This window comes from Streptomyces sp. GESEQ-35 (genome assembly GCF_017948485.1).
Classification (GTDB): domain Bacteria; phylum Actinomycetota; class Actinomycetes; order Streptomycetales; family Streptomycetaceae; genus Streptomyces.
On record NZ_JAFFSX010000006.1, the window covers coordinates 1 to 228,820 of the forward strand.

At 70.9% G+C, this 228,820-nt stretch carries 196 protein-coding genes, 1 tRNA gene, 1 rRNA gene and 4 pseudogenes (1 of these 202 cut by a window edge); 121 read left to right on the forward strand and 81 right to left on the reverse strand.

Annotated features, from left to right (window positions below; genetic code table 11):
- Window positions 1–62 precede the first annotated feature (62 nt).
- From rrf to KCH87_RS13715, 3 genes and pseudogenes are all read left to right on the forward strand, one after another.
- Window positions 63–179 (forward strand): 5S ribosomal RNA (gene rrf, locus KCH87_RS13705).
- Between the two features lie 142 nt (window positions 180–321).
- Window positions 322–1,122, forward strand: a pseudogene (locus KCH87_RS49025) (tetratricopeptide repeat protein); the annotation flags it as partial.
- Window positions 1,123–1,488: 366 nt separating this feature from the next.
- Window positions 1,489–2,223, forward strand: coding sequence for a tetratricopeptide repeat protein (locus KCH87_RS13715; protein WP_210586652.1), 735 nt, complete (start codon window positions 1,489–1,491; stop codon window positions 2,221–2,223).
- Window positions 2,224–2,294: 71 nt separating this feature from the next.
- Here the strand turns inward: KCH87_RS13715 and KCH87_RS13720 are convergent, their stop codons facing one another.
- Window positions 2,295–3,587, reverse strand: coding sequence for a DUF1015 family protein (locus KCH87_RS13720; protein WP_210586329.1), 1,293 nt, complete (start codon window positions 3,585–3,587; stop codon window positions 2,295–2,297).
- A 72-nt stretch (window positions 3,588–3,659) separates the two neighbouring features.
- Between KCH87_RS13720 and KCH87_RS13725 the strand changes: the two genes are divergently transcribed.
- The 4 genes from KCH87_RS13725 to KCH87_RS13740 all read left to right on the forward strand — a co-directional run bounded on the left by KCH87_RS13725 (window position 3,660) and on the right by KCH87_RS13740 (window position 7,780).
- Window positions 3,660–4,685: an HAD hydrolase-like protein gene (locus tag KCH87_RS13725; protein ID WP_210586330.1), complete on the forward strand. Its 1,026-nt coding sequence runs from the start codon at window positions 3,660–3,662 to the stop codon at window positions 4,683–4,685.
- Between the two features lie 88 nt (window positions 4,686–4,773).
- On the forward strand, window positions 4,774–5,817 hold the full coding sequence (locus tag KCH87_RS13730) for an iron ABC transporter permease (protein WP_210586331.1): 1,044 nt from the start codon (window positions 4,774–4,776) through the stop codon (window positions 5,815–5,817).
- 14 nt (window positions 5,818–5,831) lie between these two features.
- Window positions 5,832–6,866, forward strand: coding sequence for an iron chelate uptake ABC transporter family permease subunit (locus KCH87_RS13735; protein WP_210586332.1), 1,035 nt, complete (start codon window positions 5,832–5,834; stop codon window positions 6,864–6,866).
- A 38-nt stretch (window positions 6,867–6,904) separates the two neighbouring features.
- Window positions 6,905–7,780, forward strand: a complete 876-nt coding sequence (locus KCH87_RS13740; protein ID WP_210586333.1) for an ABC transporter ATP-binding protein — start codon at window positions 6,905–6,907, stop codon at window positions 7,778–7,780.
- Here KCH87_RS13740 and KCH87_RS13745 read toward each other — a convergent pair.
- Window positions 7,764–8,111 (reverse strand): SCP2 sterol-binding domain-containing protein, encoded by a 348-nt coding sequence (locus tag KCH87_RS13745; RefSeq protein WP_210586334.1) that lies wholly within the window; start codon window positions 8,109–8,111, stop codon window positions 7,764–7,766. The genes KCH87_RS13740 and KCH87_RS13745 overlap by 17 nt on opposite strands.
- 42 nt (window positions 8,112–8,153) lie before the next feature.
- Here KCH87_RS13745 and KCH87_RS13750 point away from each other — a divergent pair, with 42 nt between their 5' ends.
- The 6 genes from KCH87_RS13750 (at window position 8,154) to KCH87_RS13775 (ending at window position 14,254) form a co-directional block, all read left to right on the forward strand.
- Window positions 8,154–8,441 (forward strand): hypothetical protein, encoded by a 288-nt coding sequence (locus KCH87_RS13750; RefSeq protein WP_210586335.1) that lies wholly within the window; start codon window positions 8,154–8,156, stop codon window positions 8,439–8,441.
- 7 nt (window positions 8,442–8,448) lie between these two features.
- On the forward strand, window positions 8,449–9,264 hold the full coding sequence (locus tag KCH87_RS13755) for a TlyA family RNA methyltransferase (protein ID WP_210586336.1): 816 nt from the start codon (window positions 8,449–8,451) through the stop codon (window positions 9,262–9,264).
- Window positions 9,261–10,166: an NAD kinase gene (locus KCH87_RS13760; protein ID WP_210586337.1), complete on the forward strand. Its 906-nt coding sequence runs from the start codon at window positions 9,261–9,263 to the stop codon at window positions 10,164–10,166. The genes KCH87_RS13755 and KCH87_RS13760 overlap by 4 nt, the downstream gene beginning before the upstream one ends.
- A gap of 161 nt (window positions 10,167–10,327) precedes the next feature.
- Window positions 10,328–12,046 (forward strand): DNA repair protein RecN, encoded by a 1,719-nt coding sequence (gene recN / locus KCH87_RS13765; RefSeq protein ID WP_210586653.1) that lies wholly within the window; start codon window positions 10,328–10,330, stop codon window positions 12,044–12,046.
- Between the two features lie 149 nt (window positions 12,047–12,195).
- Complete coding sequence (locus KCH87_RS13770; protein ID WP_210586338.1) at window positions 12,196–12,936, forward strand: hypothetical protein; 741 nt, start codon at window positions 12,196–12,198, stop codon at window positions 12,934–12,936.
- 181 nt (window positions 12,937–13,117) lie between these two features.
- Window positions 13,118–14,254, forward strand: a complete 1,137-nt coding sequence (locus KCH87_RS13775) for a glycosyltransferase family 4 protein (protein ID WP_210586339.1) — start codon at window positions 13,118–13,120, stop codon at window positions 14,252–14,254.
- On the opposite strand, the gene KCH87_RS13780 is transcribed toward KCH87_RS13775, so the two are convergent.
- On the reverse strand, window positions 14,251–15,894 hold the full coding sequence (locus KCH87_RS13780) for a PucR family transcriptional regulator (RefSeq protein WP_210586340.1): 1,644 nt from the start codon (window positions 15,892–15,894) through the stop codon (window positions 14,251–14,253). The two genes, KCH87_RS13775 and KCH87_RS13780, sit on opposite strands and share 4 nt — an antisense overlap.
- Before the next feature lie 96 nt (window positions 15,895–15,990).
- Between KCH87_RS13780 and KCH87_RS13785 the strand changes: the two genes are divergently transcribed.
- A complete protein-coding gene (locus KCH87_RS13785) occupies window positions 15,991–16,941 on the forward strand; it encodes an LLM class F420-dependent oxidoreductase (protein ID WP_210586341.1) in 951 nt (316 codons plus the stop codon).
- Here KCH87_RS13785 and KCH87_RS13790 read toward each other — a convergent pair.
- Both KCH87_RS13790 and KCH87_RS13795 read right to left on the reverse strand, forming a co-directional pair.
- Window positions 16,928–18,310: an FAD-binding oxidoreductase gene (locus KCH87_RS13790; RefSeq protein ID WP_210586342.1), complete on the reverse strand. Its 1,383-nt coding sequence runs from the start codon at window positions 18,308–18,310 to the stop codon at window positions 16,928–16,930. The genes KCH87_RS13785 and KCH87_RS13790 overlap by 14 nt on opposite strands.
- A gap of 237 nt (window positions 18,311–18,547) precedes the next feature.
- On the reverse strand, window positions 18,548–20,350 hold the full coding sequence (locus KCH87_RS13795) for a glycoside hydrolase family 15 protein (RefSeq protein ID WP_210586654.1): 1,803 nt from the start codon (window positions 20,348–20,350) through the stop codon (window positions 18,548–18,550).
- A gap of 459 nt (window positions 20,351–20,809) precedes the next feature.
- Here KCH87_RS13795 and KCH87_RS13800 point away from each other — a divergent pair, with 459 nt between their 5' ends.
- The 14 genes from KCH87_RS13800 (at window position 20,810) to KCH87_RS13865 (ending at window position 36,562) form a co-directional block, all read left to right on the forward strand.
- Entirely contained in the window at window positions 20,810–22,459 is a 1,650-nt protein-coding gene (locus KCH87_RS13800) for a CTP synthase (protein ID WP_210586343.1), read from the forward strand.
- 85 nt (window positions 22,460–22,544) lie between these two features.
- Window positions 22,545–23,171, forward strand: coding sequence for an NUDIX hydrolase (locus KCH87_RS13805; protein WP_210586344.1), 627 nt, complete (start codon window positions 22,545–22,547; stop codon window positions 23,169–23,171).
- Between the two features lie 184 nt (window positions 23,172–23,355).
- Entirely contained in the window at window positions 23,356–25,413 is a 2,058-nt protein-coding gene (locus tag KCH87_RS13810) for a tetratricopeptide repeat protein (RefSeq protein WP_210586345.1), read from the forward strand.
- A gap of 128 nt (window positions 25,414–25,541) precedes the next feature.
- Window positions 25,542–26,666, forward strand: coding sequence for an alanine dehydrogenase (gene ald / locus KCH87_RS13815; protein WP_210586346.1), 1,125 nt, complete (start codon window positions 25,542–25,544; stop codon window positions 26,664–26,666).
- Window positions 26,667–27,069: 403 nt separating this feature from the next.
- Window positions 27,070–28,206: a ParA family protein gene (locus tag KCH87_RS13820; protein WP_210586347.1), complete on the forward strand. Its 1,137-nt coding sequence runs from the start codon at window positions 27,070–27,072 to the stop codon at window positions 28,204–28,206.
- Window positions 28,191–28,769, forward strand: coding sequence for a hypothetical protein (locus KCH87_RS13825; RefSeq protein WP_210586348.1), 579 nt, complete (start codon window positions 28,191–28,193; stop codon window positions 28,767–28,769). The genes KCH87_RS13820 and KCH87_RS13825 overlap by 16 nt, the downstream gene beginning before the upstream one ends.
- Before the next feature lie 18 nt (window positions 28,770–28,787).
- Window positions 28,788–29,903: a ScpA family protein gene (locus KCH87_RS13830; RefSeq protein ID WP_210586349.1), complete on the forward strand. Its 1,116-nt coding sequence runs from the start codon at window positions 28,788–28,790 to the stop codon at window positions 29,901–29,903.
- Window positions 29,900–30,550 (forward strand): SMC-Scp complex subunit ScpB, encoded by a 651-nt coding sequence (gene scpB, locus KCH87_RS13835; RefSeq protein ID WP_210586350.1) that lies wholly within the window; start codon window positions 29,900–29,902, stop codon window positions 30,548–30,550. Before KCH87_RS13830 ends, scpB begins: the two co-directional genes overlap by 4 nt.
- Before the next feature lie 11 nt (window positions 30,551–30,561).
- Window positions 30,562–31,659, forward strand: a complete 1,098-nt coding sequence (locus KCH87_RS13840; protein ID WP_210586351.1) for a pseudouridine synthase — start codon at window positions 30,562–30,564, stop codon at window positions 31,657–31,659.
- A gap of 96 nt (window positions 31,660–31,755) precedes the next feature.
- Complete coding sequence (locus tag KCH87_RS13845) at window positions 31,756–32,718, forward strand: sigma-70 family RNA polymerase sigma factor (protein ID WP_210586352.1); 963 nt, start codon at window positions 31,756–31,758, stop codon at window positions 32,716–32,718.
- Window positions 32,715–33,272 carry a TIGR03086 family metal-binding protein gene (locus KCH87_RS13850; RefSeq protein ID WP_210586353.1) on the forward strand — a complete coding sequence of 186 codons (558 nt, stop codon included), beginning with the start codon at window positions 32,715–32,717 and terminating at the stop codon, window positions 33,270–33,272. The genes KCH87_RS13845 and KCH87_RS13850 overlap by 4 nt, the downstream gene beginning before the upstream one ends.
- Window positions 33,273–33,323: 51 nt before the next feature.
- On the forward strand, window positions 33,324–34,739 hold the full coding sequence (locus tag KCH87_RS13855) for an MFS transporter (protein WP_210586354.1): 1,416 nt from the start codon (window positions 33,324–33,326) through the stop codon (window positions 34,737–34,739).
- Between the two features lie 78 nt (window positions 34,740–34,817).
- Window positions 34,818–35,546 (forward strand): NUDIX domain-containing protein, encoded by a 729-nt coding sequence (locus KCH87_RS13860; protein WP_210586355.1) that lies wholly within the window; start codon window positions 34,818–34,820, stop codon window positions 35,544–35,546.
- A complete protein-coding gene (locus KCH87_RS13865; RefSeq protein ID WP_210586356.1) occupies window positions 35,543–36,562 on the forward strand; it encodes an ADP-ribosylglycohydrolase family protein in 1,020 nt (339 codons plus the stop codon). Before KCH87_RS13860 ends, KCH87_RS13865 begins: the two co-directional genes overlap by 4 nt.
- Before the next feature lie 143 nt (window positions 36,563–36,705).
- On the opposite strand, the gene KCH87_RS13870 is transcribed toward KCH87_RS13865, so the two are convergent.
- The 3 genes from KCH87_RS13870 to KCH87_RS13880 are packed head-to-tail and all read right to left on the reverse strand — an operon-like array spanning window position 36,706 to window position 38,383.
- Complete coding sequence (locus KCH87_RS13870; RefSeq protein ID WP_210586357.1) at window positions 36,706–37,113, reverse strand: Rieske (2Fe-2S) protein; 408 nt, start codon at window positions 37,111–37,113, stop codon at window positions 36,706–36,708.
- Window positions 37,110–37,694 carry a DUF6529 family protein gene (locus KCH87_RS13875; protein ID WP_210586358.1) on the reverse strand — a complete coding sequence of 195 codons (585 nt, stop codon included), beginning with the start codon at window positions 37,692–37,694 and terminating at the stop codon, window positions 37,110–37,112. The genes KCH87_RS13870 and KCH87_RS13875 overlap by 4 nt, the downstream gene beginning before the upstream one ends.
- Before the next feature lie 23 nt (window positions 37,695–37,717).
- A complete protein-coding gene (locus KCH87_RS13880; protein WP_210586359.1) occupies window positions 37,718–38,383 on the reverse strand; it encodes a hypothetical protein in 666 nt (221 codons plus the stop codon).
- Between the two features lie 381 nt (window positions 38,384–38,764).
- Here KCH87_RS13880 and aroH point away from each other — a divergent pair, with 381 nt between their 5' ends.
- From aroH to der, 5 genes are all read left to right on the forward strand, one after another.
- Window positions 38,765–39,133, forward strand: coding sequence for a chorismate mutase (aroH, locus tag KCH87_RS13885; RefSeq protein WP_210586360.1), 369 nt, complete (start codon window positions 38,765–38,767; stop codon window positions 39,131–39,133).
- Window positions 39,130–40,215, forward strand: coding sequence for a prephenate dehydrogenase (locus KCH87_RS13890; protein WP_210586361.1), 1,086 nt, complete (start codon window positions 39,130–39,132; stop codon window positions 40,213–40,215). Before aroH ends, KCH87_RS13890 begins: the two co-directional genes overlap by 4 nt.
- 238 nt (window positions 40,216–40,453) lie before the next feature.
- Window positions 40,454–41,149, forward strand: coding sequence for a (d)CMP kinase (cmk, locus tag KCH87_RS13895; protein WP_210586362.1), 696 nt, complete (start codon window positions 40,454–40,456; stop codon window positions 41,147–41,149).
- Between the two features lie 53 nt (window positions 41,150–41,202).
- A complete protein-coding gene (locus KCH87_RS13900; RefSeq protein WP_210586655.1) occupies window positions 41,203–41,790 on the forward strand; it encodes a 1-acyl-sn-glycerol-3-phosphate acyltransferase in 588 nt (195 codons plus the stop codon).
- A gap of 74 nt (window positions 41,791–41,864) precedes the next feature.
- Window positions 41,865–43,343, forward strand: a complete 1,479-nt coding sequence (gene der / locus KCH87_RS13905; RefSeq protein ID WP_210586363.1) for a ribosome biogenesis GTPase Der — start codon at window positions 41,865–41,867, stop codon at window positions 43,341–43,343.
- A gap of 47 nt (window positions 43,344–43,390) precedes the next feature.
- On the opposite strand, the gene KCH87_RS13910 is transcribed toward der, so the two are convergent.
- Both KCH87_RS13910 and KCH87_RS13915 read right to left on the reverse strand, forming a co-directional pair.
- Window positions 43,391–43,771, reverse strand: a complete 381-nt coding sequence (locus KCH87_RS13910) for a hypothetical protein (protein WP_210586364.1) — start codon at window positions 43,769–43,771, stop codon at window positions 43,391–43,393.
- A 177-nt stretch (window positions 43,772–43,948) separates the two neighbouring features.
- Window positions 43,949–44,731 carry a hypothetical protein gene (locus tag KCH87_RS13915; protein WP_210586365.1) on the reverse strand — a complete coding sequence of 261 codons (783 nt, stop codon included), beginning with the start codon at window positions 44,729–44,731 and terminating at the stop codon, window positions 43,949–43,951.
- Between the two features lie 535 nt (window positions 44,732–45,266).
- Here KCH87_RS13915 and KCH87_RS13920 point away from each other — a divergent pair.
- Together KCH87_RS13920 and KCH87_RS13925 are read left to right on the forward strand one after the other, a co-directional pair.
- A complete protein-coding gene (locus KCH87_RS13920) occupies window positions 45,267–45,908 on the forward strand; it encodes a transglycosylase family protein (RefSeq protein ID WP_210586366.1) in 642 nt (213 codons plus the stop codon).
- A 116-nt stretch (window positions 45,909–46,024) separates the two neighbouring features.
- Window positions 46,025–46,648, forward strand: coding sequence for a transglycosylase family protein (locus KCH87_RS13925; RefSeq protein WP_210586367.1), 624 nt, complete (start codon window positions 46,025–46,027; stop codon window positions 46,646–46,648).
- Here KCH87_RS13925 and KCH87_RS13930 read toward each other — a convergent pair.
- Genes KCH87_RS13930 through KCH87_RS13940 form a run of 3 tightly spaced genes read right to left on the reverse strand, consistent with a single transcriptional unit; the run spans window position 46,554 to window position 50,448 of the window.
- Window positions 46,554–47,261 carry an ATP-binding cassette domain-containing protein gene (locus tag KCH87_RS13930; RefSeq protein ID WP_210586368.1) on the reverse strand — a complete coding sequence of 236 codons (708 nt, stop codon included), beginning with the start codon at window positions 47,259–47,261 and terminating at the stop codon, window positions 46,554–46,556. The two genes, KCH87_RS13925 and KCH87_RS13930, sit on opposite strands and share 95 nt — an antisense overlap.
- Window positions 47,258–49,978, reverse strand: coding sequence for a branched-chain amino acid ABC transporter permease/ATP-binding protein (locus KCH87_RS13935; RefSeq protein ID WP_210586369.1), 2,721 nt, complete (start codon window positions 49,976–49,978; stop codon window positions 47,258–47,260). The genes KCH87_RS13930 and KCH87_RS13935 overlap by 4 nt, the downstream gene beginning before the upstream one ends.
- Complete coding sequence (locus KCH87_RS13940; RefSeq protein WP_210586370.1) at window positions 49,978–50,448, reverse strand: hypothetical protein; 471 nt, start codon at window positions 50,446–50,448, stop codon at window positions 49,978–49,980. Before KCH87_RS13940 ends, KCH87_RS13935 begins: the two co-directional genes overlap by 1 nt.
- A gap of 123 nt (window positions 50,449–50,571) precedes the next feature.
- Between KCH87_RS13940 and KCH87_RS13945 the strand changes: the two genes are divergently transcribed.
- The 3 genes from KCH87_RS13945 to KCH87_RS13955 are packed head-to-tail and all read left to right on the forward strand — an operon-like array spanning window position 50,572 to window position 53,478.
- Complete coding sequence (locus tag KCH87_RS13945) at window positions 50,572–51,129, forward strand: hypothetical protein (RefSeq protein ID WP_210586371.1); 558 nt, start codon at window positions 50,572–50,574, stop codon at window positions 51,127–51,129.
- Window positions 51,104–52,390, forward strand: a complete 1,287-nt coding sequence (locus tag KCH87_RS13950) for an ABC transporter substrate-binding protein (protein ID WP_210586372.1) — start codon at window positions 51,104–51,106, stop codon at window positions 52,388–52,390. Before KCH87_RS13945 ends, KCH87_RS13950 begins: the two co-directional genes overlap by 26 nt.
- Window positions 52,391–52,449: 59 nt before the next feature.
- Window positions 52,450–53,478 (forward strand): YafY family protein, encoded by a 1,029-nt coding sequence (locus KCH87_RS13955; RefSeq protein ID WP_210586373.1) that lies wholly within the window; start codon window positions 52,450–52,452, stop codon window positions 53,476–53,478.
- Here the strand turns inward: KCH87_RS13955 and ctaD are convergent.
- Window positions 53,369–55,048 (reverse strand): cytochrome c oxidase subunit I, encoded by a 1,680-nt coding sequence (gene ctaD / locus KCH87_RS13960; protein ID WP_210586374.1) that lies wholly within the window; start codon window positions 55,046–55,048, stop codon window positions 53,369–53,371. The genes KCH87_RS13955 and ctaD overlap by 110 nt on opposite strands.
- A 455-nt stretch (window positions 55,049–55,503) precedes the next feature.
- Here ctaD and KCH87_RS13965 point away from each other — a divergent pair, with 455 nt between their 5' ends.
- A complete protein-coding gene (locus tag KCH87_RS13965; protein ID WP_210586375.1) occupies window positions 55,504–55,719 on the forward strand; it encodes an I78 family peptidase inhibitor in 216 nt (71 codons plus the stop codon).
- 67 nt (window positions 55,720–55,786) lie between these two features.
- Here KCH87_RS13965 and KCH87_RS13970 read toward each other — a convergent pair whose 3' ends face one another.
- On the reverse strand, window positions 55,787–56,845 hold the full coding sequence (locus tag KCH87_RS13970; protein ID WP_210586376.1) for a phosphatase PAP2 family protein: 1,059 nt from the start codon (window positions 56,843–56,845) through the stop codon (window positions 55,787–55,789).
- A gap of 240 nt (window positions 56,846–57,085) precedes the next feature.
- Window positions 57,086–58,297, reverse strand: a complete 1,212-nt coding sequence (locus KCH87_RS13975) for a hypothetical protein (RefSeq protein ID WP_210586377.1) — start codon at window positions 58,295–58,297, stop codon at window positions 57,086–57,088.
- A gap of 263 nt (window positions 58,298–58,560) precedes the next feature.
- Between KCH87_RS13975 and KCH87_RS13980 the strand changes: the two genes are divergently transcribed.
- Entirely contained in the window at window positions 58,561–60,162 is a 1,602-nt protein-coding gene (locus KCH87_RS13980) for an MFS transporter (RefSeq protein ID WP_210586378.1), read from the forward strand.
- 57 nt (window positions 60,163–60,219) lie between these two features.
- On the forward strand, window positions 60,220–61,398 hold the full coding sequence (locus KCH87_RS13985; RefSeq protein ID WP_210586379.1) for an acyl-CoA dehydrogenase family protein: 1,179 nt from the start codon (window positions 60,220–60,222) through the stop codon (window positions 61,396–61,398).
- 40 nt (window positions 61,399–61,438) lie between these two features.
- On the opposite strand, the gene KCH87_RS13990 is transcribed toward KCH87_RS13985, so the two are convergent.
- Complete coding sequence (locus KCH87_RS13990; RefSeq protein ID WP_210586380.1) at window positions 61,439–61,876, reverse strand: cell division protein SepF; 438 nt, start codon at window positions 61,874–61,876, stop codon at window positions 61,439–61,441.
- A gap of 313 nt (window positions 61,877–62,189) precedes the next feature.
- On the opposite strand from KCH87_RS13990, the gene KCH87_RS13995 reads away from it, so the two are divergent.
- From KCH87_RS13995 to KCH87_RS14015, 5 genes and pseudogenes are all read left to right on the forward strand, one after another.
- Window positions 62,190–63,314: a DUF5685 family protein gene (locus tag KCH87_RS13995; protein WP_210586381.1), complete on the forward strand. Its 1,125-nt coding sequence runs from the start codon at window positions 62,190–62,192 to the stop codon at window positions 63,312–63,314.
- 350 nt (window positions 63,315–63,664) lie between these two features.
- Window positions 63,665–65,446, forward strand: coding sequence for an FAD/NAD(P)-binding domain-containing protein (locus KCH87_RS14000; protein ID WP_210586382.1), 1,782 nt, complete (start codon window positions 63,665–63,667; stop codon window positions 65,444–65,446).
- 60 nt (window positions 65,447–65,506) lie between these two features.
- Window positions 65,507–66,139: pseudogene (locus KCH87_RS14005) on the forward strand (LLM class flavin-dependent oxidoreductase); the annotation flags it as partial.
- A 4-nt stretch (window positions 66,140–66,143) separates the two neighbouring features.
- Window positions 66,144–66,961: pseudogene (locus KCH87_RS14010) on the forward strand (DUF1684 domain-containing protein).
- A gap of 207 nt (window positions 66,962–67,168) precedes the next feature.
- On the forward strand, window positions 67,169–68,071 hold the full coding sequence (locus KCH87_RS14015; protein WP_210586383.1) for a S1 family peptidase: 903 nt from the start codon (window positions 67,169–67,171) through the stop codon (window positions 68,069–68,071).
- A gap of 298 nt (window positions 68,072–68,369) precedes the next feature.
- Here the strand turns inward: KCH87_RS14015 and KCH87_RS14020 are convergent, their stop codons facing one another.
- A complete protein-coding gene (locus KCH87_RS14020) occupies window positions 68,370–69,254 on the reverse strand; it encodes an alpha/beta hydrolase (protein WP_308298829.1) in 885 nt (294 codons plus the stop codon).
- A gap of 88 nt (window positions 69,255–69,342) precedes the next feature.
- Between KCH87_RS14020 and KCH87_RS14025 the strand changes: the two genes are divergently transcribed.
- Together KCH87_RS14025 and KCH87_RS14030 are read left to right on the forward strand one after the other, a co-directional pair.
- On the forward strand, window positions 69,343–70,212 hold the full coding sequence (locus KCH87_RS14025) for a slipin family protein (protein WP_210586657.1): 870 nt from the start codon (window positions 69,343–69,345) through the stop codon (window positions 70,210–70,212).
- Window positions 70,213–70,492: 280 nt separating this feature from the next.
- Window positions 70,493–71,575 carry a S1 family peptidase gene (locus KCH87_RS14030; protein WP_210586384.1) on the forward strand — a complete coding sequence of 361 codons (1,083 nt, stop codon included), beginning with the start codon at window positions 70,493–70,495 and terminating at the stop codon, window positions 71,573–71,575.
- 123 nt (window positions 71,576–71,698) lie between these two features.
- Here KCH87_RS14030 and KCH87_RS14035 read toward each other — a convergent pair whose 3' ends face one another.
- Both KCH87_RS14035 and KCH87_RS14040 read right to left on the reverse strand, forming a co-directional pair.
- Window positions 71,699–72,886, reverse strand: coding sequence for an AAA family ATPase (locus tag KCH87_RS14035; protein WP_210586385.1), 1,188 nt, complete (start codon window positions 72,884–72,886; stop codon window positions 71,699–71,701).
- 40 nt (window positions 72,887–72,926) lie between these two features.
- On the reverse strand, window positions 72,927–73,964 hold the full coding sequence (locus KCH87_RS14040; RefSeq protein ID WP_210586386.1) for a DUF3533 domain-containing protein: 1,038 nt from the start codon (window positions 73,962–73,964) through the stop codon (window positions 72,927–72,929).
- Window positions 73,965–74,140: 176 nt separating this feature from the next.
- On the opposite strand from KCH87_RS14040, the gene KCH87_RS14045 reads away from it, so the two are divergent.
- Window positions 74,141–77,563, forward strand: a complete 3,423-nt coding sequence (locus KCH87_RS14045; protein ID WP_210586387.1) for a DNA polymerase III subunit alpha — start codon at window positions 74,141–74,143, stop codon at window positions 77,561–77,563.
- Complete coding sequence (locus tag KCH87_RS14050) at window positions 77,560–78,522, forward strand: hypothetical protein (protein WP_210586388.1); 963 nt, start codon at window positions 77,560–77,562, stop codon at window positions 78,520–78,522. The genes KCH87_RS14045 and KCH87_RS14050 overlap by 4 nt, the downstream gene beginning before the upstream one ends.
- Before the next feature lie 17 nt (window positions 78,523–78,539).
- Here KCH87_RS14050 and KCH87_RS14055 read toward each other — a convergent pair whose 3' ends face one another.
- Window positions 78,540–78,914 (reverse strand): cupin domain-containing protein, encoded by a 375-nt coding sequence (locus KCH87_RS14055; RefSeq protein WP_210586389.1) that lies wholly within the window; start codon window positions 78,912–78,914, stop codon window positions 78,540–78,542.
- Window positions 78,915–79,012: 98 nt separating this feature from the next.
- Here KCH87_RS14055 and KCH87_RS14060 point away from each other — a divergent pair, with 98 nt between their 5' ends.
- Both KCH87_RS14060 and KCH87_RS14065 read left to right on the forward strand, forming a co-directional pair.
- The gene (locus KCH87_RS14060; protein ID WP_210586390.1) at window positions 79,013–79,456 is read left to right on the forward strand and encodes a MarR family winged helix-turn-helix transcriptional regulator; all 444 of its coding nucleotides are present in this window, start codon (window positions 79,013–79,015) and stop codon (window positions 79,454–79,456) included.
- Window positions 79,457–79,630: 174 nt separating this feature from the next.
- The gene (locus KCH87_RS14065; protein WP_210586391.1) at window positions 79,631–80,503 is read left to right on the forward strand and encodes a triacylglycerol lipase; all 873 of its coding nucleotides are present in this window, start codon (window positions 79,631–79,633) and stop codon (window positions 80,501–80,503) included.
- A 54-nt stretch (window positions 80,504–80,557) separates the two neighbouring features.
- On the opposite strand, the gene KCH87_RS14070 is transcribed toward KCH87_RS14065, so the two are convergent.
- Window positions 80,558–81,538, reverse strand: coding sequence for a lytic polysaccharide monooxygenase (locus KCH87_RS14070; RefSeq protein ID WP_210586392.1), 981 nt, complete (start codon window positions 81,536–81,538; stop codon window positions 80,558–80,560).
- A 172-nt stretch (window positions 81,539–81,710) separates the two neighbouring features.
- On the opposite strand from KCH87_RS14070, the gene KCH87_RS14075 reads away from it, so the two are divergent.
- Window positions 81,711–82,172 carry a GNAT family N-acetyltransferase gene (locus KCH87_RS14075; RefSeq protein ID WP_210586393.1) on the forward strand — a complete coding sequence of 154 codons (462 nt, stop codon included), beginning with the start codon at window positions 81,711–81,713 and terminating at the stop codon, window positions 82,170–82,172.
- 27 nt (window positions 82,173–82,199) lie between these two features.
- Here KCH87_RS14075 and KCH87_RS50070 read toward each other — a convergent pair whose 3' ends face one another.
- Window positions 82,200–82,334, reverse strand: a complete 135-nt coding sequence (locus KCH87_RS50070; protein ID WP_155055489.1) for a hypothetical protein — start codon at window positions 82,332–82,334, stop codon at window positions 82,200–82,202.
- A gap of 173 nt (window positions 82,335–82,507) precedes the next feature.
- Between KCH87_RS50070 and KCH87_RS14080 the strand changes: the two genes are divergently transcribed.
- Window positions 82,508–83,122, forward strand: coding sequence for a class I SAM-dependent methyltransferase (locus tag KCH87_RS14080; protein WP_210586394.1), 615 nt, complete (start codon window positions 82,508–82,510; stop codon window positions 83,120–83,122).
- A 3-nt stretch (window positions 83,123–83,125) separates the two neighbouring features.
- On the opposite strand, the gene KCH87_RS14085 is transcribed toward KCH87_RS14080, so the two are convergent.
- Entirely contained in the window at window positions 83,126–83,653 is a 528-nt protein-coding gene (locus tag KCH87_RS14085) for a DUF402 domain-containing protein (protein WP_210586395.1), read from the reverse strand.
- Window positions 83,634–84,563, reverse strand: coding sequence for a GNAT family N-acetyltransferase (locus tag KCH87_RS14090; protein WP_210586396.1), 930 nt, complete (start codon window positions 84,561–84,563; stop codon window positions 83,634–83,636). Before KCH87_RS14090 ends, KCH87_RS14085 begins: the two co-directional genes overlap by 20 nt.
- A 98-nt stretch (window positions 84,564–84,661) precedes the next feature.
- On the opposite strand from KCH87_RS14090, the gene KCH87_RS14095 reads away from it, so the two are divergent.
- Window positions 84,662–85,030: a GntR family transcriptional regulator gene (locus tag KCH87_RS14095; RefSeq protein WP_210586397.1), complete on the forward strand. Its 369-nt coding sequence runs from the start codon at window positions 84,662–84,664 to the stop codon at window positions 85,028–85,030.
- A gap of 28 nt (window positions 85,031–85,058) precedes the next feature.
- On the opposite strand, the gene KCH87_RS14100 is transcribed toward KCH87_RS14095, so the two are convergent.
- A complete protein-coding gene (locus tag KCH87_RS14100; RefSeq protein ID WP_210586398.1) occupies window positions 85,059–85,829 on the reverse strand; it encodes a DUF72 domain-containing protein in 771 nt (256 codons plus the stop codon).
- 32 nt (window positions 85,830–85,861) lie between these two features.
- Window positions 85,862–86,956, reverse strand: a complete 1,095-nt coding sequence (locus KCH87_RS14105) for a DUF5925 domain-containing protein (RefSeq protein WP_210586399.1) — start codon at window positions 86,954–86,956, stop codon at window positions 85,862–85,864.
- Between the two features lie 156 nt (window positions 86,957–87,112).
- On the opposite strand from KCH87_RS14105, the gene KCH87_RS14110 reads away from it, so the two are divergent.
- Window positions 87,113–88,534, forward strand: coding sequence for a xylan 1,4-beta-xylosidase (locus tag KCH87_RS14110; RefSeq protein WP_210586400.1), 1,422 nt, complete (start codon window positions 87,113–87,115; stop codon window positions 88,532–88,534).
- A 21-nt stretch (window positions 88,535–88,555) separates the two neighbouring features.
- Here the strand turns inward: KCH87_RS14110 and KCH87_RS14115 are convergent, their stop codons facing one another.
- The 7 genes from KCH87_RS14115 to KCH87_RS14145 all read right to left on the reverse strand — a co-directional run bounded on the left by KCH87_RS14115 (window position 88,556) and on the right by KCH87_RS14145 (window position 98,263).
- Window positions 88,556–92,374, reverse strand: a complete 3,819-nt coding sequence (locus tag KCH87_RS14115) for a lipopolysaccharide biosynthesis protein (RefSeq protein ID WP_210586401.1) — start codon at window positions 92,372–92,374, stop codon at window positions 88,556–88,558.
- Complete coding sequence (locus tag KCH87_RS14120) at window positions 92,367–93,167, reverse strand: polysaccharide deacetylase family protein (RefSeq protein ID WP_210586402.1); 801 nt, start codon at window positions 93,165–93,167, stop codon at window positions 92,367–92,369. Before KCH87_RS14120 ends, KCH87_RS14115 begins: the two co-directional genes overlap by 8 nt.
- Window positions 93,160–94,149, reverse strand: coding sequence for a glycosyltransferase family 2 protein (locus tag KCH87_RS14125; protein WP_210586403.1), 990 nt, complete (start codon window positions 94,147–94,149; stop codon window positions 93,160–93,162). The genes KCH87_RS14120 and KCH87_RS14125 overlap by 8 nt, the downstream gene beginning before the upstream one ends.
- Complete coding sequence (locus KCH87_RS14130) at window positions 94,146–94,967, reverse strand: glycosyltransferase family 2 protein (protein WP_210586404.1); 822 nt, start codon at window positions 94,965–94,967, stop codon at window positions 94,146–94,148. The genes KCH87_RS14125 and KCH87_RS14130 overlap by 4 nt, the downstream gene beginning before the upstream one ends.
- Window positions 94,968–95,358: 391 nt before the next feature.
- Window positions 95,359–96,453 (reverse strand): GNAT family N-acetyltransferase, encoded by a 1,095-nt coding sequence (locus KCH87_RS14135; RefSeq protein WP_210586405.1) that lies wholly within the window; start codon window positions 96,451–96,453, stop codon window positions 95,359–95,361.
- Window position 96,454: 1 nt separating this feature from the next.
- On the reverse strand, window positions 96,455–96,880 hold the full coding sequence (locus KCH87_RS14140; protein ID WP_247196204.1) for a hypothetical protein: 426 nt from the start codon (window positions 96,878–96,880) through the stop codon (window positions 96,455–96,457).
- Between the two features lie 174 nt (window positions 96,881–97,054).
- Window positions 97,055–98,263, reverse strand: a complete 1,209-nt coding sequence (locus tag KCH87_RS14145) for a S8 family peptidase (protein ID WP_210586406.1) — start codon at window positions 98,261–98,263, stop codon at window positions 97,055–97,057.
- 314 nt (window positions 98,264–98,577) lie between these two features.
- Between KCH87_RS14145 and KCH87_RS14150 the strand changes: the two genes are divergently transcribed.
- Window positions 98,578–99,384, forward strand: coding sequence for an SGNH/GDSL hydrolase family protein (locus KCH87_RS14150; RefSeq protein ID WP_210586407.1), 807 nt, complete (start codon window positions 98,578–98,580; stop codon window positions 99,382–99,384).
- A gap of 79 nt (window positions 99,385–99,463) precedes the next feature.
- Here KCH87_RS14150 and KCH87_RS14155 read toward each other — a convergent pair whose 3' ends face one another.
- The 4 genes from KCH87_RS14155 to KCH87_RS14170 all read right to left on the reverse strand — a co-directional run bounded on the left by KCH87_RS14155 (window position 99,464) and on the right by KCH87_RS14170 (window position 105,932).
- Window positions 99,464–101,056, reverse strand: a complete 1,593-nt coding sequence (locus tag KCH87_RS14155; protein WP_210586408.1) for a serine/threonine-protein kinase — start codon at window positions 101,054–101,056, stop codon at window positions 99,464–99,466.
- A 54-nt stretch (window positions 101,057–101,110) separates the two neighbouring features.
- Window positions 101,111–102,736, reverse strand: coding sequence for a nickel/cobalt transporter (locus tag KCH87_RS14160; protein ID WP_210586409.1), 1,626 nt, complete (start codon window positions 102,734–102,736; stop codon window positions 101,111–101,113).
- Complete coding sequence (locus tag KCH87_RS14165; protein ID WP_210586410.1) at window positions 102,733–104,214, reverse strand: lipopolysaccharide assembly protein LapB; 1,482 nt, start codon at window positions 104,212–104,214, stop codon at window positions 102,733–102,735. Before KCH87_RS14165 ends, KCH87_RS14160 begins: the two co-directional genes overlap by 4 nt.
- Before the next feature lie 182 nt (window positions 104,215–104,396).
- Window positions 104,397–105,932 (reverse strand): DUF4331 domain-containing protein, encoded by a 1,536-nt coding sequence (locus tag KCH87_RS14170; RefSeq protein ID WP_210586411.1) that lies wholly within the window; start codon window positions 105,930–105,932, stop codon window positions 104,397–104,399.
- A 205-nt stretch (window positions 105,933–106,137) separates the two neighbouring features.
- Here KCH87_RS14170 and KCH87_RS14175 point away from each other — a divergent pair, with 205 nt between their 5' ends.
- From KCH87_RS14175 to KCH87_RS14185, 3 genes are all read left to right on the forward strand, one after another.
- Window positions 106,138–106,680: a sigma-70 family RNA polymerase sigma factor gene (locus tag KCH87_RS14175; protein ID WP_210586412.1), complete on the forward strand. Its 543-nt coding sequence runs from the start codon at window positions 106,138–106,140 to the stop codon at window positions 106,678–106,680.
- Window positions 106,677–107,507 (forward strand): anti-sigma factor domain-containing protein, encoded by an 831-nt coding sequence (locus tag KCH87_RS14180; RefSeq protein ID WP_210586413.1) that lies wholly within the window; start codon window positions 106,677–106,679, stop codon window positions 107,505–107,507. Before KCH87_RS14175 ends, KCH87_RS14180 begins: the two co-directional genes overlap by 4 nt.
- 126 nt (window positions 107,508–107,633) lie before the next feature.
- Window positions 107,634–107,900 carry a hypothetical protein gene (locus tag KCH87_RS14185; RefSeq protein ID WP_210586414.1) on the forward strand — a complete coding sequence of 89 codons (267 nt, stop codon included), beginning with the start codon at window positions 107,634–107,636 and terminating at the stop codon, window positions 107,898–107,900.
- A gap of 41 nt (window positions 107,901–107,941) precedes the next feature.
- Here KCH87_RS14185 and KCH87_RS14190 read toward each other — a convergent pair whose 3' ends face one another.
- Window positions 107,942–109,144: a CaiB/BaiF CoA-transferase family protein gene (locus KCH87_RS14190; protein WP_210586415.1), complete on the reverse strand. Its 1,203-nt coding sequence runs from the start codon at window positions 109,142–109,144 to the stop codon at window positions 107,942–107,944.
- 146 nt (window positions 109,145–109,290) lie between these two features.
- On the opposite strand from KCH87_RS14190, the gene KCH87_RS14195 reads away from it, so the two are divergent.
- Window positions 109,291–111,018, forward strand: coding sequence for an amidohydrolase (locus tag KCH87_RS14195; RefSeq protein ID WP_308298830.1), 1,728 nt, complete (start codon window positions 109,291–109,293; stop codon window positions 111,016–111,018).
- A 4-nt stretch (window positions 111,019–111,022) separates the two neighbouring features.
- Here KCH87_RS14195 and KCH87_RS14200 read toward each other — a convergent pair whose 3' ends face one another.
- Both KCH87_RS14200 and KCH87_RS14205 read right to left on the reverse strand, forming a co-directional pair.
- The gene (locus KCH87_RS14200) at window positions 111,023–111,805 is read right to left on the reverse strand and encodes an ABC transporter permease (RefSeq protein ID WP_210586417.1); all 783 of its coding nucleotides are present in this window, start codon (window positions 111,803–111,805) and stop codon (window positions 111,023–111,025) included.
- A complete protein-coding gene (locus KCH87_RS14205; protein WP_210586418.1) occupies window positions 111,802–112,746 on the reverse strand; it encodes an ATP-binding cassette domain-containing protein in 945 nt (314 codons plus the stop codon). The genes KCH87_RS14200 and KCH87_RS14205 overlap by 4 nt, the downstream gene beginning before the upstream one ends.
- A 63-nt stretch (window positions 112,747–112,809) precedes the next feature.
- Here KCH87_RS14205 and KCH87_RS14210 point away from each other — a divergent pair, with 63 nt between their 5' ends.
- On the forward strand, window positions 112,810–113,526 hold the full coding sequence (locus tag KCH87_RS14210; RefSeq protein ID WP_210586419.1) for a TetR/AcrR family transcriptional regulator: 717 nt from the start codon (window positions 112,810–112,812) through the stop codon (window positions 113,524–113,526).
- A gap of 101 nt (window positions 113,527–113,627) precedes the next feature.
- Here the strand turns inward: KCH87_RS14210 and KCH87_RS14215 are convergent, their stop codons facing one another.
- From KCH87_RS14215 to hmgA, 3 genes are all read right to left on the reverse strand, one after another.
- Complete coding sequence (locus KCH87_RS14215) at window positions 113,628–114,782, reverse strand: type ISP restriction/modification enzyme (protein WP_210586420.1); 1,155 nt, start codon at window positions 114,780–114,782, stop codon at window positions 113,628–113,630.
- A 102-nt stretch (window positions 114,783–114,884) separates the two neighbouring features.
- Window positions 114,885–115,631, reverse strand: a complete 747-nt coding sequence (locus tag KCH87_RS14220) for a GntR family transcriptional regulator (RefSeq protein WP_210586421.1) — start codon at window positions 115,629–115,631, stop codon at window positions 114,885–114,887.
- Window positions 115,632–115,658: 27 nt separating this feature from the next.
- Window positions 115,659–116,975: a homogentisate 1,2-dioxygenase gene (hmgA, locus tag KCH87_RS14225; RefSeq protein ID WP_210586422.1), complete on the reverse strand. Its 1,317-nt coding sequence runs from the start codon at window positions 116,973–116,975 to the stop codon at window positions 115,659–115,661.
- Between the two features lie 154 nt (window positions 116,976–117,129).
- On the opposite strand from hmgA, the gene KCH87_RS14230 reads away from it, so the two are divergent.
- The 12 genes from KCH87_RS14230 to KCH87_RS14285 all read left to right on the forward strand — a co-directional run bounded on the left by KCH87_RS14230 (window position 117,130) and on the right by KCH87_RS14285 (window position 131,023).
- Complete coding sequence (locus tag KCH87_RS14230) at window positions 117,130–117,675, forward strand: hypothetical protein (protein ID WP_210586423.1); 546 nt, start codon at window positions 117,130–117,132, stop codon at window positions 117,673–117,675.
- A gap of 52 nt (window positions 117,676–117,727) precedes the next feature.
- A complete protein-coding gene (locus KCH87_RS14235) occupies window positions 117,728–118,345 on the forward strand; it encodes a TetR/AcrR family transcriptional regulator (RefSeq protein ID WP_210586424.1) in 618 nt (205 codons plus the stop codon).
- 130 nt (window positions 118,346–118,475) lie between these two features.
- Window positions 118,476–120,740 carry a molybdopterin oxidoreductase family protein gene (locus tag KCH87_RS14240; protein WP_210586425.1) on the forward strand — a complete coding sequence of 755 codons (2,265 nt, stop codon included), beginning with the start codon at window positions 118,476–118,478 and terminating at the stop codon, window positions 120,738–120,740.
- 133 nt (window positions 120,741–120,873) lie between these two features.
- A complete protein-coding gene (locus tag KCH87_RS14245) occupies window positions 120,874–122,277 on the forward strand; it encodes a CitMHS family transporter (protein ID WP_210586426.1) in 1,404 nt (467 codons plus the stop codon).
- Between the two features lie 41 nt (window positions 122,278–122,318).
- Window positions 122,319–123,554, forward strand: coding sequence for an MFS transporter (locus KCH87_RS14250; RefSeq protein WP_210586659.1), 1,236 nt, complete (start codon window positions 122,319–122,321; stop codon window positions 123,552–123,554).
- 100 nt (window positions 123,555–123,654) lie between these two features.
- Entirely contained in the window at window positions 123,655–124,287 is a 633-nt protein-coding gene (locus KCH87_RS14255; protein ID WP_210586427.1) for a hypothetical protein, read from the forward strand.
- The gene (locus tag KCH87_RS14260) at window positions 124,274–124,978 is read left to right on the forward strand and encodes a class F sortase (protein WP_210586428.1); all 705 of its coding nucleotides are present in this window, start codon (window positions 124,274–124,276) and stop codon (window positions 124,976–124,978) included. Before KCH87_RS14255 ends, KCH87_RS14260 begins: the two co-directional genes overlap by 14 nt.
- Window positions 124,979–125,102: 124 nt before the next feature.
- On the forward strand, window positions 125,103–126,440 hold the full coding sequence (locus KCH87_RS14265) for an ABC transporter ATP-binding protein (protein ID WP_210586429.1): 1,338 nt from the start codon (window positions 125,103–125,105) through the stop codon (window positions 126,438–126,440).
- 19 nt (window positions 126,441–126,459) lie between these two features.
- The gene (locus KCH87_RS14270; RefSeq protein WP_210586430.1) at window positions 126,460–126,915 is read left to right on the forward strand and encodes a DUF3574 domain-containing protein; all 456 of its coding nucleotides are present in this window, start codon (window positions 126,460–126,462) and stop codon (window positions 126,913–126,915) included.
- Window positions 126,916–127,010: 95 nt separating this feature from the next.
- Window positions 127,011–128,399, forward strand: coding sequence for an aldehyde dehydrogenase family protein (locus KCH87_RS14275; RefSeq protein WP_210586431.1), 1,389 nt, complete (start codon window positions 127,011–127,013; stop codon window positions 128,397–128,399).
- 11 nt (window positions 128,400–128,410) lie between these two features.
- On the forward strand, window positions 128,411–129,493 hold the full coding sequence (locus KCH87_RS14280) for a Zn-dependent alcohol dehydrogenase (protein WP_210586432.1): 1,083 nt from the start codon (window positions 128,411–128,413) through the stop codon (window positions 129,491–129,493).
- Between the two features lie 207 nt (window positions 129,494–129,700).
- On the forward strand, window positions 129,701–131,023 hold the full coding sequence (locus KCH87_RS14285; RefSeq protein WP_210586433.1) for an MFS transporter: 1,323 nt from the start codon (window positions 129,701–129,703) through the stop codon (window positions 131,021–131,023).
- On the opposite strand, the gene KCH87_RS14290 is transcribed toward KCH87_RS14285, so the two are convergent.
- The 3 genes from KCH87_RS14290 to KCH87_RS14300 form a co-directional block, all read right to left on the reverse strand.
- The gene (locus KCH87_RS14290) at window positions 131,015–131,962 is read right to left on the reverse strand and encodes a DMT family transporter (RefSeq protein WP_210586434.1); all 948 of its coding nucleotides are present in this window, start codon (window positions 131,960–131,962) and stop codon (window positions 131,015–131,017) included. The two genes, KCH87_RS14285 and KCH87_RS14290, sit on opposite strands and share 9 nt — an antisense overlap.
- A gap of 183 nt (window positions 131,963–132,145) precedes the next feature.
- Window positions 132,146–132,856, reverse strand: a complete 711-nt coding sequence (locus tag KCH87_RS14295; RefSeq protein ID WP_210586435.1) for a helix-turn-helix transcriptional regulator — start codon at window positions 132,854–132,856, stop codon at window positions 132,146–132,148.
- 147 nt (window positions 132,857–133,003) lie between these two features.
- Complete coding sequence (locus tag KCH87_RS14300; RefSeq protein WP_210586436.1) at window positions 133,004–133,645, reverse strand: TetR/AcrR family transcriptional regulator; 642 nt, start codon at window positions 133,643–133,645, stop codon at window positions 133,004–133,006.
- A 94-nt stretch (window positions 133,646–133,739) separates the two neighbouring features.
- Between KCH87_RS14300 and KCH87_RS14305 the strand changes: the two genes are divergently transcribed.
- From KCH87_RS14305 to KCH87_RS14315, 3 genes are all read left to right on the forward strand, one after another.
- Window positions 133,740–134,891: an acyl-CoA dehydrogenase family protein gene (locus KCH87_RS14305; protein WP_210586437.1), complete on the forward strand. Its 1,152-nt coding sequence runs from the start codon at window positions 133,740–133,742 to the stop codon at window positions 134,889–134,891.
- Window positions 134,892–134,960: 69 nt separating this feature from the next.
- Window positions 134,961–135,206 (forward strand): YiaA/YiaB family inner membrane protein, encoded by a 246-nt coding sequence (locus KCH87_RS14310; protein WP_210586438.1) that lies wholly within the window; start codon window positions 134,961–134,963, stop codon window positions 135,204–135,206.
- A gap of 73 nt (window positions 135,207–135,279) precedes the next feature.
- Window positions 135,280–135,903, forward strand: a complete 624-nt coding sequence (locus tag KCH87_RS14315; protein ID WP_210586439.1) for a TetR/AcrR family transcriptional regulator — start codon at window positions 135,280–135,282, stop codon at window positions 135,901–135,903.
- Window positions 135,904–135,924: 21 nt separating this feature from the next.
- On the opposite strand, the gene KCH87_RS14320 is transcribed toward KCH87_RS14315, so the two are convergent.
- Complete coding sequence (locus KCH87_RS14320) at window positions 135,925–136,386, reverse strand: MaoC family dehydratase (protein ID WP_210586440.1); 462 nt, start codon at window positions 136,384–136,386, stop codon at window positions 135,925–135,927.
- Window positions 136,387–136,513: 127 nt separating this feature from the next.
- Here KCH87_RS14320 and soxR point away from each other — a divergent pair, with 127 nt between their 5' ends.
- Window positions 136,514–136,987 (forward strand): redox-sensitive transcriptional activator SoxR, encoded by a 474-nt coding sequence (gene soxR / locus KCH87_RS14325; RefSeq protein ID WP_210586441.1) that lies wholly within the window; start codon window positions 136,514–136,516, stop codon window positions 136,985–136,987.
- 169 nt (window positions 136,988–137,156) lie between these two features.
- Window positions 137,157–138,002 carry an LLM class flavin-dependent oxidoreductase gene (locus tag KCH87_RS14330; RefSeq protein ID WP_210586442.1) on the forward strand — a complete coding sequence of 282 codons (846 nt, stop codon included), beginning with the start codon at window positions 137,157–137,159 and terminating at the stop codon, window positions 138,000–138,002.
- Window positions 138,003–138,192: 190 nt separating this feature from the next.
- On the opposite strand, the gene KCH87_RS14335 is transcribed toward KCH87_RS14330, so the two are convergent.
- Both KCH87_RS14335 and KCH87_RS14340 read right to left on the reverse strand, forming a co-directional pair.
- Window positions 138,193–138,936: a 3-keto-5-aminohexanoate cleavage protein gene (locus KCH87_RS14335; protein ID WP_210586443.1), complete on the reverse strand. Its 744-nt coding sequence runs from the start codon at window positions 138,934–138,936 to the stop codon at window positions 138,193–138,195.
- Between the two features lie 95 nt (window positions 138,937–139,031).
- Window positions 139,032–139,637, reverse strand: coding sequence for a hypothetical protein (locus tag KCH87_RS14340; protein ID WP_210586444.1), 606 nt, complete (start codon window positions 139,635–139,637; stop codon window positions 139,032–139,034).
- A gap of 200 nt (window positions 139,638–139,837) precedes the next feature.
- On the opposite strand from KCH87_RS14340, the gene KCH87_RS14345 reads away from it, so the two are divergent.
- Window positions 139,838–142,633: a penicillin acylase family protein gene (locus KCH87_RS14345; protein WP_210586445.1), complete on the forward strand. Its 2,796-nt coding sequence runs from the start codon at window positions 139,838–139,840 to the stop codon at window positions 142,631–142,633.
- An 18-nt stretch (window positions 142,634–142,651) separates the two neighbouring features.
- Here KCH87_RS14345 and KCH87_RS14350 read toward each other — a convergent pair whose 3' ends face one another.
- Window positions 142,652–143,971 (reverse strand): serine-threonine protein kinase, encoded by a 1,320-nt coding sequence (locus KCH87_RS14350; RefSeq protein ID WP_210586446.1) that lies wholly within the window; start codon window positions 143,969–143,971, stop codon window positions 142,652–142,654.
- Window positions 143,972–144,054: 83 nt separating this feature from the next.
- Complete coding sequence (locus KCH87_RS14355) at window positions 144,055–145,287, reverse strand: exo-beta-N-acetylmuramidase NamZ domain-containing protein (protein ID WP_210586447.1); 1,233 nt, start codon at window positions 145,285–145,287, stop codon at window positions 144,055–144,057.
- A 163-nt stretch (window positions 145,288–145,450) separates the two neighbouring features.
- On the opposite strand from KCH87_RS14355, the gene KCH87_RS14360 reads away from it, so the two are divergent.
- Genes KCH87_RS14360 through KCH87_RS14370 form a run of 3 tightly spaced genes read left to right on the forward strand, consistent with a single transcriptional unit; the run spans window position 145,451 to window position 148,517 of the window.
- Window positions 145,451–146,215, forward strand: coding sequence for an SDR family oxidoreductase (locus tag KCH87_RS14360; protein ID WP_210586448.1), 765 nt, complete (start codon window positions 145,451–145,453; stop codon window positions 146,213–146,215).
- The gene (locus KCH87_RS14365) at window positions 146,212–147,879 is read left to right on the forward strand and encodes a class I adenylate-forming enzyme family protein (RefSeq protein ID WP_210586449.1); all 1,668 of its coding nucleotides are present in this window, start codon (window positions 146,212–146,214) and stop codon (window positions 147,877–147,879) included. Before KCH87_RS14360 ends, KCH87_RS14365 begins: the two co-directional genes overlap by 4 nt.
- Window positions 147,880–147,923: 44 nt before the next feature.
- Window positions 147,924–148,517 carry a TetR/AcrR family transcriptional regulator gene (locus tag KCH87_RS14370; RefSeq protein WP_210586450.1) on the forward strand — a complete coding sequence of 198 codons (594 nt, stop codon included), beginning with the start codon at window positions 147,924–147,926 and terminating at the stop codon, window positions 148,515–148,517.
- Between the two features lies 1 nt (window position 148,518).
- Here the strand turns inward: KCH87_RS14370 and KCH87_RS14375 are convergent, their stop codons facing one another.
- The 3 genes from KCH87_RS14375 to KCH87_RS14385 form a co-directional block, all read right to left on the reverse strand.
- Window positions 148,519–149,733, reverse strand: a complete 1,215-nt coding sequence (locus tag KCH87_RS14375; RefSeq protein ID WP_210586451.1) for an acyl-CoA dehydrogenase family protein — start codon at window positions 149,731–149,733, stop codon at window positions 148,519–148,521.
- Between the two features lie 5 nt (window positions 149,734–149,738).
- Complete coding sequence (locus KCH87_RS14380) at window positions 149,739–150,770, reverse strand: phosphotransferase family protein (protein WP_210586452.1); 1,032 nt, start codon at window positions 150,768–150,770, stop codon at window positions 149,739–149,741.
- Window positions 150,771–150,993: 223 nt separating this feature from the next.
- Window positions 150,994–151,290 (reverse strand): hypothetical protein, encoded by a 297-nt coding sequence (locus tag KCH87_RS14385; protein WP_210586453.1) that lies wholly within the window; start codon window positions 151,288–151,290, stop codon window positions 150,994–150,996.
- Window positions 151,291–151,411: 121 nt separating this feature from the next.
- On the opposite strand from KCH87_RS14385, the gene KCH87_RS14390 reads away from it, so the two are divergent.
- Window positions 151,412–152,359, forward strand: a complete 948-nt coding sequence (locus tag KCH87_RS14390; protein ID WP_210586454.1) for an NADP-dependent oxidoreductase — start codon at window positions 151,412–151,414, stop codon at window positions 152,357–152,359.
- A 101-nt stretch (window positions 152,360–152,460) separates the two neighbouring features.
- Here KCH87_RS14390 and KCH87_RS14395 read toward each other — a convergent pair whose 3' ends face one another.
- The 4 genes from KCH87_RS14395 to KCH87_RS14410 all read right to left on the reverse strand — a co-directional run bounded on the left by KCH87_RS14395 (window position 152,461) and on the right by KCH87_RS14410 (window position 154,768).
- Window positions 152,461–152,778 (reverse strand): DUF202 domain-containing protein, encoded by a 318-nt coding sequence (locus KCH87_RS14395; protein WP_210586455.1) that lies wholly within the window; start codon window positions 152,776–152,778, stop codon window positions 152,461–152,463.
- On the reverse strand, window positions 152,775–153,167 hold the full coding sequence (locus KCH87_RS14400) for a DUF202 domain-containing protein (RefSeq protein ID WP_210586456.1): 393 nt from the start codon (window positions 153,165–153,167) through the stop codon (window positions 152,775–152,777). Before KCH87_RS14400 ends, KCH87_RS14395 begins: the two co-directional genes overlap by 4 nt.
- Window positions 153,168–153,320: 153 nt before the next feature.
- Entirely contained in the window at window positions 153,321–153,836 is a 516-nt protein-coding gene (locus KCH87_RS14405; protein WP_210586457.1) for an NUDIX hydrolase, read from the reverse strand.
- A gap of 35 nt (window positions 153,837–153,871) precedes the next feature.
- Window positions 153,872–154,768: a DMT family transporter gene (locus KCH87_RS14410; protein ID WP_210586458.1), complete on the reverse strand. Its 897-nt coding sequence runs from the start codon at window positions 154,766–154,768 to the stop codon at window positions 153,872–153,874.
- 469 nt (window positions 154,769–155,237) lie between these two features.
- Here KCH87_RS14410 and KCH87_RS14415 point away from each other — a divergent pair, with 469 nt between their 5' ends.
- From KCH87_RS14415 to KCH87_RS14430, 4 genes are all read left to right on the forward strand, one after another.
- The gene (locus tag KCH87_RS14415; protein ID WP_210586459.1) at window positions 155,238–156,188 is read left to right on the forward strand and encodes a hypothetical protein; all 951 of its coding nucleotides are present in this window, start codon (window positions 155,238–155,240) and stop codon (window positions 156,186–156,188) included.
- A gap of 53 nt (window positions 156,189–156,241) precedes the next feature.
- Window positions 156,242–157,783 (forward strand): APC family permease, encoded by a 1,542-nt coding sequence (locus tag KCH87_RS14420; protein ID WP_210586460.1) that lies wholly within the window; start codon window positions 156,242–156,244, stop codon window positions 157,781–157,783.
- 91 nt (window positions 157,784–157,874) lie between these two features.
- A complete protein-coding gene (locus tag KCH87_RS14425) occupies window positions 157,875–158,609 on the forward strand; it encodes a molybdopterin-dependent oxidoreductase (protein ID WP_210586461.1) in 735 nt (244 codons plus the stop codon).
- The gene (locus KCH87_RS14430; RefSeq protein WP_210586462.1) at window positions 158,593–159,213 is read left to right on the forward strand and encodes a cytochrome b/b6 domain-containing protein; all 621 of its coding nucleotides are present in this window, start codon (window positions 158,593–158,595) and stop codon (window positions 159,211–159,213) included. Before KCH87_RS14425 ends, KCH87_RS14430 begins: the two co-directional genes overlap by 17 nt.
- A 10-nt stretch (window positions 159,214–159,223) precedes the next feature.
- Here the strand turns inward: KCH87_RS14430 and KCH87_RS14435 are convergent, their stop codons facing one another.
- From KCH87_RS14435 to KCH87_RS14445, 4 genes and pseudogenes are all read right to left on the reverse strand, one after another.
- Window positions 159,224–160,345: a hypothetical protein gene (locus tag KCH87_RS14435; protein WP_210586463.1), complete on the reverse strand. Its 1,122-nt coding sequence runs from the start codon at window positions 160,343–160,345 to the stop codon at window positions 159,224–159,226.
- 133 nt (window positions 160,346–160,478) lie between these two features.
- Window positions 160,479–160,604: pseudogene (locus KCH87_RS49030) on the reverse strand (L-idonate 5-dehydrogenase); the annotation flags it as partial.
- A gap of 474 nt (window positions 160,605–161,078) precedes the next feature.
- Window positions 161,079–162,476 carry a GntP family permease gene (locus tag KCH87_RS14440; RefSeq protein WP_210586464.1) on the reverse strand — a complete coding sequence of 466 codons (1,398 nt, stop codon included), beginning with the start codon at window positions 162,474–162,476 and terminating at the stop codon, window positions 161,079–161,081.
- A gap of 50 nt (window positions 162,477–162,526) precedes the next feature.
- Window positions 162,527–163,045, reverse strand: a complete 519-nt coding sequence (locus tag KCH87_RS14445; RefSeq protein ID WP_210586465.1) for a gluconokinase — start codon at window positions 163,043–163,045, stop codon at window positions 162,527–162,529.
- 149 nt (window positions 163,046–163,194) lie between these two features.
- On the opposite strand from KCH87_RS14445, the gene KCH87_RS14450 reads away from it, so the two are divergent.
- On the forward strand, window positions 163,195–163,896 hold the full coding sequence (locus KCH87_RS14450) for a FadR/GntR family transcriptional regulator (RefSeq protein WP_210586466.1): 702 nt from the start codon (window positions 163,195–163,197) through the stop codon (window positions 163,894–163,896).
- 20 nt (window positions 163,897–163,916) lie between these two features.
- Here KCH87_RS14450 and KCH87_RS14455 read toward each other — a convergent pair whose 3' ends face one another.
- Window positions 163,917–164,339: a YchJ family protein gene (locus tag KCH87_RS14455; RefSeq protein ID WP_210586467.1), complete on the reverse strand. Its 423-nt coding sequence runs from the start codon at window positions 164,337–164,339 to the stop codon at window positions 163,917–163,919.
- 371 nt (window positions 164,340–164,710) lie between these two features.
- On the opposite strand from KCH87_RS14455, the gene KCH87_RS14460 reads away from it, so the two are divergent.
- The 20 genes from KCH87_RS14460 (at window position 164,711) to KCH87_RS14555 (ending at window position 194,051) form a co-directional block, all read left to right on the forward strand.
- Entirely contained in the window at window positions 164,711–166,576 is a 1,866-nt protein-coding gene (locus tag KCH87_RS14460; protein ID WP_210586468.1) for a phage tail sheath C-terminal domain-containing protein, read from the forward strand.
- Between the two features lie 20 nt (window positions 166,577–166,596).
- Window positions 166,597–167,121, forward strand: a complete 525-nt coding sequence (locus tag KCH87_RS14465) for a phage tail protein (protein ID WP_004003113.1) — start codon at window positions 166,597–166,599, stop codon at window positions 167,119–167,121.
- Between the two features lie 20 nt (window positions 167,122–167,141).
- Window positions 167,142–167,996, forward strand: a complete 855-nt coding sequence (locus KCH87_RS14470; protein WP_210586469.1) for a hypothetical protein — start codon at window positions 167,142–167,144, stop codon at window positions 167,994–167,996.
- Complete coding sequence (locus KCH87_RS14475) at window positions 167,989–168,729, forward strand: hypothetical protein (protein WP_210586470.1); 741 nt, start codon at window positions 167,989–167,991, stop codon at window positions 168,727–168,729. The genes KCH87_RS14470 and KCH87_RS14475 overlap by 8 nt, the downstream gene beginning before the upstream one ends.
- Before the next feature lie 48 nt (window positions 168,730–168,777).
- On the forward strand, window positions 168,778–169,605 hold the full coding sequence (locus KCH87_RS14480) for a DUF4255 domain-containing protein (RefSeq protein ID WP_210586471.1): 828 nt from the start codon (window positions 168,778–168,780) through the stop codon (window positions 169,603–169,605).
- 33 nt (window positions 169,606–169,638) lie between these two features.
- The gene (locus KCH87_RS14485) at window positions 169,639–171,582 is read left to right on the forward strand and encodes an ATP-binding protein (protein WP_210586472.1); all 1,944 of its coding nucleotides are present in this window, start codon (window positions 169,639–169,641) and stop codon (window positions 171,580–171,582) included.
- Complete coding sequence (locus KCH87_RS14490) at window positions 171,573–171,902, forward strand: hypothetical protein (RefSeq protein ID WP_210586473.1); 330 nt, start codon at window positions 171,573–171,575, stop codon at window positions 171,900–171,902. Before KCH87_RS14485 ends, KCH87_RS14490 begins: the two co-directional genes overlap by 10 nt.
- Window positions 171,899–178,441, forward strand: coding sequence for a DUF4157 domain-containing protein (locus KCH87_RS14495; protein ID WP_210586474.1), 6,543 nt, complete (start codon window positions 171,899–171,901; stop codon window positions 178,439–178,441). Before KCH87_RS14490 ends, KCH87_RS14495 begins: the two co-directional genes overlap by 4 nt.
- 12 nt (window positions 178,442–178,453) lie before the next feature.
- The gene (locus KCH87_RS14500) at window positions 178,454–179,017 is read left to right on the forward strand and encodes a HEAT repeat domain-containing protein (protein ID WP_210586475.1); all 564 of its coding nucleotides are present in this window, start codon (window positions 178,454–178,456) and stop codon (window positions 179,015–179,017) included.
- Window positions 179,014–179,700, forward strand: coding sequence for a hypothetical protein (locus KCH87_RS14505; RefSeq protein ID WP_210586476.1), 687 nt, complete (start codon window positions 179,014–179,016; stop codon window positions 179,698–179,700). Before KCH87_RS14500 ends, KCH87_RS14505 begins: the two co-directional genes overlap by 4 nt.
- An 11-nt stretch (window positions 179,701–179,711) precedes the next feature.
- Window positions 179,712–180,083 (forward strand): hypothetical protein, encoded by a 372-nt coding sequence (locus KCH87_RS14510; protein ID WP_210586477.1) that lies wholly within the window; start codon window positions 179,712–179,714, stop codon window positions 180,081–180,083.
- The gene (locus KCH87_RS14515) at window positions 180,076–181,215 is read left to right on the forward strand and encodes a hypothetical protein (protein WP_210586478.1); all 1,140 of its coding nucleotides are present in this window, start codon (window positions 180,076–180,078) and stop codon (window positions 181,213–181,215) included. Before KCH87_RS14510 ends, KCH87_RS14515 begins: the two co-directional genes overlap by 8 nt.
- 26 nt (window positions 181,216–181,241) lie before the next feature.
- Window positions 181,242–181,778 carry a phage baseplate assembly protein V gene (locus tag KCH87_RS14520; protein WP_210586479.1) on the forward strand — a complete coding sequence of 179 codons (537 nt, stop codon included), beginning with the start codon at window positions 181,242–181,244 and terminating at the stop codon, window positions 181,776–181,778.
- A 19-nt stretch (window positions 181,779–181,797) separates the two neighbouring features.
- Window positions 181,798–182,133: a hypothetical protein gene (locus tag KCH87_RS14525; RefSeq protein WP_210586480.1), complete on the forward strand. Its 336-nt coding sequence runs from the start codon at window positions 181,798–181,800 to the stop codon at window positions 182,131–182,133.
- On the forward strand, window positions 182,130–182,516 hold the full coding sequence (locus KCH87_RS14530) for a GPW/gp25 family protein (RefSeq protein ID WP_210586481.1): 387 nt from the start codon (window positions 182,130–182,132) through the stop codon (window positions 182,514–182,516). Before KCH87_RS14525 ends, KCH87_RS14530 begins: the two co-directional genes overlap by 4 nt.
- Window positions 182,513–185,611: a putative baseplate assembly protein gene (locus tag KCH87_RS14535; RefSeq protein ID WP_210586482.1), complete on the forward strand. Its 3,099-nt coding sequence runs from the start codon at window positions 182,513–182,515 to the stop codon at window positions 185,609–185,611. Before KCH87_RS14530 ends, KCH87_RS14535 begins: the two co-directional genes overlap by 4 nt.
- Window positions 185,608–189,381: a putative baseplate assembly protein gene (locus KCH87_RS14540; RefSeq protein WP_210586483.1), complete on the forward strand. Its 3,774-nt coding sequence runs from the start codon at window positions 185,608–185,610 to the stop codon at window positions 189,379–189,381. The genes KCH87_RS14535 and KCH87_RS14540 overlap by 4 nt, the downstream gene beginning before the upstream one ends.
- Window positions 189,381–191,528 carry a hypothetical protein gene (locus KCH87_RS14545; RefSeq protein ID WP_210586484.1) on the forward strand — a complete coding sequence of 716 codons (2,148 nt, stop codon included), beginning with the start codon at window positions 189,381–189,383 and terminating at the stop codon, window positions 191,526–191,528. The genes KCH87_RS14540 and KCH87_RS14545 overlap by 1 nt, the downstream gene beginning before the upstream one ends.
- A 76-nt stretch (window positions 191,529–191,604) precedes the next feature.
- Window positions 191,605–193,155: a DUF6519 domain-containing protein gene (locus KCH87_RS14550; protein WP_210586485.1), complete on the forward strand. Its 1,551-nt coding sequence runs from the start codon at window positions 191,605–191,607 to the stop codon at window positions 193,153–193,155.
- A complete protein-coding gene (locus KCH87_RS14555; protein ID WP_210586486.1) occupies window positions 193,155–194,051 on the forward strand; it encodes a peptidoglycan-binding protein in 897 nt (298 codons plus the stop codon). The genes KCH87_RS14550 and KCH87_RS14555 overlap by 1 nt, the downstream gene beginning before the upstream one ends.
- Before the next feature lie 95 nt (window positions 194,052–194,146).
- Here the strand turns inward: KCH87_RS14555 and KCH87_RS14560 are convergent, their stop codons facing one another.
- From KCH87_RS14560 to KCH87_RS14570, 3 genes are all read right to left on the reverse strand, one after another.
- Complete coding sequence (locus KCH87_RS14560) at window positions 194,147–195,514, reverse strand: M1 family metallopeptidase (protein ID WP_210586487.1); 1,368 nt, start codon at window positions 195,512–195,514, stop codon at window positions 194,147–194,149.
- A 68-nt stretch (window positions 195,515–195,582) separates the two neighbouring features.
- Entirely contained in the window at window positions 195,583–199,449 is a 3,867-nt protein-coding gene (locus KCH87_RS14565) for a Pls/PosA family non-ribosomal peptide synthetase (RefSeq protein ID WP_210586488.1), read from the reverse strand.
- Window positions 199,450–199,727: 278 nt separating this feature from the next.
- Window positions 199,728–199,812: transfer RNA gene (locus tag KCH87_RS14570), tRNA-Leu, on the reverse strand.
- A 186-nt stretch (window positions 199,813–199,998) separates the two neighbouring features.
- Here KCH87_RS14570 and KCH87_RS14575 point away from each other — a divergent pair.
- The 3 genes from KCH87_RS14575 to KCH87_RS14585 all read left to right on the forward strand — a co-directional run bounded on the left by KCH87_RS14575 (window position 199,999) and on the right by KCH87_RS14585 (window position 202,594).
- Window positions 199,999–201,324, forward strand: a complete 1,326-nt coding sequence (locus KCH87_RS14575; RefSeq protein WP_210586489.1) for a M20/M25/M40 family metallo-hydrolase — start codon at window positions 199,999–200,001, stop codon at window positions 201,322–201,324.
- 145 nt (window positions 201,325–201,469) lie between these two features.
- Window positions 201,470–201,703 (forward strand): chaplin ChpH, encoded by a 234-nt coding sequence (gene chpH / locus KCH87_RS14580; protein ID WP_190073503.1) that lies wholly within the window; start codon window positions 201,470–201,472, stop codon window positions 201,701–201,703.
- A gap of 114 nt (window positions 201,704–201,817) precedes the next feature.
- The gene (locus tag KCH87_RS14585; RefSeq protein WP_210586490.1) at window positions 201,818–202,594 is read left to right on the forward strand and encodes a chaplin; all 777 of its coding nucleotides are present in this window, start codon (window positions 201,818–201,820) and stop codon (window positions 202,592–202,594) included.
- Between the two features lie 67 nt (window positions 202,595–202,661).
- Here the strand turns inward: KCH87_RS14585 and KCH87_RS14590 are convergent, their stop codons facing one another.
- Complete coding sequence (locus KCH87_RS14590) at window positions 202,662–202,850, reverse strand: DUF5703 family protein (RefSeq protein ID WP_005485166.1); 189 nt, start codon at window positions 202,848–202,850, stop codon at window positions 202,662–202,664.
- Window positions 202,851–202,897: 47 nt separating this feature from the next.
- Here KCH87_RS14590 and KCH87_RS14595 point away from each other — a divergent pair, with 47 nt between their 5' ends.
- Window positions 202,898–203,644: a hypothetical protein gene (locus tag KCH87_RS14595; protein WP_210586491.1), complete on the forward strand. Its 747-nt coding sequence runs from the start codon at window positions 202,898–202,900 to the stop codon at window positions 203,642–203,644.
- 105 nt (window positions 203,645–203,749) lie between these two features.
- On the opposite strand, the gene KCH87_RS14600 is transcribed toward KCH87_RS14595, so the two are convergent.
- Together KCH87_RS14600 and KCH87_RS14605 are read right to left on the reverse strand one after the other, a co-directional pair.
- Window positions 203,750–206,245 (reverse strand): helix-hairpin-helix domain-containing protein, encoded by a 2,496-nt coding sequence (locus KCH87_RS14600; RefSeq protein ID WP_308298831.1) that lies wholly within the window; start codon window positions 206,243–206,245, stop codon window positions 203,750–203,752.
- Window positions 206,242–207,225, reverse strand: a complete 984-nt coding sequence (locus tag KCH87_RS14605) for an aldo/keto reductase (protein ID WP_210586492.1) — start codon at window positions 207,223–207,225, stop codon at window positions 206,242–206,244. The genes KCH87_RS14600 and KCH87_RS14605 overlap by 4 nt, the downstream gene beginning before the upstream one ends.
- Before the next feature lie 177 nt (window positions 207,226–207,402).
- On the opposite strand from KCH87_RS14605, the gene KCH87_RS14610 reads away from it, so the two are divergent.
- Both KCH87_RS14610 and KCH87_RS14615 read left to right on the forward strand, forming a co-directional pair.
- The gene (locus tag KCH87_RS14610; RefSeq protein WP_210586493.1) at window positions 207,403–208,458 is read left to right on the forward strand and encodes an LLM class F420-dependent oxidoreductase; all 1,056 of its coding nucleotides are present in this window, start codon (window positions 207,403–207,405) and stop codon (window positions 208,456–208,458) included.
- Window positions 208,459–208,669: 211 nt separating this feature from the next.
- Window positions 208,670–209,458 carry a ferritin-like domain-containing protein gene (locus tag KCH87_RS14615; protein WP_210586494.1) on the forward strand — a complete coding sequence of 263 codons (789 nt, stop codon included), beginning with the start codon at window positions 208,670–208,672 and terminating at the stop codon, window positions 209,456–209,458.
- A 66-nt stretch (window positions 209,459–209,524) separates the two neighbouring features.
- On the opposite strand, the gene corA is transcribed toward KCH87_RS14615, so the two are convergent.
- Window positions 209,525–210,523: a magnesium/cobalt transporter CorA gene (corA, locus tag KCH87_RS14620; RefSeq protein WP_210586495.1), complete on the reverse strand. Its 999-nt coding sequence runs from the start codon at window positions 210,521–210,523 to the stop codon at window positions 209,525–209,527.
- Window positions 210,524–210,585: 62 nt separating this feature from the next.
- On the opposite strand from corA, the gene KCH87_RS14625 reads away from it, so the two are divergent.
- From KCH87_RS14625 to mshC, 4 genes are all read left to right on the forward strand, one after another.
- The gene (locus KCH87_RS14625; RefSeq protein ID WP_210586496.1) at window positions 210,586–211,272 is read left to right on the forward strand and encodes a histidine phosphatase family protein; all 687 of its coding nucleotides are present in this window, start codon (window positions 210,586–210,588) and stop codon (window positions 211,270–211,272) included.
- Between the two features lie 98 nt (window positions 211,273–211,370).
- Entirely contained in the window at window positions 211,371–211,961 is a 591-nt protein-coding gene (locus KCH87_RS14630) for a DUF3090 domain-containing protein (RefSeq protein WP_210586497.1), read from the forward strand.
- The gene (locus tag KCH87_RS14635) at window positions 211,925–212,743 is read left to right on the forward strand and encodes an SCO1664 family protein (RefSeq protein WP_210586498.1); all 819 of its coding nucleotides are present in this window, start codon (window positions 211,925–211,927) and stop codon (window positions 212,741–212,743) included. Before KCH87_RS14630 ends, KCH87_RS14635 begins: the two co-directional genes overlap by 37 nt.
- A gap of 132 nt (window positions 212,744–212,875) precedes the next feature.
- On the forward strand, window positions 212,876–214,105 hold the full coding sequence (gene mshC, locus KCH87_RS14640; RefSeq protein ID WP_210586499.1) for a cysteine--1-D-myo-inosityl 2-amino-2-deoxy-alpha-D-glucopyranoside ligase: 1,230 nt from the start codon (window positions 212,876–212,878) through the stop codon (window positions 214,103–214,105).
- A gap of 66 nt (window positions 214,106–214,171) precedes the next feature.
- Here mshC and KCH87_RS14645 read toward each other — a convergent pair whose 3' ends face one another.
- Complete coding sequence (locus KCH87_RS14645; RefSeq protein WP_210586500.1) at window positions 214,172–214,747, reverse strand: hypothetical protein; 576 nt, start codon at window positions 214,745–214,747, stop codon at window positions 214,172–214,174.
- Between the two features lie 70 nt (window positions 214,748–214,817).
- Entirely contained in the window at window positions 214,818–216,545 is a 1,728-nt protein-coding gene (locus tag KCH87_RS14650) for a S8 family peptidase (RefSeq protein WP_210586501.1), read from the reverse strand.
- Between the two features lie 352 nt (window positions 216,546–216,897).
- On the opposite strand from KCH87_RS14650, the gene KCH87_RS14655 reads away from it, so the two are divergent.
- A complete protein-coding gene (locus KCH87_RS14655; protein WP_210586502.1) occupies window positions 216,898–217,866 on the forward strand; it encodes an SMP-30/gluconolactonase/LRE family protein in 969 nt (322 codons plus the stop codon).
- Window positions 217,867–217,915: 49 nt separating this feature from the next.
- Here KCH87_RS14655 and KCH87_RS14660 read toward each other — a convergent pair whose 3' ends face one another.
- A complete protein-coding gene (locus KCH87_RS14660; protein ID WP_210586503.1) occupies window positions 217,916–218,890 on the reverse strand; it encodes a PAC2 family protein in 975 nt (324 codons plus the stop codon).
- Window positions 218,891–219,166: 276 nt separating this feature from the next.
- Between KCH87_RS14660 and KCH87_RS14665 the strand changes: the two genes are divergently transcribed.
- The gene (locus KCH87_RS14665) at window positions 219,167–221,626 is read left to right on the forward strand and encodes an NACHT domain-containing protein (RefSeq protein ID WP_210586504.1); all 2,460 of its coding nucleotides are present in this window, start codon (window positions 219,167–219,169) and stop codon (window positions 221,624–221,626) included.
- Window position 221,627: 1 nt separating this feature from the next.
- On the opposite strand, the gene KCH87_RS14670 is transcribed toward KCH87_RS14665, so the two are convergent.
- The 7 genes from KCH87_RS14670 to KCH87_RS14700 form a co-directional block, all read right to left on the reverse strand.
- The gene (locus tag KCH87_RS14670) at window positions 221,628–222,299 is read right to left on the reverse strand and encodes a FadR/GntR family transcriptional regulator (RefSeq protein WP_210586505.1); all 672 of its coding nucleotides are present in this window, start codon (window positions 222,297–222,299) and stop codon (window positions 221,628–221,630) included.
- Window positions 222,300–222,402: 103 nt separating this feature from the next.
- Window positions 222,403–223,164 (reverse strand): nucleoside phosphorylase, encoded by a 762-nt coding sequence (locus KCH87_RS14675; RefSeq protein ID WP_210586506.1) that lies wholly within the window; start codon window positions 223,162–223,164, stop codon window positions 222,403–222,405.
- A gap of 92 nt (window positions 223,165–223,256) precedes the next feature.
- Window positions 223,257–223,709 carry a phospholipase gene (locus tag KCH87_RS14680; RefSeq protein ID WP_210586507.1) on the reverse strand — a complete coding sequence of 151 codons (453 nt, stop codon included), beginning with the start codon at window positions 223,707–223,709 and terminating at the stop codon, window positions 223,257–223,259.
- Between the two features lie 210 nt (window positions 223,710–223,919).
- Entirely contained in the window at window positions 223,920–225,536 is a 1,617-nt protein-coding gene (locus KCH87_RS14685; RefSeq protein WP_210586508.1) for a glycerol-3-phosphate dehydrogenase/oxidase, read from the reverse strand.
- A 43-nt stretch (window positions 225,537–225,579) separates the two neighbouring features.
- On the reverse strand, window positions 225,580–227,118 hold the full coding sequence (gene glpK / locus KCH87_RS14690; RefSeq protein WP_210586509.1) for a glycerol kinase GlpK: 1,539 nt from the start codon (window positions 227,116–227,118) through the stop codon (window positions 225,580–225,582).
- Window positions 227,119–227,181: 63 nt separating this feature from the next.
- The gene (locus KCH87_RS14695; RefSeq protein WP_210586510.1) at window positions 227,182–227,970 is read right to left on the reverse strand and encodes an MIP/aquaporin family protein; all 789 of its coding nucleotides are present in this window, start codon (window positions 227,968–227,970) and stop codon (window positions 227,182–227,184) included.
- A gap of 280 nt (window positions 227,971–228,250) precedes the next feature.
- A protein-coding gene (locus KCH87_RS14700; protein WP_210586511.1) for an IclR family transcriptional regulator crosses the window boundary here: on the reverse strand, window positions 228,251–228,820 show its 3' portion. Its footprint extends 195 nt past the window's final position; the window shows 570 of its 765 coding nt (coding positions 196–765); its start codon lies off the right edge, out of view; the stop codon is at window positions 228,251–228,253.

A 228,820-nucleotide genomic window follows, 5' to 3' on the forward strand; every position in this document is an offset into this window, starting at 1 on the left:
TGCCGGCTCAGAGCAGAACATCCAACTGAAAAGTGTGCTTGTTCGCTCGAAACCAATAGGGTTTCGGTGGTCATAGCGTGAGGGAAACGCCCGGTTACATTTCGAACCCGGAAGCTAAGCCTTACAGCGCCGATGGTACTGCAGGGGGGACCCTGTGGGAGAGTAGGACACCGCCGAACAATCTTTGGAAGGACCCCTGGTCACCAGCGTTCAGCTGGGGCCAGGGGTCCTTTCGTTGTTTTGGGACAAACACAGCCCGGAGCGCGCCGGGTACCCGGCTGCGCGAGAATGACTTGCGGTACCGAAGACAGGAGTCACCCCATGTCCACCAACTCTCCCGACGAGCGACCGGAGCGCGACCAGCGGCGACGGGACAGTGGTGACCGTGGTGATCGCGGCGGGTACCGCGGTGGTCCGCGGCGCGGCAACGACCGTGCAGGTGGCGACCGAGGTGCGAACGACCGAGGTCCGAACGACCGTGGCGGGTCCGGCCGCGGCTCCGACCGTCGTGATGACCGCCGTGGTGACGACCGCCGTGACGACCGTCGTGGTGATGACCGTCGGGGCGACGACCGTGGAGATCGCGGTGGCTTCCGACGTGATGACCGCGACCGGGACCGAGGTGGCTACGGCCGGCGCGACGACCGTTCCGTTGGTCCGCGTCGCGACGACCGGGATCGTGACCGGGGTGTCCGCCGGGACGGAGACCGTCCTCCGTTCCGCCGCGACGACCGTGGGGATCGCGGCGACCGAGGTGACCGTCCCCAGTTCCGCCGTGACGATCGCGGCGACCGAGGTGACCGTCCCCAGTTCCGCCGTGACGACCGGGGGGATCGCGGTGACCGGGGTGGATTCCGCCGTGATGACCGAGGTGACCGGGGCGGGTTCCGGCGTGACGACCGAGGTGACCGTCCCGAGCGTGGTGGATTCCGCCGGGACGACAACCGGGGCGACAGCAGGGGAGAGCGTGGCGGCTTCGGCCGTCGTGACGAGCGCAGGGACGACCGCCGCGAGGGCGACCGTCCCGGTTTCCGCCGCGAGGACAACCGTAGCTACGGCCGCCGTGACGATGACCGGGGTCAGGCGCGCCGGGATGACGACCGTGGTTATGCGCGCCGTGACGACGACCGTGGCCACGGCCGTCGCGACGACCGCAGGGACGACCGCCGAGGTGGCGACGACCGTGGCCCCCGCAGTGGGTTCCGTCGGGATGACAGCCGGAGCGACGACCGTGGTCCCCGTGGTGGGTTCCGTCGGGATGACAGCCGCGGGGACAGCAGGGGCGACAGCCGAGGCGAGCGCGGTGGGTTCCGTGGGCGGGAAGGTCGGGACGACCGTGGCCGTGGGCCCCGTCGTGATGACCGTGGCGGACGGCCCGGGGGCTTCCGTGGCCGGGATGACCGTCGGGACGATCGCCGGGGTGACGACCGGCGTGGTGGTAGCCGTTTCCGTGACGAGCGTGACCGGGACCGGGAGCCGATCAAGCGGCTGCCGATCCCTGAGGACGTCACCGGCGAGGAGATCGACAAGGACGTACGGCAGGAGCTTCAGAGTCTGCCGAAGGGGCTTGCCGAGGACGTCGCCAAGAACCTGGTGATGGTTGCCCGGCTCATCGACGAGGACCCCGAGGGTGCGTACGGCTACTCCAAGGTGGCCCTGCGGCTGGCGTCGCGCGTCGCTGCCGTACGCGAGGCTGCCGGTTTCGCGGCGTACGCGAACCAGAAGTTCAGCGAGGCGCTGGCCGAGTTCCGGGCCGCGCGGCGGATGACCGGGAACGTGGACCTGTGGCCCGTCATGGCCGACTGCGAGCGTGGTCTCGGGCGGCCCGAGAAGGCGCTGGACATGGCCGGGGCACCCGAGGTGAACAAGCTCGACAAGGCAGGTCAGGTCGAGATGCGGCTCGTCGCGGCCGGCGCCCGGCGTGACATGGACCAGCTCGACGCGGCCATCGTGACGCTGCAGAGCCCCGAGCTGGCCGCAGGTTCCGTACAGCCGTGGACCGCGCGGCTGCGGTACGCGTATGCCGACGCGCTGCTGGCCGCCGGTCGGGCGTCCGAGGCGCGGGAGTGGTTCGCGAAGGCCGTGGAGGCCGACAAGGACGGCAGCACGGACGCCTCCGACCGGCTCGCCGAGCTCGACGGTGTCGAGTTCGTCGACGCGCTGGACGAGAACGAGGGCGACGAGACGCCCCAGTCATCCCCCGCGGATGACGACAAGGAGTAGTGGCGAGGCATCCTCTGAGGAGGACGGCAAAGGGGCGGGATCCCACACCTGGGATCCCGCCCCTCTGCCTTTCACAGGTCCAACGCGCGTAGCACCAGGCCCGACGCCGGCTTCGGCCCGAACGACGTCGACTTCCGGGGCATGGTGATGCCTTGGCGGGCCAGGTCGCGTACGACCTCCTCGCGGACCGGGTGCATCAGGACGGCCGTACCGCCGTCGCGTTCGGCCTTCTCGACCGTTGCAGCCGTGTCGTGGATGTACGCGACATGCGCGGGGGAGTCCTCGGGGATGTGCCAGACATGGTCGAGGAGCGTGGCGTGCAGGACGGTTGCGTCCAGGGTGCGCCAGGCCGCGGGGCGGTCCGCCGGGATCGTACGGGCCAGGAGGTCCGGATCCGGCCGGTCGATCAGGTGGAAGGCACCGTCGCCGGCGAGGAGGAACGCGTTGCCCGCGCAGGCCGCGTCGGCCAGGGTCCCCAAGGCCTTGGCGAGCGGGACTTCCAGGTGGCGTATGCGGAACAGGCCGTCCAGGGGTTTGAGTGCTTCCGCTACCGGAACGCCGTGCAGGAGGCGGTGGATGGCGCGGACTCGGAGCGGGTAGCGGGCCGTGTCCACGAGGAGGACGAGGCCGTGGTCCCAGGGGCTGGGCGAGGGATGCTCCGCGCGTAGACGCAGGTACGTTGCCCAGCGGTGGTGGCCGTCGGCGATCAGGGCCTGATGACGGGCGAGGTCGGACTGGATGCGGGCCTGCTCTTCGGGGTCCGTGATCGACCACAGGCGGTGGCTGAAGCCGTCCTCCGTGGTGGTCGCCAGGAGCGGGGGGTGCTCGGCCGTCCGTTCGATGACGGCGGTCGTGTCGGTCGCCGAGCCGTTGCCGCGGTAGGTCAGGAGCAGGGGCTCGAGGTTCGCGGAAGTGGCGCGCATGAGGTCGGCTCGGTCGGCCACGATGTGCGGCATGACGTCCTCGTGGGGCAGGACCAGGCCTTCCTCGGGCTCCGACAGGCGCAGCGCGCCGATCACGCCGCGTTGCAGCATGCCGTCGCCGTCGCGCTGCTCGTAGACGTACAGGCCGGGGCGCGGGTCGGCCGCCAGGACCCTCTCTGAGAGCCAGCGCCGCAGGGTCTTGGCCGCCTGTTCGTTGCGGGCGCCGGGAGTGGGTGCCTGGGGGAGGATCAGGCGGACGATGTTGTGCGGGTCGGCCGACTCGAGGTGGAGCACACCGTCGGGGCGGACCACCACGTCGTACGGCGGTGAGGTCACGGCGGCCAGACTGCCGACCCGGTCGGGGTCGTAGCGGAGTCCTCGGAACGGGGTGAGTTCGAGGCCTCGGCGCTCCGTTGCTTCCGAGTGACCTGCTGAGTTCATCCCGGCATCGTACGTGTGTCAGTGGCATGCGCGATGATCGAGGGAAAGCTGTCGAGCGAGGAGCGATGCGGAATGAGCCAGAGCGTCAGGACGAGGCCGGCGGGCAGTGGCCAGGCCCTGAGCGAGGCGTACGACACGGCACTGCTCGACCTGGACGGAGTGGTGTACGCGGGTGGGAACGCGATCGCGCACGCCGTCGATTCGCTGGCCACGGCCCGCGCGGGAGGCATGCACCTGGCGTATGTCACGAACAACGCCCTGCGCACTCCTGACGTCGTGGCCGCGCATCTGACCGCGCTGGGCATACCGACGGCCGCGTCCGACGTCATCACCTCGGCGCAGGCGGTCGCCCGGCTGATCGCCGAGCAGGTGCCGAAGGGCTCCCGTGTGTTGGTGATCGGCGGGGAGGGCCTGCGGGTGGCACTGCGTGAGCGGGGGCTGGAGCCCGTCGAGTCGGCGGACGACGACCCGGCGGCGGTCGTTCAGGGGTACGGCGGGCCCGAACTGCCGTGGGGCCGCTTCGCGGAGGCGTGCTACGCCATCGCGCGCGGCGTGCCGTGGTTCGCGTCCAACACCGACCTGACGATTCCCAGCGCCCGTGGGATCGCGCCCGGCAACGGCGCGGCGGTTCAGGTCGTCCGGATTGCGACGGGTGCCGAGCCGCAGGTGGCCGGCAAGCCGCTGCCCCCGATGCACCGGGAGACGGTTCTGCGGACCGGGGCCGAGCGGCCGCTGGTGGTGGGGGACCGGCTGGACACGGACATCGAGGGCGCGTTCAACGGCGACGTTGACTCGCTGCTCGTGCTGACCGGCGTGACCGACGGACGGCAGCTGCTGGCCGCGCCGCCGCAGCACCGGCCGACGTATGTCGACGCCGATCTGCGGGGCATGCTCACCGGCCAGCCGGAGGTCACGGCGGACGGCGACGGGTTCCGGTGCGGCGGCTGGGCGGCGACGGCCGGCGGGCGGCTGGAACTCGACGGTGACGGCCAGGCGTTGGACGGTCTGCGGGCGCTGTGTGCGGCGGCCTGGACGTCGGCCGGGGAGGGTAAGTGCGAGCTGGACGGGGCGAAGGCGCTGGCGCGGCTGGGGTTGTGAGCCGTTGCGCCTGCTCACCGGCAGGGGATCCGAGCACGACAGTGCAGCGGGATCGTGGCCGAATACGAGGGTAGGCTAACCTAACTGCGTGTTGGTCGACAGTCCTCTTGAACAGCGCGCGGAGACCGCCCCCGCGCCCCCAAAACGCCGGGCGATACGTGCCTTTGGGCTGCTTGTCTCCGTGGCGATCCTGTTGCTCGTCGTGCTGGCGAGCATCGCGATCGGCGCGAAAGAGCTGTCCGTGGACCAGGTGTGGCACGGGTTGTTCGAGGACTCGGGGACGTACGGCGATGTCGTCGTGGCGGAGCGGCTGTCGCGGACCTTGCTGGGTCTGCTCGTGGGCGCCGCGCTGGGTCTGTCGGGTGCCGTTCTCCAGGCGCTCACCCGCAATCCGCTGGCCGATCCCGGGCTGCTCGGCATCAATGCGGGCGCCTCGGCCGCGGTCGTCACCGCCATCACGTACTTCGGCGTCACGAGCCTGACCGGCTATGTGTGGTTCGCGTTCTTCGGCGCGGCCGCGGTCGGGGCGCTGGTCTGGTTCCTCGGCGGCAGCCGGGGTGCCACGCCGGTACGGCTCGCGCTCGCAGGCACCGCGATCAGCGCCGCGCTCTACGGCTATCTCCAAGCCGTGATGATCACGGACGAGGCGGCGCTGGGCAAGATGCGCTTCTGGACGGTCGGTTCGCTCAGCTCGGCGACCGACGACACCATCATCCAGGTGCTGCCGTTCCTCGCCGTCGGCACGCTGCTCGCTCTCGGGCTCGCCCGGCCGCTCAACGCCATGGCCATGGGCGACGACACCGCCAAGGCCCTCGGCGCCAACCTGAACCGCACGCGAGCGCTGTCCATGCTCGCCGCGACGGTCCTGTGCGGGGCGGCGACCGCCGCCTGCGGGCCGATCGTCTTCGTCGGGCTGATGGTGCCGCATGTCGTACGGTCGTTCACCGGTCCCGACCTGCGCTGGATCCTGCCGTACGCGACCGTCCTGTCACCCGTGCTGCTGCTGGGTGCCGATGTGATCGGCAGGGTGGTGGCCCGGCCGGCGGAGCTCCAGGTCGGCATCGTGACCGCGATCCTCGGCGGGCCGGTCTTCATCTTTCTCGTACGACGGCGGAGGACGGCGCAGCTGTGAAGACAACTGTGAAGATGACCAACCGTGCCATCAGAACGCCGGGCGGGCTCTCCGTCCGGCTGGACGTCCGTGCCTTCGTCGTCGTCGCCCTGCTGCTGCTCGCGGCGCTCGCCGCCAGCGTCGTACTGATCGGCACCGGCGACTTCCCGATCTCGACCGGCGACGTGCTCAAGACGCTGCTGGGCAACGGCAATGCGGGGCAGGAGTTCATCGTCAACGATCTGCGGCTGCCGCGGGTGCTGGTCGGGCTCCTGGTGGGTGCCTCGCTGGGCCTGGGCGGTGCGCTGTTCCAGGCCATCTCCCGCAACCCGCTGGGCAGTCCGGACGTACTCGGTCTCGGGCAGGGCGCGACGGCCGGTGCGCTTGTCGTGATCGTGCTGATGTCGGGGAGCGCGGCCCAGGTCACCGTCGGGGCGCTGGTGGGCGGGCTCGTGACCGGTATGGCCATCTATCTGCTCGCCTGGAAGCGGGGCGTGCACGGTTATCGGCTGGTGCTGGTCGGAATCGGTGTGTCCGCGATCGTGACAGCGATCAACGGCTATCTGCTCACCAAGTCCGATCTGGTCGACGCGGCCCGTGCGCTCGTCTGGATGACCGGGTCTCTCAACGGCCGTGACTGGGACCAGGTCTGGCCGCTGCTCGGGCTGTGCGCCGTGCTCGTGCCGCTGGTTCTCGCCAATGCGCGCGGGCTGCGGATGATGGAGATGGGCGACGACGTGTCGAACGCCCTCGGGGTGCGCGTCGAGCGGGTACGGCTGCTGCTGATGGTGGCCGCCGTGCTGCTCACCGCGACCGCGACCGCCGCCGCCGGTCCCGTCAGCTTTGTCGCGCTCACCGCCCCACAGCTCGCCCGGCGTCTGACCCGCTCACCCGGGCCGAACCTGCTGCCTTCCCTGTGCATGGGCGCCGCGCTGCTGGTCACCGCCGACTGGGCCTCGCAGCGAGCGTTCGGAGCCGACCAGCTGCCCGTGGGCGTGCTCACCGGAGTGCTCGGCGGCGTCTATCTGCTGTGGCTGCTGGTCACCGAGCGCAAGGCGGGGCGGATATGAGCGCGGATATCAGCACAGTGAGCGAGAACCGGCCGGGTATGAGCGGCACAGCGAACGAGAACACCAAGAGGAGCACCGTGAACCGCCTGTCCGCCGAGAACGTCACCCTCGCCTACGACCAGCGCGTCATCGCCGAGCAGCTGTCGGTGGAGATCCCCGACAACTCCTTCACGGTGATCGTCGGCCCGAACGCGTGCGGCAAGTCCACGCTGCTGCGGGCGCTGTCGCGGATGCTGAAGCCCAGCCAGGGCCGGGTGCTGCTCGACGGGGCGGTCATCCAGTCGATGCCCGCGAAGAAGGTCGCGCGGACGCTGGGCCTGCTGCCGCAGTCGTCGATCGCACCCGACGGGATCACGGTCGCCGACCTGGTGGGCCGCGGCCGGTACCCGCACCAGGGCATCCTGCGCCAGTGGTCGTCCGAGGACGAGCGGGTCGTACAGGAGTCGATGGAGCAGACCGGGGTCGCCGAGCTCGCCGATCGCTATGTCGATGAATTGTCCGGCGGTCAGCGGCAGCGTGTGTGGATCGCGATGGCGCTGGCCCAGCAGACGCCGCTGCTGCTGCTCGACGAGCCGACGACGTATCTGGACATCCAGCACCAGATCGACGTCCTCGATCTGTGCGCGGAGCTGCATGAGGAGCAGGGGCGCACGCTGGTCGCCGTGCTTCACGACCTCAACCATGCCGCCCGGTACGCCACCCACCTCATCGCTCTGAAGGACGGGGCGATCATCGCCGAGGGCGCGCCGAGCGACATCGTCACCGCGGAACTGGTCGAGGACGTCTTCGGGCTGCGCTGCCAGGTCATCGACGACCCGGAGACGGGGACGCCGCTGGTGGTGCCGGCCGCGCGGAAGACACGCGCGCGGGTCACGGCCGATGCCGAGAAGGTGGCCGCTACAGAAGCTTCCTGAGGACGAGCAGGTCGCGCAGGCCCGCGTGCAGCTTCACCCGGCCCGAGCCCCAGGCCTTCGCGAAGTTCAGCCTGCCGTCCACCAGTGCCACCAGGTCGTCGCCGGCCATACCGAGTCTGATCTGCGCCTTCTCGTGGGGTGGGCCCTGGAGCGTCTCGTGGACCTCGATCCGGCCGCCCGTCATACGTCCCGCGAATGTGACGTCCAGGTCGGTGATGTGGCAGCTCACCGAGCGTTCCAGGGCCGCGGCCGCACGGGCGTTCCCTTCGGCGCGCTGCATGTTGTCCGAGAGCTTTTCGAGTGCGGCGCGGCACTCTTCTGTGGTGGCCATCGCGATCGACGGTACCCCAGCGGTTCGGGGTAGCGTCTGGGCATGAGCGACTCACTGCCGGGGACCGAGACCCCGGAAGAGGAGACGGCGGCAGTCGAGCCCGAGTACGACCCCGCCGGACCCGCCCCGCTGAACGTCCCCCGCGCCCCCACCGGCAACGTCGACGTCGACGCCCAGCTGGAGCGGCTCGCCGACGCCGACCACCTCGCCACGGACGGACACATCGAGGTGTACGAGGATGTACACAGGGGGCTGCGCGACGCGCTCACCGCGCTCGACGCCCGCCCGGGACCTCCGGGGCCCCCGTCACCGTACGGACACAGGAGCTGAACCGAACGTGGCAGGAGTCGCACGTCGCCGTCTCGATGCGGAGCTGGTCCGCCGGAAGCTCGCGCGCTCGCGTGAGCATGCCAGCCAGCTGATCGCCGCAGGGCGCGTGACCGTCGGCAAAACCGTCGCGACCAAGTCGGCCACACAGGTGGAGACCGCGGCGGCGATCGTGGTCCAGACCGACGACAGCGAACCCGAGTATGTGTCGCGTGGCGGGCACAAGCTCGCGGGTGCGCTGGACGTCTTCCTACCCGAGGGTCTCGTCGTCAAGGGGCGGCGGGCGCTGGACGCGGGGGCGTCCACGGGAGGCTTCACGGACGTACTGCTGCGGGCCGGGGCCGGGCGCGTCGTCGCCGTGGACGTCGGATACGGGCAACTCGCGTGGACTCTGCGGAGCGATGAACGCGTCACCGTCAAGGACCGTACGAACGTACGCGAGTTGACGCTTGAGGTGATCGATGGGGAGCCCGTGGATCTTGTCGTGGGGGATCTTTCCTTCATCCCGCTCGGACTGGTGCTGCCCGCCCTGGTGCGGTGCGTGCGGCCGGACGCCGATCTGGTGATGATGGTCAAGCCGCAGTTCGAAGTGGGGAAGGAGCGGCTGGGGAGTGGTGGCGTGGTGCGCAGCCCGGAGCTGAGGGCCGAGGCCGTACGCGGTGTCGCCCGGCGGGCGTGGGATCTCGGGCTCGGCGTGAAGGGTGTCACCGCCAGTCCCCTGCCCGGACCCTCCGGAAATGTCGAGTATTTTCTGTGGCTGCGGGCCGGAGCAGCCGAAGTGGACCCGGCCGACGTTGACCGTGCAGTTGCGGAGGGGCCGCGTTGACACAGAACCGAGCTCGTACTGTTTTCCTGCTCGCCCACACGGGCCGGCCTGCGGCGATTCGCAGCGCCGAACTCGTGGTCAAGGGGTTGCTGAGGTCCGGGATCGGCGTACGTGCCCTGGAGCACGAGGCACGTGACCTGCCGTTGTCCGACGAGGTGCAGCTCGTCAAGGAGGCGACTCCGCAGTGCCTCGACGGGTGCGAGCTGCTGATCGTGCTGGGCGGCGACGGGACGTTGCTGCGAGGCGCCGAGTTCGCCCGGGCGTCCGGGGTGCCGATGCTCGGCGTCAATCTCGGGCGGGTCGGGTTCCTGGCCGAGGCCGAGCGGGACGATCTCGACAAGGTCGTCGACCGGGTGGTGACGAAGGCGTACGAGGTCGAGGAGCGGATGACCGTCGATGTCGTCGTGCACAGCAACGGCGACATCGTGCATACCGACTGGGCGTTGAACGAGGCGGCCGTGCAGAAGGCCGGCGCTGAGAAGCTGCTTGAGGTCGTCCTGGAGATCGATGGGCGGCCGGTCACGGGGTTCGGGTGCGACGGCATTGTGCTGTCCACTCCGACCGGATCGACGGCGTATGCGTTTTCTGCGGGTGGGCCTGTGGTGTGGCCTGAGGTCGAGGCGCTGTTGATGGTGCCGATCAGTGCGCATGCGTTGTTTGCGAAACCGTTGGTTACTTCGCCGGATTCTGTGCTGGCCGTTGAGGTGTTGCCGCATATCCCGCCGGGGGTGCTGTGGTGTGACGGGCGGCGGACTGTCGAGTTGCCGGCGGGCGCGAGGGTTGAGGTGCGGCGGGGGGCTGTGCCGGTGCGGTTGGCTCGGTTGCACCATGCGTCATTCACGGATCGGCTGGTGGCGAAGTTTGCGTTGCCGGTGTCCGGGTGGCGGGGTGCGCCTCACTAGCCATCTGTGGGGGGTGCATGAGGTGCGTCGGCGAGTGCGGGTGTTTCGTGGCTTGTCGCGCAGTTCCCCGCGCCCCTTTAGGTGGGTCCACTCCCCTGGGTGACAGGGTGCCTCGCACTCCTGCCGCTCTACCTCGTAAGGTCGTGTCCGTGTTGGAGGAGATGCGGATACGGTCGCTCGGAGTCATCGACGATGCTGTAGTCGAGTTGTCGCCGGGGTTCACCGCTGTCACCGGTGAGACCGGTGCCGGTAAGACCATGGTTGTCACCAGCCTCGGGCTGCTGCTCGGTGGGCGGGCGGATCCGGCGCTGGTGCGGATCGGGTCCGAGAAGGCGGTCGTGGAGGGGCGGATCGGCGTGCCCGAGGGCGCCTCCGCTGCCATCCGGGCCGAGGAGGCCGGGGCGGAGCTCGACGACGGCGTGCTGCTGATCAGCCGTACCGTTTCCGCCGAGGGGCGGTCGCGGGCGCATCTCGGTGGGCGCAGTGTGCCGGTCGGCATGTTGGCCGAGCTTGCCGATGAGCTGGTGGCCGTGCACGGACAGACCGACCAGCAGGGGCTGCTGAAGCTGTCCCGGCAGCGGCAGGCGCTCGACCGTTATGCGGGGGACGCCGTCGCAGGGCCGCTCGCCAAGTACGGGGAGGCCTACCGGCGGTTGCGGGCCGTCTCCGTCGAGCTCGACGAGATCACCACACGCGCGCGTGAACGGGCCCAGGAGGCCGACATGCTGCGGTACGGACTCGACGAGGTCGCCGGGGTCGAGCCGCGTGCCGGTGAGGATGTCGAGCTGGCCGAGGAGGCCGAGCGGCTGGGGCATGCGGAGGCGCTGGCGTCCGCCGCAACGGCCGGGCATGCCGCGCTCGCCGGCAATCCGGAGGATCCGGAGGGAGTCGACGCGACGACGCTCGTCGCGGGTGCCCAGCGGGCGCTGGACGCGGTGCGGTCGCACGACCCGGCGCTGGCCGCGCTGGCGGACCGGATCGGGGAGATCGGGATCCTGCTCGGTGACGTGGCCGGGGAGCTGGCGGGGTACGCCGACGATCTGGACGCGGATCCGTTGCGGCTGGCCGCGGTGGAGGAACGACGGGCCGCGCTGAATGCCCTGACCCGGAAGTACGGCGAGGATGTCGCCTCCGTGCTCGCCTGGGCCGAGCAGGGCGCCGCGCGGCTCACCGAGCTGGACGGTGACAATGATCGGCTCGACGAGCTGACCGCCGAGCGGGACGCGCTACGGGCCGAACTGGGCGGGCTGGCACAGGCGTTGACGGACGCGCGGATGGAGGCCGCCGAGCGGTTCGCCGCCGCGGTGACCGCCGAGCTGGCCTCGCTGGCCATGCCGCACGCGCGCGTGTCCTTCGACATCCGGCAGACCGAGGACCCCGAGGGCGTCGAGGTCGGCGGGCGTACGGTCGCGTACGGGCCGTCGGGTGTCGACGAGGTCGAACTGCTGCTGGCCCCGCATCCGGGCGCGCCGCCCCGGCCCATCGCCAAGGGGGCGTCCGGCGGTGAGCTCTCGCGCGTGATGCTGGCCGTGGAGGTCGTGTTCGCGGGGACCGATCCGGTGCCGACATATCTCTTCGACGAGGTTGACGCCGGTGTCGGTGGCAAGGCGGCCGTGGAGATCGGGCGGCGGCTGGCGCGGCTCGCCAAGACCGCGCAGGTGGTCGTGGTGACACACCTGCCGCAGGTCGCCGCCTTCGCCGACCGGCAGCTGCTCGTCGAGAAGACCAACGACGGGTCGGTCACACGGTCCGGTGTGAAGGTCCTCGAAGGGGAGGAGCGGATCCGGGAGTTGTCCCGGATGCTCGCCGGACAGGAGGACTCGGAGACGGCCCGTGCGCATGCGGAGGAGTTGCTGGCGACGGCTCGGGCGGACGCGTAGCGCTCCGCTGGAGGTGGGGCTGTGATGGGCCGTCGGTCGTCTGCGGGTCCGTCGTGGCTGGTCGCGCAGTTCCCCGCGCCCCTTCAGGGCGCTGCCGAACCGTGGTGGACTTCACCCGACCTGCTTGGCGGGCGGCATAGGGTGTTCGGATGATCACCGGTGCCGCCACCTCTCTCGGTCTCTCCGCCCTCCTCACCCGCGCAGCCGTCACCGCTCTCCGTGCCAAGGCCTCGGGTAACCGCTGGCACCGCACGAACTACGCCGGGCGGACCGTCGAGTTGTACGCCGGACCGGCGGCCGCCCTGGCGACCACCCTCGCCACTGCACGCGTCCGGCCCGCCGCTGCCCTCGCCGTGGCCGCCGCCGGGGCGTGCGGGGCGTACGACGATGTTGCCAAGGACGACCGGCGGGGCTTCCGGGCTCATCTGGCGGCCCTACGGCACGGCGAAGTCACCAGTGGCGTCGTGAAGTTGTTCGGGATCGGGGCCGCCGGGCTGGTCGCCGGGGCGCTGCTCAAGGAGAAGCCCGTCGACAAGGTGCTCGCGGGAGTCGTGATCGCCGGAGCCGCGCATTTCGTCAATCTCGTGGACGTACGGCCCGGGAGGGCTGCGGGGGCGGTACTGCTCCTCGGGGCGCCGGGACTGCTGCGGAAGGGGCCCGGTGCGGACTTGGCCGCCGTCGCCGTGGGAGCTGCCGCTGCCGTGCTGCCCGACGATCTGGGTGAGCGGGCGATGCTCGGTGACACGGGGGTGCATGCGCTGGGCGCGGCGCTCGGTGGCGCCGTCGTCGCGAGCAACGGGCGGGCGGGGCTGGTCGCGCACGCCGCCGCCGTCGTGGCCGCGGCGGTGTACGGCGACAAGATCAGCGAGGCGGCCCGCTCACTCGTGTGAGTGACCCCGTTGCCGTGCCGCCCAACTGCCTCACCTCGGCGTTCCCACAACGGCCGTACGGCCTGGCATCCTTGGTGTTGTACGTCGTACGCGTAGGGATCCGCGCGGTACACCCCCTCCGCCCGATCCTTCTGTACGTTTCTTCGTGACCGCCCGACGCCGAACCAGGAGCCCCGGCCACGTGAGCCCCGTGAGCAGCCACTCAGCGACCGGTCAGCCGCCGCTGCGCACCGTGCAGGTGCTCGGCGGAGGCAACGCCGGCAGCAGCGCACATGTGCGTTCGCTGGCGTCCGGGCTCGTCGCTCGGGGCGTGCGGGTCGCCGTGTGCGCCCCCGCCGAGGCCGACCGCGCCTACGACTTCACCGGCGCCGGGGCCGAGCACGTGCATGTGCCGCGCAGCAGCGATCCGACCTCCGTGGCCGCGCTGCGGGCGGCCTGCGCGGACGCCGACCTGGTGCACGCGCACGGCCTGCACGCCTCCTTCCGCACCGTGCTCGCGCTCAGCGGGCGGCGCGTCCCGCTCGTCGTGACGTGGCACAACCGCGCGCATGCCGAAGGGGCGCGTGCCCATTTCCTGCGCCTGCTGGAACGGCGGGTCGTGAAGACGGCGTCCGTGGTGCTCGGGGCGTCCTCGGACCTGGTGGAGCTGGCCCGTCGCACCGGTGCCCGTGACGCCCGGCTCGCCGCGGTCGCCCTGCCCGGGTCGCCCAGGCCGGTCGAGCAGGACGACCCCGACCGGCTGCGCCCCAAGGTCCGGGCCGAACTCGGCGCGACCGGCCGCCCGTTGCTGATGGCCGTCGGCTCCCTCGACCGGCACCGGGGCTACGACACGCTGCTGGACGCCACGCGCGCGTGGCGCCGCCTCGACGCCGTGCCCCTCGTCGTGATCGCTGGGGAGGGCCCGCTGCGGGCCGACCTCCAGCGGCGGATCGAGAACGAGGGGTTGCCGGTCCGGCTCATCGGGCGCCGCGACGACGTGGGCGAACTGCTCGCCGCCGCCGATCTCGCCCTGCTGCCGAGCCGTTGGGAGTCGCGCTCCGTGCTCGCGCAGGAGGCCCTCCACGCGCGCGTGCCGCTCGTCGCCACAGCGGTCGGCGGCATCCCCGAACTCGTCGGAGACGCCGCGGAACTCGTGCCGTACGGGGACGCGGAAGCACTCGCCGACGCGGTGGTGCGCCTGCTCGCGGACCCCGAACGACGGGAACTGCTGAAGGAGAAGGGCGCGCGGCAGGCCGCCACCTGGCCCACCGAGGACGAGACCGTCGCCCAAGTCCTCAGTGTCTACGACGAGTTGACGCAACCCCGACCCATGATCTAAAGCACGTGCCGGCGCGCCCGCAGCGCCAGGCTCAACGCCAGTACCGTCTGCGGGTCGTCGAGGTCCGTGCCGAGCAACTCGCCGATGCGGGCGAGGCGGTTGTAGAGGGTCTGCCGGTTCAGATGCAGTTCCCGGGCCGTCTCCGCCTTGCGGCCGGCATGCGCCAAGTACGTCTGAAGGGTGGGCAGCAGCGGCGGCTTGGACTTGTTGTCGTGGTCGCGGACCGGGCCGATCGCGCGGTCCACGAAGGCCGCCAGGTCCGGATGGTCGCGCAGCCGCCACAGCAGCAGGTCGATGTCGAGGCGACGGGCGTCGTACCAGGGGCGGTCCGTCAGGCCCTGCGCCGCCGTCGCCGTCTCGGCCGCGTGCCGGAGGCCCGCCGACGCCGCCGCCCAGCTGCCGGCCACCCCGACGACCACGACGGGAGGCTGCGCCCCCGGCCGCTGCATCCCGGCCCGCTCCACACCCGCCCGCAGCGCCGCCGCGACCCGGTCCGCGACGGGCGACCGCTCCGACTCCGAGCGCAGCCCGAGCAGCACCAGGACACGGCCCTCCACCGGTCGTACGCCGAGCAGCACCGGCACTCCCACCGACGCCAGCTCCTCCGAGACCGCACGTGCCAGCACCGCCCAACCGCCGCCGGGAGAGAGCGCGTCGCCGAGCCGCATGACCACGGGCATCAGGGGACTGTCACCCGGCTTGAAGCCCAGCACGCGTGCCTGCGCGGGCGCGTCCTCCGCCGTGATACGGCCTTCGGCGAGGTCGGTGAGGAAGTCGCCGCGGCCGCGTGCCGCCAGCTCCTCCTCCTGGCGGGCCTGCATCAGCACCACGGCCAGGATGCCGGCGGCCCGCTCGGCGGCCATGCGGTGCACGGGCGCCAGCGGGGCCCGCACGGGCAGCAGGACGAGACGGGCCCGCACCGACCCCGCTCCGGGGCCGCCGCCCGGCACGTCCACGAGCACCGACCCGGCCGGCGGCGGGGCGTCCTTGTGCTGGCCGCGCAGCCCCTCCCACACCTGGAGCGGATCCGCGCCCTCGGGCCCTGCGCCGGCGGCATACAGCAGCTGGCCGTCCGTCGTCTCCAGGAAGACCGGGTTGCCGCAGAAGTCGGCCAGGATGCCGAGCACCTGTGGTACCCCGCCGCCGCCCAACAGGGCCTCCGTGCACCGCCGGTGCACCTCTTCGGCGCGCTGCAACAACGCGTAGTGGCCGTTGACGATCTCGGTGTGGATCTCCTCGGTGACCGCCACGAACGGCACCTCGCGGTGCAGCTGGACCAGGGGGAGACCGGCGCTGCGGGCCGTCTCGACGAGGGCGGCGGGCAGGCGGGTGAAGCGCGGGCCCAGCTCCACCACCAGGGCCGCGATTCCGCGCTCGGCCAGGGTCCGGACGAACGCCCGCTGCTCGGCCGGACGGGTGCCGAGCCCGTATCCCGTCGTCAGGAGCAGCTCGCCGCCCTTGAGCAGCGAGGCGATGTTCGGGACCTCGCCCGCGTGCACCCAGCGCACCGTCCGTTGCAGCCGGTCGGCGCCCGCGAGGACCTCGGGGAGTCCGCTGCGCAGCCCGGGCAGCTCCAGCGCCCGCTGAATGGTGATCCCGGCGCCCTGGCTCTCGAAACGGCTGTCCGTGCGGCTGTCCATGCAGCGGACGGTACCTGCGTCCATGCTCCCGCAACATCTCCGGGACGATCTTGGTCGCCTCGATTGAGGTGATCGCGGCCGGGTACACGCGCCGCCATGGACATCAGCGTGGTCGCCGTTGCGCGTGAGGACGACAGTCCGGTCGAGGAGCCGCTGCGGGTCGCCGCGCTCGCCGACCGGCTCGGGTACCGCGAGGTGTGGGCCGGTGAGGGGCCGACGTGGGACGCGTTCGTGCTCGCCACGGCGATCGGGCGGGCCACCGAGCGGGTCGCGCTGACGGCCGGGCCCGTGGCGGTGTCCGTGCGTGACCCGTTCACGATCGCCCGGGGCGCCGCCTCCTGCGCCGCCGTCACCGGCCGGCCGGTCGGGGTGGCGTTGGGCACGTCCAGCAAGCGGGTGGTCGAGGGTGTGCACGGGCGGCCGCGGGTCAGGCCGGCCGCCGTACTGGAGGAGAGCGCGGCTGCCCTACGAGACCTGCTGCACGGCGCGTACGGCGAGCCGGTCATGCCCGGCAGTGTCTTCCGGCGGCGTCAGCAGCCGCCCGGTGGACCGCTCACCGTGGCCGCGTTCGGCGACCGTGCGATCGCCACGGCCGTCGCGCACGCCGACCGCCTGCTGCTCGACATCGTGTCCCCGGAGCAGGTCCGTACCCTGCGCGCCCGGATGATCGACGCCGCCGGCGGCCGTACGCCGCCCCGGCTGGCCGCCTGGCTGCCCGCGGCCGTCGAACCGGGGCCACAGGCGCTCGCCCAGGTCCTGCGGAGCGTCGTCGGCTATCTGACCGTGCCCGGCTACAGCGACATGTTCGCCGCGGCGGGCTTCGGAGCTGCGGTGGACCTGGCGGCCGCCGGCGCCGACCCCGACACCCTGTTCCGCGCCCTGCCGCCCGAGGCCGCCGCGTCGGTCGGTCTGGTCGGTGACCTCGATACGGTACGCGCCCGGATCGACGCCTACGCCGAAGCCGGCCTCGACGAGATCGCCCTGGTCCCGGCGACGGCGGGCGACCCGGGCGGAGAGCGGACACTGACGGCGCTCAGGCCGGCCTGATGTTGTGGTTGAAGCGGAAGACGTTGTCGGGGTCGTACTGCCGCTTCAGCCCTTCGAGGAGCCGATAGTTGTCGGCACCCAGCCCGGCGACCACACGCTCCGGGCCCTCGTCGCCGATGAAGTTCAGGTAGACCGCGCCGGTGCTCCAGGGCCGGGCGTCGGCGCGGACGTCGCGGACCCACTGGACGCACCGCTCGTCGTCCGCGGGGTCCTGCCACATGCCGTACGGGTGCACCGCCCAGGGCGCGTCCCGGTAGGGCACCGGATACTCGTGCGGACCGGCGGCGACCGCACCGCCCTGCGGAAGCAGCGCGTACTGGGTGCCGGTCGGCACGGGCATGCCCAGGGCGCCCGCGCAGAAGACGGCCAGGTAGTTGTCCGGCGCGCCCGTCAGATACTCCGCCGACCAGTAGTGCCGCATACCGGGCGGATCGTCGATCATGCACTGTACGTCGGCGTACGGCATCGCGCCGACGATCTCCGCCTCGTGCGACACCGCCAGCAGCGGCTCGGCGTACTTGCGCATGTCCTGCTCGGCACCGGCGTACGTCAGAAGCACACCGCACACCAGCGTCCCGACCAGGGACGGCGGTACGAACTCCTCGGGCGGGGCGGTGAAGTACAGGACGCCGCCGCCCACCTCGTCGGGGCCGGACTCGATCACGTCGCGGAAGGTGCGGACGGCCGCGGACGCGAACTCCGGCCCGTACAGCACCATCGCGATGGCGAACTCGGGCAGCTCGTGCAGCTTCAGCGTGATCGCGGTGGCGATGCCGAAGTTGCCGCCGCCGCCGTGCAGCGCCCAGAACAGGTCCGGGTTCTCGTCCGCGTTCGCGTGGATCCGGGCGCCCTCGGCGGTCACCAGCTCCACGCCGAGCAGATTGTCGACGGCCAGGCCGAAGCAGCGGTCCAGCCAGCCGGTGCCGCCACCCAGGACGAAGCCGCCCACACCGGTCGTCGAGGCCCTGCCACCCGTGGTCGCGAGGCCATACGGCTGAGTCGCGCGGTCCACATGGCTCCATGTGGCCCCGCCCCCGACCCGTACCGCCTCCGCCGCCGGATGGACGGTCACCCCCTGCATCCGGCGCAGGTCGACCACCAGACCGCCGTCATTGAGCGCCATGCCCGCCACGCTGTGCCCACCGCCGCGCACGGCGATGTTGAGGTCCAGCTCCCGCCCGAACCGCACGGCCCGTACGACGTCGTCCTCGTTCGCACACTGCGCGATCACCGCCGGCCGCCGGTCGATCATGGTGTTGAAGACGACACGCGCATCCTCATAGCCGGGATCCCCGGGGGCGAACACGTCACCGGCCAGATCCTCACGCAGCGCGGTGAGAGCCGCGCCCGCCTTCGAGAGGGAAGCCATGGCTTGCCCCCTTCCGTGCCGGGGCAGTCGCTTGGTCCCAGCGTAGGCGGGCGCGTTACGGCAGTCCTGTTCAAGGGCTGCCCGGCAGATCAGGTCCTAAGCGGGTCCGGCGAAGTCCCGTGCGGTTCGGCAGCGCCCCAAAGGGGCGCGGGGCTGTATCGATATGCGGCTCCGCCGCGCGGGCGCGACCAGCCACGACGCACCCGCAGACAGTGCACCGGACTTCCAGCGGAGCGCTTAGCCGCCGTACGCCCCGGAGGCCGTCAGCCGCAGGGCCGTGTCGATCAGCGGAACGTGGCTGAAGGCCTGCGGGAAGTTGCCGACCTGGCGCTGTAGGCGCGGGTCCCACTCCTCGGCCAGCAGTCCGAGGTCGTTGCGCAGCGAGAGCAGCTTCTCGAACAGCTTGCGGGCCTCGTCGACGCGGCCGATCATCGCCAGGTCGTCCGCCATCCAGAACGAGCAGGCGAGGAAGGCGCCCTCGTCGCCGGGGAGGCCGTCGACGCCCTCCTTCTCGCCGTCCGTCGGGTAGCGCAGGATGAAGCCGTCCGACGTGGACAGCTCGCGCTGGATGGCCTCGATGGTGCCGATGACCCGCTTGTCGTCCGGCGGCAGGAAGCCCATCTGCGGGATCAGCAGCAGCGAGGCGTCCAGCTCCTTCGAGCCGTACGACTGTGTGAAGGTGTTGCGCTCCTTGTCGTAACCCTTCTCACACACGTCCCGGTGGATGTCGTCGCGCAGCTCGCGCCAGCGCTCCAGCGGGCCGTCCGCGTCGCCGGACTCGATGAGCTTGATGGTGCGGTCCACCGCCACCCAGGCCATGACCTTGGAGTGCACGAAGTGGCGGCGCGGGCCGCGCACCTCCCAGATGCCCTCGTCCGGCTCGTCCCAGTGCCGCTCCAGATAGCGGATGAGCTTGAGCTGGAGCAGGGAGGCGTAGTCGTTGCGGGCCAGGCCCGTCATGTGCGCGAGGTGCAGGGCCTCGGTGACCTCGCCGTACACGTCGAGCTGGAGCTGGTGCGCGGCGCCGTTGCCGACCCGGACCGGCGCGGAGCTCTCGTAGCCGGGCAGCCAGTCCAGCTCGGCCTCGCCCAGCTCGCGTTCGCCCGCGATGCCGTACATGATCTGAAGGTTCTCGGGGTCGCCGGCGACCGCGCGCAGCAGCCACTCGCGCCAGGCGCGGGCCTCCTCGCGGTAGCCGGTGCGCAGCAGCGAGGAGAGAGTGATCGCCGCGTCGCGCAGCCAGGTGTAGCGGTAGTCCCAGTTGCGGACACCGCCGATCTCCTCCGGCAGGGAGGTGGTGGGGGCGGCGACGATGCCGCCGGTCGGGGCGTACGTCAGCGCCTTCAGCGTGATCAGTGAGCGGACGACGGCCTCGCGGTACGGGCCGTGGTACGTGCAGTGCTCGACCCAGTCCCGCCAGAAGTCCTCGGTCGCCTCCAGCGACTGCTCCGGCTCCGGCAGCGGCGGCGGCTCCTTGTGCGAGGGCTCCCACGAGATGGTGAACGCGATCCGGTCACCCGGTCCGACGGTGAAGTCCGAGTACGTCGTGAGCGACTTGCCGTAGGTCTCGGCAGATGTGTCGAACCACACGGAGTCGGGGCCGGAGACGGCCACCGTGCGGCCCTCGTGCCGGTGCACCCACGGGACGATCCGGCCGTAGGAGAAACGCATCCTGAGCGCCGAGCGCATCGGGACGCGGCCCGAGACGCCCTCCACGATCCGGATCAGCTGCGGGGCGCCGTCGCGTGGGGGCATGAAGTCGATCACCCGGACCGTGCCGCGTGGGGTGTCCCACTCCGACTCCAGGATCAGCGAGTCCCCGCGGTAGGTGCGCCGGGCCGCGGTCGGCGGCTGGGCGTCGGCGGCGTGCGCGGGGCCCAGCCGCCAGAAGCCGTGTTCCTCGGTGCCCAGCAGACCGGCGAAGATGGCGTGCGAGTCGAAGCGGGGCAGGCACAGCCAGTCCACCGTGCCGTCCCGGCAGACCAGGGCAGCGGTCTGCATGTCTCCGATAAGTGCGTAGTCTTCGATGCGCCCGGCCACGTGCAACTCCAGTCGAACGGCCACGTCACCCCACAAGGGGGCTGTCGCTAGTGCGGTCAAGGGGTCTTTGTCATGCGTCGTTGAGCGATGAAGCAAAACAGGCGCTCATGCCGTGTGGCAAAACGACAGTTGTTGCTCAACGAACTGACGAGCTCTCGTTGTTCCGGTGCGTACGGGCTGGGGTGGTGCCGTGGTGCCGGCCGGGCTCGGCAGCGAGTGTCCGAGCAGGATACGACGCACGTAGATGATCTGCGTGCCGCTCCGGGCAACGCGGGTGCGCCGAACGGGTGAGCAACGGGTGAGAAAGAAGTGAGCAATACGCGTCCGTGCCGACCCGTGTGCGGAGCGTGGCCGGAAGCCATCGCCCCGTGGCGCTGATACCCTGGTAGCCCGTGGACCGGTGGGAGAGAAACCCCGGAACGCACCCCAGACCGCGACCACGGGAGCCCCCTCTTGGCCATGACGCCCAAATCCACGACGACCAAGCACATCTTCGTCACCGGGGGTGTCGCCTCCTCTCTCGGCAAGGGCCTTACGGCCTCCAGCCTCGGGATGCTGCTCAAGGCCCGGGGCCTGCGCGTCGTGATGCAGAAGCTCGACCCGTATCTGAACGTCGACCCGGGCACGATGAACCCGTTCCAGCACGGTGAGGTCTTCGTCACCAACGACGGGGCCGAGACCGACCTGGACATCGGACACTACGAGCGCTTCCTCGACCGTGACTTGGACGGCTCCGCCAATGTCACTACAGGCCAGGTCTACTCGACGGTGATCGCCAAGGAGCGGCGCGGCGAGTACCTGGGTGACACCGTGCAGGTCATCCCGCACATCACCAACGAGATCAAGCACCGTATCCGTCGTATGGCGACCGACGAGGTCGACGTCGTGATCACCGAGGTCGGCGGCACGGTCGGGGACATCGAGTCGCTGCCGTTCCTGGAGACGGTCCGCCAGGTCCGGCACGAGGTCGGCCGTGACAACGTCTTCGTCGTCCATATCTCGCTCCTGCCCTACATCGGCCCCTCGGGAGAGCTGAAGACGAAGCCGACCCAGCACTCGGTTGCGGCGCTGAGGAACATCGGTATCCAGCCGGACGCGATCGTGCTCCGCAGCGACCGCGAGGTGCCGGGCGCGATCAAGCGCAAGATCTCGCTGATGTGCGACGTCGACGAGTCCGCCGTGGTCGCCTGTCCCGACGCCAAGTCGATCTACGACATCCCGAAGACCGTGCACGGCGAGGGACTGGACGCCTATGTCGTCCGCAAGCTGGACCTGCCCTTCCGTGATGTGGACTGGCGGACCTGGGACGACCTGCTCGACCGCGTCCACAACCCCGACCACGAGATCACTCTCGCCCTGGTCGGCAAGTACATCGACCTGCCCGACGCCTACCTCTCGGTCACCGAGGCGCTGCGCGCGGGCGGCTTCGCCAACAAGGCCCGCGTGAAGATCAAGTGGGTCACCTCGGACGACTGCAAGACCCCGTCCGGCGCCAAGGCACAGCTCGCCGACGTCGACGGCATCTGCATCCCGGGCGGCTTCGGCGACCGCGGTGTGCTGGGCAAGGTCGGTGCGATCCGCTATGCCCGTGAGAACAAGATCCCGCTGCTCGGTCTCTGCCTGGGCCTCCAGTGCATCGTGATCGAGGCCGCGCGCAACCTCGCCGACATCTCGGACGCCAACTCCACCGAGTTCGACTCCGCCACCGGCCACCCGGTCATCTCCACCATGGCCGAGCAGCTCGACATCGTCGCCGGTGAGGGCGACATGGGCGGCACGATGCGGCTGGGCATGTACCCGGCCAAGCTCGCCGAGGGCTCCATCGTCCGTGAGGTGTACGACGGCAAGGAGTACGTCGAGGAGCGGCACCGTCACCGGTACGAGGTGAACAACGCCTACCGCGCGGAGCTGGAGAAGAAGGCCGGCATCGTCTTCTCGGGCACCTCGCCGGACGGCAAGCTCGTCGAGTACGTCGAGTTTCCGCGTGACGTCCACCCCTACCTGGTCGCGACCCAGGCGCACCCCGAGCTGCGCTCGCGTCCGACGCGTCCGCATCCGCTGTTCGCCGGGCTGGTGAAGGCCTCGGTCGAGCGGAAGAATTCCAAGTAACACACCAGTTGTACGGTTGCCGGGGTGCTTACCTTCAAAAGGTGGGCACCCCGGTTTTCTTTTTGCACGTGTGGAAGGACAGGGCATGACGATCAAGGACACCCCCGAAGAGTGGGAGATCCGGGCGACGGAGACCCCTTTCGTGGGCAACAAGACCTCTGTCCGCACCGACGAGGTGGTCATGCCCGACGGCTCGGTGGTCCGCCGTGACTACCAGGTCCACCCCGGCTCCGTCGCGGTCCTCGCCCTCGACGACGACGGCCGTGTCCTCCTCATCAGGCAGTACCGCCACCCCGTACGGCACAAGCTGTGGGAGATCCCGGCCGGCCTGCTCGACATCCCCGGCGAGAACCCGCTGCACGCCGCCCAGCGGGAGCTGTACGAGGAGGCGCACGTCAAGGCCGAGGACTGGCGGGTGCTGGCCGACGTCTACACCACCCCCGGCGGCTGCGACGAGGCCGTACGGATCTTCCTCGCCCGCGATCTGTCCGAGGCCGAGGGGGAGCGCTTCGAGGTCGAGCACGAGGAGACCGATCTGGAGTACGCGCGCGTGCCCGTCGACGAACTCGTAAGGGGTGTGCTCGCGGGCGAGCTGCACAACAACTGCCTGGTCGTGGGTGTCCTTTCACTGGTCGCCGCCCAGCAGGGCGAGGGACTCGACGCACTGCGCCCGGCGGACGCGCCCTGGCCCGCCCGTCCCTTCGAGTCCTGAACACGTGTGGACCATCCCGGTGTGACCATCCGCTGATCCGATCGGGCGACGTGTCCGCCGCGCTCGTCACGGAACGTCGCAGAGCGTGAACTAGGCTCTTCACGAGCGAGCCGATAAGCACTGCGATGCCCGAACCGGAGTCCCGGCGGGCCTACGGGTGCGGTGTGGGACGGGAGCGTGGCCCGTGACGGATCAGGCGGTGGACACCGATGGCGTGACGCTGTCCGGAAACGCATCCACGGAGAGTCACTTCCTGGGCCGTACAAGGGAGTTGAAGGAACTGCGCGCCGACATCGAGCGCGCGGGCCTGGACACCCTCTCCGGCCGCAAGGCCCCACGCGCGCGTGTGCTGCTCATCGCGGGCAGACCCGGCTCGGGACGTACGGCACTCGCCGAGGAGCTGGTACGGCAGGTAGCGGACCGTTACCGGGACGGTGTGCTGCGCGCGCGCCTGAGCGAGCCCGACGGCAGCCCCGTCCCGATCGAGCGCACCGCCCGCGAACTGCTCACCGCCCTGGAGCTGCCGGCCCCGCCCGGCGCCCGCGACGACGACCTGGCCGAGGCGCTGCGCACCGCCCTCGCCGACCGGCGTGTCCTGCTCCTGCTGGACGACGCGGCCACCGCCGAACAGGTCGACGCTTTACTGCCGGACACCGCGGAATGCCTGGTCGTCGCCGTCTCCCACGGCCCGCTGACCGGCATCGCGGACGTCCGCCCGTGCACCCTGGGCGGCCTCGACACCAAGTCCGCCGTGGAGCTGCTGTCCGGGCACACCGGCTCGGTCCGCGTCACCGTCGACCCGCGGGCCGCCGAGGGACTCGTCGAGGAGTGCCAGGCCCAGCCCGCCGCGCTGATGCTGGCCGGCGGCTGGCTCGCCTCCCGTCCGAAGGCGGCCGTCGCCGACTTCGCCAAACAGCTGCATGCGGAGGGTGACGACGGTAGGCCGCTCAGCCAGGTCTTCCGGCTCGCCTACGCGTCCCTGCCGAGCACGCCCGCCCGGATGCTGCGCCTGCTCTCCCTCGCCCCGGCCGGCCTGGTCGACCCGCACACCGCCTCCGCGCTCGCCGGCTGCTCGGTGGACGGAGCCCACACCACCCTGGACGACTTCGTCGCCCTCGGCCTGCTGCGCAGCACCGGCTCGCTGCTGCCGCAGTACGAGGTCCCCGGCTGTCTGCACCCCCTGCTCAAGGCGCTGGCCGAGACCCAGGACCGCCCCGCGGAGCTCCAGCTCGCCCGCGCCCGCATGCTGGAGCGGACCGTACGGCTGCTCCAGTCGTGCCGGGCGATCACCGAGACCGACAGCCCGGCCGCCCGCGAAAAGCTCGTCGGCATGCCGCGCTCCCTGCGGTTCCCCAATCCGCGCGCGGCCGCCGACTGGCTGACCGTCCGCAGGCCCGCCCTGCTCGCGTCGGTGCGGCTCGCGGTCGCCGACGGGGAGCTGGACACCCTGGCCCGGCGCCTGATGTCCCAGTTGGTGAAGGCGATGGTGGCCCACTTCGGCACCCGGGCCGCCGCGCCCGACCTGTACGAGGTCCACCGTCTGGTCCTCGATGTCGCCGAGCGTCGCAGGCTGCCCCGGGAGAAGGCCGCCGCGCTGCTGAACCTCGGTGACCTGGACGCGCAGACCGGCCGTACGGCCGAGGCTCTGGTCCGTTATCGCGCGGCTCTGGACGCCGGACGCCAGGCGAACGATCTGTATGCGACCGGCCGCGCGATGGAATCCGTTGGCGGCGCGCACCAGGAGCTGGGGGACTACGACCGGGCCGCCGACTGGTTCGGCCGGGCCCTCGCCGAGCGGCTGGCGCGCGGTGAGCGCGAGGACGTCGCCCGGCTGTACGGCCGTATCGCCGCGGCCCACACCTATGCGGGCGGCTATGGCGAGGCGCAGCGCAACTGGCGTGCCGCGGTCGCCGGGTACCGCAAGAACGGCGATGTGGCCGCCCAGGCGCGGGCGTTGAGCGAACTGGCGCGGGTCCAGGAGTACGCGGGACGGCCCGAGGAATCGCTGCGCACCTGCCAGGAGGCGGTGGAGTGGGCGCGTCGCGCCGAGGACGTACGGCTTCAGGCCGCGCTCCAGCTCAGGCTCGCCGACACGCTGGAGCACCTCGGCGATCCCACCGCCGCCCGTCTGCACCGCGGGGCGGCCGAGCGCATGCTGGGTGAGGAGCTCCCGGAGAGTGATCCAGAGCCGGAACAAGGTGCTAACGCCTGCGAAATCCGTAGTACATCCGCTGAAGATTGATGCAATGAAAGGCTGGACACCGAGAACGCCTTCATTAGACTGGCTCTGCCGCACCTTCTCGCGGTGTCTCCTGGTGTGCCCACGCACGTCCGGGTAAGTCTTGCAATGCACCCTCTGAGCCAAGGACCGTGATCGACGTGAAGGTCGGCATCCCCCGCGAGGTCAAGAACAACGAGTTCCGGGTGGCCATCACCCCCGCCGGCGTGCATGAGCTGGTGCGAGGCGGCCACCAGGTCGTCATCGAGCGCGGCGCCGGCGTCGGCTCCTCGATCCCGGACACCGAGTACGTGGCCGCAGGCGCTCTGATCCTGGACACCGCCGACGAGGTGTGGGCCACCGCGGACCTGCTGCTGAAGGTCAAGGAGCCCATCGCCGAGGAGTACCACCGCCTCCGCAAGGACCAGACGCTCTTCACCTACCTGCACCTGGCCGCGTCCAAGGAGTGCACCGACGCGCTGCTGGAGTCCGGCACGACCGCGATCGCCTACGAGACCGTCGAGCTGCCGACCCGCGCGCTTCCGCTGCTCGCCCCGATGTCCGAGGTCGCGGGCCGGCTCGCCCCGCAGGTCGGCGCGTACCACCTGATGCGCGCCAACGGCGGCCGCGGTGTGCTGCCGGGCGGTGTCCCGGGTGTGCTGGCCGGCCGGGCCGTGGTCATCGGCGGCGGTGTCTCCGGCTGGAACGCCGCGCAGATCGCCATCGGCATGGGCTTCCACGTGACCCTGCTCGACCGCGACATCAACAAGCTCAAGGAGGCCGACAAGGTCTTCGGTACGAAGATCCAGACCGTCGTCTCCAACGCCTTCGAGCTCGAGAAGGCCTGCCTTGAGGCCGACCTCGTCATCGGCGCCGTGCTCATCCCGGGCGCCAAGGCGCCGAAGCTGGTCACCAACGAGCTCGTGTCGCGTATGAAGCCGGGAAGTGTTCTTGTCGACATCGCGATCGACCAGGGCGGCTGCTTCGAGGACTCGCGTCCCACCACGCACGCCGAGCCGACCTTCCCGGTCCACAACTCGGTCTTCTACTGCGTCGCCAACATGCCCGGCGCGGTGCCCAACACCTCCACCTACGCGCTCACCAACGCGACGCTGCCCTACATCGTGGAGCTCGCCAACCGCGGCTGGGTCGAGGCGCTGCGTCGTGACGCCGCGCTCGCCAAGGGCCTCAACACCCATGACGGCAAGGTGGTTTACCGCGAGGTCGCAGAGGCACACGGGGTGGAGCACGTGGAGCTGGAGTCCCTGCTCGGCTGACCGGGCGTCGCCAAGTCACCATCCGGAAAAAGGCGACACGTCAACAGAGGCCGTCAACGCCGCGCATCCGGCCGGACCTTGCCCGACAAAGGTCCGGCCGGATGTGTGTATGGTCACTTTGCGGCTCTCGGCCAACTCGCCTCGAACGTAACCCTTGAACCGATTCGTACACCGGTGAAACCTGCCGTGCGACGGCCGTACGCCCTTGACAGAGGGATGTTTCATTGCCGACACATCCGGCCGGGTCCGGCGGATTGTGTTGCTGCGAACGCCCGGCACGCCATAGAGTCGCCAACCGTCGGCATGATGCCAAGCTGACCTGTCTAGAAATTTCCTGGTCACCAAGGAGGTAAGACGACTTGTGAATGAGTCGACATTTTCTCCCGGGGGTGGTCAACCAGGAATGCCTGCACGGGCCGAGGGCCCCGCGGGGTTCGAGGCTGTCGGCTCCGTAGCTGTGCGCACCTTCGCAGCCCGACAGAGTCACTTGAAGTCAGGTGTGACTCAGCCAGCACACCAGAGCATGGATGGCCATCACGTGAACGCCATGGCCGGCGACGGAAGTGGCGCGCCCCACAACCACTTCGCCGACTACGACGAACTGCCCGACGGGCACTTCTACGATCCCGACGCGGAGTACGAGCCCGACCCCGAGTACGCGGCCACGCTCGCGCCCGACGCTGCCCGTCAGCGTCGTGAGCGCATCGGCCCGACCGGACGGCCGTTGCCGTACTTCCCGATCCCGGGTCCACTGACCGACCACGGCCCCGCGAAGATCATCGCGATGTGCAACCAGAAGGGCGGCGTCGGTAAAACGACGTCGACCATCAACCTGGGTGCCGCGCTCGCGGAGTACGGACGCCGAGTCCTCCTCGTGGACTTCGACCCGCAGGGCGCGCTGTCGGTCGGCCTCGGCGTCAATCCGATGGAGCTCGACCTCACGGTCTACAACCTGCTCATGGAGCGGGGCATGGCGGCCGACGAGGTGCTCCTGAAGACCGCGGTCCCGAACATGGACCTGCTGCCCAGCAACATCGACCTGTCCGCGGCCGAGGTCCAGCTGGTCTCCGAGGTCGCGCGTGAGTCGACGCTTCAGCGCGCCTTGAAGCCGCTGATGGCCGACTACGACTACATCGTGATCGACTGTCAGCCCTCGCTCGGCCTGCTCACCGTGAACGCCCTGACGGCGGCTCACAAGGTGATCGTGCCGCTCGAGTGCGAGTTCTTCGCCCTGCGTGGCGTGGCGCTGCTGACGGAGACCATCGAGAAGGTCCAGGAACGGCTCAACCCGGAGCTGGAGCTCGACGGGATCCTCGCCACGATGTACGACTCGCGCACCGTGCACAGCCGTGAGGTGCTCGCGCGTGTCGTCGAGGCATTCGACGACCACGTCTATCACACCGTCATCGGGCGCACGGTCCGCTTCCCGGAGACCACGGTCGCCGGTGAGCCGATCACCACGTACGCCTCCAACTCCGTCGGTGCCGCCGCCTATCGCCAGCTCGCCAGGGAGGTGCTCGCCCGGTGTCACGCCGAGTGAGTCTGCCGGGGGCCGACGAACTGTTCCGTACGACAGGGGGGATGGCGCTTCAGTCGTCCAGTCCCCGGCGCCAGGCCAACGGCGAGGCCCGGGTGCCGGCTCCCGCGGGGGAGAGCGACGCCGCTGCCGCGGAGGACGCGCCGCAGTCGGTGCCCGCGCAGGGAGGTGACGGCGAAGGGGCGGAGCATGTCGCGGCCGACGCGGAGTCTGCCGACGCGGGCGAGTCCCGAAACCGGGCCGCCGCCGCGGAGCGCTCCGCGCGACGTCAGGGGGCGCAGGAAGGTTCTGGCGCGGACACGTCCGCGGCGCCGCGCAAGCAGCGCGGCGGACGGGCCCCCGCCCGTCGGCCGAGCGGCCGGGAGCGACACGACGAGAAGATCACCGTGTACGTGTCCGCCGAGGAGCTCATGGACCTGGAGCACGCACGTCTGGTGCTCCGCGGTGAGCACGGACTGGCGGTCGACCGTGGGCGGATCGTGCGCGAGGCGGTTGCCGTGGTGCTGGCGGACCTGGAGTCCCGCGGGGACGCGAGCATCCTTGTCCGCCGGCTCCGTGGGCGGTAGCGGTAGCCTGCGAGGGCTATGACCTCGCACGACGATCCCGCTTCCGCGCCCGGCTCCGCCGGCCGTCGGCGTGCGTTGGGGCGAGGGCCGGGCGCTCCGCGGGTCGAGGCGGTCTCCGAGGCGGTTTCTGAGGCTCCGCCGGTTTCGGTGGAGCTGGAACCCGAGGCTCCCGAGGTGGTGGTTCCGGAGCCGGAACCTGAGCCCGTCGAACCGGAGCCGGAACCTGAGGTCGTCGAACCGGCGCCGGAACCTGAGCCCGTCGAACCGGAGCCGACACCGGTGTCTGACGTCTCCGCGCCCGTCCCCCAGGACGAGGGCGAGTCCGACGGCGTCTTCAAGGTCCGGCTCTCCAACTTCGAGGGCCCCTTCGACCTCCTTCTCCAGCTGATCTCCAAGCACAAGCTCGACGTCACCGAAGTGGCCCTCTCCAAGGTCACCGACGAGTTCATGGCGCACATCAGGGCGATGGGCCCGGACTGGGACCTCGACCAGACGACCGAGTTCCTGGTCGTCGCGGCCACGCTTCTCGATCTGAAGGCGGCGCGTCTCCTGCCCTCCGCGGAGGTCGAGGACGAGGCCGACCTCGCGCTCCTCGAAGCGCGCGACCTGCTCTTCGCGCGGCTGCTGCAGTACCGCGCGTACAAACAGATCGCCGACATCTTCAGCCGCCGGCTGGACGAAGAGGCGCGGCGCTATCCCCGTACCGTCGGACTGGAACCCCACCACGCCGAGCTGCTGCCCGAGGTGGTCATCAGCATCGGGGCGGAAGGGTTCGCCAAGCTCGCCGTCAAGGCGATGCAGCCCAAGCCCAAGCCGCAGGTGTACGTCGATCACATCCACGCGCCGCTGGTCAGCGTGCAGGAGCAGGCCGGGATCGTGGTCGCGCGGCTGAAGGAGCTCGGCGAGGCCAGCTTCCGGTCGCTGATCGAGGACACCGAGGACACGCTGACGGTCGTGGCGCGGTTCCTGGCGCTGCTGGAGCTGTACCGGGAGAAGGCCGTCACCCTGGATCAGGAGACCGCCCTCGGGGAGCTGATGGTGCGCTGGACCGGCGGGGAGGGGGACTCCGAACCGATGGTGACCGACGAGTTCGACCGACCGCCCGAGCCGCCCAAGGAGGAGAAGAAGGCGTGAGTGAGGAGACCACCGAGCTGCCGGCCGGGCTGCGTTCCGTCGCGGACCTCGACCTGAAGCCCGCCCTGGAAGCGGTCCTCATGGTCGTCGACGAGCCCGCGACCGTGGAGCATCTGTCGAAGATCCTTGAGCGGCCCAAGCGGCAGATCGCGAAAGCGCTGCGGGAGCTGGCCGACGACTACGCCGTGCAGGGGCGCGGGTTCGAGCTGCGGCTCATCGCCGGTGGCTGGCGCTACTACACCCGGCCGGAGTTCGCGCCCGCCGTCGAGCGCTTCGTACTCGACGGGCAGCAGGCCCGGCTCACCCAGGCCGCGCTGGAGACCCTCGCGGTCGTGGCGTACCGCCAGCCGGTCAGCCGCAGCCGGGTCTCGGCCGTGCGCGGAGTGAACTGCGACGGGGTCATGCGCACCCTCCTCCAGCGGGGTCTGGTCCAGGAGGCGGGCACGGAACCCGAAACAGGTGCGATCCTGTACACGACGACGAACTACTTCCTGGAGCGGATGGGCCTACGCGGTCTGGACGAGCTCCCGGAGCTCGCGCCCTTCCTCCCGGAGGCGGAGGCGATCGAGGCCGAGACCCAGGAAGGGGTTCCGTCGTTCGACCCGGACGCACCCGATGCGCCCGGTGCAGACGACGCAGACGACTAGACGGAACTTTGATGCGAAGCAGCGGCAGCGGCAAGAGTGGCGGGACCGGCGGGCGCGGGGGCAACAACCGCGGTGCCGGCAACAACCGGGACCAGAAGCAGGGTCAGGGCCAGGGTCAGGGCCGTCCCAGCAAGCCCCGCCCCGAGGAGCGCCGCTACGACGTGGGCCCCACCGGGAGCCATGAGGGCCCGAAGTCCGGGCGCGGTGCCTCCGCGCGCGGGGGCGCCAAGGGCGGGCCCAAGCAGGGCCAGGGGCAGGGAAGCGGGCGGGGGCGCTGGGCGCCGGCCACCTCCCGTGAGTACGACGCGCGGGCCGAGGAGCGCAACCGCGAGCGGTACGCGAGCAAGAAGGACGTCAAGCCGCCCAAGACCTTCCCGGGCGCCGAGCAGGAGGGCGAGCGGCTCCAGAAGATCCTCGCGCGCGCGGGCTACGGCTCCCGGCGTGCCTGCGAGGAGCTCATCGAGCAGGCGCGGGTCGAGGTCAACGGCGAGATCGTCCTGGAACAGGGCATGCGGGTCGACCCGGAGAACGACGAGGTCAAGGTCGACGGGCTGACCGTCGCCACGCAGTCGTACCAGTTCTTCTCGCTGAACAAGCCGGCCGGTGTCGTCTCGACGATGGAGGACAACGAGGGCCGTCAGTGCCTCGGTGACTACGTGACGAACCGCGAGACGCGGCTCTTCCACGTCGGGCGGCTCGACACCGAGACCGAGGGCGTCATCCTGCTCACCAACCACGGCGAGCTGGCGCACCGGCTGACCCACCCCAAGTACGGCGTGAAGAAGGTCTACCTCGCGCACATCGTGGGCCCGATCCCGCGCGACCTGGGCAAGCAGCTCAAGGACGGCATCCAGCTGGAGGACGGCTACGCGCGCGCGGACCACTTCCGGGTCGTCCAGCAGACCGGCAAGAACTACCTCGTAGAGGTCACCCTCCACGAGGGCCGCAAGCACATCGTGCGCCGCATGCTCGCGGAGGCCGGCTTCCCGGTCGACAAGCTGGTGCGCGTGGCCTTCGGCCCGATCACCCTGGGCGACCAGAAGTCAGGCTGGCTGCGACGGCTGTCGAACACCGAGGTCGGGATGCTGATGCAGGAAGTCGATCTCTAAAGCGGTTGTACGTGACGGCCGGTCCCGAATTCGTTCGGGGCCGGCCGATTCCTTTTCGGCCTCCCGCCGGTCTGTATCGGTGACGGAGGGAGCGGCATGGCTGCGACGACGACGGACCGCGAGGAGTTCGTGCGGCTGACGGATCGGTACCGGCGGGAGCTGCTTGCGCACTGCTACCGGATGCTGGGCTCGGTCGACGAGGCCGAGGACCTGGTGCAGGAGACGTATCTGCGGGCGTGGCGGTCCTACGACGGCTACGAGGGCCGGGCCTCCCTGCGGACCTGGCTGCACCGGATCGCCACCAACACGTGCCTGACGGCGCTGGAGGGCCGTACGCGCCGTCCGCTGCCCCGCGGGCTCGGGGGGCCGTCGGAGGCGCCTGAGGAGCCGCTGAGGGCCCCTGTGACGGACGTTCCGTGGTTGCAGCCGCTGCCGGACTCGCTGGTCGACCCCGCGACCGTCGTCGCCGCGCGCGGCAGTCTGCGGCTCGCGCTCGTCGCCGCGCTGCAGAACCTGCCCGCGCGGCAGCGGGCCGTGCTGATCCTGCGGGACGTGCTGGCCTGGCGGGCGCCCGAGGTCGCCGCACTCCTCGACACCTCCACGGCCGCCGTGAAAAGCACCCTCCAGCGCGCGCGTGCCCGGCTCGACGAGGTGGCCCCGGACGAGGACCTCGTCGTGGAGCCGGCGGGCGCGGCCGACCGTGAGGTGCTCGACCGGTATGTGGCCGCCTTCGAGAACGCCGACATGGACGCGCTGGTCGAGCTGCTCCAGGACGGCGTCGAGCTGGAGATGCCGCCCCATCTGGAGTGGTTCAGCGGGCGGAAGGACGTGCTGCGGTTCCTGGAGCTGCGGGTGGGCGAGAAGGGCCTCGTCCGGATGCTGCCCACGCGCGCGAACGGGCAGCCGGCCGCGGCGATGTACAAGCGGGACGCGGACGGTGTCTTCCGGGGGCACTCGATACAGGTGCTCACGGTGTCGGGCGGTGCCGTCGCGCGGATGACCGTCTTCATTGACGCGGGACTGTTCGACCGCTTCGCGATGCCGGGGGTGCTGTCATGAACAACGGGGAGCTGCTGGAGCGTTCGCTCGCCTACGCGCTGGGGTGCGTGGCAGGGGTGGAGCGCGAGGGCCTGGAGCGCAGGACGCCGTGTGCGGAGTGGGACCTGGAGGAACTGCTCGGGCATCTCGGCGACTCGCTCGACGCGCTGCACGAGGGGCTGACCGGCGGTCGGATCGGCCTGTTGCCCACGCGTCCCGGAGCCGACCCGGCGTGCGGCATCCGTACGCGCGCGTGCGCGGTGCTCGGCGCCTGGGCGGCGGCCGGGGCCCCCGACCGGGTCCTCGTCGGTGAACGGCCGCTGGACGTGCGGGTGATGGCTGCGGTGGGTGCCGTCGAGATCGCCGTGCATGGCTGGGACGTGGCCCAGGCCTGCGGGCGTCCACGGCCCATTCCGGGCCCGCTCGCGGTCGACCTGCTGCCCGTCGCCCGGCATGTCGTGGCGGACACGGACCGGGGCGTACGGTTCGCCGCGCAGCTCGCCGTGCCCATGTCCGCGCAGCCTCAGGCGCGGCTGCTGGCCTTCCTCGGGCGCCGCGATTCCTTTGTGGGGTGAGCCCGGTCTGCCTTCCGTGAGTGACCTCAAGAACTCACGGAAGGCACTGTCATGACCGACACCATCAGAGCCCCCCTCGGCACCGCACCCACGGACAGGACACCGTCCCTGCGCGCGTGGACCGTGATCCTCGCCGGGCTCGGGGCCCTGCTGTGCTCCCTGGACGTCGTGGTCGTCGCCACCGCGCTGCCCGCGCTACGCGCCGACTTCGGGGCGAGCCTCTCCCAGCTGGAATGGACGATCAATGCCTACAACCTCGTCTTCGCCTGTCTGACCCTGACCGGCGCCGCGCTCGGCGACCGCTTCGGGCGGCGGCGTATGTATGTCGCCGGGCTCGCCCTCTTCACGCTGGCCTCCGCCGCCGCGGCCCTCGCGTCCGGCCCCGGCCAGCTCATCACCGCGCGCGTGGTGCAGGGCGCCGGAGCGGCCGTACTGCTCCCGCTCACCCTGACGCTCATCAGCGAGGCCTTCCCGGCCGAGAAGCGGGGCGTGGCGATCGGAGTGTGGGGCGGGGTGACCGGGCTCGGTGTGGCGGCCGGACCGGTACTGGGCGGGGCGGTCACCGAAGGCCTGTCCTGGCAGTGGATCTTCTGGCTGAACGTGCCCATCGGGCTGGCCATGCTGCCCCTGGCCGCCACCAAGCTGCGCGAGAGCTATGGCTCGCGACCCCAACTCGACATCGTGGGTCTTGTGCTGGCGGCCGTCGGGCTGACGGGCCTGGCCTGGGCGCCGGTACGGGCGCCCGAGGTGGGCTGGGGGAGCGTCGAGGCCCTGGCCGCGATGGCCGTCGGTGTCGTGTTCGTGGCGGCCTTCCTGGGGTGGGAGCGCAAGGGCGCCCGCTACCCGATGCTGCCGCTCGGGTACTTCCGGCGGCGTGCGTTCTCCACCGCCAACGCCTCGGCCTTCCTGCTGTTCGCGTCGCTGCTCGGCGCCCTCTTCATGATCACGCAGCTCTTCCAGATCGGGCTCGGCTACAACCCGCTGGAGGCGGGCGTGCGGATCCTCGTGTGGAACGCCACACCGCTCCTGATCGCGCCGATCGCGGGTGTCCTCGCGGACCGGTACGGGACCCGGCCGTTCATGCTGGGCGGCCTGGTGCTTCAGGCGACGGGCCTCGCGCTGCTGGCCTGGCAGGTCGAACCCGGCGTCGGATACGACCGTCTCGTCGGCCCGCTGATCATCGCCGGCGTCGGCATCTCCATGGTCTTCCCGAGCGTGGCCAACGCCGTGACCGCGTCCGTGCCACTCAGTGACGCCGGTATGGCGGCCGGCGTGAACAACGCACTGCGCGAACTGGGCGGTGTCTTCGGAGTGGCCGTCGCCGCGGCCGTGTTCACGACGTACGGCGGCTACGCCACACCGGAGACGTTCGTCGACGGATGCGGTCCTGCGCTGTGGGTGGCGGCGGGCATCGCGGCGATCGGCGCGGCGGCTGCGGCGTTCGCTCCGTCGCGCGGGGGTAGTTGAGGGATTGCGTGGTCTGGTCACCCTCTTTATAGTCGTAGTGACTATTAGTCGCGCTGACCGTAAAGGGGGTGAGCGGGCGTGACCGTGCCGACCGGCTACGACAAATACGCGCACGAACCCTTCGCCGTCACCGTCGACCTCGCCGTCCTGACCCTCCGCGCGGGCGCGCTGCACGTACTGCTCGTCGAGCGAGGGCAGGAGCCCTACGCCGGCCGCTGGGCGCTGCCCGGCGGCTTTGTGGAGCCGCGCGAGTCGGCCGAGACGGCGGCCCGGCGTGAACTCGCCGAGGAGACCGGCCTGTCGGACGTCTCCGGGCTGCACCTGGAGCAGCTGCGGACCTACAGCGAGCCCGACCGCGACCCCCGGATGCGGGTCGTGTCCGTCGCGTTCGCCGCGCTGCTGCCCAACGCACCCGAGGCGCACGGCGGCAGCGACGCGGCGCAGGCCCGCTGGATGCCGTACGACTCGGCGAAACCGCTCGCCTTCGACCACGACCGCATCCTGGCCGATGCCCATGAACGCGTCGGCGCCAAGCTCGAGTACACCTGCCTCGCCACCGCCTTCTGCCCGCCCGAGTTCACCCTCGGTGAGCTTCAGCAGGTCTACGAGACCGTGTGGGGCACCGCGCTGGACCGGCCCAACTTCCGGCGCAAGGTGCTCGCCACGCCGGACTTCGTCGAAGCGGTCCCCGGCGCCGCCCGTCTGACCGGGGGCCGCGGCAAACCGGCCGCGCTGTACCGCGCGGGCACCGCCACCGCCCTGCACCCGCCCCTGCTCCGCCCGCCCAGGGAAGGACGCCCCGCATGACCACCATGACCGTCGCCAAGCGTGCCGCCACCGGATCCCTCACCGGACTCGCTCTCGGCGACGCGCTCGGCTTCCCGACCGAGTTCAACGACGTGCCGTCGATCCTCGCCAAGTTCGGCCCGTGGCGGGAGATGGAGCTGCCGACGCCTGCGATCGTCACGGACGACACGCAGATGACGCTGGCGTTGGGGAAGGGGTTGCGGACGGCGATGGACCGGGGCGTGCTCGAGCCCTCGGGGATGGCCGAGTCGGTGCGGTCGGAGTTCATCGCCTGGAACCGCTCACCGGAGAACAACCGGGCGCCCGGCACCACCTGCATCAGGGCGTGTGTCCTGCTCGAAGACGACCGCCCCTGGCAGGAAGCCAGCCAGATCCACTCCAAGGGCTGCGGCGCCAACATGCGCGTCGCGCCCCTCGGTCTCATCGCCGGCCTGAGCGACGAACAGCGCGCGGGCGCCGCACAGTTGCAGTCCGCGCTCACCCACGGGCACCCGACGGCGCTGGCCGCGTCCGACCTCACCGCGCACGCCGTACGACTGCTCGCGCAGGGTGCCGAGCCGACCGGACTCGTCGGGCTGCTGCGGTCGTACGCCCTGGAGAACCGCTCCACGTACCACCACCGCTGGCTCGACGACCTGTGGACGCGGAGCGAGGACCCGTCGGCCGAGGAATTCATCATGCGCGGCTGGGACGAGTGCCTGGAGATCCTGGACCGTCTCCAGGACGCCCTGCCGACCGTCTCGCCCGAGACCGACCCGTGCCTGGCCACCGGTGCGGGCTGGATCGCGGAAGAGGCCCTGGCGACCGGACTGTTGTCCTTCCTGCTCTTCGTCGACGAACCGCTGACCGCCCTGCGCCGCGCCGCCTGCACCTCCGGCGACTCGGACTCGATCGCCTGCCTCACGGGCGCGTTCGCAGGGGCATACCTCGGCGCCGATGCATGGCCTACGGAGTGGGCCGACCGGATCGAGTACCGGGGCGACCTGCTGACCCTCGGGGCGCTCTGGGACGCTTGAGCGGTGATCGACGCCCTGTACGCCTTCCCGTCCCGCGACTCGGATGCGGACCTGCGGGGGCGCGCGAACCCATCACGCAGGAGTAGATCGTGTGGTCGCCGACCAGGGCCTCGGGGCGCATGCCGGGCAGCGTACGCGGCGGTTCACGCCAGGCGGATCGAATTTCCGTCCACGGTGATCTGCTTCTCCGGCAGCGGTTTCGTCGCCGGGGGATTCTGCACCGAGCCGTCCTCGATGCTGAACTTGCTGCCGTGGCAGGTGCAGTTGATGGTGCCGCCTGAGACGCTCGCCACGGGGCACTGCTGGTGTGTGCAGATGTTCGAGAAGGCCTTGAAGTCGCCTTCCTTCGGCTGGGTCACGACGACCTTCTCGTCCTTGAAGATCGTGCCGCCGCCGACCGGGATGGCGGACGTCTTCGCCAGCTCCTGGCCGGGGGAGGCGCTCTCGGCCGAGGAGTCTCCCTCGTCGTCGCCGTACTCGCTACAGCCCACGAGGAGCGCCGCCGCGCCCGTGGCGAGGAGAACCGTGCGCCGCGTCGGATCAGGGGTCATGTCGTTACTCCGAAGGTGCGGAAGAACCAGAGAGCGGAGGTCAGCCAGACGATCGTCAGGACGGTGAAGACCAGTCCGCCGACGATCGGCAGCAGCCAGTTGGGGAGGCGCTCCGAACGGAGCAGCAGCATCTTGGCACTGAAAGCACCGAAGAAGAAGCAACCCAGGATTGAGTGCCACAAAAAGCGCGTTTCGTACGTCTGATAGCCCAGCGCATAAAGGCAGTGCACCGCAACCGGAACAGACACCAGAAACGCCAGGCGCCCCGACCAGCGGTGCAGCGCAGCGGACCAGCCGGGTCCCGGCAGTTTCCCGTACACCATCAGCGCCGAGGCGACCTGGACCAGCGCGAAGAAGATCGCCGCCGTCGCCAGCCACGCCTTCACCGCCCCCGTGCTGCTGAAACCGGCGAGGTTGAAGGCGGTCCCCGCCGGGTCGTGGATCTTGCCGTACGCCCCGAGGCCGACGGCGACCGCCGCGGCGACCAGCGCCGGGACCAGATAGCGGGCCGGGTGCGGGCGGGGGCGTGCGGGCTCGGGCGAGGGGAAACCCTGGGTGGCGGCGTTCGGGTCGACGGTCATGCTCGACTCCCGTGAGCAGAGGATCAGGGGGTGACAGGGCGTGCCGTGAGCTGTTCTCCGTCGACCGTCACCGCACCGGTCTCCGGGTCGATCCGTGGTGCGGGGGAGGCCTCTCCGTCGCGGGTGAGGATGCCGACCTGCTGCCGGCCGCCCTGCCGCACGATCCAACCGCCGTCCACGTCGGTGTCGCCCACCCGGCCGGTCGCCCGGTACAGCCCGTCCGGCTTCTTGGCCTTGTCGGCGGTGAAGTCGTAGTGCCCGCCGTCGACGTCGACAGTGCCGCTGATCCGCTTGCCCTCCTTGAGCGTGCCGGTCAGCTTCGCGCCGTGCTTTCCGGTGAGCCGCATGGTGCCGTCGTCCTCGACGTCGCCCTTCAGCCACGACTCCTTGTCGCGCCCGTCGCAGAAGTACGCGACCGCCTTGCCGTCCTCCAGGGAGACGGCGACGGAGGCGGAGTCGTCCTTCGTGCGGCCCGTGTAGTCGGCGTCGGGGACGGGCGTCCGGGAGGGCGAGGGGGAGGGGGAGGGCGATGCGGTCGACTTCGTCGGCGCCGGTGAGGCCTTCGGTGAAGGCGACTCCTCATACGCCGACGATGCGCTCTGCGTCCCCGTCGTCGCATTGAGCGACAGCATGAACAGGCCGAGCACCAGTCCCGCGAGAAGAGTGAACAGTGGTCCAAAACGCTTCATGACGGGCCCCCCGAGGCAATCTGCTTGCCCCATGAGAGCGGACCCGACGGGTTGGCGTCCAGAGGCGCACAGGCTGTTCTGACCCCAAGTAGCGGAATGCTGACATTCAGGTGACATTGTCATGGTCTGATGCCGGTCCGGCGCCCTGTGACCCGGCCGCTCTCCCCAAGGGCGTGACCATGTGCTGCCGACGGCCGTCGCCAGGCTGACCCCGAACGGCCAGGTCCCCACCGATTCCCTGGAGGACCTCATCCGACGGCAGCGGCTGTGAGGCCACGCCGTTCCCCGTCTCAGCGGGCGGGCGCCGCGCACCCGCCCGACGCGGGCTGACTAGGCTGGACGGACCAGCAATCGATCCGTACATCAGCGAGGAGCCAAGCCGTGGCGGTACGAGCGGTCCGGGGCGCCGTCCAACTCGAGGTGGACGAGGCCGGCCACATGGACGAGCAGGTCGGGGCCCTGCTCACCGCCATCCTGGAGCGGAACGCCCTCACCGCGGACGACCTGATCAGCATCTGGTTCACGGCCACGCCCGACCTGCACAGCGACTTCCCGGCGGCCGCCGCCCGCAAGCTCGGCATCGGCTTTGCCGATGTTCCGCTGATCTGCGCCCAGGAGCTTCAGATCGAGGGCGCCATGCCCCGCGTCGTCCGCGTCCTCGCCCACATCGAGTCCGACAGGCCCCGCGGCGACATCGCGCATGTCTACCTCGGTGCCGCGGCCGCCCTGCGCGAGGACATCGCCCAGTGAGGACCGCACTCGTCATCGGTACCGGGCTCATCGGTACGTCCGCCGCCCTCGCCCTGGTCTCCCGCGGCGTCGTCGTCCACCTCGCCGACCACGACCCGGAGCAGGCCCGTACGGCGGCCGCGCTCGGCGCCGGCTCGGACGAGGCGCCCGAAGGGCCCGTCGACCTCGCGATCGTCGCCGCCCCGCCCGCCCATGTGGCCGGGGTGCTCGCCGACGCCATGCGCCGGGGCGTGGCCCGCGGCTACCTGGACGTGGCCAGCGTCAAGGGCGGCCCGCGCCGTGAGCTGGAGGCGCTCGGCCTCGACCTGTCGTCGTACATCGGCACCCATCCCATGTCGGGCCGCGAGAAGTCCGGCCCGCTGGCCGCGACCGGCGACCTCTTCGAAGGCCGTCCCTGGGTGCTCACACCGACCCGGGACACCGACACCGAGGTGCTGAACCTCGCCCTGGAACTGGTCTCGCACTGCCGCGCGGTGCCGGTCGTCATGGACGCCGACGCCCACGACCGCGCCGTCGCCCTGGTCTCCCACATGCCCCACCTGGTCTCCAGCATGGTCGCCGCGCGCCTGGAGAACGCCGAGGAGGCGGCCGTACGGCTGTGCGGGCAGGGCATCCGCGATGTGACGCGGATCGCCGCGTCCGACCCCGGCATGTGGATCGACATCCTCTCAGCGAACCCGGAGCCGGTCGCCGACCTCCTCGCCGACGTCTCCGCCGACCTCCACGAGACGGTCCGGGCGCTGCGGTCCCTCCAGTCCTCCGACGACGCCAAGCGCCGTGAGGGCGTCGGCGGCATCCAGGACGTGCTCCGGCGCGGCAACGCCGGCCAGGTCCGTGTCCCCGGCAAGCACGGGTCCGCGCCGCGGGTGTACGAGATCGTGGCGGTACTGATCGACGACCAGCCCGGGCAACTGGCCCGCATCTTCGCGGACGCGGGACGGGCCGGGGTCAACATCGAGGACGTACGGATCGAGCATGCGACCGGGCAGCAGGCCGGTCTGGTGCAGCTGATGGTGGAGCCACAGGCAGCGACGGTACTGAGCGCCGCGCTGCGGGAACGGGGCTGGGCGATCCGACAGTAAGCGCCCCGAAGGGGCGCGGGGCTGTATCTATATGCGGCTCCGCCGCGCGGGCGCGACCAGCCACGACGAGCCCGCAGACGATCGACGGCCCATCGGGGCCCCGCGGCGGAGCCGCAAATCGGTACAGCCCGCGGAGCGCTCGGTGGGCCGGACGAGTGACCCGCACCCAGTAACCTTGTGCGGGGCACGATCGCGCCCCGCACACTCCCACCGCACCGCACCAGGAAGGTGTCCACCCGTGGAAAACGGCGCCGCCCCGACCGCCCCGGCCGTGATTGTCGCCATCGACGGCCCCTCCGGCACGGGGAAGTCGAGCACGTCCAAGGCCGTGGCCGCGCAGCTCGGCCTGAGCTACCTGGACACCGGCGCCCAGTACCGGGCGATCACCTGGTGGATGGTGAACGCCGGGATCGACATCGATGATCCGCAGGCGATCGCCGCCGCGGCCGCTAAGCCCCACATCGTCTCCGGCACCGACCCGGAGAAGCCGACGATCATGGTCGACGGCATCGACGTGGCCGCCCCGATCCGCACCCAGGAGGTGACCTCCCAGGTCAGCGCGGTGAGTGCGGTACCGGAGGTGCGGGCGCAGATCACCGAGCTCCAGCGCTCGATCGCGGCCTCCGCCGCGCAGGGCATCGTCGTCGAGGGCCGCGACATCGGTACGACCGTGCTGCCCGACGCCGACCTGAAGATCTTCCTCACCGCCTCTCCGGAGGCGCGCGCCGCCCGCCGCAGCGGTGAGCTCAAGGGCGCCGACGTCCACTCGACCCGTGCGGCGCTGCTGAAGCGGGACGCGGCCGACTCAAGCCGTAAGGCCTCGCCGCTCGCGAAGGCGGACGACGCGGTCGAGGTGGACACCTCGGACCTCACGCTCCAGCAGGTCATCGAGTGCGTCGTCACCCTCGTCGAGGAGAAGCGAGCAGCGAAGTGACAGCACCTACGGAGCGGGGCGCCGAGGTCGGGCGGCGCATCGGCGTCGGCCTGATGTACGGGCTGTGGCGGCCGCGCGTCCTGGGCGGCTGGCGGGTCCCCGCGACCGGCCCGGTGATCCTCGCCGTCAACCACTCGCACAACGTCGACGGCCCGATGGTCATCGGCGTGGCGCCCCGGGCGTCGCACTTCCTGGTCAAGAAGGAGGCGTTCGTCGGCCCGCTCGGCCCGTTCATGCGCGCCACCGGCCAGCTGGAGGTGGACCGCTCGACCGCCGACCGTACGGCCATCACCCGGGCCCTGGAGGTGCTGGCGGCCGGCGGTGTGCTCGGCATCTTCCCGGAGGGCACCCGGGGCGACGGCGACTTCGCCGCGCTGCGGGCCGGGCTCGCGTACTTCGCGGTGCGCAGCGGTGCCCCGATCGTCCCCGTCGCCGTACTGGGAAGCACCGAGCGGCCCGGACGGTTGATAAAGGCGCTGCCCGCGCTGCGTTCCCGTATCGACGTCGTCTTCGGCGACCCGTTCGAGGCGGGCGACGGCAGCGGTCGGCGTACGCGCAAGGCGCTGGACGAAGCGACCGAACGCATCCAGAAGCAGCTCACCGCGCACCTGGAAAACGCCAGGCGCCTTACCGGGCGCTGAGCGACACTTAAGTAGTGGATCACCCGGTAAAGGGGGTATCCACCGATCACCACACTGAACGAGGTACGGACTTCATGAACGACCAGATCCACTCCGACGGCTCGGGCGAGGAGCACGACCACGGAGCACTTGGCGATGCCGAGTACGCGGAGTTCATGGAGCTCGCCGTCGAGGAGGGCTTCGACCTCGAGGCCGTGGAGGGCGCTATCGAGGCGGCCGGCCACGGCCCGCTGCCCGTGCTCGCCGTCGTCGGCCGCCCGAACGTCGGCAAGTCGACCTTGGTGAACCGCATCATCGGCCGCCGCGAGGCCGTCGTCGAGGACAAGCCGGGCGTCACCCGCGACCGCGTCACCTACGAGGCCGAGTGGGCGGGCCGCCGCTTCAAGGTCGTCGACACCGGCGGCTGGGAGCAGGACGTCCTCGGCATCGACGCCTCCGTGGCCGCGCAGGCCGAGTACGCCATCGAGGCCGCCGACGCCGTCGTCTTCGTCGTCGACGCCAAGGTCGGCGCCACCGACACCGACGAGGCGGTCGTACGACTGCTGCGCAAGGCCGGCAAGCCGGTGGTCCTCGCCGCCAACAAGGTGGACGGGCCGAGCGGCGAGGCCGACGCGGCGTACCTGTGGTCGCTCGGTCTCGGCGAGCCGCACCCGGTCTCCGCGCTGCACGGCCGCGGCACCGGCGACATGCTGGACCAGGTCCTCGAAGCCCTGCCGGAGGCGCCCGCGCAGACCTTCGGCACCGCGGTCGGCGGACCGCGCCGCATCGCCCTCATCGGCCGCCCGAACGTCGGCAAGTCCTCGCTGCTGAACAAGGTGGCGGGCGAGGAGCGCGTCGTCGTCAACGAGGTCGCGGGCACCACCCGTGACCCGGTCGACGAGCTGATCGAACTCGGCGGAGTCACCTGGAAGTTCGTCGACACGGCCGGTATCCGCAAGCGCGTCCACCTCCAGCAGGGCGCCGACTACTACGCCTCGCTGCGCACCGCGGCCGCCGTGGAGAAGGCCGAGGTGGCGGTCATTCTGATCGACGGCTCGGAGAACATCTCGGTGCAGGACCAGCGCATCGTGACGATGGCGGTCGAGGCCGGACGGGCGATCGTCCTCGCCTTCAACAAGTGGGACACGCTCGACGAGGAGCGCCGCTACTACCTGGAGCGGGAGATCGAGACCGAGCTCGGACAGGTGGCGTGGGCCCCGCGGGTGAACGTCTCCGCGCGCACCGGCCGTCACATGGAGAAGCTGGTCCCGGCGATCGAGACGGCCATCGCCGGCTGGGAGACCCGTGTCCCGACCGGACGGCTCAACGCCTTCCTCGGCGAACTGGTCGCCGCCCACCCGCACCCCATCCGCGGCGGCAAGCAGCCGCGCATCCTCTTCGGCACCCAGGCCGGCACCAAGCCCCCGCGGTTCGTGCTCTTCGCCTCCGGCTTCATCGAGGCGGGCTACCGGCGCTTCATCGAGCGCCGACTGCGCGAGGAGTTCAGCTTCGAGGGGACGCCGATCCATATCTCCGTGCGGGTGCGCGAAAAGCGCGGCGCGAAGAAGAAGTAGACAGCGAAAGGGCGGCTCCCGGCGGAGCCGCCCTTCGCTTTCACACCTCAGATCCCGCGGCGCGGCCCCGGCGGCAGCGCCGCCGGCACATAGTGCATGCCCGTGCCCTGCGGCCGCAGCTGCCCGACCCGCTGCCACTGCGACTGCTGCCCGCCGATGTGCCGGGTGCTGTATGCCCCCGCGCTGTAGGCGCCGTACGAGCTACTGCACGAACCGGATCCGCCGTGCTCGAGATACCCGAACGCGATGAAACCGAACTCCTCCTCGCCCCTGCGGTCACCCGGCAGCGAACGGAAGGACTTGACGTACTCGGAGTAGAGCGCGTCGTAGATCGGCGTGGCAGAAGACCCACCCGAACTCTCCGCGGCCGCCCGAGCGGCCGGAATCGACGAGAAGGACGGGCGGCGGGGAACGTCGTATGCGTGCACGTATGTCCAAACGACACGGCACAACAAGAGATGCGGCCAAAGACCCCGACAGCGCAGGTCACTGATGCATTAGGGGCGCATACAACGCCCCGATAGGGGCGCGGGGAACTGCGCGCTAAGCCACCGACAACCCGCAGCCGCCACTCAATCAGCCGTCCCCCGGACCGTAGGCAAAGCTCACGTACCCGCAAGTGGCAACGCCGCCGCGACCAACTTCCCGTTCGCGGCCGCTTTATCCAACGCATCCCGCAGCAGATCCTCCCGCGGCTGCCTCCCGATCGCCCCCACCGGCGCAGCAAACATCAGCACCTGCTGCTGCTTGTTCGCGGCGGCCCGCCACCCCTCGGTCACCTGTAGCGGCTGATGCGCCTGCCACCACGCGACCGACTGCCCCCCGGTGGTGCCCGGCTGGAGCACCGCATGCAACTGCCCCATGGCCAACAGCACCGACCAGCCGTGCAACACCGACGGCGTGGACTCGATCGCGGTGAGCGGCATGAAGCCCTGCTCGATGAGCAGCGGCAGGAAGTCGTCGCCGGCGCCGGTGGCGCCGGGCCGCACGATGGGCGCGGTCGGCTCGACGACCAGCGCCGGGTGCAACTCACCGGCGATCAGGACGAGTCCGCTGGTCACGCCGAGCACGGCCTGCTCGGGCACAATCGTCTCGGGCTCCAGGTCGACGGTGTCGCCGCTGATGGAGCGCACCGCCCCGCGCAGCTGCTCCTCGGTGACCTGGACGACCTGCGAGGGCAGACAGGTGGCGTGGGCGAAGGCGAGGACGGCGGTCTCGTCGCCGATGAAGAGGACGGTGCTGGTGCGCTCCTGCTCGGAGTCGCCCGGGGTGCGGCAGGACGTGCAGTCGTAACTGCCCGGGGCGTTCTCTCCGGCGAGCAGCCGGTCGGCTTCTTCGTCGCCGATCTCGGCGCGTACGTCGTCGCTGACGTCGAGCATGCGCGGCACGGGTGGCTCCCTCGGATGTGGTGCGTAGCGGGACCGGGTGGCTCCCGGCCCGTGAACCAGGCGGTCCCGGGCTCATGAAGAGACAACGGGCGATCTGTGGCGGGAGTCACGCCCCAAGGCGAACGGAATCGAACCATCCACAGCGGTGGGTCACACCCCGTCCGGAATCGGACACTCCCTGTCAAGTGCTGGGAAATCCAAGGAAGTTGGGTCGGTGATGTGGGTCACAGATCGCCTCGGCGAATGGTCGACAAATCGGGATATGAACGAATGAAGTGGGTGGCCGAAAATCGCCGATACCCGAGGTAACGGCGAACTGGCCTGGAATGACAAGGAGTTGGTTGTCCCCGCCGGCACATCCTCCGTACATTCCTCCGCCGTGTGCAACGAGCACCGCTCGGGTACGTCCGCCGGCCGCACCAAAGCCAGCTCGAAGCACAGCCTCCGGCGGACGGGGCGAGGCGCGACGACCGCGGCCAAGCGCGGGACGAGCGCCCCGCCTTGGGGGATCCCGGGTTCGTGGAGAGGGATTTCCATGTCCGAATGTGCCGATACCAACCGCGACAACGTCCGTAAGACGAGTACGACACGTACGACACGTACGACGGCGGTCCTCGCCGGGGCGGCCCTGCTCGCCCCCCTCGGACTGCTGGCCGCGAGCGGCAACGCCGCGGCGGCGGACGGCGGAGTCTGGGACCGCATCGCCCAGTGCGAGAGCGGCGGCGACTGGCACATCAACACCGGTAACGGCTACTACGGCGGACTCCAGTTCGCCGCCGCCACCTGGCGCGCGTACGGCGGGACGGCCTACGCGCCGACGGCCGACCAGGCCTCCAGGGGGCAGCAGATCGCGGTAGCCACCAAGGTCCAGAGCGCCCAGGGTTGGGGCGCCTGGCCGACCTGCTCGGCACGTGCTGGAGCCTATGGGAGCGCACCCGCGGCTCCCGCGGCCGGCTCGGCCACGACGAAGGCGGCCCCGTCGAAGGCGCCGGAACGCTCGTCGACCCACACCGACCGCAGCGCGACCCGAGGCGACTACACGGTCCGCCGGGGCGACACCCTGAGCGCCATCGCCGCCCGGTACGGGACCAGCTGGCAGCGGATCCACGCCGCCAACAAGGCCGTCATCGGCGCTGATCCCGATGTGATCGTGCCCGGGCAGCGCCTCGAAATCTGAGCCGCTCTCCCTGCCCCGGCACGGGGCCCCGTCCGGTGAGCCGACCGGGTGGGGCCACTCGGCCCACCGGACGCGCCGCAAGGGCCGTACACGTTCCACTGCTTAGCGTGGGCCGAATGTACGCAAAGCTGATCATTCTCATCGTCGCCGCCCTGTTCGCCGCCCCCATCACGCCGGTTGCCGCGCACGCGGCGCCGCCGCTGCCGGTACCCGCTCTGCCGCAGCTGCTGGTGCCCCATGAATGCGGCGAGGGCAAGTGGCCCTGGGGCTGCCTCGCCGAGTGCGAGAGCAGCGGGCGCTGGAACGTAAACTCCGGCAACGGTTTCTACGGGGGACTTCAGTTCGGGCAGCCGACCTGGGAGGAGTTCGGCGGTCTGAAGTACGCACCGCGCGCGGATCTCGCCACCCGCAAGGAACAGATCTCCGTCGCCCAGAAGGTGGTGGCCGTACAGGGCTGGGGGGCCTGGCCCCACTGCTCCAAGAGGTACGGGCTGAAGGGCCGTATGCACACCGTGAAGCGGGGCGACACGCTTTCGTCGATCGCCGGGAGGTACGGCGTCAAGGGCGGCTGGCAGGCCTTGCACAAGGCCAACAGAAAGAGGCTCGGCCGCCGTCCCAACCTGCTGAAGGTGGGCACGCCGCTGGTCATCCCGGAGGATGCGGACCGGACGCCGGACCAGACCCCTGGTCTCTTCGGTCCGCCGTTGCCCGACGAGGAAGTTCCCCAGCCTCCCCGCTGAACACAACGGCGCCACGGCGCAGTTCGTACACGAGCGCCGCCCGGCCGTGCAGGGCGGGCGGCAGCCGCTGCTCGGCGACGACCACACAGGCGTCGAGCGAGGCCAGCAGTTCGTACGTCCGTACCGCGACCGTCGGTGACATGCCCTGCGTCGGCTCGTCGACGAGCACCACGCGCGCGCGTGCCAGCAGGGCACGGGAGAGCGCGAGCATGCGCTGCTCGCCGCCGGAGAGGGTTCCGGCCCGGCGCGGGAGCAGTGGCGTCAGCTGCGGATAGGCGTCGAGGGCGGGGGTGGCGTCGGCCGCGGCAAGTTCGAGGTTCTCGCGGACGGTGAGGGAACCGAACACCGCCTGCCGCTCCGGGACCATGCACAGCCCGCGCCGGGCCCGCTCGAACGCCGGCATCCGGGTCACGTCGGCGCCGTCCCACACCACCGCGCCGCCGGACAGGGGCACCGTTCCGGCCAGGGCGCGCAGGGCGGTCGTACGGCCGGATCCGTTGCGGCCGAGCAGGACGGTGAGGCGGGGGCCGGGGGCCGCGAGGGTGACGCCGTGCAGGGCCTCCAGGGGGCCGTAGCGCACGCGCGCCTGCCGTAGGGAGATCGTGGTGGTCATCGGCCGGCCGCCTCCAGGGTGGCCAGTACGCGGTCGGGCGGGCCGGACGCGACGATGCGGCCCGCCGTCATGACGTACACGACGTCGGCGAGGTCGGCGACCAGGTCGAGGTCGTGCTCGACGACGAGCAGGGCGGTGCCGTCGGCGGCGAGCGCCTTCAGGATGCGGGCCAGCGCGGTCACCTCGGTGGTGTCGAGCCCCGCGGCGGGCTCGTCGAGCAGCAGCACGCGCGGGCTGCCCGCGAGGGCCCGGGCCAGCTCCACCCGGCGCAGGGTGCCGGTGGGCAGGCCCGCGGCGGGCAGTGCGCGCACCGGGCCGTCGAGACCGAAGAGCCGGAGCACCCGCTCCACGGCCGCCGGATCGGCGATCCGGCCCTGCTCGGCGCCCACGTGGACGTTTTCGGCCACGGTCAATGACGGGAAAACGGCCAGCTGTTGAAACGTGCGTGCGATTCCGAGCCGGGTGCGGGCATGCGCGGGCAGCCGGGTGACGTCTCGGTCGTCGAGTCTTACGTGGCCGTGTGCCGGCCGCAGGGTGCCGGCGAGGCAGTGGAACAGGGTGCTCTTTCCTGCGCCGTTAGGGCCGACGACGGCGGTGACCTGACCGGCCCTGACGTCCAGATCGACGCCGTCGAGCGCGGTGAAGCCGCCGTAGTGGGCGTGGAGGTGACGGGCCGTGAGGGTGAGTGACGACGTCCGGCCTTCGGCCGGATCGGAGATCCCACCCGCACCACCCGTGACAGTTTCGTCGTCGGGTGCGGGCGGTGGCTCCTGTGGGGGCTTGGCGTCGGCCGTGGGGGCCGTTGTCGGGTGGTCGGGGATTGTCATGCTCGCCGGTGCCGGGCGGGGTGCAGGTCCTTGTTCCGGACGGCGTAGGCGTTCCCGTACCTCGACTCCGACCCGCGTCAGCGCAGCCCTCCGCCGCGAGCGCAGTCGGCCCGTCGCCGTCCGTAGCGCCTCGTACGGGCCCCCGGGGAACCGCCCGACCAGCACCGCCAGCACCCCGATCAGAGCCGCCGCCACTCCACCCCGCGCCCCGGCGTCCAGGCCCACCAGGAGGGCGGCGGCGGCCAGTGCGCCCAGGGTGGAGTCGGCGCCCAGGACCACCACCGCCGCGAACCACAGCAGGCCGCGTACGGGGTCGTAGGCGCCGGGGTCGAAGGCCCGTAGCCCCATGCCGAGCATTCCGCCGCCGAGTGCCGCCAGTGCGGCGCCGGAGACGAAGGCCAGTAGCTTCAGTGAGGGGACCCGTACGCCCGCGGCCGACGCGCCCGACTCGTGGTCCCGCATGGCCGCGAGGGCTCTGCCTGTACGGCCCCTGCGCAGCGCGTGCGTTGCGAGCAGGGCGGCTGTCAGCAGGGCCAGCTCCAGGACGTAGTACGCGCGGTCCCCGTCGAAGCCCGCCGGGCGGTCCAGCGAGAGGCCCGACGTGGCGTACGGCTGCGCGAACACGAAGCGGCTCACGCCCACGCCCACGGCGAACGTCGCCAGCGCCAGGGCCAGCCCCCGGCGGCTGATCGCCGGCCACCCGGTGAGCAGGCCCAGGGGCGCGACCAGGATCACCGCCACCGCCAGCGCGGCCAGCTCCGGCAGCCGGGGCAGGCCAGGGAAGCGGCCCGCCGCGAGCAGGGCGGTGAAGAGGGCGCCGAGACCGGCGTACGCGGCCTGCCCCAGGGAGATCTGGCCGCCGCGGCCGGTGACGACCACGAGGGAGAGCAGCACCACGCCCAGCGCCGGCACCTGTACCGACGTATGGAGATCCGAGCCGGCGAAGCCCAGCGGCAGCAGGAACAGGACCACCGCCACGATCCAGGCACCCGGCGGCGTCGGCACGCGCGCGGTGGCCGTGCGCAGCAGCGCGTCCCGGGTGCCGATGCGGGGCAGTACGAGGGCCGCGATCAGCAGCGCCACCACGAACAGGTTGGCGCCGACGGCCTGGAGCAACGGTTCGCCCCAGCCCGAGGGGTGAAGCCGCGTCAGCTGGCTCTGCGCCACCCCGATGCCCAGCGCCACCACCACCGCGACCGGCAGACTGCGCATCCGCGCGGCCACCGCGACCGCGACGACCTCCATGACGAGCAGCGGCAGTCCGTACGGGTCCAGGCGGACGTACGGCGCCAGCAGCACGCCCGTCAGACCCGCCGTGAACGCCCCGAACGCCCAGCCGGCCGCCGCCACCCGGTCCGCGTCGATCCCACCGAGCACCGCGAGCCGCCGGTCGTCCACGACCGCCCTCAGCTCCCGCCCGAACCGCGTCCACCGGATCACCGCACCGACCCCCGCGGCCAGCACGACCACCACGGCCAGCTGCCCCCAAGGGTCCGCCGACACCAGCTCGGGAGCGTCGTCCCGCGCGCCCTGCCCCCACAACAGCGCCGCCCCGCCGACGAGCAGCACGAAGACCCCGATGGACGCCACCAGCGTCTGCGCCGGATCGCTGCCGAGCACCGACAGCGGGCGGAAGACGAAGCGCTCCAGCACCACACCCAGGCACGGCGCCAGAATCACCAGCGTCACCAGCGCTCCGAGCCACAGCGGCCAGCCCCACTCGACCACGCACTGCCGCAGCGCGTACGCGCACACCATGGCGATCGCCCCGTGCGCGAAGTTGAGCACGCCGGTCGCGCGATACGTCACGATCAGGCCGATCCCGGTGAGCGCTGCGGCGCTGCCGACCGACAGACCGGCGAGGGTGAGGTCGTACGTGAAAGACGACATCAGTCGTCTGTTTCGGCGGGCTCACAGATCGGGCAGGGCCCCAGCTCGCCGCTGGCCACCAGTTTCCCGTCCACCGGCACCGACTCGGCCTTCCCGGCGACCAACGGGCAGTCCGCGCGGTGGAACAGCGTGCCGCCCGGCACCATCAGCAGATCCACGCTGACCGCGAGGGGTGCGGCCTGATCAGACTCACCGGTGTCGGCGGGCTCGGCGGCCACCAGCAGGCCGTACAACTCCTCCACGCGCGCGGAGACCAGCGCGTTCCGGCCGTGCGTGAGCAGCACCGCACCGGCGATGATCAGCGCCGCGCCGGGGACCGTGCAGGACGCGAGATAGGGCAGCTGCCGCTCGGCGAACCGCTCGCCGGAGATGCCGTACCAGCCGATCACACACAGCACCGCGCCCGCGGCGAGCGCGGCCCAGCCGGCCCAGAGGACGGGGTGCACGGTCCGCAGTCGGCCTGTCCGCATCTCCGGCTCCCACACGTCATGAGTCTGTTCATGTCAGCCAATGGCTTGCACTATGCCTGTTGCAAGCTGACCCTGAAAGCACCGGGCGCACGCGGCCCGGACCGACACCCGGTGGTGAGCCAGATGGTTCTCGGGAGCGACCTCAGGCGGGGGAACGCACGGCGGGGACGCGGCCCGGGCGTCGCAGGACGGGCCACGGCACTGGCGGCCGCCGCACTTCTCCTGCTCGCCGCATGCAGCGACGACGAGGGCGGCGGCAGCGAGAGCCCGCCGCCGACTCCGTCCGTGGAGCAGCCGACGAGCGCACCGGCCACCGCGCCCGCCGACGCGGCGGCGGCCGAGCGGGAGATCAGGCAGAACTGGCAGAAGTTCTTCGACCCGAAGACCTCCATGGAGGACAAGCGGGCAGTCCTGGAGAACGGCGAGCAGATGGCCCCGGTGCTCCAGGCCTTCAGCGGTGACGAGCGCGGCGGGCAGGTGCAGGCGAAGGTCACCAAGGTCGAGTTCACCTCGACGACCGAGGCGACCGTGACGTACACGCTGACCCTGGAGGGCGCCACCGCGCTGCCGGACGCCTCCGGCAAGTCGGTCGAGCAGGAGGGCACCTGGAAGGTGTCCGTCACGACCCTGTGTGCGCTGGTCCAGTTGAGCGGCAATGCGTCGCCCCTCCCGGGCTGCTGAGGCCCTCGCCGCGGTGCTGCTGCTCGCCCTGAGCACGGCCTGCGGCAGCCGCCTGCCGGAGAGCGACTTCGAGCGCGACACGCGCGCGACCGCGCCGGGCGACGACACGCCCCTGCGCGTCGGCATCATCACCAGCGTCACCAGCCCTGTCGGCGGCAACGCCTTCACCGGCCCGCGCGACGGGGCCAAGGCCTGGTTCGACCGCCTCAACGCGCGCGGGGGCATCAACGGCCGCCCGGTCGAGGTGCGCCTGTGCGACGACGGCGGCAGCGGCGTCGGCAACAACGAGTGCGTGCACCGGCTCATCGACGAGGACAAGGTCGTCGCCCTGGTCGCCACCACCGCGCTCGACTACGCGGGCGCCTCCCGCGTCTCACACGCGCGCGTGCCCGACATCGGCGGCCAGCCCATCGGAAACGCCTACGACACCTGGCCCCACCTGTACGGCATCTACGGCAGCCTCGCGCCCCGCGACGGCACGACCGGCTGGGACGGGCTCCAGTACGGCGGCACCGAGGTCTACCGCTACTTCAAGCGCGAGCACGGAGCCCGTACGGCCGCCGTCGTCTCCTACAACCAGGCCGCGTCAGCCGCCTACGCCCGGCTCGTCGAGCGGGGTCTGAAGGCCGAGGGCTACCGGGTCGTCACCGAGCAGGTCGACTTCGCGCTGCCCAACTTCCGTGCCGTGGCCGCCGACCTGAAGGAACAGGGCGCCGACCTGGTCTTCGACGCCATCGACGGGCACGGCAACGCGCAGCTGTGCAAGGCGATGGACGACGTGGGCGTCGAGGTCATCGCCAAGGTCACGAACGTACAGAGCTGGACGTCCGCCGTCACCGACGACTACAGGGACTCGCCGCGCTGCCGCAACGCCCTGTGGGCGACGGGATCCAGCCGCAATTTCGAGGAAACGGACCATGAGGCCCTACGGGAGTTCCGGGACGCCACCGAAGGGCTGAAGACGCACTCCCAGTGGCAGTTGGAGGGGTGGGCCGCCGCCAAGTGGTTCACGGAGGCGGCAGGGTCCTGTGCCGAGGAGGGCGTCACGCGCGCGTGCGTCGACGAGTTCATGAACCGCAGCGAGGGCTACACCGCCGACGGGCTGCTGGTTCCGGTCCGGTTCGAGCGGCTGGCCGAGCCGCCCGAGACCCGGAGGACCTGTCTGTCGGTGGCCCGCTGGGAGGACGGCAAGGGCTGGGTCTCCCAAGGGGACATCAACGACACGTGCTTCGACGTGCCGCAGCTGTCCTACGAGCAGTGACCCCGGGCAGGAACCCTTGCGGACAGCTGCTGTCCTCGATCGCTGGCAGACTCACGACCATGTTGGAGACCTCGGCACGACTGCTGCGTCTGCTCTCGCTTCTCCAGGCGCACCGCGATTGGTCCGGCGCCGACCTGGCCGAACGCCTCGGTGTCACCCCGCGCACGGTGCGCCGGGACGTGGACCGGCTGCGCGAGCTGGGCTACCCCGTCAACGCCAGCCCGGGCACGGGCGGCGGCTATCAGCTGGGCGCGGGCGCCGAGTTGCCGCCGCTGCTGCTGGACGACGACGAGGCGGTCGCCGTCGCCGTCGGGCTGCGCACGGCCGCCGGGCAGGGCATCGAGGGCATCGGGGAGACCTCCGTACGGGCTCTCGCCAAGCTGGAACAGGTGCTGCCGAGCCGGCTGCGCCGCCGTGTGGGCGCCCTGAACGCGTTCACCGTGCCGATGCTGCACGGCCCCCAGCCCTCCGCCGTCGACCCGGCCGTTCTCACCGAGCTGGCCCACCTCTGCCGCGACGCCGAACGGCTGCGCTTCGAGTACCGCACGCACGAGGGAGCCGCGACCCGCCGTACCGTCGAACCGCACCGTCTGGTGTGCACCGAGCGCCGCTGGTACCTGGTCGCGTGGGACCTGGACCGCGACGACTGGCGTACGTTCCGCGTCGACCGCATCACCCCCAGGCCGCCGCACGGACCCCGCTTCAGCCCGCGCACGCCGCCCGCCGACGACCTCGCCGCGTACGTCTCCCAAGGCGTGTCCACGCGCGCGTACGCCTCGCACGCCGTTGTCCGGCTGCTGGTGCCCCTGGCGGAGGCGGCCGAGCGGATCTCGCCGTCCGCCGGGGTGCTGGAGGCACACGACGAGAACAGCTGCACCCTGCGCACCGGGGCCGCGAGTCTCGACGTCATGGTCATTCACGTGATGCTGATGGGCTTCGAGTTCGAGGTGCTGGAGCCCGCCGGGCTCACCGAGAGGATCAGGACCGCTCGGGACCGGCTGTCTCGCGCTCTGGAGCGATCTCCGCGTACTCGGGATGGTGCAGGTCGAACGCCGGGGACTCGGAGCGGATCCGGGGCAGCGTCGTGAAGTTGTGCCGGGGCGGCGGGCAGGAGGTCGCCCACTCCAGGGAGCGGCCGTAGCCCCAGGGGTCGTCGACGTCCACCTTCTTGCCGTACTTGGCGGTCTTCCAGACGTTGTAGAGGAACGGCAGTGTCGACAGGCCGAGCAGGAACGCGCCGATCGTCGAGATCGTGTTGAGCGCGGTGAAGCCGTCCGCGGCGAGATAGTCCGCGTAGCGGCGCGGCATGCCCTCGGCGCCCAGCCAGTGCTGCACCAGGAACGTGGTGTGGAAGCCGATGAACAGCGTCCAGAACTGGATCTTGCCGAGCCGTTCGTCGAGCATCTTCCCGGTGAACTTGGGCCACCAGAAGTAGAACCCGGCGAAGATCGCGAAGACGACGGTGCCGAACACGACGTAGTGGAAGTGCGCGACCACGAAGTACGAGTCGGTGACATGGAAGTCCATCGGCGGCGAGGCCAGGATGACGCCCGTCAGACCGCCGAACAGGAATGTCACCAGGAAGCCCACCGACCACAGCATCGGCGTCTCGAAGGACAGCGAGCCCTTGATCATGGTCCCGGTCCAGTTGAAGAACTTCACGCCCGTCGGCACCGCGATCAGGAAGCTCATGAAGGAGAAGAACGGCAGCAGCACCGCGCCCGTCGCGAACATGTGGTGCGCCCACACCACCACCGACAGACCGGTGATCGCCATCGTCGCGCCGACCAGGGTCAGATAGCCGAAGATCGGCTTCCGGCTGAAGACCGGAATGATCTCCGTGATGATGCCGAAGAACGGCAGCGCGATGATGTACACCTCGGGATGCCCGAAGAACCAGAACAGGTGCTGCCACAGCAGTGCGCCGCCGTTCGCCGCCGTGAAGATCTGCGCGCCGAACCTCCGGTCCGCCTCCAGACACAGCAACGCGGCCGCCAGCACCGGGAACGCCATCAGGATCAGGATCGACGTGAACAGCGTGTTCCACACGAAGATCGGCATCCGGAACATGGTCATACCGGGGGCGCGCATTCCGATGATGGTGGTGATGAAGTTGACCGCGCCCAGGATCGTGCCGAAGCCGGCCAGGGCGAGGCCCATGATCCACAGATCGGGGCCGACACCCGGCGAGCGTTCCGCGCTGTTCAGCGGTGCGTAGGCGAACCAGCCGAAGGCCGCGGGTCCCGAGGGCACCAGCAGCGAGCCCAGCACGATCAGGCCGCCGAACAGGAACAGCCAGTACGACAGCATGTTCAGCCGTGGGAAGGCGACGTCGGGTGCGCCGATCTGTAGCGGCATCAGCTCGTTGGCGAAACCCGCGAAGCTCGGCGTCGCGAACAGCAGCAGCATGATCGTGCCGTGCATGGTGAACAGCTGGTTGAACTGCTGGTTGTCCACCAGCTGTAGCCCCGGCCGGGCGAGCTCGGCGCGCATGATCAGCGCCATCAGACCGCCGACGAGGAAGAACGCGAACGACGTGATCAGGTAGAGATGGCCGATCTTCTTGTGGTCGGTGGTGGTCAGCCAGTCGACGATCACCCGGCCGGTCCGCCATGCCCGCACGGGTTGCAGTTCCGCCTGCACGGTCTGGGTCCCCATCGCTCGCTCGCCCCTTCGCTCGTCGCGCCCCGGGCCCGCTGAAGCCCGCGCCGGGTGAGTGCCCGCGAGCCCACGTCATGATGCTCGCGTCGCCGCCCGTCGCGACAGGGGGCGTACCGGGGTTCTGTGCCGGAGCCATGCATTTCCTGTGCGGCGTCGGCTCCCGTGGCCCCACGCGGAATCGGAATGGAATGCTGATCCATGGCGGTTACCCCGGCACTTTCCGCCGGGCTTTTCGAAGAGCCGGGACGACACGCGGGAATTACGTTCGAATGCGTGCAGAAGGCGTACGCAGGCGCCCGTACGTGTGATGACCCGATGCGCAGCAGCTAATGTCGCGGCACCCGAAACGCCTGTCGTGATCCTGTGACAAAAGCGTGACCGGAGAGGGATCAGTGACCCGTGGTGCCCGGATCCGACTTCCCCGCCTGTCCGTTGGGGCCTAGCGTGGCGCCATGGCACCGATTCCGAAACCCCCCGCCGAACCTCAGGACAACCCGGATTCGTATGTGGGCCTCGACGCCGAGGCGGCCGAACAGCGTGCCCGCGACCGGGGGTGGTCGACCGTGCGTTCGCTGCCGCCGGGAGCGATCATCACCATGGAGTACCGCGTGGGACGGCTGAACTTCGAGGTCAAGGACGGCCTGGTGGCACGGGCCTGGAAGGGCTGAGAGACGGCGACGGCCCTGGGTTCCCGCATCCGATGCGGGAACCCAGGGCCGTCGCCGTCGGGTGTGCTCAGCCGCCCGTCACGGGGCGGGCCGGCGTGGCCGTGCCGCGCGCGACGCGGTCCGCCTGCGGCGGGCGGCGGCTGCCGACCGGAGTGACCGGCGTGCGGTCCGAGCGGGCCGTGTGCGGGCCCGGTGCCAGATAGGCGGTCGCCGCCTTGGGCGCGCGGGCCGCGGAGACGGGCTCGGGCGCCGCGGAGACCGGTTCGGGCGTCGCCGCGGGCTCCTCCTGGGCGGGCGTACGCGGCTTGAGCGCCACCGGGACCTCGACCGGGCCGGCCGGCACAGGTGCCGGAGCGGCGGCGCGGGAGCGCCAGCGGTCGCGCAGGGTGAAGATCTCGGTCTCGGCGCGGGCGACCAGCGGCTCGAACCAGGGCAGCGCCAGCAGGATCAGCAGACCCGCGGCCCAGCCGAGCATCACGTCGCTCAGCCAGTGCGTGCCCAGGTAGACGGTGGTCAGGCCGACGCTGAGCGACACCACGGCCGACAGGGCCGACAGCCAGCGCCGGGCGGCCGGCGTCGAGGCCAGATAGGCGAGGATGCCCCAGGTCACCACGGCGTTCGCGGTGTGTCCCGAAGGAAATATGTCGCTGCCGGCCTGGAGCCAGTTCCACATCTCGTTCGAGCCGATGTCGGTCGCGTAGTGCGGACCCGAGCGGCCCAGGCCGTACTTCACGGCGGCCACCGTCACGTTCAGCAACAGCACGGCCGCGCCGAAGGCCAGCAGCGGACGCAGCGTGTGCTGCCGCCAGCTGCGCCAGCCCAGCCAGGCCGAGACCATCACGGCGGTCGGGCCGCGCTGGCCGAGGACCACCCAGTAGTCCAGGAAGGCGTGGATCTCCGGCCACTGCTGGTACGGCCGGAAGAGCATTGCCTGCCAGTCGAACCGGACCAGCCAAGAGGTGAGCACGACCGCCAGAACGATCGTGAGGTAGAAGGCGAGCGTCGCGCCGAAAAGGACCACCCGGTGCCGCGTCATCCGCGGCACGTCTAGGACGGGCCGCTCCGGTTCACGGTCCAGCCGGGCGAAGATCCGGTCGAGCCGGCTCGGCTTTGGTTCGGTACGCACCCGATCGACGTTACAGGGAGTGAGTGGAGTTACCCGCAGAAGTGGGCCCTTTGTAATGACGATGTGATGTGGGAAAGCTCTCAGGGCGAGGTCTATTTCCTAGGATTCGGTAATCCCCTGCGGCCCCTTCCCTTCAATTCCTTTGATCACTCCAGGGGTCAGGTTTTACCCCGCTTATTAATTCGTTCACCGGATGATGGCCGGGAATTCTCCGGGCGCTCACCCACCGTCAGGGGCGCGTCATGGCGGACCGGAGCCGTTCAGCCAGAACGCCCCGTACACCGCCGAGCCGACCGCGAGCGCGCCCAGCACCAGCGCCGACCTGGACGTTCGCAGCCGGGCCAGGGCCAGGGCGAGGGGCAGCAGCAGCGGGAAGGCGGGCATCAGCAGGCGCGGTTTCGAGCCGAAGTAGCTCGACGCGCACAGTGCGAGCGCGGTGACGACACCCGCGTACACCAGTAGGGGGAGCGGCTGGCGCTGCCGTACACAGACGACGTACAGCCAGACGACCAGGCCCACGCCGACGATCAGCCCGACGCCGGCCAGGGCCGACGGGAACGACGTGAACTTTGCGGCGACGAATCGGGCGAACGCCCAGCCGCCGTCGAAGCCGTTGCGCCAGCCCGCCTGGACGTCGAGATAGCCGAGCGGCCCCTTGCCCGTGTGATGGCCGACCCACAGCACATACCCGGCGGCTCCCAGGGGCGCGAGCAGCATGCCGACGGCGCGTCGCCATGCGGATGCGCCGTCTCCCGGTGTGTCGGGGGCGTGTGCAGGGGCGTGTTCCGAGCCGTGTGCGCCGTTGACGGGCGCCGCGCTTCGGCGTCCCGCGAACGAGGCGATCCCGGCCACCCAGATCGCCGCCACCACCGCCAGGCCCACCGGGCGGGTCAGGCCCGCCAGCAGGGCCAGGGTGCCGGACGTCAGCCAGCGGCCGGTCAGGACGGCGTACAGCGACCAGGCGGCGAGTGCGGTGAACAGCGACTCGCTGTACGCCATCGACTGCACGATCCCGACCGGGAGTACGGCCCACAGCAGCACCGCGCAGAGCCCCGCACGGGCGCCGTACACATGGTCCGCGACGGCGAAGATCCCCCAGGCCGCGGCGAGCGAGGCGAGGGCGCCGACGACCAGGCCCGCGCCCGCGTACGACAGCGGGGTCGCCGTATGCAGCAGGCGCTCCAGCCACGGCAGCAGCGGGAAGAAGGCGAGGTTGGAGTGGATGTCGCCGTTCGGTAGGCGGACCTCGTAGCCGTACCCCAGCTCGGCGACCCTGGTGTACCAGAGGGAGTCCCAGCGGGCGGTCAGCAGCGTGTACGCGCTCTTGTCGCGCGCCGCGCTCCACAGGGCCAGGGCGAGCAGGCCCAGGGCGCGTACGGCCGCGTACCCGAGGAGGGCCTGGGCCGCCCCCGTGAGTCTGGGGGGTGCCACGCGCGTTGCAAGATCGGTCACGGGTCCGATTATCGACGGCGTACGGAACCGGTCGGCCCATCGCTACGTGAGGGAAGGGGAGGGGGGAAGTGGCGTACGCCACACGTGTTCCGCGAGAGTGTGAGAGGTCCGCCACGCAGGACCGGCGCGTTCTCGCGTACATTGGCGTGTCACTCGCCTTCGTTGCGCGGGCCGGAGACCACCGCTCCTCTCCGGCCGAGTCACGGGGAGTCCCCACCCCGTGAGCCCCGCCGAACGCGAGGGAACATCTGGGAGGTACGTACATGTCCGGGACGACCACGGCCGCCGCTGCGCTGCGCCGTCGGGCGGCCGGGGCCGGTGCAAACCGCTGGGTCGTCCTGGTCGTCCTCTGCGTCAGCCTGCTCCTGGTCGCCGTCGACGCCACCGTGCTGCACGTGGCGGTACCCGCCGTCACCGAGGACCTCAAGCCCGGCGCGATAGAACTGCTCTGGATCGTCGACATCTATCCGCTCGTCTGCGCCTCGCTGCTGATCCTCTTCGGCACGCTCGGCGACCGCGTGGGCCGCAGACGGATCCTGCTCCTCGGATACGGCCTGTTCGGCGTCGCCTCCGGTATCGCGGCCCTCGCGGACACCGCCCAGGTGCTGATCGCGGCGCGGGCACTGCTCGGCGTCGGCGGCGCGATGATCATGCCCGCGACCCTGTCGATCCTCCGCCAGGTCTTCCCCGACCGGCGTGAGCGTGCCCTCGCCATCGGCATCTGGAGTGCCGTGGCCGCGGTGGGCGCTGCGGTCGGTCCGCTGCTCGGCGGCTTCCTGCTGGAGCACTTCTGGTGGGGCTCGGTCTTCCTGGTCAACATCCCGTTGATGCTGGTCAGCCTCCCCATCGGACGGCTGCTGCTGCCCGAGTCGAAGGGCGACGGCAGGGGCCCCTGGGACGTGGTCGGCGCGCTGATGGCGGCGGCCGGGCTGTTCGGGGTCGTGCTGGGCGTCAAGCAGCTCGGGGGCGGGGAAGTGGACGGGCCGGCCGTGCTGCCGCTGGTGCTGGGCGCGGTGCTGCTGGTCCTGTTCGTACGACGGCAGCGCCGCCGCCGGTACCCGCTGGTGGACCTGCGCATGTTCGCGCGCCCGGCGTTCAGTACGTCCGTGGGCTGCATCGTGCTGGCGATGCTGGCACTGGTGGGGCTGGAGCTGATCGCGGCGCAGTACCTCCAGCTGGTGTTGGGCCTGTCGCCCCTGGAGACAGGGCTGCGGCTGCTGCCGCTGACGTTCGCTGCGATGGCGTCGGGTCTTGCCGGGGCGCGGATGCTGCGGAGGTTCGGGCCACGGCGGATGGTGTGCGCCGGGTTCGCGCTGACCGCGGTCGCGGTGCTCACGCTGATGGCGATGGGCGGCGAGGACAACCCCGGCCTGCTGCTGCTCGGGTTCCTGCTGCTGGGCTTCGGTCTGGAGACCACGCTGTTCGGGGCGTACGAGTCGATGCTGAGCGAGGCTCCGCAGGAGCAGGCGGGCGGCGCCGCGGCGATCGGCGAGACGTCGTACCAGCTCGGTGCCGGGATCGGGATAGCGCTGCTCGGGACGGTGATGAACGCGGCGTATGCGCCCGGGCTGTCGTCCGTGCCGGGGGTTCCGGGGCGGGCGTCGGCCTCGGCGGAGCACTCGCTGGGCGAGGCGTACGAAGTCGCCGACCGGCTCGGCGGGCCGGCCGGTGTCGCCCTGCGCCGGGCCGCCCAGGACTCCTTCGTGCACGGGCTGCATGTGACGCTGCTGGTGAGTGCGGGGTTGCTGGTGCTGGGGGCCGTGATGGCGTTGCGGTTGCCGCGGGTCATGCAGTGTGAGGAGGCGGCGGCGCCCGTGGAGCTTCCTGGGCCTCGGGAAGTCGCGGACTCCCGCGTCTCGGTGTGACGACAGACCCCGGGTACCGTAACTACCAGTGCTAGTTAACTTCCCGGAGGGTGTCCCATGCCGTTGCCCCCGTTCGACCCCGCCGACCCCCTCGGGCTCGACGACCTGCTCGACCCGGAAGACCTCGCCATCCGCGACACCGTGCGCAGCTGGGCCGCCGACCGGGTTCTGCCGTACGTCGCGGACTGGTACGAGCAGGGCGAGCTGCCCGACGTGAGGGAACTGGCCCGTGAACTCGGCGGGATCGGGGCCCTCGGGATGTCCCTCAGCGGGTACGGCTGCGCCGGTGCGAGCGCCGTGCAGTACGGGCTGGCCTGTCTGGAGCTGGAGGCCGCCGACTCCGGCATCCGCTCGCTCGTCTCGGTGCAGGGCTCGCTCGCCATGTACGCCATCCACAGGTTCGGCAGCGAAGAGCAGAAGCAGCAATGGCTGCCCCGTATGGCCTCCGGCGACGTCATCGGCTGCTTCGGTCTCACCGAACCCGACCACGGTTCGGACCCGGCATCCATGCGGACGCACGCCAAGCGCGACGGCGGAGACTGGGTGCTCAACGGGCGCAAGATGTGGATCACCAACGGCTCCGTGGCCGGCGTCGCCGTCGTCTGGGCGCAGACCGACGACGGGATCCGCGGCTTTGTCGTCCCCACCGACAGCACCGGATTCTCCGCCCCGGAGATCAAGCACAAGTGGTCGCTTCGCGCCTCCGTCACCAGTGAACTCGTCCTCGACGACGTGCGGCTGCCCGCCGACGCCGTACTGCCGGAGGTCACCGGGTTGCGCGGTCCGCTCGGCTGTCTCTCCCACGCGCGCTACGGCATCGTGTGGGGGGCCATGGGGGCGGCGCGGTCGTGTTTCGAGACCGCTGTCGAGTACGCGAAGACGCGGGAGCAGTTCGGGCGGCCCATCGGGGGATTCCAGCTCACCCAGGCCAAGCTCGCCGACATGGCGGTCGAACTGCACAAGGGGATTCTGCTCGCCCATCACCTGGGGCGGCGGATGGATGCCGGGCGCCTGCGTCCCGAGCAGGTCAGCTTCGGCAAGCTCAACAACGTGCGAGAGGCGATCGAGATCTGCCGTACGGCACGGACGATCCTCGGCGCCAACGGGATCTCCCTGGAGTACCCCGTGATGCGGCATGCGACGAACCTCGAATCGGTGCTCACCTACGAGGGCACCGTCGAGATGCATCAGCTCGTGCTGGGCAAGGCCTTCACCGGACTCGACGCGTTCCGGTAGGAACCTTCCTCAGCGGGCAGGGCCGACGAGCGGCCCTGCCTCAGCTCTGGTTGAAGAAACCGTCGGTGCGGTGTGCCGCCGGCTCCCCGCTGACGATCTCCGTGTCGGCCGGGCTGAGCAGGAACACGCGGTTGGACACCCGGTCGATCGAACCCCGCAGACCGAAGATCAGGCCCGCCGCGAAGTCGACCACGCGCTTGGCGTCGCCCGGCTCCATGGCCGTGAGGTTCATGATGACCGGGACACCCTCGCGGAACAGCTCGCCGATGGCGCGCGCGTCCCGGAAGCTGTCCGGAGTGACCGTGCCGATCCGGCGGCCCTTCTCCTGGGCCACGTCCGAGGCCACCTTCACCCGTGGATCGGTGACCCAGGCCTCCCCGGGCTCGCTCCCCTCGGAGTAGTCATCGTCGTAGTAACGCTCGTCATCGTTGTCGTCGACGAGGCCAAGCCAGGCACTCGCCTTGCGCACCGATCCCATGGACGCCTCCTCTCACAGCAGTCAGTTTTGCTTTCCGCATCCCTATCGTCATCCATGATGCGGACGTCGCGCCAAGTGGATAGACGCCGCCCGGGGGGTTTGTGACGGTACTGGTGCACAGCGAATTCGTCGAGAGCCCTGGTCTCCCAAGGGTCTTGCCGGACAGAGCTGCTGACTGTGAGTGAAATATGATTGTTCGCGTCGTATGGGTGACCAACGCGGCGTACGGGTGAACAGAGGCAGTCTCATTGGTGTGATGTTCGGTCGGTACGATGCGGCCGCTCAACGTCGCACGCAACACGGGGGATCACGGGTGTTCGGAATCGTCAGGCCCTGCCGGCATCGGCTCGGCGAAGGCCTCAAAACCCAGTGGATGGCGCATTTGTGCGGTCTGTGCCTCGCGCTGCGCAGGGACCACGGCCAGTTCGCCCGGGTCGTGACCAACTACGACGGGCTGCTCATCTCGGTTCTGACGGAGGCTCAGACCGGCCGGGACGCCGGCGGAAGACGTACGGCGGGACCCTGCCCGTTGCGCGGGATGCGCACCGCGTCCGTCGCGCACGGCGAGGGTGCCCGGCTCGCGGCCGCCGTCTCACTGGTGCTGGCCTCGGCCAAGGTGCGCGACCATGTCGCCGACGGGGACGGGCTGCTGGCCCGCAGACCGGTCGCGCTCGCCGCCCGCCGGGTCGCCGCGGGCTGGGGACGCGCGGGCGCCCGTGGCGGATCCGAGGTCGGGTTCGACACCGCCGTACTCGTCGACGCCGTGGACCGGCAGATCGGCATCGAGACCCTTGCGGGGCCGGACACGCCCCTCCTGACCGTCACCGAGCCGACCGAGACCGCCACCGCCGCGGCCTTCGCGCACACCGCGATCCTCGCCGGACGGCCGGGCAACGCCGAGCCGCTCGCCGAGGCCGGGCGCCTCTTCGGACGGCTCGCGCACCTCCTGGACGCCGTGGAGGACAGGGAAACCGACGCCGCATCAGGTGCCTGGAATCCCCTCACCGCGACCGGCACCTCGCTCACGGAGGCCCGGCGGCTCGCCGAGGACGCCCTGCACGGGATACGGCTCGCGCTGCGGGAGGTGCAGTTCGACGAGGGCAAGCTCGCGCACCGGCTGCTCGTGCACGAGTTGCGCAGCTCCGTCGACCGTGCCTTCGGCGCCGTCTCCTGCGCGCACATGGCAGGCCCGTACGCCCCGCCCGGCGGCCCGCAGTTGCCGCCGGAGCCGCCGCGCCGCGACCGGCGCGGACTGCTCGCGGGGTGTGCCGTCTGGGTGGGGCTGGCCTGTACGTGCCAGATGTGCTGCGGCACGTACGAGGACCCCTGGTCCCGGGAGCGCCGGGAGGGAATGTGCAACGGCTGCTGCGATTGCTGTGACTGCTGCGGGAACTGCTGTGACGGCTGCGATTGCTGCGACTGTGGCTGCGACTGTTGAGTGAGGGGAGGGCGCGCGTGAAGGCGAAGAAGAAGGAACGCGAAAGGCGCCCCGAAGAAGGGGAGCGCGCAGTGGGTCAGCTCAACAGGACGAGGACCACACTCGACCGAAGTCGATGTGGGAGCGCTTGACCAGCCACTGCTGCGGATGCATGGGCCAAGTGGAACAGGCATTCGGTGGGGCGTCAACCGATATGAGACGTGCGGCTCACAGTATGGACGCCCTTGACAGCAAGCGGAAACGGACCCGTAGTCTCGATGGGCGGCCCTGCTGAGGGGCTCGGCCGTACCGCGCCCTCGGCGCGTTGAAGGCATCACCGTGTTCGACCCATCGCGTCACGGAGCCTTCGCATGCCCTCCCACACCATCACCCTGACCAACCGTCCGCCGACGCCCGCCCTGGTGATCGTCGGGGCCGGGCCGCGGGGGACCGGTCTCATCGAGCGGATCGCCGCCAACGCGCCCGAGCTGTACGCCGGTTCGGGCCTCGACATCCACCTCGTCGACCCGCATCCACCGGGCGCCGGACGCATCTGGCGCGCGACGCAGTCACCGCTGCTGTGGATGAACTCGCACGCCGAGGACGTCACCATGTTCACCGACGAGACGGTGCACATGGCCGGGCCCGTGCGCCCCGGCCCGACCCTGCACGAGTGGGCCGGGATCGACGGCCGTACCTTCGCGGACCGGCGGCTTCAGGGCGCGTATCTGCGCTGGGTCCACGAACAGGCCGTGGCCGCGCTGCCCGAGGGCGTCCGGGTCCATCACCATCCGCGGCGCGCCCTGCGTGTCGGTGGTCCGCGCGACGGCCGCCGGCAGGTCTGGCTGGAGGGCCGCCCGCGCCCGCTCCTCGCCGACCTGGTCGTGCTCGCCCTCGGCCATCTGGACGCCGAACTCGACGACGAACAACGTGAGTTGGCGGCGTACGCACGCGCCCACGACCTCGTCCATCTCGCACCGGACTTCACCGCCGACAGCGACCTGTCCCCGCTCGCGCCCGGCGAACCCGTCCTGGTCCGCGGCTTCGGGCTCGCCTTCGTCGACCTGATGGTGCTGCTGACGGAGGGCAGGGGCGGCCGGTACGAGGGGGACACCTACGTTCCCTCGGGACGGGAGCCGGTGCTGTACGTCGGCTCGCGGCGCGGGGTGCCGTACCACTCGAAGATCGGTTACGACTGGACCGGTGAACGGCCGCCGCTGCCACGGTTCCTGGGGCCCGCCGAGATCGACGGACTGCTCGCCGGGGCTCAGGGCTTCAACTTCCGGCGGGACGTGTGGCCGCTGGTGGAGAAGGAGCTCGGCTTCGCGCACTACCACCGGCTGTTCACCGTCCACCCGGAGCGGACGGACATGGCCTGGGCCGACTTCGAGGAGAAGTACGCGGTGGCGAGCGGCCAGGACATCCAGGCCCTGGTGGCCTCCGCCGTGCCCGACCCGGCGGACCGACTCGACCTCGCCGCGCTCGACCGCCCCCTGGACGGGGTGCGATACGGCTCGTACGAGGAATTCCAGGAAGGGCTGCGCGGCTATGTCGAGCGGGATCTGGTCAGACGTCATGACCCCGAGCACAGCCCGGACCTGGCGGTCTTCCTCGGACTGCTCTCCGTCTACGGCCAGTTGATCCGGCTGGGGGACATCGGCCCCTGGTGGCACGGCTTCTTCAGCTATCTGGCCTCCGGGCCGCCCGGGCCCCGGCTGCGGCAGCTGCTCGCCCTGTCCCGTGCCGGTGTCGTGAAGTTCGTCGGCGCGGACATGTCCGTCGCCGCCGAGGACGGGGTGTTCCGGGCGTTGAGTGCCACCGTGCCGGGGGCTTCCGTCGAGGCGCGGGCGCTGGTCGAGGCGCGGCTGCCCGAACCCACGGTCGGGCGGGCCCGCGATCCCTTGCTGCGGGAGCTGCACGCCGCCGAGACCCCGGCAGGTCTGCTCCGGGTGGATCCCGGCGACGGGCGGGTCCTCGACCGGGCAGGCCGGCCGCATCCCCGGCTCTTCGCACTCGGCCCCTTCACCGACGCCCGTACGCCCGGAGCCTTCACCCGGCCGCGCACCGGCGGTCCCGCGTTCCGGCAGAACGACGCGACGGCGCGGGCCGTCCTCGACTTTCTGCGGTCGCTCCGTTCCCGCGCGGCCGCCTGACCCACCCGCCACGTCAGACTTTCGTGGGGGTCCGGGGGTTATCCCCCGGGAAGACACAGCACCCGGCACGGCACCCTTGACGCCGGCCGCGCGTTCTACGCCGACGTCAAGCGACGCCTGGTGGCATACGGTCGCACGCCCGACGACCTCAGGATCATGCCCGGCGTCACCGTCGTCCTCGGCGACACCGCGGCCGACGCACAGGAGAAGGCCGCCGAGATACGACGGCAGCAGGTCTCCCCGCAGAACGCGATCCTCACCGTGGAGCAGATCTGGGGCGTCGACCTCTCCTCCTACGACCCGGACGGCCCCCTCCCCGACCTCGACCCGGTACCGGACCCGCAGCTCACCCTGGGGCGCACCGGGCGCGGCGACACCGTCGCGATCGCCGAGAAGTGGCGGGCGCTGTCCCGGGAGAAGGGGCTGTCCATCCGGCAGACCGTGATCGAGGCGAGTGGCCGGCAGTCCTTCATCGGCACCCCCGAGGCGGTCGCCGCCGAGCTCGAGACGTTCGTCGAACAGGGTGCCGCCGACGGATTCATCCTCGTACCGCATCTGACCCCGGGCGGACTGGACGAGTTCGTGGACCGGGTGGTGCCGCTGCTCCAGGAGCGTGGCGCGTTCCGTACGGAATACGAGGGCGCGACCCTACGCTCACACCTCGGGCTGTCCGATCCGGTACGGAAGGGTTGATCACGTGAGCGCCGACGCATCCGAGGACTGGAAGCACTGGCACGAGCGCCGGGTCGCCACGGTGTCCGCACCCTGCGGACCGCTCGCGCTGACCGGCACCCTCCCCCAGTGCCTGAACAGCCTGGGGGCACCCCCAGGCTGGAGGACTATCCGGACGGGCGAATTCCGGCCACCCCCGGAACCTGGGCGGCGGCCCAGGGCGACGGAGTCGTCCTGACGGCGGTCGAGACGGACGGTCTGACCGTGGACGGGCGGCCCTTCGCCGGCGAGGTGAAGCTGGCCGCGGACCCGGGGCCGGCGAGCGCGGCCCGGGTGGCGCACGGGGAGCGCCGGCTGGTTGTGCTGGTGCGCGAAGGGGCGTGGGGCGTGCGGGACTTCGACCCCGCCTCCGAGGCCCGGCGGGAGTTCCGGGGCATCGAGGCCACGCCGTACGATCCGCGCTGGTCGGTGCCGGGGCGCTTCACGTCGTACGACTCGGGGCGCAGGGTGGTTGTCGACAACGCAGATGGACGGCAGCGGGGGCTCGGGCTCGGCGGGGAGCTGGCGTTCACCCTCGGCGGGCAGGAGCTGACGCTTCAGGTGAGCGTCGAGGCGGACGGTTCGCTGTGGGCGGTTTTCGGCGATGATACGGGCGGGCGCGGCAGTTACCGTTTCCGCTTCCTGCGCCCGGCCGCGCCCGACGCCGAGGGCCGTACGACGGTCGACTTCAACCGTGCGCTGCTGCCGCCCTGCGCCTTCGCCGACCACTTCATCTGCCCCTTCCCGCCGCCGGGGAACACACTGGGCGTCGCCGTCGCGGCGGGGGAGCGCAACCTGCTCTGAGCGGGGGCGAAGGGGCAACTCGCACAGTTGGTTCAAAGATTGACGGCCGAAAGGCGCCCTTGCGGCTACCGGTCGTTCGGCCGAATACTCCCCCTCAGCGCTTGTCAGGGGCACGGCGTGTCCGGAATCCGGACATTCGACCCACTGGCTGCGCCTCACGGGCCCCGACCCCACGCGGGCCCCCGACTTCCCATGTGGAGGAACGAAGTGAGGATCAAGCGCACCACCCCCCGCAGCGGCATTGCGAGACGGACCCGGCTGATCGCCGTCAGCACCGGACTCGTGGCCGCGGCCGCGATCGCGATCCCCAACGCGAACGCCGCAGACCCCGCCACGTTCAGCGCCACCCAGCTCAAGAGCGCCGGCAGCTCGGTGCTCAAGGCCGATGTCCCGGGCACCGCCTGGGCCGTCGACGCGAAGACCAACCGGGTCGTCGTCACCGTCGACAGCACGGTCTCCACGGCCGAGATAGCCAAGATCAAGCAGCAGGCCGGCACCAACGCCTCCGCGCTCACGATCAAGCACACCGCGGGCAAGTTCCAGAAGCTCATCCAAGGCGGCGACGCCATCTATGCGAGTAGCTGGCGCTGCTCCCTCGGCTTCAACGTCCAGAACAGCAGCGGTACCCAGTACTTCCTGACCGCCGGTCACTGCACCGACGGCGCCGGCACCTGGTGGTCCAACTCGGGTCACACCACGGTCATCGGCTCGACCGCCGGCTCCAGCTTCCCGGGCAACGACTACGGCATCGTGCAGTACTCCGGGTCCGTCAGCCGGCCCGGCACCGCCAACGGCGTGGACATCACCCGCGCGGCCACACCGAGCGTGGGCACCACCGTCATCCGCGACGGTTCCACCACCGGTACGCACAGCGGCCGGGTCACCGCTCTCAACGTGAGCGTCAACTACGGCGGCGGCGACGTCGTCGGCGGTCTGATCCAGACCACCGTCTGCGCCGAGCCCGGCGACTCCGGCGGTTCGCTCTACGGCAGCAACGGCACCGCGTACGGTCTGACCTCCGGCGGCAGCGGCAACTGCTCCTCCGGTGGCACGACCTTCTTCCAGCCGGTCACGGAGGCCCTGGCCGCCTACGGCGTCAGCGTCTACTAGGCCGTTCAGCGGTATTGCGCAGCCGATCCGCACCAACGGCACCCGCACGGCCTGACCTGTAGCCAGCAGCAGGTGAGCCCTCGCACGCATCCGCGTGCGGGGGCTCACTGTTGACGTGGCCGGCAAGCCGAGCCGGCAGGTGCTCTGTCGGCTCGGCTGAGGGGCATGAGCCAATCGCCGTCGTGCCCTGTTGCCGAGCAGCAGAAGCCGCCGGCCCGCGTGGCACGTTGGGGTGCGCCGGGCGCTCGCCGACCGAGGACTGGTCCAGGGCCTCATGACCCGGATCGAGCGGCCCGGGTCATGAGGCCCTGGACTCCGGTGTGGCGCACAGCCAGTCCAGTACGGCGGGCAGCGCCTGAAGCGCCCCGAAGTGGCCGGCGTCCGGCTCCAGGACGGGGCGGGCCCGGGGGATGCGGTCCGCGAGCCACTTGAAGTGGCCCACCGGGGAGAAGGTGTCCTCGGCGCCGTGCCACAGCAGCACCGGCCGGGTGATGACCGCCGGGTCGAAGCCCCAGTTGCTGAGCAGGGCGAGGTCGTCGTCGAGCCAGCCGTACGCCGAAACGCGCAGCGACTCGCGGTAGTTGCGCAGCAGCATGTCGCTGACGGCCGGGTCGGAGATGATCCGCCGGTCGGAGTCGGTGAGCCCGTCACGGATGGACACCAGCAGCTGTGCCGGATCGCTGCGGATGGCGGCGGCGCGGGCGGACAACCGGTCGGCGAAGTCCAGCGGGTCGGTGAGTGCCTGGGTGAACTCCTCGACGTTCGAGCGGGCCATGCCCTCGAACCAGCTCAGCCCCACGGCGTCCGGCGGCGCGGGAGACACCAGCGCCGCCGCCCGCCGCACCCGCGCCGGCAGCAGCGCGGCACAGGCCAGCGCGTGCGGGGCGCCGCCCGAGCGGCCGAGGACGGTGAACCGGTCGAGCCCGAGGGCGTCGGCCAGCTCGGCCACGTCCCGGGCGGCGTCGGCCACCCGGCGTCCCGGTCGGCGGTCCGAACTGCCGTAGCCGGGACGGTCGTAGGAGATGAACCGCACGCCGGGGCGCGCGGTCATGACGTCCTCCGGCACCGCGCCATGGCGGCAGCCCGGGGTGCCGTGCAGCAGCACCACCGGTGTGCCGTCCGGATCTCCCCGTTCCGCCACCGCCAGCCATCGACCGTCCCGCATCCGTACGCCGTCGACCACCTGCGTCCTCCTTCTCCCCACGCGAACGTCCCGGAGTTACCGTCGAAGTACACACCTTGTGCGCCCGATTCGGACCCTGGGGGCCGTGATGGTCGAGGAGCTGGTGGCGGCGGGCGTCTCGCTCGCGTCTGTCGGAGTGGTGTACGTGATGTCGGCGGCGCGGGTCGTCAAACAGTACGAACGCGGTGTGGTGTTCCGGCTCGGCAGGCTGACATCCAACGTGCGCGGGCCCGGGTTCACGATGATCGTTCCGTTCGTGGACAAGCTCCGCAAGGTCAACCTTCAGATCGTGACGATGCCCGTGCCCGCGCAGGAGGGCATCACCCGGGACAACGTCACGGTGCGGGTGGACGCCGTCGTCTACTTCAAGGTCGTCGACGCGTCGGACGCCATCGTGCAGGTCGAGGACTACCGCTTCGCGGTCTCGCAGATGGCGCAGACCTCGCTGCGCTCCATCATCGGCAAGAGCGATCTCGACGATCTGCTGTCCAACCGCGAAAAGCTCAATCAGGGGCTGGAGTTGATGATCGACAGCCCGGCGATGGGCTGGGGCGTGCAGATCGACCGCGTCGACATCAAGGACGTGTCGCTGCCCGAGACCATGAAGCGCTCCATGGCCCGGCAGGCGGAGGCGGACCGCGAGCGGCGGGCCCGGGTCATCAACGCCGACGCCGAACTCCAGGCGTCCAAGAAGCTCGCCGAGGCCGCCCAGCAGATGGAGGACACGCCCTCCGCCCTGCAACTGCGGCTGCTCCAGACCGTGATGGCGGTCGCCGCCGAGAAGAACTCGACGCTCGTGCTGCCCATCCCGGTGGAGTTGCTGCGCTTCCTGGAGAGGGCACCGGGACAGATGCCGGCGGCCCCGGCGGTGCCCCCTCAGCCGGTGCAGGAACAACTGCCGCCCGCCGAACCCCGCTTGGATCCGGACCCCGGAGGGTCGAATTCAAGACAGGACTAGACCTCACCGTCCGCACACCGTTTACTCGCTCGTAGTGTTTGCTGCGCGAACACGCCGGGGTGTGACTGTGCACGGTCAAGGTGAGGGGGCGTACGCCGGTTGTCGTACGCGCGTCCTGAACTAGGCCTTGTGTGCTCCCCATAAGGCTAGGAATAGTAGGCGCCGTTCAACCGGTACGGACGCGGCTCTTTTTCTTGTACGCCGTGTCCGTTTCCGCACGCCTTCCGGTTCGCGAGGCCCCCACAGCCTTTCGGACCGACCCCCCACAGGAGGACGTAAGTTGAAGCACCGACGCATACCCAAGCGGCGGGCGGCCGTGGCAGGTGCGGGCATCGCCGCACTCGTTGCCGCGGGTGTCACCTTGCAGACTGCGAACGCCAGCGAGAGCACGGAGAGCTCCGCGCCCGAGACGCTGTCGATCACGGCGGCCGGAAAGCTCGCCTCGACGCTGGGCAGTGAGCTCGGCACCGACGCGGCCGGCACCTACTACGACGCGAAGACGAAGAACCTCGTCGTCAACGTGCTCGACGAGGCCGCCGCCCAGACCGTCGAGGAGGCCGGCGCCAAGGCCAGAGTCGTGGCGAACTCCCTCGCCGAGCTCAAGAGCGCCCGGACCACCCTGAAGCAGGACGCGACCATCCCCGGCACCTCCTGGGCCACCGACCCGGCCACCAACCAGGTCGTCGTCACCGCCGACCGCACGGTCTCCACGGCCGAGCTGGCCAAGCTGACCAAGGTCGTCGACGGGCTTGGCGCCAAGGCGGAGCTCAAGCGCACCAAGGGTGAGTTCAAGCCCTTCATCGCGGGCGGCGACGCCATCACCGACGGCAGCGGTCGCTGCTCGCTCGGCTTCAACGTGGTCAAGGGCGGCGAGCCGTTCTTCCTGACCGCCGGTCACTGCACCGAGTCCATCACCACCTGGCAGGACTCGGACGGCAACGAGCTGGGCACCAACGAGGTCTCCAGCTTCCCCGACAACGACTACGGCCTGGTCAAGTACAGCGCCGACGTCGAGCACCCGAGCGAGGTCAACCTCTACAACGGCTCCTCGCAGGCCATCGCGGGCGCCTCCGAGGCGACCGTCGGCATGGAGGTCACCCGCAGCGGCTCGACGACCCAGGTGCACGACGGCACGGTCACCGGCCTGGACGCCACCGTGAACTACGGCAACGGCGACATCGTCAACGGCCTGATCCAGACCGACGTCTGCGCCGAGCCCGGTGACAGCGGCGGCTCGCTGTTCTCCGGCGACCAGGCGATCGGCCTCACCTCCGGCGGCAGTGGCGACTGCACCTCCGGCGGCGAGACCTTCTTCCAGCCGGTCACCGAGGCGCTGTCTGCCACGGGCACGGAGATCGGCTGACGGCTTTAGTACGTCCGTGAAGTCCCGCTCCTCGCGCGAGGGGCGGGACTTTCGGCTGCGGGTGCGTCGTGGCTGGTCGCGCAGTTCCCCGCGCCCCTGACGGGGCGCTGTCGCCGGACCTGCTCAGCGCTTAGGCCAGTACCACAGCGGCTCGTCCAGCGGCCCCTCGCGGCCCGCCACCTCCGTCTTCCCGAACTCCTTGACCAGCTCTATGGAGTTGACGTCCAGGCGATGACGTATCGCACCCTTGGTCAAGGCGTCGGCCAGCGGCCTTGCGTGGGTGACGACGATGATCTGGATGTCCTTCGTGGCGGTGAGGATCAGATCGGCGAGCGGGGGGATCAGGTCCGGGTGGAGGCTGGTCTCCGGCTCGTTCAGGACCAGCAGCGACGGTGGCCGCGGGGTGAGCAGGGCGGCCGCCCAGAGCAGAAAGCGCAGGGTGCCGTCGGACAGCTCGGCGGCGGTGAGCGGACGCAGGAGTCCGTGCTGGCGCAGGGCGAGTTCGAACCGGCCGCCGTGGTTCATGAGCTCGACCCGGCTGCCGGGGAAGGCCGCGTCGACCGCCTCGTCCAGTGCGTCGCGTTGACCGACCTCGCGGATCGTCTGGAGTGCCGCCGCGAGGTCGGAGCCGTCGCCGCTGAGCACCGGTGTGCGGGTGCCGATCACAGCGGCGCGGGCCGGCGCGTGGGCGTCGGTGCGGACATGGTCGTAGAACCGCCAGGACCTGATGAGCTCCCGCACCGCCAGCACGTCCGGCGCGTGCTGGGGGTCGGCCAGTTCGCCGAGCATGCTGTCGTACGGCCGCAGCGTGCCGTGTGCCCGGGACCAGCCGCCGCCCGCGCCGCGCACCTTCACGGCTGCCCCCGCGCGGTCCGAGAGCACGGCGGCGGGGCGCAGCACCGGCCCGCTCCAGATCGACTCGCGCTTGATCTCCGGGTCGAGGTCGAACATGGACGGCTCGCCTGCCGGGACCGGGTACCCGAAGTCCACCGCATACCCGAACTCGTCCCCCGCGAAGCCCAGTTGCAGGCTGACCGGGGCCGAGCGGACGGTGCCCTGCACCGGATGGCGGCCCTCGCGCACCGCACGGCTGATCTTCTCGGGTCCCGCCCACAGGACCGACGGCAGCCCGCCCTCGCGTGCGAGAGCCGCGACGGCGCCGCCGCGCGCGGCCTCGGCGAGCAGCCGCAGGGCGCGGTACAGGCTCGACTTGCCCGTGCCGTTCGCCCCCGTGACCACGTTCAGTCTGTCCAGGGGCACGATCAGGCGACGCAAGGAGCGGTAGTTCTCGACGGCGAGAGTGCGAAGCATGTGTCCAGGCTTGCAGACGGGACTGACAATGGCCCCTGGGTCAGCCTGCCGCCCGCTTCCGCCGCAACGTCGCCGCGCCCATCGTGATCACGATCCCGGCCGCCGCCCACGCCGACAGCACCAGCAGCGAGCCCGTCGTGTCATTGCCCTTGAAGTACGCGATGGAGCGCGCCACCCAGGTCCCCGCGCCCGGCGGCAGCGCCGGTCCGATCGCCTTCCAGAACGGCGGCAGCATCGGCAGCGGGAAGGCGCCGCCCGCGCTCGGGTTGCCCGCGATGACCACGAGCAGGATCGCCAGACCGATGCCGACGATCCCGAAGATGCCCTGGAGCGCGAGCGTGGCGGCCCCGACGGCGAACGTGATCAGCGCCCCGAGCCCCCACAGGGCGGCCACGCTCCCGGGCAGGGCGCCCAGGACCGGCCCGACGATGACCGCTCCGCCGAGCCCGCCGACGATCGACGCCAGTGCCATGACGAGCAGCCGGATCACCGCGCGGCGTGGGCTGGCGGGCCGGGCGCCGGAGCTGATCGCCAGGATCGAGGCGCACAGATAGCCGCCGACGCACCAGCCGACGACCAGATAGAAGGACGACAGCCCGTCGAAGTCCTCGGTCGAGGCCGGTGCCACGTCGATGGCCCTGACCGTGCGCTGCTCGGCCTTCTCCAGGGTGGTGACGATCGCCTCCAGGGTGGTGGCGAGGACGGTGCCGCCGCCGGACGCGACCAGAAGCGTGTCCGTCGTGCCCGCCGGGTTGATGATCAGGGCGCCGTCGATGTCCCGGTTCAGGACCTGATCGCGGGCCGTCGCCGCGTCGGTCACCGCGCGTGGGTCCAGGGGTGAGCCGGGCAGCCGCTCCAGCCGGGTCACCGCCTGCTCGGCCGCGACCTGGGGCGCGACGACTCCGAAGGGCACGTCCTTGGGCTTGGGGTCGTGCAGCGCGCCTACGTAGGAGGCGATGAAGAGCAGCTGAAGGGCGACCGCGCCGATCACCAGCAGCGTGGCCCGCGGGGTGACGGCGCCTTTCACCTCGGCGAGGAAGGACGTACGGGGAGCCTCGGCGTCGGCGCTCTGTGTCATGTCCCCACGGTCCGGGCCGGGCGGCGTTTCCGCAGGTGGGAAGCGTCCGAACGGATGAGAAACGGGTGTGGGGCGGATGTCGCACACACATTCGAAAATTGGTCTATGGTGGGGGTGGGGTAGCTGGGAACAGGTGTTCGAGAGTCGCTCGCGGCTCATCAGTGCGGGAGGTGCGTGTGCCGGGTTTCACGCATCTGCACACCGTCTCCGGGTTCTCCCTGCGGTACGGCGCTTCACACCCGGAGCGGCTGGCCGAGCGTGCCTCCGAACGACAGATGGACGCCCTCGCCCTCACCGACCGTGACACCCTCGCCGGCACGGTCCGCTTCGCCAAGACCTGTGCCAAGGCCGGCGTCCGCCCGCTGTTCGGCGTGAACCTGGCGGTGGAGGAGCACGAGTCCGTACGTCGACAAAAGCGCCGCACCCCGGTCCGTGGCGGTGCCTTCATCGACGAGTCGACACCCCGCGTCACCTTCCTCGCCCGGGACGGCGCCCGCGGCTGGGCCGGCCTGTGCCGTCTCGTCACCGCCGCCCACACCGCCGAGGGCACCCCGCAGCTGCCCCGGTCCGCCCAGCACGCCGACGGCCTGACCGTCCTGCTCGGCCCCGGCTCCGACGTCGGCCGCGCGCTCGCCGCGGGGCGCTCCGACCGGGCGGCGGGGCTCCTCGTCCCCTGGCGGGAGACCTACGGCGACGCCCTGCGCCTCGAAGCCGTCTGGCACGGCCGCAAGGGCACCGGCCCGGGCTCCCTACGGCTGGCCGCCCGTACCGTCGGCTTCGCCGCCGAGCAGCGGATCCGGCCCGTACTCAGCAACGCCGTCCGCTATGCCGACCCCGGCCTCGGCCCGGTCGCCGACATCCTGGACGCCGCCCGCCGTCTCGTCCCCGTCGACCCCGCCAAGGAGCTGGATTCGGGGGAGGCCTGGCTCAAGGACGCGGGCGCCATGCTGGACGCCGCCGAGCGGATCGTCGAGGCCGCGGGCTTCCGGCGCGACACCGCGCACCGTCTGCTGGAGCAGACGCAGGCCACCGCCGCCGAGTGCCTGGTCGACCCCGAGGACGACCTCGGCATCGGCACCGTCCACTTCCCCGAACCGCACCTCGTCGGCGCCGGCCGCCGCACCGCACAACGCGCGCTGGCCTCCCGGGCGGCGGCGGGCATGGTGCTGCGCGGCTACGACCACCGGCGCGCCTACTGGGAGCGGATGCATGAGGAGCTGGACATCATCGCCCACCACGGCTTCGCCTCCTACTTCCTGACGGTCGCCCAAGTCGTCGACGACGTGAAGAAGATGGGCATCCGGGTCGCCGCGCGCGGCTCCGGCGCCGGCTCCCTCGTCAACCACCTCCTCGGCATCGCCCACGCCGACCCCGTCGAGCACGGGCTGCTGATGGAGCGCTTCCTGTCCAAGCGCCGTCCGGTGCTGCCCGACATCGACATCGACGTGGAGTCCGCGCGCCGGCTGGAGGTCTACCGCGAGATCATCGGCCGGTTCGGCACCGAGCGGGTCGCGACCGTCTCCATGCCGGAGACCTACCGCGTCCGGCACGCGATCCGGGACGTCGGCGCCGCCCTGTCCATGGACCCGGCCGACATCGACCGCATCGCCAAGTCCTTCCCGCACATCCGCGCGCGGGACGCCCGCGCGGCACTGGAGGAGCTGCCCGAACTACGCCGACTCGCCGGTGAGAAGGAGAAGTACGGCAAGCTCTGGGAGCTGACCGAGGCCCTCGACGCCCTCCCGCGCGGGGTCGCCATGCACCCCTGCGGAGTGCTCCTCTCCGACGCGTCCCTGCTGAGTCGTACGCCGGTCATGCCGACCAGCGGCGAGGGCTTCCCCATGTCGCAGTTCGACAAGGAGGACGTCGAGGACCTCGGACTGCTCAAGCTGGATGTGCTCGGCGTGCGGATGCAGTCGGCGATGGCGCACGCGGTCGCGGAGGTGGAGCGGACGACGGGGGAGCGGCTCGACCTGGACGCGCTCGATTTCGAGCGGGGAAACGGCGACCCGGCGACGTATCGACTCATCCGCTCCACCGAGACGTTGGGCTGCTTCCAGATCGAGTCGCCGGGCCAGCGGGACCTGGTCGGGAGGCTTCAACCGGCCACCTTCCACGACCTCGTCGTCGACATCTCGCTCTTCCGGCCGGGGCCGGTCGCCGCCGACATGGTGCGGCCGTTCATCGAGGCGCGGCACGGGCGGGCGCCGATCCGCTATCCGCACCGGGATCTGGAAGGGCCGCTGAAGGATACGTACGGAGTCGTCGTCTTCCACGAGCAGATCATCCACATCGTCGACATCATGACCGGCTGCGGACGGGCCGAGGCGGACCGGGTGCGGCGCGGGCTGTCCGACCCCGAGTCGCAGGGGCGGATCAAGGTGTGGTTCACCCAGCACGCGGCGGCGAAGGACTACGACGCGGAAACGATTCAGCGGACCTGGGAGATCATCGAGGCCTTCGGGTCGTACGGCTTCTGCAAGGCGCACGCCGTCGCCTTCGCCGTACCGACGTACCAGTCGGCGTGGCTGAAGGCGCATCACCCGGCGGCCTTCTATGCCGGGCTGCTCACGCATGACCCCGGGATGTATCCGAAGCGGCTGCTGCTGGCGGACGCGCGGCGGCGCGGGGTGCCGATCCTGCCGTTGGACGTGAACGGGTCGGGGGTCGCACACCGTATCGAACTGGTGTCTGAATCTGGGGCGTGGGGGCTGCGGTTGGCCCTCTCCGACGTGCACGGCATCAGCGAGGCCGAGGCGGCGCGGATCGCGGACGGGCAGCCGTACGCCTCGCTGCTGGACTTCTGGGAACGGGCGCGGCCCAGTCGTCCGCTCGCCCAAAGGCTGGCCCAGGTCGGCGCCTTGGATGCCTTCGGTGCCAACCGCCGTGATCTGCAACTGCACTTGACCGAGCTGCACCGGGGTGCCCGGGGCGCGGGCGGCGGTCAGCTCCCCCTCTCCGGCGGCCGGAAGACCGCCCCGGCCGGGCTGCCCGACCTCTCCTCGGCCGAGCGGCTCAGCGCCGAGCTGGGTGTGCTGTCCATGGACGCCTCACGCCATCTGATGGACGACCACCGGGCGTTCCTCGACGAACTGGGCGTGGTGTCCGCGCGGCGGCTGCGGGATGCCGGGCACGGGGAGACGGTGCTGGTCGCGGGCGCCAAGGCGGCCACGCAGACCCCGCCGATCCGGTCCGGCAAGCGGGTCATCTTCTCCACCCTGGACGACGGCACCGGCCTGGTCGACCTCGCCTTCTTCGACGACTCCCACGACGCCTGCGCCCACACCGTCTTCCACTCCTGGCTGCTGCTGGTGCGCGGAGTGGTGCAGCGGCGCGGCCCGCGCAGCCTCAGTGTGGTGGGCGCCGCCGCCTGGAACCTCGCCGAACTGGTCGAACTGCGCACCGAGGGCGGCCTCGACGTGGTGGCGGCCCGGCTCGCGGAGCCGGTGCCACAAGGGCACGGCGATTCCACGGGCGGACGGCGAATCCAAATGCCCACCGGATACGAAATGCACCCGTGGGCCGATCTGCGGCCGGCGGGTCAAGAGCCTTCGCAGATACGGAAGTTGTGGCACCAGAGTCCGGGGAGTGCGGGATGACCATCCTCTGCGTACGTTTCCAGCTGCCGCCGATGCACGAGGCGGCCCTGCCGGAGCTGATCGGGTTGCTCGAGGAGTTCACGCCGGTCGTCGAGGCGTTGCCGCCGGACGGGGCGCTGGCCGATCTGCGGGGCGCCGAGCGGTACTTCGGGCGCAGCGCCGTCGAACTGGCGGCGGTGATCCGCGTCCGCTCCTTGGCCCTGCACGGGGTCGACTGCGTGATCGGCGCCGGGCCCGGCCCGATGCTGGCCCGCATGGCATTGCGCGACGCCCGGCCCGGGGTGACCCATGAGCTGCCCGAAGGGCCGGACGGCATCGCCGAGCTGCCCGTCACCGCGCTCCCCGGCGTGGGCACCGCGACCGCCCGCACCCTGTGCGAGTACGGCCTCGACACCCTCGGCCTGGTCGCCGCCGCACCCCTGTCCACGCTCCAGCGTCTGGTCGGCGCGAAGACCGGCCGCGAGCTGCGGGAGAAGGCGAACGGCCTCGACCGCGGCCGGGTCGTACCGAACGCCGTCTCCCGCTCCCTCGCCGCCGAACGCCCCTTCCGGCTCGACGAGCTGGACCCCGACCGACACCGTCGTGCCCTGCTCTCGGCCGCCGGGGAACTGGGCGCCCGGCTGCGCGCCCTGGAGAAGGTCTGCGGCACCCTGACCCTCACCGTGCGCTACGCCGACCGCACCGCGACCACCCGCACCCGCACCCTCAAGGAACCCACCGCCCACTCGGCCGCCCTCACCCGGACCGCCTACGACATGTACGAGGCACTCGGTCTCCAGCGCGCCCGGGTACGGTCGATCGCCCTGCGCGCCGAGGCCCTCGGCCCCGCCGAACAGGCCTCCTACCAGCTCACCTTCGACCCGGTGGACGAGAAGGCCCGCCGTGTCGAGGAGGTGGCGGACCGCGCGCGAGCGAAATTCGGCCCGCACGCGGTGAAGCCGGGGACGCTGGCGGCGTAACCCTCCTCGAACGGTGATCAGTTGGCCCACGGCGGAGTGATCCGGGTGCCGTCGGCCAGCTCCGCCGCCAGGCCGATGGACGTGGTGACCCAGGTGAGCGCGGTCCGGTCGGTGGGGTTCTCGACGGCGAGGGTCGCGCCGGGGTTGATGATCAGGGTGTCGCCCGCGGTGACGCGGTCGGTACGGCCGTCGAGCGTGATCAGCAGCTCGCCGTCGAGCAGATGCAGGATCTCCTCCCGGTTGACGGTGTGCGCGGGTGCCTTGGTCCCCGGCGGGATCTCACCGCGCCAGGCGCACAGTTCTTTGCTGCCGGTGCGGGGAGTGGCGTACGAGACGAAGCGGGCGCCGTGGATCTCGTGGGTGACGGCGTCGGACCGTCGGATTACGGGCATGGGCGAGGTCTCCTGGAGTGAGATGGTCAAGCAGCTTGACTATATGGCTCCATAGTCAAGCTGCTTGACCAATTCGTCAACGGTGTTTCAATGCCTCCGTGCAGAACTCCGAAGCCCTCGCCCTGACCGCCGCCCTGCTCTCCGCCGCGGCAGACCTGACGCAGCGCATCAATGACGGTGTCGTCGCGCGCGGGTTCGAGGTGCGGCCCGCGCACGGGTTCGCGTTCACCCGGCTGGCTCCGGACGGGGCGACCGTCACCGACCTCGCCGGCCATCTCGGGGTCACCAAGCAGGGTGCGAGCCAGCTCGTCGACGAGCTCGTGCGCAAGGGGTACGTCGAGCGGCGGCCGCATCCCGATGACGCGCGCGCCCGGCTGGTCGTGCTGACCGAGCGGGGATGGGCCTGTACGCGGGCCGCGGAGGAGGCGGCCGCGGACGCGGTGCGGGCGTGGGGGGATGTGCTCGGTGAGGGTGAAGTGCGCGCGTTGTGCGATCGATTGATACGTATCGCGCCCTATGGTCCCCTCAGGCCCACCTGGTGACGGTTCGTCAATGGCATTACCACAGCCACTGACTATCACTGAAAGTTTTTACTGACGCGTAACTTCACAAGTGAACTACCCGCTCGTAACTTGACGAGTGAACAGCATCCTCGTGATCCGGATCACAGGGCGTAGAGCCGTCGCAACTCCCTTGAGCCGCAAGGAGATCACCCGATGCTGCCCTGGAAACGAGTGCTCAGACCCCTGTCCGCCCTGTGCCTGACCGTCACGGTCGCCCTGGTCCCCGCCGTCACCACGGCCCAGGCCGCCGACACCGCAGCGGCCTCGGACCGTGGCTGGAACGACTACTCCTGCAACCCGTCCGCCGCCCATCCCCGCCCGGTCGTCCTGGTGCACGGCACCTTCGGGAACTCCGTCGACAACTGGCTGGGCCTCGCGCCGTATCTGAAGGACCGCGGATACTGCGTCTTCTCCCTCGACTACGGCCAACTGCCCGGCGTCCGCTTCTTCCACGGCCTCGGGCCCGTCGACAAGTCGGCCGAGCAGCTGAAGTCCTTCGTCGACAAGGTGCTCACCGCGACCGGCGCCGCCGAGACCGACCTCGTCGGCCACTCGCAGGGCGGCATGATGCCCCGCTACTACGTCAAGTTCCTCGGCGGGGCCGCCAAGGTGAAGGCCCTCGTCGGTATCGCGCCCAGCAGCCACGGCACCGACCTGGGCGGCCTGACCAACCTGCTGCCGTACTTCCCCGGCGCCGAGGACCTGCTCACCACCGCCACCCCGGCGCTCGCCGACCAGATCGTCGGCTCCGCCCTCCTCGCCAGGCTCAACGAGGGCGGCGACACCGTCCCCGGCGTCAGCTACACGGTCCTCGCCACCCGGCACGACGAGGTCGTCACGCCGTACCGGAGCCAGTTCCTGAGCGGATCCGACGTGCGCAACATCCTGCTCCAGGACCTGTGCCCGGTCGACCTCGCCGAGCATGTGTCGATCGGACTGTTCGACCGGATCGCCTTCCACGAGGTGGCGAACGCCCTCGACCCGGCCCACGCCACCCCGACCACCTGCGCGTCGGCGGTCGGCTGAACGCCGCCGGGGCCTGACCGGCCTGAGCCGCCGGTCGGGCCCCGGAGTCAGGCGTCAGTGGCCGTGCCGGCCACCGGTCACCGCACGCCGCCGGACCGACGCGAACAGGGCCGCGGCCCCCAGCGCGAGGGCGGCCGCGCCGCCGACCGCGATGTACGGGGTGCTGCTGTCGCCGCCGGTCTCGGCCAGGTTCTCCGAAGCACCGGCCGCCTTCGGCTCGTTGGCGGCGACCGCCTCGGTGGTCGGCTCCGCGGACGTACTCGCGTCGTCGTCGCCGTGGCCGCGGTGCTCGACGGTCGACTTGTCGGCACCGTCCTCGATCTGCTCCTCGGAGGGGGCGGACGCCGACGGGGCCGGGGCAGGGGCCGCCGTGGAGTCGTCGGGGGTCGTGGCGTTGCTGCCGCCGAAGGCGACGTCCGAGCAGGAGTAGAACGCCTCCGGGCTGTCCGAACGCTGCCAGACCGCGTACAGCAGCTGCTTGCCGGAGCGCTCGGGCAGGCTGCCGGAGAACGTGTAGTAGCCGCCCGATGCGGCCGGGTCGGTGACCGTCGCCACCGGGTTGTCCAGATCCAGGTCGTCCCAGGCCAGCGCCTGCGCCGGGTCGTAACCGGCCTTGGTGATGTACACCTTGAAGGTGCCCTTGTGCGGGGCCGTGACACGGTACTTGAAGGTGTACGACCCACTGCTCACGCTGGTCGTCGGCCAGTCGGCGCGGGCCAGGTCGAGCCCCTTGAACGCGTCGTTGTTCGCGCTGCACAGCTTGCCGTCCGGGATCAGCGCCTGGTGCTGCCCGTTCGCGTTGCCGATGCGTATGCCGTTCCAGTCGTACAGCGCCTGGGTGCCGCCGGCCGCGACCGCCGCCTTGCACGCGTCGGACTTCGGGCTCTCGGGGCCCTCCGCGTAACACTGCGAGACCCGGCTGACCGGGTCGCCCATCGAACCGTGCGCGGACGCGGGCGCCGCGGCCAGCGCGGTCAGGGCGAGCGGGGCGATGCCGACGGCTGCGACGGCGGCCACCTTGCGGCGTGCGGGCATGACGGAACTCCTCGGAACGGTCACTGGATCGATGGGCCGGAACCCGTGGGGGGTGATCAGCAAGTTAGCCCCGGATGACCGTGAAATCGCCTGCTGGAGGCGGGGGAAGGAGATCCTTATGGTGGCTTTAAGGGAGTGCTCAGACTGGGATCAGGTAGCTAGCGTTCGCGCCATGACAGACGACGAGATCCGGCCCGCCGTGGCCACCGACGTACCGGCCGTGAAAAGCGTCACCGACGCGGCGTACCGCCCCTACATCGAGCGCATCGGGGTGGTGCCGGTGCCCATGGAGGCGGACCACGCGGCGAACGTGGCCGCGGGGAAGGTGTTCGTCACCGAAGAACCCCGGACCGGTCGCGTCATCGGCCTCGTGGTGGTCGAGACCCACCCGGACCATCTCTTCCTCGACAGCATCGCCGTCCACCCCGACGCCCATGGCAGGGGCGTGGGGCGACGGCTGCTGGAGTTCGTGGACGCACGCGCGCGTGCCTTGGGGCTGCCCGAGGTCAGGCTCTACACGAACGCGATGATGTGGGAGAACCAGAAGATCTATCCGAAGTACGGGTACGAGGTCGTCGAGCGTCGTGTGGAGGGGCAGTACGACCGCATCCACTACCGCAAACGGCTGCTCTGACGCGTCTCATGACCTCACCCGCCCGCCTCAGCCGTCGGGCCACCATGTGCGCGCGATGTCCTTTCGGACCTCGGGGCGCTCGGCGGGGCGCTCGTCGGCCTGCTCGCGGAGCCGGCGGACGTCCGTCTTCTTCAGGGGCTTCTGCACGGTGACTCGGCGCATGGCTGCCTCCTTCGGTGCCTACCTGAGTTCCGCGTTCTCACGGAGGTAGACCCTTTCGGCGAGGGTTCCTCATCGGTGCCCTCCTGTCAGTGGCGGTCATCACGGTTTTGACTGGAATTCGAGTGATCTTCGGCCGGAGCTCGATTGTCAGTGACGGCTGTCACGCTGTGGATATGAGCGATGACGAGAGTGCCCGCACCGGATCGGTGGCGGACTGGGACGCGGCGGCCGCCTCCTTCGACGACGAGCCGGACCACGGCCTGCGCGATCCCGAGGTGCGCCTGGCCTGGGCCGACCGGCTGCACGCCTGGCTGCCGCCGCGGCCGGGCGACGTCCTCGACCTCGGCTGCGGCACCGGCAGTCTGTCGCTCCTCGCAGCCGAGCAGGGGCACCGCGTCACCGGCGTCGACCTGTCCCCGGCCATGGTCGCGCTGGCGAGAGCGAAGCTCGCCGGACGTGACGCCGTGTTCCTCGTCGGTGACGCGGCGGCGCCACCGGTGGGCGAGGACCGGTTCGACGCCGTGGTCGTACGGCATGTGCTGTGGGCCCTGCCCGACCCCGGCCGCGCCCTGCGGCACTGGCGGGAGCTGCTGCGTCCCGGTGGGCGGCTCGTGCTGATCGAGGGCGTGTGGGGGACGGTCAGCCCGGTCGGTATCCCCGCCGACCGGCTCACCGACCTGCTCGGCCCGGCCGCCGGGCACGGGCGTGTGGAGCGGCTGTCGGACGAGCCGCGCCTGTGGGGGAGGGCGGTGGAGGACGAGCGGTATGCGGTGGTGGTCCGGCTGTGACGCTCAGTCGAGCAGCGCTTCGAAGCCGTCCTCGCGCGCCAGCGCCTCCAACTCGTCGAGGGCGTCCATGGCGGCAGTGGCGGCCGCGGGGTCCGACTCCGTGAGGCCACTGGCCGCGAACTCGTCCTCGTCGAGACGCCGTACGTCGGTCCCGTCGGCGGAGCGCCACAGGTCCAGGTCCAGGTCCTCTACCACCAGTTCGGCGCCGGCGCCGGAGAGCACGGCCGGGCGTGTGATGTCGCAGTACCAGCCCTTGAGCGTGCCCCGAGCGTCACGGACCTCCTTCACCGCGTACCAGCGGTCGCGCCAGTAGTACTCGGTGAAGACATCGCCGGACTCGAAGCGTACGAAGCCGAAGTCGCGGGTGGTGTCGCCCGCCCAGGGGGCGCGGACGGTGATGCGGGTGCCGTCGTCCTGGAGGAGCTCGGCCGGGTAACGGATCTTCGTGCGGCCGCCTTTGACGAGGACGACGTCCACGAGGTGGGACCGGTCGCTCGGGTTCTGTGACCGGTCAGCCGAGTTCGCGGACAAAGCGCACCTCCGTCGCGCAGATCTCGTACCCGAACCACTTGTTGATCGCGAGCATCGGCCCGTTTCCGGTGTCGTTGCCCGTGAACGCCTCGGTGAATCCGGCGGCGCGGGCGCGGTGCAGGGAGTCGTTCTTGGCGAGCTTGGCGAGGCCGCGGCCGCGGAAGGCGCGGGCGGTGCCGGTCATCACGGTGCCGTAGCGTGCGCCGCCGTCCGTGCGGGCCGCGCTGAAGGCGGCGGGGCGGCCGTCGACGAGCGCGATCGAGGTGAGCTCGGGACTGAACAGGGGGTGCCGCCAGGTTCCCTCCAGCCAGGCCTCGTAGTCCGTGAACTCGTAGTCGACGTCGCTCGGTTCGTCCGACGTCGTCTCCGCGTCCAGGGTGAACAGCGGGCGCGGATCGTCCGCGAAGTCGGCGCCCGGGCGCAGCTCGACGCCCGGCGGGAGGTCCTGGAGCGGGGGGAGGGAGCCGTCCACCAGGTCCAGGCGGAGGAAGTGGGCGGAACGGCTCGCCCGATAGCCGTGCCGCTCGGCGAAGACGCGGTTGCCGGGCTCGTCGAGGACCCAGGCGAAGACCTTGGTCGCGCCCTGCGCGGCCAGGTGTTCGTCGGCGGCGCGGACCAGCAGGGAGCCGACGCCGCGGCGGGTCCGCTCCGGGTGTACGTACAGGTTGATGTAACCCTGGCCGGGCTCCGGGCTGTCGTGGACCATGCCGACGTTGGCGGTGCCGATCACCTCGCCGTCCTCTTCGGCGACGAGGGGAACATAGTGGGCGTCGGGATGGGCGTGCGTGACGTCGTAGGCGACGGAGTCCGCGGTGAACAGGATGTACGGGAGGGCCTGGTGGCGGACGTGGGCGAAGCCCTCGGTGTCGGCCCGGACTTCGGGGCGCAGCTCGCGCACGATGACTGTCATATGGCCGCACGCTACGTGGCTGACGTGCCGGGATGCCTCTCATTTTCCGGCGCCTTCGCCGGTGGGGTTTTTGGCGGTGGGTGCGGGACAATCGGGCCGTGACCTTGAAGATCCACATCGATGACAGTGCCCCGCCGTACGAGCAGGTGCGTGCGAAGATCTCCGAGCAGGCGCGGGCGGGGGTGCTGCCCGTCGGGTATCGGTTGCCCACGGTGCGGGGGCTCGCCGAGTCGCTCGGGCTGGCCGCGAACACGGTCGCCAAGGCGTATCGGACGCTGGAGGCGGACGGGGTGATCGAGACGCGGGGCCGGAACGGGACGTTCGTGGCTGCCGCCGGCTCGGCCGCGGAGCGGGAGTTGGCGTCGGCTGCTCAGGCTTTCGTCGAGCGGGCTCGGCGGCTTGGGCTCACGGAGGCTGATGCGTTGGCGGCCGTGCGGGATGCCCTGCGGGCGGCGTACGGGGGGTAAGGCTTGGTGAAAGGTGTGGCGGTGGACTTCAAGGTGTCGGGACGTGGTCCGGTACTCGTGTCACCGTCAGGCCCGCCCTCTTCGCCACCCCCGCGAACGACACCGCGTCCTCCACGGCCGCCCCGCCCGGGTCGTTGTTGAAGTAGGCGTAGACGTCATGGTCGTCGGGCCAGGTGGACGCGATGCGGTCGGCCCAGGTGCGCAGGGACTGGCGGCCGTAGCGGGGCCACGGCTGGGCTCGGCCCTGGTGGAAGCGGACGTAGCCCCAGTCGGTGGTGCGCCACAGCGGGGTCATGGGGCGGGCCCGGATGTCGGCCCAGCACAGGGCCGCGCCACGGGATTCGAGGACCTGGCGGATCGACTCGGTCCACCAGGAGTCGTGACGGGGTTCGACCGCGACGCGGGTGCCGCGCGGGAAGCACGCGAGACAGGCGTCCAGGAGGCCGGGGTCGGCCCGCAGTGTGGGCGGGAGCTGGAGGAGGACCGGGCCGATGCGGTCGCCGAGGCCGGCCGCATGGACCATCAGGCGGTGCACCGGTTCCTGGGGGTCCCGCAGGCGCTTGATGTGGGTCAGATAGCGGCTCGCCTTGAGCGCGACCACGAAGTCCGGCGGGACCCGCTCCCGCCAGGCCTCGAAGTTCTCCCGCGTCGGCAGCCGGTAGAAGGCGTTGTTGACCTCGACCGTCGCGAAGCGTGCCGCGTACTCCTCCAGCCAGAGCCGCATGGGGCACTCCGCCGGGTACAGGACGCCCCGCCAGTCCTTGTACTGCCACCCCGACGTGCCGACGAACAGGGTCATACGTCCATCAAAGCACCGTCCGAAGCGCTGCCCTACAGGTACAGCCCCGCGTCCGCCCGCCCCCGCGGCTCCGGCAGGGACGTCGGTGACGTGCCCCGGCGCAGTGCGTACAGCTCGGCCAGGCTCGCGCCCTCGCGGTCGATGCCCTCGTCCGTGCCCAGCCAGTTCACCGCCTCCCGGTGGGTCAGCGGGCCGACCTCGATACGGGCGAGACAGCGGCCGGGGCGGACGACGGCCGGGTGGAGGCGTTCCAGGTCCTCGTTGGTGGTGACGCCGACCAGGACGTTGCGCCCCTGGCCCAGGAGGCCGTCGGTCAGGTTCAGCAGCCGCGACAGCGCCTGGCCCGCCGTGTGCTTGGCCTCGCCGCGGATCAGTTCGTCGCAGTCCTCCAGAAGCAGCAGCCGCCAGCGGCCCTTGCCCGTCGAGTCCTCCTCGCCGATCGCGATGTCCATCAGATAGCCGACGTCGCTGAAGAGCCGCTCCGGGTCCAGAACGCAGTCCACCTGGCACCAGTCCCGCCAGGAGCGGGCCAGTGTGCGCAGCGCCGACGTCTTGCCGGTGCCCGGCGGGCCGTGGAGCAGGAGGAGACGGCCCGCGATGTCCTCCGGGGTCGTCTTCATCAGCTGGTCCATCGCGTCGGCGACCGGCGCCGTGTAGTTGGGCCGCACCTCGTCCCACGTCCCCGCGGAGATCTGCCGTGTCGTGCGGTGCGGGCCGCGCCTCGGGGAGACGTACCAGAAGCCCATCGTCACGTTCTCCGGCTGCGGCTCGGGTTCGTCCGCCGCGCCGTCCGTGGCCTGATCGAGAACCTTCTCCGCCAGCTCGGCGCTGGTCGCCGTCACCGTGACATCCGCGCCCCGGTTCCAGCGGGAGATCAGCACCGTCCAGCCGTCGCCCTCCGCCAGCGTCGCGCTGCGGTCGTCGTCGCGGGCGCCGCGCAGCACACGGGCGCCCGGCGGCAGGAGCGTCGCCCCGGACCGCACGCGGTCGATGTTGGCCGCGTGCGAATACGGCTGCTCGCCCGTCGCGAAGCGGCCGAGGAACAGCGCGTCGACGACGTCGGACGGCGAGTCGCTGTCGTCGACGTTGAGCCGGATCGGCAGAGCGTCGTGTGGGTTCGCAGACATGGGCCCATGATCCGTCACGAGGGCGCCGTCTGCACCCGGTTTCCGTGGTGGGTCCGGAGTGTCGGGTGTGTCATGTTTTCGCCGGTGTTGCTTTCGTCCGTCCAGTAACAGGAACAGGCTCCCGAACGGCCGTATCCGCCGATACTGTTGCCCTTGATGGGACGTCATGGGTGGAATTCGGGGGCAGGGCGGTGGCGGCTCACCGCGCTGCTCGGCGTGGGTGCGGCCGCGCTGGCCCTGGTCGTGACCCTGCTCAACACGCTGCCGGGAAACGGCGCGAGCACCGACGGCACCTCACGCGACGGCGGCAAGGTGCACGGCACGCCGGCGCCCACAAAGGACCGGCCCGAGCCCGAGGTCGGCTGGGGCTTCACGCACACCCAGTTCAGCGCCGACGAGGGCAGCTCCGCCGCCGTCGCCCGTGCCGAGGGGCTGCTGTCCCAGGGCGGGGGCCTGCCGCAGATCCAGCACGTCATGGGCTGGGGCGCCGACAACCCCGAGCCGGTCAAGGGGCGTTACGACTTCGAGGCGATGGACCGCCGTATCGACTTCGTCCGTGAGTCCGGCGGCACCCCCGTGGTCACGCTGTGCTGCGCCCCGGACTGGATGAAGGGCGGCAAGGCGGGCGTCGACGACACCGACTGGAGCCAGGCCGCCCTGGAGACCGCGCCGCAGCCCGAGCACTTCGACGACTTCGCCGCGCTCGCCGTGACCGTCGCCGAGCGCTATCCGGACGTCCGTCACTTCATCGTCTGGAACGAGTTCAAGGGCTTCTGGAACGACGCCGAGGCCCGCTGGGACTACGAGGGCTACACCCAGCTGTACAACCTCGTCCACAAGGCGCTGAAGAAGGTCGACAAGGACATCATGGTCGGCGGCCCGTATCTGGTCATGGACAGCCTCGACCCGCGTGAGGACGACGCGTCGACGACGGTCAAGGGGCCCTGGGGTGCGATGGACCAGCGGACGCTGGACGCCTTCGACTACTGGAACAAGCACCGGGCCGGCGCGGACTTCGTCGTCGTCGACGGCTCCAGCTACACCAGGGACGACGAACTGCTGCCCGACGAGTTCGCGGCCACCGACAAGTTCACCGCCGTCGGCAAGTGGGTGCGCGAGCGGGCGCCCGGACTGCCGCTGTGGTGGGCCGAGTACTACGTCGAACCCGCCGACGGCAACGACGACCGCCACGGCTGGTCCGAGCCCCGCCGCGGCGCCGTCCAGGCCGCCGGGATGATCGCCATGGCCAAGGGCGGCGCCACCTCCGGCTTCTACTGGAACCCGGAGGAGGAGAAGGGCACGGAGTGCCCCGGGTGCTTGTGGACACCCACATCCGGAAGTCAGGGAGGCAAGAAGCTCCCCATGTATGACCTGGTCTCGCGGTTCAACGCCGAGTTCCCGCCGGGCACGCGGTACGAGACCGTGTCCGTCGCGAAGAAGGACGTACCCGACGTCCGCGTACTCGCCGACGACAAGGCCGTCCTGGTGGTCAACACCCAGGACCGGGCGATCACCGCGACGGTCGACGGCCACCGGGTCGAGTTGCAGGCGTACGAGGTGAAGTGGCTGGACCGGTGAGCCGCTTCACCCCGCACAGACCTACTTGATCGTCAGGAACCGCTGCACCAGCGAGGCCAGCAGCACCGCCAGCAGTGGCAGCGAGAACCAGAACGTGCTCTGTAGCCACCGCAGCTGCTTCACACTCGGCCGCACCGCCACCCGGACCACCTCACGCGCCGCCAGCAGCAGGATCAACGCGATCGCGGCCAGCCCTCCGACCACCGACCAGGGAGTCCACGTCACCTGCGGCCCGATCGGACCGGGATCGGCCTTCGGGACCGCGCCCTCCGGCTGTTTCCGCAACGCGTACATGGTCGCGTCCTCGTTGACGAAGACCTTCGTCAGCTCCGACCGCCGGTCCAGGTTCTGGACGAGCCTCGCATCCCAGGTCTTCGAATAGCCCATGTCCAACTGGAGGTAGACGACCTGACTCCGGTTGATCATCAGATACGAGTTCGGGCCCGCGTCCTTCAGCGCCTTGACCAGCCCCGACACCAGCACCGGGTCGGTCGGCGCGAGCGTCGGCAGATACTCGACCCGCTCCATGTCCCGCGAGCCCCAGGGCATCGCCGGTGTCACGTCGTTGACGGTGTCGCTGCTGAGCCACAGCAGACGGGCGCTCGGTTCGTCATGGGCGTACACGTAGTCCATCGCGGCGACCTCACCGGGCCGGACCCGCTCGAACGGCTCGTTGCCCCAACGGGCCACCAGGAAGCCGCCCATGAGGACCAGACCCGCCATCAGCGCGGCCAGCGGAGCCAGGCTCACCCGGTCCTTGTCCCGCTCCTTCGCGGTGACGCCGGTGCGCGGGAAGAGGGCGAGTCCGGTGAGCAGGGCCGCGCCCGGCAGCGCGAACATGAAGACGCGCAGCGCCATTTCGCCGCCGTACGACTGCATGCCGAAGCCCAGGAACGGCACGAAGGTCAGGACCAGCAGCGAACGCTCCCGGTACTTGTGGTCGCGCCGCCGCCACCAGCCCCAGCAGGCGAAGGCCAGCACACCGCCGGCGAGCAGCACGCGCGCGTACAGCACGAGTTTGTGCGTCGAGCTGCCGCCCTCGATCCGGCCGGACACCGACGAGGACACGTTGCCGCCGACGCCGCCGACCCCGCCGAACAGCTCGTCGAAGTGGCCGGACCAGTACGGCTCGGCCATGAAGCCGATCCAGGACACCACCATCACGCCGAACAGGATGGGCAGGCCGCGCAGTTCGGACTTGCCGATCAGGACCAGGACCGCCACCACGCCCAGCATCACGAACGGGGTCAGCTGGTGCGCGGGCACGCTAGCCGCGAACAGTCCGAGCAAGACCAGCAGCAGCACGGCACGCTGCCGCCGGTCCGTCGGCTCGACCTCCGCCTCGCCGGGCCGCACCTTCGTCCAGATCACCCGGGGCGCACGGAACCAGACCAGCAGGACCGCCGCGAACACCAGGTACAGCAGATAGGTGAAGCCCTGCGGTGAGAAGTAGTCCTGGCCGACCCAGCCGCTGAGCACGAACACCCAGATGCCGGTCCACTTGGCGCGCCAGCTCGCCCGCATCGAGCGCGTGAGCAGGAACAGCGGCGCCAGGTACAGCAGCTGCATGGTCAGCGGCCACCAGCGGATGATCTCGGTGAAGTCCGTGACCCCGCAGGCCTTCGCCATGAACGCGGCCGCCGCGAAGAAGCCCGGCCAGCTCCAGCGCGCGTCCAGGTCGGGTACGGCGGACCCGGTCCGGTCGATGTAGTCGAGGAAGCCCAGGTGCTGCCAGGCCGTGGCGAACCGCGGCTCCGTCTCGATCACCGCGGGCAGCGCGTGCAGCGACACGACGGTTGCCAGCAGCGTGATCAGCAGTAGGGCCCGGTGCTCGCGCTGAGGCCAGAGCAGCGACGCGAACACCACGATCAGCAGCGCGGCGCCGGTCAGGGTCGGCAGCGGCAGTACGGAGATCAGCCCGAGCCCGCCCATGCCGTCCAGGTCCGCGTCGCCGAGGCGCAGGACCGGGATCCAGTACAGGAGCAGGGCGGCGACCAGCAGACAGCCGAGGATCAGGCCGGAGCGGGTGGGCTGGAGACGCTCGCGCAGGGAGCGGGATCCGGGTGGCTCCGGGGCGTCGGGAACGTCGGCGGACGGCGCAGGAACGGCGGAAACAGGGTCGGCGGACATCTCTCCCGCCGGCACCGGAGCGGACGACACCTCCAGGCCCGGCTCCCTCTCCTCCACCGGTGACCCCGGCTCCCTCTCCTCCACCGGCAGCCCCACCACCTCCGGCCCCTTCGACTGGACCGCCCACGTCGGCCGGTGATGCTCCGGCAACACCACCACCGGCGTCCCCGTGGGCGGTGTCCCCGGCCCCGGACGCACGTCCGGACGACGTTCCTGGTGGTCGAAGTCGACGTGAATGCCGAGGGCGAGCGTGTCGGAGTCGAGCGCCCAGCCCGGCCCGCGTCGGCGCGTCCTGGCGCCGGCGGGGACCTCGCGCGCCCCCAGGTCGGCGAGGTCCCCGTCGGGCGGTGCCGCGTCCTCGGGAGCGGCGGCCGGTGCGGTCATGATGGTCCGGAACAGTTTGGGTGCGGCGATCGCCACGATCAGCGCGAGGCTGCCGACCTCCGCGACGCCGGCCCCGGTCAGCCCCATGCGGGGGAGCAGCAGCAGCGTCAGCCCGAGCACCAGGGCGCACAACACGCCCTGGAGCCAGGCGAGTCCGGCGGTCCGGCTCTGTGCGCGAAGCACCGCGAAGTACGTCTCCATGACGACCCGCAGCAGCCCGCCCACCGCGAACCAGCGCAGCAACGGCGTGGCCGCGTCCGCGTAACCCCCGCCGAAGACACCGAGGATCCACGGGGCGCCGAAGAACAGGATGACGGCGACCGGCACCATGATCCGGGCCATCCGCTTCAGCGCGGCCCGGGTGTTGGCGGCCAGCCGCCCGGGATCGTGCGAGCCCTCGACGGTCAGGGAGGCGCCCATGTTGATGGCGAGCAGATTGACCGTGCCGCCGATGGTGGCGGCGATGTAGAAGTACGCGTTGTTGGCGGAACTCACCTGCGCGGCGACGATCACCGGCACCAGATAGACCACCGCGAGCGAGAACAGCGAACCGGTGTAGTCGCCCGCCAGGAACCGCCCGATCTCCTTCAGCGTCGGCGGCTCGGCGTGCTCGTCGGTCGCCTTGACGTGCTTGGGCACCAGGCGCCGGAACACCAGCCAGCCCAGCGGCAGCACGGACACGGCGATCGCCGCGACCCACGACACGAAGACGCCGGCCATCGGGATCGCCGCGGCGATGCCGACCAGCAGCACCAGCTTGACCGCGGAGAACACGGTGTTGCCCACCGGCACCCACAGCGCGCTGCGCAGCCCGGTCAGCACGCCGTCCTGGAGGGTGAGCAGATTCCAGGCGATCACCGCGACCACGAACCCGAGCGCGGGCAGCGGCCCGTTCAGGAAGCGGTACGACGGCCCCCACATGTCCAGCGTGAGCAGGAAGACGCCCGCGGCCAGTGCCACGATCACCGAACTGCCCGCGTAGGTACGGAAGATGAGCCGCCCGGTGCTGCGTCCGGCGAGCGGTATGAAGCGGGCCAGCGCACCGGTCAGCGTCACCGCGGTCAGCCCCGCGAGGAGCTTCATGGCGGCGATCGCGGCGGAACCCTGGCCGACCGCCGACTCGGAGTAGTAGCGGGCGGCGACCAGCCAGTAGCCGAGGCCCAGCACGGCGGAGATGCCGGTGTTGAGCATCAGCGCGTAGGCGTTGCGGAACAGCTGGCTGCCGCCCCCGGACCGGCCGAGTCCGGGGAGACGCAGCCGGCGCCCCGACTGCTCGGGCGCCTGGGTCTGGGGCTGGGCCTCGGTCTTGGTGGACGTGTCAGACACGGGAACGGATGGCCTTCCGGCGGACCTGTCGGGCTCTGCGGACCAGGGCGTACCCCTTGGTGAGGGCACGGTCCCCGGCGAACGTACGGGCGATTCGGCGGCCCTCGACCAGCCGCGCGAACTCGCCGATTCCGGTGCTGCGCCGCACCGTGAGGCGGGTCAGGGCGTACGGCCCCTGCCGGCGCCGCGCGAGGCCGTTGTTGACGGCGAGCGCCTGGCCGTATCCCGTCTCGTGGACGGCCTCGCGCACCCGGCGGCTGGAGTAGCCGTACGGGTAGGCGAACGAGGCCGGTACGGAGCCGAGTTCGTCCTGGACGATCTCCTTGCACAGGATCAGCTCCTGGCGCAGCCTGTCGTCCGGGAGCTGGTCGAGCTGAGGGTGGGTGTGGCTGTGCCCGCCGATCTCGACGCCGGCGGACGCCAGGTCGCGGACCTGGTCCCAGTCGAGCATGGTGTCGAGTTCGCCGCCCGTGTTGTGCGGGCCGCGCAGCCAGCCGGTGGTGACGAACACGGTGGCCGCGAAGGAGTGCTTGGCGAGCACGGGCAGGGCGTGCCGGTGCACGCCCTCGTAGCCGTCGTCGAAGGTGACCAGGACCGGGCGGTCGGGCAGCGGTCCGCCGTAGCGCCAGCGTTCGGCCAGCTCCGCCGTGGAGACGGGGGTGAGGCCCAGGTCGGCGATCATCGCCATCTGTTCGGCGAACGCCGTGGGCGTCACCGACAGAGCACGCGTGGCCTCGCTCGGCTCGGCCGACACCGCGTGGTACATGAGTATCGGCACGCGCGCGTCAGTCATGTGCACCCCCCTCGATCTCGGCCACCGAGAACGTGGCCGCCCCCTTGCGTGACCGCACGGTCCCCACGACGTACCCACCGGCCGCCGTCAGCACCCCCGCGACGATCGCCCCCGCCCGGCCCGCACCGCCCCGCCGGGCCAGCAGGGCGTCGCGCAGCCCGCGGGCCACTCCGGCCGGCAGCACCCGTGTCGCGTACCGGCGTTCGGACTCAAGTCCCTTGTCCGCACCGACACTTCGGGCCACCAGCGCCTTGGACAGGCCCTCGGCGTACGTACGCGTGCGGAAGTACCCGAAGTGCTCACGCGCCTCGGGCACCCGATGGTGGATCACCGCACGGTCGTCGATCAGCAGGACGGCGTCCGGTCTGGCCCGGGTGAGGCGGATGCACAGCTCCGTCTCCTCGCAGCCCAGCGGGCGCTTGTCGCCGTCGCGTCCGATGCCGGTGGCGAATCCGCCGGCCGCGTCGAACGCCGTACGACGGAACGAGGCGTTGCCGCCGAGGACGTTGCGCACCCGGACCCGGCCGGCGGGCAGGCCCTTGTAGGTGCAGCCCACCACCCAGTCGAACTCCTCCGGGAACCAGGCCGGCCGGCGCCGCGACGCCCAGATCGGCATCGTGCGCCCGCCGACGGCCATCACCCGAGGGTCGGCGTACCCGTCCGCGAAGTGCCGCAGCCAGTCGCGCTCGGCCACGGCGTCGTCGTCGAGGAAGGCGATCACCTCGCCGTACGAGGCCGCGATACCGGTGTTGCGGCCGGCGGACAGGCCACGGGGGCCCGCGTTGGCGAGCACCCGCACCTCGGTGACTTCCTTGTACTCCTTGGCCAGCCGGTCCAGAAGCGCCGGATTGTGGTCGACGGCAAGGAGCGTTTCCAGCGCAGGGTGCGATTGCGCCCGGACCGAGGCGACCGCCGCGAGGATGTCCTCCCAGCGGTCCTCGGTGTAGACGCAGATCACGACGGAGATGTCGGGACCGCTCAAGACACCTCTCCCCGCGCCGAGTCGAGCATGGGGGAGTGCTGCTCACGGCGGCGCAGGGCACGCCGGTTGGAGCGCTCCTTGAGGATCACCTTGAGCACCCGCAGCCCGTCCCGCACGGCCCGCAGATTGCTGGTGCCGTGGATGCGGAGGTACTCGTGGCTGGGTATCTCCTGCACCTTCAGGCCCGCCTTGACCACCCGGATGTTGATCAGGGTCTCGATCTCGAAGCCGGTGCAGTCGAGCTCGATCTTGTCCAGGCAGTGGCGCCAGAACGCGTTGTATCCGTAGCAGAGATCGGTGTAGCGGGCGCCGAACTTGCGGTTGACCGCCGTGCACAGCGCCCAGTTGCCGAGCTTTCTGATCGGCGTCATGTCGTCCGTGCCACCGCCGTTGGCGAAGCGGGAGCCCTTGGCGAAGTCCGCGCCCGAGACGAGGGCGGAGACGTACGACACGATCTCGTTGCCGTCGGCCGAGCCGTCCGCGTCGACCATGACGATGATGTCGCCGGTGGCCGCCTCGAACCCGGTGATCAGGGCATCCCCCTTGCCCTTGCCGTGCTGCTTGACAACCTTGACGTCGGGCCACAGTCCGCGGGCCACTTCGACGGTGTCGTCCGTGGAGTTGCCGTCCACCAGGACGACTTCGTGGATCCAGTCGGGCAGCGTCTTGAAGACGTACGGGAGATTCTCCGCCTCGTTCATGGCGGGAATCACGACACTCACCGGTGGCGTGATGGCCAGGTGAGAGGAGATGGGCCGGTAGGCACCGGCGGTGGTCGGATCCTGGCCCGTGCTGGGCGGGCGCAGAACTGAACTCATGAGTCTGGTCCCTCTCGTCCGGTGGACCGCCCGCCCCCGGGCGGCCCGGCTCTTTGTCCGGTTCGAAAGGGGGGTATCTCACTTACGGCATGGCGAAATCACTCTCCGTGCACGCCGGGTGAGCTGGCAAAGCTGGCCGACTGCCACGACTGGGCATTCGGTCTCGCGGCACGACTCGGCTGATTGTGCGATCACCGAGCACGGCACCCCCCTACCGCGCCCCGCTCCGGAGCCATCGCGGTCCTCGAGCCCTCCCCTTGGACCGAACGCCGATGAACCGATGCGGGTGAGATGTACGACGGTATTGATGATTGAGCCTGTATGGCAAGACCTGGAACAAGGCCCCACGTTTTTGTTGTTGTGTCCGTTACCTAACGATAGATATAGATACCTATCGTCCCGCACGGATTTTGCCCATCCGTTTGAGCAGTTTGTCCGCTCGTTCGAACAGTTCCGGCCGGGCCACCACCGTGTTGCGCAGTGCCCGGACCGGAGCGCGACGCGCCCGGTGCCCGAGTGCCACCGGATGGCGACGTGTAACCCACCCTTCGGACACGGTGAGTTCCCGCGTCTTGAGGGAGTCCTTGTACTCCTTCTGGCCCCGGCCGAGATCCAGATAGGCGATGCCGTCGGCGGCGGCCGCCTCCACCATCCGCAGGTGCAGGACCAGGCCCGGGGAGTACTTCGAGAAGCCCGGGTCGTACGCCGGGAACCAGCACGCCAGCACCCGTTCGGTACGCAGCCCGAAGTGCGCGGCGATCGGCTTGTCGCCCGCGTACAGCACGGACAGGATCCCCGCGAACGGCCCGGAGCGCGTGTGGAACAGATGCTGCGTCAGCCGCGTGATCCACTCCTGCGAGAAGCGGTCGCTGCGCCCGGTCCTGCGGTACTGGGCCGACTTCCACTCCATGAGCGTGCGCAGGGCGGCCGGGTCGCGCTCGTCGTGGACGTAGCGCACGTCGCCCGCGTCCCGGCCGAGCTTGCGGTCCTTGGCGAGTGTGGTCCTGGTGAACTTCGGCGACCGGGCGCGCAGGTCGCTCAGATAGGTGTCGTAGCCCTGGTCGACGTCGATCACGGGTGACGGGAAACTTCCGGTGGCCTCCGCCCCGAACGGCCCCTGGCCCTCCACCAGGTGGTCGAACTCCCAGACGGAGAGCCCGCAGGCCCGCAGCAGCGCCCGGGCGTCCCAGCTGTACCCGGGCCGGTGCACCAGGCCCTGGGCGTCCGAGATGCCGAGGCCGACGGCCCGGCCGACGCCGGCGGCGGACCTCTGGTGCGGGAAGTACGCGGCGGGCTCGCCGTCCTCCCGTACGACCGCGATCCGGACCCCGCGCCGGTGCCGTCCGACCGCGAGCGTGAACTCGGGGGACAGGAACGGGTTCGCCAGCTCGGGAGATCCGTGCAGATGTGCCTTCGACTGCATGGCCGTCCAGGCCGCCCGGTCGGCCTCGCTCAGCTCGCCGGGGCGGTACACGGTGATGTCCACGTCAGTCAGTCCGCCTTCGTGCCGTACGGCCGCGCAGCCGCCGTACCAGAACCAGCAGGAGAGTGAGTGCGCTGATCGCGGTCACCGCCGCGATGCCGCCTCCGATGGACCACCGGTGCAAGGCCAGCATGGCCTGCGCGACCAGCATGTTGACGACGACCGCGCCCGCGACCGCGACCAGGATCCGGCCGAGCGGCGACAGTCCGTGCAGGGCGGCGGCGATGGCCGCGGCCGGTGCCGCGAGCAGGAAGAAGAGGGTGAGCGGGCCGCGCAGCGGTGAGCCCGAGCCGGCGAGCGCGAGGATCGCGCCGGTCCCCCCGACGGCCGTCGCCGCGCCCGCGAGCAGCGGCGTCAGGTCTCTCGCAGGACCGGGACGGGCACGCTCCGCGCTGTCCGTTGAAGAAGTCTTGATACGTATGGTCTGCATTGGCGACTTTGCCCCCCGACGCGCCGGATGCCGGGCTTCAATGTGACCCAGCCGTGTACGGGCCGTCAAGACGGGGAGGACGGTCATCCTGGCGCATGAGCCGCTTTGCACAAGTGTTCCCCGGAGGCGACGGACGCCTCCGGGGAACACCGTGTCACTTCAGGCCCGTTGCCTTCACGGGACGATCTTCAGCAGCCGGTTCGGGGAGCCGGTGCCCGGGCTGGTGACCACACCGGTGGTCGCGGCGCTGGTCAGCGCCGAGGCGACCTGTGCCGGGGTGGACGAGGTGTGGCCCGCGAGGTAGACCGCGGCAGCGCCCGCGACGTGCGGCGTCGCCATCGACGTACCGGAGATGGTGTTGGTCGCGGTGTCGCTGGTGTACCAGCCCGCCGTGATCGAGGAGCCGGGCGCGAAGATGTCCAGAATCGAGCCGTAGTTCGAGTAGCTCGCCTTTGCGTCCGTGTTGGTAGTGGCGCCCACCGTGATCGCCGAGGCGACGCGGGCGGGGGAGTACGAGGAGGCGTTGGCGGCGCTGTTGCCGGCAGCGACCGCGTAGGTCACACCGCTGGAGATGGAGTTCGCGACCGCCGTGTCCAGCGTGGTGGAGGCGCCGCCGCCGAGCGACATGTTGGCGACCGAGGGACCGGAGTGGTTGGCCGTCACCCAGTCGATGCCCGCGATCACGCCCGCCGTGGTGCCGGAGCCCGCGTCGTTGAGCACCCGCACCGCCACGATGTTCGCCTTCTTGGCGATGCCGTAGGTGGTGCCCGCGATCGTGGTGGCCACGTGGGTGCCGTGGCCGTTGCCGTCCGAGGCGGTGGTGTCGCCGTCGACCGCGTCATAGCCGTAGGTGGCACGGCCGCTGATCTGCGAGTGGGTGATCCGGACGCCGGTGTCGATGACGTATACGGTCACGCCGCTGCCCGCGGTGTCCGGGTAGGTGTAGGTACCGGACAGCGGGAGCGAGGTCTGGTCCGAGCGGTCCAGGCCCCAAGGAGCGTTGCTCTGCGTGGTGTCGGTCAGCTGGACGCGCTGGTTCTGCTCCACGGAGGCCACCGCCGGGTCGGCGGCGAGCCGCCGGGCCTCGGTCGCGGAGAGTGTGGCCGTGTAGCCGTTCAGCACCTCGCCGAACGTCTTCTTCACCGTGCCGCCGTACTCCTTGACCAGGCTCTTGCCCTCGCTCGACGCGGCCTTGAGGCCGGCGTTCTTCTTGAGCGTGACGATGTAGCTGTCCTTGATCGCGGTGGGGGAGTCGGCGGCGAGCACCTTCCCCTCGGCCGGGGCGGCCTCGGCGGGAAGTGCGGTGAGCCCGCCCAGAAGGGCGGCGGTCGCCAGGCTGGTTATCGCGGCGAACCGGAATCTCTTGCTACGCAGCTGTGCCATACGAGGGAGTCCTCCTCTTGGCGGCGCGCGCCTGGGTGTGGCGCGCGTCTGTGGGGGGTGCGCGCGTCATCGCACGCACGGCCCGGAGCGTCGCGTTCCGTCCCGGGCTCGAGTAGAGGATCAGCCGTCTACGTGCGTAGAACAAGGGAGTTGAGGACCTGTCAACAAATCTGTCATGAGCACGAAATCAACGGCCGGGTGAACCCATGGCGCAGACCCCGGAAAGGTCTGACAAGTCTTGGCATGGACACTTCCGTTCAACACGCGTAGTTGCTACGACGGTTGTGGCAGAGATCCTGTTATAGGGAGGTTCCATGAGACGTTCCCGATTTGCCGCATACGTCAGCTCACTCCTCCTGGCCATCGGTGTCACCCTCACCGGCGCGGCCACCACACAAGCCGCCGAGTCCGCCGCGGAAGGCGGCTACGTGGCCCTCGGAGACTCCTACTCCTCCGGGCTCGGCGCGGGGAGCTACCTCTCCTCCAGCGGCGACTGCAAGCGCAGCACGAAGTCGTACGCGTACCTCTGGGCCGCCGCCAACTCACCCTCGACGTTCGACTTCACCGCTTGCTCGGGCGCCCGAACGGATGATGTTCTCGCCAATCAGCTCGGCCCGGTCAACGCCGCCACCACCCTCGTCTCCATCACCATCGGCGGCAACGACGCCGGCTTCATGGACGTGATGGTCACGTGCGTGCTCCAGTCCGACAGCGCGTGCCTCTCCCGCGTCAACACCGCCAGGGCGTACGTCGACTCGACGCTGCCCGGCAAGCTCGACAACGTCTACGCGGCGATCCGCGCCAAGGCCCCGTCCGCCCACGTCGTCGTGCTCGGCTACCCCCGCCTCTACCGGCTCGGCGCCGTGTGCCTCGGTCTCTCCGAGACCAAGCGGAAGGCGATCAACGACGCCGCCGACCACCTCGACACCGCCATCGCCAAGCGCGTCGCCGACCACGGATTCACCTTCGGCGACGTCCGTCCCGCCTTCACCGGCCACGAGATCTGCTCCGGCAGCGCGTGGCTGCACAGTGTGAACCTGGCCAACATCAGCGAGTCGTACCACCCGAACGCGGGCGGCCAGTCCGGCGGGTACGTGCCTGTGCTGAGCGCGAACGCCTGAGCCACTGCCGCGGCGGGCCGTCTGGCGTCTGCGGCACCGTCGTGGCTGGTCGCGCAGTTCCCCGCGCCCCTTTGGGGCGCTAGGGGGTGGCCGAGTATGAAGAGGAGGCCCCGTTCGTCGGGGTCTCCGACTCGCATGTCACCGAGAACGGGACCGAGTTGGACTTGGTCTCCACCGGGTCGCGCACCTCGACGCTGATCTCGTTCTCGAACGTCCCGGTCTCGTCGTATGTCGTCACGAACGCCCGGTCCTGTTTGGTCCGCGAGCCGCCCTCGGGGAACGACAGCGTCTTCCAGCCCTGGTCCATCACCTCGCCGTCCTGGGACACCCAGCGATAGCTCACCTGGGCCGGAAGCTGCCCGACCGTGAACGTCGCCGTGAACCCGGGCGCCTCGTCGTTCGGCGGCGGACACGGTCCGGAGTACTCCGTGTTCGACCCCGCCAGCGAGACCTGTACGGACTGCTGGGGCGCCGACGAGGTCGTCCCGGCATCGCTCGGGCTCGGCGTGGGGCTGTCCGCACCGCCGGCCGCGTTGTCGTCGTCGCTCGGTGAAGTGCCCTCGCTCGTCTGGCTGGTGGTCGTACCGCCGCCTTGATCGCCCCCGTTGTCCTCCTTGTTCAGCAGGGCGTACGTCAGTCCGGCCACGGCCAGTGCGATGGCGGCGACGCCCGCGATGAGGGCGATGGCGGCGCGGCGGTTGCCGCCCGGTTCCTGGGTCGTGGTGGTCGTCGCCGGGGTGGGCACGGGCCGGGTGGAGGGGAGGGGCGGAGTGGGTGGTTGCTGCGGCTGGGCCGCGAGCGTCGGCGTGTAGGGGGCCGCGGGGTACGTGTCCGCGCGCGGGGTACCTCCCGCCGCGACCAGGCGCAGATCCTGCTCCGCCTGGTCCGCCGGCAGCCGCTCGGCCGGGTCCTTGCGCAGCAGCCCCTCGATGACACCGGCGAGCGGACCGGCCCGCTGCGGCGGCGGCAGCTCCTCGTCGACGATCGCGCGCAGGGTGCTGAGCGGGGTGTTCTGGCGGAACGGGGAGTTGCCCTCGACCGCCGCGTACAGCAGCACACCGAGCGACCACAGGTCCGACTCGGGGCCCGGCGTCCGGCCCAGCGCCCGCTCCGGCGCCAGGAACTCGGGCGAGCCGATGACCTCCCCGGTCATGGTCAGCGCCGAGCTGCCCTCGACCATGGCGATACCGAAGTCGGTCAGCACGATCCGGCCGTCGTTCGACAACAGCACGTTGCCCGGCTTCACGTCCCGGTGCAGCACCCCGGCGTCATGCGCCGCCCGCAGCGCGGACAGCACCTCCGCGCCGATGTGTGCGGCACCCTGCGGGGACAACGGCCCCTCGGCTTCCAACCGGTCCGCCAGCGACACCCCACGGACCAGCTCCATCACGATCCACGGCCGACCGCCGTCGGAGGCCACGTCGTACACCGTCACCACGTTGCGGTTCGCCACCCGCGCCGCCGCCCACGCCTCACGCTCCAGCCGGGCGTACATCCGCTCGACCTCCGGGGCCGGCAGCCCCGCGGGCGCACGCACCTCCTTCACGGCGACCTCGCGGTGCAGCACCTCGTCGCGGGCCCGCCACACCGTCCCCATGCCGCCCTCGCCGAGCGGGGACAACAGACGGTAGCGGCCCGCGATCACACGTTCACTGCCCGGTTCTTCGGACACGGGCGCCCCCATTCGCATCCGGGCTGATTCTCCCCAATTCTCGCCAAACGTAGCTCAGCCGAGTGCGGATGCCGCCCCCTTGAGGAGCAATCCGATCCCGAGCGCGACGACGACGAACGCCGACAGCAGCGGCGCGGTCCTGCGCAGCAGGGTCACCGTCGGACTGGCGGTCCAGCCGGGACGCTTGTCCAGCACTCGGGTCATACCGGTACCCAGCCTGACGACGGCGAACCCGGCCGCGGTGAGGGTCAGGGCCAGCCCGGCGCCGTACGCGACGACGAGCAGCAGCCCGAACCAGGCCTTGCCGAGAGCGGAGGCACCGACGAGCACGACGACGGCCGAAGGGCTGGGCACCAGTCCGCCGGCGAAGCCGAGGAGGATCGTGCCGCGGAGGGTGGGGGCGGTGGAATGGGTGTGGGTGAAGCCGCCGTGTGAGTGCTCCACGGTGTGCGGGTGACTGTGGTCGTGGTCGTGGTGGTGATGATGGTCGTGGGTGTGCGGGTGGGGGTGGACCGCCGCGGGTGCGGGCGTCGGCGCGGAGTGCGCGGCGGCCAGGACCAGTTGGCGAGCGGGGGGCTTGTCCGGCTCGTGCGAGTGGTCGTGCGGGTGCGGATGGTCGTGGGTGTGCCCGTGCGGCTGCGGGGGGCGCCGGTTGCGCCAGGTCCGTCGTACGAGGTTCACGCCCGCCGCTGTCACCAGGGCACCGCTCGCGAGGCCGAGCCACGTGATCACCGAGGGCGTCGCCGTCGAGCCGGCCGTGACCAGCAGGCCGAGGGCGACCACGCCGAGGGTGTGGGTGACCGTCACCGAGGCGACGAGGGGCAGGACGCTCCGGAAGCGGGCGCGGCCGCCGTGGGCTGCCGCCGTCGCGGCCATGAGGGTCTTGCCGTGGCCCGGGGCGAGGGCGTGCAGCGCGCCGAGGCCGACCGCGATGACCAGGGCCAGCGCGGCGAAGCCGAGGGTGAGGTCGTGGCGGGCGACGAGGGAGTCCAGTGCGCGCGTCCAGCGGTCGGCGCCGCGGGGCAGTACGGAGGAGGCCGGGGCGTCCTGCCGGTCCTCGCTGAGGGCGGGGCCGCCGGAGCGTATGCGCAGGGACGCGGTCGCGGTATCGGCGGGCGAGGAGAGCAACTCCTCGGGGTAGCCGGTCAGTTCACGGGAGACCGACTTCTCCGGCACGTCCGACGCGGTGAGCGTCATACGGTCGCCGCGCGCGGTGATCTCGCGCCAGCCCGGGCCGGAGTCGGCGCCCGCGCTGTGGAAGTCGAGGGTGAGGGTGTCCTGGTCGGGGAGCGGCGCGGTCAGCCGGCACTCCACCCGGAGCGTGTCGAGCCCCGCCTGCCCGGGCCGCACGCGCGCGTGGCTCTCGGCGACGGTGAGGCCGACCGCACGCCCCTCGACGGTGACCTTGCCGTCCCGGGCGGCCGACGTGCACCGCTGCCGGGCCCAGTCGGCCATGCCCGCCTTCTCGATGTCGGGTTTCGCCTGGGTCGCCGGGATCTCCGCGAGGTCCTCGACGTGCAGGACCCGGAGTTCGCCGGGGGCGGCGACGAGGCCGTCGTAGCGGTTGACGGTGAAGTTGCCGAGGGGGTGCGCGCTCGCGGCTCCGGAGGGGAAGAGCACGAGCGCGCAGACGGCCGTGAGGACGGCCGCGCCGGAGGCGAGCAGGCGACGGGGGCTCACTTGGCCGCCTCCAGGTCCTTGAGCGTCGTACGGGCCTCCCGGGCGCCCAGCGGCGAGAAGCCGGGGTTGAGCTTCAGGGCCGCCTGGAGAGAGGTGCGGGCGTCCTTCTCGTGACCGGTGACGCGTTCGATCACGCCGCGGTGGTAGAGGAACGCCGCGTTGCGGTAGCCGGTCGCGGTGGCGCGGCGGGCGTACGGGAGGGCTTCCTCGTCGCGGCCGTTCACGTGCAGGGCCCAGGCGAGCGCGTCCGCGGTGTGCACGGTGTGGCGGCGGTCCCACTCGGCGCGGGCCGCGCGCAGCGCCGACGTCGCGTTGCCGTGGTCGGCGGCGGCGAGCGCGGTGTCGAGGTCGGCGTTGACGCCGTTGGCGCGGGCGAGCGCGGTCCAGGCGTCGACCAGGGCGTACTGGTCGTTCGCCTCGGCCTTGTCGCCGTCGGCGCCCCGGGCCTCGTACAGCTCGCCCAGGACGACGAGCGGGCCGGGCAGCGGATAGCGGGCGACGACCTGTTCCATCCCCTTGATCGCACCGGCGCTGTCACCGCTCGCCGCCTGCGCACGGGCGCGGCCCTCCAGCGCGGGCAGGTAGTTCTCGTCGGCGGCGAGGGCGCGGGCGAAGTGCTCCAGCGCCGTCTCGTAGTCGCCCTGGTTCCAGGCGAGTTGACCGAGCTGAGTCGCCACGTACGCCACGTCGCCGGGCGTGGCGGCGTTGGCGAGGGCCTGCTCCAGCACCCGCTCGGCCGTGGTCACGTCACCGCGCAGCTCGTGCACGTACGCGTACCGGGTGAAGACGGGGACCCCCGGACGCCGGGAGTCGGCGGTGTCGGCGGCCTTCGACGCCTCGGCGTACCGGCCGAGTTCGACGAGGGCGTCGATACGGGAGGACAGCGCCCGTTCGTTGTAGGGGTTCTGCTTCAGGGCCTGGTCGGAGTACTTCAGCGCATCCTCGAAGTCATGCCGGGCGGCGGCGAGGGCGGCCCGTCCCGCGAGGGCCTGGTCGTTGTCTGCATCGAGTTCGAGCGACCGCTTCAACGCCCGCTCGGCCTGCGGATAGCGGGAGGGGTCCCCCTTCGTCCGCGCCTGCTCGACATAGGCGAGACCGAGAGTGGCCCAGCCTCCGAAGTCCCTCGGCTGGGCGCGGAGATGGGCTTGCAGGGAGGAGATGCTCGCGTCGAGATCGCCGCTGGACAGCAGCGCCGGTGACATCGCGGCGGGGGCGGCGGCGACCGTGACGCCCCCGTTGTCCCGGACGGCCCCGAACGCGATGGCCCCGGCGGTCATGGCGACGGCCAACATGGCGGCACACCCCGCGAGTTGGGCGGCCCGCCAACGCCGCGAGGCCGCCGCCACGCGCCGCACGGCGGCAGTGCGCTCGTCGACCTCAGCGGGCCCGCTGTCGCCCTCCGGACACTCCGCAGGCTCAGCGCTTCCGGCGGCCTCCGGATTCTCCGCGGGCTCGCTGTCGTTCGTACGCGGGGACATGCCCTCTCCTAGGTCGCCTGAAGGAAGTTGTGAGGTGAAGCGGCGCGGCCCGCGCCGTGGGGGATGGGTACGAGCGGGCCGCGCCAGTTTTCGGAGTGGGGGGAGAACAGCGCCCCGACAGGGGCGCGGGGAACTGCGCGCCCAGCCACAGCGGGCCCGCAGCTCCCCACGACCCGGCGGAGTCAGTACGCACGCCCCCGCATCCGCCGCCACCACATCAGCCCTCCGCCGATCAGCAGGATCCCGGCCGCGCCGGCGCCCGCCGAGGCGGCGATCAGGGTCGTGTCGTCGGCGCTGCCGGAGGCACCCGAGGGCTGGAGCGCGTCGCCCAGCTGGTTGCGGACGTCGTTGTCTCCGGTCGTGCCCTTCGCGAGCGGACCGCGCGAACCCTCGGTCGGCAGTGCGACGTACGGGAAGGCCTTCTCGAAGTCCTTGTCGTTCTTGTCGACCGCGTCGCCCAAGTCGTTCTTGGAGCCGACCAGTTCACCCTCGACGACCTGGAGCGAGGCATCGAGCACGTCGTCGGTCAGCCGACGCCCGTTCGGGAAGCCCGCGTTGTCGCCGTCGAGGACGCCGAGGCGCTTGGGCTCGGCGGCCGGCTTGATGGAGGTGTTGAGGCGCAGCTCCTCCGCCGGGCGTACGTTCGGCGGCTGGTTGAGCCCCTCGACGCCCTTGAGGAAGACATCGACGAGGTCGTTGCGCGGCTCGGCCGGAGCCTCGATCTTGTAGATCGCCTCGATGAGCTTGGGCAGCTCGGGGTTGGTCACGTTCTTCAGGAACTGCGCGTCGTTCCACGGCGAGTCCGCGTTGAACTTGTCCTTGTCCTTCAGCGGGTTGACGACCTCGTTCACCAGCGGGCTGCCGAGCCGCGACACCTGGGTGAACTGCCCCTTTGCGTTCTTGCGTTGGGTCGTCGACCAGATACCGACGATCGGCTGGTCGGCCGACTCGGCGATCATGTCCGTCGGGACCTGGAGGGCGATCGAGTTGACGTTGTAGCCCTTGAGCGTGTCATTGCCGACCTCGGAGAGGTTCCCGCCGTACAGCAGGTCGAAGACGCGCAGGTCCAGGAAGAACGGGTCGTCCGCCTGGCCGGCGAACGTCGTGGAGCCGCCCGCCAGTTCGTGCACGGCCTGGGACCGCAGCGTGGCGTAGTCCGGCATCGACGCCTTGCCGACGTTCGACGGAGCCACCGGCACGTCGTCCGCGACCTTCGTCTTCGACACCAGGTGCTGGTTCTTCAGCCGCAGCAGGTCGATGTCGTACGTCTGCGTGATGTTCAGGTCCGGGTCGTCCAGGCTCTCCACCGCACCGGTGTTGTACAGGAACGTCTTCTTGTTCTTCGTGTGCGTCTTGAAGGTGTAGCGGTACAGCAGCTCGCCCTGGGCGTCGCCGTTGTTGTCGATGTGGATGTCGTACTGGGCGTCCTCGGCGAACGTGAAGAAGTTCGGTCCGCCGGCCGGCTCCTCGAAGGGGATCCAGTTCGCGACGATCGTCGTCGTGTCCGGCTTGTCCGGGCTGACGAACGCGTACACATCCGTGTTGTCGTACTGCGGGGTCCCCGAGATCAGCGGGGCCTCCCGGTGGCTGGAGGCGGAGGCCGCCCCCGGTTCCAGCGTGGCCACGCCGGCGGCTGCGAGCGCCCCGGCGGCCAGCGCACCACATACGAGGGTCGCGATGCTCCTCGCGCCCACGCCGCTCCTGGAGATAGGTGTCATGCCGTCCGTCCTCAGTCCAACTTGCCTGACGCAGGGGGATTCGACGCCGGTGACAGGGCGGATTGGTCGAACTTCAAAACAAAATTTCCCGCTGCCGGACCGGCGTTTTGGGCACGCTGATCCGTAACCCCATCCGGAGGTGGGTTCGTTGCGAATACCCCGTGGGACGGGATCGGCCGCGTGCGGCCGAAGAGAGGGGGACCGGGTGGAGGCGGACGAGCTTCTGGTGCTCGTGGCGGGGGGTGACCAGAAGGCATTCGAGGAGCTGTACGCAGTGGTGTCCGGGCCGGTGTTCGGACTTGTCAGGCGAGTCGTACGGGACCCGGCCCAGTCCGAGGAGGTGGCCCAGGAGGTGCTGCTCGAACTCTGGCGGTCCGCCGGACGGTTCGACCCCGGCCGGGGCAGCGCCCTGTCCTGGGTCCTCACCCTCGCCCACCGTCGCGCCGTGGACCGGGTGCGCAGTGCCCGCGCGGCCGGCGAACGCGAGCAGCGCGAGGCACGCCGCTCCCACAGCCCTGCCTTCGACCAGGTCTCCGAGGAGGTCGAGGCCGGCCTCGAACGCGAGTGGGTACGCCGCTGCCTGGACCGCCTCACCGCGATCCAGCGCCAGTCCGTGACCCTCGCCTACTACGACGGCTACACGTACCGTGAAGTGGCCGAGCGGCTCTCCTTGCCGCTGGGCACGGTGAAGACGCGTATGCGCGACGGACTGACCCGGCTGCGCGAGTGCCTGGGAGGTGTCGCATGAGCATCCTCCGTCGTCTGTTCCGCGGCGAGAACATCCACTCCCTGGCCGCTCCGTATGCGCTCGACGCCCTGGAACCGGGAGAGCGCGTGCGCTTCGAGAAGCACCTCAAGAACTGCGACACCTGCGCCGCCGAGGTGCGCACCCTCTCCGAGGACGCCGTCCGCCTCGCCTGGTCGACCGCCGCCCCGGCGCCGGCCGCGATGCGCGATCGGGTGCTGGCCGCCGTACGCACGATTCCGCAGGAGCCCGCCGCACAGGCCGCCTGGACCGAGCCCGCACGCGCGCGTACGACGCAGCTGCCGCCCCATGTCTGGGGAACCGAGCCGCCCCCGTCGCGCGCTCGTGCGCCCCGGCGCCCCCTGTTCGTCCCCTTCGCGACGGCCACCGCCGCCGCGGCCCTCGTCGTCGCCGCGCTCTTCGCCGTGCAGGCCAGTCAGACACAGGACCAGCTGGACGCCCAGCGGGCGCAGGCGCGTGAGATCGCCCACGTTCTCGCGGCACCGGACGCGCGCGCGAGCACCGGACAGGATTCCCAGGGCCGAAGTATCGGAGTGATCGCCTCCGCATCGGAGGGAGGCGCGGTGGTCACCCTCAGCGGCTACGGCGGCCTGCCGAGCGGCAGTGTGCACCAACTGTGGCTCATGCGCCCCGATGCGCAACCGCGCTCCCTCGGGCTCTTCGACGGCGACACGCCCTTGGTCGCGTCCGGCCTGGACAAGTCCTCGACGTCACTGGCTGTGACCGTCGAGCCGGACGGGGGGTCTGAGCAGCCCACTACCCAGCCGGTTGTCCAACTCGCCCTGAAATCGGTTGGATTCGGAGAGTGATCGAAGACGAGTCGTCAACCCCCTTACGGGGAAGGTGAATCCTGTGACCGCGATACACGAGTGCCCCATGGGGGCGATAGGGTTACCCTGCCCGGGCCGGGTGGACTCGTACGGGTGGGGAGTGACATGGAACAGATAGTGCGCAGCAGGGCAAGGGTCCCTGCGATCACGTGCGGAACCAGCGCGACCAGTTCGCGCCTCGATCGCCATCTCTCGGTGCTGGGCGGTCCTGTCGTCCCGCAGCGCGAGACGGCCGAGGCGACCTTGCTGATGCGCGAGCTGACCACACGTGACACCACGCAGGAACGCAGCGCCAGGGGCAAGAGGGTGAGCCGGGTCTCGCTCTTCGCGCCGCTGCGCCGGCTGCGCCGTTCGCTGTTCGGTGACCGCTGAGCGACACCGCGCTTCTCGAGACCGTTCATCGAGGCCCGCGCTCAGGCCGCCACACCGTCCCGGCGCAACGCTGCGATCTCGTCGTCCGTCATCCCCACGGCATGCAGCAACGCCTCGGTGTGCTCCCCGAGCGCGGGCACGGCTCCCATCCGTGCCTCGTCCCCGCCCGGCATGGTGATGGGCGGCAGCAGCGCACGTAGCGGCCCCACCGGCGACCCCACCTCCCGCCACCGCTCCCTGGCCGCCAGCTGCGGATGCTCCGCCACCTCCCGTACGTCCCTCAGCCGTGCGCACGCGATCCCGGCACCCTCCAGTCGCGCCACGGCCGCCTCGGGGTCCAGTACGGCCAGCGCTTTCGCGACGACCGCGTCCGTACGCTCCCGGTTCGCCACCCGCGCCGCGTTCGTCGCGTACGCCGGATCGGTCCCCAACTCCGGTCGGTTCAGCACCTGTTCGGCCAGCCGCCGCCACTCCCGGTCGTTCTGCACCGACAGCAGCACCCTCCCGCCGTCCGCCGTCGGATAGGCGTCGTACGGCGCGATGACGGCGTGCGCGAGCCCCGTGCGCGCCGGGGGTGTGCCGTCGTGCATCACATGGTGCAGTGGATGCCCCATCCACTCCGCGAGCGCGTCCAGCATGGACACCTCGACCGGCCCGCCGCGGCCCGTCGTCCCCCGCCGCACCAGCGCCGCGAGGACGCCCGAGAAGGCGTACATGGCCGCCGCGATGTCCGCCGCCGGAATCCCCGCCTTCACCGGCTGCTCCGGCGTCCCCGTGACCGACACCAGCCCCGCCTCGCACTGCACGAGCATGTCGTACGCCCGCTTGTCCGCGTACGGCCCCGACGCCCCGTACCCGGAGATGTCCACGGCGACCAGCCGCGGGTGCGCGGCGCACAGCGTCGCCGCGTCGAGTCCGAGCCGGGCGGCGGCTCCCTGGGCGAGGTTCTGCACGAACACGTCCGCGTCCGCCACCAGCCGCCGCACGACATCGAGCCCGCGCGGGTCCTTCAGGTCGAGGGCGACGGACTCCTTGCCCCGGTTGCACCACACGAAGTGCGAGGCGAGCCCGCGCGCGGCGGTGTCGTAGCCGCGGGCGAAGTCACCGCCGTCGATCCGCTCGACCTTGATGACCCGGGCACCCAGGTCGGCGAGCTGGCGGGTGGCGAACGGGGCGGCGACGGCCTGTTCGACGGCGACCACGGTGATGCCTTCGAGGGGAAGGGGCTCCATGCCGTGGATCATGACCCACGGGTGGGGCTCCGCGAAACACCTTGCGTAACACCTTTGTCATGCACGGATGTTGACGGGGCAATGTTCCGGGTCCAGTGTGCTGATCGTTTGCACGTTTCATGTGGCTGATACACCGATCCTCACCGCCGGAGGTGCGTGTGTGCGACCTGCACGATCAGCATGACCACGAGACAATAGGTGCGAGCGGCCACGGACTGAGCCGCCGCCGCATCATGCAGCTGCTGGGCGCGGCCGGCGTCACGACCGCCGTACTGGCCGCCGAGGCCGACCCTGTGATGGCGGCCTCGGCCGACACCACTGTGTCCGCGTACGAGGCGCCCACCGGCCTGGCCCAGGACAGCCCCGCCAAGACGTCGGCACTGGCCTGGATCAAGGACCAGGCCACCCGGATCACCGGTCTCAACTCCGAGATCTGGGAGAACGCCGAGCTCAGCCTGCGCGAGTGGGAGTCGTCGCTCGCCGAGGCCGGCTTCCTCGAAAGGGCCGGATTCGAGGTCGAGTTCGGCACGGCAGGCTTCCCGACGGCGTTCACCGCGACCTTCTCGTACGGCAAGGGCGGCCCCGTCCTCGGCTTCAGCGGCGAGTACGACGCCCTGCCCGGTCTCTCGCAGAACAAGGGCGTCGGCCACCACGATCCGCGCGAGTACGTCCATGACCCGTTCGCGCCCAGCTACGGCCCTGGCCACGGCTGCGGGCACAGCGCCCTCGGCACGGCGGCAGCGGCAGCCGCGGCGGCCGTCGCGCAGGCCGCGAAGAAGCACAGGCTGCCCATCACCGTGAAGTTCTTCGGCTCGACCGCCGAGGAGACCCTGATCGGCAAGACATACGCGGTCAGCAAGGGCGTGTACGACGGGCTGGACGCGTTCCTCGACTGGCACCCCTCGACCGCGAACGCCACCGGCTGGGGCACGACCAACGCCATGACCGCCGTGACCTTCACGTTCCTGGGGGTGGCCGGCCACGGAGGTACCCCGCTCGGCAACAAGAGCGCGTTGGACGCGGCCGTGATGATGGCGACGATGTCGGAGTTCCTGCGCGAGGAGAACCTGGCGCCGAGCGGGCGCCTCCACTGGGTGATCAACAACGGCGGCGACATCCCGAACGTGACACCGGAGATCGCCGAGATCTCGTACTACGTCCGCGAAGGCAGCCCCGCCCGGGTCCAGGTCCTGCTCGACAAAGTGATCGCCGTGTCGGAGGCGGCGGCGAAGGCCTCGCAGACGAAGGTGCAGCACCGGATCACCTCCGCTTGCTGGAACCAGATGCCCAACAAGGCGTTCGCCGAGCTGATGCACGACAACATGCAGCAGCTTGGGCCGCCCGAATTCACCGACGAGGCACAGGAGTTGGCGAAGGAGCTCCAGGAGTCCCTGGGGCTGCCGCAGAAGGGCATGCACGCCGAGATCGCCGAGCTGACCGCGCCCAACCCCGTGTTCATGGGCGGCGGTTCAACCGATGTGGCCGACATCAGCTGGAACGTGCCGACCGTCTCGATGGGTGCCGCGCTCGCTCCGATCGGCTCCAAGATGCACACCTGGTCCACCGCGTCCTGCGCCGCGGCCGCCCCCGGCCAGGCGGCCGTGCTCGCCGCCGCCCGGTATCTGGCGGCGACGGCGATGGACCTGGTCACCCAGCCCGAGCGACTGAAGGCGATCAAGGACGAGTTCGCGGAGCGGACCGAGGGCGTCGAGTGGAAAACGGCTCTGCCGGACGGCTATGAGCCGCCGATGTACGAACCGCCGGAGTGGTTCCTGAAGAAGACCGGTCAGAAGTGGCCGCCCGAGAACATCACCTGGCCGCCGAAGCGGGTCGTGTCGCAGGAGAAGTTCGCGTCGCTCGGACCCGAACTGGCCCCGCAGAAGTAGCCGTTCACCGCTCGCCGTGCGCGTACCGTCGTACGGCGAGCGGCCCGAAGACGGCGATCAGCACCGCGCACCAGGCCAGTGAGCCCGCCACGGGATGCGCCACCGGCCAGGCGGAGCCCTCCGGTATCGGAGCGTTGCCGAAGAGATCACGCAGGGCCGTGGTCACGGCGCTGAGCGGGTTCCACTCGGCGACCGTGCGCAGCCAGCCCGGCAGATTGCCGGTGGGGATGTAGGCGTTGGACAGCAGCGGCAGCATGAACGTCGCGCTGCCGAGCTGACCGGCGGCCTCCTCGCTCCGGGACAGCAGCCCGAGGAAGATCCCGACCCAGGTGCAGGCGAACCGGAACAGCAGCAGCAGTCCGACGGCGGCGGCCGCTTCGAGCGCCGGCCCCTCGATGCGCCAGCCCACCAGGAGCCCGACGAGCAGAAACGGCACCGTCCCGACGGCCGTGACGACGAGGTCGGCGACCGCCTGACCGAGCGGTACGGCCGCCCGGCTCATCGGCAGGGTGCGGAGGCGGTCCGTCACACCCCGGTGCGAGTCCTGGGCCGCCTGGAACATTCCGGTCATGATCCCGTTGGCCGCGGTCGCCACCAGCAGCCCCGGTACGAGGAAGGAGCGGTACTCCGCGCCCGGCATGGCGAGGGCGCTGCCGAAGACGTAGCCGAAGAACAGCAGCATCGTGATCGGCATGGTCTGGGTGAGGATCACCAGCGCCGGGTTGTTGCGCACCCGCCGCAGCTGACGGCCGAGCATGGCGGTGCCGTCGAACGCGAGGGTGCTCATGCCACCAGCTCCTTGCTGCCGGTCAGGCGCAGGAAGACGTCGTCGAGACTCGGTGGCCGCAGGCTCGCGTCGAGCAACGGCACACCCGCGGCGTCGAGTTCGCGGACGAGACGGGGAACGGTGAGGGTCGGGTCGGCGGTGACCGCGCCGACGGCGTTGCGTTCGTGGTCGAACGACGGTTCGCTGACGGTGAGTTGGTCCAGGACGGCGGCGGCGTCGGTCAGGGCGCCGGCGTGGGCGACGACGATCTCGGCGTACGAGCCGATGAGCGCCTTGAGTTGAGCGGGGGAGCCGGTGTGTGCCACCCGCCCGTGGTCCACCAGGGCTATGTCGTCGGCGAGTTGATCGGCCTCCTCCAGATACTGCGTGGTGAGCAGCACGGTCGTACCGTCCGCCCTGAGGTCGCGCACGGCGTCCCAGATCCGGTTGCGGCTGGCCGGGTCCAGGCCGGTGGTGGGCTCGTCGAGGAAGAGCACGTCGGGGCGGCGGATCAGGCTTGCCGCCAGGTCGAGGCGGCGGCGCATCCCGCCCGAGTAGGTGGACGCGGGACGGTCGGCGGCCTCGGTCAGCTCAAAGCGGTCGAGCAGCTCGCCCGCCCGGGCCGCCGGCCCTCGCACCCGGTGCAGCCGCGCGAACAGCCGCAGGTTCTCCCGTCCGGTGAGGTCCCCGTCGACCGATGCGTACTGCCCGGTGACGCCGATCCTGCGGCGTACGGCGGCCGCCTCCCGTACGAGATCGTGCCCCGCGATCCGGGCCGAGCCCGCGTCGGGGCGCAGCAGTGTGGTGAGCAGCCGGACGGCGGTGGTCTTGCCCGCCCCGTTGGGCCCGAGGACTCCGCAGACCGTGCCCCGCGCGACGGCCAGGTCCAGCCCGCGCAGGGCGTGAACCGTCCCGAACCGCTTCTCCAGACCTTCACTAAGTACAGCGTACGTAGAAGTCATGAGTCGACCATAGCGCACTACGTACGCTGTACGTAACTAGGATGGTGGTCGAGGTGATGATCGATGGCGGGCCGAGCGGCCGAACCCGAAGTGATCTGGGCACGTCCCGAGCGGACGGGCCGGGGGCCGAAGCCCGCGTACACGCGCGCCGACATCGCGGCGGCTGCGATGCGGATCGCCGACGCGCAGGGACTGGACGCGGTGTCGATGCGGCACGTCGCAGCTGAGCTGGGCTGCGGGACCATGTCGCTGTACAACTACGTCCCCCGCAAGGAGGACCTGTACGAGCTGATGATGGATGCCATCGGTGCCGAGCACGAGATCCGGGAGCCTTCGGGCGACTGGCGCGCCGACATGCTGCGCAACGCGCATGAGACGCGCGCCATCATGCGCCGCCACACCTGGGTGCCCCGACTGATGCTGGGCGTGTACGGCTTCAGCCCCAACACCTTGCGCTACCTGGAGCACTGCCTGGCCTGCCTCGAACCCCTCGACCTCCCGTACGGCGTGAAGACGGAGCTGGTCGCGCTGCTCAACGGCGTGGTGACGACGTACACCGCGAACGAGATCGCCACCGCCGAGCGGACCCGATCCATGCCCTGGTCTGCGGAGGAGGAGAACGCGGTCCGGATCGCCTACCTCGGCAGCCAGGTGGCCACCGGCGCGTATCCGCGACTGGCCGCGGCCTTCGCGGAGGCGAGCGGGCCGATCGATCTGGAGGCGGTGTTCGAACGGGCGCTCGGCCGCGTGCTGGATGCCTTTGACCCGGACCTGCGGTAGGCGCTCCGCTGGGTGGGCGGTTCGTTGTCTGCGGGTCGGTGGGGGCTGGTCGCGCAGTTCCCCGCGCCCCTTCGGGGCGCTGCCTGACCGCTGCTGACTGCTTAGATCAGCGTGAGCTGGCCCTCCGGGCCCTCCTCGTGGGTGTTCAGTACCGAGGCGGGGCGGCGGGTCGGGTCCGGTGGTGGGAGTATGCCTGCCTTGTGGAGGTCGGTCGTTGTGACGGGGGAGGTCAACGGGTCCGGGAGGGGCGGGACTTCGGAGAGGAGCGCGAGGACGGTGATCAGCTCGAGCAGGTCCGACGTCCAGGTCTGGGGCCAGGTGGTCGGGCGGATCGCCTGGAGGGTGCCCGGCTCGGCGGGTGCCGTCCGTACCGTGAACCATTCCTCCAGTACCCGGACCCCGCTCACCTCGAAGTCCCAGGCTTCGGGCGGCACCGGGGAGATACGGCCCTCATCGACGTGCAGGGTCTCCTCCTCGCGGTCGTAGTGAAGGGTGTGCGGGCGGGTGGGAAGCGGGGCGCGGACATAGGGCCGCCGGCCGCCGGGGAGTTTGGGGCGTTCGCCGTCGCGGCACATCAGTCGGATCGCCCGGTGGCCCGACTCGACGCCCAGCGCCCAGAGTTCGGGGTCCTCGGTGAGGGGCACGGCGAGGTCGGCTCGGACTGCCGTCACGATCCAGGCCAGCAGGTCCAGCGGCTCCGGCACCTCGCCCAGACGCTCACCCAGGTGCTCCAGCAGGCCCGGCGCCAGATTCGGTTCGGCCCCGCCCGGACGGCGGTACAGCGGGCGGACACGTCCGGGGCGCAGCAGCGGCAGCAGGGGTGTCGCGAGGAGGACCGGACCGGGCCCGCCGCCCGCCGTCTCGGCCACGAACACCTGCCGCTCGTCCGCCACCCGCCACAACTCCGGCCGGGCCGCGTCGATCAGCCGGTGGTCGGGGATCAGCCACTGTTCGTCGAAGGGGGCCTGGAGAACGCGCACGGGCTCCGGGCAGGGCCCCGTGGCGCGGGCCAGCTTCTCCGTCCCACTGGACTGCCCCGGCAACTGCCCGACCGCCGAGTGCAGTGTCCGCGACCGGGTCGCCTCGAACAGCACCTCCCGCTCCGCCCCCTCGGCCTTCACCAGCGCCGCCCAGCGCGCTTTCAGGGACGCCGCATCGGGACCCGTCGGCCACCCCCGCCCGATCCGCGGCGATGCGACGGACCACGGCATGAGATCCGCCAGCAGCGGAGCGTCGTCGTGCGTCACGCAGTGCATCGTATGACTTCGGTACGACAGGCGCCCCGAAGGGGCGCGGGGAACTGCGCGCTCAGCCCCCACCGGACCCGCAGACGACAATCCACCCACCCAGCGGAGCGCTCACGCATCGAGAGTGACCGTGAACGAGAACCGATCCCCCCGGTAATGGATGACCGCCACATCCAACACCCGCCCCTCCACGTCATAGATGACCCCCATGTACCGCAGAATCGGACTGAGCAACGGCACTTGAAGCAGCCGCGCCGTCTCCGGATCCGCGAGCCGCGCCTCCACCGTGTCCGTGATCCGGCTGATCTCCGCCCCCACGACATCCCGCAGCACCTTGGTCATCGGCCACCGCACCAGGTCGTCGAGATCGAAACGCTCGGCCAGTTCGGGCCGGAGGTGATTGCGGGCATGATTCGTCGGCTCGCCGGTCTTCTCGTCGCCGCGCAGCCGGTGGTACGTCGCCACCTCGGCGAGATCCGGGAAGTACTCGGCGAGTTCGGCCGGCACGGACGCCTTGCCGTGGTCGAGGAGCTCGGTCACCATGCCGGACTGCTGGGCCACGATCGCGTCCACCGAGCCGAGGAGCCGGACCGGAGTGCCCGGGCTCGCGCTCGGCTCGATGAACGTGCCGCGCCGCCGGTGGCGTGTGATCAGCCCTTCCTCCTCCAGCTCCTTCAGCGCCTGCCGCATCGTCAGCACGCTCACGCCGTAGTGCCCCGCCAGCTGCTCCTCGGTCGGCAGCCGCAGCGGGTCCTGGGGCGAGCGGCCGAGTATCGACGCGCGCAGCGACTGCGACACCTGATACCAGAGCGGCAGCTTGCGGTTCAGGACGATCGAGTCCGGGGCGAAGGAGGTCATTGGGCCATCCGTACCGGCAGGCAATCGTCAGTGCAAGGGGCGGAAGTGACGTTCGAGGCCCTGCCACACGTCGTCGTAGCCGCGTTGCAGATGCTCCGCCCCGGCCGCGTGCTCGGTCAGTGTCACCGGCCAGCGGGTCTCGAACATGAACGCCAGCCCGTCGTCGACCTTGTGCGGCCGCAGCTCGGCGGCGCTCGCCCGGTCGAAGGTCTCCCGGTCCGGCCCGTGCGCCGACATCATGTTGTGCAGCGAACCGCCGCCCGGCACGAAGCCCTCCGCCTTCGCGTCGTAGGCCCCCTCGACGAGCCCCATGTACTCGCTCATCACATTGCGGTGGAAGTACGGCGGCCGGAACGTGTCCTCGCCCACCAGCCAGCGCGGCGCGAACACCACGAAGTCCACGCCCGCCAGGCCCGGGGTGTCGGACGGCGACGTCAGCACCGTGAAGATCGACGGGTCCGGGTGGTCGTAGCTGATGGTGCCGATCACATTGAAGCGGCGCAGGTCATAGGAGTACGGCACATGGTTGCCGTGCCAGGCGACGACATCGAGGGGGGAGTGGTCGTAGGTGGTCGTCCAGAGGTTCCCGCAGAACTTGTTCACCACCTCGACCGGGCCCTCGATGTCCTCGTAGGCGGCGACGGGGGCACGGAAATCCCGGGCGTTGGCCAGCCCGTTGGCGCCGATCGGGCCGAGGTCGGGGAGCTGGAAGGGCGCTCCGTAGTTCTCGCACACATAGCCGCGGGCCGAGGCATCCAGCAGCTCCACACGGAAGCGCACCCCACGAGGAACCAGCGCCACATGTCCCGGCTCCACATGCAGCAGCCCGAACTCCGTGCGCAGCAGCAGCCCGCCGTGTTCCGGCACGATCAGCAGCTCGCCGTCGGCGTCACTGAAGACGCGGTCCATGGAGGCATTGGCGTGATAGAGGTGCACGGCCATGCCGGTGCGCTGGGTCGCGTCGCCGTTGCCGCCCAGGGTCCACATGCCCCGTACGAAGTCCGTGCCCGCCTCGGGTTCCGGCAGGGGGTTCCAGCGCAGCCGGTTCGGGTCGGGCACCGACTCCGCGAAGGGCGCCGTACGGATCGCGCCGTTCTCGGTGCGTGTGAACGCCGGGTGCGCGGCCGAGGGGCGGATCCGGTACAGCCAGGAGCGGCGGTTGTGGGCGCGGGGCTCGGTGAACGCCGTGCCGCTGAGCTGCTCCGCGTACAGCCCGAGCGGGGCGCGCTGGGGCGAGTTACGGCCCTCGGGCAGGGCGCCCGGGACGGCCTCGGAGCTGTGCTCATTGCCGAAACCGGAGAGGTAGGTCAGTCCCTCGGCGGTCTTCCGTAGGTCCCCGCTCATGATCTCTGCTCCCTTGCCGACCGAATCCTATGCTTCACCATAGGATTGCGGTTTCGCGGGCGCAAGAGGTCCGCACGACCTCCTCCCGGAGTACGGCGAGAACCAGACTCCAGGGGGATTCGAGGTGTCGGACCGGTGTTCTACTCTCGCCGCCATGTCGTGGACGCGCGCACTGCTCGCAGCGCTCGCGGTCTGTGTCCTGCTCCTGGTCGGAGCGGCGGGCTGCGGCTCCGGTGACGCGGGCGAGCGGAAGAACCAGAAGAACGGGGAGTCGATGTCACCGGTCGGCGAACTCCTCGACGACACCGACGCCGAAGGGCGGCACCTCCGTGAGGTCGACGGCGAGGACGCACCCGAGGTCGGCGTCGAGGTGCAGCCGGACGCCGACGAGGGCTGGGACGTACGCCTGACGATCCGCAACTTCCGCTTCTCGCCGCCCGGTGCGAAAGCCGAGGCGGTGCCCGGCCGCGGTCTCGCTCAGCTCTTCGTGGACGGCCGCAGTGTCGCCCGGCTGCGCACCTCCGCGTACCGTCTCCCGGCCGGCCTCGTCCCGCGCGGCACGCACCAGGTCACCGCCCGGCTCTACGCCGACGACGGCACGGTGTGGGCGGTCGACGGCGAACCCGTCGAGAGCACGGCCGACGTCACGGCGTCGCAATCGGGGCCGACGACGTCCACGAGCGCACCCGCCGGACGGTGAGGGTGCCGGACAACGGGGGGCGAGGTTCACTGCATCCCGGCGGACAGGCATCATGAAACCCGTGCCCCATGCGACATCGCTCCGTCGTGCGCCGATCCAGCGGCGCAGCGCCGAACGGCTGACCAGGATTCTCGACGCCTGCGCCGACCTCCTCGACGAGGTCGGCTACGACGACCTGAGCACCCGCGCCGTCGCCCAGCGCGCGGGCGTCCCCATCGGCTCCGTGTACCGCTTCTTCGGCAACAAGCGCCAGATGGCCGACGCGCTCGCCCAGCGCAACCTCGAGCGCTACACCGAACGCGTCACCGAGCGCCTCATGGAGATCACTGAAGGGGGCTGGCGGGCCGCGATGGACGCCGTCCTCGACGAGTACCTCGCCATGAAGCGCACCGCGCCCGGCTTCTCCCTGGTCGACTTCGGCAACCAGATCCCGGTCGGCGCGCGACACGCCGAACCCAACCACCGCGTGGCCGACCGGCTGACCGAAATGCTCTCCGGTTACCTGGACCGCACCCCCGACGACGACCTGCGGCGCACCTTCCTCATCGCCGTGGAAACCGCCGACACCCTCGTCCACCTGGCCTTCCGGGTGGCCCCTGGGGGCGACGAGAAGATCATCGACGAGGCGCGGGAGCTGCTGCGGGCGTATCTGGCGCGAGTCCTGGACTGAGCGCCCGCGATCTTCCGGCCCTCGCGGGTTTCCGACCTCACCCCCGGCGGACCCTCCCCCTCGTGCATACCGGTCGGTATGCTCGACGGCAGTCCGTGCGTCATCGCTGCCGCCGCCTCCGGGAGGACCCGTGTCCCGCACCGCCCTGCGAATCTGCCCCCTGTGCGAGGCCACCTGCGGGCTGACCCTCACCATCGAGGACAGCCGTGTCACCGGCGCCCGCGGTGATCGCGACGATGTGTTCAGCAAGGGGTTCATCTGCCCGAAGGGCGCCTCCTTCGGCGCCGTCGACGGCGACCCCGACCGGCTGCGCACGCCCCTCGTCCGCAAGGACGGCGAACTGCGCGAGGCCACCTGGCAGGAGGCGTTCGACGCCGTCGCGGCCGGTATCCGACCCGTCGTCGAGCGGTACGGCGCGAACTCCGTCGGTATCGTCCTCGGCAACCCCAACGTCCACACCATGGCCGGCGCCCTCTACCCGCCGGTCCTGCTCGCCGGACTCGGCACCCGCAGCCTGTTCACCGCCTCCACGGTCGACCAGATGCCCAAGCACGTCTCCAGCGGTCTCCTCTACGGCGACGCCCTCGCGATCCCCGTGCCCGACCTGGACCACACCGACCACCTGCTCCTCATCGGCGCCAACCCCCTGGAATCCAACGGGAGTCTGTGCACCGCCCCCGACTTCCCCGGCAAGCTCAAGGCCCTCAAGGCTCGCGGCGGCACCCTCACCGTCATCGATCCGCGCCGCACCCGCACCGCCAAACTCGCCGACCGCCACCTCGCGATCCGGCCCGGCACGGACGCCCTGCTGCTCGCGGCGATGACGTACGTGCTCTTCGAGGAGAACCTCGTCGATCTCGGCGACCTCGAGCCCCACGTGCAGGGGGTCACGGAACTCCAGGACGCCGTACGGCACTTCACCCCCGAAGCCGTCACCGCCGCCTGCGACATCGACGCCGACGTCATCCGCGCCCTCGCTCGCGAGCTGGCCGCCGCCCCCACCGCCGCCGTCTACGCACGCATCGGCAGCTGCACGGTCCCGCACGGCACCCTCGCCAGCTGGCTGGTCGACGTCCTCAACATCCTGACCGGCAACCTGGACCGGCCCGGCGGCGCCCTCTTCCCGCAGGCGGCCACCGACAAGGCCCCGCGCCCCGCCGGGCCCGGCCGTGGCTTCGCGCTCGCCCGCTGGCACTCCCGGGTGAGTGAACACCCCGAGGCCAAGGGGGAGTTGCCGCTGTCCGCGCTCGCCGAGGAGATCGACACCGCGACGCCCGAGGGCGAGCCGATCCGGGCCCTGATCGCGGTCGCAGCCAACCCGGTGCTGTCCGCCCCCGACGGCGACCGGCTCGACAAGGCCCTCGACTCGCTGGACTTCATGGTCAGCGTCGACCCCTATCTCAACGAGACCTCACGCCACGCCGACGTCGTCCTGCCGCCGCCCCCGCCCTCCCAGAGCGCGCACCACGACTTCGCCTTCAACACCCTCGCCGTGCGCAACCAGGTCCGCTACACCCGCGCCGCCGTCCCGCTGGAGCCCGGCCGCATGGCCGAGAGCGAGATCCTCGCCCGGCTGACCCTCGCGGCGACCGGCATGCACGGCGCCGATCCCGCGGCCGTGGACGCGCTGGTCGTACAGCAGACCCTGGGCAAGGCCGTCAAGGAGCCCCACTCTCCCGTGCACGGCAGTGACCCCGAGGAACTGGCGGACCGGCTCACCGGCGAGAACGGCGCCGAGCGGCGGCTCGACATGATGCTGCGCCTCGGCCCCTACGGCGACGGCTTCGGCGCCCGACCGGACGGTCTGACCCTGGACAAGCTCCTCGCCCACCCGCACGGCATCGACCTCGGACCGCTGCGTCCGCGCCTGCCGCAGCCGCTGAAGACCAGGAGCGGCAAGGTCGAGCTGCTGCCGCGGCCCATCGCCGACGACCTGCCCCGGCTGCGGCGAGCCCTCGACGACCGGCCCGACGGACTCGTCCTGATCGGCCGCCGTCACCTCCGCTCCAACAACAGCTGGATGCACAACGTCCCCGCCCTCACCGGCGGCACCAACCGCTGCACCCTGCACATCCACCCGGCCGACGCCGAACGCCTCGGCGTGCGCGACGGAGCGCCCGTGCGCGTGAAGGGCGCCGGGGGAGAGGTGACCGCCCCCGCCGAGGTCACCGACGGCGTCCGCCAGGGCGTGGTCAGCCTGCCGCACGGGTGGGGCCACGACCGGCCCGGCACCCGGCTCGGCCACGCCTCGGCCGACCCCGGGGTCAACGTCAACCAGCTCCTCGACGGCAGCCTGCTCGACCCGCTCTCGGGCAACGCGGTCCTCAACGGAGTGCCCGTGGAAATCGCCGCCGTGACCGAAGCCGTGACCGAAAAGCTCACCTCGCTGACCTGAGCAAAGCCGTGACCAGGAGTTTTGCGCTTATTGCTCGCATGTCAACGTCTTGTTAACGCCGTTCGACGGGACCTAACGTCATCGCACTGCCGACTCCGGTGGGAGTTCAAGGGCGAACGTTAGGTATCCACTCATGTTGACCATCCTCGGCTTCGCCATGATCGCGACCTTCCTGGTCCTGATCATGATGAAGAAGATGTCGCCGATCGCGGCGCTCGTGCTCATACCCGCACTCTTCTGCGTGTTTGTCGGCAAGGGCGCCAACCTCGGTGACTACGTCATCGACGGCGTCACGAGCCTCGCCCCGACCGCGGCGATGCTCATGTTCGCGATCGTCTACTTCGGGGTGATGATCGATGTCGGGCTCTTCGACCCGATCGTCCGGGGGATCCTCAAGTTCTGCAAGGCCGACCCGATGCGGATCGTCGTCGGCACCGCCGTACTCGCCGCCATCGTCTCGCTCGACGGCGACGGCTCGACCACCTTCATGATCACGGTCTCGGCGATGTACCCGCTGTACAAGCGCCTCAAGATGAGCCTGGTCGTCATGACCGGTGTCGCCGCGATGGCCAACGGCGTGATGAACACCCTGCCGTGGGGCGGCCCGACCGCCCGCGCCGCCACCGCCCTCAAGCTGGACGCCAGCGACATCTTCGTCCCGATGATCCCGGCCCTCGCCGTCGGTCTCCTCGGCGTCTTCGTCCTCTCGTACGTCCTCGGCAAGCGCGAGCGCAAGCGGCTCGGGGTGCTCACTCTCGACGAGGTCCTGGTCGAGGAGAAGGTCGAGGAGACCGAGACGGTTCTCGTGGGCGCCGGTTCCGGTGGATCCGGCCCGGGCAAGGCAACCGGCGCCTCCGGCTCCGGCACCGACGCCGAGGACGGCGACGAAGAGCGCTTCCAGGTCCTCGACCCGAACCGGGCCACCCTGCGCCCCAAGCTCTACTGGTTCAACGCGCTGCTCACGCTCACCCTGCTCACCGCCATGATCATGGAGTGGCTGCCGATCCCGGTGCTGTTCCTGCTCGGCGCCGCGCTCGCGCTCACCGTGAACTTCCCGCACATCCCCGACCAGAAGGCCCGGCTCGCCGCCCACGCCGACAACGTCCTCAACGTCTCCGGCATGGTCTTCGCCGCCGCCGTCTTCACCGGCGTCCTCCAGGGCACCGGCATGGTCGACCACATGGCCCGCTGGATGGTGGACGTCATCCCCGAGGGCATGGGCCCGCACATGGCCCTCGTCACCGGCGTCCTGAGCCTCCCGCTCACCTACTTCATGTCGAACGACGGCTTCTACTTCGGCGTCCTCCCGGTCCTCGCCGAGGCCGGCGCGGCGCACGGCGTCACACCACTGGAGATGGCCCGCGCCTCGCTCGTCGGCCAGCCGCTGCACATGTCGAGCCCGCTCGTCCCGGCGGTGTACGTCCTGGTGGGCATGGCCAAGGTGGAGTTCGGCGACCACACGAAGTTCGTGGTCAAGTGGGCGGCGCTCACATGCCTCATCATCCTCGGGGCAGGGATCCTCTTCGGAATCATCTGATCCACTTCCATGTCTGATCCAGTTCCATGGAGGACTTGAACATGGCGCCCGGTGGGAACCGCGGCTGGCTGCTCCGCCTCGTCATCGCCTTCAGCTTCGCGCAGGGGGCGGTGTCGATGGCCCGGCCCGCCGTCTCCTACCGGGCCCTCGCGCTGGGCGCCGACGAGCGGGCGATCGGCGTCATCGCGGGTGTGTACGCCCTGCTCCCGCTGTTCGCCGCCGTACCGCTGGGCCGCCGTACCGACCACGGACGCTGCGCGCCCCTGCTGCCCGTGGGCGTCGTCCTCATCGCCGGCGGATGCGCGCTGAGCGGTGTGGCCGACTCACTGGTGACGATGGCGCTGTGGAGCGGCGTGATGGGCCTCGGCCATCTGTCCTTCGTCATCGGCGCCCAGTCGCTCGTCGCCCGCCAGTCCGCCCCGCACGAACAGGACCGCAACTTCGGTCACTTCACCATCGGCGCCTCACTCGGCCAGCTGGTCGGCCCGATCGCGGCGGGCGCGCTGATCGGCGGCCACGACATGGCAGGCAGCAGCGCGCTCGCACTGCTGGCCGCGGGTGCCGGGGCGGCGGTCGCCTTCACGTCGCTGTGGCGCATAGAGCACCGTACGGCCGCCAAGTCCCGTACCGCGCAAGGCGAACGCGTCCCCGTGCAGCGCATCCTGCGTGCCCGGGGTGTGCCCGCGGGCATCCTCATCAGCCTCTCCGTGCTGTCCGCGACCGACATCCTCACCGCCTATCTGCCGGTCGTCGGCGAGCACCGGGGCATCGCGCCGTCGGTCGTCGGTGTGCTGCTCAGCCTTCGCGCCGCGGCCACGATCGCATGCCGTCTGGTGCTGACGCCGCTGCTGAAACTGCTGGGCCGAACGCTGCTGCTGACCCTCACCTGTGTGCTGGCGGCCGTGCTGTGCGCGGGCATCGCGCTGCCGGTGCCGGTGTGGGCGCTGGCCCTGATCCTCATCGCCCTCGGCTTCTGCCTCGGCGTCGGCCAGCCGCTGTCCATGACGACGGTCGTCCAGGCGGCCCCCGACGGCGCCCGTTCCACTGCCCTCGCTCTCCGGCTGACCGGCAACCGTCTCGGCCAGGTCGCCGCCCCCGCGACGGCCGGCCTGATCGCCGGAATCGCGGGTGTGGCGGCGCCGTTCGTGATGCTGGGGGCGCTGTTGCTGGTGTCGGCGGGGGTTGCGCTGCGGTCGCCGGGGCGTCCCGAAGGGGACGGGCCGGCCGAGCGTGAGCGGCCGAAACGCCCGGGATTGCGCCGGACGAGTGATATCTGACGACGCGCCGGGCTTCGTGCGGCGAGTCGCCGTGCATATACAGGAGAGTCCAACCGAAAGAGCGATTTGTATGAAAATCGTCTGAATCGGAGGACCGCGCATGCCCACCCTGACACCCCCACGTACCTTCCGCGCCCGCGCGGGCGCCACAGTCGTCCTCACCGCCCTCGCCGCGGCGGGCGCGTCGTGGGTGGCGGCGCCTACCGCGTCGGCCCAGGGAGAGAACGGCGACATCAGGATCCACCGCGTGGGCGTGCCCTACGGGGTCTCGAAGGAAGACGCGGTGGTCTGCAAGTTCTACCTCGACGCCGTCAACTTCGACGTTCTCCCCGCCATCGCCTACACGATCACGCCGCAGCCTCCGCTGCCCGCCGCCGCCACCGTCGCCGGCACCATCCAGCTCGGCGGGGGCGCCGGTCATACCGACGCGCTGGGGCTGGCGGACGGACAGTACAAGGTCACCTGGATCGTCCTGGGAGCCCCCAAGGAGAAGGTCTTCCGCGTCAATTGCCGCGACAACAACCACATCGAGGATCACCAGCGCAACGACGCGGCATGGGGTCCGGGCGACCACAACGGCCCGAGGGGCGGTGTGCACGCGGGCGGTGGCGGTCTCGTCGACACCGCGGCCGCGTTCGCGCCGGTGGCCGCCGCGGCGGCCGTCGGCCTGGTCGCCGTCGGTGGCGCCGTGTACTTCCGGGTGATCCGCCGCCGGCCCCATGGTGCCGCGTAGGCGCAGACGCAGGCCCTGGTACCGGACCCGTGCCTACCGCCTTGCCAGGACGGCCCTGCTCACGGCCGTCCTGGTGGCGGTGGTGGTCCGGTGCGACGGACACGGCGCACCGACCGTTGCGGAGGCGGCCACCGGCCGTGACACCGTGACGGCCGCCGGGCGTGACACCGAGGCGGACGCCCGCCCGTCCCGCGCCGCTCCCTCGGCCCGCGCCACGCATCCTCCCCGCCCGCTGCCCCGGTCCCGCCCGATGTCCCTCCGCATCCGGTACCTCGGCATCAACGCCCCGATCACGGCCCTCGGGCTCACCAAGGAACGGGAGTTGGAGACACCACCGATCGACAAGCCGAAGCTCGTCGGCTGGTACGAGGGCGGCGCCACGCCCGGTGAGTCCGGCACCGCGATCGCGGTCGGCCACCGCGACACCAAGACCGGCCGCGCCGTCTTCGCCGGGCTCGCCTCGGTCAAGCCCGGCAAACCGATCGAGGCGCGGCGCGCGGACGGCCGTACCGCCGTCTACACCGTGGACCGGGTGAAGGTCTTCGACAAGGCCGGCTTCCCCGACAAGGAGGTCTACGGCCCGACTCGACGTCCGGAACTCCGCGTGATCACCTGCGGTGGCCTCTTCAGCCGACGGACGGGCTACACCAGCAACGTGGTGGTCTTCGCCCACCTGACCGCGACGAAGTGACCGACCTCTTCCCCGAACGCGCACATTCCGTTAACTTCCGTGACCCACAGCCCCGTTCGACCCGAACGGGGCTTATCGACCGCGGAGCACCAGCGCACGAGTGAGCCCTCGGGGGCACCCTGTCATGACACGCGCCATATCTCTGCACGACGTGAGCAAGGTCTACCAGCGCGGTGTGCGCGTGGTGGACCGGCTGTCGCTGGACATCGAGCCCGGCGAGTTCCTGGTCCTGCTCGGACCGTCCGGGTGTGGCAAGTCCACCGTGCTCAGAATGATCGCGGGTCTGGAGGAGATCACCGAGGGTGAGCTGCTGCTCGATGGCGAGTACGCCAATGAGCTGCCGCCGTCCGGACGGGACATGGCGATGGTCTTCCAGAACTTCGCCCTGTACCCGAGCATGACCAGCCGCGACAACATCGGCTTCCCGCTGCGCATCGAGGCGCCCGGCGCGGATCCGCGCCCGCGTGTGGACGCCACCGCCCGCATGCTGGGCATCGAGGACCTCCTCGACCGCTTCCCCGGCCAGCTCTCCGGCGGCGAACGCCAGCGTGTGGCCATGGGCCGCGCCATCGCCCGGCACCCCTCCGCCTTCCTGATGGACGAGCCGCTGTCCAACCTCGACGCCAAGCTCCGCAACCACCTGAGGGCCGAAATCTCCGCCCTCACCCGCGAGTTGGGCGTCACCACGGTGTACGTCACCCACGACCAGGCCGAGGCCATGTCGCTGGGCGACCGGGTCGCCGTCCTGCGCGGCGGCCTCCTCCAGCAGGTCGGCACCCCGCGCTCGGTGTACGCGCTGCCCCGCAACGTCTTCGTCGCCGCCTTCATCGGCACCCCGCGCATCAACCTCCTGCGCGGCCTGGTGCGCGCCCCGCTCGACGGCGCGATGACCATCAGCCTCGGCAAGCAGTATCTGCGGCTGCCCGAACCTCTGTGCCTGGACCACCAGTTGCTCCGCGTCCAGCAGGGGCGGGAGGTCATCGTCGGTCTGCGATCAGAGGCCATCCGCATCGCCAAACCGGCGTCCGCCCGCCCCGGCGAGGCGGTGCTCACCGGTCTGGTGGAGCACGTGGAGTTCCAGGGGCACGAGGTCCTCGTCCACTTCAACACGGGTTCCCGGCCGGCCGTCGTACCCGAGCTGGAGGCCCCGCGCCCGGCTCGCCCGGTCCGTCGCCGGCGCCGCCAGGGCGGCACGGTTCTGGACCGTCTCCGGGAGCGCGCGGGCGCCCGGCGGGCCGGCCCGGTGGTGGTCCTGGAGCATCCGGCGGGCGCATCCCCCGACCCCGCGCCGCCCGACGGCCGCCTCCCCGGCGACCTCATCGTCCGGACCACCCCGGACATCGAACTCCGGCACGGAATGCAGGTCCCCCTTCTGGTCGACATCGCCCACCTGTTCGTCTTCGACCAGCACGGCGAGCGGATCTGCCCGGCTCCGGCGCGTTTGCCGGACTTGGAGGAGTGAGGCCCGCGACCATGGGGGCATGAATCTCCAACTCACCCGCACCCAGGCCGCGTTCGCCGTTGCCGGTCTGCTGCTCGCCGTCGGTACGCCGACCGCGTACGCCTCCCTCGACGACGGGACGGCCTCCGCCGCACCGCAGCGTGGCGAGCCGTACGTCGAGACCCAGCTCTTCTTCGGTACGGCGCGCCCGGACGGCGGTCCGGCCGTCACCGACCGGCAGTTCATGGCGTTCATCGACAAGGAGGTCACGCCCGGCTTCCCGAACGGGCTGACCGTGCAGAGCGGGCGCGGGCAGTGGAAGGACGCGAGCGGCACGATCGAGAAGGAGCGGTCGTACGAGCTGATCCTGCTGTATCCGCTGGCGGAGGCGGGCGCCGGCGACCGCAAGATCGAGGAGATCCGCCGGGACTACGAGAAGGCCTTCGGCCAGGAGTCCGTGGGCAGGGTTGACGATCGGGCCCAGGTCGACTTCTGATCGGACGGGGATCCGAGGCACCCCCTGGCGAAACGAAAACTAACATCGCTAGTTTAGGTGCTCGGACCACATGGCCCCGCCCGGGAGGAAGCACGATGAAGGCACACGACGGCATGTACATCGACGGCGCCTGGCGCCCCGCCGCCGGCCAGGACGTGATCGAGGTCGTGAACCCGGCCGACGAGCAGGTCATCGGCCGGGTCCCGGCCGGCACCGCCGAGGACGTCGACGCCGCCGTACGGGCCGCCCGTGCCGCCCTCCCGGGCTGGGCCGCGACCCCGCCCGCCGAACGGGCCGCCCGTCTGGGCGCTCTCCGGGACGCCCTCGCGGCCCGCAAGGACGAGATCGCGGAGACGGTCACGGCCGAGCTCGGCTCGCCGCCGAAGTTCTCCGAGAACGTCCACGCCGCCGTGCCCATCGCGGTCGCGGGCTCGTACGCCGAGCTGGCGGCGACGTACTCCTTCGAGGAGAAGGTCGGCAACTCGACCGTCTTCCACGAGCCGATCGGCGTGGTCGGCGCGATCACGCCCTGGAACTACCCGCTCCACCAGATCGTCGCCAAGGTCGCCCCGGCGCTGGCGGCCGGCTGCACGGTGGTGCTGAAGCCCGCCGAGGACACCCCGCTCGTCGCCCAGCTCTTCGCCGAGGCGAGCCACGAGGCCGGGATCCCGGCCGGTGTCCTCAACCTCGTCACCGGCCTCGGCCCGGTCGCGGGCCAGGCCCTCGCCGAGCACCCCGGCGTCGACCTGGTCTCCTTCACCGGCTCCACCGCCGTAGGGAGGCAGATCGGCGCGACGGCCGGCGCGGCCGTCAAGAAGGTCGCCCTGGAGCTGGGCGGCAAGTCCGCCAACGTCATCCTCCCGAGCGCCGACCTCGCCAGGGCCGTCAACGTCGGCGTCGCCAACGTGATGTCCAACTCCGGCCAGACGTGCAGCGCGTGGACCCGGATGCTGGTCCACCGGGAGCAGTACGAGGAGGCGGTGGAGCTGGCCGCGACGGCCGCCGCCAAGTACGGCGACCGCATCGGTCCCGTGGTGAGCGCCAAGCAGCGGACACGGGTGCGCGGTTACATCGAGAAGGGCGTCGCGGAGGGCGCCCGCCTCGTCGCGGGCGGCGCCGGATCCCCGCGTGAGCAGGGCTACTTCGTCGCCCCCACGGTCTTCGCCGACGTCGACCCCGACATGACGATCGCCCAGGAGGAGATCTTCGGACCGGTCCTGTCGATCATCCGGTACGAGGACGAGGACGACGCCGTGCGGATCGCCAACGGCACGGTCTACGGCCTCGCCGGCGCCGTCTGGGCGGCCGACGAGACGGAGGCGGTGGCCTTCGCGCGCCGACTGGAGACCGGGCAGGTCGACATCAACGGCGGCCGCTTCAACCCCCTTGCGCCCTTCGGCGGTTACAAGCAGTCGGGCGTCGGCCGGGAACTCGGCACACACGGCCTGGCCGAGTACCTCCAGACCAAGTCCCTGCAGTTCTGAGGAGCCCGCACATGGTTCGCGCCGCCGTCCTGCCCGCCATCGGCTCCCCGCTGGAGATCACCGAGATCGACCTGCCCGACCCCGGCCCGGGCGGCATCCGCGTCCGCCTGGCCGCCGCCGGCGTCTGCCACTCCGACCTGTCCCTGTCCAACGGCACCATGCGGGTACCGGTCCCGGCCGTCCTCGGCCACGAAGGCGCCGGGACGGTCGTCGCCGTGGGCGCCGAGGTCACCCACCTCGCACCCGGCGATCGCGTCGTCCTCAACTGGGCACCGTCCTGCGGCGGTTGCCACGCCTGCGCACTCGGCGAGGTCTGGCTGTGCGCCAACGCCCTGAACGGCGCCGCCGACATCCACGCCCGGCGCACCTCCGACGGCACCGACCTCCACCCCGGCCTGAACGTGGGCGCGTTCGCCGAGGAAACGGTCGTCTCCGCGTCCTGCGCCCTCCCGCTCCCGGAGGGCATCCCCCTGACCGACGCGGCGCTCCTCGGCTGCGCCGTCCTCACCGGCTACGGTGCCGTCCACCACTCCGCGCGGGTCCGGCCGGGGGAGACGGTGGCGGTGTACGGCGTCGGGGGAGTGGGCCTCGCGGCACTCCAGGCGGCGTGCATCGCGGGCGCGTCGAAGATCATCGCGGTCGATGTCTCCCCGGAGAAGGAGGAGTTGGCGCGCGGCGCGGGCGCCACGGACTACGTCGTCGCCTCCGACACGACGGCCCGCGAGATCCGCGCCCTGACCGGCAAGCAGGGCGTCGATGTCGCCGTCGAATGCGTGGGCCGCGCGACCACCATCCGCACGGCCTGGGACTCCACCCGCCGCGGCGGCCGTACCACGGTCGTGGGCATCGGCGGCAAGGACCAGCAGGTCACCTTCAACGCCCTGGAGATCTTCCACTGGGGCCGCACCCTGTCCGGCTGCGTCTACGGCAACTCGGACCCCTCGAAGGACCTCCCGGTCCTCGCCGAGCACATCCGCGCCGGCCGGCTGGACCTGGGAGCGCTGGTGACGGAGCGGATCGCGCTGGACGGGATCCCGGCGGCGTTCGAGAACATGCTGGCGGGGAAGGGCGGACGGGCGCTGGTGGTGTTCTAGGCGCCGGTCAGCAAATCCCAGCCCGTCCGGCGATTGAGGACGAGGCCGTTCAGGCCGATGCGGGGGTCTGGGGGCAGCGCCCCCAGCACCACCCGCACCCCACGCAACCTGCGCCGCGATAAACCACGCGCAAGACCGTTGACCCCATACCGTCCGGTCAGTACGTTCCCGGGAACGTCCCCCTCGCACCCACCGGAGCGTGCACGCATGGACATGGCCCCATCCGCTCATCCCCTCCCCACGACCGCCCTCCCCACGGTCAACCGGCGCCGCGTCGCCACCGCCGCCGCCCTCGCCTCGGCCGTCGAGTGGTACGACTACTTCGTCTTCGGTATCGCCGCCGCCCTCGTCCTCGGCGATCTGTACTTCCCGGCCGGCAACTCCACCGCCGGAGTGCTCGCCGCCTTCGCCACCTTCGCCGTCGGCTTCCTCGCCCGCCCCATCGGCGGCATCGTCGCGGGCCAGCTCGGCGACCAGCGCGGCCGCAAGCCGATGCTGGTCCTCGCGCTCACGCTCATGGGCGTCGCCACCACCGGCATCGGCCTGCTCCCGACGTACGAGACGATCGGCGTCGCCGCCCCGATCCTCCTCGTCACCCTCCGCGTCGCGCAGGGCGTCGCCGTCGGCGCCCAGTGGGGCGGCGCGATGCTGCTGGCCACCGAGTACGCCCCCGAGGGCAAGCGCGGTGTCTACGGCAGCGTCGTCCAGCTCGGTGTCCCCATCGGCGTGGTGACCGCCAACACCGTCTTCCTGCTGGCCGGCGCCTTCACCTCGGAGTCGGCGTTCGCGGCCTGGGGCTGGCGCATCCCGTTCCTGATCGGCCTGTTCGTCCTCGCCCTCGCCTGGTACATCCACACCCGCGTCGAGGAGACCCCCGAATTCCGCGCGGCGGAGAAGACGCTGGCCGAGAAGGAGAAGTCGGAGCAGAACTCCCCGCTGCGCTCGATCCTCCGCAACCACCTCGGCACGGTCCTCCTCGCCGGTGGCTCCTTCGCCGTGAACACCGCGACCTTCTACATCCTCATCACCGGCGTCCTCGACTACACGACCCGCGAACTCGACATGAAGCGCAGCGCGGTGCTCACGGTCTCCCTCTGCGTCAGCCTCACCCAGCTGATCCTCATCCCCGCGTCCGCCGCCCTGTCCGACCGCGTCGGCCGGATCAGGATCTACGCGTTCGGCGCGGCCGGCATCGCGCTGTGGGCCGTACCGCTGTTCCTGCTCATCGACACCGGCTCACTGCTGTGGCTGGCCGTCGGCACGTTCGTCGCCAGCTGTTTCCTGAGCATCATGTACGGCCCTCAGGCCGCCCTGTTCGCCGAGCTGTTCACGCCCGAGATGCGGTACACCGGCGCCTCCCTCGGCTACCAGATCGCGGCCGTGTGCGGCGGTGGCCTCGCGCCCTTCGTGATGGTGCTGCTCCTGGAGGCCACGGGCACGTCGATGGCGGTGTCCGCCTACATCATCGGGCTCTCCGTCGTCGCGCTGCTGTCCATCAAGGTCCTTGCGGACAGGGCGCGTTCACGCTGAGTCCGAGGCCCGTTCGGGCTGTGGCGCCGGCGGCACCGCCTCCGGCGCCACAGCCCGTGCCCGCGACCGCGACACCGCCACACCCGCCAGACACAGCGCCCCGCCCGCGAGCGTGAGCAGCCCCGGCACCTCGCCGAGCGCCAGCCACGACATCAGGACGACCAGGGCGGGGACGGCGTACGTGGTCGCGCCCATCCGGCTGGCTGTCGTACGGGCCAGGGCGTACGCCCAGGTCGTGAAGGCCAGCGCGGTCGGGAACACACCGAGATAGACCATGTTGAGCGTCGCCGACAACGGGGCGTCGGCCGCGTCCGCCACCAGCTGCCCGGCGAACGGCAGACAGGCCACCGCCCCGACCAGACACCCGAACGTCGTCACCTGGAGCACGCTCGCCCGCCCGAGCGCGGGCTTCTGCGCCACCACCCCGCTCGCGTAACCGACGGCGGCCAGCAGACACAGCACCACTCCGAGCACCGACGAGCCGCCCCCGCTCGACATCGACAGCCCCACGGTCACCGCACCCGCGAACGACACCGCCATGCCCGCCAGCAGCCGAGGCGGCATCGGGTCACCGAGCAGTCGCGCGCCGAGCAGGGCGATGAGGATCGGGCCGATGTTCACGACCAGGGCAGCGGTACCGGCATCCACCTGCTGCTCGCCCCAGTTGAGGGCGACCATGTAGAAGCCGAACCACAGCAGCCCCGATATCGCGATCCCGGGCCACGCCGCCCGCGGCGGCCACCCCTCTCGTCGTACGAGGCAGAAGATCCCCAGCGTGAACGCTCCCGCCAGCAGCCGCCCGAGCGCCAGCGCACCCGGTGAGTACTCCTCACCCGCGCTGCGGATGGAAACGAAGGCGGAGGCCCAGAGTATGACGGTTACGGTGGCGGCACCGGCGGCGAGCAGCTCCGTACGGCGGCCAGGGGATGCGTTCATCATGCTCCATAGGCTAGGAGAGGCGGATTGGTGAGGCTCGCGTATTTCGGACGGTGAGATCGGCACGCCAGCGGATTCGCACGGGTCACTGCAGCGCCCCGATAGGGGCGCGGGGAACTGCGCGACCAGCCCCCACGAGCCCGCACCCGGCAGACGACAAAGCCCCCACCCCCATAGCCGCCCACCTCACCGCAACGCCCCCGCCGAGATACCGAGCAGCTCCCCCAGCGCCCGCTCCCCCGACGGAGTCACCTTCACGGCCCGCTCGGAGCCGATCCGCACACACCAGCCCGCATCCAGGGTGTGCCGGCACAGCGCCGCCCCCGCCACGCCCGCGAGATGCGAACGGCGCTCGGTCCAGTCGAGGCACCCACGCGCCAGCGGACGCCGTCCCTTGCGGGCGAGCCCGATGCCGACGGAGTCGAACCAGCGCAACCCCGCCTCCGTGAGCGCGAATCCGGTGTCCTGGCTCAGCAGTCCGCGCTCGGTCAGCGCGTCGGTGAGCGTGATGCCGAGCCGTCCCGCCAGGTGGTCGTAGCAGGTGCGGCCGCGGGCCATCGCGGACCCGGCGGTCGACTCCCGGAGCGTGCGCGGGCGTTGGGCCGCCTCCGGTGCGACCTGCGCGGCCAGGTCCTCCACCAGCTCCGCGATCTGCGAGTCGGCCAGCCGGACGTACCGGTGCCGCCCCTGCCGCTCCTCCGCGAGCAGTCCGCCCGCGACGAGCTTGCCCAGGTGCTCGCTCAGCGTCGACGCGGCGACACCCGCGTGCCGGGCCAGTTCACCGGCTGTCCACGCCCGTCCGTCGAGCAGCGCGAGCAGACATGCGGCGCGTGTCTCGTCGGCGACGAGCCCGGCGAGCCGGGCCAGCTGCGGTGCGCGGGCGTCTTTGGCGGTCATGCGTTCCAGGATGGGCCACGGACACTTCGGCGTGCACCGAAGTGTGCTGGGCGCTCCGCGGGGGGTGCTGTGATGGGCCGTCGTTTGTCTGCGGGCCCGTCGTGGCTGGTCGCGCAGTTCCCCGCGCCCCTATCGGGGCGTTGCCACTCAGGTCGTGCGCTTGGCCTGTTCGTACTGCTGCACCAAGCCGTCCAGCAGAGCGCTCAGCCCCGTCTCGAAGGCCCGCTCGTCGATCTTCTCCTGCTGTTCGGCGAGAAGGTGCGCCTGTCCGAGGTGGGGATAGTCGGCGGGGTCGTACGCGCTCGCGTCGTCCACGAAGCCCCCGGCGAACGAACCGAGCGCGGAGCCCATGATGAAGTACCGCATCAGCGCACCGATCGAGGTGGCCTGCGCGGGCGGCCAGCCCGCCTCGACCATCGCGCCGTAGACGGCGTCGGCGAGGCGCAGCCCGGCCGGCCGGCGGCCGGGGCCCTGTGCCAGCACCGGGACGATGTTCGGGTGGTCGCGCAGCGCGGCCCGGTAGGAGACGGCCCAGTCGTGCAGTGCGGTCCGCCAGTCCCGGCCGTCGTCGAACATCGACAGATCGACCTGGGCGCTCACCGAGTCGGCGACCGCCTCCAGGATCTCGTCCTTCGTCCGGAAGTGGTTGTAGAGCGACGGGCCGCTCACCCCGAGCTGGGCGGCGAGCCGGCGGGTCGAGACCGCCGCGAGGCCCTCCGCGTCCACGAGCGCCCGTGCGGTGTCGACGATCCGGTCGGTGCTGAGGAGGGGCTTGCGCGGTCGGGCCATGGCGCACATAGTAGGGCTGCGAAGCAGAAACTAGCAGTGCTAATTTAAATGTACGGTCTTCAAGGTACGGCCTTCCGGCAGGGGTGACTTCGGCATGAATCTGGAGCTCAGCGAGGAGCAGACCGCCGTCCGACAGCTCGCCCGGGACTTCGTGGACCGCGAGATCACCCCGAACGTCATCACCTGGGACCGCGCCGAGGAAGTGGACCGGGCGATCGTGAAGAAGCTGGCCGCGGTCGGCTTCCTGGGCCTGACGATCGACGAGGAGTACGGCGGCAGCGGCGGCGATCATCTCGCGTACTGCCTGGTGACGGAGGAGCTCGGCCGCGGTGACTCGTCGGTGCGCGGCATCGTGTCGGTCTCGCTCGGCCTGGTCGCCAAGACCATCGCCGCCTGGGGGAGCGAGGAGCAGAAGCGCGGCTGGCTGCCGGGGCTGACCTCCGGCGAGTACGTCGGCTGCTTCGGCCTCACCGAACCGGGCACCGGCTCCGACGCGGGCAACCTCGCCACCCGTGCCGTCCGGGACGGCGACGACTACGTCATCAACGGCACCAAGATGTTCATCACGAACGGCACTTGGGCCGACGTCGTCCTGCTCTTCGCCCGTTCCACGGACGCGCCCGGCCACAAGGGCGTCTCCGCGTTCCTCGTGCCGACCGCCACGCCCGGTCTCACCCGCCGCACCATCCACGGCAAGCTCGGCCTGCGCGGTCAGGCCACCGCCGAACTCGTCCTCCAGGACGTCCGGGTCCCCGCCTCCGCGATGATCGCCCCCGAGGGCAAGGGCTTCGCGGTCGCCATGTCGGCGCTGGCCAAGGGGCGGATGTCGGTGGCGGCGGGCTGTGTCGGCATAGCGCAGGCGGCGCTGGACGCGGCGGTGACGTACGCCACCGAGCGCGAGCAGTTCGGCAGGACCATCGCCCACCATCAGCTCGTACAGGAGCTGATCAGCGATATCGCGGTCGACGTCGACGCCGCACGGCTGCTGACCTGGCGGGTCGCCGACCTCATCGACCGCGGCCTGTCCTTCGCCACCGAGTCCTCCACGGCCAAGCTGTTCGCCTCGGAGGCCGCCGTCCGCGCCGCCAACAACGCCCTCCAGGTCTTCGGCGGCTACGGCTACATCGACGAGTACCCGGTGGGCAAGCTGCTGCGCGACGCCCGCGTGATGACCCTCTACGAGGGCACCAGCCAGATCCAGAAGCTGGTCATCGGCCGGGCACTGACGGGTGTTTCGGCCTTCTGAGTACGGCTCCGTGCGTCTCTGAGTACCCCGGCGGATGTGGCGCGCCCCACATCCGCCGACGCTTGTCCCATGAGTGACACACCGGGCAAGCAGCAGAACACGGCCGCCTTCTACGGCCAGGCGGTCGCCTCCTTCGTCGTCGCCATGGCTGCCACCGCGATCGGCATCTTCCAGCTGGAGGCCGATGTCTGGGTGCGTGCCTTCCTTGCCATCGCCGTCCTGTACCTCGTTACCTCCGCCTTCACCCTCGCCAAGGTGATCAGGGACCGGCAGGAAGCGGAGAACCGCGCGTACCACCCGTTCGAAAAGCTCTGAGCGGGCACACTAAGCGCTCGCTCACCTTGAGCGGTATGGTGTTCTCCTTGCCAGTGAGAGGGGCGAACGAGCGATGAGTACGGCGGAGGAGACGGCCGGCGGCGAACCGCAGGCGTGGGGCGAGGTCACGCCGGACGCGGCACGGCGGCTGCTGATCGCCGCCGTGGAGGCCTTCGCCGAACGGGGCTATCACGCCACGACGACCCGTGACATCGCGGGCCGCGCCGGCATGAGCCCGGCCGCGCTCTACATCCACTACAAGACCAAGGAAGAGCTGCTCCACCGCATCAGCCGGATCGGCCACGAGAAGGCACTCGACATCCTGCGTACGGCGGCGCGGCGCGAGGGCAGTGCGACGGAGCGGCTCGCCGACGCCGTGAGCTCCTTCGTGCGCTGGCACGCCGGGGGGCGCACCACCGCACGGGTCGTGCAGTACGAACTGGACTCGCTCGGCCCCGAGGCCCGCGCGGAGATCGTCGCACTGCGTCGTCAGTGCGACGCCGAGGTGCGCGGGATCATCCAGGACGGTGTGGCCGCGGGCGAGTTCGACGTCCTCGACGTGCAGGGCACCACGCTCGCGGTGCTGTCGCTCTGCATCGACGTCGCCCGCTGGTTCAACATCGACGGTCCGTGGACCCCCGACGAGGTCGGCGCGCTCTATGCCGACCTCGTGCTGCGGATGGTGGGCGTGAAGTAGCCCGCCGGACCGGCCCTCGGCTCAGAGGTAGTAGCGGGACACCGACTCGGCGACGCAGACCGGCTTGTCGCCGCCCTCGCGCTCCACGGTGAAGGCGACGGCCACCTGTACGCCGCCGGTCACCTCGTCCACGGCGCTGATCTTTGCGGTGGCGCGCAGCTGCGAGCCGACCGGCACCGGCGCGGGGAAACGAACCTTGTTCGTCCCGTAGTTGACGCCCATCTTCACGCCCTCGACCTTGATCAGCTGCGGTCCGAAGAGGGGGAGCAGCGACAGGGTGAGATAGCCGTGCGCGATGGTGGTGCCGAAGGGGCCCGTCGCCGCCTTCTCCGGGTCGACGTGGATCCACTGGTGGTCGCCCGTGGCCTCGGCGAACAGGTCGATCCGCTTCTGGTCGACCTCCAGCCAGTCGGTGTACCCCAGCTGCTCGCCCACCGCCGCCTTCAGTTCGTCGACGGACGTGAAGATCCTCGGCTCTGCCATGTCCCGGCCTCTCGCGTAGCAATGTGCCCAACCTAAGCAACTGCTTAGCATGGTCGGCCGCGGGCCCTCTGTCAACGGACCCGAGGCTCACGGCCCAAGGGAGTCGCAGGTGGGTAGTCTTCGAGGGGTGCCCCAGATTCACGAGAAGATCCACGAGCTCACGGTCGGCCAGCTCGCCGCCCGCAGCGGCGCCGCCGTCTCCGCCCTGCACTTCTACGAGTCCAAGGGCCTGATCGCCAGCCGCCGCACAGCGGGCAACCAACGCCGCTACACCCGCGACACCCTCCGCCGGGTCGCCTTCGTGCGCGCGGCCCAACGCGTCGGCATCCCCCTGGCCACCATCCGTGACGCCCTGGCCGAACTCCCCGAGGAACGCACCCCCACCAAGGACGACTGGGCCCATCTGTCCGAGGCCTGGCGCTCCGAACTGGACGAGCGGATCAAGCAACTCAACCGTCTGCGCGACCACTTGACCGACTGCATCGGCTGCGGCTGCCTCTCCCTGGACACCTGCGTCCTGTCCAACCCGGACGACGCCTTCGGCGAACGCCGCGCGGGATCACGCCTGATGGTGGAACGCGGCGGGAGGCAGACCGAGTAGTGGCCCCCAGGAAATCGGCTTGTCCTGCCGGGCCAACTCTCCCTAGGGTGAGATCACTTCGACGAGACGTTCCCCAGAAGCACGCCGCAGAGCGGGAGCGTCCGCCTCACTGAGGTGCCGGAAGGGCGGCAGCTGTCTTTGTCGACCCTTCCCTTCGGAGGTCTCTGTCATGAACGTCGGTATCGGCCTGCCCATCGGCGACCCGGCCACCCTGCTCACCTGGGCCCAGCGCGCCGACGCCGGGCCCTTCAGCACGCTCGGTCTGCTCGACCGGCTCGTCTTCCACAACCCCGAACCCCTGGTCGCGCTCGCCGTCCTCGCGGGCTCCACCTCCCGCATCCGCGTCCAGACCGAGGTGTTGCTCGCCCCGCTGCGCGACGCCGCCCTCCTCGCCAAGCAGGCCGCCACCCTGGACCGGATGACCGGTGGCCGCCTGGTCCTCGGCCTGGGCGTCGGCGGCCGGGACGACGACCACCAGGCCACCGGCACCGACAAACGCACCCGGGGCCGGCGCCTCGACGGGCAGATGGCGGTCATGCGCCGCCTGTGGTCCGGCGAGCCGTACGGCGACGGCGTCGGCCCGATCGGCCCCGCGCCCGCCCGGCCCGACGGTCCCGAGGTGCTCTTCGGCGGCTTCAAGCCCGCCGCGATCGAACGCGTCGCGCGCTGGGGCGACGGCTTCCTGGCCGCCGCGGCGCTCTCCTGGGCAGGCGGCCTGTTCGACACCGCCCGCAGGTTCTGGAAGGAGTACGACCGCGACGGCGAACCGCGTATCGTCGCGCAGGTCAACGTCGCGCTCGGCCCCGACGACGTGGTCCACGACGCCCAGGCCGCCATGCACGCGTACTACGCCTTCACCGGCATGGCCGACCGGATGGTGGCCGGAATGCTCACCACGCCGACCGAAATCCGCGAGGCGATCACCGGCTTCACCGACCTCGGCGCCGACGAGGTCATGCTGTACTGCCACGGCCTCGACCCGGACCAGGTGGACCGCCTCGCGGACGTCCTGTGACGGCGGCACGCAGGTGACGGACAGGCTTTGCCCCGGACCGCTGGACGCCGCGGGCTGACCCCGTCGCAAACTGGACGCCGCGGGCTGACCCCGTCGCAAAAGCGGGGAGCACCCGGATCGCGTTCCTTCCGCGCCGTCGAACCACGGTTCCGGCCCACGGCGCTGTCGCCGGGGCCGGAATCGGCGTACTTCAGGGGGCGAACCGGCTGCTACCGGCCCGCGCCTCGCCGTACACCCGCATCCCTTCCGCCACCAACTCCGCATTCGACACCGCCCGCCGTCCGTCCGGCAGGACCAGCGTGTCCTCCATCCCGATCCGCGTCGCCAGCCCGAGCCGCCCCGCCAGCCGCAGCGTCGGCCATGCGCTCCCGTCCTCTCCGTGCAGCAGGACCGGGCGGTGGAACGCCGGACCCAGGTCGGCCAGGAGTGTTCGCGCACTCTGCTCGGCCGTGTCCGGTGAGGTGTCCGTCACTTCCGCCAGCACGCGCAGGACCTTCGGGCCGAGCGGCGAGCGGGCGAACCGGGCCGCCCCGTCCGTCCCGGACCAGATGCCCGCCTCCACGCCCACGCCGCGCTCGATCAGCGCGGCGGCGATCTCCTCGGCGCCCGGCTCATGCCAGTTGACCGAGGCGTGATCGGGCAGCACCGTCCACCCGCGCACCCGCTCCAGGCGGTCGGCCGGATCAGGCTCCGCCCAGGCGCCGGTGGTCACTCCGACCGGCACGGACACGCGCGCCCGTATCGCGTCGAGCGTCGGTGCGATCACCCGCGGCGACAAGGTGTCGTGTCCGCAAGGGGTCTTGGGATGAACATGGACGTCCGTCGCCCCGGCCGCGACCGCGAGCGCGGCCGACTCGGCCATCGCCTCCGGCGACACGGGCACCCCGGCACCGTCGGTGGCCCCCCGGGGCCCGTTGAGACACACCTGCACCATGTCTCGATGGTGCCAGTCACCACTGACAACGCAGGCGCGGTGCGGCACCGCATTCGATTGGGGGGTGCGGCATCCCCGGCGCACCCCCGTCGTGCCTAGGCGGACACCAGTAGGAGCCGTCCGCGCCTGGCAGAGGCCAGGGCTTCGGGCGTCAGCACCGGACGCGGCACCACGATTCCGCAGTCCGTGCACACCGGGCCCGTCGAGGGTTCATGGGCCAGGTCGTACTTCCAGATCAGACGCGCTCCGCCGCACACCGGGCAGATCGAACCCGGTTCGCGCTCAAGGGCGGAGATCAGTCGGCGCAGTACCTCGGCCAGGGGTTCTCGCGGGTAGACCCGCGGATCGTCGCACCAGGCGACTCCAAAACCGCCCCAGGTCAGCCGGTGCCAGTCGTCAACGCTGCCCGGCCTGCGCAGTCCGTCGTGCTTTTCCTTCTTGCGCCGCTCGGCGAACCCGACCTCGTAGGCCAGCCATACCGAACGCGCTTCTTCCAACTCGTCCAACGCGGCCACGAGCCGCGCAGGATCGGGGGACCGGTCCTCCGGACCGAACCCTGCCTGGGAGCACAAATGGTCCCAGGTCGCCCTGTGCCCGTACGGAGCGAACCGTTCAAGGCACTTGCGGAGCGAGTAGCGCCGAAGCGCCAGATCGCACCGTCCGTCTCGCACCTGTCTCGCCAGACTCCGGAAACCGGCCATCGCCCTGCACCTCCGTCACACCTGCACCTGTACTTCGGTTACTTCGGCGTCGTCGTTCGGACGTTGCCGAATAGACGTATCGACACGCGATTCGGCTCCATCTTTTTTTCTGTGGCCTCCAGAAGTTGACGCATGTTCACCTTCAATCTCGGGGATACCGGCGGTAACGTCCGGCCCACCCCCCGTCGGGAGGAGCTGCCATGCGCATCCCACGCACCGCACGCGACAGACTGAGAACTCCCCGCAGATTGCCCGGGTTCCTGAAGTCGGCTTCCGTATGCGTCCTGATTGCCGGCCTTTTGTCTCCGCTTTCCCAAGCGGTGGCCGCGGAGACGGCTGCCGCCGACGCGGCCGCGGCCGCGGTCACCGACCACTGCGCCGGCCAGTGCTCCGACGTCCTCCCACCCGGTCAGAACGGCAACGCCACCCTCGCCCAGATCCTCCTGAACCAGGCCTTCGGCACCCAGCCCGCCCACGCCGAGGACCAGCTCGGCCCGTACGCCAACCTGGCCACCGGCTACTCCGGTCTCACCAACTCCACGATCAACACGTTCTTCAACGACGCGTCTTTCGGGGTCCCCGCCGATCAAGTCGCCTCCACCGTCAGTCCCGCCGGCCGCAGCGATGTGACGATCGTCCGCGACAAGAAGACGGGCGTGCCGCACATCACCGGTACCACTCGATACGGCACGGAGTTCGGCGCCGGGTATGCGGCCGCTGAGGACCGGCTGTGGCTGATGGACGTCTTCCGCCATGTCGGGCGCGGCCAGCTGACCCCCTTCGCGGGCGGCGACCCCTCCAACCAGGGCCTGGAGCAGCAGTTCTGGCGCTCGGCCCCCTACACCGAGGCCGATCTCCAGGCGCAGATCGACAGCACCGTCGCCTCGAACGGCGAGCGCGGACAGCAGGCCCTCGCCGACGTCAACGCCTACGTCGCCGGCATCAACGCCTACATAGACGCCTCCGACAGCGGCCGCTACTTCCCCGGCGAGTACGTCCTGACCGGCCACAAGGACTCCATCACCAACGCCGGAACCATCGAGCACTTCAAGCTCACCGACCTGGTCGCGCTGGCCTCCGTCATCGGTGCCCTGTTCGGCTCCGGAGGCGGCGGCGAGGTCAACAACGCGATCTCCCTGCTCGCCGCACAGGAGAAGTACGGCGTCACCGAGGGCACCGAGGTCTGGGAGTCCTTCCGCGAGCGCAACGACCCCGAAGCGGTCCTCACCCTCCACGACGGGAGCTTCCCGTACGCCGGCAAGCCCGACGACGCGCAGGGCACCGCGATGCCCGACGCCGGTTCGGTGACCGAGGAACAGCTGGTGTACGACCGTACGGGCAGCGCGGCGACATCGAGCGCCGCCGGCACGTCGAGCACGGCAACCGCCGCCGCGCTCTCCTCCGCCAGGCGCGGCATGTCCAACGCCCTCGTGGTGGGCGGCGAGCACACCGCCAGCGGCCATCCGGTCGCCGTCTTCGGGCCGCAGACCGGCTACTTCGCGCCCCAGCTGCTGATGCTCCAGGAGATCCAGGGCCCCGGCCTCAGTGCCCGCGGCGCCTCCTTCGCGGGCTTGAGCATGTACGTCGAACTCGGCCGCGGCCAGGACTACTCGTGGAGCGCGACGACCTCCGGCCAGGACATCATCGACACCTACGCCGTCGAACTGTGCCAGGACGACTACCACTACCTGTACCGCGGCACCTGTACGGCGATGGAGCAGATCGAGCAGAAGAACGCCTGGAAGCCGACCGTCGCCGACGGCACCGCGGCCGGCTCCTACACCATGCGGGTCTGGCGCACCGAGTACGGCCCCGTCCAGTACCGCGCCACCGTCGACGGCAAGAAGGTCGCCTACACCACCCTGCGCTCGTCCTTCCTGCACGAGGCCGACTCGATCATCGGCTTCCAGATGCTGAACGACCCGGGCTACGTCAACAGCCCGCAGACCTTCCAGAGCGCGGTGCAGCACATCAACTACACGTTCAACTGGTTCTACGTCGACTCCGAGCACACCGCGTACTACAACAGCGGCGACAACCCGGTACGGGCCACCGGCGTCGACGCCGAGTTCCCGGTGTGGGCGCAGCCCGCGTACGAGTGGAAGAACTGGAACCCCACGACCAACACCGCGGACTACACACCGGCGTCCGCGCACCCCAACTCCATCGACCAGGACTACTACATCTCCTGGAACAACAAGCAGGCCAAGGACTACTCGACCGCGGCCTGGGGCGACGGGTCGGTGCACCGCGGCAATCTGCTGGAGGACCGGGTGAAGAAGCTGGTCACCGCGGGCGGCGTGACCCGGGCCTCGCTGACGAAGGCGATGGCCGACGCCGCGCTCGCGGACCTCCGGGCGGAGGACGTGCTGCCGGACCTGCTCAAGGTCGTCAACAGCTCGACGGTGACCGACGCCACGGCCAAGGCGGCCGCCGACAAGCTGTCCGCGTGGGTGACGGCGGGCGCCAAGCGCACGGAGACGTCGGCCGGTTCGAAGACGTACGCGAACGCCGACGCGGTCCGCATCCTGGACGCCTGGTGGCCGCTGCTGGTGAAGGCCGAGTTCGAACCCGGCCTGGGCAGCGACCTGTACAGCGCCTTCACCGCCAACCTGCCGATCGACGAGACCCCGTCGGCCGCCCACGGCCCGACCGGCGCCCATGCCGGAAGCGCCTACCAGTTCGGCTGGTGGAGCTATGTCGACAAGGACATCCGGGCGGTGCTCGGTGAGACCGTGCAGGGTCCGCTGGCGCAGAAGTACTGCGGCGGCGGCAGCCTCAGCGCCTGCCGGGACACCCTGATCAGCACACTGAAGGAGGCGGCCGGCAGGACCGCGGCCCAGGTCTACCCCGGCGACGACCTCTGCTCGGCCGGTGACCAGTGGTGCGCCGACTCGATCAACCAGCGGACGCTGGGCGGCATCAAGCACTACAACATCAGCTGGCAGAACCGGCCGACGTACCAGCAGGTCGTGGAGTTCACCTCACACAGGTGAGGTCCCGCGGGCGGCGGGTCAGGCGATCCGGCCCGCCGCCAGCACCACCTGCGCCAGCTCCCGGTGCGCGATGTCGCTGTGCGCGCCGGCCGGCGGGCCGCCGCGTCTGACCACGGCGGCCACGTCGACGTTCACGCACCCGGACGCGGGCAGCTTGCCCTTCTTCAGGGCGTCGGCCAGCTTCAACGCGCGCGTGCCCGGCACCGCCTGCACCCCCTTGAGCCCCATCGCCCCCCACTTGTCGCCCAGCATCCGCCCGACGTCGAGGCCGGCGACCGTACGGTCGTCGTCCGCCATGCGGGAGGCCAGCGGATACATCGTGCCGAGGGCCGAGTCGTGGTGGGAGTGGCAGCACACCAGCGGGCCGTCGATGCGGTTCTGCTGGCCCTGGAGCACACCTCCCGCGCGCGCGTCGTGCGGAAGCCGAGCAGCGAACGCGTAGTGCGAGAAGGCCCCTTGGAGCAGCGTCACGGACTTCACCGTGTGCACCCCTTCGGGCAGCCCGCGCAGTGCGAACGAGACCAGCCGTCCGCCGAAGCTGTGCCCGACGAGATGCACACGCGCGTGCGGCACGGCCGTGGCCAGCTGCCCGATCACCCGGCCGAGACCGCGCTCCCCGACGGTTCCCGCGCGCCGCTTCATCGCGTAGTACGTCGCCTGGCGCAGCAGTTCCTGGGCGCCGTGCCAGGGGTTGGGCAGCGAGAAGGAGGCGGCGCCCTCCGGGGACTCCAGCCGGGCGAGTGCCTGCGCGAACTCCTCGCAGGCCGTCGCGGTGGACCCGGAGAACATCCGCGGCTCGCTCTGCGGCACCCCCTCCGCCAGCGTGTCCGCCGCGAACAGCGCCTGCGGACCCGGCGGCACCACCTCGACCAGCAGCCGCACCAGCCGCCCGAACTCCTCCAACTCGGCTTCCTCGCGCGGCTGTTGGTCCATCATGCGGGCGATCTGGTCGATCACGGTCGCCCGGCCCGGGAAGGTCTCCAGCAGCGCGTGCCGGATGTCCTTGTCGAGCGCGGGCTGCTGGGACGTCTCGACCGCCACCAGTCGTGGGAAGTCGGGGATCGGCTCGTCCGAGAACCGCATCGAGGGCCACAGCACGCCCACGTACCCGATCCTGGCCTTCGGTGAGAGCTGGGGGAACGGGGCGAAGAAGCGGCTGTAGAGCCGGGTCGCGATCGAGCGGTCGTTGTTCCAGCCGTGCGCGAAGACGATCAGATCACCGACGCGCCGGTCCGCGACCCCGGCGAGCAGACGGTCCCGCTGTCTGCCGTTCACGTCCCCGTCCGCGTCGAACGTCAGCTCCCAGTAGGGAGTCACACTCATCTCCGGATCCGTCATGCCGAGCCCCCTTTTGTCCCCCGATGCGGTGCGATGCGGTCGCATCGTCCTGCGCCCGGGCGGGGTTGGCCAGACAACCGGAGTCATCTGTAGAGGAGATACTCCCTGCGCACCTTCCGGAACGCCGCCAGCTCCTTCTGCCAGCCCGCCACCACCTCGTCCGTGCCGGCTCCCGCGTCGATCGCGGTCCGCACGCGCGTGGAGCCGGTGAGCTTGTCGATCCAGTTGTCCGACCGCCAGGCGAAGCCGCTCCACACCTTCTTGGCGGTCACCAGGAGCGCGATGCCCGTGCGTACGGGGTCGTAGGCGGCCCGGTCGTGCACATGGATCTGCACGCCCCCGATCGTCTTCCCCTGGAACTTGGAGAAGACCGGAGCGAAGTACGCCTCCCTGAAGCCGACGCCGGGCAGGCCCAGTTGATTCACCTCGGCCGCCCAGCGTCCGTCGATGCCCTCGGCGCCGAGCAGCTCGAACGGGCGGGTGGTGCCGCGTCCCTCGGAGAGGTTGGTGCCCTCGAAGAGACAGGTCCCGGAGTACACAAGGGCGGTGTCGGGGGTGGGCATGTTCGGGCTCGGCGGTACCCAGGGCAGCCCGGACGCGTCGTAGAACTCCGACCGCTTCCACTCCGTCATCCCTACGGTGTCCAGCTCGACCGGCGTGGTCAGGAACTCCCCGTTGAACATGCGCGCCAGCTCGGCGACCGTCATGCCGTGCGCCTGCGAGATGGGCTGCCGGCCGACGAAGGTCGCGAAGTCCTTGTGCAGGACCGGGCCTTCGGCGGAGCGGCCCGTCACCGGGTTCGGGCGGTCGAGCACGACGAGGCGTTTGCCGGCGAGCTGGGCGGCCTCCATGCAGTCGTAGAGCGTCCAGATGTACGTGTAGAAGCGGGCGCCGGCGTCCTGGATGTCGAAGACGATCGTGTCCACGCCGGACGTGGTGAAGATGTCGGCGAGGGGGCGGCCGCTCTTGAGGTACGTGTCGTAGACCGGGAGGCCGGTCGCCGGGTCGTCGTAGCGGCCCTCGGAGCCGCCGGCCTGGGCGGTGCCTCGGAATCCGTGTTCGGGGCCGAAGACTGCGGTGAGGTTCACGCCGTTGTCCGCGTGCATGACGTCGACGATGTGGCGGACGTCTCGGGTTACGCCGGTGGGGTTGGTGACGATTCCGACTCGGTCGCCGTCGAGGAGGGCGTATCCGTCGTCGACGAGGCGTTCGAAGCCGGTTTGCCTGCGGCGCTGGGCCGCGGAGGCGGGAGGTGCACTGGAGAGTGCTGTTGCTGCCGTTGTCGCTGCGAGTAGGGCTCGTCTGGATAGGCGCATGGGGTGCACGGTATTGCTCCCGCAGGTTGTGTGGAAGCTGTCCGTGGTTCGTGGCTTGTCGCGCAGTTCCCCGCGCCCCTTAGCGGCGATGCCCGTGCCCTTCCTCTGATACATACCGACCGGTTAGTCTGGCCCGCAGTGGAGCCGCAGTCGAAGGAGACCGATGGTGGAAGCCGTGCAGGACGCCGGAGTAGTCGTCACCGGGGCTGGAGGGGGGATCGGGGCCGCTCTTGCGCGGCGGTTCGCTGCCGCGGGGGCCCGGGTCGTCGTCAATGATCTGGACGCGGAGAAGGCCAAGGCCGTCGCCGATGGGATCGGGGGCATCGCGGTGCCGGGTGACGCCTCGGCCATCGTTGCCGATGCCAGGGACGCCCTCGGTGGCACCGTCGATGTCTACTGCGCCAACGCCGGTCTTCCCTCGGGTGGGTCCGAGGCGGCCGAGGAGCAGGTCTGGGCGCGAGCCTGGGACGTGAACGTGATGGCGCATGTCCGGGCCGCCCACGAGCTGATTCCGGGGTGGCTGGAGCGTGGGCGTGGGCGGTTCGTGTCGACCGTGTCCGCCGCCGGGCTGCTCACCATGATCGGGGCCGCCCCGTACAGCGTCACCAAGCACGGTGCGTACGCCTTCGCCGAGTGGCTGTCGTTGACGTATCGCCACCGGGGGATCAAGGTGCACGCGATCTGCCCGCAGGGTGTGCGCACGGACATGCTGGCCGGCACCGGCAGCGCGGGCGACCTGGTGCTGAAGCCGACCGCCATCGACCCCGAGGATGTCGCGGACGCGCTGTTCAAGGGCATCGAGGAGGACCGGTTCCTGATCCTGCCGCACCCCGAGGTCGCCGGGTACTACCAGGCCCGGGCCGCCGACCCCGATCGCTGGCTGACGAACATGAGCCACATCCAGCAGAAGTGGGAGGAGACCCGGTGACCGACTCCCGCTATGCCGCCCAGCCCTGGCTGGGCCTCCTCAATGACGCCCAGCGTGCGCCGATAGCGCCTGCCGACTCTCTCGTGCATGCTCTGCGCCGGGCCGCCGTCGAGACGCCGGACCGCACTTTCCTCGCCTATTTCGACGCCCGGCTGAGCTTTCCCGAGGTCGATGAGCTGAGCGACTCCGTCGCCGGGCATCTCGCCGCACAGGGCCTGGAGCGCGGCGACCGTGTCGCCGTCCTGCTACAGAACTCCCCGCACTTCGTGGTGGCCCTGCTCGGCGCCTGGAAGGCGGGTGCGGTCGTCGTCCCGGTCAACCCCATGTACAAGTCGGGGGAGGTCGGCCATGTCCTGCGGGACGGTGACGCGGCCGCGCTGATCTGCACCGACCGGGCCTGGGAGTCGTATCTGCGCGAGACGGCGCAGGGCTCTCCGGTGCGGATCGTACTGACCGCCTGTGAGTTGGACTTCCAAACTCGTGGCGACGCGCGCGTGCTGGCCTTCGAGCGGCTGCCGCAGGCCGCCGACGCGGAGGATCTGGCGGTCGTCGCCCGGCAGGGGAACAAGGCACCCGAGGGGCGCGAACCGGGCCCCGGCGACATCGCGCTGATCAGCTACACCTCGGGCACCAGCGGCACGCCCAAGGGCGCCACCAACACACACGGCAACATCATGCACAACGCCGAGCGGCAGCGGACCGGTCTCGGTCTGCCCGAGGCGCCCGTCTACTTCGCGATGGCGCCGCTGTTCCACATCACCGGGATGGTCTGCCAGCTCGGCGCGTGTCTGAACAGTGCGGGCACGCTGGTGCTGGCGTACCGCTTCGAGGCGGGGGTCGTGCTGGACGCGTTCGCCGAGCACCGGCCGCACTACACGGTCGGCCCGTCGACCGCCTTCATGGCGCTGGCCGCCCATCCGGACGTCACCCCGGACCACTTCTCCTCGTTCCGGCACATCTCCTCCGGCGGTGCCCCGCTGCCGCCCGCGCTGGTGGAGAAGTTCCGGGCGGGCTTCGGGCCGTACATCCGCAACGGGTACGGCCTGACGGAGTGCACCGCACCCTGTGCCTCCGTGCCGCCGGAGCGGGAGGCTCCCGTCGACCCGGTGTCCGGGACGCTGGCCGTCGGGGTGCCGGGGCCCGACACGGTCGTACGGATCGTCGACGACGAGGGCACGGAGGTTCCGTTCGGGGAGCAGGGCGAGATCCTCGTACGGGGACCGCAGGTCGTCCCCGGTTACTGGCGGCGCCCCGACGCCACGGCCGAGACCTTCCCGGGCGGCGAGCTGCGCACCGGCGACATCGGGTTCATGGACGCCGAGGGGTGGCTGTACGTCGTCGACCGCAAGAAGGACATGATCAACGCGTCCGGGTTCAAGGTGTGGCCGCGTGAGGTCGAGGACGTGCTGTACACGCATCCGGCGGTGCGCGAGGCGGCCGTCGTCGGGGTGCCCGACGGATACCGCGGAGAGACCGTCAAGGCGTACATCAGCCTCCGTCCGGGTGCCGAGACGGACCCCGGTGCGCTCGCCGCGTACTGCAAGGAGAGACTGGCCGCCTACAAATATCCGCGGCAGGTGGAGATCCTGCCCGACTTGCCCAAGACGGCAAGTGGGAAGATCCTCCGGCGGGAGCTTCGTTCCCGCCCGCAAGACAGTCAGTGAAGAACAAGAGAACAGTAGACAGCTCGGAAAGGCAGGTGGCGGCTGTGCCCAGGACGACGGACGGAGACGGTACGCCCGTCCCGCAGCGGCTGCTCGCCGCCGCCACCCGGCTCTTCGCGGAGCAGGGCTACGACCGCACCTCCGTGCAGGAGATCGTCGAAGCGGCCGGCGTCACCAAAGGCGCGCTCTACCACTACTTCGGCTCCAAGGACGACCTCCTGCACGAGGTGTACGCGCGCGTGCTGCGCGTCCAGCAGGAGCGGCTCGACGGGTTCGCGAACGCCGACGAGCCGATCGAGAAGCGAGTGCGGGACGCTGCGGCGGATGTCGTGGTGACGACGATCGAGAACCTCGACGATGCGATGATCTTCTTCCGCTCGATGCACCATCTGAGCCCCGAGAAGAACAAGCAGGTGCGCGCCGAGCGGCGCCTCTACCACGAACGGTTCCGCGCACTCATCGAGGAAGGGCAGGAGGCGGGAGTCTTCTCGAAGGCGACCCCGGCCGACCTGGTGGTGGACTACCACTTCGGGTCCGTCCACCACCTGTCGACCTGGTACCGCCCCGACGGCCCGATGAGCCCTCAGGAGGTCGCCGACCAGCTGGCCGACCTGCTCCTGCGGGCCCTCAGGCCCTGAGTCACAGGTACTTCTTCAGCTCCCGTCGCGCCAGCGACCGCTGGTGCACCTCGTCCGGGCCGTCGGCGATCATCAACGTCCGTGCGCCCGCGTACAGTTCGGCGAGCGGGAAGTCCTGGCTGACCCCGCCCGCGCCGTGCAGCTGGATCGCGCGGTCGATGATGTCGACGACCGTGCGGGGCGTGGCGATCTTGATGGACTGGATCTCGGTGTGGGCGCCCCTGTTGCCGACCGTGTCCATCATCCAGGCCGTCTTCAGCACCAGCAGCCGCAGCTGCTCGACGGCCACGCGCGCGTCCGCGATCCAGTTGTGGACCACACCCTGCTGGGCCAGCGCCTTGCCGAAGGCGTTGCGCGCGACGGCCCGTCGGCACATCAGCTCGATCGCCCGCTCCGCCATGCCGATCAGCCGCATGCAGTGGTGGATACGGCCGGGACCCAGCCGGGCCTGCGCGATGGCGAAGCCCCCGCCCTCCTCGCCGATCAGGTTCGACACCGGCACGCGCGCGTGGTCGAAGATCACCTCGGCGTGACCGCCGTGGGAGTGGTCCTCGTAGCCGAAGACCTGCATGGCGCGCTTGACGGTGACGCCCGGGGTGTCGCGGGGGACCAGAACCATGGACTGCTGGCGGCGGATGTCGGGGCCGTCCGGGTCCGTCTTGCCCATCACGATGAAGATCTTGCAGTCCGGGTTCATCGCCCCGGAGATGTACCACTTGCGGCCCGTGATGACGTAGTCGTCGCCGTCCCGCCGGATCAGAGTGGTGATGTTGGTGGCGTCCGAGGAGGCCACCTCCGGCTCGGTCATCGCGAAGGCCGAGCGGATCTCGCCCGCGAGCAGCGGCTCCAGCCACTGCTTCTTCTGCTGCTCGTCGGCGAACTGGGTGAGCACCTCCATGTTCCCGGTGTCCGGTGCCGCGCAGTTCAGCGCGGTGGGCGCCAGCTGCGGGGAACGGCCGGTGATCTCGGCGAGGGGCGCGTACTGGAGGTTCGTCAGCCCGGCGCCGTACTCGGAGTCGGGGAGGAAGAGGTTCCACAGACCCTGTCTGCGCGCCTCGGCCTTCAGCTCCTCGACCACGGCCGGGGTGTCCCACGGGGACGCCAGCTGTGCGCGCTGCTCCTCCGCGACGGACTCGGCCGGATAGACGTACTCGTCCATGAAGGCGAGCAGCTTGGCGCGGAGTTCCTCGGTGCGCGCGTCGAACGCGAAGTCCATGCGGATCAGCCTTCCTGAAGGGTGGTCAGGCCGTGCTCGATGAAGACGGGGACCAGGTCGCCGATGCGGTCGAAGCCGGGGCCGACCGTCTGGCCCAGGGTGTAGCGGTAGTGGATGCCCTCCAGGATCACGGCGAGCTTGAACCAGGCGAACGCCGTGTACCAGGAGACCGCGGAGACGTCGCGCCCCGAGCGCGCTGCGTACCGCTCGACCAGTTCGGCCGGATCCGGGTGTCCCGCGGCCTCGGCGGTCGTGGAGACCGGGGAGTCGGACGTGCCGAGCGGAATGCTGTACATCACCAGCAGCCCGAGGTCCGTGAGCGGATCGCCGAGCGTCGACATCTCCCAGTCGAGGATCGCCTTGATCTCGTCATCGTCCCCGATCAGGACGTTGTCCAGCCGGTAGTCGCCGTGCACGACGGTCGGGGCGGGGGAGGTGGGCAGCTGCCGGCCGAGCGCCGCGTGCAGCTCGTCGATGCCGGCCAGCTCGCGGTTGCGGGAGGCGTCCAGCTGCTTGCCCCAGCGCCGCAGCTGCCGGTCCAGGAAACCCTCGGGGCGGCCGAAGTCCGCCAGGCCCACCGACGCCGGGTCCACGGCGTGCAGGTCGACGAGCGTGTCCACCAGGGACAGGACCGCGCCGCGAGTGCGCTCGGGACCGAGCGGCACGAGCTGGTCGGCCGTACGGTACGGGGTGCCCTCGACGAACTCCATCACGTAGAACGGCGCCCCGAGCACCGCCCCGTTCTCGGGGTTCTCGCACATCAGCACCGGGCGGGGCACCGGCACGTTCGTCGGGTGCAGCGCGCTGATCACCCGGTGCTCGCGCTTCATGTCGTGCGCGGTGGCGAGCACATGGCCGAGCGGCGGCCGCCGTACGACCCAGCGGGAGGTGCCGTCGGAGACCGCGTAGGTGAGGTTCGACCGTCCGCCCTCGATCAGTCGGCCGGTCAGCGGGCCGTGGACCAGGCCGGGCCGCTCACTGTCGAGCAGACCGCGCAGCCGGTCGAGATCGAGACCTGGCGGATGGTCGGCGCTCATCGTTGCTCCTTGGCTGACGCGAGAACAGGTTCCCGACCATGATGCCGACCGGTCGGTATGCCGTCCAGTGCGGGGAGCGAACGTGACCTGGGCCACCCTAAGCGCTCCGCTGGCTGTGTCGATATGCGGCTCCGCCGCGGGGCCGCGATCACGCGACCTGCTTAGGCCGACAGCTCCCCGGGCGGTGCCTCGGGGAGCTGTCGGGTGGTGCTTCTCGGTCAGGTCAGTGGTCGTCCCAGTGACCGTCGTGCGCGGCGTGACGGTGGCCGTCGTGCAGATAGTCGACGTGGTCGCCGTGCTGGACGCGGCGGTGTCCGCAGTCCTCGCCGTGCTGGTGCTCGTGGCTCTGGTGGGCGGCGTGCCCGGCGGGCTCGCACTCGTCCCAGTGGCCGCTGTGCGCGCGGTGCAGATGCCCGTCGTGCGCGTAGTCGATGTGGTCCCCGTGCGGCACTTCGGTGTGCCCGCAGCCCGGTCCGTGGGCGTGCGGGTGGGTGGCGTGTTCCTGGTGCATAAGGGTCATGCTGGTTCACCTTCGGATGTTCGGCAGTACGTCCGATGACGTCGGACAGGTTGCCACGCGAACGGCGCATATCCGGTCATTCGGCTTGCGTGGCGCCCGGGCACCCCGGAGGGTCGAACCCATGAAGGGCATCAGCTACACACGCTACGGCGGACCCGAGGTACTCGCATTCGGCGAGGTGAGCGATCCGAAACTCGGGCCGGACGCGGTGCTCGTGAAGGTGCGGGCGGCGGCCGTCAACCCCGTGGACTGGAAGTGCCGGGAGGGCCATCTCGACGGCATTTTCGAGGCCGTGTTCCCGGTGGTGCCCGGCTGGGACGTCTCCGGCGTGGTGGTGCAACCCGGGGTGTCCGTCACGGAGTTCGCCGTCGGGGACGAGGTCATCGGGTACGTCCGGGAGGACTTCCTCTCCCGTGGCACCTTCGCGGAGTACGTCGCCGCCCCCGTACGCACCCTGGCGCGCAAGCCGCGCAACCTCTCCTACGAGGAGGCTGCCGGGCTGCCCCTGGCCGGACTGACCGCCTACCAGGTGCTGGTGAAGGCCATCCAGGTGAAGCGCGGGGAGACCGTGCTCGTGCACGCGGCGGCCGGCGGCGTCGGCTCGATCGCCGTCCAGCTCGCCCGCCATCTCGGGGCCCGGGTCATCGGCACGGCGAGCGAGTCCAACCATGACTTCGTACGCTCGCTCGGCGGTGAACCCGTGCAGTACGGCGACGGTCTGGCCGAGCGGGTGCGCGGGCTGGCGCCCGAGGGCGTGGACGCGGCGTTCGACACCGTCGGCGGTGAGGCGGTGAAGGTCTCGGCGAACCTGCTGGCACCCGAGGGCCGCCTGGTCTCGATCGCCGACGCGGACGTCTTCGACTACGGCGGCCGCTACTACTGGGTCCGCCCCGACGCCGAGGACCTGCTGCGGCTGTCCGAGCTCGCGGAACAGGGCGTGGTGTCGGTGCATGTGTCCGAGACGCTCCCACTGGAGCGCGCGGCCGACGCGCATCGGCTGAGCGAGGGCGGCCGGACCCGGGGGAAGATCGTGGTGACGGTGGACTGGGAGGCGGAGGACACGCCCTGAGAGGGTTGGGCGCGCCCTGAAAGAGAGGGCTGGGCAGCGCCCCGTAAGGGGCGCGGGGAACTGCGCGACCAGCCACGACGAATCCGCAGACAAACGACGGCCTAGAAGACCACCGCAGCCGCACACGCCGCCAGTGCGACCGTGCACAGGACCGCCGCCGCGGCCTGTCGGGGAGTGAGGGCCACGGGGGCGGGCGCTGAGGCGAGGGTGTGGATTCGACGGTGGGCGACGAGCAGGAAGCCCAGCCAGAGGGCGACGCACAGGGCGCAGACGAGGACGCCGGGCACCGTTGCGCCGCCGTGCAGCGCGGTCTTCACGGCAAGCACGGCGGCGACGGTGCCTGAGAGCGTGGTACGCCGCCAGGCGAGGCGAGTGCGCTCGGGCTGGAGACCGGGGTCCCTGGCCGGCTCGGCCGTCACCCTTCCCAGCCGACCAGTACGACGACGACCATCGCGAGGGCCACGACCGCGACGACGAGGCTCAGCACCGCCGGGAACCGTGACACCGGCAGATCCTCGCCCTTGCGCATGGCCCGCTCGCAGCGCATCCAGTGGTTGACCGCGCGCAGCGAGCACAGCACGCCCGCCGCGAGCAGCGCCAGCGCCAGCCCGACGCGCCAGCCCCAGCGCAGATCCGGCAGGAACTGGTCCACCGCGAAGCCGCCGCCGATCAGTGCGAGGGCGGTCCGCAGCCAGGCCAGAAACGTGCGTTCGTTCGCCAGCGAGAAACGGTAGTCGGGGGTGGTGCCTTCTTCGCGGATCTCCTGTGGGGCGAGCCAGAGCCGGACGTTCCGAGCGAGATCGATCACGTTCAGGACGATACCGGGGCGCTCCGCTGGGCTTGAGCCGGGTCGTGCGGGTGGGCTGTCGTCCCTGGGGGCTGCGCCCCCAGACCCCCGCTTCGGCCTGGACGGCCTCGTCCTCAAGCGCCGGACGGGCTGCCTTGATGCCGGTCGGCGTGATCAGTTCACCGACTTGAACGCCCTCAGCCGTTCATACGCCGCCAACCCGTCCGGCACCCACTCCCACTCCGTCAGGCGTCGCTCCACCTCCGCCTCCGGCAGGAAGTCGTGCCAGGCCACCTCCTCGACCTGCGGCTGCACCGGGAGGTCGCAGCGGACCTCGTACACCGCCGACCACCAGCTCTGGCCGGCGCCGTTGTCGTACAGGAACTTGAACAGGAACTCGGGGCGCGGGAGACCGGAGACGCCGAGTTCCTCCTCGGCCTCGCGCAGGGCGGCGGCGTCGTAGGACTCGCCCGCGCCGACGACTCCGCCGACGAACATGTCGTAGAGGGACGGGAAGACCAGCTTGGTCGGGGTGCGGCGGTGGACGAAGAGGCGGCCGGTGGCGTCGCGGGCCTGGATGAAGACGCAGCGGTGGCGCAGTCCGCGGGCATAGGCCTCGCCGCGCGGGGACTCGTCGATGACCTGGTCGTTCTCGTCGACGATGTCGAGGATTTCGTCAGCAGCGTTCATGTCGCCAATAAATCAGCTCGGCGGCTTCCGCAGAATCAGCTGCTCGGCTGTAGCTTCCGCGCCGGCTCCCGCACCGCCGCTCCGGACGGCATCGCCGGGTGCATTCCCAGCAGGATGATGCCGACCACGATGGCCGCGAGGCCCGCCGCCTCCCAGGCCAGCGCTCCCGGGTCGGTGCGCAGCTGGTCGCCGAGGAAGCCCACCCCGCAGGCGATGCCGGCCAGCGGCTGGGCCGCGGTCAGGGCGGGCAGCGACATCCGCAGGGACGCCGTCTCGAACGCGCTCTGCACCAGGACGAGCCCGGTGACGCCGAGCGCCAGCACGGCGTACGGCTGCCAGCCGGTCAGCAGCTCGACCAGCCCGCCCTCGGAGAAGCGCTGGCCGCTCACCCGGGTCAGGGCGTCCTGCACGCCGTACAGCAGACCGGCGGCCACGGCGAGGAGCGCCGGGCCCGAGCTCAGCCGGGAACGCTTCGCGTACGTCGTGAGCAGCAGCGCGAGTCCGACCATCACGCCGATGATCAGCCAGTGGCGCACGGGGTCGCTGATCGCGGTGCCGCCGGTCGGCTGGCCCGCGACGATGAACGCGGTCACGCCGCCGGCGAGCAGTGCGAGGCCCGCCCAGCCCTGGCGGCCCAGTGACTGCTTGGTCTGGCGGCGGGACAGGGCCATCGCGAACAGCAGATTCGTCGCGAGCAGCGGCTCCACCAGGGAGATCTCGCCGTGGCCCAGCGCGATCGCGCCGAGCGCCATACCGGCCACCATCAGACCCAGGCCGCCCAGCCAGCGCGGCACCTTCATCAGGTCCAGGAGGAGCCGGGGGGAGAGAAAGTCGTTCAGGGGTGCTCGCTGGGCCGCGTTCTGCTGGAGCACGAAGCCGAAGCCCAGGCAGCAGGCGGCACTCACGGCGAGTATCAGAACCTGAAGCGACACGCTGCGTACCTCGATCGTTCGGCCGGGCCGGGGGCTGCGTCTGGCCGACTGTAGTGCCCCAGGGCCCGGTGTGCCCCTGGGAGTGCCCGATCCGGGCAGTGGACTCGGTCACGGCACCCTGTCGATCAAGGGCGGTCGCACGACCGTCCCGCCATGGTCCGATGCCTGGACGAGTCACGCTATGGCGTACGCCACAGTCAAGGGTCGCGGAGTGGCGATCATGCGGTGGTCTCGGTTGATCGGTAAACCACAAGTGTCTCTTCCGTAACAGGAGTTGACGCGTGTAAGAGTTGTGCGGGTCTTGACGCGATCCATTGGCTGGGGGTTTGCTGTCCGTGATCACTCGATGGCAAGCCGAAATCACTCGGCGGTGAGCTGAACCACCCCATGGCAAGCCGAGACCCGAGACCGACGACAAGCCGCGCTGAGGCGTGCCGAGCCGACACAAGCGCATGAGGAAGTTCCCGCGGTGCCCCCACCTCCGCCACCCCTCGGCCGCGCCCGAAGACGCGCTGCCCAGGCCTTCGACGCGGCCCTCGACGACGCCGAACTCGCCACCGCCCGCGCCGCGTTGGGCCAAGGACGCTGGCAGGCCGCCCGCTCGCTGCTCGCGTACACGGGCGACGACTTCGACCGCCGCGGCCACCGCGTCACCGTCCTCGCCCAGGAGTCGTACAGCGCTGCCTGGGCCCGCGACTGGCTGCTCGCCGAACCCGACTCCGCCGACGCCTGTGTCCTGCTGGCTCTGTCACTGGTCCAGCGCGCCCTGCGGGGCAAGGACAAGCCGGTCCGTGCCCGTGAGGCCTGCCGGTCCGCCGCCGCGCTCGCGCCCGGCGATCCCACGCCGTGGCTCGGCCTGCTCATGCTCGAGCGCCGCTTCGGGGCCGAGGAGGAGGCGCTCCGGCTGTTCGGCGAGATCCGCGGCCGGTACGCCGACCACCACCACGCCCACCATCTGATGGTCGCCCGGCTCGCCGAGCGCCACGCCGCCGCAGGGCCCGACCCACTGCACGAGGTCTACGACTTCGCCGCCCACTGCGCCGAGCAGGCCCCCGCGGACTCTCCGCTGGCGATCCTCCCGGTCGTCGCGCACGCCGAGCGGTACCGCGCGCTGGCCGCCGCCGGTCATGTGCCCGCCGACCCGGCCGCCTCCGGTCACTGGTCCGGGCGCCGGGCCCGGCAGGTGATGAAGGCCGGCTTCGACTGGTGGCTGGAGTGGGAGCACGAGGGCCATCCACGCCGTCTGGTCGACCTGAACTTCCTCGCCCACGCCAAGGTCTGCGAAGGCCGCGGCGCCGAGGCCGCCGCCCTGTTCCACCGCATCGGCGAGCACGCCGCCCCCGACCCGTGGTCGTACCCGGACCGCGACCCGCACGCCGCCTTCCGAGCCGCCCGCGCCACCGCACTCGGCACGGCGTGACCCCGTACCGCCCCATGAGTCCCCATGAGTCCCTACCAGGAAGGACGGCCCCGATGACGACGGGCAGTTCGCACACGAGCACCGCCCCCGACGGCGGCATCAGCACCTTCAAGGGGCAGGAACGCGCCCTGCGCGCCGACCGTCTCGGCACTGGCGGCCTGCTGCTCTCCGTCCTCGCCGCGACCGCCCCTCTCATGGTGGTCGCGGGTGTCATGCCCACCACATTCGCGGTGATGGGCATTGTCGGACAGCCGCTGCTCTTCGTCGTGCTCGGCGTGGTGCTCGTCCTCTTCGGCATCGGGTACGCCGAGATGAGCCGCCACGTCCACAACGCGGGCGCCTTCTACGCCTATATCTCCCGCGGCCTCGGCGGCACCGCCGGAGCGGCCGCCGCCCTGGTCGCCCTCGTCGCCTACAACGCCCTCCAGGTCGGCATCTACGGCATCTTCGGCTTCGAGGTCTCGGGCCTCTTCGCCACCTACGCCGACCTGGAGGTCGCCTGGTGGATACCGGCGCTGGCGGCCGTGGCCGCCGTCGGGGCGCTGGGCTGGCTGAAGATCGACGTCAACGCGCGCGTGCTCGGCGTGCTGCTGATCGTCGAGGTGGCCCTGGTCGTCGTCTTCGACATCGCCGCCGTCGCCGACCCGGCGGGGGAGGGGCTGTCCCTGCACGCCTTCAACCCGGACACGCTCAGCGGCGCCGGAGTCGGCACCGCCCTCTGCTTCTGCATCGCGGCCTTCCTCGGCTTCGAGCAGGCGCCCGTGTACGCCGAGGAGACCAGCAGGCCGCACGTCCTCGTGCCGCGCGTGATGTTCCTCGCCGTCGGTGGCGTCGCCGTCTTCTTCGCGCTCAGCAGCTGGGCGCTCACCGTCGCCGCCGGGCCGTCCGCGATCGTCGGGGCGTCCCGCGAGCAGAGCGCCGGACTGCTGTTCTTCCTCACCGAGGAACGGCTGGGCGGCACCTTCACCGACGTCCTGCACGTTCTGTTCGTGACCGGCATGTTCGCGGCGATGCTCAGCTTCCACAACGTCGTCGCCCGGTACGCCTTCGCCATGGGCCGCGAGGGCCTGCTGCCCGCCGCCTTCGGCCGCACCACCGGCACGAGCGGCGCCCCCGGCACCGGATCGCTGCTCCAAAGCGCCGTGGCCGCCGTGATCGTCATCGCCTTCGCGGTCGCCGACGACAAGCCGTCCGGCGACCCGACCGCGCCCGTCCTGCACCTGTTCACCTGGTTCGGCAACGTCGGCGCCCTCGGCGTGATCGTGCTGATGGCGCTGGCCTCCCTCTCGGTGGTCGTCTTCTTCGCCCGGCGCGGCGCCGCCGGCACCCAGGCCTGGCGGCTGGTCACCTCCGCGCTGGCCGGGATCGCCCTGCTCGTGATCGCCGTCTACACGGTCAGGGACTTCGACGTCCTGGTCGGCGCCGGCCCCGACTCGGCCCTCAGCTGGGCGCTCCCCGGCATCATCGGCGCCGCCCTCGTCATCGGCCTCGTCCAGGGCCTGCTGCTGCGCTCCCGCGCCCCCGAGACCCACGCCCGCATCGGCCTCGGCAACGAGGCGTTCCAGCTGGACAAGGCGGCGGAGGCCACCGACTGAGCCGTACCGGTACGTAAGAAGTGATTACGGAACCCTGACGAGCACCCGCGATCCCTGGCCCCGCAGGGCCCGCGGGTGCTCGAATGGATGAGTGAACCCCGAACCGTCCGAACAGCCCGAGGAACGCGGCAAGCCGATCGGCCGCCGTGTCCTCCTCGGCACCCTCGGCCTGGGTGCCCTGGGCGTGGTCGCCGCGCCCGGCCTGCAACGCGGCCTGGAGTCCTTCCTCGGCAGCGCGGCCGACAAGGACCCCACCGGCCTGACCGGTCTGCTCCCGAACGGCGGCGGCTTCCGCTACTACTCGGTCGCGTCCTCCGTACCCCACAAGGACGACGGGAACTACCGGCTCACCGTCGACGGCCTGGTCGACCGCCCGAAGACCTACACCCTGGCCGATCTGCGGGCCCTGCCGCAGACCCGGATGGTCAAGGACGTGCAGTGCGTCACCGGCTGGCGCGTCCCGCACACCCCCTTCGAGGGGGTACGTCTGTCCCGGCTGCTGGACGCCGCGGGAGCGCGCCCCACGGCCGGGGCGGTCCGGTTCACCTGCTTCGACGGCACGTACACGGAGAGCCTCACCCTCGACCAGGCCCGCCGCGCGGACGTCCTGGTCGCCCTGCGTATGCAGGACAAGGACCTGGGCCACTCCCACGGCGGCCCGGTCCGTCTGTATGTCGCCCCCATGTACTTCTACAAGTCGGCCAAGTGGCTCTCCGGCATCACCCTCACCGACGAGGTGGAGCCCGGCTACTGGGAGGAGCGCGGCTACGACGTCGACGCCTGGGTCGGCCGCTCGAACGGACGCGACGATGAGCCTACGAGCTGAGGCGCCCCCCACCGCACGGGTCCGCCGGTTCGGCCGGGCCCAACGGTGGGTGCACCGGCTGACCGCCGCGCTGATGGGTGTGTGCGTGGTGACGGCGGCCTGTCTCTACCTCCCCCAACTCGCCGAACTCGTCGGCCGCCGCGAGCTGGTGGTCCGTATCCACGAGTGGGCCGGACTCGCCCTCCCCGTCCCGGTGCTGGCCGGTCTCGTCTCCCGCGCCTTCCGCGCCGACCTGCGCTTCCTGAACCGCTTCGGACCGCACGACCGGGTCTGGCTGCGCGCGGCACTGCACCGCGACAAGCGGACGTCGGCCCGCCCGGCGGGCAAGTTCAACGCCGGACAGAAGGTCTACGCCGCCTGGATCTCGGGCGCCACGCTGGTGATGCTCGGCACGGGGCTGATCATGTGGTTCACCCACCTCACCCCGCTGATGTGGCGGACCAGCGCGACCTTCGTCCACGACTGGCTCGCCCTCACCATCGGCATCGTCCTCGCCGGCCACATCGGCATGGCGCTGGCGGACCCGGAGGCCCGGCGCGGTCTGCGCACGGGGTCGGTCTCGCGGGAGTGGGCGGACCGGGAGCACCCCCTCTGGCGTCCGTGACGGCGGTCGCTCACAGGGACGGACCGGTCGAGGCGGTGCTCGGTGACTCGACCGGCGAAGGACTGGCGGAGCTGCCGGGGGCGACGAGGGTGAAGGCGTCGTCCAGCCTCGCCGTCCCGCCGTACGTGACGCTCACGGCGGCGCTCTGCGGATAGGTGCCCGACGGCGGAACCGGGACGACGACGTCGAAGGTCAACCGGTCGCGCGGCTCGGCCCCGTGGTCCTGCTGCACGGCAGCGAGCGCAGGCGCTCCGGCGACGGTCACACCCCTCAGTCCGCTCAGCAGTTCCGCCTTGTCGAAGTAGAGGCCGCCGACCCGGACGGTGATCGTGTCACCCGGCTTGGCCTCGCCGTCCGCGCCCACGTCCACGGAGACGATCCGGAAGTCGCAGACGCCGCCGCCTTTGTCCGAGGACGGCGTCAACCGCACGGTGGTGGACGGGTGTTGCCGGTGGAACCGCAGGACTCCGCCGAGTACGGCGTGGGCGGCGCGTGCCTTGCAACCGGTGAGCCTGCCCTGGAGCGCGGCGTAGTCGGCGGCCGCGGTCTCCCAGTCGCCGCCCTGCCCTTGTGCGGCCTTGCACACCTCGGCGAGTGCGCGGACCACGCGCCAGTCGTCGTCCGGCGGTTCGGCCGGGATCAGCTTGGCGGTGGCCCCGCACTTCTCGGGGTGTTCACCGAGCGCGTCGTAGACACTCTCCGGGTCGGCGGTCCGGTCACTGTCGGGCGACTTCGGCCCCCAGGGCAGCCAGCGGGGAGTCTCGACCGGCCCGCCCCCGCCGCTGGAGCCGCCGCTCCCGCCCGAGCCACCGGAACCGCCCGATCCGCTTGAACTCCCGGATGCACCGGACCCGTTGGTTCCCCCGGAACCGTCGGTCCCACCGGTCGCGCTGTCACCACCGCCCCCACCATCGGGCCGCCACATCGGCGTGTTCCCGACGGGCCCGCCCGTATCGCTCGTCCCACCGTCGCCCCGACCGCCGCTCGATACCCCGCCCGAGACACTCGTGCCCCCACCGCCGGAGCCGCCCGCGGCGCCGTTCCCGTCCCCGCCGCACGCCGCGGCCGTCGCGATCGCCAGTGCTCCGGCGATCAACAGCCCAGATATGCGCGCCCCGAGTGATACCGCCATGCCGCCCCCGATGCCATCAGCCCCGGGCGTGACCCAGTAGGCCTGAGCTCCGGAGGTCTCCCCATGATGGGACGCGCGCTCCCGTCCGGGAAGCGGATTGCCCCAGGCTGCTAAAGCTGGGACAAACCGGAACTCAAGAGGCGAAGCCGAGCAGAACCTTGCACGACCGGCTCCGGTCCGCCGCGAGGGCAAACGCCGACTTGGCCTCCCGGACCGGCACCACCGCACTCACCAGCCCGTCGAACGACGGCTCGGCCGCAGCCCTAAGGAGGCTGGGGCCGACCTGCGCCGTTTCGGCACCCCGAGAGGTGAACAGGAATTCCTGCCTCGAATGTGTGACCTTTGCGGGCGGGCCTCGTTGGACGCCATGACGGGGCCATCGGGGCGGAGTTGGGCGGGGGCGGGACAGTGGGAGGGCTGCGTACGATCGCTGCGCCATTCGTGGCGTCCGCACCGGCGACGGACGGCACCGCCCCTGCATGACCGGAGTGATCGTGCAGGGCATCGGACCGCCCAGGCCTCATCGGGGATCTTTGGGCGTGAGGAACCCCGCCCCCGCATGCCCGGACCACGGACGAGATCCGTGCGGGCCGGATGCGGAGCGAACGCGGGGAACCAGAACGCCCAACATTGTTCGGGGTGTTCGGCTGAGCATGAGCCCTGGCGCCCGGACTCGCTCCCGCTCAGTCTCTAGGAACCGTGAGCCGTCATCCTCGTACGCCTCCTACGCCTCCTAAATCACCAGGGAGAGAAGCAGGACGAATCCTCCCGCGACCACCGAGATGATCGTCTCCATGACCGACCAGGTCTTGATGGTCTGGCCGACGTCGAGGCCGAAGTACTCCTTCACCAGCCAGAAGCCGGCGTCGTTGACATGGCTGAAGAAGAGCGAGCCGGCGCCGATGGCGAGGACGAGCAGGGCGGTCTCCCCGGTCGACATGCCGACCGCGAGCGGGGCGACCAGGCCGGCCGCCGAGATCGTCGCCACCGTCGCCGAACCGGTCGCCAGACGGATCGCCACCGCGATCAGCCAGGCCAGCAGCAGGGCCGGGATCGACCAGTCCTCGGAGATCTCCAGGATCATCTGGCCCACGCCGGAGTCGATCAGCGTCTGCTTGAAGCCGCCGCCCGCGCCGACGATCAGCAGGATGCCCGCGATGGGCGCGAGGCCCTTCTCGACGAGCCCCGAGACCCGGTCCTTGCCGAACCCGGCGGGCCGCAGCAGCGTGAAGATGCCGAGGAGCACGGAGGCGAGCAGGGCGATCAGCGGGGAGCCGATGACGTCGAAGACGCGCTGCGTGGTGTTCTCGGGGTCGTCGATGACGATGTCGACGAGTGCCTTGGAGAGCATCAGGACCACCGGCAGCAGCATGGTGGCGAGGGTCGCGCCGAAGCTCGGGCGCTTCTCCAGCTCCTCGGAAGCGCGCTGCGGGATCATGCGATCCGGGGCCGGGACATCCACCCAGCGGGCCGCGACCTTCGAGAACAGCGGTCCGGCGATGATCACCGTCGGTATGGCGACCAGGACACCCAGCGCCAGCGTGACACCCAGGTTGGCCTTGACCGCGTCGATCGCGACCAGCGGGCCGGGGTGCGGCGGAACCAGGCCGTGCATCACGGACAGACCCGCGAGCGCCGGGATGCCGATGCGCATCAGGGAGTAGTTGCCGCGTTTGGCGACCATCAGCACGACCGGGATCAGCAGGACGACGCCGACCTCGAAGAACAGCGGCAGACCGATCACCGAGGCGATCAGCACCATCGCCCACGGCATCGAACGGCCGCCGGCCTTGGCGAGGATCGTGTCGACGATCTCGTCCGCGCCACCGGAGTCGGCGAGCATCTTGCCGAGGATCGCACCCAGCGCGATCAGCACACCCACGCCCGCGACCGTGGTCCCGAGCCCGGTGGTGAAGCTCGCGATCGCCTTGTCCAGCGGCGCCCCGGCGAACGCGCCGAGCGCCAGCGAGCCGATGGTCAGGGACAGGAAGGCGTGCAGCTTGAACTTGGTGATGAGCAGGACGATGACGGCGATGCCCGCCAGTACGGCTATGCCCAGCTGAGCGTGGCCGGCCGAGGTGATGGGCTCGACGGTGTCCGCTGCCAGCAGCTCGGCGTTGAGTCTGGTCACGGGAGTTCCCTTGCAGGTACGGGGGGATGGGGGAAGGTGCGTGGGGGGGGTTAGGGGGTCGGCTCGGGGAGAGCCGTGAGAGCGGTCATGGCCCGTTCGGTGATCTCCTCGGGGCTGCCGGAGACGTCGACCGCGACGCCCGCCTCGTCCGGCTGGAGCGGCTGGAGCGTGGCGAACTGGGAGTCGAGGAGCGCCGTCGGCATGAAGTGCCCCTGGCGGTGCGCCATCCGGTCCTCGATGAGGGCACGGTCGCCGGTGAGGTGCACGAAGACGATGCCGGGGCCCGCGGCCCGCAGCCGGTCGCGGTACGACCGCTTCAGCGCGGAGCTGCTGACCACCCCGCCGAGTCCCGCCCGCCCGTGTGCCCAGGCGCCGATGGCGTCCAGCCACGGCCACCGGTCCTCGTCGGTGAGCGGGATGCCGGCCGACATCTTGGTGATGTTGGCCGGCGGGTGGAAGTCGTCGCCCTCGGCGTAGGGGACGCCGAGCCGGGCGGCGAGCAGGGGACCGATGGTGGTCTTGCCGGTGCCCGCGACGCCCATGACCACGACGACATGGGGGGTACTCATCGCTGCCTCACTTGCTTGCTGCTGTCCTCGTCGACACGTGCCTCGAAAAATCTCACCGAACTGAAACCCATTAGGTACGACGAATTCAAGAGTCTGTGACAAATAAGTCTGACTTTTTCTTCCCGTGATCCGGCCCGTACTCTGTGTGCATGAGCACATCGGGTCGAGGGCTGCACGGCCGCGTACTGGAAGCCCTCGGCCCCGCGATCACCGCGGGGGAGTACCCGCCGGGCAGCGTCCTGCGCACGGACGAACTGTCCCAGCGGTTCGACGTCTCACGCTCCGTGATGCGCGAGGCCGTCCGCGTCCTCGAATCCATGCATCTGGTCGAGTCCCGCCGCCGCGTGGGCGTCACGGTCCGCCCCAAGGCCGAGTGGAATGTCTACGACCCTCAGGTCATCCGCTGGCGGCTGGCCGGCGCCGACCGCCCCCAGCAACTGCGCTCGCTCACCGTGCTGCGCTCGGCGATCGAACCGGTCGCCGCGGGCCTCGCCGCCAAGCACGCCACCGCCGACCAGTGCGCCGAACTCACCGAGTGCGCCCTGGGGATGGTCGCCCACTCCAAGGGGCACCAACTGGAGGGCTACCTCCGCCACGACGTGGCCTTCCACCGGGTGATCCTCAACGCCTCCGGCAACGAGATGTTCGCCCGCCTCGGGGACGTCGTCGCCGAGGTCCTCACCGGCCGCACCCAGCACGAGGTCATGTTCGAGGACCCCGACCCGGCCGCCGTCACCCTGCACGTCCAGGTCGCGGAGGCGGTCCGCGCGGGCGACGCGGTCCGCGCCGAGCACCTCACCCGGGAGATCACCGAGGGCGCGCTCCAGGAGCTGGACATCCTCGCCCCGTAGCGCCGGTCGGTCGGCGCCGGTCAGTCGAGGAACTCCCCGTCGACGTACACCCACGCCCCCTCCACCCGCTCGAACCGGCTCCGCTCGTGCAGCGACCCGCCCCGGAACGAGGCGCGGAAGGTCACGGTCCCGGCGGAGTGGAACGCCGATCCCTCGCCGGTGCCGAGGATCTCCAGTCCCGTCCACTTCATCGCCGGATCGAGGTCGACCCGCGCGGGCCGGGTCCGGGGATGCCAGGTGCGCAGTAGGTACGCCTCGTCCCGTTGCGTAAAAGCGCTGTAACGCGACCGCATCAGAGCCTCGGCGGTCGGTGCCGTCATGTCACCCCGATGAAATCGGCCACAGCACTTCTCGTACGTCTCCGCAAGACCGCACGGGCAGGGGAGGGGGCGCGCGGCGGTGGAGGTGCGCTGTTGCCGGTGAGCCGGGTTGCGTCGGGACATGCCTCCATTCTGCTGGAACAGTGACTGTGGAGATTCTGTGGATCACCCGTTCCGACACGCGCACATGGTGTGCGAGTCATGTTCGGTGCCCTTCATGGAAACTCCTTCAGGGCTGGCGTGAACACGTCTTGCTTCAGCAACTGCCTACTCACCAAGGTGGGTTGAGCACTTGAGCATCAGGAGTCACAAGCGAGCTGCTTGGCCCGGACGGCCGTCCGCCCGGGAACTGACGGGGGAAAACTGATGCGGTGTCCGTGGACCGGTTGCGTCGTCTCGCGCCGGGGGCCTCCGCGTGCGCCGGAAAACAGATCTCACCCTCTGCCGCCTCTTGGTGCCTTTCACCTGGTGCCTGAGAAGGGATAGGAGGGGGAATGCCGACGAATGCAGTGAGCGCCGCCAGGCCGACGTACCCGGGCGTCTACGTCGAAGAGCTTCCCAGCAGCACCCGCACGGTCTCCGCCGTGACCACCTCGGTGACCGCCTTCGTGGGTCACACGCGGCGCGGTCCGCTGAACGAGCCGGTGCGGGTCACCGGCTTCGCCGAGTTCGAGCGGCGTTTCGGCGGGCTGAGTTCGCAGAGCGCCGTCGCGTACGCGGTGCACCAGTTCTTCGGCAACGGCGGCACGGTCGCCGTGATCGTCCGGGTCGCGAAGGCGGGCAGCGGCAAGGCCGCATGCGTCGTGCTGGAGTCCACCGAGGGTCGCAGCGAGAACCGGGTCCTGGAAGTCCACGCCAAGGAACCCGGCGTGTGGGGCAACGGCCTGCGCGTCGCCGTCGACTACGACACGCCCCACCCCGACGAGACCTTCAACCTGCGGGTGTACGACGCCAAGGGCGACGCCCGCGAGAGCTTCACCGGCCTGTCCATGGACACGTCGCACGGCCGGTACGCGCCGACCGTGATCAACGCCGGCTCGCGGCTCATCCGGGTCGAGGCCGTCGGTGAGGGCCGCCCGGATCCGTCCGGCACCGTCTCCAAGCCGTTCGGCGACGAACTGCCCGACCTGGCCGTCGACTTGACCGTCAAGATCGGCGATGTGGAGCGCGAGTTCACGCTCTACGACCCCGACTGTGACGGCGAAGCCCCGTGCACCGTCGCCGAGTTGGCGCTGCTGCTCGAACGCAAGCTGCGGGCCCTGCCCGACGCCCCCGGCAAGCACGCCTTCGCGGGCGCCGAGGTCACCGCGTTCGGCCGCCGTATCCAGGTCGTCGCCGGCTCCACGGACCCCGAGGACGTCGTCCGCTTCCTCGGCGAGTGCGCCAACGACCTGGGCCTGGAGGCCTCGGTCAACCCGCCGGTGTTCCCGCTGGAGGGCGGCGAGGACGGGGAGGCTCCGGGACCGCGTGACCTCATCGGCTCCGAGGCCGACAAGACCGGCATCCAGGCGCTGCGCGGCGTGGCCGACGTCAATCTGCTGGCGCTGCCCGAACTGGCGGCGTACGAGAAGACCGAGGACATGGTCACCGTCGTCTCGGCGGCCCAGCGGCTGTGCCAGGAGCGGCGGATCTTCCTGCTCGTCGACGCGCCGAGCACCTGGGTGAGCGTGGACAGTGCCCGCGCCGGGCTCGCCGCCTTCGACGCCGTCCGCGGCAACCACGCCGGTGTGTACTTCCCGCACCTCCAGATCACCGACCCGCTCACCGGGCGGCTGCGCGCCTTCCCGCCGTCCGGCGCGGTCGCCGGCGTCATCGCGCGCACCGACTCCGAGCGCGGCGTGTGGAAGGCACCGGCCGGCACCGAGGCGCGGCTCGCGGGCGTGCGCTCGCTCACGGTCGACCTGACCGACCGCGAGACCGGGCTGCTCAACCCGCTCGGCGTCAACTGCCTGCGCACCTTCCCGCTGACCGGCCCGACGGTGTGGGGCGCGCGCACGCTGGAGGGCTCAGACGCGCTGGACAGCGAGTGGAAGTACGTTCCCGTGCGGCGGCTCGCGCTGCACGTGGAGGAGAGCCTCCAACGCGGCCTCCAGTGGGTCGTGTTCGAGCCCAACGACGAGTCCCTGTGGCAGCAGATCCGCCTCAGCGCCTCCTCGTATCTGCACACGTTGTTCCGTCAGGGCGCCTTCAAGGGGACTACGCCGCGCGAGGCGTACTTCGTCAAGTGCGACCACGAGACCACCACCGACGAGGACATCGCGAACGGCGTCGTCAACGTCCTGGTGGGCATCGCGCCGGTCCGTCCGGCCGAGTTCGTGATCGTCAGGATCCAGCAGACGTCCGGGCAGTTCGAGCTCTAAGGAATCCAGAGGACATTTCGATGGCAGAGTTCACGGTCAACGCCCATCGTTTCGACCCGTACAAGAACTTCAAGTTCCTGGTCCTCTGGGACGGTCGTACGGTCGCGGGCATCAGCAAGATCAGTCCGCTCAAGCGGACGACGGAGGTAGTCAAGCACCGGCACGGCGGCGACCCCTCGTCGCCGCGCAAGTCGCCGGGCCGCTCGGAGTTCGAGGGCATCACCCTGGAGCGCGGGGTCACCCACGACCCCGAGTTCGACCGCTGGGCCAACAAGGTCTGGCAGGTCGGCGCGGGCCTCGGCTCGGAGGTGTCGCTCGCGGACTTCCGCAAGGACATCGTGATCCAGGTCCTCAACGAGGCCGGCCAGGTCGCCGTCTCGCACAAGCTCTACCGGACCTGGCCCAGCGAGTACCAGGTCCTCGGCGAACTCGACGCCAACGCCAACGCGGTGGCCATCCAGTCGCTGAAGCTCGAGTGCGAGGGCTGGGAGCGGGACTACGAGGTGCCCGAGCCGGAGGAGCCCTCGTTCCTCAACCCGGCCTGAGCATCTGAGAGTTGGGGGACATGGTGACAACGGGGGCGGCCGAGCTGCTGGCCACCTGGGAGGCCGGGCTCGGCGCGGCGCCGGCCGGGCGCGCGCTGCTGCTGCACCGCACCGCGCGCCCGGACCTCGACGCCGGGGCATTGCCGCAGCTCCCGGTGGGCGCGCGGGAGACGGACCTGTTCACGCTGCGCCGGGCGCTGTTCGGCGAGCGGATGCAGGTGCGCCTGGCGTGCGTGGCGTGCGGCGAGGACATGGAGTTCGACCTGGACGCCGCGGAAATCGCCGGAAACCTCGGCGGGCACGAGGACCACCTGAGCAGTCGAGTGAAGTCCGCGACGGTTCGGCAGCGCCCCTTTAGGGGCGCGGGGAACTGCGCGACCAGCCACGACGGCGCCGCAGCCGACGAACAACAGATCGTGGCCCATCCAGCGGAGCGCTTGGTGCGGGTCGCCGAGGGCGGCTGGGAGGTCGAGTTCCGGCTGCCCGGCGTCGCCGACCTGACGGCGGCGGCCCGTGCCGCGGACCCGCGCGGGGCGCTGTTCACGCGGTGCCTCGTCTCGGCCGTGTACGCCGGCGAAGTCCGGCCCGCCGAGGCGCTGCCCGAGCCCGTGCAGCGCCGGATCGCCGAGGCGGTCGAGGCCGCCGACCCGGGGGCCGATGTCTCGCTCAACGTGGCCTGCCCCGAGTGCGGGCAGGCCACCCGGGCGGAGCTGGACATCGCCTCCTACCTCTGGACCGAACTGGACGCCTGGGCACGGGACGTGCTGCTCGACGTCCATCTGCTCGCCACCGCCTACGGCTGGAGCGAGCCGGAGATCCTGGCGCTCAGCCCGCTGCGGCGCCGCTACTACCTGGAGCTGTGTGCGGATGTCTGACGCCGACGGGGCGCCGGTCCCTGACTTCCTCGATCGGCTGATCGCGCGGCACGCCGCCCCGGCCGCGCCGCCGCGTCCGGGCGTGGTGCGGGTACAGCCGCGGCTGCCCGGTCCGTTCGAGCGGATCGAGGCGGTACGGGCCGGAGCGCCTGCCCCGGACGGGACCGACCCGCTGGGGCCCGCCTCGACACCGACGGCCGTACCGCTGCGGGACGTACCGCGCCCGGCGCCCGCTCCGGCCGGGCCGCGCACGGAACGCGAGCTGACCGTCGTACGCACCGAACGGGCGCCCGCCGACCCGGTCGTACGCAGCATCCCTCCGGCCGTGGCCGAGGCACCCCTGCTGCGGCCCGCCACACCGGTCGCGCCGGGCCCGCGTCCGGTGCCGGACGCCGCGCGGCGTACAGCGAGCCAGGGGCGCGCGGACCGGGACACGTCCCAGACCGCGGCGTCCGTACCCATCCCCCCGGGTGCGGACGCCGCTCGCGCCACCGCCGTTTCCGCCGCCCTGCGCCCCAGCGCGGCGGAGACGGCGGCCGCCCGCGACGCCGTACGGCAGGCCGCGGCCCGGCGGCCGGGGCGGGCGGTCGAGCAGGTGGTGCAGGTGCAGATCGGGCGGCTCGAGGTCACCGCGGCGCCCGCCGCGGCCGCCTCCCGGCCGCGGCCGGGGGCGACAGAGCGGCCGGGCGCGACCGTGAGCCTCGCCGACTACCTGGCACGGGGGCACGAGTGAGCCGTACGCCCACAGCAGCAGGACGAGAGAAGCCGAGGAACTGACGTCATGAGCAACGCACTGGCCATCGCCCATGTCACCCAGGCCCTCGCCCTGCTGATCGAGAACAACGTGGGGCCGGAGTTCGGCGAGGCCGTCAAGGTCGAGCCGCGCAAGCCGCCGGCCGACCCGCAGCTGGAGCAGCCCACGATCTCCGTGTTCCTGTACCAGGTCACGCCCAACACCTCGCAGCGGAACAACGATCTGCCGACCAGGGCGACCGACGGCACGCTCGTCAAGCGGCCCGCGGCGGCGCTCGACCTGCACTTCCTGATCAGTGCGTACGGCGACGAGAAGGAACTGGTCGGGCAGCGGCTCATCGGCTCCGTCGTGCGCACGCTGCACGAGATCCCGATCCTGCCGAAGGACGTCATCGAACAGGCCGGTGAGCGGCCGTACCTGGCGGGCAGCGATCTCGCCGAGGCGGCGCAGCGGGTGCGGTTCACGCCGACCGTGATGGACGTCGACGAGACGTCGAAGCTGTGGGGGATGCTCTACCAGACGCCGTACGCGCTGTCGGTCGTCTACCAGGCGGCCCTCGTCTTCATCGACGGCCGCGAGGGCCCGGTCCCGGGCAAGCCGGTGGAGCGGCCCGAGGTGCGCGTGCTGCCGTTCGGGGCGCCGGGCGCGCCGGTCCCACCGGGGGCGGAGCCTGAGGCAACGCCGACCGCTGTGCCGGACACGGCGGTTGTGAAGGCGGAGGCCGAAGTGCCTGCCCCGGCAGGCGCCAAGAAGGCGACGAAGGCTCCCGCGAAGGCTGTCGCCAAGACCGCCGCCAAGTCCCCGGCACGCAGCCGCAGGACGACGACCCGGGCCCCGAAGCCCGCGCAGGACTGAGCCGGCATGGAGACGACGGGGGCAGGTGAGGGTATGGGAACGTACGAGCACAACGGACAGGCGGGCGGGACCACGCTCACCGCGGAGGTCCAGCGCGTCCTGGCCCGTGTCGACGCACACGCGGCGGGGCAGGCCGCCGGAAACAGCACCACACCCGCCGCCACCCTCGTTCCCGCCGGGGGCCCCGGCACCGCCCCCCTCGACGCCCTCCTCGCCTGCTTCGGGCTCACACCCTTCGAGCGGGACCTCGTACTCCTCGCCGCCGCACAGGAGTTGGAGCCCACGGCCGCCGCCCGCTGCGCCGCCGCCTGCGGGGACCCCGAGCGGGCGTACCCGACCTTCTCGCTCGCCCTGGCGGCGCTGGCCGAGCCGCACTGGAGCGCGCTCACCCCGGTGGCGCCGCTGCGGCGCTGGCGGATCGTCGAGCTCGACGACGAGTCCCGGCTGACCCTGTCCCGGCTCCGGCTCGACGAGCGCATCCTGCACTTCCTGCTCGGCTCGCCCTATCTGGACACCCGGCTGCACGGCCAGCTGCGCCGCACCCCGGTACCCCAGGCGCTGCCGCCCGCCTACGACCTGGCGGCCACCCGGCTCGCCGAGGGCTGGACGAACGGGACCGAGACGCCGCTCGTCGAGCTGACCGGCGGTGATCTGCGCAGCCGCGTCGACATCGGCGCCGCGGCGGCCGCCCGCTCCGGGCTTGGGCTCTACTCGATGAGCGCCGAGGACGTCCCGACCGACCCCGCCGAACGCGACCGGCTCGCCCGGCTGTGGCAGCGCGAGGCGATCCTGCTGCCCGCCGCACTGCTCGTCGAGGCGGGCGAACTGGACCGCGACCAGCGGGCCGCCACCGACTCCTTCCTGGCCGGGGCGGCCGTACCCGTGGTGGTGTCGAGCGAGGACCCGCTGCGCTCCGAGCGGTCCTACGGGGCGCGCGTCGTCGTGCCGCAGATGGACGACGAGGAACAACTCGGCCTGTGGACCGACGCGTTCGACGAGCTCGACCTGGACGAGGGCGAACTCCGCTCCCTCGTCGCCCAGTTCCAGCTGCCCCCGCACATCGTGCGGTCCGCGGCGGCCACCGTACGGCGCCGGCTCCCGCACGAGGACGAGCTGGACGCCGCCGAACTCGCCTGGCGGGCCGGACTCGACGAGGCCCGGATCGGCATGGACGAGCTGGGGCGGCGGATCGGACCGCAGGCCGGCTGGGGCGACCTGGTGCTGCACGAGCGGCAGACGAGCGTGCTGCGCGAGATCGTCGCGCACGTCCGGCAGCGGGCGACCGTCCACCAGGAGTGGGGATTCGGCGCCACCCTGCGCCGCGGCCTCGGTGTCACCGCCATGTTCGCGGGCGGCTCCGGTACCGGAAAGACCCTGGCCGCGGAGGTGATGGCGAAGGAGCTCGGCCTCGACCTCTTCGTCATCGACCTCTCCCAGGTGGTCAGCAAGTACATCGGCGAGACCGAGAAGAACCTCCGCCGTGTCTTCGACGCCGCCGAACGCGGCGGCGCGCTCCTCCTGTTCGACGAGGCCGACGCCCTGTTCGGCAAGCGCAGCGAGGTCAAGGACAGCCACGACCGGTACGCCAACCTCGAGGTCAGCTATCTGCTGATGCGGATGGAGGCCTACCGGGGCCTCGCCGTCCTCACCACCAACATGAAGAGCGCCCTCGACACGGCCTTCCTGCGGCGCATCCGCTTCGTCGTCGACTTCCCCTTCCCGGCCGAGCACGAGCGGGCCGAGATCTGGCGGCGCGTGCTGCCGCCGCAGGCGCCCGTGAAGGACATCGACCCCGGGCTGCTCGCCCAGCTCACCGTCGCCGGCGGCTCCATCCGCAACATCGCCCTGTCCGGGGCCTTCCTCGCCGCCGAGGAGGGCGACCGGCTCCAGATGCGGCACATGCTGGCCGCCGCCCGCACCGAGTACCTGAAGCTGGAGCGCTCCCTGACGCCGACGGAGGTCCGCGGATGGGTGTGAAGGGCGTGAACCCGGATGTGAACTCGGGTGTGAACTCCCGCCGAGGCCAGGAGCCTTCGGCGATCCGGGTCGAGATCGGCGAGTTGGTCCTCGACGGCTTCCGGGCCGACCCGGAGCGGGTCTCGGCCGCCTTCGAGCACGAACTGACCCGGCTCGTCGGGCTGCACGGCGTGCCGCTGGCCGCGGACGGCCCGCTGGCCGTCGAGGCCCTGTCCGCGCTGCCGCCCCTGCCCGCCGGGCTGTCCGCGCGCAGGCTCGGCCAGGAGCTGGCGAGGGTCGTGCACCAAGGGCTGAGCGGTCACGGGGAGGTGAGCCGATGAGTTCCCAGACCCAGGACGCCCGCGCCGAACAGGCTGCCGAGCAGCGGCGCCGCAAGCGCAAGGAGCGGGCCGCCAAGTCCCGTACGCCCGAACCGAAGAACATCGTCAGCGGCGCCGGCCAGCCCCTCGACCCGGGCCTGCGGCGGGAGTTGGAGGAACAGCTCGGCCACGACCTCGGGCGGGTCCGGCTGCACACCGGCCGGGACGCCGGGCAGCTGACCGAGCTGCTCGGCGCGGACGCGGTCGCCGTCGGGCAGGACGTCTTCTTCCGCGAGGGCGCCTTCAAGCCCGGCACCGACGAGGGCCGGCGCCTGCTCACCCACGAACTCCAGCACACCGTGCAGAATCCGCACGGCCTCGGCACGCTGCGGGCGGGCCGGGAGCTGGGTGCCGTGAGCCTGCCGCAGCAGGCCATCGAGCGGGAGGCGGAGGCGGCGGCCCAGGCCGTCGTACAGGCCTCTGAAGAAGCTCCGCAGGTCGAGGAGGGACAGCCCACCCCCGGCTGGCTGCGCTACACCACCGTCGACGCCGACCGGATGCGCGCCGAGGCGATCGACCCGGCGACTCTCGTGGACCGGCTCGCGGGCAACGTACTGCGCAGCCTGCGCGGCGACCCCACCGACGCCTCCGGCCGGGTACGCCTCCAACTCGCCCGTATGTCGGAGCAGTTGGAGGACGCGGTCGTCGAGCGCCTCGAAACCCGGCTGCTCACACCCGAGTACGAGCGGCTCCTGGACATCGCCGACCAGGCCGACGGCCCCGGGCCGGTCGAACTCCAGCCCGCCGATGTGCCGTTGCCCGAGATCGACCTCTTCGAAGCCCTCGGCGTCGAACGCACCCAGTGGCAGAAGAAGCAGGAGTCCGACCGGGGTTCCTCCGACAAGCGGACCGACGACGCGCGCGAGGAGCAGCGGGACGCCAGGGCGCGTGACGAGAAGAGCGGCAGCGACCGCAGCCGGGCGAGCACGGATGCCGCCACCGAGGACCAGGAGGCCGCGCAGCGCACCGAGCAGGAGGACGAGCGCAACGCCTCCCGGCAGCGGGCCGAGGAGGAGCAGCAGCAGGAGGACGAGCAGGCCTCCGCCGACCGCGAGCGCACCGACCAGGCCTCCGACGAGCGCGCCGAGGGACAGCAGGAGGGCGCCGAACAGACCAAGGAGGAGCGCAAGGAGCAGCGCGAGCGCGAGGAGGCCGACCCGCAGCAGGCGAGCGCGCCGGGCGCGGACAAGCGCAAGCGCCGCGACGACCAGACTCAGCCGGCCGCCGGGTCGAGGCGCGAGGAACCGGACCCGAAGCAGAAGGCCCAGCCCGGCCCTGTACGCCCCGAGAAGGTCGACGAGCGGGCCGAACAGCCCGACTCCGCGCTCTCCGAGCACGGGCTGAACGACAAGGACGAGGACGGCGACGCCGAGGCCGAACCGCGCGAGGAGGAGCGGCCGCTCGGGCTCGAAGCCGGGGCTGACAAGGAGGTCGCGGGCGGCGAGGACGACGACGCGCGGACCCCGGGCGCCGAGCGTGAGCCCGAGATCAAGCCCGAGGACCATCTCCCCGAGGCCGACCTCGACCTGTCCCGCGTACCGACCGCGGACCGCCTCGAACCGGGCGCCGCCCAACCGTCCCTGCCCTCCTTCCCGGCCCCGCCGCCGACCAAGGCCGAGAAGATCGAGCAGGAGCGGGAGAACCGGGAGCGCGATCAGGACGAGGAGGAGGCCGGACCCGAGCCGAAGGCCCCCGGCCAGGACGAGGGCCCCGTCGAGGGCGAGGCCCCGCAGCCCGAGAACGGGCCCGCAGCCCAGAACAAGGACCGCTCCACCAAGGACCTCCAGGAGACCGAGAAGCCGCTCGACCAGGAGGTCGGCCCGGATCCCGCGAGCCAGGACAAGGAGAAGTCCGAGCCCGAGGCCGAGAAGCCCGACGCCGAGCAGCAGCAGGAGAAGGAGCAGACCAAGGACCCGGACGACGCCGAGGACTCGCCTGCCGACGGTACCGACGAGGAGCCGGACGCCAAGGACGCGCAGGACGACAGGCGCGAAGGGCGCGAGCGTACGGCCGTACAGGCGCCGTCCGCCCAGGGGGCGCCGACGCAGTCCGTGGCGTCCCCGGTCGCGGCCGCCGTGTCCAGGCCCGCCGGGGCGCAGACGCCCAAGACGCCCGTCGAGGACCGTGCCCCCTCGCCCGCCGCCCGGCGCGGGGCCGAACCGCCCCGGCCCGAGCGCGAGGCGCCGCAGGCCAAGAGCCGGGTGCCCAAGGAGACCGGGCCCGGCGCCGTGCCGCGCGGGCCCGTGGGCGCCGCCGAGAAGACCGGGCCGACGGTCGCCGCCGGGCCCGGTGCCGCGCCGTCCGTCGCACAGGCGGCGGTGAGCCCGGCCGCTGAGCAGACCGGCACCCCTGGCCAGACGGTGGAGACCGCCGCCCCCCGGCCCGAGGCGTCCCTGGAGAAGGACGGTGGCGGCTGCGCACCGCCCGAGCCCGCGCCCGAGAAGGACGGGGAGGGCCAGGGCGGTTGTGGAGGCGGCGGGGGCGAGGCCGCGGAGGAGAAGCAGCAGGAGCCGCCGGACGTCTCGGGGCAGGACCCCAAGGCCGCCGTGCAGACCGTGAGCAAGCTGGCTCCCGACCAGGCTGCCGCCGCCATGCCCGGGGTCGACAAGGCTGCGGACAAGAAGATCGGCGAGGAGCAGCAGCGGCTCGACGCCGCCCCGCCGACCCGGGAACGCCCCTCGGGCGCGCCCGAGACACGTTCGGCGCCGCCCGAGGCCGCGCCCGCGGCGGCCCAGGTCACCGGCAAGGTGGAGAAGCTGGGCCCGGAGGACCAGGCCGAGAAGCAGAAGGCCAAGGGCGGCGAGAAGGCCGAGGGCAGGCAGCCCGCCGAGAACGTACCTCCGCCGCCGCCTCCCGCTGTGCCGGACAAGGGGCTCACGGAGGCCGAGGCCGCCAACGTCGAGGCCGCGGCCGACGCTGTTCCCACCACCGACCCGGTGCTCGAGAACAAGACGGTCGGTCCCGCGCCGAAGATCCGCCTGGAGGGTGCGAGCGATCCCACCCGCACCGACGACCAGGCCAAGGCGCTCAAGGACAAGCAGTCCGACCTTCAGACGACCGGCCGCGAGGACACGGCCAAGCCCATGGGCGAGGACCAGATCTTCCCCAACGCGCCCCGGGAGCAGCTGACCGGCAAGGCTTCCGGCGGCGGGGGGCGAGGCAAGGGCGGCGGGCTCGAAGCGGCTCCCGCCGCGAAGGCCGGTGTCGGCGCCGTCGCCAAGCAGGAGAAGGGCGGCGAGATCGTCGGCGCCGCCGGCACGGCACAGGGCGATCTCGGCACCAAGGAGAAGGAACACCAGCAGAGCGAGCAGCAGTCCAAGCGGGAGAAGCAGACCGAGATCGACCGTGAGGTCGAGCGGAACGCCTCGCAGCAGACTTCCGAGCGCGGCCGGGTCGCCCAGGAGACCCAAGCGCAGCGCGCGGACTGGCGGTCCGAGCAGGACAAGAAGATCGAGGACGCGGACACCAAGTCCGAGGACGAGCACGGCAAGAGCAACAAGGAGATCGTCAAGGCGCGCGACGACAAGGACAAGGAGGTCGGCGAGCGCAAGGACAAGGACAACTCGCAGATCGACACCGAGCGGGAGAACGCCGAGAAGGAGGCCGAGAAGAAGAAGGAGGAGGAGAAGCCCTCCGGAGGCCTCCTCGGCTGGATCGCCGACAAGGTCGCCGACTTCTTCAAGGGCCTGCTCGAAGCGGTCACCAAGGTCTTCGAGGCCGCCCGCGCCGCGGTCAACGGGATCATCGACAAGTTCAAGGAGTGGGCCAACCAGGCCATCGACTTCGTACGCGATCTGGCCGTCAAGGCGATCAATGCGCTCGCCGACGTCCTGATCGCCATCGGAGACGTCCTGCTGGCCGCCTTCCCGGAGCTGCGCGACCGCTTCCGCAAGGCGATCGAGGGTCTGCGGGACGCGGCCATCGCGAAGGTCAACGAGCTGGCGGAGGGCCTGAAGAAGGCCGTCAACACGTTGCTGGACGCGCTGGCGGCCGGCCTGAACGCACTGCTCACCGTCCTTGAGGCGGGTCTCAAGGCGGTCATCAAGATCTACCAGGCCGTCATCGTCGGAGCGATCAAGTTCGCGCAGGCGGCGATCGAGGCGCTGGGCAAGTTCGCCGCTCTCGTGGCGGACATCGCCCCGGACCCGGGCGGCTGGATCTCCAAGGCGGGCAGCTCCGCCAAGTCCGGCATCACCGACCACCTCTGGGGTGCCATCAAGGTCGCCGTCAAGCGGTGGTTCGACACCAAGGTCGAGGGCATCCTCGGCCTCGGCAAGACCGTCATCGACGTCCTCGTCAAGGGCTGCGTCTCGCTGAAGCAGATCGGCAAGATGGCCTGGGACGCGATCATCGCCTCCCTCCCGATGATGATCGCCTCCCTGGTCATCGAGAAGGTCGTCTCGATGATCGTGCCGGCGGCGGGGGCGATCCTGACGATCGTCCAGGGGCTCATGGCCGCCTGGCAGAGCATCAGCTCGATCCTGTCCGCGTTCGGAAAGTTCTGGGCCTACCTGAAGGCCGTCAAGGCGGGCCCGGCCGCATGCCTGTTCGCGGAGGCGGTCGCCGCGGGTGTGGTGGCCCTGTTGGACTTCATCACCAACTTCCTGATGATCCGCCTGTCTTCGGCGACCAAGGGCGTCGGCAAGCGCCTCAAGGCCATGTCCCAGAAGATCCTCGACGGCCTGAAGAAGACGGCCGGCGGGGCGAAGAAGGCGGCGGGGGCGGCGGTCAACTCGGCGCGGGGGGCGGTGCGGAACGCGAAGCAGGCCGTGGCCAGGCCGGGGGTTGCCCCGAAGCCGAAGGGCCGGCCGTCACCGGAGGTGAAGTCCCCGGTGAAGCCGAAGGACCACGCCACTCCGAAGGGCCCGGCGAAGCCGGATCCGACGACGGCGAAGCCGAAGGACACGGAGGCGGGACCCGGGAAGGACAGGACCCCGGACCGTGATCCGTCGAAGGACAGGACTCCGGACAAGGACGAAGGCGCGTCCAAGGACAGGACGCCCGACAAGGACCAGGCGCCGGACAAGGACAAGACTCCCGACGCAGCCCCCAAGAAGAAGAAAGAGATCGAGGGCCCCAAGCCGACCAAGCCCAAGAAGCCCAAGTCCCCCGTGGGCAAGGCCCTCTCGAAGGCCAAGGGAGCAGTCAAGTCGGCCCTCAAGAAGGTCGGCAACGCCGCGAAGACCCTCGGCAGAAAGCTGAAGAAGAGCAAGGTCGGCAAGGCGCTCAAGAACGGTGCGTCGAAACTGCGGGACTCCTTCAAGAAGAGGAAGGACCGGCTGCGCGACGACAAACGGCAGCAGCGCGAGCAGAAGCGGCGTGACCAGGACCAGCGGAAGAAGGACGAGAAGTCCAAGGAGTCGAAGGAGGCACGGCTCCAAAAGATCATCGCCCGGATCCGTCCCAAGGTGCGTCAGCTGCTCAAGCGGGGAGTGCCGGAACGTGTGCTCGTGGGCGCCCTGAGCGCCATGCGTCTCTGGTATCGCCTGTCCGGTCTGGACAAGAAGGGGGAGCAGCAGTTCGACATCGAGGCCAGGCTCAACCCTCAAGGGTCCGTCGAGCATGGTTACGAGCTGCAGCCTCCGGACATGCGCGAGTTGGTGCGAAAGGAATCGAAGGAAATCCTGGAGCGGCAGGACGTCACTGACGCGGCCACTCGGATGCGCCAAGAGAAGAATGCCGCTGAAAGCAAGGAGGCGGGCGGAGGGGCCAAGCACGTCCTGGAGACTTCGGGCTCGGCAGACATTCCTGCTGTGGTCCGCTACCTTCGCGAACGTGGCTCCAACTTGGAGTTGTCCAAGCCGGACGGCACCACCGAGACCCTCCCGCCCTACAATCCCCGGTACAAGAACGAGGATTACGCGGTCGGTCCGGACAAGGAGATGGTTCGGGAGAAGGACCAACCAGGGGCGCGCAATGCCAGGACCGCGGGAGTGGGCAGCTACTTCGAAGTCCCGGATGAGCTGAAGAGACTGAGACTCTCGGACGAAGACTTCGCAGCGGGAATGCGCGCTTACGTGAGGAACGGCACTCTTCCCGGTAGCTGGACCGAAGAGCAGCGCGACTTCATACGGAACTCCCACTGGCTCATGTTCGTGCGTGAGTCGACGCGAAACTATTCCAACATCGGCTTCGCCGCGATGACCACGGACCTCATCGCGCGTGGCAGGGAAGATCGTGGAATATCGTCCCATGACGCCTTTGCCCGCTATGAGGGGACCAACCAACTGGGGCAGCGCGGCGAGTACCCGATGTCCATGATGGGGGCCATACAGTCCGGATGGGGGCTTGAGGAGCAGGAGGAGGGCCAGGAGAAGGGGCTTCGCAGCACAGGGAAGAAACGTGATGAACTGACGCTGCGCGAGGAGCAGATGGCCCAGAAATGGGTGCTCGCAGCAACCGGGGGACTGGGGATCTCCGGGATCAATAGGAATGACGCCATGCAGAAGGGCCGGAAGCTGGTGTCCGACTTCCTCAAGCGTTTCTACCGGCTGCAGTAGAAAGGAAATCCGATGACTGACTCCAGCCGTTTCGTCCTTAAGTCGGACTATTCAATCCGGGCTCTCAAGCGACTCGCCTGGGACCTTGACTGGGATGTTGTCGACCTCCGCCGCGAAGAAGCCGGCGCCTTCATTGACATCTGGATCACGTATGACAAGCGCGCCGAGATTCACCATGTCGACGACGAACCGATCGGCATGCGCTACCTCACCGTGCGGGGAGAAGGGCGAGATGAGGTTGCTCGGCAGATTCAAGAGCACTGCGATCTGTGGAGTCATGAGGAAGCTCGCCGAGACCTTCGGGAAGCAACTGACAGGAACCAGAGGCTCGTCGCTCTCTACGCCGCCGTTCTCACCGCGCCGGGCGAACAGGACGACGATTTCGTGGACGAACTCCGCGTGGTGGCGCGGGACGAGGATCCGGGAGTACGTCAGGCAGTCATCATCGCAACCGGGTATCTGCCCTGGCCGGGGCTGGTGAACCTCGTGGAGGAAGTACTCGCCCACGATCCGGTGGATCACATCCGGGACAACGCGGCCCTTCTCATCGAGGGCCTCAGGGGAGGCGGGCAGTGACCCGCTACGCCGACATCCCCAAACCCATCCGCTCCGGAATAGTCGTGGTCAACCCCGACACCGGCACCCCCCAACGCGTCATCGTCCTCCAGTTCAACCCGGACACCCTGGAACGCAGCGTCGCCCCCCAGTCGGCCGGTGACAGTGGTGACGCCGGAAGCGGCGGCACCGGTAGCGGGGACCGTAACGAGGCGCTCCGGCTCAAGGGTCCCGCCGAGGAGACCTGGAAGTTCACCGCTGAGATCGACGCGACGGACCAGTTGGAGATCGCGGCGCCCGACGGGATCCACCCGCAGCTCGCCACGCTGGAGATGCTCGTGCAGCCGACCACCGCGCAGCTTCGTGCGGCGAGCCGGCTGGCGCAGAACGGGACCATCGAGATCAGCCCGATCGAGATGCCGTTGACGCTGTTCACCTGGGGGAGCAAGCGGGTCATGCCCGTGCGGCTCACCGAGCTGTCCGTGAACGAGTCCGCCTTCGACGTCAATCTCAATCCCATCCGGGCCTCGCTCGGCATCGGGATGAAGATCCTCACGGTCAGCGACCTGCCCGCCGGGCATCGCGGTGCCGATCTGTACATGGCCCACCTCGCGCAGAAGGAACGGCTCGCCGCAGCCGCGCGGGGCGGGAGTCTGGGCGCGCTCGGCCTGCCCGGCGCGGACGTAATGAGCGGAAGGGGCTGAGGAACACCGCCATGGCCGACATCGAGCCTTACGAGAGTGCACTGGGCGCGATACCGGGTGCCCACCCGTATCCGCGGACGAGCCGCTACCACGACGCCGAGATCGGGGTCCACCGCCTGCCCGACGGCACCGAAGTCCGGTACGCCAAGCGACGGTTGCTGCCCCCGCTCGACGAGCAGGAGACGCAGGGGACACAGGGGACACAGCCCCACGTCGTCGGCGCCGGCGAGCGCCCCGACCTGCTCGCCCAGCGGTACTTCGGCGACCCCGGTCAGTGGTGGCGCATCGCCGACGCCAACCCCGTACTGGATCCGGGTGAGCTGACGGACGAGGCCGGGCGGACCGTCGAGATCCCCGGGCCCGGAGGACACCGGCGTGTCTGAACAGCCCGTGGGGCAGGGCCCCGTCCACATCACGCTCCTGATGGGGCCGAAGCTCGTCCGGCCCGTCCCCGCCGAGGTGACCGAGGCCCTGCTGTCCGCTCAGATCACCGCCACCGCGGGGGAGCGCAGCGGCTTCCAGCTGGCCTTCGACCTCACCAAGACCGGAATCATCAACCAACGGCTGCTGCCCGAGGGGTTCTTCGACCCGAAGACGCGGCTCGTCGTGACCGTCAGTGTCCGGGGTACTCCCGACGTCCTGTTCGACGGTCTGATCGTGCGTCAGGAAGTCGGCGCCAGCAATCAGCCGGGGCACTCCACCCTCACCGTCACCGGCGAGGACCTCACCCTGCTCATGGACCTGGAGGAGCGCACCGCCCGCTACCCCAACCTGCCGCCTTCCGAGCGCGTCCTGAACATCCTGCGCCGCTACTCCGACTACGGCATCCGGCCGGACATCTACGCCGAGCAGATCGCCCAGCCGCCCCACCAGGACCTGCGCGTGCACTACCAGACGGGCACCGACCTCCAGTACGTCACCGAGCTGGCCAGGGCCAACGGCTACACCTTCTATCTGGAGCCCGGGCCCAACCCCGGCCAGTCCTCCGCCCGTTGGGGACCGGAAGTCCGCCTCGGCATCCGCCAGCACGCCCTCAACGTCAACATGGACGCGAACACCACGGTCGACCAGTTGACCTTCGCCTACGACGGGACCGCGCGCGAGGAACCGCAGGCCCGTTGGCAGGACCCGGGAACCCGGCAGTCCACCCTGCTGCCCCAGCCGTCGATCAGCCCCCTGCGCCCACCGCTGGGCCGCCGGCCCACCCCTGCCCTCAAGCGCAAGACCCTCTCCGGCACCGCCAAGCAGCAACGGGAGCAGGCCGAGGCCGAGTTGCTGGCCCGCGCTGCCGTCTCCGCCGACGTCGTCTCCGGCTCAGGCTCCCTCGACGTCAACCGGCACGGCTACATCCTCGCGCCGCGTCAGCTCGTCGGCGTGCGGGGCGCGGGACGGGCCTACGACGGCGACTACTACGTCAAGTCCGTCACGCACAACCTGCGCCCGGGCTCCTACCAGCAGAACTTCACCCTCTCCCGCGAGGGCCTCGAAGCCCGCAGCGACTACGTCAGGCCCTGAAAGCCCAAAGCCCGGAAGGCACCAGCATGGCGGCACCCAGCAATCACTACCTCGGCAAGTTCCGCGGCCGGGTCGTCAGCAACGACGACCCGCTGCGCATCGGCCGGATCACCGTCGAGGTCCCGGACGTCCTCGGAGACGAGCCGTCCACCTGGGCGCTGCCCTGTCTGCCGTTCACCGGACCCGAGGCGGGCCAGTTCGTGGTGCCGCCGCCGGGCACGGGTGTGTGGGTGGAGTTCGAGCAGGGCGATCCCAGCTTCCCGGTGTGGACGGGGTGCTGGTACGGCGCCGCCGAGGAACTGCCGCCCGACGCCCGCCGCGAGCTCCAGGCGAACTCGCCGAACAAGCCGGTCGTCGTACAGACACCGCAGGCGCACAAGCTCGTCATGAACGACACGCCCGGCGCGGAGCAGGGGATCCTCCTCCAGGCCCAGGGCGGCGCGTACATCCGCATCACCAAGGAAGCCGTGGTCATCGCGACCGGCGCGGGCGCCGAGGTCATCCTGCGCGGCCGTGAAGTGACCATCAACGAGGGCCAGTTGACCGTGCTCTCGAAGCGATAGAAGACGGGGGACGAGAGAAGTGTCCGGGAGTTTGCTCGACGCGGGCGCCGTGATCGGCTGTCCGCACGGCGGCCGTGCCACCGCCGCCACCACATCCTCCGGCGGCGTGAGCGTCGGTGGCGCCGCCGTCGCCACGGCCGACCACTCCTATGTGGTCGCCGGCTGCCCGCACACCGTCGACGGTGTGCCCTCACCGTGCGTCTCGGTCCGCTGGACCGCCGACAGCAACGGCATCACGGTCGACGGCGCGCCCGTGCTGCTCGACACCTCCGCGGCCCAGTGCCTCACGGCGGCCTTCGTCCCGCAGGGACCGCCCGTCGTCCAGGCCGCGCAGCGAAAGGTCACCGTCCGATGAGCCCACGCACCCGCACCCGTAGCGACATCGCGTTCCCGTTCCGGGCCGACCGGCGGGGTCGTACCGCGCACGCCCGCCACGGCGAGCACGTCCACGACCTGATCGAGCAGCTGCTGTTCACCAGCCCCGGCGAGCGCGTCATGCGACCCGACTTCGGCTGCGGACTCCTCGACCTGGTCTTCGCCCCGAACAGCCCCGAGCTGATCAGCACCCTCGAACTCTCCGTCCAGGCCTCCCTCCAGCGCTGGCTCGGCGACCTCATCGACGTGGAGGCCCTCGACGTGGTCAGCGAGGACCACGTCGTCCGCGTGTATCTGTCGTACGCCCTCCGCTCCGACGGCACCCGGCGCGACGACGTCTTCGAAGGGAGGGCCGCCGTATGACGAGCACGACCGCACCCAGGCGGGCCAAGGTGAGAGCCGCCCAGCTGGGCGGAGTCGACGCCGTCGAGGTCAGCGACGACGGACTGCTGCTCACCGTCACCTTCCTCGGCAAGGCCCCGCACGGCCTCTGCCCGGAGAACGTCCGCATCGACGGCGGCCGCCGCATCACCGGCATCACCGCCGTCGACGTCAGCGTCGAACGCGAGGAGGACCCGGAGCTCGACGACCGGCTCTACGTCACCCTCGACCGGGCCGGCGACACCTCCCGCTACCGGCTCTCCCTCGTGGAGGCCGACCCCTACGGCCGGCCCGGCACCGAGCCGTACCGCGGCTTCGACCAGCGCTACCACAGCGCCTCCTTCTCCTTCCGGCCCGACTGCCCGACTCCCTTCGACTGCAAGGAAGACGGCGACGAGACCCCGGACTTCCCGGACGCGCCCGTCGTCGACTACACGGCCCGCGACTACGACACCATCCGCAAGCTGCTCCTCGACCGGCTCGCGCTCACCACGCCCGACTGGGTCGAGCGCAACCCCGCCGACCTCGGCATGACCCTCGTCGAGCTGCTCGCGTACACCGGCGACCAGATCAGCTACCAGCAGGACGCCGTGGCCACCGAGGCCTACCTCGACACCGCACGCCGCCGGGTCTCCGTACGACGGCACGTCCGCCTCATCGACTACGCGATGCACGACGGCTGCACGGCCCGCGCGTACGTCGCCGTGGAGACCGCGGGCGACCACACGCTCACCCCGGGCACCTACCGCTTCGCCTCCGTCGACGTCCGCACCCTCGACCCGCACGACCGTCCCGAACCCGGCACGGTCATCGGCGAAGCGGACCTCGGCGACCTCGACGAGCGCGGCTCGGTGGAGGTCTTCGAACCGGTCGTCACCGCTGACCCGCTGGAGCTGCGGGTCGCGCACAACGCGATCCGCCTGTGGAGCTGGGGCGGTGAGGTGTGCACCCTGCCCAAGGGCGCCACGTCCGCCACGCTGAGGGACGAGTGGCAGGACCCGGAGACCTGCCGTGACCGCCAACTCGACCTCGAACCCGGTGACTTGCTCGTGCTGGAGGAAGTGAAGGGCCCGCGCACCGGCACCCCCGGCGACGCCGACCCCGCCCACCGCCAGGCCGTACGCCTGACCTCCGTCACCCCGGGCATCGACCGCATCGAGGACCAGCCGGTCCTGGAGGTCACCTGGGCCGCCGAGGACGCCCTCCGCTTCCCGCTCTGCCTCACCACGCGCGGCGGCCGCGACTGCCTGCCCGTCGAGGACGTGAGCCTGGCCCGCGGCAACGTCGTCCTCGTCGATCACGGGCGCTCCCAGGCGGGACTCCCCGAGACGGTCACCGTGCCGCAGGAACCCGCCGTGGTCGCGCCCTGCGACCCGCCGGATTTCGGCTGCTACGACCGCGCCGAGGGCAACGCGCCCGCGCGGCTCATCAACTCCCTCACGGACAAGGCGGAGTGCGGAGAAGCACTCACCCCCGACGACGTCCGCGAGCTGTTCGAGGTGGTCGGTGAGCCCGCGACCGTACGCGCCGGGCTGGGCCTGGAGCGGGCCGGGCAGCGGCACGAGCGCGTCGTCCCCGGCACCGCGTACGCCCAGGCCGGTGCCCTGCGCACGCTGCTCGCCCAGACCGTCTACCCGGGGATCCGGCCCCGCTTCCGGCCCGTCCTCGGCCGCACGCCCGTCACGCAGGCCGTCCCCTTCCCCGATCCGCGGACCGTGTCCGCCGGCCAGGCCGAGCGGATCGCCGCCATCCCCGCACGGGTACGGCAACGGCTCGTCGAGCTGTGGCGCAGCGCCCGGGACCGGGACGGACTCGGCGACGAGGAGATCGCCGAGCTCGCCGTCGTCTTCGGCCTGAAGATCCTGGAGCGCCTCGAACTCCGCCTGCACCCGGTGCGGGCCCTGCGGGAACTCCTGCACCGGAGCGACCAGTTGCTCGACGCCAAGCTGCGGCGGGTCGAGATCCTCACCGCGCGGGCCCGCGCGGGCACCGTCCTCGACGGCCATATCGCGTGGGAGATCGCGCACAGCTGGGGCCCGTCGTACGCGGCCGGACTCCACCCCGACGAGCCGGTGCTCCGCGGCTCCGCGACCGGCGGGCTCGCGCAGGATCCGCGCCGCGCGCTGCCCGCCGTACGAGCCCACGAAGACGGTGACGCCGTGTGGGAGCCGCGCCGCGACCTGCTTGACAGCGCCTCCCGCGACCGGCACTTCGTCGGCGAACTCCAGGACGACGGCCGCATCGCGCTGCGCTTCGGCGACGGACGGCACGGGGCGAAGCCGACGCCCGGTTCGCGCCTCGCTCTCCGCTACCGGCTCGGCGGCGGCATCGCGGGCAACGTCGGCGCGGAGGCCATCAACCACCTGGTAATTCAGGACGACTGCGACCCGCCACCGGCCGCCGTCGTCCGTAACCCGCTGCCCGCAGGCGGCGGCACGGAGCCCGAAGACGTCGAGCAGGTACGCCAGTTGGCCCCGCTCGACCTGCGCCGCACCCGGCTGCGCGCGGTCACCGCCGAGGACTACGCGGCCCTCGCCTCCGCCGTGCCCGGCGTACAGCGTGCCGCCGCCGAGATCCGCTGGACCGGCAGCGTCCAGGAGGCCCACATCGCGATCGACGCGTACGGCACCGGTGCCCCGTCGGCGGAGCTGCTCGCCTCTGTCGAGCAGGCCCTTGAGGCGTACCGGCGTATCGGCCACGACCTGGTCGTCGGCCCGGCCCGCCCGGTCCCGCTCGACATCGCGCTGACCGTGTGTGCCAAGCCCGGTCACCAGCACGGACAGATCCTGGCCGAGCTGTACCGGGTGCTGGGCAGCGGCCGCAACGGCTTCTTCCACCCCGACGCGCTCAGCTTCGGGGAACCCGTCCGGCTCAGCCGTCTGGTCGCCGTGGCGGCCGCGGTGCCGGGCGTGGAGAGCGTCCGAGTCACCCGGCTGCGGCGGCTGTTCGAACAGGACCGAGGAGAGAGGGAGGACGGCGTGCTGCGGCTCGGCCCGCTGGAGATCGCCATCTGCGACAACGACCCGGACCGGCCGGAGAACGGCCTGCTGGCGATATCCCTGGGAGGTGCCCGATGAGCCAGGCGTGCTCCTGCGGCGGAGCGTGCGGCGGCCATGACGAGCGCCTCGCGCCCGCCCCGCTCCACAACCCTCCCGGCCGCACCGCGCTCGACTACCGCGTCGGCGAGTACGGCTCCTTCCTGGCCGCCCTGCTCGACCGGCTCGCCTCGCCCGCGTACCCGGCACTCAACGGTCTGACGGTCCGTACCCCCGACGACCCGGCGATCGGCCTGCTCGACGCCACCGCCGTCCTGGGCGACCTGCTCACCTTCCACTCCGAGCGGATCGCCGACGAGGCGTACCTCCGCACCGCGAACGAGCACCGCTCGCTGGTGCTGCTCGGGCGGCTCGTCGGCCACCGGCCCCGCCCCGGCGTCGCGGCCACGACCCACGTCGCCTACACCCTTGAACGCGACCCGCGCGCCGAGACCCTGCCGGTGATCGTCCCGCGCGGAGCACGCAGCCACAGCGTGCCGGCGTCCGCCGACGAGCAGTCCCAGACGTTTGAGACCAGCCGTGATCTGACGGCCCGTTGGGACTGGAACGAGCTGAAGGTACGGCGCCGCCGCCCCTCCCTCGTCACCCCCGAGGACCTGGAACGTCGCTCCGAGCTGTTCGTCGAGGGCACGGCGAACTCCCTCCAGACCGGTGACCAGCTGCTCTTCGTCTTCGGTGAACAGGCGGGCGGCGCGCGGAAGTTGCTGCCGGTCGCCAAGACGCGGGTCGACCGGGATGACGAGATCACCGCGATCTCTCTGCCCAAGTCGGCGCCGCCGACGCTGAAGGAGCTCGTCGATGAGGTACGGCGCTGGACGGCTGCGCCTGCGACACCCGGCGAACCCGGCGACGAGCCGCCCACGCCCGAGGTGCCCAACCCGCGTCCGGTCAGCCGGCTGATCGAGGACTTCGAGGATCAGGTTCTTGCGCCGCTGCGGACCGATCTGGACGCGGTGAAGACGCCGGAACAGCTCGCGGCGCGGCTTGTGGAGCCGGTGGCGAGGCTTGGCGAGGCGCAGGTCTTGGCTACGCCGTATGAAGATGTGGCGGAGTGGTTTGCTCAGCTGGAGGCGGTGCTTGCGGAATTGGCCGAGCGTGCCTTGGAGTTGGCGCCTGCGCAGACGGTTGAGTCGGTGGGTTCGGCGGCTGCGGCGCCGTCGGGGCTGGTCGCGCAGTTCCCCGCGCCCCTGAAGGGCGATCCCCGGACCGCTGCTTTTCAGGCCCTGGCCGCTGTACTGCCCGCCCTGAGTTCTGTCACCCCCGCCGCAACCGGCACCCCGCGCCAGGCCACCGACCCTGCCCGGCTCCTCGCCGCCCTCAACCCCGGCCTCACCGGCCTCTATCCGGCCTGGCGAAAGGCGGCCGCCGCTCCCACCACCCCCCAGCTCCTCCGCGACCTCCTCGCCATGCGCGTCACCGCCGCGCCCTTCGGCGCCACGGCCCCGCTCAAGCCGGTCCAGGACTTCCGGGGCCGGGTCATCCGCACGGCGGACTGGCCGCTCACCGGCGCGGCTCTGACCAGCATGCGCGTCGTGTACGACACGGCGGGCAAGGTTCCGGTCAGGGCCGAGTTCCAGCACGTCGAGGGCAGTAGCTCCGACCAGCGCGCCGAGAACCTGCCCGTCCCGCAGTTCGTCACCTTCGCGCTGGGCCCGGGCCAGGTCGAGCTGTCCGTCCGCGCCGGCCAGGACCGCGACCTGAACTGGCTCAACCGTCGTCCCGCCGACTCCCAGGAGCCCGGCGTCACAGTCCGTCTGCACTCGGGGCTGCCCGAGCGCACCTTGTTCGTGTCGCGGCCCGACGACGACGGCCTGGTCCATGTGGGCATCCACAACGGCACGGCCCAGGAGGTCGCCCTGCGGCCGGGCGCGAGCGAGCAGTTCACGCACGGCGAGTACGAGGTCAGCGCCCGCTACACCATGGGCACCGCTGAGCCCAACGTCGAGGTGGTCATCGCCAGCAAGCCGCAGCCCGTCAACCGCAGCGTGCTGCAACTCGACACCGTGCACACGGGCATCACCGTCGGCAGCTGGGTCGCCGTCCAGCGCCCCGCAAAGGGCACCCAGGACGGCATCCCCGGAGACGCCAAGCTCGCCTTCGTCACCACGCAGGTGGTCGCCGCGCGCACGGCCGCGTACACGAACTACGGCATCACCGGCCGCGGCACCGAACTCACCCTCGCCGACCCCTGGCTGGACGAGTTCGACGTGCTGCTCTCGCACATCCGCGACACCACCGTGCACGCGGCGGGCGAGCCCCTGCGGCCGGCGGACGAGCCCCTTGCCGAGGACGTGTACGGCAACGAGATCGAACTCGCCGAGCTGTACGACGGGTTGAGGCCCGGCCGCACACTGATCGTCAGCGGCGAGCGCACCGACATCCCGGGCGTGGCCGGCCTCGCCGCCACCGAGGTCGTCACGATCGCCACCGCCGATGCGGCCGTCGACCCCCAACTGCCCGGCGACCATGTCCACACCGCGCTCACCCTCACCGCCGACCTGGCCCACCGCTACCGGCGGGAGACGGTCCGCATCCTCGGCAACGTCGTCGAGGTCACCCACGGCGAGAGCCGCGAGGAGGCGATCGGCAGCGGCGACTCGGACCGGGTGAACCAGACCTTCGCGCTCTGGCAGACCCCGCTCACCTGGCTCGCCGACGACAACCCCCTCGGCGCCACCCCGGTGCTGGAGATCCGTATCGACGGCGTGCTCTGGCACGAGGTCGACAGCCTCGCCGGACGCGGCCCGGGCGAGCGTGTCTACATCACCGGCAGCACGGCGGACGGCCGGACAACCGTCACGTTCGGCGACGGCATCCACGGCGCCCGCCTGCCCAGCGGCCACGAGAACGTCCGCGCCCGCTACCGCTTCGGCACCGGCAAGGCCGCCAACGTCGCCGCCGACCGGATCACCCAGCCCCTCTCCCGGCCGCTCGGCGTCACCGCGGTCACCAACCCCCGTGCGGCGACGGGCGGTTCGGACGCGGACGGGCCCGGCCTGACCCGCCGTACGATCCCCCTCGCGGTCTCGTCCCTGGACCGGCTGGTGTCCACGGCGGACTACGAGGACTTCGCCCGCTCCCGCGCCGGCATCGGCCGGGCAGCCGCACGGGAACTCTTCGACGGGCGGCGACGCGTCGTGCACGTGACGGTCGCGGGCACGGACGACGTGCCGCTCGGCGAGGAGACCCTCCGGCCGCTGCGCGCCGCCCTCACCGAATACGGCGACCTGGGCCTCCCGGTCCGGGTGGACCTCCGCGAGCTGGTCCTCCTCGTGGTCGCCGCCAAGGTGAAGGTGGCCCCCGACCACGCCTGGGAGTTCGTCGAGCCGCGCCTGCGCCAGGCACTGCTGCGCCGACTCGGCTACGAGGGACGGGAGTTGGCGCAGCCCGCCCGGCTCTCCGACATCCTGGCCGCGGCCCACACCGTGCCCGGCGTCGACTACGTGGACGTCGACGTCTTCACCGGGATCCCCGCGTCCGCCACCCCGGACCGGCTCACCGAGCTGCTCACCCGCCCCGGCGCACCGAGGACCAGCGTGCCCGCGCATCCGGCGACGTACGACGAGACGGTCCACACCGTCCGAGCCGACGACGGCGAGACCCTGAGTGCCGTAGCGGCTCGTTACGGCATCCCGCTCGCCGAACTCCTGCGCCTCAACCCCGACATCACCGACACCCGGCGCCTGCCGAAGGGCCGGTCGGTGTTCGTCTTCCGCGGTATCCGCCCGGCCCAGCTCGCGCTGCTGTCGCCGCGTGCCGCGGACACCCTGATCCTGACGGAGGTCAAGTGATGTCCCCGGACGTCCAGTTCGAGACGACTGCCCCGGCGACGTCCCGCGAGCCGGACGGGCTCGCCGCGCTGCTGCCACGCTGGCACCTGCTGCGTGACGCCGAGGAGGGCGAGGCGCTGCGTGCGCTGCTCGCGGTCGTCGCCGAGCAGCTGGACCGGGTCCGCGACGGTGTCCAGCAGGGCTACGACGATCTGTTCGTGGAGACCGCGGCGCCCTGGGTGCTGCCCTACCTCGGCGATCTCGTCGGCTACCGCACCCTGCCGGGCTACGAACGCGTCCTCACCACCGGCCTGCACGAGGGCGGCCGGGCGGCGCTCGCCGAGGCCGTCGCCCCGCGCCGCGACGTGGCCGCGACGGTCGCCAACCGCCGCCGCAAGGGCACCCTCCACCTGCTGGAGGAACTGTCCGAGCAGATCACCGGCTGGCCCGCCCGCGCCGTCGAGCTGTCCCGCCTGGTCGCCCACCACCAGCCCGTGAAGCTGTACGGGGGCACCGAGCGCGCCACCCGTGGGCGCCTTGTCGACCTGCGGAATTCCTCCGAACTCGCCCTCGCGGGCGGCGCGTTCACGGCGACGGCCCGCACGGTCGACGTCCGGAGTGCCAACTCCCGCTACCGTCAGGGTGGTTGGACCCCGGCCGGCGTAGGACTCTTCGTGTGGCGGCTCAAGGCGTACTCGCTGACGTCGTCCCCGGCCTACTGCATCGACCGCGCCCGCAACCTCTACACCTTCTCGATCCTCGGCAACGACAGCCCCCTGGTCACCAAGCCGGTCCCGGAGCCGTCGCCCACGCACATCGCGGCGGTCGACAACGTGCCCGCCTTCATCACCCGCCGTATGCTCCACGACCGGCTCGCCGACTACTACGGCCCCGGCAAGAGCTTCGTCATCCGGCGCGACGGCGAGGACAAGCCCGTACCGCCGCAGGACATCGTCGTGGCCGACCTGTCCGAGTGGCGCTACCGGCCGAAGCGTGGTCAGGTCGCCGTCGACCCGGAACTGGGCCGGATCGCGTTCGGCGCGCGGTCCGCGCCCCGGCAGGGCGTGTGGGTCGACCACCACTACGCGTTCGGCGCCGACATGGGCGGCGGCGAGTACGACCGGGACGACCGTGTGCCGCGCCCCGACGCCGCCTTCTACCGGGTCGGCCCCGGACAGCCGTACCGGCAGATCATGGACGCCTACCGGGCCTGGCAGAACGACCGCCGGGCGGACCGCACCGGCCCCGAGGGCATCATCGAGATCACCCACAGTGGCGCCTACCAGGAGCAGCTGGACTTCGACCTCGACCCGGGCGACCGCCTCGAACTGCGGGCCGCCGAAGGCACCCGGCCCGTGATCCGGCTGCTCGACTGGTACAGCAACCGCCCCGACGCCCTCAACATCCGTGCGGTGTCCGAGGACTGCGCCCCGCACGAGCGGCCGCGCATCGTCCTCGACGGGCTCCTCGTCGCCGGCCGCGGCATCAACGTCACCGGCCCGATGGGCGCCGTCGTCGTACGCCACTCCACGCTCGTGCCCGGCTGGTCCCTGGAGCCGGAGTGCGAGCCGCACTCGCCCGAGGAACCCAGCGTCGTCCTGGAACGCACCACCGCCTGCCTCCAGGTCGAGCACAGCATCCTCGGCACCATCGAGGTCATCGGCGACGAGGTCACGGAGGAACCCCTCGACATCCACCTCCGCGACAGCGTCCTCGACGCCACCGGCGACGACCGCGAGGCCCTGTCCGCCCCGGACTGCCGCCACGCCCACGCCGTGCTCCATCTGCACCGGACGACCGTGATCGGCGAAATCCACACGCACGCCGTCGAGATCGCCGAGAACTCGATCCTCACCGGGAAGCTGCACGTGGCCCGGCGCGGCATCGGCTGCATGCGGTACTCGGCCGTACCCGCGGGCTCGCGCACTCCGCGACGCCACCGCTGCACAGCCGTACGGCCGTTGTTCGCCGCCGTGCGCTACGGGACGCCCTGGTACGGGCAGTTGGCCGACGGCGGTCCCGAGGAGATCCGGCGCGGATCCGACGACGGCGCCGAACTGGGCGCCTTCCACGACCTGTACCGGCCGCAGCGCGAGGACGGCCTGCGCGCGCGGCTGGAGGAGTACACGCCCGCGGGCACGGACGCCGGGATCTTCTTCGTGACATGACGGGATCTTCTTCGTGACGTGAGCAGTGCCGCCGTAAGCCCTACCCGCACTTTCCTGAACCAGGGGGACCCCCTTCATGCACGCTGACCTCTCCCGCTCCACGTTCCGCCCGGAGCGGCACTACTCCGCGGTCATCGCCCAGCAGGGCCGTGTCCAGCTCGACGCCGACGCCAACGAGCAGACCGCGATCCAGCTCCACCAGGCCCGCACCCTCGCCGCCGACCTCATCGGACAGCACGGCGGGCCGCGCGACGCCGCGGGCTTCCGCATCGAGTACGTGGGCGGCAAGCACGACATCGACACCCTGTTCATCCACGGTGGCCGCTACTACGTCGACGGCATCCTGCTCGACGCGAACCGCCCGGTGTCCGGCACGCCCGTGCCCGACGAGGACGCGGAGGACCAGGAAACCGCGCAGCCGCTCGAGTACTGGACGTACTGGGACCAGCCCGACGGTTTCCGCGACCCGGAGAAGCCCGGCGACCGGCTGCCCTCGCCCGCCCAGTCGCCGTTCCTGGTGTATCTGAAGGTGTGGGAGCGCTCGGTCAGCGCAGCCGAGGATCCGGCACTGCGCGAGGTCGCGCTCGGCACGGCGCTGCCCGACACCGCGGCCCGCGTGAAGGTCGTCTGGCAGGTGCTGCCGCTCTCGCTCGCCGCGCTGGAGATCGAGGACGCGAACCCGCCGAAGGAGGACGTCCGCGCCGCCTTCACCCGCTGGGCGCAGCAGCAGTCCACGCCCACCGCCCGGCTCGCCGCCCGCAGCGAGCGGCCCGACCACGCCGACGAGGACCCGTGCCTGGTCAAGCCCGACGCCCGCTACCGGGGCCCGGAGAACCAGCTGTACCGGGTGGAGATCCACGAGGGCGGCGAGGCCAAGGACGCCACCTTCAAGTGGTCCCGCGAGAACGGCTCCGTCGTCTTCCCGGTCGACGAACTCGACGGCACCTGGGTGCAGTTGGCTACCCTCGGTCATGACGAGAAGCTGGACCTCGACGTCGGTGACTTTGTCGAGCTCACCGACACCGCGTACGCCTCCCGCCTCGAACCCCTCCCGCTGCTGCGGGTCGAGGAGCTGGACCTGCCGGGCCGCCGGGTGCGCCTGTCCGCCGAGCCGGCGGACGAGGTCGGGCGGCTGCCCCACCTCAACCCGTTCCTGCGCCGCTGGGACCATCACGAGGGCCCGAAGCGCAAGGGCCGCACGGCACCACTCCGGGGCGGCGCGGTCCGTATCGAGGAGGGGGAGTGGCTGCCCCTGGAGGACGGCGTCGAGGTCTACTTCGCCAAGGGCGCCGCCTACCGCACCGGCGACCACTGGATCGTCCCCGCCCGCACCGCCACCGGCAGCGTCGAATGGCCGGCCGACCAGGCCCGCCGCCCCCTCCTCCGGGCCCCCGCCGGCATCGTCCGCTCCTTCGCCCCGCTCGCCCTGGTCAAGGGCGAGGGCGGCACCGTCGACCTGCGGCTCGCGTTCACCCCGCTCGCCAGCAGCATTCCGGCGGCGGACGAGGCGACGCTCGCTGCGGAGTCCCAGGCACGCCGGGAGGAGCAGGTGGCGGAGGCCGACCCCTCCGGCGGCCGGTCGCAGACAACGGCCGAGGCCGAGCGCGCAGTGGACGGAGACGAGTAATGGCCAAGCCCCTGAGCGCGTCCAAGCTGGTGGAGATCCTGCGCAAGGAAGGCCTCACGGTCCACGAGGTCCGCAACTGGCGCTCCCACAACCGCAATTCGAAGGGCCCCTGGGGCCCGGTCAACGGCGTGATGATCCACCACACCGTCACCTCCGGCACCAACGCGTCCGTCGACCTCTGCTACGACGGCCACTCCAATCTGCCCGGCCCGCTCTGCCACGGCGTCATCGACAAGAAGGGCCACATCCACCTCGTCGGCAACGGCCGCGCCAACCACGCGGGCCTCGGCGACAACGACGTCCTGCGCGCCGTGATCAACGAAACGAAGCTGCCGACCGACAACGAGGCCGACACCGACGGCAACCGGCACTTCTACGGCTTCGAGTGCATCAACCTCGGCAACGGCAAGGACCCCTGGCCCGAGGTGCAGAAGGAGGCCATCGAGAAGGTCTCCGCCGCGATCTGCCGCCACCACGGCTGGACCGAGCGCTCCGTGATCGGCCACAAGGAGTGGCAGCCGGGCAAGGTCGACCCACGCGGCTTCACCATGGACGGCATGCGCAAGCGGATCGCCCAACGGCTGGCCGGCAAGGGCGGCGACACCGGCGGCAAGGAACCCGACCCGAAGCCGGCCCCGCCCAAGCCGACCTACGAACCGTTCCCCGGCAGCGGCTTCTTCCACGTCGGCCAGAAGTCCCCGATCATCACCGCGATGGGCCACCGCCTGGTCGCCGAAGACTGCGGCCGCTACGAAGAGGGCCCAAGCCCCGAATGGACCGAGGCCGACCGCCGCTCCTACCAGGCCTGGCAGCAAAAACTCCGCTTCAAGGGCAAGGACGCGGACGGAATCCCGGGAAAGGTCAGTTGGGACAAACTAAGGGTGCCGAACAACTGATAAGGGGCGCCCCGCGCCCCTTCCAGGGGCGCGGGGAACTGCGCGACAAGCCACAACGCACCCGCAGTCGCAACACAACCGCCCCACCCGAGCTCTTAGGCACTCGGCGGAAAAGAAGGCCGCACCGGCACCCGAACATCCTGCTCGGGCAACGGCGGCAACGCCCCCTTGCGCAGCCACGCCGTGAACAGATCCTCCAACGGCTGCTCCGTGAACCGCGCCGCATGCGCGGTGAACACAGCAGTGCTGACCGCACCATTACGGTGCAGCCCCGCCCACCCGCGCAGCATCCGGAAGAAGTCCGCGTCACCCATCGCGCAGCGCAACGCATGCACGGTGAGCCCACCACGCTGATACAGCCGATCGTCGAACATCAACTTGCGCCCCGGATCGGCAAGCTTCAGATCCTGCGGCTGTCCGGCGAGCAACCGGTGAGCCGCGGCAGCAAGTTGCTGAGCCGTCCGCCCACCCGACCGCTCCGACCACAACCACTCCGCGTACTTCGCGAACCCCTCGTTCAGCCATATGTGCCGCCAGTCCGCGATGGACACACTGTTGCCGAACCACTGATGCGCCAGCTCATGCGCGACGAGCCGCTCCCAACCCCGCGCCCCGTCCACATGGTTGGCGCCGAACAGCGACAGCCCCTGCGCCTCGACGGGGACATCGAGCTCTTCCTCCGTCACCACGACCGCGTACTCGTCGAACGGATACGGCCCGAACAGCTCCTGGAACAGCTCCATCATCGCGGGCTGCCGTGCGAAGTCCCGGGAGAACCGGGACAGCAGATGCGCCGGAATGTGCCCGTGCTGCGGCACACCGCCAAGACCCGGGTCGCCGAGCAGCACCGTCTCGTACTTGCCGATCGACAGCCCGACCAGATAACTCGACGTCGGCGCGGCCTGCTCGTACACCCAGGTGGTCGTCGACGCCTTGGTCGTCCGGGTCAGCAGCCGCCCGCCCGCGACAACGGAGTACGCCGACGGTGTCGTGATGGAAATCTGGTACGACGCCTTGTCCGCGGGCCGGTCGTTGCACGGGTACCAGGACGGCGCCCCGACCGGCTGGCTCGCCACCAGCGCCCCGTCCTCCAGCTCCTCCCAGCCGAGCCCGCCCCACGGGCTGTTGACCGGCTTGGGGTTGCCCGACCAGTGCACCTCGACGGTGAAGGCGGCCCCGGGGCGGACCGGCTTCGCGGGACGGATACGCAGCTTGCCGCCACGATGCGTGTAATGCGGCTGCCGCCCGTCCACCCGGACCCGGCCGACCTTGAAGTCGGCCAGGTTGAGCTGGAACTCGCCCACCGGCGAGCGGCCCGCTATGGCGTTGATCCGGGCCGTCCCCGCCAGCCGGTTCGGACCCGGGCGGTAGTCCAGCGCGAGCTCATAGCGGTGCACCCGGTAACGGGAATCTCCGTTGTCGGGGAAGTACGGGTCCGGACCCACTGCCTGCTGAACCGCCACTGCCGCGTCTGCTCCCTGCGCTGTGCTCGTACGACGTCCCTCGCTCCCCGACGTCGTAGGAGCCGTGCTCAGCGGCGCCATGACTCGATCGGGTTGCCCAGCCAGCGTGTGTCGTCGGGAACGGATTCCGCAGCCATGACGAGTGACGCGGGACCCAGCGTGGTCCGGGCACCCACCGCGCTGCCGGGCAGAACGATTCCGCCAGGACCCAGCGTCGCGCCCTCACGGAGGACAACAGTATCCGTCCGCAAGATCCGGTCGTGGAAGAGGTGCGTCTGGAGCACACAGCCCCGATTCACGGTGGCCGCGTCCTCCAACGTCACCAGATCCGTCTCCGGCAGCCAGTAGCTCTCGACCCACACGCCCTTGCCGATGCGCGCGCCGAGGCCGCGCAGCCACGCCGTCATCACCGGCGTACCCGGCACCGACCCGGCCAGCCACGGCACGGCGACCACCTCGACGAAGGTGTCCGCCAGCTCGTTGCGCCACACGAACCCGCTCCACAGCGGGTGCTCCCCGCTGCGGTGCCGCCCCACGAGTGCCCACTTGGCGCCGATCGAAAGCAGGGCCGCGAGCCCGCCGGCCCCGAGCAGTACCAGACCGCCCAGCAGCCAGGCCCAGCCGCCCAGCGCACTCAGCGCCGCCACCGTCAGCACGGCCAGCGCCGCCGAGCAGAACACCGGCACGATCCGGCACAGCTCCACGAGAGCGCGCGCCCACAGCAGCCGCGCCGGCGGGTTGTACGTCAGGCTCTGGTCGCCGTCGTTCGCGCTGCGCGGCAGCTTGACCGGCGGCAGCCCCAGATACGAGGTGCCCTTCTTGGCCTTCTTCGGCGTCGCCGACAGCACACCGACCAGACCGCCGTCCGGCACACTCCGTCCCGACGCGGTCATCCCCGAGTTGCCGAGGAAGGCCCGCCGCCCGATCTCCGCGCGCCCGATCTTCACCCAGCCACCGCCGAGTTCGTACGGCGCGGTCAGCGTGTCGTCGGCGAGGAACGCGCCCTCGCCGACCGTGGTGAGGCTCGGCAGCGCAAGGACGGTCGACACCTCGGCGCCCTTGCCGATCCGCATCCCGAGCAGCCGCAGCCACACCGGCGTGACCAGCCCGGCGTACAGCGGGAACAGCGTGTCCCGGGAGCGGTCCATCAGCTGCGTGACCGTCCAGGCCTGCCAGCCGGTCCTGCTGTGCGTCGGATACGTGCCCGCGCGCAGGCCCAGGCTCAGCAGCCGTACGGCGATCAGTATCAGCACGGCGTAGGCCAGCCCGAAGGCGAGCGTCGCCGGCACCAGCGCGAGCGCGGCACCCCGCAGGGCCTCGCCGAGCCCGGCGCCGGACGCCACGAACTCGTTCACGACCAGCAGGGCGGCGACCAGCGAGAGGACGGGCAGCAGCGTCAGCGCGACGCCCGTCATGCCGTACAGCGCGCGCCAGAACGTGCCACGACGCGGCCGCTCCTTGGGCCAGTTCCGCTTCGCCTTGCCGAGCTTGACCGCGGGCGCGCCCGCCCAGCGCTGACCGGTGGGAACCTGCCCCGAAACCGCCGAGCCCGGCGCCACCTCGGCCCGCTTGCCCACGCGGGCACCCGGGAACAGCATGCTGCGCGTGCCGACGACGGCGTGCGCACCCACCTTGACCGTCCCGATCTCCAGCCGGTCACCGTCCAGCCAGTACCCGGACAGATCGACCTCGGACTCGACGGCCGCGCCCCGGCCCAGCTTGAGCATGCCGGTGACCGGCGGCAGCGAGTGCAGATCGACGTCCTGTCCGACCTTGCCGCCCAGCGCACGGGCGTACCGCTCCAGCCAGGACCCGGTCAGCGAGGTCGCGCCGCTGAACTCCGCGAGCCGCTCGGCGGCCCACAACCGCAGATGGACACTCCCGCCGCGCGGATACCGCCCGGCCTCCACGCCCCGCAGCAGCAGCCGGGCCCCGCCCGCGGCGATCGCGAGCCGTCCCGGCGGGCTGAAGAGCAGCAGCGCTCCGGAGACGACCAGCCACCAAGGGGCGGTCGGCAGCCAGGAGTACGCGGTCAGGACGTTCCCGAGCGCGGCCAGGGGCACCAGCCACCGCAGCCCCAGCAGCGTGAACAGGGGGAGGAGGACCAACACCTGGATCACCTGGGCGCGCTTGGGCACCGGAGCGATCGTCCGCTGGGAGCTGTCGTCCTGCGCCGACTCCTCCAGATGGCGGGCCAGCTTCCGCAGCGTCGGCTGCTGGTAGATGTCGAGGACGGCCGCGCTGGGGTAGCGGGTGCGCAGCCGCGTCGTCAGCTGGGCGGCGCCCAGGCTGCTGCCGCCGATCGCGAAGAAGTCGTCGGAGGCGCTGCTCACCGGGATGCCGAGGATCTCGGTCCACTGCTCGGCGAGCCAGGCCTCGGTGCCGTAGAGCTGCTCGGCCTTGCTGCCGGTCTCCAGATCCTCCAGGGGCCAGGGCAGCGCGTTGCGGTCGACCTTGCCGGAGGTACGGGTCGGCAGCTCCTCCACGGCCGCGAGCAGCGGCACGAGCGCGGCGGGCAGCTCGGCGCGCAGCTTCTCGACGGCGGCCGCGTGGTCCCAGCCGTCCTGCGTGACGACATACCCGACGAGCAGCTGATTGCCGCTGCGGGCGGTGCGTACGGCGGCCGCGGCACCGGCGACACCGGGCAGCGCCTGGAGCGCCGCGTCCACCTCGCCCAGCTCGATCCGCCGCCCGCCGAGCTTGATCTGCTCGTCGGCCCGCCCGAGGAAGATCAGCCCCTCGGGCTCCGCCTTGACCAGGTCACCACTGCGGTACGCCCGCTCCCAGCCCAGCGACTCCAGCGGCGCGTACTTCTCCGCGTCCTTCTCGGCGTCGAGATACCGGGCGAGCCCGACCCCGCCGATCACCAGCTGACCGCCGGCGCCCATCGGCACCGGTTCCCCGGCCTCGTCGACGACGGCCAGCTCCCAGCCGCACAGCGGCAGCCCGATCCGGATCGGCTCCTCGCCGCCCATCAGCGACGCACAGGCCACGACGGTCGCCTCGGTGGGCCCGTACGTGTTCCAGACCTCGCGCCCCTCGGTCACCAGCCGCTGCACCAGCTCAGGCGGACAGGCCTCGCCACCGAAGATCAGCAGCCGTACGTCGTTGAGGGCCTCGGGCTCCCACAGCGCGGCCAGCGTGGGAACCGTCGACACGACGGTGATGTCCTGCTCCACCAGCCAGGGCCCGAGATCGGCACCGCTGCGGACCTGCGAGCGGGGGACCGGGACCAGACAGGCGCCGTAGCGCCAGGCGAGCCACATCTCCTCGCAGGACGCGTCGAACGCCACGGACAGCCCCGCCATCACGCGGTCGGCGGGCCCGATCGGGTCCTCGGTGAGGAAGAGAGCCGCCTCCGCGTCCACGAACGCGGCGGCGCTGCGGTGGGAGACGGCGACGCCCTTGGGCTTCCCGGTCGACCCGGAGGTGAAGATGATCCACGCGTCGTGCTCGACACCGGGCCGGCCGGCGGGGACGTCCGCCCTGCTGTGGGCGGTGATCACCTGCTCGGCACCGATGACGGCCCGGACCTCCGCCTCCCCGAACACCAGCTCGGCCCGCTCGTCCGGGTCCTCGGCGTCCACCGGAACGTATGCGGCGCCCGCGGCCAGTACGGCGAGGATCGCGACGTACAGATCATTGGTCCCGGACGGCACCCGCACGCCCACCCGGTCGCCGAGTCCGACCCCGGCGTCGGCCAGCCGGCGCCGCAGCGCCTCGACCTCGACGGCCAGCGCACGGTAGGTGAGGCGCGTGGTGCCGTTGTCCAGGGCGAGCTCGTCCGGGTACGACCGTACGGACGCCTCGAAGACGTCGACGAGGGTGCGGGGGGAGGCGGCGGCGCCTCCGGAGAAGCGTGCCGTATCGCCGAATCGTTCGCGGATCTCTTCATCGAGCAGACCGAGAGCGCTGCTCTCGTGTATGGCTGCCATCGGGTCCTCGCGTCTCGATCCCGGAAGCCTCCGGGGCGCTGGCGGGTCCGCAGGTCTGCCTGGGGTTGTCCGGCTCCAGCATCCGTAACAAGCCGGAAATCTTAGTACGACGCTAGGTACGACCCCATCCGTCTCGCCACTCGAGGCGGCCCTTCGGGGGTTTGACCAGTACCTGCGGACCAGGCTGACCTGCTGATCTTCGTCGTGGACGAGATATGCCCCACACCAACGACCGAGGGCCGCGACCTCATGGTCACGGCCCTCGATTTTCCTTTGCGTGTCCGAGGGGGGACTTGAACCCCCACGCCCGATAAAGGGCACTAGCACCTCAAGCTAGCGCGTCTGCCATTCCGCCACCCGGACAGGGTGTGTGCCGTGCGGGGTTTCCCCCGCGGCGACGAAGGAAACATTACCAGGCTTCGGAGGGTGTCCGATCACCCCCTGTCGCCGCGTAAACGGGGTGTGACGGACCGGCACCGGTCTTGGGGCGGGCCGCGGGGAGAGGGAGGATGAGGGGGACCACCAGCAGTGACAGTGGGAGGAAGCAGCGTGAGCGGGACGGACACGGCCAACAGCGTCACCGGCGAGGACGAGGTCGTGGACCTCTGCCGCGAGCTCATCCGGATCGACACCAGCAACTACGGCGACCACTCGGGTCCGGGCGAGCGCAAGGCGGCCGAGTACGTCGCCGAGAAGCTCGCCGAGGTGGGCCTCGAACCGCAGATCTTCGAGTCCCACCCGGGACGCGCCTCCACGGTGGCCCGGATCGAGGGCGAGGACCGGTCCCGGCCGGCGCTGCTGATCCACGGGCACACCGACGTCGTCCCGGCCAACGCCGACGACTGGACCCACGACCCCTTCTCCGGCGAGATCGCCGACGGGTGTGTGTGGGGCCGCGGGGCCGTCGACATGAAGGACATGGACGCGATGACCCTCGCGGTCGTCCGCGAGCGGCTGCGCACCGGACGCAAGCCCCCGCGGGACATCGTCCTCGCCTTCCTCGCGGACGAGGAGGCGGGCGGGACGTACGGCGCCAAGCACCTGGTCAAGAAGCACCCGGACCTTTTCGAGGGCGTCACCGAGGCGATCGGCGAGGTCGGCGGGTTCTCCTTCACCGTCAACGAGAAGCTGCGGCTGTATCTCGTGGAGACCGCTCAGAAGGGCATGCACTGGATGCGGCTCACCGTGGACGGCACGGCCGGTCACGGGTCGATGACCAACAACGACAACGCCATCACCGAGCTGTGCGAGGCGGTCGGGCGGCTCGGGCGGCACACCTGGCCGGTCCGGGTCACCAAGACCGTACGGTCCTTCCTCGACGAGCTCTCCGACGCGCTCGGCACCGAACTCGACCCCGAGGACATGGACGAGACCCTGGCCAAGCTCGGCGGCATCGCCAAGATGGTCGGCGCGACGCTCAGGAACTCGGCGGCGCCCACCATGCTCGGCGCCGGCTACAAGGTCAACGTCATCCCCGGCCAGGCGACCGCGCACGTCGACGGGCGCTTCCTGCCCGGGTACGAGGAGGAGTTCCTCGCCGACCTCGACCGGATCCTCGGCCCGCGGGTGCGGCGGGAGGACGTGCACGGCGACAAGGCCCTGGAGACCGACTTCGACGGCAAGCTCGTCGACGCCATGCAGAGCGCCCTGAGCGCCGAGGACCCGATCGCCCGGGCCGTCCCCTACATGCTCTCCGGCGGCACCGACGCCAAGTCCTTCGACGACCTCGGCATCCGCTGCTTCGGCTTCGCGCCGCTTCAGCTGCCGCCGGAGCTGGACTTCGCGGGCATGTTCCACGGCGTCGACGAGCGGGTGCCGGTGGCGGGGCTGAAGTTCGGTGTGCGGGTCCTGGACCGGTTCATCGACGCGTCATGACACGTTGACGTCGGTATTCGCCCGCCCGTACGGAGATCACCCAGGAAGGGTGAATGCGACCATAAGCTCGTAGCCCTATTAGTTCCTCCTCGTTACTGCTGATGTGATCCGCGACTTTGGATCGCATTGCCAACAAGGAGGAATAATGATCAAGAAGGTCGTCGCCGCTGCTGCCGCCACCGGTGGTCTGGTTCTCGCGGGTGCGGGCCTTGCCGTTGCCGACTCGGGCGCTCAGGGTGCCGCCGTGCACTCTCCCGGCATCCTTTCGGGCAACGTCGTTCAGGCTCCGGTTCACGTCCCGGTGAACGTCTGCGGCAACACGGTCTCCGTGATCGGGCTGCTGAACCCCGCCTTCGGCAACACCTGCATCAACAAGTGACGCTGCCTTTCTGAGGTTCTCGTCCACGCCGTCGGTCCCGGAGCGCAGTCGTGCGCTCCGGGACCGACCGGTCTTTTCGCGTCGGTAACGCAGGGACAAGGCAGGTAAGCAGCAATGAGACAGGTCACCCGCAAAGGCCTGATGACCGTGGCGGCCGCGACCGGCGTGATCGCCGCCGCCGGCGGCCACGCCCACGCCGACTCGGGCGCGGACGGCTCGAGTTCGCACTCGCCCGGCGTGCTCTCGGGCAACACGGTGCAGGCGCCGGTGGACGTGCCGGTCAACGTCTGCGGCAACACGGTCAACGTCGTCGGGATCCTCAACCCGGCGGTGGGCAACAAGTGCGCCAACCCTGGTGGGAACAGCGGTCACGGCGGCTCCGGCGGCTCCCGGGCCGACGGTCACGCCAAGGACTCCCCGGGCGTCGGCTCGGGCAACCACGTCGAGGCACCGGTCCACATCCCGGTGAACGTCTGCGGCAACAGCGTCGACATCATCGGCATCGGCAACGCCACCAAGGGCAACGACTGCGCGAACGGCGGCGGTTCCGGCGGCGGGCAGCCGAGCACGCCCCCGGGCGGAGGCGACCACGAGACGCCGCCGCCCGGAAACCCGGACCAGCCGGGCAACCCCCAGCAACCCGGTAACCCCGAGCAGCCCGGCAACCCCGTGGAGCCCGGTACGCCGCCCACCGTGGACGACGAGACGACGGACGACAACGGCTCCTCGCGGGGCAACCGGCCCGGCGCCCAGTCGATCACCCAGCCGCAGGGCAGCGCCCAGCTCGCCCACACCGGCGGTGACCTCCCGCTGGGCGTCGTCCTCCCGGTCGGCGCGGGAGCACTGCTGGCGGGCACGGTGCTCTACCGCAGGGCGCGCGCTTCGGCGTAGCGACACCGTGCACAACGGAGTGGGCCCCGCCTAGGCGGGGCCCACTCCGTTGCTCTCCTGCCTCAGCTCACCACGTGGCGCGCACCTGGCGGATGATCCGTCGGCGCAGCCGCACCCTGCGGCTCCCGTCCCGCAGCAGGCTCAAGCGGTCCAATTCCCAGTGTCCGTACTCGGCATGGTCCGTCAGCAGGCGTGTGGCGTCCTTGCGGGAGACTCCGCGCGGTACGTACACGTCGACAAATTCGTATTCCGGCATCGCATCTATTGTGCGGGCAGAGCCCCTGTACGGATAGCGTCTGCTCTATGTCTGATGCTGCGCAGCCCACCGCTGCCGAGGTACGCGCCGCCGCCGAGGCGGTCAAGACCGCGCTCGACCGCCACCTGGCCGCGGTCGAACGCCGGTCGGGGGATGACGACCCGGCCGTCTACGAGGCGTTCAACCAGCTCGCCGCGGCCGCTGAGGCGTACGACGAGCTGCTCTACGACCGCTACGACGAGGTCACACCCTTCGAGATCCCCGGTACCGAAGACGCGCTGCCGCCGTACACAGGGCCTGAGGAGCCGAATGCACTGAGCGTACTGATCCGCCGCGACTACGCCGTGGTGGAACCGCAGCGGCTGCTGGCGCAGGCCCAGCGGGTCGAGGCGGTCGACGACGAGGGCAGGGACGGTTCGGGCGCGGGCGCCTCCGGCACGGTGCACGGGGCGCTGGGCCTCCTGTTCGGCGAGTTCGAACCGGACGAGATCGCCTCCCGGCACAAGGAGTTCGGACTGGAGGAGGGCGACTCCACGCTCTGGGTGACGGCGGCGGACGAACCGGCCGATCCCGGCGAGTGGCTGGAGACACCGTTCGAGGCGATCGACGCGCAGCAGGTCGTCTGCCGGTTCGACGTCAGTGCCGTCTTCGACGACGAGATCGAGGACGACGTGGACGACGACCTCGAGGACGAGCTGGACCGGGAAGAAGACGAAGACGAGGCAGAGGACGAGGCAGAGGACGAGGCGGAAGCGCACGAAGAAGATCGGGAGCCGTTGGACGCGGACCGCTGACGGGCTGAACACCGGCTGCTACGACGACGGCGGTGGTCACGGAGGTTCTCGCCTCCGTGACCACCGCCGTCTTCATCTTCTGTCGTCGCCCTCCGGCCGCCCGGCTCAGCCCGCCGTCGGGATCTGCGGGGCCAGCAGGGCGGGCAGACGGGTCGTCCTGGGCTTGGGCGGGACCTCGGCCACGGCGCGCGGCAGTGCCTGCTCAACGCCGTGGACCACGGACAGATGGCGCTCCGCGCGGCCGAAGGCCGTGTAGATCCAGGGGCGGCTGAGTGCCTGGGCGGCGTCGCCGGGCAGCACCACGACCACCGCGGGCCACCGGGCGCCCACCGCCTGGTGTGCGGTCAGCGCCCACCCGTGCCGTACGGACTGCTCCACCCGCTCCTTCGGTACGACAACGGAGTCGCCGGCACACGACAGATGCAGTCCGTCGGTGTCGGCCTTCACCACGTGGCCCGGCAGCGTACGGCCGGGCGCGGGGGAGTAGGCGATCCGGTCGCCGGGGTCGAAGCCGCCGAACCGGCCCTGGCCGGGGTTCAGCCGCTCCTTCAGCGCCGCGTTCAGCGCGCGCGTACCGGCCGCCCCGCCGTGGCCCGGCGTGATGACCACGGTCTGCTCGGTCGGTACGCCGATCGCCCGTGGCACCGAGTCCGCGACGAGCTGCACGGTGCGGTGCACGGCCTCGCCCGCGTCCCGCACCGGCACGATCACGAGCTCCTTGCCGGGGGTATCCACCTGGTTCAGCTCGCCGATGCCGATTCCGGAGATCAGCTCGCCCAGCGGACCGGGGTCCGGCCGCCGCGAGGCGATCTGCGGGCAGACCCGCGCCGCCAGCAGATCCGCGAACACCCGCCCCGGACCCGCCGACCACAGCACCCCCGGATCCCCGGCCAGCACCAGCCGCGCCCCGTCCGGCAACGACTCGGTGAGCAGCGCCCCCGTCTCCACATCCAGCTGCGGAGCGTCCAGCACCACCAGAAGGTCGAGGTCGAGAGCACCGTCCGCGTCCCGGCCCGGGCCTTCGGCACCGGAGAGAAGGCCGGACACCGTGGCGACCCGGGAGTCACCCGGCTCGCTCAGCAGCGCCGCGAAGCGGGTACGGCCCAGCGGGGTGTGGGCGGCGGCCCAGGCGCGCAGGCCGAGATCGTGAGCCGTGCGCAGCAGCGCCGCCGGTTCGGCCAGGGACGCCTCTCCGCCCGTGTGCAGGACGAGACCGTGGGCCGCGACCGCGCGGATCAACTCGCCCGCGGAGCCGGCCGCCGACGCGGCCCGCTCCCACTCCTCGGCCGAACCGTCCTGCTTGGGCACCGAGTTGATCAGCCGGGCCAGTCCGTCGGCGAGGCTCTCCTCCGCGAGGGCGTACCGCTCAAGGCCTACGAGGACACGCACCGGGCGGGCGTCGTCGGCCTCGTCGTCCTCCGTGTCGTCCTGGCGCCGGGCCGCCGACTCCTCCAGGGCGTCCTGGAAGACCAGGGCCTCGCCCTCCGCGAGCGTGTCCTGTACGGCAGCGTCGGCGTCCGGCACTCCTTGCTTGGCCAGCGCGGCGGTGAGTGCCGGCATGTCCAGGGCGGTGTGCCCCGCAAGGGCGGCCTGCTCCAGGAGCCAGCCGGTGACCGCACGGCCGCGCCGCTCGTCGTCCGGGCCGGACTCGGCGCCGAGCAGCGCCCGCGCGAACCCGTCGGCCTGCTCGGGCCGCACCCCGGTGACCCGCAGCAACTGCCAGGGGTCCGCCCGCAGCACGTCACCCGCGCTCTCGCCGAGGACCGCGGCGACCTGCGGGGCGAGCGTCTCCGGGGCGCCGCCGTCGGCCAGCACAGCGCGCACGGCCTCGACGCTTTCCGGCGCGGGGGCCGTGGACGTGCCGGTGCTCTGGGCCGCCACGGTCTGCGGGCGGCGTACCGGCTCGGGGGCGTGGCGGCGTGGCGACGGCTCCGGCTCGCTGAAGACGGTGGCCGCGGGCTTCTCGCCGCTCTCCACGGCGCGTACCGCCGCGAGCAGGTCGGCGGCCGTGCCGCTGAGCTTCGCCCCGGCCGTGATGGGCGCCTTCTTCTCGGCCTTCCGCCGCTCGATCCGCTCCCGCTCGACCTGCTGGGCAGCGAGCTCGGCCTCGGCCTCGGACACCTTGGCGGCGGCCGCGGCTTCATCCCCCTGGCCCTCGGCCTCACCCGCGTCCTGACCGGCGCCCGCCCCGGCCCCGACCTCGGAGGCGCCGCCCTCGGCCGACTGGCCCTCGGCATCTCCGGTCGGCTGGCGCTCGGTGTCCCGGGCCGATTGGCGCTCGGCGTCTTCGGCTGACTCGCCCGCGGTGTCCCGGGTCGGCTGGCGCTCGGTGTCTTCGGTCGACTCGCCCGCGGTGTCCCGGGTCGGCTGGCCTTCGGTGTCTCCGGTCGGCTGGCGCTCGGTGTCTTCGGTCGACTCGCCCGCGGTGTCCCGGGTCGGCTGGCCTTCGGTGTCTCCGGTCGACTCGCCCCCGGCGTCCCCGGTCGGCCCGCCCTCCGTCGCCCCCGTCTCCGGTGCGTCGCCCTCCGGTGCGGCCGTGGCGCCCGGGGTCCGCGGCGCGGCGTTCTCAGCGTCCTCGGTGGGCTCGGGCTCCGTGCTCACAGCGTGCTCCAGTCGTGATCGGGATAGCGGTGCACCGGTGCTGACACGTCGTCGAGCGCCCGGCAGATCTCGTCAGGAAGACTAAGGGCCTCCACTGACAATGCCGCCGAGAGCTGCTGCGCGTTGCGCGCGCCGACGATGGGCGCGCTCACCCCGGGCCGGTCGCGGACCCAGGCGAGGGCCACCTGGAGCGGGGTCACCGCGAGCCCGTCCGCCGCCGTCGTCACGGCGTCCACGATGCGGGTCGCCGTGTCGTCGAGGTACGGCGCGACGAACGGCGCCAGATGCTCCGAGGCGCCCCGCGAGTCGGCCGGCGTCGCGTTGCGGTACTTGCCGGTCAGGACACCGCGGCCGAGCGGGGAGGAGGGCAGCAGGCCGATGCCGAGGTCCAGCGCGGCGGGCAGCACCTCGCGCTCGACGCCGCGCTGGAGCAGCGAGTACTCCATCTGCGTGCTCGCCAGCCGCGTGCGTATGCCTGATGCCGCGAGCTGCCAGGTCGCCGCCTTCGCGAGCTGCCAGCCGCAGAAGTTGGAGACTCCGGCGTAGCGGGCGCGGCCGCTGCTGACGGCCAGGTCGAGGGCCTGGAGGGTCTCGTCGAGCGGGGTGTCCGGGTCGAAGGCGTGGATGTGCCACAGGTCGACGTAGTCCGTGCCGAGCCGGGCGAGTGAGGCGTCCAGGGCGGCGAGCAGATGGCCGCGGGAGCCGTCGAAGCGGCGGTCCGGGTCGGGGACGCTGCCGGCCTTGGTCGAGATGACCAGGTCACGGCGGGGCACGAGGCCTTCGATGAGCTGTCCGAGCAGATACTCGGCCTCTCCGTCGCCGTACACGTCCGCCGTGTCGATGAGGGTCCCGCCCGCTTCCCAGAACGTTTTCATCAGGTCCGCGGCGTCATGCTCGTCGGTGTCCCTGCCCCAGGTGAGGGTGCCGAGTCCGATGCGGGACACACGCAGGCCGGTGCGGCCGAGATGCCTCTGCTCCATGAACGCCGAGATTACTGGCCAGAACCTGTCGCGTGGGGGCCTGTGGATAACGGATTCCGTCAGGGGCACGGGAATTGTCGTGAAGGCGCCGACACCGACCGCGACCTGCACCTGCGGGCCCGCGCGCGCTAAGGTCTCGGGGCAAGGGACGTTACTGATCGGTAAGGGGAATCCGCCATGCAGCTCGGGATCAACCTCGGCTACTGGGGCGCCGGAATGGACGCGGACAATCTCGCCGTCGCGAAGGAGGCCGACCGGCTCGGGTATGCCGTCTGCTGGGCCGCCGAGGCGTACGGCTCGGACGCGGCCACCGTGCTGACCTGGGTCGCCGCCCAGACCGAGCGCATCGACGTCGGCTCCGCCATCTTCCAGATCCCGGCCCGGCAGCCGGCGATGACCGCCATGACCGCCGCCACGCTCGACTCGCTGTCCGGCGGCCGCTTCCGGCTCGGTCTCGGCGTCTCCGGGCCGCAGGTCTCCGAGGGCTGGTACGGCGTCAAGTTCGACAAGCCGCTGTCCCGGACCCGCGAGTACGTGGAGATCGTACGGAAGGCGATGACGCGGGAGCGGCTGTCGTACGACGGCGAGCACTGGACGCTGCCGCTGCCCGGCGGCCCCGGCAAGCCGATCAAGCTGACGGTGCATCCGGAGCGCGAGCACATCCCGCTGTACATCGCCGCGATCGGCCCCAAGAACCTTGAGCAGACCGGCGAGATCGCCGACGGAGCCCTGCTCATCTTCCCCTCCGCCGACCACCTCGAGGACACCGCGATCACCTACCTGCGGGCCGGGCGTGAGAAGGCCGGGAAGACCCTCGACGGGTTCGACGTCTGCCCGACGCTGCCGCTCGCGGTCGGTGCCGACAAGGATGTGACCACGCTGGCCGACGCCTTCCGCCCGTACACCGCGCTGTACGTCGGCGGCATGGGCAGCGCCAAGCAGAACTTCTACAACCAGCTCGCCCAGCGCATGGGGTACGAGCAGGCGGCCGCCGAGATCCAGGAGAAGTACCTCTCCGGCGACAAGCAGGGCGCGGCGGCCGCCGTTCCGCACGAGCTGATCGACCAGACCACGCTGCTCGGCTCCGTGGACCGCATCGCGGACCGGATGAAGGCCTACGCGGCCGCCGGGGTCACCACCCTGTCCCTCAACCCGGCGGGCTTCACGCTGGACGAGCGCCTCGCCTCGCTGCGGGCCGGAACCGAGGCGCTGGAGCGGGCCGGGCTGGCGTAACACGGAGGAAGTTCTACGGCCGTGGTGGGGGCTCGGGGGTCTTCCCCGCCACGGCCGTCATGCAGCACAACGCGCCGGAGCGCGCACGGTTACGCCCTCGGCGGACACAGGTCGTCATCCTTTTGGCGGAGTTGTCCGACACAGCTGTTGCAGCGTCTCTCGCACCGCATTTGACTCGTTCTTTGCGGAACCCTGCAGAGAGGTGCGCACGATGCTTTCGGCCAAGAGTCTGTTCCAGGAGATCCTCGACAACGACGAGTCCTTCCGCCTGTTCTGCTCCATCGCCGCCAGCGGGGAGTCGCAGGGCGGCTGGGAGAACGCCCGCATCGCCGCGCTCGTTCCCGACAGCGAGCGCTCACTCGCCCCCAAGATCACCCGGCATGGCGCGGACGAGGACAAGCACGGGCGGATCTTCAACGCCCTGATGAAGAAGCGCGGCCTCGATCCCGTCCCGGTACCGCCCGAGACCGACTACACCATGCTCCTGGAGAAGAACGGCATCGGCCTCGCGCACGACAAGCTCAAGCGCGACGAGCCCCTCACCGTCCAGGACATCGTCACCTATCTCTCGCACAGCCGTGTTACCGAACAGCGCGCCTCGGAGCAGATGGACATGCTCCGCACGTACTTCGCCGACCACCCCGACCTCGGCCGGGCGGTGAAGATGATCTCCAACGACGAGGACAACCATCTCGCCTACTGCCACGAGGAACTGCTGCGCTTCGCCCACGCCGGCCACGGCCGGGCCATCCAGCGGACGCTGCGGGAGTGCGCTCTCGCCGAGATCCGGATCTACCGGGACGTCAGTCTCGCCGTGATGTCCCACATGGGGCGCGTCCTCGGCTGGCCGAAGCCGAAGGCGGCGGTGCTCGCGGCGGGCATCCACGCGGTGTACGTGTACGAGCGGGCCGGGGGCTGGCGCCGGATGGTCAGCCTGAAGATGCCGGAACGGCGCGACGCCCTCGGCGGCCCCGCCACCTCGGCCCCCGAGTTCGCCTGAAGCCTTGAGCCCGAAGCCCGAAGCCCGAAGCCCGAAGCCTGAAACCTGAAGCCCGAAGAACAGCGCCTACAACCAGCCCCGGCTCTTGAACAGCCGGTACAGCGAGACCTCCAGGACGGCCATGGCCGCGATCAGCGCCGGATACGACCACAGCCAGTGCAGCTCCGGCATGTGGTCGAAGTTCATGCCGTAGATCCCCGCGATCATCGTGGGGACCGCGGCCATGGCCGCCCACGCGGAGATCTTCCGCATGTCGTCGTTCTGCCGCACGCTCATCTGGGCCAGATGAGCCGACAGGACGTCCGAGACCAGCCGGTCCAGGCCCTCGACGGACTCGTTCACACGCGTCAGATGGTCGTTGATGTCGCGGAAGAACGGCTGCGCCTTCTCGGCCACGAAGGGCACCCGCAGGCCGACCATGCCGGTGCGCGCCAGCCGGTCCAGTGGCTGGGCCAGGGGGCCGGTGGCCCGGCGGAACTCCAGGATCTGCCGCTTGAAGTTGTAGATGCGGGACGCGGTGTGCCGTGTGCCGCCGCCGGTCGGCGAGAACACCTCCGCCTCCAGCTCCTCCAGGTCGGTGCCCAGTTCGCCCGCCACGTCCACGTAGTGGTCGACGATGGCGTCGGCGATCGCGTAGAGCACCCCCGTGGGGCCGTGCCGCAGCATCTCGGGCTCCGCCTCCAGCCGCCGCCGTACCTCCGTGAGCGGAGCTTCCTCGCCGTGCCGAACGGTCACCACGAACGAGTCGCCGATGAAGACCATGACCTCGCCCGAGGTGACGTTGTCGCTCTGGGGCTCGTACGCGATCGGCTTGAGGACCATGAACAGCGAATCGTCGTACACCTCGAGCTTGGGGCGCTGATGGGCGGTCAGGGCGTCCTCGACGGCCAGCGGGTGCAGTCCGAACTCCTCCGTGACCCGGCCGAACTCGCCCTCCGTCGGCTCGTACAGCCCGATCCACACGAACGCGTCCCCGCCCACACGGCAGAGCGCCAGGGCGTCGGAGAAGTCCTCGGGCCCCTCTGTCCGTATCCCGTCGCGGTAGACGGCGCAGTCGACGATCACGGAGCGCATTCTCCCGCCCTCCGCCCCAGGACGCACCCCGGTGGACGCCTACGCTTGGCCGCATGCCCACGCTGATCCTCGTCCGGCACGGACGATCCACCGCCAATACCGAGGGACTGCTCGCCGGGTGGACGCCCGGGGTCGCCCTCGACGAGCGCGGCGCCACGCAGGCCGCCGCGCTGCCCCGGCGGCTTGCCGAGCTGCCGCTCTCCGAGGTCGTCACCAGCCCGCTCCAGCGCTGCCAGGAGACGATCCGGCCGCTGCTCGACGCACGGCCCGGACTGACGGCGCACACCGACGAACGGATCGGGGAGTGCCACTACGGCGACTGGTCCGGGCGCAAGCTGGCCGAGCTCATGGACGAGCCGCTGATGCAGGTCGTGCAGGCGCATCCGTCGGCGGCGCAGTTCCCCGGCGGGGAGTCGATGCGGGCGATGGCGACCCGGGCCGCCGAGGCGGTGCGCGAGTGGAACGCGCGCGTGGAGCGCGATCACGGCGCCGACGCCGTCTATCTCATGTGCTCGCACGGCGACATCATCAAGTCCCTCGTGGCGGACGCGCTCGGACTTCATCTCGACCAGTTCCAGCGGGTCTCCGTGGAGCCCTGCTCGATCACCGCCATCCGCTACACGCGCCTCAGGCCGTTTCTCGTTCGCCTCGGTGACACCGGGGATTTCGCGTCCCTTGCGCCGCGCGAGGAACCCCCGTCAGGAGACGCACCGGTCGGGGGCGATGCGGGCGCACCGTGATCGTCAACCGCAGTAGGGTGAAGCGGTCGAGGCGGCGCTGAGCGAGTTCCGGTGGCCGCACCGGCCGGTCCCGATATCGATTCCAATGGAGACAGGACGTGTCCCGTCAGGTGTTCCTCTACGATCCGCCGGACCGCTTCGTGGCCGGAACGGTCGGACTGCCCGGGCGCCGTACGTTCTTCCTCCAGGCCATCGCCGGTTCCCGGGTGACCAGCGTGGCCCTGGAGAAGACCCAGGTCGCCGCGCTCGCCGAGCGTATGGAAGAACTGCTCGACGAGGTGGTACGACGCAGTGGCGGCAACGCCGCCGTCCCTGCCGTGACGCCCACCGAGGTCGCCGACACGGCCCCGCTGGAAGCCCCGATCGAGGAGGAGTTCCGCGTCGGCACCATGGCTCTCGCCTGGGACGGCGAGGAGCAGCGCATGATCGTCGAGGCGCAGGCCCTCGTCGAGCTGGACGCCGACTCCGAGGAGGACCTCGCCGAGGCCGAGGAGCGGCTGCTCCAGGACGAGGAGAACGGACCCCCGATGCTGCGGGTCCGGCTCACCGGCTCCCAGGCCCGCGCGTTCGCCAAGCGCGCCCTGGACGTCGTCAACGCCGGGCGGCCGCCGTGCCCGCTGTGCAGCCTCCCGCTCGACCCGGAAGGACACGTATGTCCGCGCCAGAACGGATACCGCCGCGGAGCGTGACCACGACCCAGCTGCTCACCCGGGGTGAGCTCACGGTCCGCGGGCAGATCCGGGACGCCTCGAACGCGGTGCTGTACTGCTCCGTCGCCCACGACGGGGAGGAGGCCTTCTGCGTCTACAAACCCGTCCGCGGGGAGCGCCCCCTCTGGGACTTCCCCGACGGCACCCTCGCCCAGCGCGAGGTCGCCGCGTACGAGGTGTCCGAGGCCACCGGATGGGGCCTGGTGCCCACCACCGTGCTGCGCGACGGGCCCTACGGAGAGGGCATGGTCCAGCTGTGGATCGAGGGCGTGCCCGGAGCCGAGCTGCTGGCCCTCGTGGACGGTGAGGAGCCGGAGGAGGGCTGGAGGGCGATCGGCTTCGCCGAGGTCGGCGACGGAAAGACGGCGCTGCTGGTGCACGCCGACGACGAACGGCTGCGCAGGCTCGCCGTCCTCGACGCCGTGATCAACAACGCGGACCGCAAGGGCGGCCATCTGCTGCCCGCCGACGGCGGCCGGCTGTACGCCATCGACCACGGCGTGACCTTCAACACCGAGAACAAGCTGCGCACACTGCTGTGGGGTTGGGCTGGTGAGCCGCTCACGGGTGAGTCCATGGACGTCCTCAAGGGACTCAAGGACGGCCTGGGCGACGGCGGAGCCCTCGCGGCCCGTCTGGCCGGGCTGATCACCGGCGCCGAGGTCGATGCCACGCGCGCGCGTGTCGACGCACTGCTCACCGCGGGGGTCCATCCGGAGCCGAGCGGGGAGTGGCCGGCCATTCCATGGCCGCCTGTGTAGGGAGCGCGGTGCGGTGGCCACCGGTGCAGGGGAACAATCTGCACGGCGGACGACGTTGCGCAAGAGTGCGCTACCGGCCATCCGGCCTGCTCCGGTTCGTATACGGAACTTCCGTCCGGTTAGGCTCATGACATGCATGCCTGGCCCGCTTCTGAGGTCCCCGCCCTGCCCGGCAAGGGCCGCGACCTCCAGATCCACGACACAGCGACCGATGGTCTCGTCACCCTCGACCCCGGTCCCGTCGCCCGTATCTACGTCTGCGGCATCACTCCGTACGACGCGACCCACATCGGTCACGCGGCGACCTACAACGCGTTCGACCTCGTGCAGCGCGTGTGGCTCGACACCAAGCGGCAGGTTCACTACGTCCAGAACGTCACCGACGTCGACGATCCGCTGCTGGAACGCGCCCTGCGGGACAACGTCGACTGGGTCGCCCTCGCCGAGAAGGAGACGGCCCTCTTCCGCGAGGACATGACCGCCCTGCGGATGCTGCCGCCGCAGCACTACATCGGCGCGGTCGAGGCGATACCCGGCATCGTGCCGCTCGTCGAGCGGCTGCGGGACGCGGGCGCCGCCTACGAACTCGAAGGGGACATCTACTTCTCCGTCGAGTCCGACCCGAACTTCGGCAGCGTCTCGAACCTCGACACGGCCGCCATGCGGCTGCTGTCCGCCGAGCGCGGCGGCGACCCCGACCGCCCGGGCAAGAAGAACCCGCTGGACCCGATGTTGTGGATGGCGGCCCGCGAGGGCGAGCCGAGCTGGGACGGCGGTTCGCTCGGGCGTGGTCGGCCCGGCTGGCACATCGAGTGTGTCGCGATCGCCCTGGACCACCTCGGAATGGGCTTCGACGTCCAGGGCGGCGGCTCCGACCTCGCCTTCCCGCACCATGAGATGGGCGCCTCGCACGCCCAGGTGCTGACCGGCGAGTTCCCCATGGCCAAGGCGTACGTCCACGCCGGCATGGTCGCGCTGCACGGAGAGAAGATGTCGAAGTCCAAGGGCAACCTGGTCTTCGTCTCCACGCTGCGCCGCGAGGGCGTCGACCCGGCCGCGATCAGGCTGGCCCTGCTCGCCCACCACTACCGCGCGGACTGGGAGTGGACCGACCAGGTCCTCGAGGACGCCCTCGCGCGCGTCGACCGCTGGCGCGCCGCCGTCTCCCGCCCCGACGGACCGCCCGCCGAGCCGCTGGTCGAGGAGATCCGCGCGGCCCTCGCGAACGACCTGGACGCCCCGGCAGCCCTCGCCGCCGTCGACCGCTGGGCGGCGCTCCAGCAGGAGCGGGGCGGCACGGACGAGGGCGCCCCCGGCGTCGTATCGCGTGCCGTGGACGCTCTGCTGGGCGTGGCCCTGTAGTCAGCTCGTGGAAGGGCGCCCCCTCCCTTGCCGGAGGGGGCGCCCTTGTACTTGCTCAGGTGGGCGTCAGATCCGCTGGATCCGTACGCTGCGCAGCACGTTCGGCGACTGGGTGTCCCAGATGCCGACCACCTGGTGGCCGAACGCGAAGGCCTGCTGGATCTGCTGATGGATCTGCGGGTTCGGGTTGTTGAGGACCCGGAACTGGTTGTTGATGCGCAGGAAGATCTGGTGCGGCTGCCCCTGGAGCGGGTGGACGATGTCGATGAAGCCGTTCGCCACGCCGGAGGCGAGGGCCTGCGCCTGCACCTGCTGGACGACCTGCTGCACCGCGGACAGCGCGACCTGCTGAAGCTGCTGCTGCATCTGCTGCTCGGTCTGCTGGGCCTGTTGGTCCTGCGGCTGACCGAACTGTTGCTGCTGGCCCAGCTGCTGAAGCAGCTGCTGGTACGGCTGCTGCTGACTGAGCTGCTGGAGCTGCTCCAGCGAGCCGCTCATGCCCTGCGGCTGTTGCTGCTGGCCGTAGCCCTGCTGGCCGTAGTTCTGCTGCTGGCCGTACTGCTGCGGGAACTGCTGCTGCTGATACGGCGACGTGCTGGGGAACTGCTGTCCCAGTTGGCTCATCTGCGGGGTGGTGCTCATGCGGGTGCCACCTTCCGTCATGTGTTGAGCGATGGTTGGGAGTTGTGGAGCGTCGGTGGGGCGCCGTCCGTCAGCCCGTGATCACCAGGCCGACGATCTCGTCGTCCGAGAACCACACGCGGACGTCCGGCCGTCCCCCCGCGAAGGCGGTGTGCACCGCCTGGCGGATCTCTGGAGACGGGTGGTTCAGGTTGCGCCAGGCGCCGGCCACGAACAGCCGGAGCCGCGGCGGGAGTTCACGGGGATACGGCAGCAACTCGTCCCAGTACCGCTCGGCCTGGCCCGAGCCGACCGCCTGCGGCAGCAGCTGGGTCACCGCCGCCTTGATGTCCGGCCGGTTGCCGATCCGCTGGGAGGCGGGCCGGCCCGCCGCGTCCTGCTGCGCGGAACCCGTGGCCCGCAGCACCACACGGGCACGTTCGGGCGACATCGGAGGCTGGCCGGCCGCCTTGAGCATGCCCTGGAGCGCGGCCAGCGCGCCGACCACCACCGGGGAGGCGGAGGACGTACCGGAGAACGTGTCCGTGTACCAGGCGATCTCCTCGGGCCCGCCCTGGAGATCGCCGGGCCGGTCCCAGAAGCCGCCGGTGGTCGTGACCTCGCGGCCCCAGCCCTGAGCGTCCAGCCGGGCGCCGTAGTTGGAGAACGCGAGCCGTGAACGGTCCGGGCCGTGATCGCGGCCATGGGTGCCGGGCGGCGGTGCGCCCGCACCGACGAGGACGGCGCCGGAGGACTGGTTGGAGGGGTTGAACGGATTGCGCCACGACTCCGGGAATTCGTCCGGGCGGCGCTCGTAGACGGCGTCGTCGAGGGACTCGCCGCCGTTGCCTGCGGCCTCCACGACGAGGACGCCCTTGGCGGTGGCGTAGCGGATGGCCGCACAGTCGTCCGGCCACCACTCGAGCGCGACGTAGCCGCTCTGGTCGTCGCGCGCGGCGAAGTCCAGCCGTGGGCCCGGACGGTGGAGTTCGATCAGCACGATGTCGCCGGGTCCGAGCCGGTCGGCGGCCGCGTGGATCGCCGCCGCGGTACCGATGCCCTGGAAGGACGCGGCCGCGGTCGCCGCTTCGGGCACGATGCCGTTGACGCCGTACTCGTTGCGGTCGCCGCCGATCACACCGATCACGGCGGTGCCGTGGTTGCGCCAGGCGACGTCGGTCAGCGGGGTGCCGACGACGATGCCGGCGAGCTTCGCCGCGAGATCCTCGTGGCCCAGCTGCCAGGCGCCCTCGACATCGATCACGGTCACGCCCTGGCCGGCGCCGCCGGGCCGCTGCCAGGCCCAGTGCGCGTCGATGCCCTCGGGCGCCGCGCGCAGATAGCCCTGCCGACCGCTGAAGTCGGGTGTGACCGGCGCGCCTTCCTTCAGACGCCGGTTGTCCTCGGCGCTCGTCAGGGAGGCGGGCACGGCGCCGGGTTTCACATACGCCGTGTCGATCCCCGGCAGCGCGGCGATCCGTGCGCGCAGCTCCTGGGCGCGGCTCTCTCCGCCGCGCACGCGGTAGAACAACGCGAGGTCAGGAGTGTCCTCCGGGCCCGCGGTGGCCGACTGCTGGAGCCGCTCCTCGTTGCCGAACAGGGGTTCCAGAGCGAGCTGTTCGTCGCTGAGGAACATGTTGAGGGCCGATACATCGGCGCCCGCCGCCGAGCGGACGCTCTCGGTCTGGGCGCGCAGCCGGGCCTCGGGCCGGGCGACGACGATCAGCTCCTGCTCGGCCCCTCGATAGGTGAATCCAGCTCCGTCGGGCCCCGGCCCGGATGTCCCCGGGCCCTGCGCCGGCTGTACCTGGTCGGTCATCGGGTACCGCTCCCTTCGGTCCGTGCGGATGCCAAGTAGCGGATGGTGCCGAGTGGTACGGGGGGCGCGGTGCCATGTCCCGTTCCCGGGCCGCGCCTTCGCTGCACAACCAAGCACTCCCATGGCGCCCCGTCCAGACCGTCTTCGCCAACTTGGTTTCGCAACAAGTTGAATTGGGTACCGTGTGCAATTGGCGTGAAACAGATGTCCTGCAACAATCCGGCCAGAACCTGTCTACTGGCTGTCGAGGGACTTGGGGGAGCTGCGGAGCCACCCGGCATGTGATGGGGTGGGCGCGTCAGTTGACCGTTGGACCAGCCAGTCGGCCGGTCCCTCCGCGGAAGGACGCACAGTGGCACCCACGCATCGCTCCTTCGCACGTGACTACACCCGCCGCAGACTCCTCACGGTCGGCGCCGCGACCGCCGGTGCCGTCCTCGCCGGGTCCACCGCGGCCTCGGCCTCCGGTAAGTCGTGGCCGACCGTGATCCCGCTGCCCGACGGCTTCCGCCCGGAGGGCATCGCGATCGGCGGTGGGCCGTACGCCTACCTCGGCTCGCTCGGCGACGGCTCGATCTACCGGGCCGACCTGCGCACGGGGCAGGGCGGCATCATCTCGGCCGGGCCCGGTACGCCCTCGGTCGGCCTCAAACTCGACGACCGGGGACGCCTGTTCGTCGCCGGACGCGGGCTGGGCGCGCGGGTCGTCGACGTCAGCAACGGCGCGATCATCGCGTCGTACGTCCTCACCACGGCGACCCCGACCTTCGCCAACGACGTGTTCCTGACCCCGCGCACGGCCTGGTTCACCGACTCCTACCAGCCCGCGCTGTACGCCCTGCCGCTCGGCCGGGGCGGCGCGCTGCCGGACGCGGACGACGTCGTGACGATCACACTGAAGGGCGACTGGAGCCAGGTCCCCGGCGAGGTCGTGAATGCCAACGGCATCACCCGCACGCCCGACGGCTCGGCCCTGCTGGTGGTGCAGTCCGGGGTCGGCGCGCTGCACCGGGTGGACCCGAAGAGCGGGGTCACGAAACTCGTCGACCTCGGGGACGCGGCCCCGCTCACCAACGGCGACGGTCTGCTGCTGCTCGGGCGGACGCTGTACGTCGTCCAGAACCGGCAGAACGCGATCGACGTCTTCACCCTCGCGCCCGACGGCACCAGCGGGGTCTTCCGGCGCCGCATCACCGACCCGGCCTTCGATGTGCCGACCACGGTGGCCGCGTACAAGGACCGGCTCTACCTGCCCAACGCACGGTTCACCACGACTCCGACGCCCACGACCACGTACGACGTGATCGCTGTGGCACGCTGAGGAAGAAGCCGGGGGCGGTACGGGAGATCCGTACCGCCCCTTGTGCGTCCTAGTCCTCGGACGAATCCTCGTCGTCGGCGCCCGGCTTCGGGGGCTTCGGCGGCTTCGGGCGACCGCCGGGGTTGTCTCCCCGGTCCTTGAGGAACGGCGTGCCCTCTCCGCCTTCCGTGGCGTGGCCGCCCGGAGTGTCCCGGCGCCGCAGATACCGCTCGAACTCGCGGGCGATCGCCTCGCCCGACGCCTCCGGCAGCTCGGCGGTGTCCCGGGCCTCCTCCAGCGTCTGCACGTACTCCGCGACCTCGCTGTCCTCGGCGGCCAGCTGGTCCACCCCCACCTGCCAGGCGCGCGCGTCCTCGGGCAGCTCGCCCAGCGGGATGCGTACGTCGATCAGGTCCTCCAGGCGGTTGAGGAGGGCCAGCGTCGCCTTCGGGTTGGGCGGCTGCGACACGTAGTGCGGGACGGCCGCCCAGAGCGAAACCGCAGGTACGCCCGCGTGCGTGCACGCCTCCTGGAGGACGCCGACGATGCCCGTGGGCCCCTCGTACTTGGTCTCCTCCAGGTCCATCCGCTGGGCCAGGTCCGCGTCGGACGTGGTCCCGCTGATCGGGACCGGACGCGTGTGCGGGGTGTCACCGAGCAGGGCACCCAGGATGACCACCAGTTCCACACCCAGCTCGTGCGCGAAGCCGAGCAGCTCGTTGCAGAACGAGCGCCAGCGCATGGACGGTTCGATACCTCGGACGAGTACCAGGTCGCGGGGCTTCTCACCGCCGATCCGCACCACCGACAACCTTGTCGTCGGCCACGTGATCTTGCGCACGCCGGCGTCCATCCACACCGTGGGACGGTTCACCTGGAAGTCGTAGTAGTCCTCGGCGTCGAGCGCCGCGAACACCTCGCCCTTCCACTCCCTGTCCAGATGCGCGACCGCGGTGGAGGCGGCGTCGCCGGCATCGTTCCAGCCCTCGAACGCGGCCACCATGACCGGGTCGACCAGCTCGGGAACTCCCTCGAGCTCGATCACCCAGCGCCTCCTTCCGACGTGCTCTCACGTACGCCCCAACCTTACGGCGTGCGAGCGGAACGTCCGCAGCCCCCTTGCAGGGGGGAATGAACCGATCACTGCCCCGTTCGCCATCCCGAAACACCCCACAGTCATCGGAGCTGTGCTCTGGCCGACGTTTGCGGTGATCGGGACGTGTCCGGAACCGGGTCCGAGGCGGGCGGTCCTTCACCCACTCGTGTGGCAGCTCCCGGAACCGGCTCCGGGCGAGGGCGACGCTGCGGAACTCTTCGTCAGATGAGCGGAGTTGACCCCCCTTCCTGCGTACGGCGGGTCGGGATCGTGTATCTGACGCTCCTCGGCGTGGGGACGCTGGGGGCACTGCTGGTCGCCCCGCGCGTCGAGGATCCGGCGACCGTGGTCGCGGCGCTGCTGCCGACCCTGGCGGGTGCCTACCTGGCGTGGAGTGCCTATCGGGCGGACCGTGTCGAGGCCGCGTCCGCGGCGACGGACCCCGCCGTCACCGCCGACCGGCTCGCCGTCGCCGTACGACGGCAGTGGGAGGCGGAGGCGCAGGCGCGGCGGCTGGCGGACCCGTATCCGCTGCCGGTGTCCTGGCGGGGCGCCGATGCCGACCTGGCCGAGGTGACGGAGGGCCTCGCCGGCCGGGACGGGGAGATCGGCACGGTCTTCGCCGAGCGGGTGCCCGATCGGCGGCTGCTGTTGCTGGGCGAGCCCGGTTCGGGCAAGACCCTGTTGCTCGTCCGCCTGGTGCTGACGCTGATCGAGGGGCGCACGGCGGGTGATCCGGTGCCCGTGCTCTTTCCGCTGGCCTCGTGGGATCCGACGGCGATGGACCTGCGGGGTTGGATGGAGCGCAAGCTGGTGCAGGACTACGCCGAGCTGGGGGCGGCGGCGCCGGGTGAGTACGGGGAGACGACCCTGGCCGGGATGCTGCTGGACCGGCGCATGGTGCTGCCGGTGCTCGACGGGTTCGACGAACTGCCTCCTGCGATGGGCGGGTTGGCACTGCACCGGATCGCTGAGGCGTTGCCTTACGGCTGCGGGCTGGTGCTGTCGAGCCGTCCGGCGGAGTACCGGGCGGCGCTGCGGCCGCGGACGGGGGTGCCGGCGCGGCTGACCGGGATGGCGGGCATCCGGCTGGAGCCGCTCGGTGCCGATGACGTGGCCGGCTATCTGCTGCGGGACGCGGGCGGGAGCGATTCACCCTCCGCGGCGCGGTGGGACTCGGTGGTGGCCGCGCTGGGCACGGACGCGCCGGTGGCGGGGACACTCAGCAGCCCGTTGATGGTGTCGCTGGCTCGGTCCGTGTACAACCCCCGACCGGGGGAGGGGGAGGAGGAACTTCCGGATCCTGCCGAGCTGTTGGGGCGTCCGGCGCGTACCGCGGTGGAGCGCCATCTGCTCGACGCCTTCGTCACCGCCGCGTATCGGCCGCATCCGCAGCGCTCGTGTCCGTGGACGGTGGGCGAGGCACTGCATGCGCTGCGGTTTCTGGCGCGGCGTATGGAGCGGGGCGTGGACGGGACGGCCGAGGTGGCGTGGTGGAAGCTGGGCCACGTGGTGCCGGCGGTGCTGCCTCAGGTGCTGGCCGGCGTGCTGTTGGGCGTCCTGGGGTGGCTGGCCGAGGGCGGGACCATGGAGGCGATCCAGTACTTCGCGCCCGAGGTGCCTGCGCCGACGGAGTGGGAGGAGACGGGCGGGCTCGGGGTCGTGGCGGCGGGCATCTGCGGGGGCCTCGCGGGCGGCCTCGCGGCGGCCCTGGCGATCACCGTGCTGTGTGTGGCGGCCGTCGCTCCCGACGTCCCCGCCGACCTCGTGCTGCACCGTCTGGCCGACGGCGGTTCACTCGCGCTCGTCGGAGTGATCATCTCCGGGTTCGCCTGCGGCGCCCGGACCGGGGTACGGCGGCCGACCGACTGGGACTGGCGGCTTCCGGCCACGGGAGTGGCGGCCGCGATCTGCTACGGGCTGTGCTTCGACAACGCCTGCGGCACCGTCAGCGCCCTGCTCTACGGCGTGACGGCGGCGGCCGTCGGCAGGGACGGCATCGGGACGGATCTCGCCGGCCCGGTGGCCCGGGTGCGCTGGCACTGGAGCCTGCGGGGCGTCTGCCGGGGGCTGCTGGGCGGGCTGCTGCTCGGCGGCAGCATCCTTCTGGAGGGCCTGCTCGCGGATGTGCTCTCGGGCGGGTCCACCCGGCAGTACATCGCGCCCGCGGATCCCGTCGCGGCGGGCTGGGCGGCACTCCAGGTGGGCACGGTGTTCGCGGTGTCCTGCCTGCTCCTGAACGGTCTGCGGACGGTCCCGGTCGATCTCGGCGGCTGTGTCGACGGCCGAGCCCTCCTCGCCAACGACCGGCGCACGCTCGGCACCTGCGTCCTGATGGCAGCCGTGCTCGGCACCCTGGTGATCGGCACCCAGGGCTGGTGCGCCACCGTCTGGGGATCGACCGGCGTATGGGGTACGGCCCCCGCCGAGAACCAGCAATGGGTCTACGCGGTCGGACTGGTCCCCTCGTTGCTGACCGGACTGGCCATCGGGATCCGACAGTCGGCCTGGACCCGGTACGCGGTCGCCCGCTGCTACCTGGCCGTGCGTGCCAAGGTGCCGTTCGATCTCATGGCCTTCCTCGGTGACGCCCACGAACACCGAGGCGTCCTGCGCCGCGTCGGCGCCGTCTACCAGTTCCGGCACATCGAGCTTCAGCACAGGCTGGCCGACACCGAACCGTAGATCACAACGTGGACCGCAGCCACTGCTCCACGCTCGCGATGTGCACCGTCGCCCACGACCTGGCCGCCTCCGCGTCCCGGTCGCGCAGCGCGGCGACGATCATGCGGTGCTCGTGGAGGGTGCGGCTGACCGCGTCCTCCTGGGTCAGGCCGCGCCAGATGCGGGCGCGGGTGGTGGGACCCGAGAGGCCGTCGAGGAGCGAGCAGAGCACGGAGTTGCCCGAGCTCTGCACGATGCCCCGGTGGAAGTCCAGGTCACAGGCGACCAGTTCCTCGACCGAGGGCGCGTCGCCGAGCTTGTCCAACTGGGCGGACAGCGCGTCCAGTTGCTGCTCGCTGACCCGCGAGGCCGCCATGGCCGTCGCGGCCGGCTCCAGGATGCGGCGTACGGCCAGGAACTCCAGGACCGTGTCGTCGCGGTGGAAGTCCACGACGAAGCTCAGCGCCTCCAGCAGGAGTTGCGGGTCGAGGCTGGTGACGTACGTTCCATCGCCCTGGCGCACGTCCAGGATGCGGATCAGCGACAGGGCGCGCACGGCCTCCCGCAGGGAGTTGCGGGAGAGCCCCAGTTCGGAGGCGAGTTCGCTCTCCTTGGGAAGTCGGTCGCCGGGGCGCAGCGCGCCGGAGACGATCATGCCCTTGATCTTCTCGATCGCCTCGTCGGTGACTGCCATGGCCGGCCTCCCTGTCGTTCAGACCTCCGATGTCTCACGCCATTATGGGGGTTCACCAGGCAGAACGGGACGCCGAATGCTCAGACCGGCGCCGCCGGGATGCTCACGCCCGTTCCCCCTCGGCCAGCAGTCGCAGTGCCTCCAGGGAGACGGTCGCGCCCCGCTCCACGCCCGCCGTGACGACGTCCCGGTGCGGGTCGTACCCGCCTGTCGAGAACGGAGTGTCCCCGTCGACGAGTTCATCGGCGTTCGCCCCGTCCACGACGAGCACTCCGCCCGCGACCAGCCCGCGCAGCGAGGCCGTCACCAGCAGCGCGGACAGTTCCATCTCGATCGCCGCGAGCCCGGCACCGTCGTAGGCGAAGAGGGGCAGCAGCCCGGGCTGGAACGCGGCACGCGTCCACACGATGCCCCGGTGGTGCGGGGCGCCCGCCTCGCGCGCCGCGCGCTGGAGGGCGAACACCGCCTCGGGGGAGGAGACCGCCGGGTACTCGGGCGGCAGCAGCTGCTGGGTGACGCCGTCGTCGCGTACGGCGGCCTCCGCGATGACCAGATCGCCGGCGCCGATGCCCGGCTTCATCGCGCCCGCCGTACCGAACCGCAGGAAAGTGTGCACGCCCGCGTCGGCCAGCTCCTGGAACAGCAGGATCGCGCCCGGCGCACCCACCCCGTGCGAGGCGACGGTGACCGGCACGCCCTTCCAACTCCCGCTGAACACACGGTATTCGCGGTGGTGCGAGACCTCCTCGGCGCCGTCGAGCAGTGCGCCGACGGCCGCCGCGCGCGCCGGGTCGCCGACGACGATCGCGTGCTCCGGGAGCCCGGTGCGGGGTATGCGTGTGACGGGCGACAGATCCTGGGTCATGGGACGACGTTACCGAGGGCGAGTTGCCCACCCGCGAGCCGGGCGGGGCCGGGTGCGACGTACCGCACCCGGCCCCAGGAAGGTGACCGCCGTCAGCCGAAGGCCTTCACGGCCTGGTAGTACGTCCAGGCCGTGCTGTTGCACGCGGTCTTCGTCGCGCCGCTGTAGCCGTTGCAGACGCGCTTGAGGTCCTCGTAGAAGGCGCTGTCGAGACGGGCCTTGTTGGTGTCGAACGCGCCCGCGGCCTTGTAGTTGCGGTAGCCGAAGTCGTGCCGGGCGCAGGAGTTGGCGAAGGGGAAGCCGAAGGGGTTGTCCGGCGAGGAGGAGCAGTAGTCGGTGGACCAGTCGAACTCGTAGGCGGTCCAGGCGGACTGGTTCGCGCGGGCGGCGGCCCACGTGTTGTAGCTCGACGCGCTGGTCTGGGTCCAGCTGGAGAGGACCTGGGGCTTGTCGGCGGGAACTGCGGTGGCAGTGGCGGCAGTTGCGGTGACGGTGATCAGGGCAAGGGCCGAAGCGGCGAGACCGGTGGCGAGTCTGCGGTGCATCCCACACCTCCATGAGGCCGCGATCCGTCCGTCGGATCGCAGGTTCATGACAAGATGATTGATCCGCCATCAGACGCTTCACACCTCATGTGTCCTAATGCGCCATTAACTCTTGGACATGCCAGGAGATCAGAGCATGAACCGGACGGGACGCACACATACGAAAGGGGCGACTCCGTCAAGGGAGCCGCCCCTTTACCGTCGTGCCGACTACTTCTTGTCGAGCAGGTCCTGCACCTTCGCACGGACCTCGTCGGTGGCCAGGCCGCGGATCGTCAGCGTCGTACGGCGGCGCAGCACGTCGTCCTGCGTCTCGGCCCACTCGTTGTCCCGGGCATAGACGACCTGCGCCCAGATCTCCGGGGCGTCCGGGTGGACGCGCTCGCCGAGTTCCGGGTTCTCGTTGGCGAGACGGGCTATGTCGAAGGCCAGCGAACCGTAGTGGGTGGCCAGGTGCTTGGCGGTGTCGGCGCCCATCCGCGGGCCCGGCGCCGGACGGTCGACCAGCAGCCGGTGCGCGATGGCGCGCGGGTTGGCGACACCCGGCAGCGGCAGCTTCTTCGGCAGGGAGGCTATCGGCTCGAAGTCGTCGCCCAGCGGGTGGCCCGGCAGCGCCTCCAGCTTCTTCATGACCGTACGGCCGATGTGCCGGAAGGTCGTCCACTTGCCGCCCGCGACCGACAGCATCCCGCCCCGGCCCTCGGTCACCACCGTCTCGCGCTTGGCCTTGGCCGTGTCGCCGGGGCCGCCCGGCAGCACCCGCAGACCGGCGAAGGAGTACGTGATCAGATCACGGCTCAGCTGCTGGTCCCGGACCGAGAACGCGGCCTCGTCCAGGATCTGGGCGATGTCCTTCTCGTTGACCGAGACGTCCGCCGGGTCGCCCTCGAACTCCTCGTCGGTCGTGCCGAGAAGGAGCATGTCCTCCCAGGGCAGGGCGAAGGTGATGCGGTACTTGTCGATCGGCGTCGCGAGCGCGGCCTTCCACGGGGAGGTGCGCTTCAGGACCAGGTGCGCGCCCTTCGACAGACGGATGGACGGAGCCGCGTTCGGGTCCTCCATCCTGCGCAGGTGGTCGACCCAGGGACCCGTCGCGTTCAGCACGAGCCGGGCGTCGACCCCGAACTCGTCGCCGGTCGTACGGTCCTTCAGCTCCGCGCCCGTCACCCGGCCCTTGGTGAAGCGCAGCCCGGTCACCTCGGCGTGGTTGAGGACGACCGCGCCCGACTCGGTGGCGGCGCGGACCGTCATCAGCGCCATACGGGCGTCGTTCATCTGGTCGTCGCCGTACACGGCCACGGCCTTGAGGTTCTCGGTGCGCAGCTCGGGCACGTCCTGCGCGGCCTTCGCCGGGGAGAGCAGATGGCCGACGCCGTCGCCGAACGCGGAGAGCGCCGAGTACGCGAACACGCCCGCGCCCAGCTTCGCCGCGCCGTGCGGCCCGCCCTTGTACACGGGGAGGTAGAAGGTGAGCGGGTTCGCCAGGTGGGGGGCCACCTGGCGGGAGACCGCACGGCGCTCGAAGTGGTTCTCCGCCACCAGCTTCACCGCGCCGGTCTGGAGGTAACGCAAGCCCCCGTGGAGCAGCTTGGAGGAGGCAGAGGAGGTGGCACCGGCGAAGTCGCCGGCGTCGACCAGCGCCACCCTGAGCCCGGACTGCGCGGCGTGCCAGGCGGTGGAGATGCCCAGGATGCCGCCGCCGATCACGAGAAGGTCGTACGACGCCTTGGCGAGCTGCTCCCGGGTCTCGGCGCGGCTCGGGTTCGAACCGGAGGCCGGGCGCGTACCGAGGGCAGGCACGGACTGCAGGGTGGACTGACTGGTCATGTGGGGTTCTAACTCCTCGTCAGAGCTCTGGAGAGGGTTCTCGTCAGCTCTCGTCTTCGATCCAGCCCATGGTCCGCTCGACGGCCTTGAGCCAGCTCTTGTACTCACGGTCGCGGATCTCCGCGTCCATGCGGGGGGTCCACTCGGCGGCCCGCCGCCAGTTGGCGCGCAGCTCGTCGGTGCTGGACCAGAAGCCGACGGCGAGACCGGCGGCGTAGGCGGCGCCGAGGCAGGTGGTCTCGGCGACCATCGGGCGCACCACGGGAGCGTCCAGGAAGTCCGCGAGGGTCTGCATCAGCAGATTGTTGGAGGTCATACCGCCGTCGACCTTGAGGGCCACCAGCTCGTCGCCGGAGTCCTTGACCATGGCGTCGGCGATCTCCCGGGTCTGCCAGGCGGTGGCTTCCAGGACGGCACGCGCGAGGTGTGCCTTGGTGACGTACCGGGTCAGACCGGCGATCACACCGCGGGCGTCGGAACGCCAGTGCGGGGCGAACAGGCCGGAGAAGGCCGGCACGAAGTAGGCGCCGCCGTTGTCCTCGACCGAGAGCGCGAGCGTCTCGATCTCGGCGGCGGTGGAGATCAGGCCCATCTGGTCGCGCATCCACTGCACCAGCGAGCCGGTGACCGCGATCGAGCCCTCCAGGGCGTAGACCGTCGCCTGGTCACCGATCTTGTAGCCGACCGTGGTCAGCAGGCCCGCGTACGAGTTGATGATCTTGTCACCGGTGTTCATCACCATGAAGGTGCCGGTGCCGTACGTCGACTTGACCTCGCCCTCGGAGAAACAGGTCTGGCCGAACAGGGCCGCCTGCTGGTCGCCGAGCGCGGACGCGACCGGGATGCCGCCGAGCAGCTCGCCCAGGCTGCCGCCGGTGACCTCGCCGTAGACCTCGGCCGAGGAGCGGATCTCGGGCAGGATCTGAAGCGGCACGCCGATGGACTCGGCGATCTTCTCGTCCCACGCCATGGTGTGGAGGTTCATCAGCATGGTGCGGGAGGCGTTGGTGACGTCGGTGACGTGGTGGCCGCCGTCGACACCGCCGGTCAGGTTCCAGATGACCCAGGTGTCCATGGTGCCGAACAGGATGTCGCCGGCCTCGGCGCGCTCCTTCAGGCCCGCGACGTTGTCCAGCAGCCAGCGGGCCTTCGGACCGGCGAAGTACGACGCCAGCGGCAGACCGGTCTCCCGGCGGAAGCGGTCCTGGCCGACGTTGCGGCCGAGTTCGCGGCAGAGGGCGTCGGTGCGGGTGTCCTGCCAGACGATGGCGTTGTGGACGGGCTCACCGGTGTTCTTGTCCCACAGCACGGTCGTCTCGCGCTGGTTGGTGATGCCGATGGCCTTGATGTCGTCGCGGGTGATGCCGGCCTTCTGAATGGCTCCGGCGACGACTTCCTGGACGTTGGTCCAGATCTCGTTGGCGTTGTGCTCGACCCAGCCCGGCTTCGGGAAGATCTGCTCGTGCTCCTTCTGGTCGACGGAGACGATACGGCCGTCCCGGTCGAAGACGATGCAGCGGCTGGAGGTGGTGCCCTGGTCGATCGCGGCGATGAACGGGCCGGCGGTGTGTGCGTCGCTCACTGTGTGCTCCTGGGGATTCCGTGGATAGGTGGCTGTCTGTACGGCGCGGTGCTGAATCGTGCTCTAAGCAAACGCGACGTTGTAGATGCCTGCCGCGATGGCGCCGCCGATCAGCGGACCGACCACCGGGATCCAGGCGTAACCCCAGTCGGAGCCGCCCTTGTTGGGCAGGGGCAGGAGGGCGTGCACGATACGCGGGCCGAGGTCACGGGCCGGGTTGATCGCGTAGCCGGTCGGTCCGCCGAGCGACAGACCGACCGCGACGACCACGAAGGCGGTGATCAGGGCGCCCAGGGTGCCGAGACCCTTGCCGCTGTCGTTCAGGCCCTGGGTGAGGATCGCGAGGATCAGCACGACGGTGCCGATGATCTCCGTGACGAGGTTCTGCCACACGACGCGGACCTCGGGGCCGGTGGAGAAGATGCCGAGCACGGGGCCGGCCTTCGCCTCCCGTGCCTCGACGGCCTTCACGTCCTGCGCGACCGGGTCGCCGACGATCTCCTTGTCGGTGAGGTGCGCGTGGAACTGGCCGTAGTAGGCGATCCAGACCAGGGCCGCGCCGATCATCGCGCCGAGCAGCTGACCGGACCAATAGGTCAGGACATTGCTCCAGTCGTCGTCCTTGATCGCGAGCGCGAGCGTCACGGCCGGGTTGAGGTGGGCGCCGGAGAGCGGTGCCGAGATGTACACGGCTGTCATGACGGCGAAACCCCACCCGAAGGTGATGGCGAGCCAGCCGGCGTTACGGGCCTTGGAGGCCTTGAGCACGACGGCGGCGACCACGCCACCGCCGAGCAGGATGAGTATGGCGGTACCGATGGTCTCGCCGATGAAGATGTCGGAGCTGGACACCCGCGACTCCTTTGTCCTTCGTCCAGGGGAAGAGCTGCCGGCCCTTGGCGTCGTCACACTGTAACGCCAATTGCCGGTCGGTGTTCGACAATGTCGACCGATGGACGGGAGTCTTGCTCTGGCGTTACAGGTGCGTCAAGAGTTCTGTTATCGAAAACACGATCGTTATTGATCGCTGCGAGCTATCGATCCAGAGCCTCGCCAAACCATGACAACGCGTTTTAAGGCATGACAACAACCGGAACGCCCGCTGACGCCCCGGTCTGCCGGTCTACGAAGCTCAGAACCGCCCGGCGCCCAGATCCCGTGAGACCGCGCGGGCGCAGTCACGCACCGCCGCGATCAGCTCGGGCCGCACCTCGCCGTCCCGGCACAGCCGCTCCACGGCGCCGGTGATGCCGACCGCGCCGACCGGCATACGCCGCCGGTCGTGGATGGGTGCGGCGATGGAGGCGACGCCCTCCCAGGTCTCCTCGACGTCCGCCGCATAACCACGCGCGCGTGTCAGGTCGAGGATCTGCTCGAAGGCGCCGAGCTCGCACACCGTGCGGTCCGTGAAGGCCCTGCGGTCGGCCTCCAGCACCTCGCTGTGCGCGACCGGGTCGTAGGCCGCCAGCACCTTGCCCAGGGCCGTGGAGTGCAGCGGCTGCATGGCGCCGATCTCCAGGACCTGCCGGCTGTCGTCGGGCCGGAAGACGTGGTGCACGATCAGCACGCCCTGCTGGTGCAGCACGCCCAGATGGACGCTCTCGCCGCTGGAACGGGCCAGGTCGTCCGTCCACACCAGGGCGCGCGCCCGCAGCTCGTGCACGTCCAGATAGGTGGTGCCCAGGCGCAGCAGCTCGGCGCC

Excerpts from the sequence above, each read along its gene's own strand:
- KCH87_RS14345 (WP_210586445.1), top strand. The coding sequence starts at position 139,838 with ATGCGCATCCCACGCACCGCACGCGACAGACTGAGAACTCCCCGCAGA.
- KCH87_RS14535 (WP_210586482.1), top strand. The coding sequence starts at position 182,513 with ATGACGAGCACGACCGCACCCAGGCGGGCCAAGGTGAGAGCCGCCCAG.
- KCH87_RS13880 (WP_210586359.1), bottom strand. The coding sequence starts at position 38,383 with ATGAAGCGTTTTGGACCACTGTTCACTCTTCTCGCGGGACTGGTGCTC.
- KCH87_RS14490 (WP_210586473.1), top strand. The coding sequence starts at position 171,573 with ATGGGTGTGAAGGGCGTGAACCCGGATGTGAACTCGGGTGTGAACTCC.
- KCH87_RS14220 (WP_210586421.1), bottom strand. The coding sequence starts at position 115,631 with ATGACCTCCTTCGCCCCGGACTCGATCGTCCTGAACCGCAAGCTGCCG.
- KCH87_RS14180 (WP_210586413.1), top strand. The coding sequence starts at position 106,677 with ATGAGCATCCTCCGTCGTCTGTTCCGCGGCGAGAACATCCACTCCCTG.
- KCH87_RS14550 (WP_210586485.1), top strand. The coding sequence starts at position 191,605 with ATGCACGCTGACCTCTCCCGCTCCACGTTCCGCCCGGAGCGGCACTAC.
- KCH87_RS14625 (WP_210586496.1), top strand. The coding sequence starts at position 210,586 with ATGCCCACGCTGATCCTCGTCCGGCACGGACGATCCACCGCCAATACC.
- KCH87_RS14090 (WP_210586396.1), bottom strand. The coding sequence starts at position 84,563 with ATGACAGTCATCGTGCGCGAGCTGCGCCCCGAAGTCCGGGCCGACACC.
- KCH87_RS14105 (WP_210586399.1), bottom strand. The coding sequence starts at position 86,956 with ATGTCTGCGAACCCACACGACGCTCTGCCGATCCGGCTCAACGTCGAC.
- KCH87_RS13950 (WP_210586372.1), top strand. The coding sequence starts at position 51,104 with ATGCGTCGCCCCTCCCGGGCTGCTGAGGCCCTCGCCGCGGTGCTGCTG.
- KCH87_RS14450 (WP_210586466.1), top strand. The coding sequence starts at position 163,195 with ATGAGCACATCGGGTCGAGGGCTGCACGGCCGCGTACTGGAAGCCCTC.
- KCH87_RS14165 (WP_210586410.1), bottom strand. The coding sequence starts at position 104,214 with ATGTCCCCGCGTACGAACGACAGCGAGCCCGCGGAGAATCCGGAGGCC.
- KCH87_RS14475 (WP_210586470.1), top strand. The coding sequence starts at position 167,989 with ATGTCTGACGCCGACGGGGCGCCGGTCCCTGACTTCCTCGATCGGCTG.
- KCH87_RS13865 (WP_210586356.1), top strand. The coding sequence starts at position 35,543 with ATGACCACCATGACCGTCGCCAAGCGTGCCGCCACCGGATCCCTCACC.
- KCH87_RS14145 (WP_210586406.1), bottom strand. The coding sequence starts at position 98,263 with ATGGCACAGCTGCGTAGCAAGAGATTCCGGTTCGCCGCGATAACCAGC.
- KCH87_RS14075 (WP_210586393.1), top strand. The coding sequence starts at position 81,711 with ATGACAGACGACGAGATCCGGCCCGCCGTGGCCACCGACGTACCGGCC.
- KCH87_RS13745 (WP_210586334.1), bottom strand. The coding sequence starts at position 8,111 with ATGGCCACCACAGAAGAGTGCCGCGCCGCACTCGAAAAGCTCTCGGAC.
- KCH87_RS13830 (WP_210586349.1), top strand. The coding sequence starts at position 28,788 with ATGACCTCGCACGACGATCCCGCTTCCGCGCCCGGCTCCGCCGGCCGT.
- KCH87_RS13935 (WP_210586369.1), bottom strand. The coding sequence starts at position 49,978 with ATGTCGTCTTTCACGTACGACCTCACCCTCGCCGGTCTGTCGGTCGGC.
- KCH87_RS14485 (WP_210586472.1), top strand. The coding sequence starts at position 169,639 with ATGGGAACGTACGAGCACAACGGACAGGCGGGCGGGACCACGCTCACC.
- KCH87_RS14380 (WP_210586452.1), bottom strand. The coding sequence starts at position 150,770 with ATGAGCGCCGACCATCCGCCAGGTCTCGATCTCGACCGGCTGCGCGGT.
- KCH87_RS13855 (WP_210586354.1), top strand. The coding sequence starts at position 33,324 with ATGACCGACACCATCAGAGCCCCCCTCGGCACCGCACCCACGGACAGG.
- KCH87_RS14675 (WP_210586506.1), bottom strand. The coding sequence starts at position 223,164 with ATGACCCAGGATCTGTCGCCCGTCACACGCATACCCCGCACCGGGCTC.
- KCH87_RS14290 (WP_210586434.1), bottom strand. The coding sequence starts at position 131,962 with ATGATGAACGCATCCCCTGGCCGCCGTACGGAGCTGCTCGCCGCCGGT.
- KCH87_RS13955 (WP_210586373.1), top strand. The coding sequence starts at position 52,450 with ATGTTGGAGACCTCGGCACGACTGCTGCGTCTGCTCTCGCTTCTCCAG.
- KCH87_RS14235 (WP_210586424.1), top strand. The coding sequence starts at position 117,728 with ATGAAACCCGTGCCCCATGCGACATCGCTCCGTCGTGCGCCGATCCAG.
- KCH87_RS14435 (WP_210586463.1), bottom strand. The coding sequence starts at position 160,345 with ATGGCGGTATCACTCGGGGCGCGCATATCTGGGCTGTTGATCGCCGGA.
- KCH87_RS14470 (WP_210586469.1), top strand. The coding sequence starts at position 167,142 with ATGGTGACAACGGGGGCGGCCGAGCTGCTGGCCACCTGGGAGGCCGGG.
- KCH87_RS14565 (WP_210586488.1), bottom strand. The coding sequence starts at position 199,449 with ATGGCAGCCATACACGAGAGCAGCGCTCTCGGTCTGCTCGATGAAGAG.
- KCH87_RS13840 (WP_210586351.1), top strand. The coding sequence starts at position 30,562 with ATGCGAAGCAGCGGCAGCGGCAAGAGTGGCGGGACCGGCGGGCGCGGG.
- KCH87_RS14210 (WP_210586419.1), top strand. The coding sequence starts at position 112,810 with ATGGCGGGCCGAGCGGCCGAACCCGAAGTGATCTGGGCACGTCCCGAG.
- KCH87_RS14405 (WP_210586457.1), bottom strand. The coding sequence starts at position 153,836 with ATGAACGCTGCTGACGAAATCCTCGACATCGTCGACGAGAACGACCAG.
- KCH87_RS13780 (WP_210586340.1), bottom strand. The coding sequence starts at position 15,894 with ATGGACAGCCGCACGGACAGCCGTTTCGAGAGCCAGGGCGCCGGGATC.
- KCH87_RS14305 (WP_210586437.1), top strand. The coding sequence starts at position 133,740 with ATGAATCTGGAGCTCAGCGAGGAGCAGACCGCCGTCCGACAGCTCGCC.
- KCH87_RS13930 (WP_210586368.1), bottom strand. The coding sequence starts at position 47,261 with ATGACCACCACGATCTCCCTACGGCAGGCGCGCGTGCGCTACGGCCCC.
- KCH87_RS14455 (WP_210586467.1), bottom strand. The coding sequence starts at position 164,339 with ATGTCCCGACGCAACCCGGCTCACCGGCAACAGCGCACCTCCACCGCC.
- KCH87_RS14320 (WP_210586440.1), bottom strand. The coding sequence starts at position 136,386 with ATGGCAGAGCCGAGGATCTTCACGTCCGTCGACGAACTGAAGGCGGCG.
- KCH87_RS14295 (WP_210586435.1), bottom strand. The coding sequence starts at position 132,856 with ATGACCGCCAAAGACGCCCGCGCACCGCAGCTGGCCCGGCTCGCCGGG.
- KCH87_RS14055 (WP_210586389.1), bottom strand. The coding sequence starts at position 78,914 with ATGCCCGTAATCCGACGGTCCGACGCCGTCACCCACGAGATCCACGGC.
- KCH87_RS14310 (WP_210586438.1), top strand. The coding sequence starts at position 134,961 with ATGAGTGACACACCGGGCAAGCAGCAGAACACGGCCGCCTTCTACGGC.
- KCH87_RS14040 (WP_210586386.1), bottom strand. The coding sequence starts at position 73,964 with ATGACACAGAGCGCCGACGCCGAGGCTCCCCGTACGTCCTTCCTCGCC.
- KCH87_RS14645 (WP_210586500.1), bottom strand. The coding sequence starts at position 214,747 with ATGAGCACCACCCCGCAGATGAGCCAACTGGGACAGCAGTTCCCCAGC.
- KCH87_RS13735 (WP_210586332.1), top strand. The coding sequence starts at position 5,832 with ATGACCAACCGTGCCATCAGAACGCCGGGCGGGCTCTCCGTCCGGCTG.
- KCH87_RS14000 (WP_210586382.1), top strand. The coding sequence starts at position 63,665 with ATGCCCTCCCACACCATCACCCTGACCAACCGTCCGCCGACGCCCGCC.
- KCH87_RS14025 (WP_210586657.1), top strand. The coding sequence starts at position 69,343 with ATGGTCGAGGAGCTGGTGGCGGCGGGCGTCTCGCTCGCGTCTGTCGGA.
- KCH87_RS14650 (WP_210586501.1), bottom strand. The coding sequence starts at position 216,545 with ATGACCGACCAGGTACAGCCGGCGCAGGGCCCGGGGACATCCGGGCCG.
- KCH87_RS14265 (WP_210586429.1), top strand. The coding sequence starts at position 125,103 with ATGACACGCGCCATATCTCTGCACGACGTGAGCAAGGTCTACCAGCGC.
- KCH87_RS14510 (WP_210586477.1), top strand. The coding sequence starts at position 179,712 with ATGGCCGACATCGAGCCTTACGAGAGTGCACTGGGCGCGATACCGGGT.
- KCH87_RS14460 (WP_210586468.1), top strand. The coding sequence starts at position 164,711 with ATGCCGACGAATGCAGTGAGCGCCGCCAGGCCGACGTACCCGGGCGTC.
- KCH87_RS14590 (WP_005485166.1), bottom strand. The coding sequence starts at position 202,850 with ATGCCGGAATACGAATTTGTCGACGTGTACGTACCGCGCGGAGTCTCC.
- KCH87_RS14270 (WP_210586430.1), top strand. The coding sequence starts at position 126,460 with ATGAATCTCCAACTCACCCGCACCCAGGCCGCGTTCGCCGTTGCCGGT.
- KCH87_RS14585 (WP_210586490.1), top strand. The coding sequence starts at position 201,818 with ATGAGACAGGTCACCCGCAAAGGCCTGATGACCGTGGCGGCCGCGACC.
- KCH87_RS14420 (WP_210586460.1), top strand. The coding sequence starts at position 156,242 with ATGACGACGGGCAGTTCGCACACGAGCACCGCCCCCGACGGCGGCATC.
- KCH87_RS13790 (WP_210586342.1), bottom strand. The coding sequence starts at position 18,310 with ATGGCTTCCCTCTCGAAGGCGGGCGCGGCTCTCACCGCGCTGCGTGAG.
- KCH87_RS14170 (WP_210586411.1), bottom strand. The coding sequence starts at position 105,932 with ATGACACCTATCTCCAGGAGCGGCGTGGGCGCGAGGAGCATCGCGACC.
- KCH87_RS14250 (WP_210586659.1), top strand. The coding sequence starts at position 122,319 with ATGGCGCCCGGTGGGAACCGCGGCTGGCTGCTCCGCCTCGTCATCGCC.
- KCH87_RS14100 (WP_210586398.1), bottom strand. The coding sequence starts at position 85,829 with ATGACCCTGTTCGTCGGCACGTCGGGGTGGCAGTACAAGGACTGGCGG.
- KCH87_RS13980 (WP_210586378.1), top strand. The coding sequence starts at position 58,561 with ATGTCCGGGACGACCACGGCCGCCGCTGCGCTGCGCCGTCGGGCGGCC.
- chpH (WP_190073503.1), top strand. The coding sequence starts at position 201,470 with ATGATCAAGAAGGTCGTCGCCGCTGCTGCCGCCACCGGTGGTCTGGTT.
- KCH87_RS14680 (WP_210586507.1), bottom strand. The coding sequence starts at position 223,709 with ATGCACCGCAGACTCGCCACCGGTCTCGCCGCTTCGGCCCTTGCCCTG.
- KCH87_RS14260 (WP_210586428.1), top strand. The coding sequence starts at position 124,274 with ATGGTGCCGCGTAGGCGCAGACGCAGGCCCTGGTACCGGACCCGTGCC.
- mshC (WP_210586499.1), top strand. The coding sequence starts at position 212,876 with ATGCATGCCTGGCCCGCTTCTGAGGTCCCCGCCCTGCCCGGCAAGGGC.
- KCH87_RS14120 (WP_210586402.1), bottom strand. The coding sequence starts at position 93,167 with ATGACTGACGCGCGCGTGCCGATACTCATGTACCACGCGGTGTCGGCC.
- KCH87_RS14445 (WP_210586465.1), bottom strand. The coding sequence starts at position 163,045 with ATGAGTACCCCCCATGTCGTCGTGGTCATGGGCGTCGCGGGCACCGGC.
- recN (WP_210586653.1), top strand. The coding sequence starts at position 10,328 with ATGCGGATACGGTCGCTCGGAGTCATCGACGATGCTGTAGTCGAGTTG.
- KCH87_RS14375 (WP_210586451.1), bottom strand. The coding sequence starts at position 149,733 with ATGGACTTCGCGTTCGACGCGCGCACCGAGGAACTCCGCGCCAAGCTG.
- KCH87_RS13965 (WP_210586375.1), top strand. The coding sequence starts at position 55,504 with ATGGCACCGATTCCGAAACCCCCCGCCGAACCTCAGGACAACCCGGAT.
- der (WP_210586363.1), top strand. The coding sequence starts at position 41,865 with ATGAACGACCAGATCCACTCCGACGGCTCGGGCGAGGAGCACGACCAC.
- KCH87_RS13845 (WP_210586352.1), top strand. The coding sequence starts at position 31,756 with ATGGCTGCGACGACGACGGACCGCGAGGAGTTCGTGCGGCTGACGGAT.
- KCH87_RS14615 (WP_210586494.1), top strand. The coding sequence starts at position 208,670 with ATGCTTTCGGCCAAGAGTCTGTTCCAGGAGATCCTCGACAACGACGAG.
- KCH87_RS13875 (WP_210586358.1), bottom strand. The coding sequence starts at position 37,694 with ATGACCGTCGACCCGAACGCCGCCACCCAGGGTTTCCCCTCGCCCGAG.
- KCH87_RS13740 (WP_210586333.1), top strand. The coding sequence starts at position 6,905 with ATGAGCGGCACAGCGAACGAGAACACCAAGAGGAGCACCGTGAACCGC.
- KCH87_RS13940 (WP_210586370.1), bottom strand. The coding sequence starts at position 50,448 with ATGCGGACAGGCCGACTGCGGACCGTGCACCCCGTCCTCTGGGCCGGC.
- KCH87_RS14300 (WP_210586436.1), bottom strand. The coding sequence starts at position 133,645 with ATGGCCCGACCGCGCAAGCCCCTCCTCAGCACCGACCGGATCGTCGAC.
- KCH87_RS13920 (WP_210586366.1), top strand. The coding sequence starts at position 45,267 with ATGTCCGAATGTGCCGATACCAACCGCGACAACGTCCGTAAGACGAGT.
- KCH87_RS14335 (WP_210586443.1), bottom strand. The coding sequence starts at position 138,936 with ATGGTGCAGGTGTGTCTCAACGGGCCCCGGGGGGCCACCGACGGTGCC.
- KCH87_RS14540 (WP_210586483.1), top strand. The coding sequence starts at position 185,608 with ATGAGCCAGGCGTGCTCCTGCGGCGGAGCGTGCGGCGGCCATGACGAG.
- KCH87_RS14385 (WP_210586453.1), bottom strand. The coding sequence starts at position 151,290 with ATGACCCTTATGCACCAGGAACACGCCACCCACCCGCACGCCCACGGA.
- KCH87_RS14350 (WP_210586446.1), bottom strand. The coding sequence starts at position 143,971 with ATGACGGATCCGGAGATGAGTGTGACTCCCTACTGGGAGCTGACGTTC.
- KCH87_RS14050 (WP_210586388.1), top strand. The coding sequence starts at position 77,560 with ATGACCATCCTCTGCGTACGTTTCCAGCTGCCGCCGATGCACGAGGCG.
- KCH87_RS14545 (WP_210586484.1), top strand. The coding sequence starts at position 189,381 with ATGTCCCCGGACGTCCAGTTCGAGACGACTGCCCCGGCGACGTCCCGC.
- KCH87_RS14605 (WP_210586492.1), bottom strand. The coding sequence starts at position 207,225 with ATGGAGCAGAGGCATCTCGGCCGCACCGGCCTGCGTGTGTCCCGCATC.
- KCH87_RS14315 (WP_210586439.1), top strand. The coding sequence starts at position 135,280 with ATGAGTACGGCGGAGGAGACGGCCGGCGGCGAACCGCAGGCGTGGGGC.
- KCH87_RS14480 (WP_210586471.1), top strand. The coding sequence starts at position 168,778 with ATGAGCAACGCACTGGCCATCGCCCATGTCACCCAGGCCCTCGCCCTG.
- KCH87_RS14465 (WP_004003113.1), top strand. The coding sequence starts at position 166,597 with ATGGCAGAGTTCACGGTCAACGCCCATCGTTTCGACCCGTACAAGAAC.
- KCH87_RS13870 (WP_210586357.1), bottom strand. The coding sequence starts at position 37,113 with ATGACCCCTGATCCGACGCGGCGCACGGTTCTCCTCGCCACGGGCGCG.
- KCH87_RS50070 (WP_155055489.1), bottom strand. The coding sequence starts at position 82,334 with ATGCGCCGAGTCACCGTGCAGAAGCCCCTGAAGAAGACGGACGTCCGC.
- KCH87_RS13990 (WP_210586380.1), bottom strand. The coding sequence starts at position 61,876 with ATGGGATCGGTGCGCAAGGCGAGTGCCTGGCTTGGCCTCGTCGACGAC.
- KCH87_RS13800 (WP_210586343.1), top strand. The coding sequence starts at position 20,810 with ATGACGCCCAAATCCACGACGACCAAGCACATCTTCGTCACCGGGGGT.
- KCH87_RS14430 (WP_210586462.1), top strand. The coding sequence starts at position 158,593 with ATGAGCCTACGAGCTGAGGCGCCCCCCACCGCACGGGTCCGCCGGTTC.
- KCH87_RS13900 (WP_210586655.1), top strand. The coding sequence starts at position 41,203 with ATGTACGGGCTGTGGCGGCCGCGCGTCCTGGGCGGCTGGCGGGTCCCC.
- KCH87_RS14610 (WP_210586493.1), top strand. The coding sequence starts at position 207,403 with ATGCAGCTCGGGATCAACCTCGGCTACTGGGGCGCCGGAATGGACGCG.
- KCH87_RS14185 (WP_210586414.1), top strand. The coding sequence starts at position 107,634 with ATGGAACAGATAGTGCGCAGCAGGGCAAGGGTCCCTGCGATCACGTGC.
- KCH87_RS13720 (WP_210586329.1), bottom strand. The coding sequence starts at position 3,587 with ATGAACTCAGCAGGTCACTCGGAAGCAACGGAGCGCCGAGGCCTCGAA.
- KCH87_RS13945 (WP_210586371.1), top strand. The coding sequence starts at position 50,572 with ATGGTTCTCGGGAGCGACCTCAGGCGGGGGAACGCACGGCGGGGACGC.
- KCH87_RS14080 (WP_210586394.1), top strand. The coding sequence starts at position 82,508 with ATGAGCGATGACGAGAGTGCCCGCACCGGATCGGTGGCGGACTGGGAC.
- KCH87_RS14500 (WP_210586475.1), top strand. The coding sequence starts at position 178,454 with ATGACTGACTCCAGCCGTTTCGTCCTTAAGTCGGACTATTCAATCCGG.
- KCH87_RS13850 (WP_210586353.1), top strand. The coding sequence starts at position 32,715 with ATGAACAACGGGGAGCTGCTGGAGCGTTCGCTCGCCTACGCGCTGGGG.
- KCH87_RS14150 (WP_210586407.1), top strand. The coding sequence starts at position 98,578 with ATGAGACGTTCCCGATTTGCCGCATACGTCAGCTCACTCCTCCTGGCC.
- KCH87_RS13785 (WP_210586341.1), top strand. The coding sequence starts at position 15,991 with ATGGACATCAGCGTGGTCGCCGTTGCGCGTGAGGACGACAGTCCGGTC.
- KCH87_RS13725 (WP_210586330.1), top strand. The coding sequence starts at position 3,660 with ATGAGCCAGAGCGTCAGGACGAGGCCGGCGGGCAGTGGCCAGGCCCTG.
- KCH87_RS14110 (WP_210586400.1), top strand. The coding sequence starts at position 87,113 with ATGGGACGTCATGGGTGGAATTCGGGGGCAGGGCGGTGGCGGCTCACC.
- KCH87_RS14035 (WP_210586385.1), bottom strand. The coding sequence starts at position 72,886 with ATGCTTCGCACTCTCGCCGTCGAGAACTACCGCTCCTTGCGTCGCCTG.
- KCH87_RS14340 (WP_210586444.1), bottom strand. The coding sequence starts at position 139,637 with ATGGCCGGTTTCCGGAGTCTGGCGAGACAGGTGCGAGACGGACGGTGC.
- KCH87_RS14360 (WP_210586448.1), top strand. The coding sequence starts at position 145,451 with ATGGTGGAAGCCGTGCAGGACGCCGGAGTAGTCGTCACCGGGGCTGGA.
- KCH87_RS14390 (WP_210586454.1), top strand. The coding sequence starts at position 151,412 with ATGAAGGGCATCAGCTACACACGCTACGGCGGACCCGAGGTACTCGCA.
- KCH87_RS13750 (WP_210586335.1), top strand. The coding sequence starts at position 8,154 with ATGAGCGACTCACTGCCGGGGACCGAGACCCCGGAAGAGGAGACGGCG.
- KCH87_RS14520 (WP_210586479.1), top strand. The coding sequence starts at position 181,242 with ATGGCGGCACCCAGCAATCACTACCTCGGCAAGTTCCGCGGCCGGGTC.
- KCH87_RS14140 (WP_247196204.1), bottom strand. The coding sequence starts at position 96,880 with ATGCAGACCATACGTATCAAGACTTCTTCAACGGACAGCGCGGAGCGT.
- KCH87_RS14530 (WP_210586481.1), top strand. The coding sequence starts at position 182,130 with ATGAGCCCACGCACCCGCACCCGTAGCGACATCGCGTTCCCGTTCCGG.
- KCH87_RS14130 (WP_210586404.1), bottom strand. The coding sequence starts at position 94,967 with ATGAGTTCAGTTCTGCGCCCGCCCAGCACGGGCCAGGATCCGACCACC.
- ctaD (WP_210586374.1), bottom strand. The coding sequence starts at position 55,048 with ATGGGGACCCAGACCGTGCAGGCGGAACTGCAACCCGTGCGGGCATGG.
- KCH87_RS14070 (WP_210586392.1), bottom strand. The coding sequence starts at position 81,538 with ATGCCCGCACGCCGCAAGGTGGCCGCCGTCGCAGCCGTCGGCATCGCC.
- KCH87_RS13805 (WP_210586344.1), top strand. The coding sequence starts at position 22,545 with ATGACGATCAAGGACACCCCCGAAGAGTGGGAGATCCGGGCGACGGAG.
- KCH87_RS14555 (WP_210586486.1), top strand. The coding sequence starts at position 193,155 with ATGGCCAAGCCCCTGAGCGCGTCCAAGCTGGTGGAGATCCTGCGCAAG.
- KCH87_RS14670 (WP_210586505.1), bottom strand. The coding sequence starts at position 222,299 with ATGGCAGTCACCGACGAGGCGATCGAGAAGATCAAGGGCATGATCGTC.
- KCH87_RS14065 (WP_210586391.1), top strand. The coding sequence starts at position 79,631 with ATGCTGCCCTGGAAACGAGTGCTCAGACCCCTGTCCGCCCTGTGCCTG.
- KCH87_RS13985 (WP_210586379.1), top strand. The coding sequence starts at position 60,220 with ATGCCGTTGCCCCCGTTCGACCCCGCCGACCCCCTCGGGCTCGACGAC.
- KCH87_RS14215 (WP_210586420.1), bottom strand. The coding sequence starts at position 114,782 with ATGCACTGCGTGACGCACGACGACGCTCCGCTGCTGGCGGATCTCATG.
- KCH87_RS14200 (WP_210586417.1), bottom strand. The coding sequence starts at position 111,805 with ATGAGCACCCTCGCGTTCGACGGCACCGCCATGCTCGGCCGTCAGCTG.
- KCH87_RS14330 (WP_210586442.1), top strand. The coding sequence starts at position 137,157 with ATGAACGTCGGTATCGGCCTGCCCATCGGCGACCCGGCCACCCTGCTC.
- KCH87_RS14665 (WP_210586504.1), top strand. The coding sequence starts at position 219,167 with ATGAGCGGAGTTGACCCCCCTTCCTGCGTACGGCGGGTCGGGATCGTG.
- KCH87_RS14280 (WP_210586432.1), top strand. The coding sequence starts at position 128,411 with ATGGTTCGCGCCGCCGTCCTGCCCGCCATCGGCTCCCCGCTGGAGATC.
- KCH87_RS14205 (WP_210586418.1), bottom strand. The coding sequence starts at position 112,746 with ATGACTTCTACGTACGCTGTACTTAGTGAAGGTCTGGAGAAGCGGTTC.
- KCH87_RS14595 (WP_210586491.1), top strand. The coding sequence starts at position 202,898 with ATGTCTGATGCTGCGCAGCCCACCGCTGCCGAGGTACGCGCCGCCGCC.
- KCH87_RS14635 (WP_210586498.1), top strand. The coding sequence starts at position 211,925 with ATGTCCGCGCCAGAACGGATACCGCCGCGGAGCGTGACCACGACCCAG.
- KCH87_RS14275 (WP_210586431.1), top strand. The coding sequence starts at position 127,011 with ATGAAGGCACACGACGGCATGTACATCGACGGCGCCTGGCGCCCCGCC.
- KCH87_RS14230 (WP_210586423.1), top strand. The coding sequence starts at position 117,130 with ATGTCGTGGACGCGCGCACTGCTCGCAGCGCTCGCGGTCTGTGTCCTG.
- KCH87_RS14190 (WP_210586415.1), bottom strand. The coding sequence starts at position 109,144 with ATGATCCACGGCATGGAGCCCCTTCCCCTCGAAGGCATCACCGTGGTC.
- KCH87_RS14685 (WP_210586508.1), bottom strand. The coding sequence starts at position 225,536 with ATGACCAGTCAGTCCACCCTGCAGTCCGTGCCTGCCCTCGGTACGCGC.
- KCH87_RS14255 (WP_210586427.1), top strand. The coding sequence starts at position 123,655 with ATGCCCACCCTGACACCCCCACGTACCTTCCGCGCCCGCGCGGGCGCC.
- KCH87_RS13820 (WP_210586347.1), top strand. The coding sequence starts at position 27,070 with ATGCCTGCACGGGCCGAGGGCCCCGCGGGGTTCGAGGCTGTCGGCTCC.
- KCH87_RS13770 (WP_210586338.1), top strand. The coding sequence starts at position 12,196 with ATGATCACCGGTGCCGCCACCTCTCTCGGTCTCTCCGCCCTCCTCACC.
- KCH87_RS13925 (WP_210586367.1), top strand. The coding sequence starts at position 46,025 with ATGTACGCAAAGCTGATCATTCTCATCGTCGCCGCCCTGTTCGCCGCC.
- KCH87_RS14245 (WP_210586426.1), top strand. The coding sequence starts at position 120,874 with ATGTTGACCATCCTCGGCTTCGCCATGATCGCGACCTTCCTGGTCCTG.
- KCH87_RS14285 (WP_210586433.1), top strand. The coding sequence starts at position 129,701 with ATGGACATGGCCCCATCCGCTCATCCCCTCCCCACGACCGCCCTCCCC.
- hmgA (WP_210586422.1), bottom strand. The coding sequence starts at position 116,975 with ATGAGCGGGGACCTACGGAAGACCGCCGAGGGACTGACCTACCTCTCC.
- KCH87_RS14355 (WP_210586447.1), bottom strand. The coding sequence starts at position 145,287 with ATGCGCCTATCCAGACGAGCCCTACTCGCAGCGACAACGGCAGCAACA.
- KCH87_RS14495 (WP_210586474.1), top strand. The coding sequence starts at position 171,899 with ATGAGTTCCCAGACCCAGGACGCCCGCGCCGAACAGGCTGCCGAGCAG.